This window comes from Roseomonas fluvialis (genome assembly GCF_022846615.1).
Lineage (GTDB): Bacteria > Pseudomonadota > Alphaproteobacteria > Acetobacterales > Acetobacteraceae > Neoroseomonas > Neoroseomonas fluvialis.
In genome coordinates this window covers 1,172,501-1,395,961 of sequence record NZ_AP025637.1, presented here as the reverse complement: position 1 = coordinate 1,395,961, position 223,461 = coordinate 1,172,501, and the positions used below count along the sequence as shown (strand labels likewise).

Sequence of the window (223,461 nt, the reverse complement as noted above, 5' to 3'; positions counted from 1 at the left end):
TGTCGCGGCGCAGTTCCACCAGGTGCGGCGCGATGGCAGCGGCGGCGTCGCGGATGGCGCGCTGCGGGTCGTTCGGGATCATGGCGGCGATGGCTCCGGCGTCGATGGTCGGCGTGCGTACGCGCCGTCGCGGCTGGCGCGCGCGATGGTTGAGAAAGCATAGGACGGTACGGCGCACCGGCAAGCCCGCTGCGCGCTTGCGACGTGCCATGCCCCATGCGATAGGGCGAAGCGACACTTGGGAGGCAAGATGTCCTGGACGCTCCGCCGGCGCATTCTGCTGGCAGGTTCCCTATTGGCCGTGACCACGTCGCGCCATGCCCTGGCGCAGGCTGCCGCATGGCCTTCGCAGCCGATCCGCCTGGTCGTTCCCTTCGCGCCCGGCGGCACGACCGACCTGGTCGCACGGTTGCTGGCGGCCGGGCTGCAGGAACGCCTGGGCGTGTCGGTGGTGGTCGAGAACCGCGCCGGCGCGGGCGCCACGGTGGGCAGCGAGATGGTCGCGCGCGCCGCACCCGATGGCTACACGCTGGTGATGTCCAACATCGCGAGCCATGGCATCTCGCCCTCGGTCTATCGCGGGCGCATCCGCTACGATGCGGTCGCCGACTTCGCGCATATCGCTCTGGTGGTGTCGAACCCGACCGTGTGGGTGGCCAATCCGCGCGCCGGCATCCGCACGCTGGCGGATGCGGCGGCGAAAGCGCGCGGGACGGGCGGGCTCGATGTCGCGACATCGGGCGCCGGATCCTCGAACCACCTGATGGTGGTGCGCATGGGCCAGCTGATCGGCACCGAGCTGAACCACATTCCCTTCCGCGGCGCGGGCCCGGCCATGCAGGCGGTGATCGCGGGGCAGGTGCCGATGATGTCCGACAGCCTGCCCTCGGCGGCGAACCACATCCGGCAGGGGTCGGTGATCGCGGTGGCGATGGCCTCGGCGTCGCGGCACCCGTCCTTCCCGGACGTGCCCACCTTCCGCGAGCAGGGTTTCGACCTGGCCAGCGATTCCTGGTTCGGGATCTCCGCCCCCGCCGGCACGCCGGCGCCGATCGTCGAGCGGCTGAACCTCGAGAGCCGTGCCTTCCTCTCGACGCCCGAGATCGTGGCCCGCCTGGCCGAGCTCGGCGGGACGCCCGGGGACCTCACGGCGCAAGGTTACGGCGAATTCGTAAGGCGGGAGGTGGCGCTTTGGGCGCCACTCGTGCAGGCTTCCGGCGCGACGCCGGACTGAACGTGCGTTCGGGGGCAGGATTTTGACTGGGGTGGACGAACAAGCATGAAGCTCAACACCAAGGACCTGATTTCGGCTGCGCTGCTGATCGGCTTCGCGCTGGTCGGGTTGTGGCTCAACATGGACCACAACATGGGCACAGCGCGACGCATGGGGCCGGGCTACATGCCCTTCCTCGGCTTCGTGATCCTGCTCGGGCTGGGCGTCATCGTGCTGCTGCTCGGCCTGTTCAACGGCCCCGACCCGCTCGCGAAGTGGACGTCGCAGGAGGTCGTGTTCCTGATCGGCGGCGCCGTGGTCGGCACCGCGGCGGGGCTGATCGCGATGCGCGTGGGCGGCTGGCCCTCGGCCGGGTGGAATGCGCTCGGCATCGGGATGTTCGTCGGTTGCCTGGTACCGGCGGTCATCAAATCGTGGCGACCGCTGTTCCTGGTCAGTGCCGCCTTCGCACTGTTCGGGCTGGTGCTCGAACCGCTCGGGCTGATGCTCGCCATCACGCTGTGCGTCGTGCTCGCCGCGTTCGCCGACGAGACGCACAAGCCGCTCGGCGTCGTGGGCCTGGTCGTGTTCCTGTGCGTGCTGTGCTGGGCCGTGTTCATCTACGAGCTCGACATCCGCGTGCCGGTCTGGCCGCAGTTCTGACCGAAAGGACCGGCTGACATGGATCTCATCGGCAATCTGGCGCATGGCTTCGGCGTCGCGCTCACTTTCAACAACCTGCTGTTCTGCCTGATCGGCTGCGTCATCGGCACCGCCATCGGCGTGCTGCCGGGCATCGGGCCTGTGGCGACCATCTCGCTGCTGCTGCCGATCACCTTCGGCCAGCCCGCCACCACCGCCATCATCATGCTGGCGGGCATCTACTACGGCGCGCAGTACGGCGGTTCCACCACGGCCATCCTGCTGAATCTGCCGGGCGAGGTCAGTTCGGTCGTCACAACCCTCGAAGGCTACAAGATGGCCCGCAAGGGCCGCGCGGGCGCGGCGCTGTCGATCGCGGCGCTTGGGTCGTTCTTCGCGGGCACCGTCGCGACCGTGCTGGTGGCGGCTTCGGGCCCGCTGCTGACGCAGGTGGCGCTGTCCTTCGGCCCGGCGGACTACTTCTCGCTGATGTTCCTCGGCCTGATCATCTCGGCGGTGCTGGCGCAGGGGTCGGTCGTGAAGTCGATTGGCATGGTGGTGTTCGGCGTGTCGCTCGGCATGGTCGGCACCGACGTGCAGACCGGGCAGCAGCGCTTCACCTTCGGCATCCCGGAACTGTCGGACGGCGTGGGCTTCGTCTCGATCGCGATGGGCATGTTCGGCATCGCCGAAATCATCCTGAACCTCGAACGGCCGGAATCGCGCTCGGTCATGTCGGGCAAGGTCGGCTCGCTGATGATGACGCGCGAGGAATTCAAGCGCGCGGTGCCCGCAGTGCTGCGCGGCACGGTGGTCGGTTCGCTCCTGGGCATCCTGCCCGGTGGCGGCGCCGCGCTGTCGTCCTTCGGCTCCTACATGATGGAGCGAAAGATCTCGAAGGGCCGGCACGAATTCGGCACCGGCGCGATCGAGGGCGTGGCGGGTCCGGAATCGGCGAACAACGCGGCCTCGCAGACCTCCTTCATCCCGCTGCTCACGCTCGGCATCCCGGCCAATGCCGTGATGGCGCTGATGGTCGGCGCGCTGATCATCCAGGGCATCCAGCCCGGCCCGCGCATGGTCGAAGCGCAGCCGGACCTGTTCTGGGGCCTGATCGCGTCGATGTGGGTCGGCAACCTGATGCTGCTGGTCATCAACCTGCCGATGATCGGCATCTGGGTGAAGCTGCTCGCGGTTCCCTACCGCCACATGTACCCGGCCATCATGATCTTCTGCGCGATCGGCGTGTATTCGCTGCAGAACAACGTGTTCGACGTGTACCAGACGGTGGTCTTCGGCATCTTCGGCTACCTCTGCTCGAAGCTGCGCCTGGAAGCCGCGCCGATGCTGATCGGCTTCGTGCTGGGGCCGATGATGGAGGAACACCTGCGCCGCGCCATGCTGCTGTCGCGCGGCGACCCGATGGTGTTCCTCGAACGCCCGATCAGCGCGACGATGCTCGGCATCGCCGCCATCGCGCTGGTTGCGATGCTGCTGCCCAACATCCGCAAGGGCAAGGACAGCGCGTTGCAAGAAGGCGGGTGAGGGTCGTCCTGCCCGCGTAGGTCGGGGTGTTTTGGGAAGGCGGGTTCCGAGGGGGACCCGCCTTCTTTGTTTTTGTATGCCCTCAAGCGCCGGGCGCCGCCTCCGGCGGCTTGGCTTGCGCGCCGTGCACTGGTTCGTCGGGCGGGGGTGGCAGGTTGGGTGCGGTCGCGCCTTGCGCTCCCGGATCGCGCAGGCGCGCGATCCGCGTCTGTTCGCCGCAAGTGCCGGCGCAGGCGTGCGCGGGCATGGCTGCGCGCCGTGCACTGGTGCGTTGGGCGCGGGTGGCAGGTTGGGCGCGGTCGCCGCCTTGCGCTCCCGGATCGTGCAGGCGCGCGATCCGCGTCTGTTCGCCGCTAGTGCCGGCGCAGGAGTGCGCGGGCATGGCTGCGCGCCGTGCGCTGGTGCGTTTGGCGCCGCGGATCGGTTGGTCGCGGTGCGCTGTGCCCTCCCGGATCGCCGCAGGGCCGCGATCCGCGTTGCGTGGCTCAGTCGCCCGGCGCCGCCTCGGGCTTCGGGCGCGGCAGCGCGAAAACGCCGCTGGCGCGCAGGACCGCCACGCCATCGGCCAGGAAGCGCCCCTCCACGAACATCATCCGCTGGGTGCGGCGCAGCAACGCCGGGTGGCATTCCAGCCAGGCGCCCAGCGGCGCGGGGGCCAGGTAGTCCGTCACCAGGCTGATGGTCACGAAATGCCCGGGCGTACCGGCCTGTTCGGCCCCACCGATGCCCAGCACGATGTCGGCGATGGTCGCGAGCATGCCGCCATGCGCCACCGCCTGGTTGTTGCAGTGGCGCCGTTCGATCCGGATACCGAAGCGCGCCCCGGCTTCCTCGGGCCGGCGGAAGATCGGGCCGATCGGCTCGAGGAAGGGCCCGCCCGCGTGCCGCGCCACGAAACCCTCCGGAACACCGCTGTCCACCACGCCGATCCCCCTGCACCAAACGGGGGCAGGATAGGCGCCCCGCCGCACCCTGCCGAGGTGCCTTCCCTTCGCCCCAGTTGCGACGCATAGAACGCGCAGCACCCGTTCAGATCGCCCGGACGCCATGACCCAACAGCACACGCCGATCCTGCCCGTCATCCTCTCGGGGGGCACCGGCACCCGCCTCTGGCCGCTCTCGCGCGAGGGGTATCCGAAGCAGTTCTGGCCGCTCGCCTCGGACCGGCCGATGCTGGTCGAGACCGCGGCGCGCGCGGAAGGCCCGGGCTTCGCGCCCCCCATGGTGGTCTGCAACGAGGCGCACCGCTTCCTGGTCGCCGAACAGCTGCGCGGCCATGGCGCGCGCATCGTGCTGGAACCGGCGGGGCGCAATTCCGGCCCCGCCATCGCCGCCGCGGCGCTGCTGGCCGAGGAAGCGGGCCCGGGCACGGTCCTGTGGATCATGGCCGCCGACAGCGCGATCAAGGACGTGCCCGCGTTGCATGCGGCGCTCGGCCAGGCGGCCGCAGCGGCGCGCGCGGGGCGGATCGTCACCTTCGGCATGGCGCCGACCGCGCCCGAGACCGGCTACGGCTACATCGAGGCCGGCGCCGACGTGCCGGGCCTGCCCGGGGTGCGCGCCATCGCGCGCTTCGTCGAGAAGCCCGATGCGGCGCGCGCGGCCGACTTCGTCGCCGGCGGCCGGCACCTTTGGAATTCCGGCATGTTCGTCGCGACCGCGTCGGTCCTGCTGGCGGAGCTCGAACGGCACGAACCCGCCATGCTGGCCGCGGTGCGCCAGGCGGTGGCCGGGGCGAAGCGCGACATGGACTTCGTGCGGCTCGATGCCGCGGCCTTCGCGGCGGCGCCGTCGATCAGCATCGACCATGCAGTGATGGAGCGCACCGCAAATGCCGCGGTGGTGCCGGCGGCGATCGGCTGGTCCGACATCGGATCCTGGGCCGCGCTGTGGGAGATCAGCCCGCAGGATGGCGCGGGCAACGCCACGCTCGGCCCGGTCGAACTGGTCGATGCGCGGCGCTGCCTGGTGCGCAGCGAGGGGATCGTCACCGGCGTGGTCGGCCTCGAGGACGCCGTCGTGGTGGTGACCGACGACGCGGTGCTGGCCATGCACCGCGACCGCGCGCAGGACGTGAAGAAGCTGGTCGAGCAGCTGCGCGCCAAGGGCCGCAAGGAAGCGACCGAGCATCGCCGCGCCTATCGGCCCTGGGGCCACTACGAGGGGCTGATCCTGGGCGAGCGCTTCCAGGTGAAGAAGATCCAGGTGCGCCCCGGCGCGAAGCTGTCCCTGCAGAAGCACTTCCACCGGGCGGAGCATTGGGTGGTGGTCTCGGGCACTGCGATCGTGCGCCGCGACGCCGAGGAGATCCTGCTGCGCGAGAACGAGAGCGTCTACCTGCCGCTCGGCTGCGTGCACCGGATGGAGAACCCCGGGATGATCCCGCTGGTGCTGATCGAGGTGCAGTCCGGGTCCTACCTGGGCGAGGACGACATCGTGCGCTTCGAGGACACCTACGGGCGCGCCTGAGGCGCGACCGTAGGATTTCTCGCGTCCCTCAAACGGCGGGCGGCCGGCGTCCGCCGGCCTTGCCTTCGCGCCAGGGGCTGGTGCGCCAGGAACGGCTGACAGTCTGGGCGCGGTCGCGCGTCGCGCGCGCGGATCGTGCAGGCGCACGATCCGACGTGTTTGACCCTCAAACGGCGGGCGGCCGGCGTCCGCCGGCCTTGCCTTCGCGCCAGGGGCTGGTGCGCCAGGAACGGCTGACAGTCTGGGCGCGGTCGCGCTCCGCGCGCGCGGATCCTCGCAGGGCCGCGATCGGTCGTGGTGTGTCCCTCGGATGTCGGGCGGGCGCGCATCGGCGCCGATCTTGATCCGGCGCAAGGCGCGCCGCCGCGGCGCGCGCAACATGGCGGCATCGTCCCACCGCACGAAAGGCCTGCCATGAACCACCGCCACCGCAAGGTGCTCCACGCGCTGTTCGCCCACCCGGTCAGCGCCAATATCGACCCCCGCGCCGTGCATGCCGTGTTCGAGGAACTCGGGGCCGAGGTCTCGCACAATGGGTCCGGCCGTATTGCGGTGAAGCTCAATGGCCAGGCGCATGCCTTCCACGATTCGAAGCACAGCCTGTCGAAGGACGAGGTGGTGGCGATCCGCACCTTCCTGGCCGATGCGGGCATCGATCCCGCCGCGTATCCGGACTGATCAGACGGCGGCCGCGCCGGACTGATCCGCGCGCACGCTTCGGCCTGGCCGCGGCGCGCACGACCGAGCACACGCCGGCTTGATCTTCCGGCGTATTCCTGCGGTAACCTTGGCCCGCCAAGCCACGGCCTGCGCCGCGGCCCCGGGAGAGGAACACCATCACCATGACCCTGCACCGCCGCGCCCTGCTGGGTGCCGCCGGCCTCGCCGCACTCGCACCCGCCGCCGCCCGCGCCCAGGCGCGTTGGCAGATGGCCACCCCCTATGCCGACGGCAACTTCCACACCCGCAACATCCGCACCTTCGTGCAGGAGATCGAGCAGGCCGCCGGCGGGCGGCTGTCGATCCAGGTGCATTCCAATGGGTCGCTGCTGCGCATGCCCGAGATCAAGCGCGGCGTGCAGACCGGCCAGGTGCAGCTGGGCGAGATCCTGCTGACCGCCTATGCCAACGAGGACCCGCTGTTCGACGCCGATGCGCTGCCGCAGCTGGTGACGAATTTCGCGCAGGCGAAGCGGCTGTCGGACCTGCAGAAGCCCTTCATCGAGGCACGCCTGGCGCGCCAGGGCCTCAGCCTGCTGTACATGGTGCCGTGGCCGCCGGCGGGGCTCTACGCGCAGGTGCCGGTCACCAGCCTCGAGCAGTTGCGCGGGCAGCGCTTCCGCACCTTCTCCCCCATGACCAATCGCTTCGCGCAGCTGATCGGCGCGCAGCCCACGCTCGTGCAGTCGGCGGAACTGGCGCAGGCGTTCGCGACAGGCGTCGTGCAGGCGCAGATCACCTCGGCCGCGACGGGCGTCGATACCCAGGCCTGGGACTATGCGCGGGTGTTCACGCCGCTCGGCTTCTCCATGACGAAGAACGCGGTGATGGTTTCGCGCCGCGCGCTAGAGGGACTGCCAGCCGACGTGCAGGCGGCGGTGCGCACCGCGGCGGCCCGCGCCGAGACGCGCGGCTACGAACTGGCCGAACAAGCCACGCGCGAGACCGAGGCGACGCTCGCCGCGCGCGGCATGCAGGTGGGCCCGCCCTCGCAGCAGCTGCTCGATGACCTCACGCGCGTGGGCCGGACCATGGCGGATGAATGGGTGACGCGCGCCGGCGATGACGGGCGGCGGCTGCTCGAACAGTACCGGGCGGGCTGACAGCCTGCCCTGAACCCTGGCTCGCGCGGCGGTTCGACATCCGTCGCCCCCTGCCTGCCGGCGGCCTCGAAGGGGCGGCCGGCTGCGGAGGTGCGTGGCGGATGCGCCGTGCGCCCCCGACGCTGCCCTCGCACCGCGCAGGCGCTGCCTTGTGCGAGGGCAATGGAGCCCCTTGCACCGCTGGGCATCGGCACGCCCCCCTTGCGCCACGGCTGGAACGGCGCCGAAGATGCCGCCGGAAAAGAACGAACAAGGGGGCTTCCCATGACCAACCTTCGCCGCCGCGACCTGCTCGCGGCCACGGGCGGCCTTGCCGCCGCAGCCGTGTTCGGGCGCGCCGCGCAGGCGCAGACGCGCTGGCAGGTCGCCACCGCCTATCCGGACGGCAACTTCCACACCCGCAATATGCGCACCTTCGTGGAGCAGGTGCAGGCGGCCTCCGGCGGGCGGCTGCAGATCCAGGTACATTCCAACGCGTCCCTGCTGCGCATGCCCGAGATCAAGCGCGGCGTGCAGACCGGTCAGGCGCAGATCGGCGAGATCCTGCTCTCGGCCTATGGCAACGAGGACCCGTTCTTCGAGGTCGATTCCGTGCCGATGCTCGTGACCAGCACCGACATGGCGCGCAAGCTCGCGGAACTGCAGAAGCAGTATGTCGAGGCGCGCTTCCAGCGGCAGGGCGTGAGCCTGCTGTACTGGGTGCCGTGGCCGCCGTCGGGCCTGTACACGAATGTCCCGGTGGAGAGCGTCGAGACACTGCGCGGCACCAAGATGCGCACCTTCAACGCGCTGACCAACCGCTTCGCGACCCTGTGCGGCGCGACCCCCACGCTGGTGCAGCAGGCGGAAGTGCCGCAGGCCTTCGCCACCGGCGTGGTCAACGCGATGGTGACGTCCGCCGCGACGGGCGTCGATGTGCAGGCCTGGGATTTCTGCCGCCACTTCACGCCGATCGGCTTCACGCGCACGAAGAACGCCATCTTCGTGCAGACCCGCGCGCTGCAGGCGTTGCCGGCCGATGTGCAGGCCGCGATCCGCACCGCCGCCGCGGCGGCCGAGGCGCGCGGCTGGGAGGCCTCGGACGTCGAGACGCTGAACCAGCAGAACATCCTGCAGAGCCGCGGCATGACCATCGGCACCATGTCGCCGGCGCTGCGCGACGGGCTGATGCGCATCGGCGCGACGCAGGCCGACGAATGGGTGGCCAAGGCCGGCGACGAGGGCAAGCGCCTGATCGACGCCTATCGCGCCGCCGTCGCGTGAATCCAAGGGGGGCCGCCGCGAGGCGGTCCCCCTGCCCTGCCAGCATGGAAGCAGCATCGATGACCAACTTCTTCGGCCAGGCGGCATGACCCCGCTGCGCCGCGCGCTCGATGCGCTGTACCTGCTGGGCGGGATCGCGGGCGCCATCGCGCTGGCGGCGATCGGCGCCATCATCGCGACCCAGGTGATCGGCCGGCAATTCGGTGCGACCGTGCTGGGCGCGGACGACCTGACCGCCTTCTCGGTCGCGGCATCGGCCACGCTGCCGCTGGCCTATGCCTTCCGGCACGGCGCGCATATCCGGGTGGACCTGATCATCGGGCGGCTGCGCGGCGCGCCGCGCTTCGTGATGGAGACCATCGCGGTCGGCATCTCAGCGGCGCTGTGCTGCTTCTTTGCCTACGCGATGCTCGACCTCGCTTTCGACAGCTTCGAATTCGAGGATGTCGCGCAGGGGTCGGTCGCCTGGAAGCTGTGGGTGCCGCAGGGGCTGGTCGGCACGGGGGTCGCGATCTTCGCGGTCTGCCTGGTCGATGACCTGGTGGTGCACCTGACCGGCGGCGTGCCGTCCTATCGTCGTGCGGCGGAAGCCGATGCGCTGTCGCGCGCTGGGGAAGAACTCTGATGGAACTCGCCCAGACCGAAGCGGGCATGCTGCTGCTCGGGCTCCTGTTCGTCTTCCTGGGCCTCGGCGTGTGGATCGGCCTGGCGCTGGCGCTCGTGGGGCTGGTCGGCATCGTGGTGCTGCCCGTGCTGATCCCGTCCATGCCGACCTTCCCGGCCGAAAAGGTGATGGGCACCGCGATCTGGCAGTCGCTGGCGTCCTGGACGCTGGCGGCGCTCCCGCTGTTCATCTGGATGGGCGAGATCCTGTTCCGCACGAAGCTGAGCGAGGACATGTTCCGCGGCCTGGCGCCATGGGTGCAGCGGCTGCCGGGGCGGCTGATGCATGTGAACGTGATCGGCTGCGGCATCTTCGCGGCCGTGTCCGGGAGCTCGGCGGCCACCGCCGCGACCATCGGCAAGATGTCGCTGCCGGCGCTGACCCAGCGCGGCTACCATGTGCCGATGGCGATCGGGTCGCTGGCGGGTGCCGGCACGCTCGGGCTGCTGATCCCGCCCTCCATCGTCATGATCGTCTATGGCGTGGCGGCGGAAGTGAGCATCGTGCGGCTGTTCATCGCCGGCGTGCTGCCGGGCATCATGCTGATGGTGCTGTTCAGCGGCTATATCGCGGTGTGGTCGCTGTTGAACCCGAAGCTGACCCCGCCGGCCGACCCGCCCATGCCGTTTGCGAAGAAGCTGCGCGAGAGCGGGCAGTTGATCCCGGTCGTGCTGCTGATCGGCTTCGTGATGGGCAGCATCTATGCGGGCTGGGCGACAGCCACGGAAGCGGCGGTGTTCGGTGTGGTCGGCGCGCTGGCGCTGTCGGCCTGGGGCGGGTCGTTGAACTGGAGTTCCTTCACCGCGAGCCTGATGGGCGCGGTGCGGCTGTCCTGCATGATCAACCTGATCCTGGCGGGGGCGGCGTTCCTCACGCAGGCCATGGCGTATTCGGGCATCCCGGCGGCGATGGCGGCCTGGGTGGGCGCGCAGGGCTTCAGCCCCTTCATGATCATCGCCTGCCTGACGATCATCTACCTGATCCTGGGCTGCTTCATCGACGGCATCAGCATGATCGTGCTGACCGTGTCGGTGGTGCTGCCGATCATCGCCAGCACCGGCTTCGACCTGGTGTGGTTCGGGATCTTCATCGTGCTGGTGGTGGAACTCGCGCAGATCACGCCGCCTGTCGGCTTCAACCTGTTCGTGCTGCAGGGGCTGACCGGCAAGGGCATCTTCGAGGTCGCGAAGAACACCCTGCCCTTCTTCTTCCTGATGCTGGTGGGCGTGGCGATGGTCACGGTGTTCCCGGGCATCGTGACCTGGCTGCCGACCACCATGATGGGCCGGTAGGGCGCGATCCGGCCGGATGGGATCATCCGGCCGGATCGGGTTACGCTGGACGGATCAGGCGGGCGGTCGTTGGTGGCGGGCCCATGCGACCGCTCAGCGCGCTCCCTCGCGCCGGCGGGCAGCAGTGGCGAGTGCCCCGGGGCCCGCGCGTCGCGCCGTGCATCGCGCGGCCGCGTCGGTCGCAGCTGGCGCGAGGTTCTGGAATGTTTCGCGCGGCCGCCTGGCATGACGCATCCGCTCGGCCATGGCGGGTCCGGCACGCCGGCCCGCCGACGGTGCGGTCCGGTGAGCCGACTTCAGCGTGATGGCGTCGCGCGGAAGGCCCACCGCCTGTTCAGGCGCTGGCACCCCGCGCCGCCCGCCCGCGTATCCAGAAATGCCGCGCGATGAAGAAGGCCAGCGCGGTCGCGGCGATGCCGCAGATGGTCCAGAACAGGCGTTCGACGCCGAGCCACGACCCCAGGAACCACCCCGCCGCCACAAAGGACCCGGCCCAGACGCCGGCGGCGATGAAATTCAGCACCGCGAAGCGCAGTTTCGGATAACCCGCCAGGCCGCACACGACCGAGGCCACGTTGCGCACGCCATACAGGAAGCGGAAGGACAGGATGAACAGCGTGCCGTAGCGCTCCAGCAACTGGTTGGCGCGTTCGACCTTAGGCTGGGATTTCGGAAAGCGCCGCAGGATGGCTGGCCCGTAGCGCCGCCCGAGGTAGAACCAGGTCTGGTCCCCGAGATAGGATCCGATCCAGACCGAACCCATCAGCAGCCATGGATCAACCAGCCCCATCGTGGCTCCGATGGCAGCGGCTGCGAGGACAAAGGTCTCACCTTCAAAGAATGCCCAGAGCGCAGCCGCAAGGTATGCGTAGTCGCCCCAATCGGCCCAGAGTTCGGCCAAGCCCGGAAGCCCCCAGTTCGTTGGCGTCACACTGCCCTGTCCGTGGCCGCAGGGAAATGGGAATCCTTTGCCGCGCTGCGTCATGCCGGCGGCCGGTGCACCCAACGCGTGGGCGGGTGGCGCGAGCATCGGCAGGCAGGGGCGTTGCGCTCAGCCGCCGCGCCAGATCCCACCCCCCCTGTGCGCGGCGATGCGCGACGCCGCCGGCCGCATCAATCGCCGGGCGCGGGCCAGTCCGGTCGCTCGAAACGCTGCACCTCCAGCGTATAGCCGGCCGGGTCGCGGAAGAAGAAGGACGTGACGCGGTAGGTCTCGGAATAGGCCGGGGCCTTGTCCGGCGTGACGCCGGCGGCGACCAGGCGGGCGTGCCAGCCCTCCACGTCCTGCGCCACGAAGGTGATGACGGCGCCGCCCTGCACGCGCGGGTTGTCGCTCACGCGCGGGCCGCGCGCGCGGCACACGCCGAGGAACGCCCGCCCGCCGGGGGCCGCCGCATAGATGCGGCACGACCCCTGGTCCTGCGCCAGCGGCAGGCCGAGCACACCCTCGTAGAAACGCCAGGATGGCTCGGGGTCCTCGGCATAGAGGAAGGTCACGTGCTGGTCGAAGGGTGCGGTCATGCACGCAGGATGGCGCCACCGCGCGCGCGTGCCAACCGGATGGACGCGCCGGCGCGGGCATCGCATGGTCGCGCCCGATGCAACGCGTCCTGCACTGGCTGATCCGGCACTGGGCGGTCACCGCCACCCTGCTGCTGCTGGGTTGCGGCGCGCTGGGGTATTCGCTCGCCGCGCCCGCCCCCCCGCGCGAGATCCGCATCGCCACCGGCACCGTGCCGGATTCCGCCTACACGGTGGCGGCGGAGGCCTATGCCCAGCGCCTGCAGGCCACGGGCTTCCGCGTGCGGCGCGTGCCCACGCAGGGTTCGGTCGCGAATCTCGAGATGCTGCGCGCGCGGCAGGTCGATGTCGCGCTGGTGCAGGGCGGCATCGCCGACCCCGAGCGCGATGCCGGGCTGGAATCGCTGGGCGCGGTCTTCGCCGAGCCGGTCTGGGTCTTCCTGCACGCCGACCGGGGCCTGGAGCGGCTGGCGGATCTGCGCGGACGGCGCGTGTCGGTCGGGCCGGAGGGCAGTGGCACGCGAGTCCTGGCGCTGGCGCTGCTGGCGGCGAACGGCATCGACGCGACGGAGTTCGAACCCCTGCCGCTCGGCGGCGCGGCGGCGGCCGCGGCGCTGGCGGAGGGCAGCATCGATGCCGCCATCCTGGTCTCGGCCTCGATCAGCGGCGGCGTCGCCACGCTGCTGCGCGAGGGCCCGGCGCAGCGCCTGGTCGACTTCGCGGAATTCGCCGAGGCCTACGCGGTGCGCCTGCCCTTCCTGTCGGTGGTGCGGCTGCCGCGCGGGGGGGTCTCGCTCGCGGCCGACCTGCCCGACCGGGCCCATACGCTGCTGGCGCCCGTGGCCTCGGTGGTGGCGCATCAGGACATCCACCCGCAGGTGGTCTCGCTGCTGGTCGGCATCATGCAGGAGGTGCACCGGCCGCGCACGCTGTTCGCCGCCGAGGGCACCTTCCCGAACGCCCTGGCGCAGGACCTGCCGATGAACGCGGATGCCGAGCGCTACTACGCGCGTGGGCGCACCGTGCTGCAGCGCTGGCTGCCCTTCTGGGTCGCGGTCTGGGTCGAACGGCTGCTGTTCGTGCTGCTGCCGGTGCTGGGCCTGGCACTGCCGCTGATCCGCTTCGGCCCCGCGCTGTATGCGTGGCAGATGGAGACGCGGGTGTGGCGGCACTACGAGACGCTGCGGCGGATCGAGGCGGAGGCGGAACGCGACCCCGACGCGACGGCGCGCGCCGCGCTGCGCGGGCGGCTCGAGGCGCTGGAGGGGCGCGTGGCTCGGCTTGCGCTGCCGGTGAACTATCGCCGCCATGTCTTCGCGCTGCGGCGGGACATCGCCTACGTGCGCGCGCAGCTGGACCCCGCCGGGCCCGGCGTGGATGCACAGACCCGTTGAGTTCGCGGCACGATCGCGCCAGCCTGCACGCCATGCCGGATTCGACAGACCTGGGGGATACGGGCCGATGAGCGACTTCGCGAACAAGATCACCAGCCAGCTTCCGCTGAAGGAGCCCGCCTGGCTGAAGGAATTCAAGGCCTTCATCATGCGGGGCAACGTCATCGACCTGGCGGTCGGCGTCGTGATCGGCGCTGCCTTCACCGCCATCGTGACATCGCTGGTCGAGGACCTGCTGAACCCGATCGTGGGCATCCTGATGGGCGGGATCGACTTCTCGAACCTGTTCGTCGTGCTGTTCGGCGAACGGCGCGCGTCCCTGGACGCGACGCGCCAGGGTGGGGCCTCGGTGCTGGCGATCGGGTCCTTCCTGAACGCCGTCATCAAGTTCGTGATCGTCGGCTTCGCGGTGTTCTGGCTGGTCAAGATCCTGAGCAAGCTGCAGGCCTCGCAGGCGGTCGAGAAGGCGACCGCGGCGCCCGCGCCGACCGCCTCGGAGAAGCTGCTGGCGGAGATCCGCGACGAGTTGAAGGCCGCGCGCGGCGCCACGCCTCCACCGCCCGGCTGAACGCGGCGGCGCCGGCCGCCGTCATGCGGCGCGGCATGCTGCGCACCGACAGGCCGCAGGCCTGATGCCCACCGACAGGCCACAGGCCTGGCCCAGCCGAGGACATGCCCGGTGCCGAACTACGACCAGTCCAACGCGCTGCTCGCGATGCACACGACGCTGGCCGACTGGCCGGCGGTCCTGACGGAACTCGAGGGCGAGGACCGGCTGTCCGCGCCCTTCGTCTACCGCATCCGCTTCGCGACCGAGGCGCCGGTCGCCGCGGTGAAGGCCCTGGTCGGCACCGAGGTGACGCTGTTCTTCGGCGAGGCGGATGCGGAGGGGCCGGAGGTGCTGCGGCGCCGCCCGGTCAACGGGCATTTCCGGCGCATATCGCGCATCGGGCGCGTCGGGCGCGACGGCGTCGTGCTGGAATGGCAGGCCGAGGTGGTGCCGCGGCTGTGGTTCCTGTCGCAGATGTCGGGCTTCCGCATCTTCCACGACCAGACCATCCCGCAGATCGTCGCGACCGTGCTGTCCGAGCAGGGGATCGACTTCGCCGACCGCATCGTGGTGCCCGAGGCCTACGGCACGCTGGAATACTGCGTGCAGTACGACGAAAGCGCGCTCGACTTCATCAGCCGGCTGATGGAGCACGCGGGCATCTTCTACTGGCACGAGCACACCGACGTGGCGCACACGCTGTGCTTCACCGACAACAACAACAACGTGCGCATGCCGCACCCGCCCTTCGACACGCTGTCGGTGGGTGATGGCGTGCTCGACCGGCTCGAGGACCACTACAGCTTCCGCACCGGAACCTGGACGGTGCGCGACCATAATCTCACACGTCCCCAGCGCGCCTGGGACAAGACCGAGGCCTTTGCCGACGTGGCCGGCGCTGACCCCGCGGTGGTCGAGCGCCTGGTGCGCGCCGAGCGCTACCGCTACCCGGGCAACTACATGGCGCGCCTGCGCAGCAGCACCGATGGCGGCGCGCAGGGCCAGATCGGCCAGGCGGATGCCGACCTGATGGCGACGCGGCTGATCGAGATCGAGGAATCGCACTGGGAACGCTGGACCGGCGCGAGCGCGGCGGCGGGACTCGATGCCGGCACCAAGGCGCATTTCGACACCGACACCGAGGCCGGCGCGGCCGACTACCTGGTGACCGCGATACGCCACCGCGTGCAGGACCAGACGTGCTGGACGGCGGACGAATGGTCGATGCGCCACCCCGGCAGCACCGAGCAGCCCGAGCCGACCCTGTCCAACACCTTCGACTGCATGCCCCATGCGGTGCCCTTCCGGCCCGACCGCGTGACGCGCAAGCCGAAGGTCGGCGGCGCCCAGACCGCGCTGGTGGTCGGCCCGGCGGGCCAGGAGATCAATGTCGACGAATTCGGCCGGGTGCAGGTGCAGTTCCCGTGGGACCGGCCCGCACCAGGCGAACCGGTGAGCGCGAGCGCGGTGTGGATCCGCGTCTCGCAGGGCTGGGCGGGCGGGGGCTGGGGGCAGGTCCACATCCCGCGCGTGGGACACGAGGTGATCGTCGATTTCCTCAATGGCGATCCGGACCGGCCGATCATCACGGGCACGGTCTACAATGCGGACAACGCGGTGCCGCACGCGCTGCCGGCGCATGCGACGCGGTCGGGCATCCGCACGCGATCGACACCCGGCGGCACGGCGGACAACGCGAACGAGCTTCGCTTCGAGGACGCCATGGGCGCCGAGCAGGTGCTGCTGCACGCCGAGCGAGACTACGTGGTCGAGGTCGAGAACAACGAGACCCGGACGGTCGGAATGGGCGAGGGGACGGGCAACCGGACGGTTGCGATCAAGGCGAATGACTTCGCGAAGATCGGCGGCGACCAGACGGTGGAAGTGGACGGGAATGTCACGGAGACCATCAAGGGCAACGAGACGATCACGGTGACCGGCAGCGTGACCGAGACTATCGGCGGAACGCTCACCATAGCCGTCACTGGCGACGTCAACGTGTCGTCGGAAAGCAGCATTACCGTCAAGGCGCCGACCATTACGACGCATACGGGCCACCACAATAAATATACAGACACCTATAATTGGGCCATGGGCGTAGGATACGGGAGTTTTTATGCAACAGTCAACTATCAAGCGCTCGCATCCACCAATATCTATGCCGTATCCGCAAATCTTGTGGCAGCTTCGTTCACGTCTGGTTTGTTTTCTTTCAATGCCGTGGCTGGACAGATAAATCTTGGCGCGTGGTCCTATTCGAATAAAGCTATATCATATGAAAAACGACTCTGCAAAATAGAAGATTCGATCGATGGATTGGCAAATTACGTCGTTGTCGTCACTCGCGCCGAAGTCAACGTTGTGGCATGATGCAATGAACGGCCAGCGGAGGCCTCTGTTGCCGCCCCTTCCACGCAAATGAGGACCGAAAAGCCCTTCGCCCTCGGCCTGATGACCAGGCCCTCCGAGTTCCGCCGGCGGCACTACCTGAGCGTCGCAGCGCTCAGCTTCTGCCCGATGGGCGAGGAGCCGGCGCTGCTCGGCGAAATCGCCATGTGGAAGTTCCTGCCGGAGGTGCTGCCGCCGACGCAGCCGATCGACATCGCCCTGCCAAAGCCGGCGGCCGAGTTCCTGGTCACCGGCAGCGCCTTCGCCCCGCGTGGCGAAGCCGTGCGCGCCCTCACGGTCAGCGTGCGCCTCGGCACGCTCACGCGGCGCCTCGGCGTGGTCGGCGACCACCACATCGAGGACGGCGTGCCGACCGACCCCACCCCCTTTGCCGAAATGCCGCTCGGCTGGGACCGCTCCTATGGCGGCCCGTCCTTCGCCGAGAACACGCTCGGGCGCGGCATCGCCGAGATGCCCCTGCCGGGGATCGGCCATCGCGTCGCCCTGCCCAACATCGTGCTGCCGGCCGGCAGCGCCGCGCATGGCAGGCCGCATCCGGTCAATCTCGGTGCGATGGACCTCGCCTGGCCGCAGCGCGCGCGCCTCGCGGGCACCCATGACCAGGCCTGGCTCGAGGAGGATTTCCCCGGCTTCGCGCGCGATGTCGATTTCCGCATGGCCATGGCGGCACAGCCCGAACAGCGCTTCGCGGGCTTCCTCGTAGGCGACGAGGACTACGCCATCACCAACATGCACCCGGAGGAACCGGAGCTCACCGGCCGCCTGCCCGGGCTGCAGCCGCGCATCCTGGTGCAGCGCCGCGGCAGCGATGACTTCGAGGACGTGCCCCTGCACCTGACCACCGTGTGGTTCTTCCCCGCGCACAAGCGCCTCGTGATGGTCCACCACGGCACCGTCCGCACCGAGGAGGAGGATGCGCGCGACCTCACCGCCCTGCTGGTGGGCGCGGACCGCATCGGCGCGCCGCGCCCCGTCGCGGCGTTCGAAGCGGTCTATGCGGCGCGGCGTGACCCGGAAAACGGCCTGATCGCCTCACTGGACGAGGCCGCGCTGGTTCCCGCCGACGTTCTGCGCCCCGATCCCGCGCTCGAGGACCTGCGCCGCAAGCTCTCCGAGGAAGGCCTGCCGCAGCGCCGTGCCCGCGCGCGCATGGAGCGCGACTACGCACGACAGCGCGCACACCTGGTCGAACGTGGCATCGATCCCGACGCCCATGGCCTGGCACCACCGCCACCGTACGAACCGCTGCCCTCGCTGCAACACGTCCCGGCCTATATCGCCGCGAAAGCGCGCGAGGCCGAGGAGAAGCGCATCGAGGCCGAGGCGCAGGCGAAGCGGGAGCAGGACGCAGCGGCCGCTCGCATCATCGCTGCCGGCGCCGCGCCGCCCGACCTCACGCGCAAGCCCGCCGGACCGCCGCGGCTCGACGGCCCCGACCCGCGCGCGCGCCTGGATGCCCGCATCGCCGAGCTCGAGGCGCAGGGCCTGCCGACCGAGACCGAGCGCCGCCTGCGCGACGACCCCACCCTCGCGCGCCAGGCCGCGGAATCGGAAGGCAATCTGCGGCGTGGCTACCTGATGGCGGCGGACATGCAGGACCCCGCGCCGCGCATCGATGACGCCGCCTCCGCTGCGCTGCGCGCGCGGCTGATGGATGGCACGCGCACCGCCGTGAGGCTGGACCTGTGCGGCGCCGACCTGGCCGGCATGGACCTGGCCGGCTTCGACCTGACGGAGGCCTGGTTCGATGGCGCCGACCTCAGTGGCGCGGACCTGTCGGGGGCCACCCTTGATGGCGCCGTGCTGGCGCATGCGCGGCTCGATGGCGCGAAGCTGGTGGGCGCGTCGTTGGAAGGTGCGAATCTCGGCCGCGCGCGCTGCGACGGCGCCGACCTGTCCGACAGCAACCTGCGTGACGCCATCCTGCGCGACGCCGACCTGCGCGGCGCCACGCTGCATCGTGCGGAGATGGCGGGCGCATCCCTGACCGGCGCGCTGCTCGAAGGTGCCGACATCAGCGGGGCGCACCTGCCAAACCTGTTCATGCAGGACGCCTCGCTCGCCGGCCTGCGCGCCGCGGGCGCCGACCTGGACAGCGCGGTGCTGATCCGTGCCGGGCTCGACGGCGCCGACTTCACCGGTGCGAAGCTGGCCTCCGCGACCTTCATCGGCGTGACCGGCGATGGCGTGGTGTTCGACCACGCGCATCTGGAACGGGCGGTCTTCGTGCAGGATTGCGTGCTGCGCGGCGTGCGCTTCGGCGGCGCGGTGTGTGACGGCGCCAACCTGCGCGGCACGGTGCTGGATGGCGCGGTGTTCGATGGCGCATCATTGGCGGGCACCGACCTGTCGGATTGCAGCCTGCATGGCGCGTCCTTCGACCTGGCGCGCGCGCGTGGCGCTCGCTTCACCGCGGCCGCACTGCACGGCGCGCATCTGACGCGCGCGGACCTGGCGCAGGCCAGCCTGGCGCGTGCCGACATCCGCGCGGCGAACCTCAGCGACACCAGCCTGTACGAGGCCGACATCGCGCGCGTCCACAGCGACGAGGCAACGCGCATCGAGCGCGTCCAGCGCACCCGCACGCGCATCCATCCGCGCCGGACACCCGCATGAGCCGCGCCGAGATCGAGGCCCTGGTGCGCAACGGCGAGATCATCGGCGCCGAACACGCCTGGACCGGCATCGACCTGTCCGGCGCGGACCTGTCGGGCGGCATCTTCGACGGCGCCGGCCTGGTCGGCTGCAACCTGGCCGGGGCCGACTTCACCGAGGCGCTGCTGCACGGCGTGCGCCTGGATGGTGCGAACCTGGCCGGGGCGAAGCTGGCGAAGTCCAGCTTCGCCGATTGCTCGATGTCGCGCGCGGATCTCGCCGACGCCGACTGCACTGGCTGGATCGCGAACGGCACCGGGCTGCGCGGCGCCAACCTCACCCGCGCCAACCTGTCCGAGACCAATATCGTGCAGTGCCGCCTCACACGCGCATCCTTCGTCGGCGCATCGCTGCTGCGGGCCAATGTCGTGCGGTGCCGCACCGACGGGATCGACCTGTCCGGCGCCGACTGCACCGAGATGGCACTGGTCGAGGCCGACCTCACGCGCGCGGTGCTGAACGGCGCGCGCTTCTTCCGCACCAACTTCGTCAAAGTGAGTTTCGCAGGGCTGAACCTGCGCGGCTTCGTCGCAGCGCTGTGCCACTTCAACGACTGCGACCTGACCGGCTGCAACCTTTCGGGGGCCGACCTGACGCAGGCGGTGATGGCCAAGGCGAAGGCGGCCGGGGCGGTGTTCGAAGGGGCGCACATGGCCCGCGCAGTGCTGGTGGACGCCGTGCTGGCGCAGGCCGTGCTGCGGCGCGCGGACCTGACCAACGCCATCCTGCAGGGTGCCGACCTGTCCGATGCCGATGCACGCGGAGCCCGGATGGTGCAGGCGGTCTGCGTGGGCATGTCGGCGCCGCGCGCGCGCCTGCAGGATTGCGTGATGGATGCGGCCGACCTCAGCCATGCCGTGCTTGATGGCGCGGACCTGAGCGGCGCGTCGCTCGCGCGCACCAACCTGCACGCGATCCGCGACCTGGATGCGCTGATCCCCGACCGCCGCCACGCCCTGCCGCCCGACGACGACCGCCTCGAGGCCGAGACCTGGCAGCAACGCTTCGCCACACCCACGGAGACATCGCGATGAACGCCGTGACCCCCATCGCGCCGCTGGCCGGCGCAACCACCGAGAGCGCGCGGGTCATCGCCCAGGAGGGCGAGGCCTTCACCATCCTGCGCGGCCCCGAGCGCGAGACGGCGCTGCGCGCCTTCTCCTGCCTGGTGGAACCGGCGGCGGGCGACCTGGTGCTGATCGGCAGGGCCGAGGGGCAGGCCTTCATCCTGGCCGTGCTGGCGCGCCGCGGCGCGGCACCGATGCGCCTGGCAGTGCCCGACGGCGCGACCATCGCGGCGCCGCAGGGGCGCATCGCGATCGAGGCCGGCACCTTCGACCTATGCGCCGACGCGACATCGGTCACGACGCGCAGCATGGCGGTCACGGCGGGGCAAACGGATGCGAGCTTCGGGCGCATCAGCCTGCTGGCCGAGGCGATCGAGACCATCGCCCAGCGCATCATCGGCCGCTTCCGCCGGTCGGTGCGCATCGTCGAGGAGAGCGACCAGTTGCGCGCGCGGCATGTCGACCAGCGCGCCAGCGGCCACATGCACCTGCGCGGCGATGCCGTAACGCTGCAGGGCAGCGCGCTGGTGAAGCTGCGCGCCGACCAGATCCATCTGGGCTGAGGGTCCGCGCGCGATGTTCGCCAATTGCCAGATGGGCGGCATGGACCTGGCCTTCCCGGACGTATGCCTCACGCCGGCGGTGCCGGCGCCGCTGCCGATCCCCTACCCCAACATCGCCGAGGGGCCGACGGCGGTGCCGAGCCAGTTCAAGACCATCATCGGCGTCGGCCCGATGCATACCATGGCGACTGTCACGCCGATCACGAACGGCGACAATGCCGGCGTGGCGATGGGGGTCGCGTCGGGCACGGTGATGGGGCCGTCGCGGCACATGCTGGGCGCCTTCACAGTGCTGGTCAGCGGCGCGCCGGCCACGCGCCTGACATCGATGTCGCTGCAGAACAGCACGAACATGGTCGGCGCGCGCATCGTGCCGAGCCAGGTGAAGGTCATCATCCTCGCGCCGTGAGGCGCGGCCCGTAGGAACTGCGCCGTGAGGCGCGGTGCGTCGCAATTGCGCCGTGAGGCGCGGTGCGTCGTCTGTGTGCCGTGCGGCGCGCAACACGCGGGCACGTCGTCACGCGCGACATCGCGAAGACTGCAGCGGGCAGGCCCGGGGCCGGCGCGTCAGCCCAGCCGGATCGTCCCCGCCCCCAGCAGCGCAGCCAGTCGCGCCGAAACCGCCACCTGCGCCGCCGCATCAAGGCCCAGCACCGCCAGCACCCCTGCCGCGAGCTCCGCCTCCGTCATCATGGGGCGTGCGGCGAGCAGCGCCTGCGCGGCAGCGGCGATCTCGGCCGGCGGCACCGCCGCGGCGCGGCGAAGATGCGCGGCCGCCGCACGCCGGTCGCGCGGGACGATCTTGGTCGTGGCCATCGCGAGGACACCCGCGCTGTCGGTCACGCCATGCTGCGCCTTCGCGATCGGCAGCGCCTGGCGGATCGCGTCGCGCTCCTTCGCGGTGAGCGCCTCGCGCCCCGCCAGCAGGCGCAGGCGTTCGGCCAGGCTGTCGGCGGTGATCGGCGCCTCGACCGCGACGATCTCGCCGATCGCCCCGGCCAGCGTCGCGGCGGGCAGCGCATCGAGCATGCCTTGCGGTAGCGCGGCGGCGGCTTCGCGATAGGTCTCGGCGATGCCGGGTTCGGGCGGCGGCGCGGCGGGGGCGGCTTGTGCCGCCGGCGGGGGTGTCGCGCCCAGCGCGGTGATGACCTTCGCCGCTTCCGCCGCCGGCTGGGCATACCAGGCGAGCGACCAGGCACGGGTGAGCTTCCAGCCCATCATCTCAAGCGCGCCGGGGCGGCCGCGCTCGCGGTCGCGGGCGCAGCGCAGCGCCGCCCAGTCGCCGGCATCGGCCTCGATGCCGAGCTCGTAGCCCTGGTCGCCGCGCGCAGCGACATCGAGGAACAGGCCGGCCAGGCCGACGCGTTCGACCGGCTCGCGCCCCGCCTCGCGCACCGCCTCGGCGATGGCGGTCGCGATGGCGCCGCCAGTCGCACCACCGCCGGCGCGCGGGGCAGCGGCCGGGCCGGCGGCGAAGGCCAGGAAGGTCTTGAGCGCTGCGACACCGCGGCCGGAAGCGCGTTCGGTGTCGATGTCGTCGGCGGAGATGCCGCTGAACACGATGCATCGCTTCTTGGCGCGCGTGATCAGCACGTTGAGGCGCCGCTCGCCGCCTTCGGCACTGAGCGGGCCGAAGCGCATCGCGAGCCGCCCGTCCTTGTCGCGCCCATAGCCGACGGAAATCAGGATCGCGTCGCGCTCGTCGCCCTGCACGTTCTCGAGGTTCTTGACGAAGAAGGGCTCGTCCGCATGGTCGGCGAAGTAGGCGTCGGCGGAGGGGTCGGCGCGGCGCGCGGCCTCGATCGCGTCCATGATCGCGTCGCGCTGCTTGATGGAGAAGGCGGCCACGCCGAGCGTATCGCCGGGGGTTTCCCTGGCGTGGCGCATCACGGCTTCGGCGACCGCGGCGGCCTCGGCGCGATTGGTGCCCTCGCCGGTCTCCCAGGCGCCGTCCACCCGCACCAGAGACAGGCCGAGTTCCGCCGACCGCGGGCGCGGGCTGGGCAGCACCAGCAGGCGGTTCTCGTAGAATTCCTGGTTGGAGGTGGCAATCAGGCTCTCGTGCCGGGACCGATAATGCCAGCGGAGCATCGCACGCGGCACGCCCCGCGCGTTGCACAGGCCCAGGATGGATTCGACATCGCGCGCGGCGACCGCATCGGGCGCGTCCTCGGGCGGCGTGTCGTCCTCCTCGTTGGTCATGCGCTGGAAGAAGCGGGTCGGCGGCATCTGCCGATCATCGCCCACCACCACCACCTGACGGCACCGCGCGATGGCGCCCAGCGCATCGACCGGTTCCACCTGCGAGGCCTCGTCGATCACCAGCAGGTCGAAGGACAGGCCCGGGCGCAGGCCGTGTGGTGGTGCGAGGAACTGCGCGACCGACAGCGGCGACATCATGAAGATCGGCTTGGCCTGCTGCACCGCGGGTGCGGCGCGGAGCAGCAATTCGCGCACCGGCAGGTGGCCGCGCTTCTTCTCCATCTCGCCACGGATCACGGTCATGCCCGGCGCGCCGTCGCGCACGACCTTGACGCGGTCGGCATGGGCGCGGGCGGCCTCGCTGCGGGTGAGTGCGACGCGCGCGCGGTCCGCTTCGCGGAATTCCGTGACCAGGCGGTCAAAGGCGGAGGCGTCGAAGGCCGCGAGGTCGGGATGCTGCGCGGATGCGGCGCGCAGCAGGCCTTCATGCAGCGCATAGGCGAAGGCGTCCTCGGCGGCCTCGGGCGGCAGGCGCCCGTCCTGCAGGCGCTGCACGATCGCGTCCAGCCCCTGCGCTTCCGCCAGCGCGCGCCGCCAGCCCTGCCAGAGCGGCAGCGCCTCAGGCCGCTCCGCCCAGGCGCCAAGGCGGTCCGCGATGGCGGCGAAGGACGGATCCGCGGTACCGAAGGCCGCGACGGGATCGAGGCCGGTCGCCTGCTTCAGCTCCGCCCAGGCGGCGGCACCGGCTTCCAGCACGGCGGCGTCGCCGGTGGGCGCATCGGCGGCCAGCGCCGCGGCGGCGTCCGCGCCGTGCTTCTGCCGCCAGAGGATCAGCGCGGACATCATCGACGGGTCGGTGTCCTCGCCGCGCCAGAGTCGCCCGAAAGCCGCCGCCCCGAGCGCGCCGCCGTTGCGCACGCGCTGGCGCGCGGCCTGGCCGTCGATGGCCGCCACGATCGCGGCGAGCGGGTCGGCCGCGCCATCGCGCACGACGCGCGCTGCGACCTCCTGCGCTGCCCGGCGGCCGGAATTGAGGAATCCGAAGAAGCCACCGGAGGCAGCCAGCCCCGCGCGCGCTTCCTCGAGCCCGCTCACATCGAGCGCGCCGGGCTTGAGGCGCGGGTCGCGCTTCGCGATGGCGAGTTGCGCGACCGCTTCCGTCAACGACACCAGCGGCGCGGGATCGGCACGCCAGGCCGCGGAGCGCATCGCGTCCTTGTCGTGCGCGGGTGCCTCGCGCAGCGCGGCCGCCGATTTCAGCCGCGCGGTGATGCCGGCCGGCCCCGCACCAGCCCCGCCCGAGGCACCGGCCGCGGCGAAGGCGCGGATCCAGCCGGGCAGGCGCGCCATCAGCCGGTCGGCATCCGCCGGGCCGAGATCCGCGCCCACGCCACGCCAGGGGTCGTGCGCGCCATCCGCCTCGACCGCGCGCGCGGCGAGGTCGCGCACGGCGTCGCGCTTCGCGGCGATGGTGGCGCCATCCCAGGCCGCCACATCGAGCGTGAAGTCCGGCACCGGCGCGCCGCCGCGGCGCAGCCCGACCAGCGTGCCGATCACCTCGTGCAGCGGGATGCCCGATGCGCCGGCATTCGCGCGCATTGCAGCGGCGTGGCGGTTGAGCCGGCCGCGCAGCGTGGCCAGGCGGTCGATCACCGCCTCGCGGTTCGGGCGCGGCGGTGGCGGCAGGGCGAGGGTCGCGCGCAATTCGTCGAGCACGGCGCGCTTCGACTGCTTTTCGCTGTGCAGTTCGAGGCAGGCGGCGCCGAGGCCGATATTCTCGAGCCGCCGCTTCACGACTTCCAGCGCGGCGAGCTTCTCGGCCACGAACAGGACCGTGCGCCCGTCGATCACTGCCTGTGCGAGGATGGTCGCGATGGTCTGCGACTTGCCCGTGCCGGGCGGGCCCTGGATGACCACGTGGCCGCCGCGGCGGACGGATTCCGCGGCCAGGGCCTGCGACCCGTCCATGTCGACCACGTGGTCGAGCCGTTCGACGGGGATCTCGGCATCCACATCGGCGTCATCGGGGAAGGCGGGCAGCGTGTTGAGCGCGGCGCCGCCGACCAGAGCCTGCACCAGCGGATGATCGGCGAGGCCAGGGTTCTCCTCCGGCCCCAGGTCGCGCCACATCAGGAACTTCGCGAAGGAGAACAGGCCGAGCGCGAGTGCATCGGCATCGACCGACCAGTCAGCGCGGTCCTTGACCGCGGCGGCGACGGCCTCGGCCCAGGCGGTGGGGTTGTAGGCGGCGTCGTCGAAGGCGGGCAGCGCGGTGCCGAAATTCACCTTCAGCATTTCGCGTAGGCTGAGGTTCTCGGCGATCTCGGTCGTACCGGCGCGCAGGCGGAAGGTCTGGGAGACGCCCTCGCGCTCGATCGTGACAGGCAGCAGCGCGAGCGGCGCACGGCGTTCGGTGGTGGGTGTCGCGGGGTCGCGCCAGGACAGCACGCCGAGCGCGAGATACAGCGTGGGCACGCCGGTTTCCTCGCGCGCGGTGCGCGCATCGGTCATCAGGTCGCGCAGGCGGCGGGCGAGGTCGCTCGCGGGCAGGCGCACGCGCAGCAGGTCGTCGCGCTGCCAGTCCTCGCGCGTGGCCTTGCCGTCGGCCTTCGCCACACCTTCGGCCTTGGCGGCGGCCTTGGTGGTGCGCTTGCGGGCGCGCCTGGGCTTGCCCTCGCCCTCCGCGACCGGCTCGGCCGGCGGGTCGTCGCCGGCTGCCTCGAAGCCGAAGGCGCGGCCGGCGGCCAGGGCGGCGGCGACGAAATCCGCATCCTCGTCGTCCAGGATCACCACGCCGCGCGACCGCCCGGGCTTGGGCAGCGCGAGCAGGCGGTTGCGGGTGGAGAGGTCGAGAAGGGCGCGGCGCGCTTCCTCGAGGGCCTGGCGAAGGTCGGTCATGGAGGAGAGTGGTCCGTCCGCTTGGGCGTGTCGGTGAGGGCGAGGGGCAAGCGATCCAAGGGATACCAGAGCAGAAGCCCCGGCGCGCCAGGGATCACGGCGGCCCATGCAGCAATCCCCGCAGCCGCGGCGGTGGCCGGCATCGCACAGGCCCCCGCGCCGAAGGCGCCTGCGGCGCGCCAGCGCGCAGGATGGCGGCGCCGCTCAGGCATCCGCCGCCCCCAGCAGCCGTCGCAGGCGCAGTTCCTCGAGGTCGAGTTCCTCGACCAGGCGTGTCAGCAGATCCTCCTCCACGCCATCCTCGTCGCGGTGGCGGATCAGGCGGGCGCGGCCGGCGCGCAGCGCGTGCAGCCGGTGTTCGAGCCGCGAGGCCCGTTCCGCGGCGATGGCGCCCTGGTTGATGCCATCGAGCAGGCGGACGCGGTCGCGGTATTCGGGCAGCAGGTCCTGCGCGATGGTGCCCGACAGGACGTCCTCCGCGCGGCGTTCCATTTCCTGCAGCGCGGCGTGGGCGACAAGGGCGCGCGCCGCGGCTTCCGGCGCGCCCATGCCGGGGCGGCGCTTCTCCTCGGCGCCGAGGCGGCGAATGAGCCATTCGAGGGTCGTGCCCTGCAGCACCAGCGTGGCGAGGATGGCGCAGAAGGCGAGGAAGACGATCAGGTCGCGTTCGGGAAAGCCGACCGGCAGCGCGAGCGCGGCGGCGAGCGACACGACACCGCGCATCCCGGCCCAGGAGATGATCGTCATGTGGCTCCAGGGCGGCATCGGGTCCCGGCGGCGGATCGACAGGATCATGCGCGGCAGCCACATCGCCGGCGCCACCCACAGGAAGCGCGAGACGATTAGCGCCAGCGAAAGCACGATCGCAAGCCCGGCGAGGCGCCAGGCGCCGTAGGCGTCGAGCCGGTCCAGGATGCCGTTCAGCTGCAGCCCGATCAGGATGAAGATCAGGCTGTTCAGGATGAATTCGATGAACTCCCACACGGTGCGTGCATCGCGCCGGGTCCGCGCGCTCAGGCCGTGCTGCGCGCGCCCGAGCACCAGGCCAGTCGCGACCACCGCAATGACGCCCGAGACATGCACGAATTCGGCGGCGAAGAAGGACGCGAAGCAGGCCACGAAGGACATCGCGGTCTCAAGCAGCGTGTCGTCCAGCCGCCGGATCGCCACCACCGCGAGCCGCCCGACCGCCCAGCCGATCGCCACGCCGCCGACGCCCAACGCCACGAAGGACAGCCCGGCCTCGACAAGCGAGAAGGTGCCGGCCAGCGTGGCCGCGACCGCGAAGCGGTAGAGCACGAGTGCCGAGGCGTCGTTGATCAGGCTCTCGCCTTCCAGCACGATCACGATCCGCCGGGGCAGGCGCAGGCGGTTGACGATGGCCGCCGCCGCCGCTGCATCGGGCGGCGCCACGATGGCGCCCAGCGCGATCGCCGCCGCCCAGGGCAGCCCCGGGATCAGCGCCTTGGCCACCGCGGCGACGCACAGCGCGGTGAACAGCACCGCGCCCACCGCCAGCAGCAGGATGGGGCGCAGGTTGCCCTTGAAGGCATTCCAGTCGGTCCGGTAAGCGCTGGCCATCAGCAGCGGCGGCAGGAAGAACGCCAGCGCGATCTGCGGGTCGAGTTCGACCAGGGGCACGCCCGGGATGAAGGCCAGCGCCATCCCGCCCAGCACCAGCACCACCGCATAGGGCAGGCGCGCGCGACGGGCCACCAGCGCGAACCCGATACAGGCCGCGACCAGGACCAGGAGCGTCTCGACGATATGCATGGGGCGAAACTGCCAAGCCGCGGCGGCGGAGGGAAGCGCTAGAGCCGTTTCCGTTCGCCGTGGCTCACTGCAACCTCTCTAGACCTCTGTTTTCGCGAGCATCTTCACCCGATCAGATGATTCCATCTGATCGGGATCTGCTCTACTCGTCCTTCCGCCAGCGCCAGAGCACGACCAGCAGCACCGCGCAGACCAGCACCACGGTCGCGAGCATGCCCTGGACCACACCGAAGTTCGGGCTGTCGCGCGCGACGAACAGCGCCGCGAGGCCCCCGCCCGCGGCCAGCACCAGGCGGACGATCAGGTTGATCATGCGGGCTTCTCCCGGTCGTCGAGGGCCTGCAGGCGCGACAGCGTCTCGCGCAGCAGGGCGGTGAGTTCGAGCAATTCGCGTTCGCGCATCAGGTCGACCTTTTCGTGCAGCAGGGCGATCTCGGCCTCGGCGCGCAGGTTCACCTGGTAGTCCGCCAGCGCGCGCTCGCGGTCCACGTCGGACAGCCGGTTCTGGCTCATCATGATGATGGGCGCGGTATAGGCGGCCTGGAAGGACAGCAGCAGGTTGAGCAGGATGAAGGGGAACGGGTCCCAGGCGCCGCCGCCCACCAGCGCGTTGCCGGTGATCCAGGCGGCGAGAAGCCCGGACTGGATCACGATGAAGCGCCAGGATCCGACCGCGGCGGCGACGCCATCGGCCAGGCGCGCGCCCAGTGCCAGCGGCGCGGGCGGACCGCTTTTCCGGCGGCGGCGGGCGAGGGCGACGGTCCGGCGGATATGGCTCGGTTCGACGTGGTGGGTGCGTGTCATGCGCGGGGCTCCTGCGCGTGTCAGTGGCTGTCCTGAAAAGTCGCCGTACGGCGCCGGCCCGCTTCCCCACCCGGCCACCCTCATCCTGGAATGGGTGGCCGGGTGGGAGAGCGGGCCGATGCCATACTTTCAAGGCAGGCTCTCAGTGGCTCGACCGCAGCGTGCCGCCATCGACGTGGATCACCTGCCCCGTGATGTAGCGCGCGCGCGGCGAGCACAGGAAGGTCACCAGTACCGCCAGGTCGTCGGGTTCGCCGATGTAGCCGACCGGGACTTCCTTCTCGGCCCAGGCGCGGCGCGTTTCCTCGGTGGGCATGACGCGCGTGTCGATCTGTTCGGACCGGATGCGCCCGGGGGGCACGCAGTTCACCGTGATGCCGTCCCGCCCCAGCACGCGCGACAGCGCCTTCGACCAGATATGCACCGCACCGTTGGGCGCATTGGCGGGGTTGATGCTGAAGGGTTCGTCGGTGCCCGTCAGGCTGACGATACGGCCCCACTTGTTCGCCTGCATGGCCGGGACCAAGGCGTGGGTGATGCGCCGGCCGGCCTCGAAATTCAGCATCATCGCCTCGCCCCAGACCTCGTCAGTGCCGAGGTCGGTCTGCGGGCGGGACCCGCCGGCGTTGTTCACCAGGATGTCGCAGCGCCCGAAATGGTCCAGCACGGCGTCGCGGATGCGCGGGGCGGCATCGGGCGCGGTGATGTCCTGTTCGATGATCAGTGGCGTGGCGCTGGCGGGCAATTCCGCCGCGAGCGCATCGAGCAAGTGGCGGCGCCGCGCGAGAATGGCGAGGCGGCAGCCCTCGGCCGCCAGCATCGTCGCTATGGCGCGACCGAGGCCGACCGAGGCGCCGGTGACGAGGGCGATCTTGCCGGTGAGGTGGAGGTCCATCGGGCGTGCTCCGGAAGCGTGGGGCATGAAGCGTCGCACGCGCGGCGCGAACGGGCGACAGCGCGACGCGGCACGCCGCGCGACCGCGCCCGGCCGGCCCGGAGACGGCGACCCGCGAACCGGGGCGCGACGTCGCAGGCAACACAGGTCCGCGCCTGCCTGGCCACAACGACGCAAGCGGCCCCAAGGGGCGGATAGCGCAGTGATCCGGGAGCGCACGGCGCGACCGCGCCCAACCTGCACGTCGCGCCGGGACCAACAGGGCGGGGCGCGCAAGCCAAGCCGCCGGAGGCGGCGCCCGGCGCTTGAGGGCAGGGAACTACGCCGCGGTGACGAAGGCGCGCAGGCTCTCGGCTTCCTGCTCGGCCTCGGCGATGCGGGCCTTCACCAGGTCGCCGATCGAGACCATCCCGGTCAGCCGCCCGTCCTCGATCACCGGAAGATGGCGGCAGCGATGCGCGGTCATGACGCCGAGCGCCTCGGCGATATGCGTCTCCCCGCGCACGGTAATGAGGTCCGCCGTCATCAGTTCGCGGGCGGTGCGCGACAGCGCGGCGGCTCCCTCGCGCGCCACCGCGCGCACGATGTCGCGTTCGCTGACGATGCCGAGGATGTTGCCATGCAGGTCACGAACCAGCACCGCACCGATACGATGCTGGGCCAGGGATTGCGAAATGGATGTCGCATCCTCGCCCGGTCCGACCGAGAAGACGTCCGTACCCTTGTCGCGCAGGATCGCGCCGATGGTCATGCCCGTTTCCTCCTTCGTGCCGCAGGCCGGGGGGCCGGCGGGGCGGGGCCGGAGGAAAGCCGGGGGAAGGCAGCCAGGTCCGGCAGTCCTGTCGGCGCAACCAGCAGTGGAGCGTGCCAGCCCCGGCGCACGGAACGCAAGGACGAAGCGCAGGCGATCGCGCAGCGGTGAGGTGGTGGTCCGTCAGTGCGCCGGCACCGCTCCGCCGGCGAGCTGCGTTCGCACCAGTTCAGCGAAGCGCCCGTCCTGTGCCACCAGGGCGGCGAAGGGGCCGCGTTCGGCGACCTGGCCGCCCTCGAAGACCAGGATCTCGTCCGCCTCGCGCACGGTGGACAGGCGATGGGCGATGATGAAGGTCGTGCGCCCGGCCATCAGCGCGGCCAGCGCCTTCTGCAGGCGCGCTTCCGTCGCGGCATCGAGCGCGCTGGTCGCCTCGTCCAGGATCAGCACCGGCGGGTTCTTGATGAGCGCGCGCGCGATCGCCAGGCGCTGGCGCTGGCCGCCGGACAGGTTCGATCCGCGTTCGCCCACCACCGTGTCGTAGCCCTGCGGCTGGCGGATGATGAAGTCGTGCGCCTGCGCCTCGCGGCAGGCGGCCTCGATCTCCTCCTGCGTGGCGTCGGGGCGGCCGATCAGCAGGTTCTCGCGGATGGTGCGGCTGAACAGCATCGATTCCTGGAACACCACGCCGATATTCGCGCGCAGCGATTCGAGCGTGAGGTCGCGCAGGTCGTGGCCGTCGATCGTGATGCGCCCTTCGGATGGGTCCCACAGCCGCTGCAGCAGCGCCATGGCGGTGGACTTGCCCGCGCCGGTCTGCCCGACCAGCGCCAGCGTCTGCCCAGGCCGCGCGGTGAAGGACACGTCGCGCAGGATCGGCGGGCCGCCGGGATAGGCGAAGCCGACCGATTCGAAGGCCACCTCCCCCTTGGCGCGGCCGATGTCGCGCGCGTCCGGCGCCTCGGGCACGCTGCTGCGCGCATCGAGCACGCCGAACAGGTCGGCCAGGCGTGGCGCCACGAAGACCATGTGCGAGACGAAGCCGATCGCGCTTTCGAGGCGCCCGATCAGCAGCGTCGCGAAGCCCATGAAGGACACGATCTCGCCGACCGTGGCCAGGCCGCGCACATGCAGCACCGTGCCGTAGACGAAGATGGCGATGACGCACAGCGTGCTGGCGGCGCGCGTGAGCACCGACACGATCGCCCACCAGTTCAGCACCGGGAACTGGTGGTCGAGCACCTGGCGGATGATGTCGCCGAACATCCGCGCCTCGGAATTCAGGCGGGTGAAGGACTGCACCACCACCACGTTCGACAGCGCGTCCTGGGCATTGCCCGCGAGTCGCGTGTGGAAGTCCTCGACCTTGGCCTGGGCCGCCTGGGTGCGGCGGATGACCAGCACCGAGACCACCACGAAGACCACCACCAGCACCATCAGCAGCAGGCCGAGCCGCCAGTTCAGCACGAGCGTGAGCGGCAGCAGCACCACCACCGAGACGAAGGTGATGATGTGCTCGCGGAAGAAGCCGAGCCACAGGCCGAACAGGTTGTCGGTGCCGACCAGCATCACCTTCATCAGCCGGCCCGACTGCGTATCCCCATGGAAGGACAGCGGCAGCGCGAGGACATGCTGGAAGTAGTCGTGCATGACGCGCAGCCGGTTGCGATGCGCCATGCGGTCGGCGAACAGCCCGACCGCGACATTGCCTCCGATCCCGGCCAGGCCGACGATGCCCCAGATCACTAGCAACTGCGTCGCCTCGGACCACAGCGCGGCGGGTTCCATCCGGTCGGAACGCGAGAGCAGGTCGACGACGCGGCCGAACAGCACGGGTTCGAGGAATTGCAGCGCCGCCAGCGCCAGCGCGGCGATACCGAGGCCGAGCGCCATCGGCCGGTCGCCGCCCAGCATCAGCAGGACGCGGCCATACAGCCTGAGAAACCCCATGCGCACCCGCCCCCTGTTCGCGGCAACCCCCGTCACGGCGCACAGTAGCGCGTTTCGCCGCGGTGTTGGATGCACCACCTGCCCACCGGCCGGCGGGCCGCGCCGAGGGTTGATCCTGCGCGGCGGGCGCGCCAGCTTGGCAGCCGAGACCACCTAAGGCCCGCCACCAGGACGGGCAACCGGGAGAAACAATCCATGATGAATCGTCGCACCCTTCTGGGCGGAGCCGCTGCCGCCACCCTCGCGACCCCGGCGCTGGCCCAGGCCTGGCCAGCGCGCCCGGTCCGCCTGGTGGTTGGCTTCCCGCCGGGTGGGACCACCGACCTGGCGGCGCGCGTGCTGCTGGAACCGCTGACCACACGGCTCGGCCAGCCGGTGGTGATCGAGAACCGCCCGGGCGGGTCGGGCGGCAATGTCGGCGCCGATGTCGTCGCGAAGGCGGAACCGGATGGCTACACCGTGCTGATGCAGACCGTGAGCAGCGGCGCGATCAACCACGGGCTGTACGGCGCGCGCATGCCGCACCGCCCCGACGCGATGACCGCGGTGGCGCTGGTCGTGAAGGTGCCCAACGCGATCTACGTGACCAATGCGCTGCCGGTGCGCACGCTGGCCGAACTGGTGGACTACGCGAAGGCGCGGCCCGGCCGGCTCAACATCGGCTCGTCCGGTGTGGGCACGTCGCTCCATATGACAGGCGAATTGCTGAAGCAGGCGGCGGGCATCGACATGACGCACGTGCCCTTCCGCGGTGCCGGGCCGATGCTGCAGGAGATCATCGCCGGGCGGGTCGAGGTGGGCGTGGACAACCTGCCATCGGTCATCGGGCACCTGCGCGAGGGGCGGCTGCGGCCTCTCGCTGTGACCACCGCCACGCGCACCCCGGCCCTGCCGGATGTGCCGACCACGGCCGAGGCCGGCTTCCCCGCGGTTGAGGCGACCGCCTGGTTCGGCGTGACCGCACCCGCACGCACGCCGCAGCCGGTGGTGGACCAGCTCTCGCGGGCGATCAATGCCTGCCTGGCGGACCCCGCGGTGTGGGCGCGGCTCGAGGATCTGGGGGGGCAGAAGCCGGCGCTGACACCCGATGGCCTGTCCACGCCCGCCACCTTCCAGGCCTTCATCGACGCCGAGATCGTGAAGTGGGGCGAGGTGGTGCGGCGCGGGAACATCACGGTGGATTAAGGGGGGGGGTAGTCTTTAGTGCGCTCTCAAGCGGCGGGCGGCCGGCATCCGCCGGCCTTGCCTTCGCGCCATGCACTGCGGCGCTGACGGCGGCTGATGGTCTGGGCGCTGTCGCGCCGTGCGCTCCCGGATCGCGACGGGGGCGGCGATCCGATCCCGGTGCGTTGCGCCACGCGCTGGCGCGCTGAACGCCGCGCACGGGCCGGGGGCCGTCGCGCGTGCGCTCCCGGATCACCGAGCGATCCGATCCGGTTGCCCCGGTGCCGTGCGGATGGCGGTGTGGCGATGGACCGCGCGGCGCCGCGCCCCTAGGCTGCCCGGCAACGGGGCCGCAGGTCCCGACCGGGAGGAAAGGACACGCCCATGAGGCTCGACCGTCGCGCGCTGTTGGCCACGCCGCTGCTGGGCCTCGCGCGCCCGGCCTTCGCGCAGGCCTTCCCCACGCGCCCCATCCGTATCGTCATTCCATTCACGCCCGCCGGCACCACCGACCTGGTCGGTCGCCTGACGGCCGAACACCTTGGCCGCCGGCTGAACCACCAGGTGGTGGTCGACAACCGGCCCGGCGCGTCGGGCAATGTCGCGGCCGAATTCGTCGCGCGCAGCGAAGCCGACGGGCATACGTTGCTGCTCACCACCATCGGCACCGGCGCGATCAACTTCGCCGTCTTCCGCGACCGCATGCCCTACAAGCCGGACGACCTGGCCGCGGTGGCGCTGATGACGCGCGTGCCCAACGTGCTGATGGCCGCGAACAATACGAACATCCGCACCGTCGCCGACCTGGTGCGGGAGGCGCGCGCGCGCCCGGGCACCATCAACTACGGCACGGCAGGCATCGCGACCTCCCCGCATGTGGTGGTGGAGCAGCTGCGCCTCGCCACGGGGATCGACATCACGCATGTGCCCTATCGCGGGTCGGGCCCGATGCTGACCGAACTGGTCGCGCAGCGGATCGAGACGGGCATGGACAATATCCCCTCCGCCCTGCCCTTCATCCGTGAGGGACAGATCCGCGCGATCGGCGTGACGAGCGCGGCGCGCAACGCATCCCTGCCCGATGTCCCGACCATCGCCGAACAGGGCATCGCCGGCTTCGAGGCGACCGCCTGGTTCGGCGTGCTCGCCCCCGCCGCGACCCCGGCGCCGGTGGTGCAGCGCCTGGGGGCGGAGATGAACGCCATCGCGCTCGACCCCGCCTTCCGCGAGCGTATGGCGAGCCTGGGGGCGGACGTGCCTGGCCTGACACCGGATGGCGGCACCTCGCCCGTCACCTTCGCCGCCTTCATGCGCGCGGAGGTCGTGAAATGGGCCGATGTGGTGAACCGCGCGAACGTGCGCGTGGAGTAGCCGGCATCAGGGGTCGAGGACGGCGCGCAGCACCTCGACCACGGCGCGGAACAGCACCGCCGTGACCAGGATCGAGACACCCAGAAGGGCGAGCACGCGCAGCGGCGAGGCGCGCTTCTGCGGCCGGAAGGCGAGGATGTCGTCGTCCGGACGGGACTGTACCGGCACGGCGCCGCCATCCAGCGGTCGCGGTTCGGGTGCTTGGCGCAGCGCCCCGCCATCGCGCCCGTCATCGCCCGTCCCGGATGCCGCCATCGCCCGCCCTTCGTGCCGTCCGCGCGCCAGGATAGCGCCGTGCCGCAGGGTGGGCCACGCCTGCGCGACAGCGCGCCCGCCCTTGGCGCGCGCCGGCTCCGTTCGCCCTGGGCGTACCGGAATGGCTCTAGCCCTTTGTTTTCGCGAGCATCTCCACCCGATCGGACGATTCCGTCCGATCGGGATCTGCTCTAGGCTCGTGCATCGCCGGCACTCTGGCACCGACCAGGGGCGACGAACGCCCCGGCAACGAGGAGAACGTCCATGCCCATCGCCCGCCGCCCGCTGATCGCCGGCGCGCTCGCTGCCCTGCCACTGCCGGCCCTCGCGCAGGACGGCCCCTTCCCGTCGCGGCCGATCCGCATGATCGTGAACTTCCCGCCGGGCGGCACCACCGACATTGCCGGGCGCATCTACGCCGAGCGCCTGCAGCAGCGGATCGGCCAGCCCGTGCCGGTCGAGAACCGCGGCGGCGCGACCGGCAATATCGGGTCGGAGGCGGTCGCGCGCGCGGCGCCGGATGGCTACACCGTGCTGACCACGGCGGTGTCGCCCGCCGCGATCAACTACGCGCTGTTCGGCGCCCGCATGCCCTACCGGCCCGAGGACCTGGCCGCGATCGGCCTGTACCTGCGCGTGCCCAACGTCATCATGGTGCATCCCTCCCAGCCGATCCGCACCATCCAGGACCTGGTGGACGCCGCGAAGGCGCGGCCCGGCGCGCTGAACTACGGCAGCGCGGGCTCCGGCGGGTCGCCGCACATGTCGATGGAGATGTTCAAGCTGCGGGCCGGCGGGCTGCAGATCACGCATGTGCCCTTCCGCGGCGCGGGGCCGATGCTGATCGAGGCGGTCGCCGGGCGGCTCGAGACGTCGGTCGACAACCTGCCATCCTGCATCGGGCATATCCGCGACGGGCGGCTGCGGCCGCTGGCGGTGACCGGGCATGTGCGCAGCGCCGTGCTGCCCGAGGTGCCGACGCTGGCCGAGACGGTGGTGCCCGGCTTCGAGGCGACCGCGTGGTTCGGCATGCAGGCGCCCGCGCGCACGCCGCGCCCGATCATCGAGCGCCTGGGCGCGGAGCTGGACGCCATCAGCAAGGAACCGGGGGTGCGTGCGCGACTGGCCGACCTTGGCGCCGATCCGCCGAACCTGACGCCGGATGGCGGCACCTCGCCCGCCGCCTTCGAGGCCTTCATCCGCGACGAAATCGCGAAATGGGCCGAGGTGGTGCGTGCCTCCGGGGCGACGATCGACTGACGCGGCGCGGGCGCGGCGGGTTTCGGGGTGGGCGCCTTCACCGCGCTTTCGAACAGCGCGACTGTCGCGCGGTTTTTTTGGCACCGCGCGCCTCCGGCACTCTTTGACACCGCGCGCCTCCGGCACTCTTTGACACCGCGCGCCTCCGGCACTCTTTGACACCGCGCGCCTCCGGCGCGACCACTCCCCCATGCAACGCACCTTCTACGGCTGGGCAACGCCCAATTCGAACCGCGTCACGGTCATGCTCGAGGAATGCGGCCTGGACTACGCCGTGCGCGGCGTGAACATCCGCAAGCGCGAACAGTTCGCGCCGGACATCCTGGCGCTGAACCCCTACGGCAAGGTGCCGATCCTGGTCGAGGATGCGCAGGACGGCAGCGCGCCGCTGGTGCTGTTCGAAAGCGGCGCCATCCTGCTGCACCTTGCCGAGACGCAGAATGCCCTGCTGCCGCACGCGGCCCGCGCGCGCGCCGAGGTCATGGCCTGGCTGATGGTCGCCCTGACCTCGCTCGGCCCGTATACCGGCCAGGCCCATCATTGGACGGACCTCGCAGCCGAAAAGCCCGAGGCGGCGCGGGGCTACAGCCTGGCGCTGGTGGACCGTGTGTATCGGCTGCTGGACGGGCGGCTCGCGCAGGTGCCGTTCCTCGGCGGTGCGGCCTATTCCGTCGCCGATGTCGCGGCCTATCCCTGGGTGGCGCGCGCCGCCTGGGCGGAGCGCGACCTGGCCACGACACCGCACCTGGCGCGCTGGTTCGCAGCGGTGGGCGCGCGCCCGGCGGTGCAGCGCGGCATGGCGCAGCCGCAGGGCGCGCGGCTGGAGTAGCTCAGACGCCGCGGAAGACCGGCGCGCGCTTTTCGCGGAACGCCGCGAGGCCTTCCTGGATGTCGGCGCTGTCCTTGCAGATGCGCGCGCGCTCCTCGCAGGCCTCGATGTCGAGCATGCCGTGGCCGATCTCGTTCAACGCCTGCTTGATGCCTTGCACCGCGAGCGGCGCCATCGAATCCAGCGTGCTGGCGAGCCGTTCCACCGTGCCATCCAGGTCCTCGGGTGGCACCAGGTGCGTGAGGTAGCCCACGCGCAGCAGTTCCTCCGCGCCGAGCTTCTCGGCGGTCAGGAACAGTCGCTTCGCCGTATTGAGGCCGAGGCGCGAGACATAGCGCCGCAGCCCGCCCGGGTAGTAGTGCACACCCAGGCGCGCGGCGGGCATGAACATCTCCATCCCTGTCACCCCCACCCGGAAATCGGCGGTCAGCGCAAGGTCGGTCGACCCACCATAGACGCCGCCCTGCAGCCGCATGATGGTCGGCACGCGCAGCTTCTCGAAGCGGTCCACCATGGCATCGAAGCCGGGCGCCTTGGCGGCGGCTTCCTTGTCCTCGGCGAAGCCGCCCAGGTGGAAGCCGGCGCTGAAGGCCGGACCCGACGCGGCCATGACCAGCACGCGCAGGTCGCGGTTGGCGTCGACCGTCTCGAAGTATTCCAGCAGGCGGATGATGTCGCCGGGTTCGATGCGGTTGCGGTGGCGCGCGCGATGCAGGCGGATGGTCGCGCGGCGGCCACTGATCTCGAGGCTGGGGGGATCGAGGCGCGTGTCTTCGGTCATGGCGTTGTCCTTCCTGCCGGCAGTCTCGCCGATGCGCGCGGCAAAGGCCATGCGTCGCGTCAGCCCATCAGGGCAAGGCCCTCGGCCACCGAGACGAATTCGCCGCCGGCCACCACCCGGGCCGCGCCGAAGCGGGCTTCGAAGATGCGCCGCACGGCCGGCACCAGCGATGTCCCGCCGGTGAGGAAGACGCGGTCGACCGCGCCCGCGTCGGTTGCGGCATCGGCCAGCGCGGCATCGACCGCGGCGGCGATGCGCGCGAGTTCCGGGGCGATCCAGGCTTCGAAATCGCCGCGCGCGATCGGCGCGCTCAGCGCGAAGCGGCCATGGCGGAAATCCAGCACGGCATGCTCGGCCGCCGACAGCGCGGCCTTCACGCCGGACACCGCGCGGTACAGCGCATAGCCGGCATCTTCCTCGATCAGGCGAATCAGGTCGTGCAGCGCGTGGGCGTCCTCGGCGGTGCGCGCGACCTCGGCGATGTCGCGCAGCGTGCGCGGCGCACGCATCATCGACAGCTGGTGCCAGCGCGCGAAGCCGGCATACCAGGCGGGCGGCACCGGCAGCGGATCGCCGCCCATAACGCGGTAGGTCGTGTTCTTGCCCAGCCGCGGCGAAACGACATTGTCGATGATCCGGAAGTCGAAGGCGTCGCCGGCGATGCCCACGCCGGCATGGCCCAGCGCCTGCACGCGCCGCGGCGGACCGGGTTCGAAGCGCAACACCGAGAAATCCGAGGTGCCGCCGCCAAAATCCGCCACCAGCACCGTCGCCGCGCGGTCCAGCCCCTGGGCGAAGCGGTGCCCCGCCGCGGCCGGTTCCAAACCCATCGTGATGTCGGGCCATCCGGCCTGCGCGAAGGCCGCGCGCAGGCGCGCCTCGCCGAAGGCATCGTCGGCGGTCTCACCCACGAAGCGCACCGGGCGGCCGACGGTGATGCGCGCACCCGCCACATCGGGCAGCACGCCCGTCAGCCAATGGCGGAGGAACGTCGCGATCAGCGCCTCCAGCCCATAGGCCCGGCCCAGGATGCGCGTCTCGGTGAAGCTGTGCTGCGCCAGGTAGGACTTCATCGACATGATGAGCCGGCTGTCGAGCGGCGATTCCAGATAGGCGTCGATCGCCGCCGGCCCCGCCGCATCGCGCGGGCGGCCATCGGCACCGGCCCAGAAGCACAGCACCGAGCGGAACACATCGCCGCCGGGCAGGCGCAGCGTGCGAAGCGATCCGTCCGCGCCGCGCAGCGCGGCGACCGAGTTGGTCGTGCCGAAGTCGATGCCGATGGCAGGAAGCATGGGTCCGGGACCGAAGGGGGCGCGCCTTGAAGCGCGAAGCATGGCGGCTGGCAAGCGGGCGGCCGGCCAGGGCCGTCGCGCGGTGCCGGGGCGCAGCCGGGATGCCGCCTCCCCAGGAATTGCGCGGAGCGCCATGCAACCACCCCCCGGCCAGCGCGTTGTGCCGCTGCAACCGGAGGATTAGGTATGAACAGCATCGTCTACATCGTCGGCGCCGTGGTGATCGTGATCGCGATCCTGAGCTTCCTCGGCCTGCGCTGACGCGGCTTGAGCGGCTTGCGCTGACGTGCGGGGCGGCCCGGTCAGGCCGCCTTCGCTTCCCGCCGTCGGCGCGTCAGCACGAATTCCGTGTACCCATTGGGCTGTGCCGCGCCTTCGAAGACCAGGTCGCAGGCGGCCTTGAAGGCAGGGCCGTCGAAGCCCGGGGCCATCGGCACATAGGCGGCGTCGTTCGCGTTCTGGCGGTCGACGACGGCGGCCATGCGCCGCATGGTCTCCATCACCTGGTCGCGCGACACAACCCCATGGCGCAGCCAATTGGCGATGTGCTGCGAACTGATGCGCAGCGTCGCGCGGTCTTCCATCAGGCCGACATCGTTGATGTCGGGCACCTTGGAACAGCCCACCCCCTGGTCCACCCAACGCACGACATAGCCAAGGATGCCCTGGGCATTGTTGTCCAGTTCCGCCTGGACGTCGGCGGGTGACCAGTTGGTGTCGCGCGCCAGCGGCACTGTCAGGATGTCGTCCAGCTTCGCGCGGCGGCCGCCCTTCACCAGTTCCTCCTGCCGCGCGGCCACGTCCACCTCGTGGTAGTGCAGCGCGTGCAGCGTGGCGGCGGTGGGGGACGGCACCCAGGCGGTATTGGCACCCGCCTTCGGGTGGCCGACCTTCTGTTCCAGCATCGCGGCCATCATGTCGGGCATGGCCCACATGCCCTTGCCGATCTGCGCGCGGCCGCGCAGCCCGCAGGCCAGGCCGGTGTCGACGTTCCAGTCCTCATAGGCCTTGATCCAGGGCAGCGCCTTCATCTCGTTCTTGCGCACGACGGCGCCGGCTTCCATCGCGGTATGGATCTCGTCGCCGGTGCGGTCGAGGAAGCCGGTGTTGATGAACACCACGCGGTCCTTCGCCGCCGCGATGCAGGCCTTGAGGTTGACGGTGGTGCGCCGTTCCTCGTCCATGATGCCCATCTTGAGCGTGGCGCGCTTGAGGCCCAGCGCATCCTCGACGCGCGCGAACAGCGCATCCGCCCAGGCCACTTCGTCGGGCCCGTGCATCTTGGGCTTCACGATATAGACGCTGCCGGCGCGCGAATTCATCCGCTTGCCGCGGATGTCGTGCAGCGCGATGGCCGAGGTGCACAGCGCATCGAGGATCGTCTCGGGCACCTCGGCACCGTCCAGCGTGACCGCGTCGGTCATCATGTGGTGCCCGACATTGCGCACCAGCATCACCGAACGCCCATGCAGCGTGACCGCGCCGCCCGAGGGCTTGTGGAAGACGCGGTCGGCGTTCAGCCGCCGCACCATGGTCTGCCCGCCCTTGTCGAATTCGGCCGTGAGGTCGCCCTTCATCAGGCCGAGCCAGTTCCGGTAGACGTCGACCTTGTCCTCGGCATCCACGGCCGCGACGGAATCCTCGCAATCCTGGATGGTGGTGAGCGCAGATTCGAGCACCACGTCGCTGATCCCCGCCGCGTCGGTCTTGCCGATCGGATGCGCACGGTCGAACTTCACCTCGAGGTGCAGACCGTTGTTCACGAACAGCAGCGATGTCGGCGCATGCGCCTCGCCCAGGAAGCCGACGCACTGGCCGGGCCGCGCCAGGCCCACCTTGCTGCCATCCTTCAGCGCGACCTCGAGCGCGCCGGCCTCGAGCCGGTAGCCGGTGGCATCGGCGTGCGACCCGCGCGCGAGCGGCGCAGCACGGTCCAGCACGGCGCGCGCGCGCGCGATCACGGCGGCGCCGCGCGCCGGGTCGTAGCCCTTCGCGCGCGGGCCGTCCTGCGGGATGGCGTCGGTGCCGTACAGCGCGTCGTACAGCGACCCCCAGCGCGCATTGGCGGCGTTCAGCGCATAGCGGGCGTTGGAGACCGGCACGACCAGCTGCGGGCCGGCGAGCGAGGCGATCTCGGCATCCACATCGGTGGTCCCGACCTTCACCTCGACCGGTTCGGGCAGCAGGTAACCGATTTCGCCCAGGAAGGCCGTATAGGCGGCCAGGTCGATCGGCTTCGCGGGGTTGGCGCGGTGCCAGGCGTCGATCTTCGCCTGCAGGTCGTCGCGCCTGGCCAGCAGCGCGGCATTGGCGGGCGCCAGCTCGCGCAGGATACGCTCCATGGACTCCCAGAAGCGGGCAGGTTCGACCCCGGTGCCGGGCAGCGCCTCGGCTTCCATGAAGGCACGCAGCACAGGCGCGACGACAAGGCCCTTCGTTGCGGGCATGGCAGCATTCTCCTCAACACAGGCGCCCGACAGAGCGCAAAATTCGGCGGTGTCCTAGGCGCAAAGCCGCCGCGGGGCAAACGGCGCCATGCGTGCCGCGCGCCTCCGGCAGGGCTTGTCCCCGCGCGCCTCCGACAGGGCTTGTCCCCGCGCGCCTCCGGCAGGGCTTGTCCCCGCGCGCCTCCGGCAGGGCTTGTCCCCGCGCGCCTCCGGCAGGGCTTGTCCCCGCGCGCCTCCGGCAGGGCTTGTCCCCGCGCGCCTCCGGCAGGGCTTGTCCCCGCGCGCCTCCGGCAGGGCTTGTCCCCGCGCGCCTCCGGCAGGGCTTGTCCCCGCGCGCCTCCGGCGCGACCCTCCCTCAACGCCCGAAGCAAGGAACGCCCCCATGGCCTGGACCCCGCCCCCGCATGTGACGCAGCATTGGCATGTCACCAAGCCCGGCGCGACCGGCAAGCGCGGCATGGTCGCCTCCCAGGCGCGCGACGCCGCCGAGGCCGGTATCGCCATCCTGGCCGAGGGCGGGACGGCAGCCGATGCCGCGGTCGCCACCGCCTTCGCCCTGGCCGTGGTGGAACCCTGGAATTCGGGCCTCGGCGGGATCGGCTTCACCCAGGTCGCGGGGCCGGGGATCGGCGCGCAGACCTTCGATTTCGGCCCTGTGTCGCCGCATGGGCTGGACCCCTCCGCCTTCCCCATGACGGGCAAGATGAAGGACGACCTGTTCACTTGGCCCGAGGTGTTCGAGGACCGCAACGTCCATGGCCCACTGTCCTTCGCCATCCCGTCGTCGGTCGCCGGCTATGCCGAGCTGCACGCGCGGCACGGGCGGCTGCCGCTGAAGGTGGTGCTGGAGCCTGCCATTGCGCTGGCCAAACGCGGCCTGGCGCAGGACTGGTTCACGACGCTCAAGGTGGCCAACAGCGCATCCGTGCTGAAGCTGTATGCCGAAAGCGCGCGCATCTACCTGCCGAACGGCCTGCCGCCGGTCGCTCCCTACCAGGGCAGCCCCGGCTTCTTCCGCCAGGGCAACCTGGCGCAGACCCTCGAACGCCTGTCCCGCGACGGGCTGCGCGACTTCTACGATGGCGGCATCGCGGCCGACCTGCTGGCGGATTTCCGCGACATGGGATCGCCGATCTCGGCGGCCGACCTGGCCGGCTGCAAGGCGCTGGTGCGCCCGGCGCTGGAAGCCGCCTGGCGCGGCAAGCGGCTGTTCCTGGCCAATGGCCTGACCGCCGCGCCAACCCTGCTACGGGTGCTCGAAGGCATGCGTGGGGCCGATTTCGCCGGCGCCGCGCCCTCCCCCGCCTGGTACGCGCAACTGGCGCGCGTGATGCGCGAGGCCTATGCCGAGCGCCTCGCAGGCCTGGGTGATGCCGAGCCGAAGGCCGCCGAATCCTGCACCACGCACCTGACCGTCTGCGACAAGGACGGGATGATGGTGGCGATGACCACCACGCTGCTGTCGTCCATGGGATCGCGCGTCGTGCTGCCGCGATCGGGCGTGCTGATGAACAACGGCATCATGTGGTTCGACCCGCGGCCGGAGGCGAAGAACGCGCTCGCGCCCGGCAAGCGGCCGTTGACCAACATGTGCCCCGTCATCGCCGCCGACGGCGATGCGCCGAACCTCGCCACCGGCGCCTCGGGCGGGCGGCGGATCATGGCCTCGGTATTCCAGATGCTGTCCTACGTGGCGGATTTCGGCATGACGCCGGAGGCCGCCGCGCATCATCCGCGCCTCGATGTCTCGGCCCCCGAGGGTGTCACCGCCGATATCCGCCTGGGTGCGGAGACCCTCGCGGCGCTGGCGAAGGACGCGAAGGTGACCGAGGTGGAGCACGCCGTCCTGCCGGTGAACTTCGCCTGCCCGAACATGATCCACATCGCCCCGGACGGCACGCGCCAGGGCATCACGGACGTCATGAGCCCCTGGAGCGCCGCGCTGGCGGAGTGATTCCGCGCACAGCGCTTCATGTTCACGCGCCGTCGCTGCTGCGCTACCGTTCCGCCTGAGGGCGAGCGGAGGCGGCATGTCCGACACCGTCCCGGGACCCGGGACTTCGGAGCAGGCGACGGCAGACAAGGCCGGGGCACCGCGGCGCGACGCCGCGGCGGTGATCCTCGAGGGCCTGGGCGAACGGCGCGAGGGCGCCCGGGTCGAGGTCCAGCTGCCCTGCACGGTCTTCATCGGATCCCATGTCCATGACGGCACGCTGCGTGACATCTCGGCCGGCGGCGCGATGGTGCACGGCGTGCGGGGGCTGCTCGCCGGCGATCTGGTGCGGCTGCGCCTGGCGCGGCTGACCGACCACATCTTCATCGCCGAGGTGCGCGGCGTGAGCCTGCTCGGCGTGCACCTGGCCATCCGCGCGGGCGCCGAGCAGTCGCTCTGGCAGGAGAAGATCCGCGACCTGCTGCCGGACGGCGGCCCGGAAGGCTCCCGTTAATGCGGCTTCCGTAGCCTGGGATTGCCCCGCCCCGATGGCGGGCAAGGACATCAGGCGGGGACGATGCACGGACCGGACGCAGCCACGCTGGACGCGGGAGAGATGAGGCCGCCATCCCGGTGGCCGGCGCTGCATCGCGTGGCCGAACCCTGCACGCTGCGTTCGGCCGGCGGGCGCGTCCGCGACGGGCTGGTGCGCGAGGCCGGCGACCGTGGTGCGATCGTCGCCGGCGTGGGCGGGCTCGACCTCGGGCAGGAAGTCGACCTGGTCCTGCCGCGGCGCGGCGGGCTGCGGGTGCGCGCGCGCATCGCCGGCATTGGCGTGCTCGGCCTGATGCTGGACCTGCGCGGCGCCGATTGCGGGGCGGAATGGCGCGACGCCTTGCTCGGCATGACCGACGGGCGCTTCCGCGCGGCCTGAGGGTCGAACCGCGCGGCACGCGTCTTGCCAACCCTGGCGCGACGGCGGGCCATCCCGGCCGGAGCAGGCAGTGGGTGCCTGTTCCGTGGTCAGTGGACGGACGCTCGCGACTGAACAGGGAGCAGGATCATGAATCGTCGCTCACTTCTTGGGCTGGCGGCCGCGGGTCTCGCCGCGCCGCGCTTCGCCCTGGCGCAGGCCGGCGGCGCCTGGCCAACCCGCGGTTCGATCCGCTTGGTCGCCCAGTTTCCCCCGGGTGGCCTGGTGGATACCGTCAGCCGCCTGATGGCTCCCGCCCTGTCCCAGGCGCTGGGCCAGACCGTGGTGGTCGAGAACCGCGCCGGCGCCGGCGGCGTGATCGGCACCGACTTCGTCGCGAAGCAGCCGGCCGATGGCTACACGCTGCTGGTGAGCCATGCCTCGGTGCACGTGTTCTCGGCGGCGACCATGCCGACCCTGCCGTTCAACCCGATCACCGACTTCACCCACATGGGCATGCTGGTCGAGGCGTCGAACGTGCTGCTGGTGCGCAGCCAGTCGCCGTACCAGACGCTGGACCAGTACCTGACTGCCGCCCGCACGCGGCCGGTGCGCTACGGGTCGTCGGGCATCGGCTCCGCGCCGCACCTGCTGGGGGCGATGCTGACGGGCGCGGCCAATGCGCCGAACCTCGACCACGTGCCCTATCGCGGGTCGGCACCCGCCATGCAGGATCTGATGGCGAACCAGATCGAGTCGATGATCGACCCGATCACCACCAACGTTCAGCTGATCAAGGACGGCGTGCTGCGCGCGCTGGCGGTGTCCACGCCGCAGCGGCTGCCCGCCTTCCCGAATGTGCCGACCTTCGCGGAGCTCGGCTATCCGAAGCTGACCTCCGCGCAGTGGCTCGGCCTGTCCGGGCCGAAGAACCTGCCGGCGCCGATCGTGGACCGCCTCACGACGCTGATCCCGCAGCTGATGGCGCGGCCGGAGCTGATGACCCGCTTCGAGGAACTGCAGACCCTGCCGCGCACGCCCGCACTGCTGGGCACCGACTTCACCGCCGCGATCCAGGAGCAGATCGGCGAATGGACCGCGGTGGCGCGGCAGTACAACATCGTCGTGACGTGATGCAGCGGGGCGGAGAGGGTGCGTCCCTCTCCGCCCCCCCGCTGCGCCGTTGCATGCGCATCGAGACCGCAAGGCTGATCCTCCGCTCGCCGCGGCTCGAGGATGTGCCCGCGCTGTTTGCCTTCCTCGGCGACCCTGCGGCCATGGCGTACACCCATGTCGATGGCTCGCTGCGAGCCTGCCGTCACCGCATTGCGGTGCATGAATACCGCCGGCGGCACGATGGCCACGCGCCCTGGACGATCGCCACGAAGCCGGATGGGCGGCTGATCGGATGGGGCGGCTTGTATGTTGATCCCTTCGAGCCGGGCTGGGGTGTGGAGGTCGGGTACTTTTTCCATCCCGACGCCTGGGGGCGCGGCTTTGCGTCGGAACTGGTGCGCGCCTGCCTCGACCATGCCGACCGTGTGCTGGACCTGCCGGAGCTTCGCGCCTTCGCGCATCCGGCGAATGCCGGGTCGCGGCGCGTTCTGGCCAAGGCAGGCTTCGCGCAGCAGCGCTACATCCCCGAGATGAACCGCTTCCTGTTCAGCCGGCGGCGGCCCGACTGAGCGGCGGGGCCGCCTGCTGCGCGCACCAGCGCGCCACCTCCTCATGCGTGCCGAACCACACGCCGGGCGTGCCCTTCATCAGCGTGACGAGGCGGTCGAGCAGCGCGATGCGGCTGCGATGGCCGATGACATGCGGGTGCATGGTCAGCAGGAAGAGCCCGCCCTCGGCCAGCGCGCCCTCGAATTCGGCGCGGAAGATCTCCTCCACCGCCGAGGGCGGCGTGTAGGGGCGAAGTGCTGCGAAGCGCAGCATATTGAAATACACCGCGTCGTCGCGGATCCATTCGGGTGGCAGTTCCACGATGCCGGTCGGCTCGCCCTGCACTTCCAGCTCGTAGGGGTCGTCATCGGCCATCAGCGATGAGTCATAGAGCAGGCCGAGCTCCTGGATGATCGACATGGTGTCGACCGAGAAATCCCACGACGCGGTGCGGATGCCCACGGGGCGGCGGCCGGTCAGCTTCTCCAGCGTGTCGGTGGCGCGGAAGGTCAGGTCGCGCTCGACACCCGGCGGCAGCTGCGTATTGGCTTCGTGGATCCAGGAATGGATACCGATCTCGTGGCCTTCGTCCGCCACGGCGCGGATTTCATCGGGGTGCAGCAGCGCCGAGACCGCCGGATAGAAGAACGACGCCTTCACCCCGTGCCGCGCCAAAAGTGCGCGGATGCGCGGCACGCCCTGGCGCGCGCCGTACTGGCCCTGGCTGATGCGCATCGGGCTTTCGTCGGAATCGCGCAGCGGGATGGTCTCGTGGTCCGCATCGAAGGACAGGCTGACGGCGCAGCGCGCCCCGCCCGGCCATGACGACGGTGCGAGCGAACGTCCGGCGCGCGCGCGGCCTACGATGCGCCGCCAATGCGCCTCCTCCCAGTCCCAGGGGCCTGGCTTGCTCTCGCTCATCGGGGCTCTCCGCGTCCTTCGTCGTGGCACGCTACTTGCGATCCCGCGGCGGTCAATCCGCCGCGTCATGCGATGCGGCGCCGGTCAATCCGCCGTGTTGCGCGATGCGGTGCGGCGGCCAGTCCGCCGCGTCACGCAATGCGGTGGGGTCAACCCGCCACGTCCAGCCCGCCGGCGCCGGGGCCGCGCAGGTCGGGCGTGGCCCCAAGGCAGCAGGAGCCCGCGATGGACATCGGCGTCTTCATCCCGATCAACAACAATGGCTGGATCATCTCCGCCACCTCGCCGCAGTACATGCCGTCCTTCGAGTTGAACAAGGCGGTGGTGCAGAAGGCGGAGGGCTATGGCTTCGACTTCGCGCTGTCGATGATCAAGCTGCACGGCTTCGGCGGGAAGACCGAGTTCTGGGACCACGGCCTGGAATCCTTCACGCTGATGTCCGCACTCGCGACCGTCACCTCGCGGATCCGGCTGTTCGCCTCGACCGCCGTGCTCACACTGCCGCCGGCGATGGTGGCGCGCATGACCAGCACGATCGACGACGTCTCGGGCGGACGCTTCGGGGTGAACATCGTCTCGGGCTGGCACAAGGTCGAATACACCCAGATGGGGCTCTGGCCGGGTGACCAGCACTTCGGCAAGCGGTACGACTACAGCACGGAATATGTGCGCATCCTGCGCGAGCTCTGGGGTACCGGCCTGTCCGACTTCAAGGGCGAGTATTTCCAGATGGACAACTGCGTCCTGAGCCCGCGCCCCAAGGCGCCGATCAAAGTGGTGGCCGCGGGCCAGTCCGATCGCGGGATGGAATTCGCCGCGCAGTACTGCGACTACAATTTCTGCCTGGGCGAAGGGGTGAACGAACCCACCAAGGCGGCGTCGGTGCCCGCGCGCGTGCTGCAGCATGCGGCCAAGACCGGGCGCGATGTCGGCGCCTACATGCTGTACATGATCATCGCCGACGAGACGGATGCCGCCGCGCTCGCGAAGTGGGACCTGTACAACAAGGGTGCCGACCGTGAGGCGCTGGCGCATCTGCTCGGCAAGGCCGCCGAGGACACCGCGCCGTCCGAGACCTCAATGGCTGCGGCGATCCAGCGCTCCCCCTCGCCCATCAACTTCAACATGGGCACGCTGGTGGGGTCCTACGCCAATGTCGCGAAGATGCTCGATGAGGTGGCGGCGATGCCGGGCGTGAAGGGCATCATGCTGACCTTCGACGACTTCCTGCTGGGCCTCGATGCCTTCGGCAAGCACATCCAGCCGCTGATGTCCTGCCGTGCGGGGCGGATGCTGAACGCGGCCTGAGCGCCGGACAGGTGCGCGCGGGCTTCCTGCGCAGGTCGGCCCGGCGCACCATGGCGGCCTGAACAGCCAGGCCGCCCGATGTCCGATACCGATCCTGCCCTGATGTCCGCCGAGACGCTGCTCGGCCTCTATGCGCGCCGGCGGCTTTCGCCGGTCGAGGCGCTGAAGGCCGTGCTGGAGCGCGTCGCGCGCTTCAACCCCTGGGTCAATGCCTTCGCCGCCATGAACCCGCACGCGTTGCGCGCCGCCGGCGAGAGCGAGGCACGCTGGGCGGCGGGGCGGCCCATCGGGCCCCTGGACGGCGTGCCGGCCACGGTGAAGGACCTGCTGACCATGGCGGGCTTCGCCACGCGGCGCGGCTCGCGCACCACCGACACCACGCCCGCCGCCGAGGACGCGCCGACCGTGATGGGGCTGAAGGAATCGGGCGCCGTCATCATCGGCAAGACCACCACGACGGAGTTCGGCTGGAAGTCGCCCGGCGACTGCCCGCTGCATGGCATCACGCGCAATCCGTGGAACCCGCAGCGCACGCCGGGGGGGTCTTCGTCGGGCGCCGGCGCGGCAGGTGCGGCGTGCTTCGGGCCGCTGCACATCGGCACCGATGCGGGCGGGTCGATCCGCATCCCGGCGGCCTATTGCGGCCTGGTCGGCGTGAAGCCGAGTTTCGGGCGCATCCCGCAATGGCCGCTCGGCGCCTTCGGGCATGTCGCGGTTGCGGGGCCCATGACGCGCACGGTGCGCGACGCCGCGCTGATGTTCGGCGCCATGGCGCGGCAGGATGTGCGCGACCCCTATGCGCTGCCGGACGATCCGCGCGACTGGCGCGGGGGCATCGAGGATGGCGTGGCGGGCCTGCGCGTGGCCGTGGTGCGGCGGATGGGCTTCGAGCCGCCGCTGGATGTCGATGGCGCGGCGGTGCTGGAAGGTGCGGCCCGCATGCTCGAGGAGCAGGGCGCGATCGTCGAGGAGGCCGACCCGGGCCTGCCGGATACGCGCGCGATCTTCGGGCGTGTCTGGTCGGTGGCCATGGCGCGCGTGGTCGCGACGATTCCCGAGGACAAGCGCGAGCTGCTGGATGCCGGCATCCTGGATGTCGCGCGGCGCGACGGGGACATGGCGGCGGTGGACTACCTGGCGGCCGAGGCGATGCGGCTCGAGGCCGCGCACGCCATGGCGCGCTTCCACCAGCGCTACGACCTGGTGCTGACCGCCTGCACGCCGACCGCCGCCTTCGCCGCCGACCAGCCGACGTTGAAGCCCGCGGAATCGCTGTGGCGCGACTGGGCGCCCTGGACCTTCGCCTTCAACCTGACGCGCCAGCCGTCCATTTCCGTGCCGGTGGCGCTGGATGGCGAAGGCATGCCGCGGGCGGTGCAGGTGGTGGCGGCGCTGTATCGCGACGACCTGGCCTTCCGCGGGGCGCGGGCGCTGGAACGCGCGGCGAGCCTGCCTTTGGCCGACCCCGCCGCGACCAGGCCGGCCTGAGGATGACGACCGTGCCCGATGACGACTACGTCTATGACGAGGCCACCGGCGAATGGCGCCCGGCTTCCGAGGTTGCGGCCGCTGCCGCCGTGCCCGAGCGCGTGGTGCGCGATTCGGCGGGCAATGCCCTGGCGGATGGTGATTCCGTCACCGTCATCAAGGACCTGAAGGTGAAGGGCGCGGGGCAGACGCTCAAGCAGGGCACGGTCATCCGGTCGATCCGCCTGACCGGGAATGACGAGGAGATCGACTGCCGCTACGAAGGCATCAAGGGCTTGGTCCTGCGCACCGAATTCGTGCGCAAGCGATAGGGGATTTTCGGATGCGGCTGGTCACGTTCAGGGATACCAAAGGCACGCGCATCGGCGCGCTGGATGATGTGGGGAAAGTGCTCGACCTGGCCGCGGCGGATGCGGGGCTGCCGCGCGACATGCTGGCGCTGATCGCAGGGGGCGAGGCCACGCTGGCCGCGGCGCGCGCGGCGGAGGCGAAGGCGAAGGCGCCGGTGGCCGAGGGCGCGGTGCTGCTCGCGCCCATTCCCCGCCCGGCCAAGAACATCTTCTGCGTCGGCAAGAACTACCACGAGCACGCAAAGGAGTTCGCCAACAGCGGCTTCGACGCAACGGCCAAGGAGGTGGTGCCGGAGGCGCCGGTGGTGTTCTCGAAGCCGCCCACCTGCGTGATCGGGCCGGGGGAACCCATCCCGTCCTTCCTCGATACGTCCAACAGCACCGATTACGAGGGCGAGATCGCGGTGGTGATCGGCCGCGCGGGCCGCGGTATCAGCGAGGCCGACGCCTATGCTCATGTGTTCGGCTACACCATCGTCAACGACGTCACGGCGCGCACGCTGCAGCACAGGCATCGGCAGTGGATCCTGGGCAAGGGCATCGATGGCTATGCGCCGATGGGGCCGGCGATCGTCACCGCCGATGCGGCGGGGGTGCCGCCGAAGCTTTCGATCTCGACCTGGGTGAATGGCGAACTGCGCCAGCGCGCGCCGGTCGATGACCTGATCTTCGGCATACCGACGCTGATCGCGACGATCAGCGCCGCCATCACGCTGGAGCCGGGCGACATCATCGCGACCGGCACGCCGGCGGGCGTGGGCATCGGCTTCACGCCGCCGAAGTTCCTGAAGAAGGGCGACCGCGTGCGGATCGAGGTGCCGGGCATCGGCGTGCTGGAGAATCCGGTGGCTTGAATGGCGTGGGTGCTGCTTGTTCTGTCGGTCACGACGGTGTTGGCAACCGCAATTCTAGCGGCGCGAAGCGAACGCCTTCGGCAGCGCGCGCCAGATGCCTTGGACAGGTCGTTCGACGATGGATTGGGCAGCAGCGGCGGCGGTGAATGGACGCTCCTGCTTCTGCCTGGGTTGCTAGTGAACAAGCGCGCGCAGCGCTTGCTCTTCATCGCCTTGCTGCTGCTCCTGACAACGGCCATCGGCGCTCTCCACATCGCCATCGTGGTGCAGGCCATAGCTCATCCGTCACCGAGCATGGTGCTTTCAGAGGTGTTTCTCTGGGCTGGGACGCTCTTCATTCTAGCCTTGTGCGTGCTCGCGGTGATCTTCGTGGTCGTCCAGCTACGTGAAGCCAATCGCCCAAGGCGCACGTCCGGAGCTTGAGAATGCGCATTTCTCGACGACCGGCTTCCGCTATTCTGGCTGCCTAAAGTCGTCACACCGGGAGGAACGAACATGTTGCGCAGGACGGCACTGGCGACGCTCGCGTGTGCAGCGGGGGCGTCGATTGCGAAGGCGCAGGAGGTATTCCCCTCGCGCGCCGTGAGCATGGTCGTCGCCTTCCCGCCCGGCGGCCAGGCGGATGTCGTGGGAAGACCCGTCGCCGCGACGCTGGAACGCATCTGGCGCGTCGCGGTGCCGATCGTGAATCGCGGCGGCGCTGCGGGTGCGATCGGCAATGCCTCGGTCGCGCGCGCGTCTCCTGACGGCTACACGCTGCTGATGGCGCTGTCGTCGATGGCGCTGCTGCCGGAAGCCGCACGCGTCAACGGGCGCGAGCCGACCTATACGCCCGAGATGCTCGCCCCCATCGCCCTGTTCGCCGCCGACCCCACCGTGCTGGTGGTGCCGGCCGCCAGCCCCATCCGCACGATCGAGGACTTCATCGCCGACGTGAAGGCGCGGCCGGGGCAGGTATCGTACTCCTCCGCCGGGAATTACTCCGCGCTGCATGTGCCGATGGCGCAGCTGTCGCAGGCGGCGGGGCTGGACATGCTGCACGTACCCTTCCAGGGCGGCGGGCCGGCGCTGACCGCGCTGCTGGGCGGGCAGGTGAATTGCCTGGCCTCCGGCCCCGGTCCGGTCGCCCCGCATGTGCGCAGCGGCGCGTTGCGCGCCATCGCCACCTGGGGCCGTACGCGGCTGGCCGGATTCGACGACGTGCCGACGCTGATCGAGAAGGGCTTCCCCGACTGCGAATTCTACATCTGGGTCGGGCTGTTCGCGCCCGCCGCGACACCCGCGCCGGTGATCGCGCGCATCCGTGAAGCGAGCGCACAGGTGGCGCGCGACCCCGACTTCATCCGAATCATGGCCGCCAGCGGCAATACGCTCGACTTCCGCGACGGCGAGGCTTTCCTGCGCTTCTACAACGAGGACGCGGCGCGCCTGGTACGCACGGTGCGCGCGCTGGGGCGGATCGAGTAGCCGCCCCCCTTCCCGCTGCGGCGCGCCGGTGCCAGCCTGCGCCGCGCAAGGAGACAGACCATGACCACCGAAGCCGCCATCACCGCCTGGCTCGCCTCCCAGAAGGACGCGATGCTGCGTGAGATCGAAGCCATGGTGAACACCGATGGCGGGTCCTACGACAAGGACGGCGTCGATCGCACCGGCCAGCAGGTGGTGCGCTTCCTGGGCGCGCACGGTATCGCGACGGAAGTCGTACCTCAGCAGAAGCATGGCGACTGCATCCGCGGCATCGTCGAAGGCGGGCACGCGCTCGGCACCGGCAACCAGCGGTCCAACATCGTGCTGATGGGCCATCGCGACACGGTCTTCCCGAAGGGCGAGCCGGAGCGCCGGCCCTTTCGCATCGACGGCGGCCGCGCCTATGGCCCCGGCGTGTCGGACATGAAGTCGGGCATCGTGATGAACATGTTCGTCCTCGCTGCCTTCGCGAAGTTCGGCGGCGCGCCCGGCCCGCTGGTCGGTCTGTTCACCGGTGACGAGGAGATCGGCAGCCCCGAAGGCCGCCCGGTGATCGAGGCGGAGGCCGGCAACGCCCGCGTGGTGTTCAATTCGGAACCCGGCCGCGTCTCCGGCAATGTGGTGAAGGCGCGCAAGGGCGGCGTCTTCTCGGTCGTCGACATCGAAGGCAAGGCAGCGCATTCGGGCGGCAACTTCGAAGCGGGCATCAGCGCGATCGGCGAGGCGGCGCACAAGATCGTGGCGATCCATGCGCTGACCGACCTCAAGCGCGGCATCACGCTGAACGTGGGCCTGGTGCAGGGCGGGCAGTCCGTGAACACCACCGCGCCGACCTGCCAGTTCCAGATCGACCTGCGCTACATCGAACCGGCGGACCGCGACGAGATCATGGGCAAGATCCACGACATCGTCGCGCGCGCACATGTGCCAGGCACGCGGTCGGCACTCACCATCAAGGGCGAGTTCCGGCCGCTGAACCCGACCCCCGCGAGCGAGCGCGTGTTCAGCGTGTACCAGGCTGCGGCGGCGGAAAGCGGCCTGAAGGTCGACGCGGAATTCACCGGCGGCTGCGCCGATTCCGGCTTCACCGCCGCGCTCGGCGTGCCGACGCTGTGCGGCGTGGGGCCGGTCGGTGGCTTGGCGCACAGCCCCGAGGAATACCTCGAGGTCGAGAGCATCGTGCCGCGCGCGCAGGCGATGGCGCGCGCGATCCTGCGGCTGGAGCAGGCGGGGCTTTAGCCCGCGTCAGCCGCGCCAGGGCCGCACCTGCCACAGGGCCTTCAGGCTGTTGTCGATCGACTGCGCGAAGGCCTTGTATTCGGCACCCACGAGTGGGCGCAACGGCATGTTCTGGCGCCCCGCCTCGCGCCGGAAGCCTTCATCGTTCAGCGCGGCGCGGAAAGCGGCTTCAAGTCGCGCCACCACCGGCGGGGGCATGCCCGGCGGCCCGACGATGCCGCGCGATGCGCCGCCGATGATGTCGAAGCCTTCCTCGCGGAACGTCGGAACGTCGGCGGCCTCCGGCTGACGGCGCGCCGCCCCCTGCGCCAGGATGCGCACGCGGCCCTCGCGCTTGAGTTGCAGCGCGTCGTTCACGTTCAGCACCGCCAGGTCCATGTTGCCGCCCAGCAATTGCGGGATCAGCGGCGCCGCACCCGCGAAGGGCACCTGCACCAGAGGCGGCGTATTCGCCGCGGCCTCGAAGGCCAGCATGAACAGGTGGTCGTCGCTGCCGATGCCGGTGGTGCCGTAGGTGACGTGGTTGGGCCGCGCGCGGGCCGCCGCGACCACGTCCGCCACGCTGCGGAACGGGCTTTCGGCGCGCACGTAGAAGCAGTTCGCGTCCTCGACGATGTTGCACAGGAAGGTGAAGTCCATCGCGCGGTAGCGCACCTGGCGCTCGAGCGGAATGGCGCCATGCGCCGGGATGGTGGTGGCGCCGATGGTGTAGCCGTCCGGCGCGGCATTGAAGGTGGCCTCGAGCCCGATCTGCCCGGCGGCACCGGTGCGATTCACGATCACCGGGCGCATCCCCGGGATCTGCGCCGCGACCAGTGGCATCACCAGGCGGGTCATGACGTCCACGCCGCCGCCGGCGGGAAACGGCACGATGACCTCGACCGGCTTGTCGGCGGGCCAGGCGGCCTGGGCACGGAGGGTTGCGGGCGCGGCAAGCAGGCCCGCACCTGCAAGCAGGGCGCGACGGCTGGGCATGGCGTTGGTTCCTCCCGAGGTGTTCGTTGCGGCCACGCTAGGCGCCGTCGCGACACCCCTGCAAGGATTTCAGCGCCGCCAGGGCCGACGGGCGAACATCGCGCGCACTGCCTCCCCTTCCGCCAGCACCATGTCGCGATAGGCGCGCCCGACCAGCGGGCGCAGCGGCAGGGAGACGCGATCCGCGGCCGCGGTGAATTCCGGGTCGGCGAAGGCGCTCGCGAAAGCGGCCTCCATGGCGCGCGCGGCCTCGGGCGGGAAGCCGGGCGGCGCCACGATGCCGCGTGCGGACCCGATCACCACGTCGAAGCCCTGCTCGCGGAAGGTGGGCACGTCGGGCACCGCGGACCAGCGCGCGGGGGATGCCTGGCCGAGGCAGCGGATGCGCCCTTCGCGCAGCAGCACGATGCCTTCGCTCATGTTGAAGGACGCGACGTCGACCGCGCCCGAGAGCATGTCCCGCTGCACCTGCGCCGTGCCGTTGAAGGGCGCGTGCAGCGCGCGGACATCGGCCTTCTCCTCGAGTCCCAGCAGCACGAGATGGTCGTCGGACCCCACGCCGGCGGCGGAGCCGACCGAGACACTTTCCGGCTGACGCTTCAGCGCCGCGACCAGGTCGCCGAGACCGCGCAGCGGCGAATTCGCCAGCACCCATAGCCCGCAAGCATCGTCGACGACGTTCGCGATATAGGTGAATTCGTCGGCCTTCCAGCGCACCGGGCGTTCGAGCGGCAGCGTCGAGACGTTCAGGCTGCCGATCGCGCCGATGGTGTAGCCGTCTGGGGCGGCATTGAAGATCGCCTCCATGCCGAGCTGGCCCGAGGCGCCGGCGCGGTTCACCACCACGAAGCGCACGCCGGGCAGGCGGGCGGTGATGTGGTGCGTGGCGAAGCGCCCGACCGCATCCACGCCGCCGCCGGGCGGGAAGGGAATGATGACCTCGATCGGCCGGTCGGCCGGCCAGGCCGCGCGCGCTGCATGAAGCGCAGGCAGCGACAGGCCGAGGGTGGCCAGCGGCAGATGGCGGCGGCGGATCATGGCGTTCCCCGATTGGTCGTTGCCGCGAGCCTCGCCTTCGCCGCGGCGCCGATCAAGCGCTTTCCCTGCCGCCCGACGCACCGCACAATCGGCGCCGCACGGCACGGGGGAACCATCGATGGATGCGGCACTGCGCGATCGCTTCGGCGTCGAGGGCCAATGGGGAGTGTGGCGCGAGCACACGATCCGCTGGGCGGAATGCGACATCTACGCGCATGTGAACCACGCCGCCTACCTGACGTTGTTCGAGGACATGCGCATCGACTGGTGGCTTGGTGCGGGCGGCGCATTCGGTCCCGACAAGCCCGGCCCCGTCGTGGGGTCGCTGGAGGTGAAGTACCACCGGCCAGGGCATTTCCGCGACGACGTGCTGCTGTGCGTGCGCACCGCATCCTTCCGCCGCACGTCCTTCGTGCACCAATACGCGATGTGGCGCGACGGGCTGCTGTGTTCGGCGCGCGCGCTGTGCGTCGTGATCGACAATGCGACGGGGCAGAAGGCCGAGATCCCCGAGGCGATGCGCGAGCTGATGTCCGAGCGCGACGGCGCGGTGGCGGAGGTCTAGGGTCCAAACCCGTTCAGACCCGAGGCGGATGGCCGAGGATCGCGTGGCAAGCCGCCAGGAAGGCCGCGCGGCCGACGCCGGTGGCATCGGCAAGCAGCCCGACACTGCGGATGCCACGCGCCCGGCAGATGATCGGGTTTGGACCCTAGAGCGCCACCACCAGGTCCACCTCGACCAGCGCGCCCACGGCAAGGCCGGTGACCCCGACGCAGGTGCGCGCCGGCAGGCCGCCGGCGAAGGCCGCTTCCCAGACCGCGTTCATCGCCGCGTAGTCGCGCGCGAAATCGGTCAGGTAGACGCGCGCGAAGACGGTGCGGGCGATGTCGCCGCCGCAGCCTTCCACCACGGTGCGCAGGTTGGCGATGACCTGCGCGGTCTGCTCCGCGACGCCGCCCGCCACCAGCTCCGTCCCGCCACCCGGCAGCGTGGGCATCTGGCCGGTGACGAACAGGAAATCCCCGGCCCGCACGGCGTGGCTGAACGGAGCCACGCGGTCGGGCGCGCCGGGCAGGATGTGGCGGGTGATCTCAAGCATCCGGCGGGTCCTTCATCTCGCGCGCGCGGGCGGCGAACCAGTCCGCCACCGCCATCAGCAGGTAGCCCAGCAGGAATACGAGGTTGATGACGACCAGCCAGAACAGTTGCCGCTCGCTGACCGTCTCCTCGAGCGCCATCAGCGCCTTCAGCATCGTGACGCCCGAGATCGCCGCCATCGAGGCGAACAGCTTCTTCTTGAGCCCGCCGAAATCCACCGTGGTCAGCCAGGCCGGCCAGCGCCGCGGCCCGGCCGGGTCGATGCGCGAGACGATGTTCTCGTAGCCCGAGAAGATGACGATGACGACGAGCCCCGCCATCAGCGTGAGGTCCACCAGCGAAAGCGCCTTCACGATCGCCTGGTGCTCGGAATAGGACATGGCGTTGGTGACGGCGGCGTAGAGTTCCCGCAGGAAGGACGCGAGCAGCGTGAACAGCGCCACGATCAGCCCGAGGTAGAAAGGCACCATCGCCCAGCGGCTGACGACGATGATGCGTTCGATCAGCCGCTCCATGGCGGCTACAGGCCGCGTTCGGCGCGCGTCGCGGCCAGGTCGTCCTCGATGAAGGCGCGCACCAGGTCTTCCAGCGATTCCTGCTCGACGAAGCCGAGGCGCCGCGCGCGGGTCGCGGCGAAGGCGGCGGGCCAGCCCACGACAATGTCGAAAACCTCACGGTCGAAGGCGAAGCCGACCTTCTCGCGCGCGGCATGGCCGGCCACGGTTTCCAGGGCTTCGAGCATCTTGGCGACGGTCGCGCTGCGCCCGGGCGGGTTGATGCCGCGGTCGGTGCCCATGGTCGAGGTGTCCATGGATGCCGCGTGGAGGAACCATTCCATGGCGCTGCGCGGCGAGCAGATCCACACCGCGAATTCCGGCGGCACCGGGCAGTCGGTGGACAGGCCCAGCAGCGGTTCGCGCACCACGGCGGAGACGAAGGACGACGCCGCCTTGTTCGGCCGCCCTGGCCGCACCATCACGGTCGGCAGGCGGATGTTCACCGCATCCAGGAAGCCCTTGCGGGTGGCGTCCTGCAGCAGCAATTCGCCGATTGCCTTCTGCGCGCCATAGGAATTGGTCGGCACCTGGCGGCCATCATCGGGCACGACGGCTTCCTGCCCACCGCCGAAGGATGCGACCGAGGAGGTGAAGATAACACGCGGCTTGGTGCCCAGCGCGCGGCAGGCCGCCAGCACCGCCAGCGTGCCGTGCAGGTTCACCTTCATGCCGAGGTCGTAGTCGGCCTCGGCCGCGGCGCTGACCACGGCGGCCAGGTGGAAGACCACCTCGGTGCCGGGCGGGATCGCCTCGGCGACCGCGGCGGGGTCGGCGACGTCGCCGCCCAGGCAGCGCAGCGGGAAGGGCGTGGCGATGGCCGCCGGCGCGGCAAGGTCGAACAGCGTGAGGCCGGTGATGGCGCGTCCACCCAGCGTGCCGTCCTTGGCCAGCCGCGTCGCCAGCTTGCGGCCAAGGAAACCGCCGCCGCCCAGGATGGTGATCTTCATGCCGTGAACCCTGCTGAGAGGCTCCTGGTTTGGCGCGCGGCGCGGCGCGGCGCAATATCCGCGGTATGATTCCGAACGCGCCCTTCCGCTTCATCGTCAACCGCCAGCACGGCACGCCCGGCCTGGTGGTGTTGCCCGAGGGCGGTTTCCGCCGCGCCAAGGCCGAGATCGCGTCCTGGCCGGGTTATGCCGCGACGCCGCTGATCGACCTGGCGGACATCGCCGCCGCCGCGCGCGTGGCCAGCCTGCATTACAAGGACGAGGCGCCGCGCTTCGGCCTCGGGTCCTTCAAGGCGCTGGGCGGCGCCTATGCGGTACTGCGGCTGCTGCAGGCCGAATTGTCGCGCCGCGGCGTGGCGAATGCCGCGACCGCCAACGAACTGATGGATGGCACCCACAAGGACGCGACGCGCACCATCACCGTGACCTGCGCGACCGATGGCAATCATGGCCGGTCCGTCGCTTGGGGCGCGCAGCGCTTCGGCGCCGCCTGCGTGATATTCGTGCACGAGACGGTCAGCCAGGGCCGGCGCGACGCCATCGCGCGCTACGGCGCAACCATCCGCGTGGTGCCCGGCACCTACGACGACGCGGTGCGCGAGGCACAGAAGCAGGCGGATTCGCAGGGCTGGTTCGTGGTCAGCGACACGTCCTACCCGGGCTATACCGAGGTACCGCGCGACGTGATGCAGGGCTACCGCGTGATGGCCGACGAAGCCGCGGACCAGATCGGCACCGCACCGACGCATGTGTTCATCCAGGGTGGCGTGGGCGGCGTGGCGGCCGCCGTGGCGGCGCAGATGCGCGCGCGATTCGGCGCGGGTCCGCGGGTGATCGTGGCGGAACCCGACAAGGCCGCCTGCCTGCTGGCGAGTGCCGAGGCCGGCGCGCCCGTCACCGTGCCGGGGGATCTCGATACGCTGATGGCCGGGCTCGCCTGCGGGGAGCCGTCCTTGCTGGCGTGGCAGGAACTCGAGCGCAGCGCCTTCGCCTTCTGTTCCGTCACCGACGACAGCGCGGTGGCGTGCATGAGGCTGCTCGCCGCCCGCCGCCCGCCGGTGGTGGCGGGGGAAAGCGCGGTGGCGGGCTTGGCGGCACTGCTGCTGGCGGCCCGGGAGCCATTCGCCCGGACTGCGCTGGGCCTCGATGAGCACAGCCGCGTCCTGCTCTTCGGGACCGAGGGGGCGACCGATCCGGAGGTCTATGGGCGGCTGGTCGGGACCTCCCCTTCATCAGACTGACTTTTTTCTGTAATCTCCCCGTAAAGGCGCAGGGCTAAGCCGCCGCGTCGCACAACGGGAGAGGACGACATCATGCATCGCCGCACATTGCTCACCGGGGCTGCCTCCCTGGCCGTGGCCGCGCCCGCGCTGGGCCAGACGCAGCCGATCGAGATCCAGTTCTGGCACGGCCTGGCGCAGCCGCTGGGCGGGATGCTGGAACAGCGCGCCACCGACTTCAACGCGACGCAGACCAAGTATCGCGTCGTGCCGACCTTCCGTGGCTCCTATCCGGAGACCATGGTGGCCGCGATCGCGGCCTTCCGCGCCAGCAACGCGCCGCATGTCGTGCAGATGTTCGAAGTGGGCACCGGCACCATGATGGGCGCGGGCCGCGCGGTGAAGCCGGTGCACGAGCTGCTGGCGGAAACCGGCGTGCAGATCGACTTCGACGACTACCTGCCTGGCGTGCGCGGCTACTACAGCCTGTCGGACGGGCGGATGATGTCGATGCCGTTCAACAGCTCCACCACCGTGGTGTGGTACAACAAGGACGCGATGCGCCGCGCCGGCGCCGATCCCGAGAAGTTCCCCGAGACCTGGCAGGGCGTCGCCGAGCTGCTGCCGCGCCTCAAGGCCAATGGCGGCACCGCCGTGCCGATGTCCACCGCCTGGCTGACCTGGGGGCAGATCGAGAATTTCTCGGCCATCCATGACATCCCGTTGGCCACGCTGGCGAACGGCTTCGGTGGCCTGGGGACGGAATTGCGCATCGCGAACCCGCTGGTGCAGCGCCACATGGAGGCGCTGGCCCAGTGGCAGAAGGATGGGCTGTACCGCTACGGCGGCCGCAACAACGCGGGCGAGCCGGCCTTCCCGAATGGCGAGGCGGCGATCATGTTCACCTCCTCCGGGTTCCGTGCGCGGGTGCAGCGCGAGGCCCGCTTCGGTTGGGGCGTGGCGATGCTGCCCTACTACGAGGGCACGCCGCGCGCGCCGATCAACTCCATCATCGGCGGTGCCAGCCTGTGGGTGATGAACAAGGGCCCGGCCGCCGGCGGCGGTCGTTCGCGCGGCGAATTCGAAGGCGTGGCCGAGTTCTTCAAGTACCTGTCCAACCCCGAGGTCGACGCGCAGTGGCACATGGACACCGGCTATGTCCCGGTGCGCCGCGCGTCCTACGCCATCGCGAAGGACCGCGGCTTCTACCGTGAGAATGCCGGCGCCGACGTGCCCATCGAACAGCTGCTGCGTGGCGGCGGGACCCTGACCGACAACAGCCGCGGCATCCGGCTGGGTGGCTTCGTCGAGATCCGTACCATCATGGAGGAGGAGCTGGAGCGCGCCTTCCAGGGCCAGCAGACCGCGGCCCAGGCGCTCGCCAACGCCACCACGCGCGGCAACGTGGTGCTGCGCAACTTCGAACGCGCAAACCGCGGCTGAACACCGGCACGACGCCGCGGAGGATCGATTGCGCAAGAAAGTCATCTTCCGTGGCGTCGCGCTGCCCTACCTGCTGCTGGCGCCGCAACTTCTCATCACGCTCGTGTTCTTCTTCTGGCCGGCAGGGATGGCGGTGTGGCAGTCCACGCAGCGCGAGGACGCCTTCGGGCTGAACACCGAATTCGTGGCGTTCGAGAACTTCACCGACCTGTTCCGCGACCCGATCTACCTCAACGCGGCATGGAACACGGTGGTGTTCTCCTCCGCGGTCACGGTGCTGGCGCTGGGCTCGGCCCTGTTCCTTGCGGTGCAGGCGGATAAGCACATCCGCGGGGCGGGGCTGTATAAGACACTGCTGATCTGGCCCTATGCCGTCGCACCCGCGCTGGCGGCCGTGCTGTGGCTGTTCATCTTCCATCCGTCGATCGGACTGGTGGGCAAGGCGCTGGCGGTGATCGGCGTGCAGTGGGATTTCCGCCTGAATGGCGGGCAGGCGATGACCATGGTCATAATCGCGGCCGCCTGGAAGCAGGTGTCCTACAATTTCATCTTCTTCCTGGCGGGGCTGCAGTCGATCCCGACATCCGTGCTGGAGGCCGCCGCCATCGATGGCGCGCGGCCGATGCGCCGCTTCTGGACGGTGATCTTCCCGCTGCTGTCGCCCACCGCCTTCTTCCTGCTGGTGGTGAACCTGGTCTACGCCTTCTTCGACACCTTCGGCGTGATCCATGCGCTGACGCGTGGCGGGCCCGGCAACGCGACCGAGACGCTGATCTACAAGGTCTATGTGGACGGCGTGCAGAACCTGAACTTCGGTTCCTCGGCGGCGCAATCGGTGATCCTGATGGTGATCGTCATCGGTCTTACGGCCATCCAGTTCCGCTACATCGAACGCCGGGTGCACTACTGATGTCGGCCACCATCGATGTCGAACGCCTGGCTGCCGCGTCGCGCCGGCGGCGCCTGCGCGGGCGCATCCTGACGCATGCCGCGCTGATCCTGGGCGTGATGATTTTCGCGCTGCCCATCTGGATCACGCTGGTGGGCTCGACCCACGATACCGACACGATCGGGCGCGGCGACGTGCCCCTGCTGCCGGGCGGCGAGGCCTTCACCAACTACGCCCGCGCATGGGCCGAGGGCGGCGGCGGGCGCAACACCTTCTCGGTGCCGGCCAGCACCATGCTGCTGAATTCGCTGACCATGGCGCTGGTCATCGCCTGCGGAAAGATCGCGATCTCGCTGCTGTCGGCCTTTGCGGTGGTGTTCTTCGCCTTCCCGTTCCGGATGTTCTTCTTCTGGATGATCTTCATCACCCTGATGCTGCCGGTCGAGGTGCGGATCATCCCGACCTTCCAGGTGATGACCGATCTCGCGCTGATCAACACCATGACAGGCCTGACACTCCCGCTGATCGCGAGCGCCACCGCCACACTGCTGTTCCGCCAGTTCTTCCTGACCATCCCCGACGAATACGTGGAGGCAGCGAAGGTCGACGGCGCCGGGCCCATGCGATTCTTCAAGGACGTGGTGCTGCCGCTGTCGGTCACCAGCATGGCCGCACTTTTCGTCATCCAGTTCATCTATGGCTGGAACCAGTACCTCTGGCCGCTGCTGATGGTGTCCGACCGCGACCTCGAGACGGTGATCGTCGGGCTGACCAAGATGATCGGCATCGGCGATACGCAGAACGAGTGGAACCTCATCATGACCACCGCGGTCTTCGCGCTGCTGCCGCCGGTGCTGGTGGTCGTGCTGATGCAGCGCTGGTTCATCCGCGGCCTGACCGAGACGGAGAAGTAAGCGCGTGGCCAGTCTCGACATCGAGGGCGTGACCAAGTCCTTCGGCACCACCAAGGTCCTGCACGGCATCGACCTTGCCATCCAGGATGGCGAAATGGTGGTGATCGTCGGCGCGTCTGGCTGCGGGAAATCGACGCTGCTGCGCATCGTGGCGGGGCTCGAGACCGCGACATCGGGTGCGGTGAAGATCGACCAGGTGGATGTGACGCCGCTCGAACCCGCCGACCGCGACATCGCCATGGTGTTCCAGACCTATGCGCTGTATCCGCACATGACCGTGTTCGACAACATGGCCTATGGCCTCAAGATCCGCGGCCTGCCCAAGGCCGAGATCCGCGCGCGCGTGCAGGAAGCGGCCGACTTGCTGTCGATCGGCCAGTTGCTCGAACGCAAGCCGCGGCAGCTTTCGGGCGGCCAGCGCCAGCGCGTGGCGATGGGCCGCGCCATCGTGCGCCACCCCAAGCTTTTCCTGTTCGACGAACCGCTGTCGAACCTGGATGCCAAGCTGCGCGTGCAGATGCGCGCCGAGATCCGGCGGCTGCAGAAGCGCCTGCGCGTCACCTCCCTGTTCGTCACCCACGACCAGGTGGAGGCGATGACGCTGGGCGACCGCCTCGTGGTGATGCACGAAGGCCGCGCCGCGCAGATCGGCACGCCGATGGAGGTCTGGGCACGCCCGGCCGACACCTACGTCGCCTCCTTCATCGGCTCGCCCGCCATGAACTTCCTGCCGGCCACGCTGACCGAGGGCGGCCAGGCCGCGCGGCTGTCGGGTGGCGCCCTGTGGCGCTTCGTCGATGGTGCCCGGCCGGGTGGCGAGGGCCACGCGGTCACCATCGGCATCCGCCCCGAACACCTGCTGCCGACACCGGACGGGGGCCTGGCGCTGACCGTGGAACTGGCCGAACCCCTGGGATCGGAGACCGTGCTGCACGGCCGCCTGCCCGACGGCACGCAGCTTTCAGCCCGTGTGCCGGGCGCGCTGGCGGCGGAGAGCATCACCCTCGCCCCCGAACCCGCCGCGCTGCATGTCTTCGATGCCGGCACCGGCAAGCGGATCGACCCGCCCTGACCCGCCATTGACCCGGCGGCAGCGCAAGGTCACATACCGGCACGTCCTGTCGGGAGGCCATCCAATGAATCGTCGTCACATCCTCGGCCTTGCTGCCGCCGGCGCGATGGCGCCAGTCGCCGCCCGCGCCCAGTCCGCCGCCTGGCCGAGCGCCCCGGCGCGGCTCGTTGTCCCCTTCGCCGCCGGCGGCCCCACCGACATTCCCGCGCGGCTGCTGGCCGACGAGATGTCGAAGGCGCTGCCGCACCGGATCGTGGTGGAGAACCGCACCGGCTCGGGCGTCGTGATCGGCACGGACCTGGTGGCGAAGGCGCCGAAGGATGGCCAGACCATCCTGTACACGACGGTGGGCCACGCCTACCTGCCGGGCCTGTTCGAACGCCTGCCCTTCGACCCGGTGGCGGATTTCACGCCGGCCGCCTTCATTGGCCAGATCCCGCAGATCATGCTGGTGAACAAGGACTTCCCGGCGCGCACCCTGCCCGAGCTGATCGCGCTGCTGCGCGCAAACCCGGGCAAGTACGACTACGCCTCGTCAGGCAATGGCGGCGCGGTGCATCTTGGGACCGAGCTGTTTCTGTTCATGGCGGGCCGGCTGCAGGTGAACCACATCTCCTTCCGCGGCTCCTCGGCCGCCATGCCGGAGGTGCTGTCGGGCCGCATCCCGATGATCTTCGACGTCGCCGCCGGCGCGCTGCCGTATATCCAGCGCGGAGAACTGCGCGCGCTCGCGATCAGCACACGCACGCGCATGCCCTATGCGCCCGACATCCCGACCTTCATCGAGGGCGGCGTGCCGGATTTCGAATGCTACACTTGGCACATGGCGATGACGCCGTCCGGCACGCCGGCCCCGGTGGTGCAGGCGATCAACGGCGCCTTCAACCGTGCGCTGGCGCTGCCCGCGGTGCAGGAACGGCTGTCGCAGATGACCATGAACGTCACCACCGACAGCACGCCCGATAGCGCCGCACGCTTCCTCGCAAGCGAGATGGCGAAGTGGACGCCGGTGATCCGCGCGGCGGGCATCCGCCCGTCCTGACCGGCCGGGCGTTCGGCGACCGCTTGAGAATGCCGGCCCCGGCCTGCTCCCCAACCTAGCCACCCAAAAGGTTTATCGTACTGGATGGGTGTCCGGGTTGGGGCCCAAGCCTATGCCGGACTGCAGGATGCGCCGAACGGCGCTGTGTCAGCCCATGCCCATCCGGCCGCGCGGCGAGGTCACCGCCGCGTCCGCTGGAAAGATCGTGACCTGGCGCCCGCCCTGCCACTGCATCAGCAGCGGGCGGGCGCGGGTGTTCTGGCCGCGCTCGTCGAAGCGCAGGCCCCAGCCATTGGCGGTGCCGCCCTCGGGGATGTCGGTCGCGAGCAGCGCTGTGCGCAGCCGGTCGCGTTCGGCGCCGCCGGCGCGCTGCATGGCCTCCAGGCAAGCCTGCGCGCCCACGAAGTTCGACAGCGAATGGCCGGAGCGCGGGTCGGCGCCGAAACGGCGCTTGTAGGCCTCGGCGAATGCAGCCGCGCCCGGCGCGAAGGTGTCGCTGATGGCGAATTGGGGCACGTCCACGTTCATCACGCCCTCGAAGGCCGGGCCGATGGCGCGCGCGGTGTCGCCGAGCGAATAGCCGCCGCCCGCGCCCACCACCATGCGCGGCCGCCAGCCGGCCTCCTCAAGGCCGCGGAAGAACAGCAGGATGTCATTCTGCCGCCCGGCATGCAGCACCACCTCGGTGCCCGCGCCGCGCAGGCGCTGGACCAGCGGCGGAAATTCGGCGCTGCGCGCGGCGTAGCCGATGCGTTCGACCTGTGCGAAGCCGCGGCGGCGAAATTCGGCCTCTTGCGCGGCGGCCACGCCCTGGCCGTCGAGCCCGTCCTCGTGCAACAGGACGATCCGCAGCGCACGGGGATCGACCCCCCAGGCCGGCGCCAGCACCTCCTGCACCGCGTCGACCGAGACGACGCCGTAGTCGGCGGCGCGTGGGCAGGTACGGAACACGCCGCGCAGCCCGCGCTCGGTGATGCTGTCCGACAGCGCGCCGAGTTCGAGATACGCGATGCCCTGCACCTCCGCGACCTGGGTCGCGGCAAAGGAGGGCGGCGAGGCATAGGTGCCGAAGATCGCCGCGACGCGCTCGGTGGTCATCAGCCGGCGCGACTCGGCCACGGCCTGCGCCTGGTCGGCCGCGTCGCCGCGCACCAGGCGCAGCTGCCGCCCGGCCACGCCGCCCGCGGCGTTGCGGTCCTCGACCGCGAGTTCGAGCCCGCGGAAGCTTTCGTCACCGAGCTGTGCCAGCGTGCCGGAAAACGGGAAAAGCGCGCCGATCCGCAATTCGTTCGCCTGCGCCTGTGCCTGCGCGATGCGCGGCGCCGCCGCGGCGGCGGCGAGCGCCCCCAGCAGCGGTCGGCGACGGATGGCAGGCATGGCGGTCCTTCTGCGGCGTGGCCGCGCGTGATGTTCGGCGCTGCCGGGCAGCGTTGCAAGATGCGCCCACCGCGCATTCCAAGATGCACGCGCCATGCATTGCAAGCTTCGCGCACCATGCCTTGCCAGACGCGCGCGCCGCGCCTTGACGCCGCGGCGCCGCCGGGCGGATGGTCCGCCCGGATCGTACGGGAAAACGCCATGTCCAGCCTGCCGCAGGAGATGACCTTCATCGCGCATGGTGGCGGCGGTGGGCCGGAGGTGCTGGTGCCCGCGCGTGGCCCCCTGCCCGCTCCTCAACCGGACGAGGTGTTGATCCGCGTGATTGCCACCGGCGTGAACCGCCCCGATGTCGCGCAGCGCAGCGGATCCTATCCGCCGCCGCCGGGCGCCAGCCCGATCCTCGGCCTGGAATGCGCGGGCGAGGTGGTGGCCGCAGGCTCAGCCGTCACGCGCTTCAAGCCGGGCGATCGCGTCTGCGCGCTGACCAATGGCGGCGCCTATGCCGAATACTGCACGGCACCCGAGGCGCAGACCCTGCCCTGGCCCGCCGGCTACGACGCGCTGCGCGCCGCCGCGCTGCCCGAGACCTATTTCACCGTCTGGGCCAACCTGTTCGGCCATGGGCGCCTGGCGGCGGGCGAGACGGTGCTGGTGCATGGCGGCACCTCGGGCATCGGCGTCACGGCCCTGCAGCTGGCCAAGGCCTTCGGCGCGAAGGTCTTCGCCACCGCCGGCAGCGCGGAGAAGGTCGAGGCCTGCCTGCGCCTCGGCGCCGATGCGGCGATCGACTACAAGACGCAGGACTTCGGCACCGAGGTGAAGCACCTGACCGACGGGCGCGGCGTGGACGTGATCCTGGACATGGTCGGCGCGGCGTATTTCGCGCGCAACCTGCGCTCGCTCGCACTCGACGGGCGCCTGGTCATCATTGCCTTCCTGGGCGGCCACCAGGCCGAGGCGGTGGACCTGCGCCCCATCATGGTGAAGCGGCTGACCGTGACCGGGTCCACGATGCGCCCGCGCACGACGGCGCAGAAGGGTGCCATCGCCGCCGCGCTGGAAGCGAAGGTCTGGCCGCTGCTGGCAGACGGGCGTTGCGGGCCCGAGATCTTCCGCACCTTCCCGCTGGCCGAGGCTGCGCAGGCGCATGCGCTGATGGAGAGCAGCGCGCATATCGGCAAGATCATGCTGCAGGTCGCGGCGTGATGTTCGACCTGGCGGGCAAGGTGGCCCTGATCACGGGCGGCAATGGCGGCATCCCGCGCGCGACCGCCGCGCTGTTCCGGCAACTCGGCGCGCATCTGGTGCTAGGGGACCTCGACCCCGCCGCGCTGGCCACCTTCGCGGCCGCGCTGCCCGAGGCGCAGGGCCGCATCGTCACCACGCGCATGGACGTGACGCAACGCGCCGAAGTGGACGAGGCCGTGGCGCTCGCCGGACGCGAATTCGGCGGCATCGACATCCTGGTCACCGGCGCCGGGCTGTATGTCGAGCAGGACGTCACCGCCATGTCCGACGAGGACTGGCACCGCACCATCGCCGTGAACCTGGATGGTGTGTTCTACGCGACGCGCGCAGCGATGCCGCTGTTGCGCCGCCGCGGCAGCGTGGTGAACATCGCCTCGATGGCGGGGCATCGCGGGTCGGTGCGGCATGCGCATTACGCCGCCTGCAAGGCCGCGGTGCTGGGCTTCACGCGATCGCTGGTGCATGAACTCAGCCCGCGCGGGGTGCGCGCGAACTGCGTCTCGCCGGGGATCATCGCGACGCCGATGACCGAAGCCATCATGCGCGAGAACGGCGCGGCGCTGATCGCCGCCACGCCGATGAAGCGCTTCGGAACGCCGGAGGAAGTGGCCTCGGTGATCGCCTTCCTGGCCTCGGACGCCGCGGCCTTCGTGACCGGCGAGACGATCCACATCAATGGCGGGATCTACATGGACTGATCGGTGCGCGCCGGTCCTGAGACCCGACCCGGCGCGGGACGGGCATGCAGGACGGTCCGACAAGCTGGAGAGACGGCTCGATGCGCTTTGTGTCACCACGCGGCTGGGCGACCTTCGCCTGGCAATCCGACTACGGCCAATTCTACCTCGTGGATCGCGCGGGGGCGGATGTCATCGCTCCCGTCGAGATCACGCCCGAGATGGAGCAGCGCGGCCTTTTCGTCCCGCCGACGGGGCTCGTGGTCTATACGCAGGGCTGCCTGCAGCAGCACATCCGCATCGCGATCTACGGCACCGAGCCGGAACACGCGCCTGTCGAGCCGATGAGCGGCAATCCCTGGACGCGGGTCGAGACGGTCCAGGCACGTTTTCCCTCGCGGAGCTTCGCGATCTCCAGCCCGTCGATGCCGGATCCCCTGCCGGCCGGCCCGCTGTTCCTGTTGGAGTCCGAGGCGGTGGCGGTCCGCATCGCCTGGATGGAATTCGAGGGCAGCCGCGACGACAGCGTACCGGTCGAACCGGATGTCATCGAGGTCGCGCTCTGGCCCGGCCAAGCCTGACGCCCGGCCGACGTCGCCGGCATGGCGCAGGGCATGATAGGCTGCAGCCGCCATGTTCTTCGCCCTGCTCATCGTCGCCGTGCTGCTCGCCGTGCTGGTGGCGCGCCTGCCACGCGGCGCCGGGCGCGCCTTCGCGGCCGGTGCGGCGGTGCTGGCGCTGACGGCGGCCGCGATGGTGAAGCTGCGCGCCGCCCACCTCCCCGGCCATCGGCCGCGGCCATGGCGCAACCCCTGAGGGCTGCTCGATGAACCTGCACCGCCTGCTGCTGGCCCGCGCCGAGGCCGGCCGCCCCATCCGCATCGCGCAGATCGGTGCGGGCAAGTTCGGGTCGATGTTCCTGCATCAGGCGCGCCGCACGGCGGGGATGCACGTGGCCGGCATCGCGGACCTGTCGATCCCGCGCGCGCGGGCGGCGCTGGCGCGCATCCACTGGCCCGATGGCTCCTACGACGCCGCGACGCTGGACGACGCCATCGCCACCGGCGCCACGCACCTGACCGAGGACGCGATGGCGCTGATCGCCGACCCGCGCATCGACGTGGTGGTGGAATGCACCGGCCATCCCGAGGCCGGGCTGCGCCATGCCCGCGCCGCCATCGCGCAGGGCAAGCACGTCGTGATGGTCAATGTGGAGGCCGATGTCCTCGCCGGCCCGCTGTTGGCGCGCGAGGCCGCCGCCGCCGGCGTGGTCTATTCCATGGCCTATGGCGACCAGCCCGCGCTGGTCTGCGAGATGGTGGACACGCTGCGCGCCGGCGGCTTCACCGTCATCGCCGCCGGCAAGGGCACCAAGTACCTGCCGGACTTCCATGCCAGCACGCCCGAGACCGTCTGGGGCCATTACGGGCTGACCGAACAGCAGGCGCGCGAGGGCGGGATGAACCCGCAAATGTTCAACTCCTTCCTCGATGGCACCAAGTCCGGCATCGAGATGGCGGCGATCGCGAACGCCACCGGCCTCGCGCCGCCCGAGGACGGGCTGGCCTTCCCGCCCGCAGGTACGTCGGAACTCCCGGCCATCCTGCGCCCGCACAACGAGGGCGGGATCCTGCCGCGCAAGGGGATGGTCGAGGTTGTCTCCTCGGTGCGCCGCGACGGCAGCGACATCCCCGACAACCTGCGCTGGGGTGTGTTTGCCGTGTTCGAGGGCGAGACCGACTACGCGCGCCGCTGCTTCACCGAATATGGCGTCGCGACCGACCCGTCCGGGCGCTACGCCGCGCTCTGGCGGCCCTATCACTTCATCGGGCTGGAGCTGGGTGTCTCGGTCGCCTCGGCGGTCTTGCGGCGCGAGCCGACCGGCTGCGGCGACGCCTGGCGCGGGGACGTGGTGGCAGTGGCCAAGCGCACCCTGCGCGCCGGCGAGACGCTCGATGGCGAGGGCGGCGCCTGCGCCTGGGGCAAGTGCATCCCGGCGGCGCGGTCGCGTGCGATGGACGCCCTGCCGATCGGCCTCGCGCACGGCATCCGCCTGGTGCGCGACGTGCCCGCGGGCAGCATCATCACCGCCGCGGACGCGCCGCCCGACGCAGGCCGTGACGCGGTGCGCATCCGCGCCGAGATGATCGCCGCCTGCGGCTGACCGCGGCACCTTCCAGATTCCATCATTCGCGCTCATAAATAGTGCGCGACCCGCGTCTGACGCGCGGTTCCATACACGGCCCGGGACCCGCCCAACATCGTCATGCGCTCGGCCCTTCACCTTCTGCTCGTGGCGATCGTGTTGTTCGGCGGCGCCTGGCCCGTGACCAAGGCAGCGCTCGCGAATGCCACGCCGATGTGGTTCGCGATGGGGCGTGCGGGGTTGGCCGCGGTGGCCTGCGCGGTGCTGCTGGCGGCACTTGGGCGCCTGCACCTGCCCAAGCGGCGCGACCTGCCGTCGGTGTTTGCGCTGGGGCTGCTGCAGCTCGGCGCCTTCTTCATCCTGGCGCATGCGGCGCTGATGATCGTGCAGGCCGGGCGCACGGCCATCATCTCGGCGGTCGTGACCTATTGGCTGATTCCGCTCTCGGTGCTGGTGTTGGGGGAGAAGGTGCCGGCGCATCGCTGGGTCGCGGCGGGGCTGGGCCTTGCGGGCGTCGCAGCGCTGACCGGGCCCTGGGGCGTGGACTGGTCCAGCATGGACCAGGTGCTGGGACACCTGATGCTGATGGCGGCCGCGCTGTTCTGGACGCTCGCCATCGTGACCACGCGCAAATGGCCGCCGCCCACGCCAGTCTTCGAATTGCTGCCCTGGTGCTTCGGTCTGGCCACGCTGCTGATCCTGCCCTTCGCGCTGGTGCTCGAGCCTTCGGGCGGCATCTTCGGCCCGGCCTGGCCCTACATGCTGTATATCGGGCTGATCGTGGCGCCGATCGGAACCTGGTGCGTGATCGAGGTGGGGCGGCGACTGCCGGGCGCGGTGGCGTCGGTCGCCTTCCTGCTGGTGCCGGCCTTTGGCGTGCTGGTCAGCACGCTCTGGCTGAACGAGCCGATCGGCTGGGACATGGCGGTGGGGGGCACGCTGATCGTGCTGTCGGTCATCCTGGCGTCGCGGCCATGATCCTGAGCACGACCGAGGCCGGCGCGGGCCCACCGCTGGTGCTTCTGCACGGGCTGTTTGGGGCGGGGCAGAACTGGGGCGGCATCCGGTCCGTGCTGGCGCGGCGGATGCGGGTGCTGACGCCCGACCTGCGCAACCACGGCGCGTCGGGGCGCGATCCCGACATGTCCTATGCCGCGATGGCTGCGGATGTGGCGCAGACCATGGACGCGGCCGGCATGCCGCGTGCTGCGGTGCTGGGTCATTCGATGGGCGGAAAGGTCGCGATGGCGCTCGCGCTCGCGCATACCGCGCGGGTCGAACGGCTGGTGGTGGCCGACATCGCGCCGGTCCGCTACCGGCCCGCGTTGCGCGGATACGTCGCCGCGATGCAGGGGATCGTGCTGCGCCACGGGCTTGCGCGGCGCGAGGCCGATGCCGCGCTCGCAGCCGCCATCCCGGAAGCCGGGATCCGAGCCTTTCTTTTGCAGAACCTGCGGTTCGAGAGCGACCCGCCGGCCTGGCGGCTGGGTCTGGCAGAGATCGCCGCCGCCATGCCCCAGATCGAGGATTTTTCCACCCCGCCAGGCGCACGCTTCGACGGGCCGGTGCTGGTGTTGGCGGGGGAACGCTCCGGCTATATCCGCCCCGAACATCACGACGCCTTCGATGCGCTGTTCCCGGCGCGGCGCTTCGCCACGGTTCCGGCGGCGGGGCATTGGGTGCATGCGGAGAACCCGGCGGGGTTCCTCGCGCTGCTGCAGCCGTTCCTGGAAGCGGCGGCGTAGCCCCGGAGCCGGCCGGGCGGCGTGATGCCGCGACGCATGCGCGGGTTCGACCGGCGACATCGGCCCATGGCGGATGGCAGGCGCCCCGCACGCGAGGGACACAATGCGCCACCGAAGGGTCGTCGCGCTGTCCGGAACATGCGGGCAGGCCCCGCCGTGCATCCGCAAGATTGCGTGCCAGGAGGTTTTCCGGCTGAACCGCTGGAAGCCCCGGCCGATATGCGTGCCGTCGATACCGGTATCGCGCGATTTCTCTTGCAATCGGCAAAGACACTGCATATTTTCCGGCTCGCGCCCCAGTACGGGCGCTGACGCCATCGCACGTGCCGCAGGGCCCCGGCCCACACGCAACGACGGGACGCGTCCTTTGTTCGATCCGGCCACCAGCGTGGGCCGGAAGGTTCGAGGGAGCCGCCTGTGTCGCCTGTCCGCCGCCCTGCGATGAGACCTCATCGCACCAGCCGCAGCGCCTGATCCGCGCCGCTGCGCCGCCGTCCCGCCCCTAAGCGCTTTGCGCGCCGAGGGGATCGCGGGGCGTCGTCCGCGGCGGATGGCCGGCCGCTCCCTCCATCCCGCCGCCGCGCCCGGGCTTCGGCCCGTGGCGCGGCGGCGGGCGCGCCCTCCTGCTTGCAAGGTTCCGATGCGATGACCCAGTTTCGTCCCCGCGGCGCCGTCACGCCGCTGCGGCGCGCCAACCCAGGCGCACCACTTCGCCGCGCCGCCACCGCCCGCTGTACCACGGTGGATGCCGCGGTCGCGTCCCTGCACCCGCAGGACCCGATGCACTGCCTGCGTCCGCAGGCCGTCACCGACGCCGCGCGCGCCTTCGTCGACGCCTTCCCGGGTGACGTGCTCTACGCCGTGAAGTGCAATGCCGAACCGACCATGCTGCGTGCCATCGCGGCCGGCGGCGTGGCGCATTTCGACTGCGCGTCGGAGGGCGAGGTGCGCCTGGTGCGCAGCATGTTCGCGGACGCGGCGATCCACTTCATGCATCCGGTGAAGTCACGCGCGGCCATCCGCAGCGCTTGGTCGACGCATGGCGTGCGCGACTTCGTGCTCGACACCGATGGCGAGCTGACCAAGATCCTGGAGGAGACGGGCGGCGGCGCGGGCGCGCTCGGGCTCGTCGTGCGCCTTGCGCTGCCGAAGGGCTCGGCCGCCTATGACCTGTCGGGCAAGTTCGGCGCGGCGCCGGAGGAGGCGGCCGCCCTGCTGCGCGCGGCGCGACCGCATGCGGCACGGCTTGGCCTGTCTTTCCATGTCGGGTCGCAGTGCATGGACCCGGGTGCGTGGACGCGCGCGCTGGCGCTTGCCGCGCAGGTGATCGCGGCGGCGGGCGTGGCGGTCGAGATCGTCGACGTCGGCGGTGGGTTCCCGGTGGCCTATCCGGGCAGCACGCCGCCGGCGCTGGCGCTGTTCATGGATGCGATCCGCGCGGGTGCGGCGCTGCTGCCGCCGGGCGTCCGGCTATGGGCGGAGCCCGGCCGTGCGCTGGTGGCGGGCGGTGCGTCGGTGGTCGTGCAGGTGCAGGCGCGGCGCGGCGATGCGCTGTACGTGAATGACGGCGTCTATGGCGCGCTGTCCGATGCCGGCGCGCCGGGCTTCCGGTTCCCGCACCGCCTGATCCGTGCCGGTGGTGACCCGGTTGCTTCCGTGCAGCGCGACTTCACGCTGTTCGGTCCGACCTGCGACAGCGCCGACGTGATGCGCGGCCCATGGTCCCTGCCCGCCGATGTGCGGGAGGGCGACTGGATCGAGATCGGCCAGCTCGGCGCCTATGGCACGGCGCTGCGCACGGCGTTCAACGGCTTCGACCGCGCGCTTGTCACGGAAGTGACCGATTCGCCCATGCTCGCCACGGCGGGCTATGAGGCGGGCGCGGCGCGCGCCGCCTGACACTGAAGGACACCGACACGATGAAGCACGCTGCCTTCGCGGGCCGCCTGGTGATGCTCGGCTTCGGCTCGATCGGCCAGGGCGTCCTACCGCTCATCCTGAAGCACATCGACATGCCGAAGGACCGCATCGAGATCGTCACCTCCGACGATCGCGGTGCGGCCATCGCGGCCGAACACGGCGTGTCGCACACCGTGCTGCCGTTGACGCGCGCGAACTACGCGGACGAGTTGCGCGCGCGCTTGGGCCGCGGGGATTTCCTGCTGAACCTGTCGGTCGACGTATCCTCGGTCGCGCTGGTGGAACTGTGCCGGCAGATCGGCGCGCTGTATCTCGACACCTGCGTCGAGCCCTGGGCGGGCGGGTATACCGACACATCGCTCACGCCCTCCCAGCGGTCGAACTACGCGCTGCGCGAAAGCGCGCTGGCGCTGAAGCAGGGCGCAGGGCCGACGGCGGTGATGACGCATGGCGCCAACCCGGGGCTCGTTTCGCATTTCGTGAAGCAGGCGATGCTCGACATCGCGCGCGATACTGGCCACGCGACCGCCGTGCCGACCACGCGCGAGGGCTGGGCGAAGCTCGCGGCCGAGCTCGGCATCAAGGTGATCCACATCGCAGAGCGCGACACCCAGGTGGCCGACCGCCCGAAGCGTCGCGGCGAATTCGTCAACACCTGGTCGATCGACGGCTTCGTGGGCGAGGGCAACCAGCCGGCCGAACTCGGTTGGGGCAGCCATGAGAAGGCGCTGCCGCCTGATGGCCGCCGCCATGATTTCGGCTGCGACGCGGCGATCTATTTGATGCGCCCGGGGGCGTCGACGCGCGTGCGGTCCTGGACGCCGCTGGAAGGGCCGATGCACGGCTTCCTGATCACGCACAATGAATCGATCTCGATCGCCGACTACTACACGCTGCGCGATGCGTCGGGCGCGGTGCTGCACCGCCCGACCTGCCACTACGCCTATCACCCCTGCGACGACGCGGTGCTGTCGGTGCACGAACTGGCGGGCAAGAACTGGCAGATGCAGGACAGCCAGCGGCTGATGATGGACGAGATCACCTCGGGCATGGACGAGCTCGGCGTGCTGCTGATGGGGCATCCCAAGGGCGCGTATTGGTACGGGTCTCGCCTGACCATCGAGGAAGCACGCGCGCTGGTGCCGCACAACAACGCGACGTCGCTGCAGGTGTGCGTCGCGGTGCTGGCCGGCATGGTCTTCGCGATCGAGAACCCGAACGCCGGCGTTGTCGAGGCGGATGAGTTGGACCACGCCCGCGCGCTCGAGATCTGCCTGCCCTATCTGGGGGAGATGGCAGGGGTCTATTCGGACTGGACGCCGCTGCTGGATCGCGGGGTGCTGTTCCCGGAAGCGACCGATCAGGATCCGTGGCAGTTCGCCAATTTCCGCGTGACGTGACCGATCCCAGAGAGGGGCGCCGCCCCTCTCCGGACCTTGGTGGCAGTACCGCCAAGCCAGCAAAGGCCCGAGAGGCCCTTTGATCCCGTCACTTCAGGGGGCCTATCCTGCAGGCGCAGGAGACGCCCATGACGATCATCCGACCCAATCGCCCGGCCCCAACGGGCGCCGAGGCCGTGCCCGACAGCCACGGCATCAACGTCTTCCGCGCCGATCCGACACTCGCCGCGTTGCTGCCCCTGTATCTGGCGCGCGACCTGATCGCACACCTCACGCCGCATCTCGATCGGCTCGGCGCGCTGGCCGGCGGGCGGCTGGCTGAACTCGCGGCGACGGCGGACACCCACCCACCCGAACTCCTGCATCGCACGCGGCGCGGCGAGGATTCGCAATCCATCGCCTACCACCCCGCGTATCGCGAGATGGAGCGCCTCGCCTTCGGCGAATACGGCCTGGCGGCGCTGTCGCATCGCGCCGGCGTGCTGGACTGGCCCGCCCCCATGCCGGCGGCGGCGAAATACGCCATCACCTACCTGTTCGTGCAGGCGGAATTCGGCCTGATGTGCCCGGTCTCGATGACCGACAGCCTGACGCGCACGCTGCGGAAATTCGGCGACGCGGCGCTGGTGGACCGCTACCTGCCGGCGCTGACCAGCCAGGACATGGACGACCTGTTTCAGGGCGCGATGTTCATGACCGAACAGGGCGCGGGATCGGACATCGCCAATACCGCCGTGACGGCGGCACCGAACCCCGACGGATCCTGGGCACTGAGCGGCGACAAGTGGTTCTGCTCGAACGCCGATGCGGAGCTCGCGATGGTGCTGGCGCGGCCCGAGGGCGCGCCTGCCGGCATCAAGGGTGTGTCGCTGTTCCTGCTGCCGCGCGTGCTGCCGAACGGCACGACGAACCGCTACAGGATCGTCCGGCTGAAGGAAAAGCTCGGCACCCGATCGATGGCCTCGGGCGAGATCACGCTGCAGGGTGCGACCGCCTGGATGGTCGGCGAACCTGGCGCGGGCATGCGCCAGATGGCCGACATGGTGAACAATTCCCGCCTGTCGAACGGCGTACGCGCGGCGGGGATGATGCGCCGCGCGGTGACCGAGGCGCTGTTCATCGCCCATCGCCGCATCGCCTTCGGCGCACCCATCGTCACGCTTCCGCTGATGCGCCGGCAACTCGCGAAGATGCTGGTCCGTGCGGAGCAGGCGCGCTCCATGGTGTTCCAGACCGCCGAGGCTTTGCGGCGCTCCGATGCCGGCGAAGCCGGCGCCTACGCCCTGCTGCGAATCCTGACGCCGCTGCTGAAGTTCCGCGCCTGCCGCGATGCCCGCGTGGTCACCGGCGACGCCATGGAGGTGCGCGGCGGCTGCGGCTACATCGAGGACTTCCCGGATGCCCGCCTGGTGCGCGATGCGCATCTGGGGTCGATCTGGGAAGGCACGTCGAACATCGTGGCGCTGGACGTGCTGCGCGCGGCGGCGCGGGAGGGATCGCTCGAGGCGCTGGAGACGCACCTGGCGATGCTGCGCACCGGAACACCGGCGCCACCGGCGCAGCTGGAGAGCGCCACCGCACGCGCCTTTGCCCTCGCGCGACACGCCGGCGGCGAGGGTGGGCCGGTGCTGGCGCGGCAGGCGGCGACGGCGCTCTACAACGTCGCCTCTGCCACGATGATGGCGTGGGAAGGTCGCGCCGTGCCCGAACGCGCGCTGCTGGCCGCCATGGTGCTGGCCCATCGCGTGCTGCCGCGCGACCCGCTGGCGGCGATCGACGAAGCGATACCGGACACGCTGCTGCCCGACCCCGGCGTCATGCGCTGATCTCGACCAGCGTGATCTCGGGCGGCACACCGAAGCGCACCGGCAGGGTCGTGGTGCCGAGGCCGCCCGAGACGATCAGGTCGCGCCCCGCCTCGCGCACGTGGCCCCAGGCATAGCGGTTGCCGTAGCGCGATGGGATGCGCGGCGAATACCCCAGCAGCCGCACCTGGCCACCATGCGTGTGCCCGCAGAAGGTTACGGCGGCGCGCGCGGGCAGGCGCGGGAAGATGTCGGGTTCGTGCACCAGCAGCAGGAGCGGCGTGTCGCCGGTGACGTCGCGCATCAGGCGCGGCAGGTCGTCGGCGCCACGCTCGAAGCCGAAGGCCCAGGTGGAATCGAGCCCGCCGACCAGCACGCGCCCGGCGCGCCGCACGCGGTTGGCGAGCACGTCGATGCCCGCCGTGTCGAAGGCGCGGGCGATGGACGGCACCGCGCCGCGACCGGCGCGCATCGCCGCCGCGTCTTCCCACCAGTCATGGTTGCCATTCACGGCAAAGACGCCATGCCGTGCCCGCAGCGCACCAAGGCGCCGCGCCACGTCGGCATGGTCCAGCTCGCGCGTGACGAAGCGCGAGGACGGCCCATAGTCGCCCAGGAGCACGGTGATGTCGGGATCGAGCGCATTGGTCGCCGCGACGATCTGCTCGATGCGGGCCTCGGCCATGATCGGCGCGCCGGCATGCAGGTCCGCCAGCGCCGCTACGCGCAGCTTGAGGCCCGGTGGCCAGCCGGCCGGCGTCACGCGGTGCTGCTGCACCGACAGGCGCAGGAAGGGCTCCACGCCGAAGCCATAGCCCGCGAACCCCGCGCCGAGCGCCACCCCGCCGCCAAGCCCCACCAGCACGCCACGCCGACCAATCATGCCGCAGGATACTGCACGCGATCATGGCGGCGCTGCGGCGAGGCTTGCGCGCAGCGGCACCCCGGCCACATCCGCGCCATGCCCGAGATCGTCGCCCCGACCCGGACCGCCGCGTTGGCACGCCTCGCCGAATTCGCCCCACGCATGGGCCGCGCCTATGCCGCCGGGCGCAACCACGACCCCGGGCCCGGCGCGCGGCGCGACGTCTCGATGCTCTCGCCGCATATCCGCCACCGCCTGCTGACCGAACAGGAGATGGTCGCCAGGGCGCTCGCGCATCACGCATCGCAGGCCGCCGAGAAATTCATCCAGGAGGTGTTCTGGCGCAGCTACTGGAAGGGGTGGCTCGAATTGCGGCCGTCGGTCTGGACACGCTTCGTCACCGCGCGCGATCGTGCGCTGGCCAACCCGCCACCCGGCTACGACGCCGCCCTGCGCGGGCAGACCGGCATCGACTGCTTCGACGCCTGGATGCACGAACTCATCGACACCGGCTGGCTGCACAACCATGCGCGAATGTGGTTCGCCAGCATCTGGATCTTCACGCTGCGCCTGCCCTGGGTGCTGGGCGCGGATGTCTTCCTGCGCCACCTGCTCGATGCCGATGCCGCATCGAACACGCTGTCCTGGCGCTGGGTGGCGGGGATGCAGACGCGCGGCAAGCATTACGTCGCGCGCGCGGAGAACATCGCGCGCTACACCGATGGCCGCTTCGATCCGCGCGGGTGTCTCGATGAGGACCCGGCGCCACTGGATGACGGGCCCGCGCCGCCGCCAGCGCCGCTGGCGCCTGCGCAACCGCCGCCGGAAGGCCCGGCCCTGCTGCTGCTGCACGAGGACGACCTGCATCCGGAGAGCCTCGACCTCGGCCGCGCAGGGATCGTCGCGGTGGCGGGGATCGCGGTGCCGCAGGCGCGATCGCCGCGGGGCTGCGCCCCTGCGGCAGCAGCATTCGCGCAGGCCGCGGTCGATGACGGGCTGGCGCGCGCCGCGGCGCATTTCGGCGTGGCCGCGCGGCGGGTGGACAGCGCCGATGTCGTGGCCTTCGCGTCGGGCTGCGGCGCACGCAGGGTCGTCACGCCGCATGCGCCCGTTGGCTGGACCGCCGGGGCGCTGGCGCCGCTGCGCGCGGCGCTCGAAACGCAAGGCATCGCGCTGCACGGCCTGCGCCGCGACTGGGACAGCCTGTGCTGGCCGCACGCCACCCGCGGCTTTTTCGCCTTCCGCGAGAACATCCCGCGCGTCTGCGCCGCACTGGTCAGATAGCGGCCGGCGCCTTGAATCTGCCGTCCTTCGCCAGGTCCGCGGCGCGCCACAGGTACCAGGCGGCGGTCGTGCGGTGCGGCGCCCAGGCCTGCCCGATCTCGCCCAGCGCCCGCGGCTTCGGTTGTTCGTCGAGCCCCGCGGCGACGCGATAGCCCTCGCGCACGCCGAAATCATCGACGGGCAGGATATCGACGCGGCCGAGCGTGAAGATCAGCAGCATCTCGACCGTCCAGCGGCCGACACCACGCAGCGGCACTAGGCGGTCGACCAGTGCATCGTCCGACAGGCGGCGCGCCTGCGCGCGGGTGGGCACGATGCCGGCCGCCGCCTTCTCCGCGATGTCGCGAATCGCGAGCACCTTGTTGGCCGAGAGGCCGCAGGCGCGCATCGCCTCCGGCGTCGTCGCCAGCACGGCCTCCGGTGCGGGAAAGCCGTCCGGGCAGCAGCAGGCGATGAACCGGCCGAGGATCGCCTCGGCCGCGCGGCCATGCACCTGCTGGTGCGCGATGGCGCGCACCAGCGCCTCGTAGGGCTGGCGCCGTGCCGGCACCAGCGTGCAGGGCCCGACCTGGCGGATGACGCGCTTCAGCAACGGGTCGCGCCGGAGGTGCCGCAGCGCCTCCGGCGACCCGATGGTCATCGGAACACCAGGTTCGGCAGCGCCAGCGTGATCCAGGGCACGTAGGTGATGACCATCAGGCAGGCGAAGATCACGCCGATGAACACACCCAGGTAGCGCATCATCTGGTCCACGCCGCAGCGCGCCACCTGGGCGGCGGCGAACAGGTTCACGCCGAAGGGCGGCGTGATCATGCCCAGCGCCAGGTTCACCACCATGATCGTGCCGAAATGCACGCCGTCCACGCCGAGCCGTTCGGCGGCTTCCTGCAGGATGGGCGCGAGCACGATGATGGACGCCGAGGTCTCGACGAACATCCCCACCACGAACAGGAACAGGTTCACCACCAGCAGGTAGAACGACGCGCTGTCGAACGACGTCGCGAGCCAGGCGGCCGCCGCATCCGGCACGCCCTGGCGGTTCAGCAGCCAGGAGAACACCGCCGCGCAGGCGATGATGAACATGATCACCGCGCTGCTGATCACCGACTTGCGGAAGATCGGGAACAGGTCGCGCAGGCCGATCTCACGGTGCAGGAACATGCCCACCAGCAGCGCATAGACCACCGCGAGAACCGAGGCCTCGGTCGGCGTGGTGATGCCGCCATAGATGCCGCCGAGCACGACCACCGGCATGAACAGCGCGAAGCCGGCCTGCTTCGTGGCGGTCAGGAAGGACAGCCGCCCCTCGCCGTCCTGCTTGCCCCAGCCCTTGATCCGGCACCAGACGAGCACGGTCACGATCAGCGCACTGCCGATCAGGATGCCCGGCCCGAAGCCCGCGATGAACAGTTCGGGGATCGAGGTCTGCGTTGTCACGCCATATAGGATCATCGGGATCGAGGGCGGGATGATCACGCCCAGCTCCGCCGCCGTCGCCTGCAAGGCCGCAGCGAAGGCCACCGGATAGCCGGCGCGCACCAGCGCGGGGATCATGATCGACCCGATCGCGAAGGTGGTCGCGACCGAACTGCCGCTGATGGCCGCGAAGATCATGCAGGTGACCACGCAGGTCGCCGGCAGCCCGCCCTGGATGCCGCCCACGATGGAGCGCGCGAATTCCACCAGGCGGCGGGAGATGCCGCCAACCTCCATCAGGTTGCCCGCCAGGATGAAGAACGGAATGGCCGCCAGTGGGAAGCGGTCCAGTGCGACGAACAATTGCTGCGCGGCGACGATCAGCGGGAAGGAGGTGAAGCCCGCGATGCCGATGATGGCGGAGATGCCGATCGCGATCGCGACGGGAATGCTGGCCGCGAACAGCACCAGCATCGCGGTGAGCATGGCGCCGGACATTATGCTGCCCTCAAGCGCCGGGCGCCGGCATCCGCCGGCTTGGCTTGCGCGCCCCGCGCTGGCCCGCTGGCGCCGACGTGCAGGTTGGGCGCGGTCGCGCTTTGCGCTCCCGGATCGCCTGCGGCGATCCGATTGGTGTCGCAGCTCATACAGCCAGGTCCAGTTCTTCCGAGCGGCGGTCTAGGAAATGCGCCACCGCGCCGATCATCGCGAAGGCCGCGCCGATCGGGATCGCCGCATAGCCCCAGGACATCGACACCTCGAGCCCCGCCATCTCCTGGAACTGCACGCGCTCGGCCATCATCCAGCCGAACCAGAACATCACGCCCAACATCGACAGGCTGGCTGCCAGCGCCGCCGCCTCCAATGCGCGCCGCACCGTCCCGCGCGAATAGCGATGCGCCACGTCGATCGACACCAGCGCGCCCGTGCGCAGCGCCACCGCCACGCCGATGAACGCCATCCAGATCAGCGCCGTGCGCACCAGCGCCTCGGACCACACCGAGGGCGTCTCGGTCGCGAAGCGCGCCACCACCTGCCAGGCGCCGGCGAAGACCGCGACGCTCATGGCCAAGCAGGCGATCACCGCGGCGATGCCGGTGGTGACGCGGTCCGCCGCCAGGATGCCCCGGCGCAGCGCCGCGCGCGGTCCCTCGCCCGCCCCGACCCACAGCGCGAAGGCAACCGTCAGTACGGTCGCCACCGCTGTCACCAGCAACGGCAGCTGGTTCATCGCGTTCATGCAGCCCCCCGGTCAGGGCGCGGCGTGCGGCCGCGCCCTGTTCGCATCACGCCAAGGTCAGTTCGCGCGCCAGTCGCGGATGCGCCGCAGCGTGGCGGCATCCAGCGTGCGCTCCCACTCCGCGAAGGCAGGCGCGAGCGCGGCCTGGAAGGCGGCGGTGTCGACCTCGGTGATGACCGTCATGCCGCGGCGGCGCAGCTCGGCCACGCCGGCCTCGTCATCGGCGGTCACGCGCGCGCGGTTGGCGGTCTGCGCCTCGCGCGCCGCCTGCTGGAACAGCGCGCGGTCGGCCGCGTTCAGGCGGCCCACCATGGCGGGGTTGCAAATCATCACCTGCGGCGAATAGACGTGGCGCGTCAGCGTCATGAAACGCTGCACCTGGTTCAGGTTGTTCGCCACGATCACCGAGATCGGGTTTTCCTGCCCATCGACCGTGCCCTGCTGCAGCGCCGGCACGAGTTCGCTGAACGCCATCGGCGTGGGCAGCGCGCCCAACTGCGTGAAGGCGCGCATGTGCACCTGGTTCTCCATGGTGCGGATCTTGAGGCCGCGCACATCGGCCGGGGTGTTCACCTCGCGCCGGGAGTTGGTCAGGTTGCGGAAGCCGTTCTCGATCCAGATCACGCCGACCAAGCCGCGCGCGGGAAAGCGGGCAAGCACCTGCTGGCCGATCTCGCCATCCAGCACGCCACGTGCATGGGTTGCGTCGCGGAACAGGAAGGGCACGTCGAAGATGCGCACTTCCGGCACGAAGTTCCCGACCGGGCCCGTCGAGGTGAAGGTGCAGTCGATCGTGCCGATCTGCACGCTTTCGATCATCTCGCGTTCGTTGTCGTTGCGCTGGGCGACCACGCGATAGCGGTTGTTGGTCAGGCGCTGGAACGCCTCCGCGAAGGTCGAGGCACCCACGCCGGTGTGGCTGTTGGCCGGCAGCGCGTGCTGCACGGTGATCTGGGTCTGCGCCATCGCGGGGGCGGCCGCGAAGGGCGCGGCCAGGGCGGCGGCGAGCGCCAGCCGGCGGGTCAGGGTCATTCTCGTGTTTCCTCCATGTCGAGCAGGACGCGACCCATAGCCGGGGCGCATCGCCCCTGGCAACGGTCGCGCACCACTGCCTGTCTTGCAGGCAGATGCCCGCGTCAGTGCGGCGGGGCGTCGTGGGGGGCCGGTATAGGCAGCCCGAGGGCGAGGACGTGGTTGGCGTTCTGCAGCCCCTCCCACATCAGCTCGAGCCCGATCCACGCGATCAGCGCGACACCGACATAGGCGATGATCTTGAAGCGGTCGAGCAGCCGCGCCAGGAAGCCGCCCAGCAGCCCCATCAGGATGATCGAGATCAGCAGGCCGATCACCAGCAGCGTGATGTCGTTGCGCGCCACCGCCGCGACCGCCAGCACGTTGTCGAGGCTCATGGAGACGTCGGCGATGACGATCTGCCACAGCGCGGCGGCGAGCGACTTCTCCTTGGCCTCGCCTTCCTCGCCTTCCTGCGTCTCGCCGTGGTGCAGCAATTCGCGCAGGAAGGTCCAGGCGATGTACAGCAGTGCCGCGCCACCGATGAAGGCAATCCACCACAGGCCGAGCAGGTAGGTCGCGAAGACCGAGAAGATGATGCGCAGCACCGCCGCGGCGACGATTCCGAACAGCACCGCGCGGCTGCGCTGGTGGGCCGGCAGCCCCGCCGCGGCCATGCCGATCACCACCGCGTTGTCCCCCGACAACACGATGTTCAGCCACATGATCTCGAGAAAGCGCGGCATCGCCGCGATGATGGCATCCATGCGTCCACTCCGGGCGCCGGCACCAAGACGGCCGGCGAACAGCAGCGGACGCTAGTCGCCACGCACGTCGCGGCAAGTTTCAACCGCGCAATGCGTCGTCCATGGACGCAGCATCAGTCCGGGCGGATGCCGCTTTCGCGCGCGATGCGCACCCAGCGCTCGGCATCCTCGTTCAGCCAGGGCTGCAGCTGCGCCGGCGGAATGATCAGCGGCTCGGTGAAGTTCGCCTTCAGCCGGTCGATCATCGGGGCGTCCATCGCACGGGTGAAAGCATCCTGCAGCCGTGCCAGGACCGGTGCGGGCACGCGGGCCTGCGTCAGCACGCCGTTCCAAACGCTGAGGTGGTAGCCGGGCACGCCCGATTCCGCGAGCGTCGGCACCTCCGCCAGCGCGCCGAGCCGGCGGTTCATGGTGACCGCCAGCGCCTTCACCGACCCGCCGCGGATATGCGGCGTGGAAGTGGCCGAGGCATCGAACAGCAGGTCGAGATCGCCCGCGATCATCGCCGCCACGGCCGGCGACGACCCGCGATAGGGCACGTGCACCACATCGAGTCCCGCCATGCGCGTGAGCATCACCTGCGACAGATGCGAGGACGATCCGTTGCCGACCGACCCGAACAGGATCTTGCCGGGCTCGGCCTTCATGCGCGCGATCGCCTCCTGCGCATTCGCCGGGTTCCAACGTCGCGGGTTGCAGACCATCACGTTGGGCATGTCCGCCATCATGCCCACGCCGACCAGGTCACGCCGAGGGTCGAAGGCCGGGTCCGGATACAGCACCGGGTTCACGCCCTGCGTGGCCATGGTGCCGAGCAGCAGGGTGTGGCCGTCGGGCTCGGCCTGCGCGGCGGCCTTGGCACCGATGTTGCCGCCGGCGCCGGGGCGATTCTCGACCACCACGGGCTGGCCGAGCTGGCGGCTCATGGCCTCGGCGGCAAGGCGGCCCATGATGTCGGTCACGCCGCCCGGCGGATAGGGCACGATGATGCGCAGCGGCTTGTTCGGGAAACCGCCCTGCGCATGCAGGGCGGGGGCGGCGAACATCACGGCGGATGCGGCGAGCACGCCGCGGCGGGTCAGGCGGGTCATGGCGGTTCTCTCCCTGGGTCTTGGTCTTGCCCGGGAGCGTGTCGCGCCTGTCATGCGCGCGCAAGCCCGCGCGCCCTGCGGGGCGCGCCCGCCCGCGGTCAGCGCAGCAGCGTCATGGCGGCCCAGCCGCAGGCCAGGACCGCCAGCATCGAGGGCCACAGCAGCCGCCACACCTGCGCCGGCCGCGTGCCGTCCGCGAGCAGGCCGCACACGAGCGCGGTCACGCCGACCGACATCCCCGCCCCCGCGGCGCCGGCGAAGTTGTGTACCGATGGTGCCAGCAGCGGCGGCAGCCCCGCCGCCAGGCCAAGCGCCTTCTGCACCGGCATCAGCGCCGCGTTCGACCCGACATTGCTGCCGGTGACCATCCCCGCGACCAGGCCCAGCGGCGGCACGGCGTAGGGCGCGGCGGCACCGAGCAGGTCCGCCGCCGCCTGCGCCAGAGCGCCCGTCGCTCCGCTGCCGGCCATCCAGCGCGCCAGCAGCACATACAGCATCAGCACCAGCGCCGGTCGCGCGGCGCGGCGCAGCGCACCCTCGGCGCGGCGCGCCGGCGCATCCCCGATGGCGAGCAGCGCCGCGGAGACCAGCAGAAGGACAATGGCGACATGCGTCACCGGAAAGGCCGGCAGCGCGGCATAAGGTTGCCAGGCCGGCGGCGCGGGCACTGCACGCGCGCCCAGCAGGGCCACGGTCAGCACCGCATAGGGTGCCAGGGCGCGGCCCGCCCGCGCCCAGCCCGGCGCATCGCGCGGCGGGTCGGCACGCCACAGCGCGAACAGCAGCGGTAGGCCGGCGGCCAGGATGCCCAGCACCTCGAAGGGCAGCACCCAATGGCCCGCGACCAGGATCACCGCCATGGCCAGCAGCATGGTCATCTGCGCCAGGCGCTCACCGGCCGGGACAGGCAGCCCGGCCGCTGCACACAGGCGCCAGCACACCGGCCCCAGCGCCAGCAGCCAGGCCGCGTTGGGCAGCGCCGTGAGCGCCGCGATATCCTGCGCCGGCACACCCACCAGCGCGGCGCCCAGCGCAGTGCCGGGACCAAGCCCGCCCCAGGGGATGAGGCAGAGCGCCAGCAATGCCAGCGCGGCCGCCGGCGCTCCGCGCACGCCCATGCCACGCAGCGCCGCCAGCGCGAAGACCGCGCCGACCGCGAAGCCGGTGACGCTTTCCATGAAGACGCCCATCAGCAGCGTGGCGGTGAAGATCGCGCGCGGCGTCGCGGCAGTAGGCGCAGCGGAGTCGCGCCGCTCCACCGCGGCATGGAACAGCAGACCACCCACCACGACGCCGATCGGCTGCACCGCAAGGAAGGCACCGCGCAGCGCCTCCTCGCCCAGGAAGGGCAGCAGGTTGGTGCCGGCCGGCAGCGAGACGAAGGCCGCCGGCAGCGTCGCGACAAGTGCCACGAGCACGGCCACGAGCGGCCCGGCGCGCCCCGAGACCAGCAGGCCCAACAGCAGCAGCAGCGGTGCCGATTGCAGGAGGAGTGTCACGCCGCGTGCCGTTCAGGGCCGCCAGCGGCGCGCGGCCCTGCCGCGGGCCGGGAGCGCACGGCGCGACCGCGCCCAACCTGCACGCCGCTGCCAGCGCACCAGTACCGGGCGCGCAAGCCAAGCGCATGCAAGCGCGCGCCCGGCGCCTGAGGGCACGCCAAGACTCGTCACGCCTCCAGCACGAAGGTCTTGCCGACGGCGCCCGGCACGACCACCGCCTCGCCATGCGCGCGTTCCAGCGCGTTCAGCGCGCGCCAGCCGGTGCAATGCGACGGGAACATCCAGCGCAGCCCGAAGCTGCCGAGGTCCGCCACCGTCTGCGGTATGACGCGTTCATTGGTGCCCGACAGATGGAAGCCGCCCATCACCGCCAGCAGCGGCAGGTCCGGCATCAGGCGCCGCGCCTCGTGCAGCACATTGACGATGCCGCAATGCGAGCAGGCGGAGAACACCACCAACCCCTTCCCGCGCAGGTTCACGGCGATGAAGCGCTCATCCGGCAACCATTCATCGGGCTGCCAGTCCGCGTCGTCATGCGCGCGGGCGACCTGGCCGGGCAGGCCGGTCTCGTACTCCGTCACGCGCGGGATCTCGCCGCTGACCAGCACATGGCCGGCGACCACGGCGGGTTCGCGCGAGACCTGCGGGGACGCGCCCATCGCAGCCCATTCGGCGGGTGCCGGCACGCGGTCCATCGGCAGCACGCCGCCATCGGGCTGGCGCGATCCGCGTTCGCGGAACATGCCCGGATGCAGGTGCAGCGGCACGTCCTGCCCGCCATTGGCCGCGCGGATCATATCGATCGCCTTCGGGATGCCGCCGGCATGGTCCCAATGGCCGTGCGAGAGCACCACCGCCTCGATCGCGCCGAAATCGACGCCGAGCCGCGGGCCGTTGCGCTCAACCGCGTAGTCCACCGGGCCGCCGTCGAACAGGATGCTGCGGCTTTCGCCCGCCTCGGTGACGGTGATGACCAGCGCCAGCCCGTGATTGGCGCAGCAGATCGCAGCCCCCGAGCTGCGCTTCATCCCCATCCGCTGCAACCGCACCCATTCGCGCGTGACGAAGGATGGCGTCGAGGACAGCGTGTCCGTGACGTTGTCCACCAGGATGGTTATCTCGATCCGATCCACCGGCCGAGGTGCCAGCATGCCAACGTTCCTTCCCGATCCCTACGCAGCCTATGGCAGCAACCTGTGGCACGACCAGATGCGCCGGCGCTGCCCTGATGCGCGCGTGGCAGGGAGCGCCCTGCTGCAGGGCTGGCGGCTGGTGGTACGGAAATACGCGCTGATCGAACGCGACGACGCCGCGTCCTGCCCGATCGGCTTGTGGCAGGTGACGGCAGCGTGCCTCGAATCGCTGGACCGATACGAGGGTCCGCGCACCTACAGGCGCGTCCAGGTGCCGCTGCCCGGTGGCGGCGTGGCCTGCACCTATACCGAGATCCGTATCCGCCCCGGCCCTCCGGCGGCGGAATACGTGCAGCGCCTGCGCGCCGGGTACCGCGACTTCGGCTTCGACACCGTGGTGCTGGAGGCCGCCGTAGCGCAGTCGGGCTTCAGCGCCGTCGCGCCTCCGCCACCGTGACCACCACGGCACCGGCCAGGATCACGCCGGCGCCGAGCCAGGTCCAGCCATCCGGCACTTCGTTGAAGATCGCCCAGCCGAAGCCGGCCACCACGATCAGCCGCAGATACTGGAAGGGCGCGATGGCGGAGGCCTCGCCATGCCGATACGCGCTGGTGATCAGCCAGATGATCCCCGGTGCGAAACCGGCGACCGAGGCCAGGATCAGCAGATCGACAAACCCCAGCGGCACCCAGGCCATGAATGCGAAGGGCGCGGACCCCGCCGTGGTCACCAGCCCGACCCAGGCCATGATCGTGGTGTTGCGGTCCTGCTGCGCCAGCACGCGCGAGGACAGCGTGATGCCGCACCAGGTCACGGCGGACGCCAGCGCCAGCGCCACGCCCAGCATCGACACCGTCGTGCCCGGCCGCAGCATCACCGCCACGCCGACGAAGCCCGCGATGGTGCCGGCCCAGCGCCAGTGGTCCACGCGCTCGCCCAGAACGGGGCCAGCCAGCAGCGTGGTGAACATCACGTTGGTGAAGGACAGCACCGTCGCGGTCGCGAGGTCGAGCGGCCCGAATGACGCGTAGTAGAAGCCCCAGGTCAGCAATGATGACGACCCGCGCAACAGGTGCAGCCCGGGCCTTTGCGTGCGGAACACGGCCAGGCCCGTCGCCGCGATGATGGGCGCCACCCAAAGCAATTGCCCGAGCGACCGCGCGAAGACCTGCACCTCGACCGGGATGCCGCGCGCGGTCATCAGGCGGATCGCCAGCGCCTCGGCGGCGAACAGGATCGCCGCCACCGCCATCAGCGCACCGCCGCGCAGGTTGCCCGAAAGTCCCTGGAACATTGACGGCGGCTGCCTCCGGCGTAGCGTCAGCCAGATAGCGGCGGGGCGCGCGCCGCGTCCAGGCAGGAAGGATGGTGCATGGCGGACATGGCAGCAGTGGATCGCGGCCCCATCCTGGTCTGGGGCGCGGGCGCGATCGGCGGGACGATCGGCGCCGCGCTGGTGCGCGCCCGCCACGCCGTGGTCTTCGTGGACATCGAGGCCGACCACGTCGCCGCGATCGCCGACCCGGCGCGCGGGCTGTCCATCGAAGGCCCGGTGGATGCGCACCGCATCGTCGCCCCCGCCTTCACGCCGCCGACCGTGCACGGCGTCTACCGGCGCATCTTCCTCTGCGTGAAGGCGCATCATACGGAAGCCGCCTGCCGCGCGCTGCTGCCGCACCTCGCCCCGGATGGCTACGTGCTGTCGCTGCAGAACGGGCTGTGCGAGACCATCATCGCGCCGATCATCGGCGCCAAACGCACGGTCGGCTGCTTCGTGAACTTCTCCGCAGACTGGCACGGGCCTGGGCAGATCCTGTACGGCGGCCGCGGCGCGCTGGTGCTGGGCGAACTGGATGGCAGCACCACGCCGCGCCTGACCGCGCTGCACGCGCTGCTGCGCGATGTCTTCGAACCCAACGCCATCATCACGCCGAACATCTGGGGCTACCTGTGGGGCAAGCTCGGCTACGGGGCGATGCTGTTCGCCCAAGCGCTGGGCGAGAAAGGCATCGCCGACTGCCTGGCGCGACCCGAATTGCTGCCGCTTTGGCGCGCGCTGGGTGGCGAGGCGATCGCGGTGGCACGCGCGGAAGGCGTGACACCGCTCGGCTTCAACGGCTTCGACCCCGCGGCCTTCTCGCCAGGTGCGACCGAGGCGCAGGCGGCCGCCTCGGTCGCCGCCATGGTCGAATTCAACCGACCGAACGCCAAGACGCATTCGGGCGTGTGGCGCGACCTGTGGGTGCGCCGCCGCCGCACCGAGATCGACGTGCAGATCGCCCCGATCGCCGAGATCGGCGCCAGGCACGGCATCCCCTGTCCGGCAGTGCGCCGGCTGGTTGCGATGACGCATGAGTGCGAAGCGGGCACGCGCCCGATGTCCGACGCCAACCTCACGGAGATGCTGCCATGAAGGACTACGACTTCGCCGGCACGGTGGTGGCCGTGACCGGCGCAGGCCACGGCTTCGGGCGCGCCATCGCGCAGTCCTTTGCGGCGCTCGGCGCGCAGGTCTACGCGACCGACCTCTCGGCCGAGGAACTCGAGGAGACCGCCGACCATCCGGGCGCCATCCACACCTCGGCCTTCGACCTGACGGCGCCGGGGGCGGCGAAGAACTGGATCGCCGAAGTCGAACGCCACGCGGAAGCACCGGTCGGCGTGCTGGCGTCGAATGCCGGCGGCGTCCGTGGCCAGGTGATGCGCCCGCTGGAGACCGTGCCCGAAAGCGACTGGCACGACATCATCGCGATCAACCTGCATGCGCATTTCCTGCTCGCGCAGGCGGTCGCACCCGGCATGAAGCGCGCCGGGCACGGGCGGATCGTGACAATCAGCTCCGGCGCGGGGCTGCAGCCGAGTCGCACCGGCATCCAGGCGTACACCAGCGCCAAGCACGGGCTGATCGGCCTGACGCGGCAACTGGCGCACGAACTCGGCCCGCACGGCATCAACGCGAACAGCGTGGCACCGGGGCTGATCCTGTCGAACCCCGCGAGTATCCGGCAATGGGAAGCCTACGGCACGGAAGGCCAGGCGCGGGTGATGTCGTCGATCGCGCTGCGCCGGCTGGGCGAGGCGCAGGACATCGCGAATGCCGTGCTGTTCCTGGCCTCGCCCATGGCGAACTACATCAACGGCCAGGTGCTGAGCGTGGATGGCGGGAAGTAGCCGCGGGTCTTGAAGCGCGCGCCGCGCGGGCCGACCTGAAGGGGCATGGACCCGAAGGCGCTTCTCGATCGCTTCCTTGGCCCGAACGCCGCCGCCGGCGCGGGCGACCTCGCACAGCGCGCGCGCGGTGCGCTTGGCGGCAATGCGGGCATGCTGGCGGGCGGCGCCGCGGCCGGCGGGCTGCTCGCGCTGCTGCTCGGCAGCAAGAAAGTGCGCAAGATCGCCGGCGGCGCGGTCGGCTACGGTGGCGCGGCGGCGCTGGGCGCGCTGGCCTACCGGGCCTGGCAGGGCTGGCAGCAGGGCGCGCCGGCCACCACGGCGGCGCCGGCCCAACCGCAGGCGCCGCTCGCGCTGCCGGCGCCCCCGCCCGCCTTCGCGGCAACGACCCCCGAATTCCAGCTGGGGCTGGTGCGCGCCATGGCCGGTGCCGCCATGGCCGACGGGCATGTCGACGCAACCGAGCGCGAGACGATCTTCGGCCATGTCGATCGCCTCGGGCTCGACGCCGAGGCCAAGGGCTTCGTCTTCGACCTGCTGCAGCGTCCGCCATCGCTCGAGGACATCGCCGCCGGCGCCAGCACGCAGGAACAGGCGGCGGAGATCTACCTGGCCGCGCGCCTGGCGATCGATCCCGACCATCCGGCCGAACGCGCCTGGCTGCAGGCGCTGGCGCATCGGCTGCGCCTGCCGGACGGCCTGGCCGCCCATCTCGACGGGCAGGCGTCGCAGGTGCTCGGGCAGCCCTAGAGCGCCATCGGCCCGCGCGGCGCGCTGTCACGCCACGCGCCGCCCGGCCGCCGACGCATCAGTCCAGCGTCGTCAGCAGTCCCGCCATCAGCTTCGCCCGCGGCACCAGGCTGTCGATCAGCACGTGTTCCTCGAGCGTATGGGCCAGCGCGCCCTGCACGCCCAAGCCGTCGAGCGTTGCGACGCCCATCGCGCCGGTGAAGTTGCCATCCGACCCGCCGCCGCTCGATTGCGGGTTGATGTCGTAGCCGATGGCGTTCGCGATGCGCCGCGCCTGGCCGAACAGAGCCATGCCTTTCGCATCCGCCTCCCACACGGGGCGCGTCACACCGCGCGTCACCTCCAGCAGCACGTCGTTGGCTCCTGAGCGCAGCCCCAGCATCCGCTGCACGCCGGCGTCCAGGTCCTCCTGCCGCTTGGCCATGGACAGCGCCTCGGCCTCGCAGGTGGTGGACACGCAGTTCACCCATTGCCCGCCATGGATGACGCCGACCGAGAAGGTGCAGTCGTCGGTCGTCATGTCCTCGATGGCGACGATCTGCTTCGCCATTTCGCGGATCGCGCTGCGGCCTTCGGCCAGCCGGGCGCCGGCATGCGAGGGCCGCCCCGTCGTCTTCAGGTTGAAGCGCGCGATGGCGTAGCGCCCCGTCACCACGCCGCCATCGGGGCGCGCGGGTTCGGGCACCAGCACGTAGGCGTTGCGTGCCGCCTCGGCCTCGATGATGTCGCGCGTGGAGGGGCTGCCGATTTCCTCGTCGGAGGTCAGCAGGAAGGTCACCGGCAGCTTCGTCTGCATCCCGGCGGCGAGGATCAGGCGGATCGCCTCCACGCTGATGACGGTGCCCCCCTTCATGTCGAGGATTCCCGGCCCGTAGCAGCGATTCCCTTCGCGCCGGATCGGCAGCTTCGCGAGCGTGCCGACCGGATGCACCGTGTCGAGATGCGCCATCACGCAGATGCCCGGCGCGGCATCGCCCGCCGGATGCGGGAAGCGCGCGCGCACGCAGTCGCCCAGCCCCATGCGGCCCGGGATGCGGTCGATCCGCGCACCCAGCAACGCGAGGTCGCGCGCCGCCAGGTCCATCATGCGGTTCACCGCCGCGGCGTCGAAGGTGGGGCTCTCGCAGGCCGCCCAGCGGGTCAGGCGCGCCAGGATCTCCTCGACGTCGAAGGGCAGCGCGGTGGCGGGGAATTCGGTCATCGGTGGCATCACTCCGCAAGATCGTGAGGCAGCGTCCAACGCCGCGGCCCGCGCGGCAAGGGCACCCCGCTTTCGAACGCCCGCGCCCGGCGTGCTGGCGCGTTGTCCGATCGGCCGGCGCCAGTCCGCTCCCCCACCTGGCCACCCAACGACAGGATCCTGGATGGGTGGCCAGGCCGGTGCCGATACCGGCGGTTCGGAAAATGCGCTAGCACTGCACCCATGAGTGCGACCACACGCCCCCGCCCGCGTCCCGTGCCACAGACCGGCCCCGCCGTCTGGACCGCGGCGGACCTCACCGCGGCGGACTGGATGGTGCCCGTGGGCACCGAGGAAGCGGCGGAGCTGGAGGCGGCGCTCACGGCGGCGCAGGCCGCCGCGCCGGTGCCGCCGCTCACGCGCCTCGCGCCGATCCTGGCGGATGTGACGGCGCGGCTCGACACCGGGCGCGGCTTCTGTCTGCTGCGCGGCCTGCCCTTCGACCGGCACGGCGCCGCGGCGGCGGAAGCGGCGCTGGTGGCGCTCGGCGAACATATCGGACAGCCATTGGTGCTCGGTGGCGCGGCGGTCTCGCGCCTGACCGGCCCGCCGCCGCAGGAGCCCGGCACCTCGGGCCCGCCGCGCTTCCATATCGAGGCCTGCGACGCGATCGCGCTGCTGTGCCTGGCAAACGGGCCGGAGGCGCCGGCGCATGTCATGGTCTCGGCCGGTGCCGTGCACAACGAGGTGATGCGCCGCGACCGCGCCGCGCTGGCCGAATTGTACGAACCCGCGCCGCTGATCGAGGACGGTGCAATGGCCGCTCGCGCTGTCTTCACCATGACCGAAGGCGCCTTCGCCGCGCGCTATACGCGCACAGCGGTCGAGGCCGCGGCCGCGCTGCCGCAGCCAGGCGCCGCGCCGCTGCCCGCCGGCCTGCTGCCCGCCTTCGATCTGCTGGACGCGGTCTGCGCCGAGCCGACGCTCATGCTGAAGCTGGAACCCCGGCCGGGCGACCTGCTGCTGTTCAATCCACATCTGGTCTGGAAGCGGCGCACCCTGGCCGAGACAGCGTTGGACGCGCCGGAGGCGGCGCAGGAATTCCGCCGCCTGCGCGTCACCATGGCGCATTCGCGCCGCACCGTGGCGGAACCTGCCTGATGCGCCTGCTCGTCGCCAACGCCAATACCACCGAGGCGATCACGCAGGCCTGCGCGGACGCCGCGCGCGCCGCCGCCGCGCCGGGCACCGAAATCATCCCCGCCACGCCGCGCTTCGGCCCGGCGGTGATCTCGTCCCGCGCCGAGAACGTGATCGCCGGCCATGCGCTGCTGGAATTGCTGGCTGAGCACGCCGGGCAGGTCGATGCCGTGCTGCTGGCGGTCAGCCACGACACCGCGCTGGACGCGGCGCGGCAGATGATGCCCTGCCCCGTCGTGGGCATGACCGAGGCCGCCTGCCTGGTCGGCTGCATGGCCGGCGGGCGCTTTGGCCTGGTGACCTTCGGTGGCGTCGAGACCTATCGCGAGCTGGTGGGGCGGCACGGAGTGTCGTCGCGCCTGGCCGGGGTCGCCGGCGTGGACGCAACGCCGCCCGAGGCAGTGGCCGATCCCGAGGGCGTGGGTGCGAAGGTCCTGGCGGCGGTCGAATCCCTCGCCGCGCAGGGTGCGGATTCCGTGGTGCTGGCCGGCGCCGCGCTGGCTGGCTTCGACCGCCGGCTCCGGGCGCGCGCACCGGTCGCTCTGCTGGACGGCATGGCCTGCGGCGTTCGGATGGCAGAATTGCTGGTGGCGCTGCAACTTCCGAAGCCCCGCAGCGGTTCCTACGCCGCGCTCAGCGGGCGCAGCGGGATCGAACTTTCTCCGGCGCTCGCGGCGATGCTGCGCGGAGGACAGTGAAGGAGCGGCGCCATGCGTCTCGGGGGTCGGGAAAGCCGCAATGTCGAGGACCGGCGCGGCAGCCGCATGGGCGGGCGCGGCATGGCGATCGGCGGCGGCTTCGGCGGCATCGCCATCCTGCTGATCGCGCTGTTGTTCGGCATCGACCCGAACGAACTTCTGCAAGGCACCCAGCCGCCGCCGCAGCAGGCGCAGCAGCGCCAGATGACGGCCGAGGACGAGGCCGGTCGCCGCTTCGTGGCCCAGGTGCTGGGCGAGACCGAGGAGGTCTGGCGCGACGAATTCGCTCGCCGCGGCGCGCGCTATGAGGAACCGACGCTGGTGCTGTTCTCCGGCGCCACGCAATCGGGCTGCGGCTTCGCGCAGGCGCAGGTGGGGCCGTTCTACTGCCCGCGGGACCGGCGCATCTACATCGACCTCGACTTCATGGCGGATCTCCAACGGCGGCTGCGCGCGGGGGGCGACTTCGCCGCCGCCTACATCATCGCGCATGAGGTCGGGCACCATGTGCAGAACCTGATGGGCGTGCTGGGCCGCGTGGAGCAGGCGCGGCGCAGCCAGGGCGAGGCGGCGGGCAATGCGATGAGCGTGCGCGTCGAATTGCAGGCCGATTGCCTGGCCGGCGTCTGGGCACGGCGTGCCCATGAAGCGCGCAACATCCTGGAACGCGGCGACATCGAGGAAGGCATCAACGCCGCCGCGGCTGTCGGCGACGACCGGCTGCAGCGCGCCGGGCACGGGCATGTCGCACCCGAAAGCTTCACCCACGGGACGTCGGCGCAGCGCGTCGGTTGGTTCCGGCGCGGGTTGGAGAGCGGCCGGATGGAAGCCTGCGACACCTTCGCCGACCCGCGCTGAGGGCGCCCGGAACGCACGCCTCGGGCGCCTGGAACGGCGCTTGCACGATCCTGCGCCGCATGTGGGAATGCCGCCCTGGTGCTGGGCGCGGCAGGAAAGGGTTCACGATGATCAACCGGCGTGGGGTTTTCGGCTTGGCGGCGGCGGGTGTCGCGTTGCCGGCCCTGGTGCGCGCGCAGGGCGCGCCGCAATTCACCTTCCGGCTGCACTCCTTCTCCTCGCCCACCGCGCTCGACCACACCATGCACCTCGATCGCTGGGCGGAGCGCATCGGCGCGGCGTCGGGCGGGCGCATCAAGGTCGAGGTCTATCCCGCCATGCAGCTGGGCGGGCAGCCGCGCGACCTGGTGCAGCAGCTCGAGGACGGCGTGGTCGACATGATCTGGACCGTGCCGGGCTTCACGCCGGGCCGCTTCATGGGCGTCGAGGGGCTCGAACTGCCCTTCATGAACACCGGCCTGTCGGTCAGCGAAAGCCCGGCGGCCTTCAACTTCGTGCAGAAGCACCTGGCCGACAACGAGTTCCGCGGCATCAAGATCATCGCCATCAACGCGACCGACCGCGCGCTGGTGCACACCACGCGCAAGCCGATCCGCACGCTGGAGGATTGGCGCGGTCTGCGCATCCGCGTGGCCGGGCGCTGGATCGGCGAGGCGGTAACCGCGTTGGGTGCCACGCCGGTCGGCATCGCCCTGCCCGGCGTTTACGAGGCGCTGGCTCGCGGCCAGGTGGACGGGATGATGATCAACTGGGCGATCACCCAGCCCTTCCGCTTCTACGAGGTCGCGAAGTTCCACTCGCAGCCCGCCGGCGGCATTTTCCAGGGCATGATCCTGACGCTGATGAGCCAGCGTTCGTACAACCGCCTGCCGGCCGACCTGAAGGCGGTGATCGACGCGGATTCCGGCGCGCCGCTCTCGGCCCGTCTGGGCGAGATCTGGGACAGCCAGACCCAGCCCGCCATCGACGCCACGCGCGCTGCGCCCGGCAACGAGATCATCGACATCCCCGATGCCGAGAAGGCGCGCTGGCGCACCGCCGTGCAGCCTGTCTATGACGCCTGGATCGCCGAGATGAACCGGCGCGGGCGCAACGGCCGCGCGATGTTCGACGACATCCAGGCGATCGCGGCCTCCGCGCGGTCGTGACGCGGCTGCGCTCGGTGCTGACCGCGCTCGCGCAGGCGGGCGCGCTGGTTGGCGGCGTGCTGCTGTTGGCGGCTGTCGGCGTGACCTGCGCATCGGTCGTGCGCGGGGCCTTCGGCCGGCCGATCCTGGGCGATTCGGAAATCGTGGAAATGTCGCTCGGCGTGGCGGTCGCGCTGTACCTGCCCTGGGCGGAGATGCGCGGCAGCCACGTGATCGTCGATGTCTTCACCACGCGGCTGCCGGCACGCGGCGTCGCCTGGCTGGATGCCGCCATGCGCGCCTGCGTGGCGCTGGTCGCGACCGTGCTGGCGGTGCAGATCACCGACGGCGCGTGGCGGCAATGGGACCGGGAGCGCGCGACGATGTTCCTCGAACTGCCCTACTGGTGGGGCTATGCGGGGGCGGCGGTTGGGCTCGCGCTGTGGACCGTCACGGCAGGTTTCGTCGCGGTGGAACGCTTCCAGGACGCGCGGCGGCCCGCATGACCGGCTTCGAGATCGGGCTGGCGATGTTCGCCGCCGTGCTGGTGCTGATCGCGCTGCGCATGCCGGTCGGTGTCGCGATGCTGCTGGTGGGGGGCCTGGGCTATGCCGCCATCACGGGCTGGACGCCGCTGCTGGCGACGCTGCGTTCCATGTCGTTCAGCAAGTTCTCCTCCTACACGCTGTCGGTCATTCCGCTGTTCCTGCTGATGGGGGATTTCGCGACCAAGGGCGGGCTGAACCGCGCCCTGTTCGCGGCCGCGCGCGCCTGGCTGGGGCATCGGCGCGGCGGGCTGGGGTTGGCCACCATCGGTGGCTGCGCGGCCTTTGGCGCCATCTGCGGATCCTCGCTCGCGACCGCCGCCACCATGAGCCAGGTGGCGCTGCCGGAGATGCGCCGGCATGGCTATTCACCGGCACTCGCCACCGGCACGCTGGCGGCGGGCGGGACGCTCGGCATCCTGATCCCGCCCTCGGTGATCCTGGTGATCTACGCGATCTACACGGAACAGAGCATCGGCGTGATGTTCATCGCGGCCGTCATCCCCGGCATCCTCGCGACGCTGTGCTACATGGCCGTGGTCAACATCTACGCCCGCGTCGTGCCCGGCGCCGCGCCGCCGGCCGAACGTATCCCGTGGCGCGCGCGCCTGCGCCCGACGCTGGAGGTCTGGCCAGTCATCCTGGTCTTCGTGCTGGTGGTGACCGGGATGTATGCGGGCTGGTTCAGCGCGACCGAGGGTGCCGCCGTGGGCGCGGCCGCGACCGGCGTGCTGGCTGTCACGCTGGGGGGCATGCGCTGGCAGGGGCTGAAGGAGAGCCTGCTGTCGACCGCCGAGACCACCGGCCTGATCTTCATCATGCTGCTGGGGGCGGAATTGTTCAGCGCCGCGCTGGCGCTGTCGCGGGTGCCGGCGGAATTGTCATCGGTGATCGCGGGTCTGGATGTGCCGCCGCTCGCGATCCTGTTCGCCATCCTGCTGATCTACTTCATCCTCGGCTGCTTCATGGAAAGCATGGCGATGGTGCTGCTGACGCTGCCCATCTTCATCCCGCTGATGCTGGCGCTGGATTTCGGGCTGACCCCGCAGCAGGTGCTGGTGTGGTTCGGCATCCTGGTACTGGTCAGCGTCGAGGTGGGGATGATCTCGCCGCCCTTCGGGCTCAACCTGTTCGTCATCAACGCCATGGCGAAGGATGTGCCGATGGGCCAGACCTATCGTGGCGTGATGGGCTTCGTGGCGTCGGACGTCGTGCGCATCATCCTGCTGGTGCTCGCCCCGGTGCTGTCGCTGTGGCTGCCGGGGTTGTGGTGACTACCCCGCGCGCACCGTGATGCCACGCTCGGCATAGTAGCGCGCGGCACCCGGGTGGAAGGGCAAGACGCTGTTGGCCGGCGCATTCTGGGCGCGCGTGCCGGCGGCGCTGGCGTGGATCTCGGCGCGCGGATCGGTGGCTGACAACGCGGCGCGCGTGACGCGATACGCAGCCTCGTCCGACAGCCCGGCATTGCCCACGACGAAGTTCCAGGCCGCGAAGGACAGGATCGGCGCATCCTGGCCGCGATAGGTGCCCGGCGGCAGCGTCGTATCCGCCAGGTAGGGAAGCCGCGCGCGCACTGCAGCGACGACCGGCACATCGAGCCCGAAGATCAGAACATCCGCCTGCTGCTGCGCCGCCACCAGCGACGGGATCGGCACGATCGCCCCCTGCCAGAGCGCATCCATCCCGCCGGTGACCAGCAGGCGCGTCATCTCGGCCGGGTCGCCTGAGACGATGGTCGCCTCCATCCCCGCCGCGGCGAGGGCGGCGCGCAGGAAGGTCTCGGCCGGGCCACGCGCGGGCCCCGCACCCACGCGCTTGCCCGCCAGGTCCGCGAAGCGCGCGATGCCCGAGGCGCGCAGCACGCCCACCTGGAAGGACGTCTCGTACATCGGGAACAGCGCACGAACGCGTCCGTGCACGCGCCCACCGGCGGCCGGCGTGCCCGCCACCGCATCCGCCGCCGACCCCAGGAAGGCGGTGCCGAGCGCGCCGGCATCATCCTCGACCTTCGCCAGGTTCTCGAGCGAGCCGGCGCTGCGTTCCACCGTGACCGCCACGCCCTGCTTCGCGAGGAAGGCGGCGAGCCCCTCGCCATAGGGCAGGAAGGCGCTGCCCGCGCCGGCGGTATACAGGCGCAGCGGCGCCTGCGCGGCGGCAGGCAGGGCCGCAACCGCGAGCGGCACAGCAAGCAGAAGGCGTCGGCGCATCGGTGTCTCCTGGTCCCGTACGGCATGGTGGCACGGCCCGCGCTTGTCGCGCAGCGCCTTCTGCCGGCGGGTGCCGCGGGGGCATGGACGGTCGCGGCAGGCCGGGCCCGGCGGGGAGCGTGGCGGCGGCCCGGCGCTGATGCCCATTGGCAGGGGACGCGCGCTGGCGTAGCGCTTGCGCCTTCTTCAACAGAGACGTCAGCCGATGACCGATACCCTGCCCGACCGCCTCTCGACCGACCCCGCCAGCCCATACTTCAACGAGGAACTTCTCAGCCGCGGCGTGGGCATCCGCTTCCGCGGGCAAGAGAAGACGAATGTCGAGGAATACTGCGTCTCGGAAGGCTGGGTGCGGGTGAGCATGGGCAAGGCTGTAGACCGCCGCGGCAAGCCCCTGACCCTGAAGCTGACCGGGCCGGTGGAACCCTATCTGCGTGCGCCGGCCTGACCCCGAACGCGTGAAGGGCCGGATACCCCCCGTATCCGGCCCCTCGGAAATCGCAGGTGGTGCGGTCGCGCCCGGGCGGCCTGGTGGCCGCGGGCGCGCCGCCGTCACATGTCCTGCGACTTGTAGATGCTGAACCCGCCAAGCAGCGAGGTCAGGGCGCCGCAGGCCACCAGATAGAGGCTGACGGTATGGCCCTCGGCGGGCGGCATGCCGCCGGGCAGTTGGAAGACTGCGGCGCTGTTCCCGTAGGCGATCCAGGCGCCGGTGACGATGGCGCCGAGGCCGATCAGCATGGCGACGACGCCGAGTGCCACGGCGAGCCGCCCATCGAGCGACCAGTTCGAGTCGCCATAGACTTCGCGGACGCGCTGGTGATCGACGATTCCCGTATCCGACATTGTGTGAACCCCCGTTGCAATCTGTCACCGAGAGACAACCACGGCCGATGGTTCGTTTGCAATATTTTAACTTGTCTTATTTTTGAGTATTCCTTCTTTGTGTACCATATTTTGTGGATAACTCGGACAGTCGCCCCCAACATACGGATGCAGCAATAATTCATGTTGATTCTCGCGTATTGATACGCGCGAGACACCACGCGCGCGCTCCCGGACGCCGATTTTTGGCCCCGACACATCCCTCCGCCGGACAGCCTCCGCGCGTGCCAGCGCCACCGGGAACCCGGTCGGGCGAGGTGAGATCACGGAAATGCTACCAGCGGGCGATCCCGTCGGCTGCGGCAGCCTCGCCGGCGGGATCCTGCACGACCGATCGCGCGATGCCGCCGGACAGCAGCGACGATGCTGGCCCCGGTCGGACCCTGCAGCCACTTGCTGAGCGCAGCCTGACTTGCGCCCTGCCGAGGCTTCACAACCCAATGTAGTCCGACCGATGCATAGCCTATGCCGCCGCGCGGATAGCGGCGACCGGCCAGACGCCCTGGCGCGATGCCCGGCCCGGTCGGAAAGGACCTTCGGCACCAGGCCCGCGCAGGCCATGCCTGAAACAGGCATCCCGGCGCGCGCCCGAACAGGCGTGTGCGTCCTTCACCGGCGGTGCCGCGCGACGGTAGGTCCCGGTCACGCAGGCGAGCATGATCGGTTCACGACGCGCCGGGCCGCGCCCGGCCGAACCCTTGCCGCCCGTCGGGCCGGCGGCAACCCGTGCTACCCGGCCGCGGCGCGGGCACCTGCGCCGCGCGCGGCAAGCCAGGCCTCCATTCGCGCCAGCGCCATGTCGAGCAGCGCATCGCCCTTGCAGAAGGCGAAGCGCGCGTAGTGGTTGGGTGCGCCATCGTTGGCGTCATGCGTGTCGGTGCGCGGCGCATAGAAGGCGGTAACCGGGATGGCCGTGACCTTCGCTTCCTCGGTCAGCGTCCGGCAGAAGGAGACATCATCGCCGTTCCAGCCCAGCGGCCGGACATCCGTGGTGATGAAATAGGTCCCCTGGGTGGGCAGCACGCCGAAGCCCAGCCGTTCGAGGCCACGCGACAGGCGGTCCCGCTTGGCCTGCAGGTGGGACGACAAACCCTCGAAATACGCATCGTCCTTGACCAGGCCGACGGCCACGCCGCGCTGCAGGTTCGGCGGCGTCGTGAAGGTCAGGTTCTGATGCGCCTTCGCGACATTGGGCGCCAGCGACCGGTCGCAGGTGACATAGCCCACCTTCCAGCCGGTCAGGCTGAAAGTCTTGCCCGCCGAACCGATGCGCATGCAGCGTTCCCGCATGCCCGGCAGCGTCATCAGCGGGATATGCTTCCAGCCGTCGAAGGTCAGGTGTTCGTACACCTCGTCGCAGATGGCATAGCAGTCGTGCCGCGCGATCAGGTCCGCGATGAAGGCGAGTTCGGCACTGGTGAACACCTTGCCGGTCGGGTTCATCGGCGTGTTGAACAGGATCGCCTTGGTCTTCGGGCCAAAGGCGGCGGCCAGTTCGGCGCGCGGCAATTCCCACTTGGGCGGGGACAGGCGCACCAGCTTCGGGATGGCGCCGAGCAGCTTCACCACCGGCAGGTAGGTGTCATAGAGCGGTTCGATCAGCACGCATTCGTCGCCCGGGTTCAACACCGCCATCAGGCAGGCGGTGATCGCCTCGGTCGCGCCCGAGGTCACCACCACCTCGGCATTCGCGTCGGCGTCGATGCCGTAGAAGCGGCGGTTATGGGCGGCGACGGCCTCGCGCAGTTCCGGCACGCCGGTCATGGGCGGGTACTGGTTGCGCCCGTCCATCAGCGCCTCCGCGGCGGCGCGCACCACGTCGGGCGGGCCGTCATAGTCCGGGAAGCCCTGGCCGAGGTTGATCGCCTGGTGCTGGTTCGCCAGCGCCGACATGACCGTGAAGATCGTGGTGCCGGTGGCGGAGAGGAGAGCGTTCTGCGGCTGCATGGCCGGCCTGTCGTCCTGGAACTGGGAAGGCGCAGGTTATGGGGCCGGTTCGGCGAAGCGGCAACGGTCGCGGCAGCCGCCGCCCGCTTCAGGTGCAACACGCCCAGAAAATCGGCACCGCTTGGATCGCTCCCGCGATTTTCCCGCCAGCCCTCCGATTGCTGGCCCGGCATGGCGCGTGCAATACCGCCCGCGCGGTTCGGGCTCGCCTGCGCCGCTGACTGGGTCACACGGGCAACAACGGACCGGGCACCACAACCGGGAGGAAAGGCAGCGCGCCGCGAGGCGTTGGCCGCCGCTGGACAGGAGCCGATGAAGAAAATCGAGGCCATCATCAAGCCCTTCAAGCTCGACGAGGTGAAGGACGCGCTGCACGAGATCGGCCTGCAGGGCCTGACCGTGATCGAGGCCAAGGGCTTCGGCCGCCAGAAGGGGCACACGGAGCTCTACCGTGGCGCCGAATACGTCGTGGATTTCCTGCCCAAGGTGAAGATCGAGGTGATCTGCGGCGACGACATGCTCGACCGCGCCGTGGAAGCCATCCAGGCGGCGGCGCGCACGGGCCGCATCGGGGATGGCAAGATCTTCGTCTCCGACGTGTCCGAGGTGATCCGCATCCGCACCGGCGAACGCGGCGAGGACGCCGTCTGACGCCGCGCTGATTTCGCCGCCCCCACCCTCGGCGGGGGGCGGCACCAAGGTCCGGACGCGGCGCTGATGCAGCGCCTGCCGGACCGCACTGAGGCGTTGCGGGGCAACCCGCGGCGCCAGCCGGGCCGTTCCGCGGGCCACCGAAGCCGCGGGGCGCGAGACAGTTTCGGGGTTTTCGCAGTCAGGGAACAGGACCGCACATCATGGCCAAGAAGCCCGCCGCCGCCGGCGGAAATGCCGCCGTCTCCAAGGTGATGGAGATGATCAAGGAGCACAGCGTCGAGTACGTGGACTTCCGCTTCACGGACCCGCGCGGCAAGTGGCAGCACACCGCCCAGCACGTCTCGACCATCGACCCGGACGTGTTCGAGGACGGCATCATGTTCGACGGCTCGTCGATCGCCGGCTGGAAGGCGATCAACGAGTCCGACATGATCCTGATGCCCGACCCGACCACGGCGGTGATGGACCCGTTCTCGGCCAAGCCGCAGATGATCCTGTTCTGCGACATCTACGAACCGTCGACCGGCCAGCGCTACAACCGCGACCCGCGTGGCACCGCCAAGAAGGCCGAGGAATACCTGAAGTCCACCGGCCTGGGCGACATCGCCTATTTCGGCCCGGAAGCCGAGTTCTTCGTGTTCGACAGCGTGAAGTTCGGCACCGGCGGCACCTACGGCATCTATGAGCTCGACAGCATCGAGGGGCCGAAGGCGTCGCTGAAGGACTACCCCGAGGGCAACATGGGCCACCGCCCGGTGGTCAAGGGCGGCTACTTCCCGGTCCCGCCGGTGGACAGCGAGCAGGATCTCCGCGCCGAGATGCTGTCGACCATGGGCGAGATGGGCCTGCCCATCGAGAAGCACCACCACGAGGTGGCGCAGTCCCAGCATGAGCTCGGCACCAAGTTCGGCCCGCTGGTGCAGCAGGCCGACTTCATGCAGATCTACAAGTACTGCGTGCACAACGTGGCGCACAGCTACGGCAAGACCGCAACCTTCATGCCGAAGCCGGTCTATGGCGACAACGGCTCGGGCATGCACGTGCACCAGTCGATCTGGAAGGCCGGCAAGCCGATGTTCGCGGGCAACGGCTACGCGGACCTGAGCGAGATGGCGCTGTACTACATCGGCGGCATCATCAAGCACGCCAAGGCGCTGAACGCCTTCACGAACCCGTCCACCAACTCCTACAAGCGCCTGATCCCGGGCTTCGAGGCACCGGTGCTGCTGGCCTATTCGGCCCGCAACCGCTCGGCGTCGTGCCGCATCCCGTATGCGACCTCCCCGAAGGCCAAGCGCGTCGAGGTCCGCTTCCCCGACCCGACCGCGAACCCGTACCTGGCCTTCGCGGCGATGCTCATGGCCGGCCTCGATGGGATCAAGCACAAAATCCATCCGGGCGATGCCATGGACAAGGACCTGTACGACCTGCCGCCCGAGGAGCTGAAGGGCATCCCGACGGTGTGCGGTTCGCTGCGCGAAGCGCTTGAGGCGCTGTCGGCCGACCACGAATTCCTGCTGGCCGGCGACGTGTTCAGCAAGGACCAGATCGAGAGCTACATCGAGCTGAAGTGGACCGACGTGTACAAGTTCGAGCACACGCCGCACCCGGTCGAGTTCGAGATGTACTACTCCGTCTGATCCCCACCGGGTCGGACGCGACGAAGGGCCCCGCCGGAGCGATCCGGCGGGGCTTTTTCGTTCACGCCGCCGCCGCGCGCAACGTCACGCGACGATACACATCGACGAAGCGATCCACATCTTCCTCGTCGTTGTAGACATGCGGGCTGATGCGCATGCGCCCCAGGCGCGGCGCGGCATAGGCGTGCAGCGCGGCCATCTCGTCGATCAGGCCGGCGGGCATCGCGCCGCGGAAGCCCACGCACAGGATATGCGGCGCCCGCAGCGCACGCTTGGGCAGCAACGCGCCCGCGGCCGCGAGCCCGTCCTCGAGCCGCGCGGTCAGCATCGCGCAGCGTTCCGCGATGGCCGCCTGGCCCCAGCCCGCCATCATCTCCATGCCGGTCGCGGCCATATCCAGGCCGATGAAATGATCGCGCTCGCCCATGTCGAAACGCCGCGCGGTCGGCGCATAGGCCAGGTCAGCGAAATACGGCACGCGTTCGGAAGACACCGACTTCCGACCGAACGGCGTCTGTTCGAGCGGCACGCCGTCCTGCCGGCGCTTCGCGACATACAGGAAGGCGCGCCCATAGGGGCCGAGCACCCACTTGTAGGTCGGGAAGATCAGGAAGTCGGGGTCGATCGTGGCCACGTCGATCGGCATGACGCCCGCGCCATGCGTCGCATCCACCAGCAATGCCGCGCCCTTCGCGCGCAGCAACGGCGCGATGCGCAGCAGGTCGATCGCGCCACCATCCGACCAGTGCACGTTCGAGATCGAGGCCAGCGAGACCGGCGCGCCAGGCTTCGCGATGGCGTCCTCGACCGCCGCAGTCCAGTCGCCATCGGTGGGTCGCGGCACGGTATCCACGGTGAAGCCCTGGGCATCGGCGCGCGCCATCCATTCCAGCACCGGCGAGGAGTGGTCGTCCTGCAGCACGAGCACGCGCGTACCCGCCGGCGGGGCGAAGATCTTGCCGGCCGTCGCGACGCCGTACGACACCGACGACACCAGCGCGACGTCCTCCGCCGCCGCGCCGATCAGCGCGGCCGCGGCCGTGCGGCAGCGCTCGTGCTGGAAGGCGCCGAGTCCGGGGTCGAGCGCCCAGGGCCGCCCCTTGCGCGCAACGCCCTCGCGCCCCGCCTCCTGCACCGCCAGCGGCAGCGGCGACCAGGCGGCGGCGTTGAGGTAGGCGACCTCGCGCGGGATGTCGAAGAGATGGCGCTGGCAGGCGAGCATGGGGCGATCCTTCGCGGGTGACACACAAAGGCTAGTGCAGGCGGTTTTCGGGGGGAACCGGACCCTTGATCGGCGGCGTCAGGTGGACGGTGCGGGAAAGGCTGAATCGCGCCCTGAGCTGAATCCCGGCTGTTTGAGGGCCTTGGCCGACGCCATTGCGAGTGTCGCTCAGGAAATCACGAAGGACTGTCAACCTGAATTGACGCGACCTGTCAGGCGCGTTTGTCAGCTGCACCGGGGATTTTCACCTTTCCTTAGCCGAATCGGGCGCACTCATTGCCGGCCGGAACGGTGGCGACCCCCAACATCTGGTGGCGGACCGGACCGGCAAAGGGCCGCCAGGCGCGAAAGAGGAAGACAGGATGTCCCAGCAGATCACCACCCCGGCCGCGATGGCCGACCAGGACAGCACGGCCGAGGCCGCGGCTCTCGAATTCGACGGCCAGGTCGGCGCCGCGCTGCACCGCCACCGTCGCCGTCTCGGCCTGACCGCGACCGACGTGGCGCGGCGCGTCGGCATCTCGCAGCGGCGGATGTCGCGCCTCGAACTCGGGCTGGAACCGCTCACGCTGCGCCTGGCGATCGGACTCGGCGCGGTGCTCGGCATGCCCTCTGCCTGGTATCTCGCGCTCGATGCCGCGGCGGTGCCCGACCAGGTCGGCATCGCCGTGCAGCAGGTGCATGACGACTGGGCGCAGACGCTCTCGGCGCGCCTTGCCGCGCTGGCCGGGGCGCAGACCCAGCACTGACCGGCTTGGCCCCGGACACCGCGCGGGAGGGTCGCAGCCGCGATCCTCGCCGCGGCAGTCTCCGCAGCAGCGCGCAACCCGGGCAGCGCCTTCACGCGTCCAGCATCTCCGGCGGTGCGAAGGTGAAGCGCCGCTCGCGCGCGCGGTCGAACAGGCCCATCAGCGCCTTCGCCCGTTCCACCGCCTCCGGCGGCCCCTCGAAGCCGATGCCACGCCGCGCCGTCTCCTCCGCCAGGCCGAGATAGCCCATCCAGGCGCGGGTGAAGGTCTCGATGTCGGCGGCGATCACGAGGTCGACCGCGTGGCCGGGGTCCTTCATGCACAGGTCGATGTGCGGGTGCATCAGCACGATCCACCAGCTGCGCTGCGCCGTGCGCGCGGCCGGGATGTTGCGGAAGTCGAAGCGGATGACGAAGCGCGCTGCCGGGCAGGCTTCGCGCGGGATCTGCCCGACCACGCTCTGCAGCAGGAAGTGCGGGTCGAAATCCTCGGGGCGCAGGATGTGTTGCGTGTGCCGCTGACCCCACAGGCTGAGCGCCGCAATGATGGGCCGGAACTCCTCCCCGGCCTGCGTCAGCGCATAGATGTTCCCGTGTCCGGAATCCTTGGTCGTGGTCGAGACGATCCCGTTGTGCTCCAGGTCACGCAACCGCTGCGCGAGAAGCGTCTTGGACATCAGCGGCAGGCGGCGACGCAGATCGTTGAACTGGGCGGGGCCGCAGCACAACTCGCGCACAATCAAGGGCGTCCAGCGCTCTGCGAACAGCTCGCAGGTCTTTGCGACAGGACAGAATTGTCCATACCCAGGCATGGCGAACCATCCCGCCGCGCGCGCGGCGAATGCAAGTCCATTTTCTGTCCTTGAAGGCGGCCTGCGTGCAGCGCCACCGTCCGCGCCATCGTCGCACCGGGACAGGAGGACACCATGCCGGACGCCGCCGTGATCGACCTGCCGAAGACCGACTGGATCGCGCTGGCCGACCAGGTCGGCCACGAGATCGCCGCCACCACCGCGCGCCACGACGAGGAGGACAGCTTCGTCGAGGAAGGCTTCCGCGCCCTCAAGGCCGCAGGCTTCTTCAAGGCGCTGGTGCCGGCGGAACTGGGCGGGCGCGGCGCCGACTACCGCGACATCTGTAGCGCGATCCGGCGCCTGGGCACCTATTGCGGGTCGACCGCGCTCGCCTTCTCCATGCATTCGCATCTGGTCGCGGTGCCGGCCTGGCGCTGGCGGCACGAGAAGGCTCCGGTCGAGGGGCTGCTGAAGCGCGTCGCGGCGGAGGACCTCATCCTCATCTCCAGCGGCGCGGCAGACTGGCTGCCGAGCAACGGCCGCGCCATGAAGGTCGAGGGCGGCTACCGCGTGACGGCGAAGAAGATCTTCGCCAGCGCCTGCCAGATGGGCGACCTGCTGGTCACCAGCGCGCGCCACGAGGACGCCGCGGGCGGGCCGGAGGTGCTGCACTTCGCCGTGCCCTTCAAGGCAGAGGGCGTGCGCCGGCTCGACACCTGGCGCGTGCTCGGCATGCGCGGCACCGGATCGCATGACGTGGTGCTCGAGGACGTCTTCGTGCCCGATGCCGCGATCGTCGCGCGACGCGAACCGGGCAAGTGGCACATGCTCTACCATCACGTGTTCGCACTGGCCTTCCCGCTGGTCTTCGCCGCGTATCTCGGCGTCGCGGAGGGTGCGCGCGCCCGCGCGCTCGAGATCGCGCGCGCCAAGCCGAAGACCTCGGCACTGGTCACCGCGACCGGACGGCTCGAGAACGCCTTCATGAAGGCGGAAATCGCGCACGAGCAGATGATCCGCATCGCCGAGACCGAGGCCGCAGGACCCGAGCGCACCAGCCGCGCCGGCATCGCCCATACCCTGACCGCGCAGGCGGCGGTCGAGACGGTGGAGCGCGCGATGGACGTTGTGGGCGGGTCGTCCTTCTACCGCGACCTCGGACTCGAACGCGCCTTCCGCGACGTGCAGGGCGCACGGTTCCACCAGATGCAGGAACTGCCGCAACTGGAACTCAGCGGCCGCCTGGCGCTGGGGATGGGCATCGACGGGTGATGGCGTGCGCCGGGGGGCCAGCCCCCCGCCCCCCCGCTGGGAGGCAACCGCCTCCCAGACCCTGGGGTCAGAGGGCCGATCTGGTGGAGGGGCATGGCGCGCCGGTCGCGCGAGGCGCACCAACGAGCCCCTGCACCAAACTGGCCCATCGTTTCCGCGGGTCCGGGGGCACGCATGCCCCCGGCGTCGGGACCCATCGCTGATGGACGAATCTGCGATGGGAGCCCGCGTGGGTCCGGGAGGGCAGAGCCCTCCCGCAGCACGCCCTCACGCGTCGAGCGCCTCTGTCGCCACGCTCGCCGCGTTCTCCTGGATGAACTGGAAGCGCAGTTCCGGTTTGCGGCCCATCAGCGCCTCGATGCGTTCGGAGGTGAAGGCGCGGTCTTCCGCCGGCAGGACCACGCGCAGCAGCGTGCGCTTCTTCGGGTCCATGGTGGTTTCCTTCAGCGCCGCCGGCGGCATTTCGCCGAGCCCCTTGAAGCGGCTGACCTCGACCTTCTGGTTCGCCTTGAAGCGCTTCTTGAGCACGCGCTCGCGGTCGGCATCGTCCATGGCGTAGACCGAGACACCGCCGGCCTGCAGCCGATAGAGCGGCGGCTGCGCCAGGAACACGCGGCCCTGGCGCACCAGTTCCGGGAGTTCCTTGTAGAAGAAGGTCATCAGCAAGGCGGCGATGTGGGCGCCGTCCACGTCGGCGTCGGTCATGATGACCACGCGGCCGTAGCGCAGCTTCGCGATGTCGAAGCGATCGCCCACACCGCAGCCCAGCGCCTCGATCAGGTCCTTGAGTTCCTGGTTCTGGCGCAGCTTTTCGGTGGTGGCGGACGCGACGTTCAGGATCTTGCCGCGCAGCGGGAGCACCGCCTGGGTCTCGCGGTCGCGCGCCTGCTTGGCGGACCCGCCGGCGGAGTCGCCCTCCACCAGGAACAGCTCGGTGCCCTCGGCGCTTTCGCGCGAGCAGTCCGACAGCTTGCCGGGCAGGCGCAACTTGCGCGTCGCGGTCTTGCGCGGCGTGTCCTTCTCGGCACGGCGGCGCAGCCGGTCCTCGGCGCGTTCGATCGCGAAGGCCAGCAGGTTGTCGGCGCGCGCCGGGTCGCCCGCCAGCCAATGGTCGAAATGGTCGCGCAGCGCGCCCTCGACCAGCCGCGCGGCTTCCGGGCTGGTGAGCTTGTCCTTGGTCTGGCCCTGGAACTGCGGTTCGCGCACGAACACGCTCAACATGCCCGCCACGCCGCCGAACAGGTCCTCGGCGGTGACGGCGGCGGCGCGTTTTTCCTTCTTCAGTTCGCCATAGGCCCGCAGCCCCTTCACCAGCGCGGCGCGGAAACCCGCTTCATGCGTGCCGCCCTGCGGTGTCGGGATGGTGTTGGCGTAGGTGTTCAGGAAACCGTCGCCGCGTTCGAGCCAGGTTGCGGCCCATTCGACGCGGCCGGCGCCGTCGGGGAACCCCGCATCGCCAGCCCAGGGAGCGGGCACCACGGCGGCCTGGCCTTCGATGGCGGAGGCCAGGAAGTCCTGCAGCCCGCCTGGAAAGTGCAGTACCGCCTGGGCGGGGGTATCGTCCTTGATCAGCGACGCGTCGCAGGACCAGCGGATCTCGACGCCCCGGAACAGGTAGGCCTTGGACCGGCACAGCCGGTACAGCCGCGTCGCCTTGAACTCTTGCGCGCCAAAAATCTCCGGGTCGGGCTGGAAGCGGATCAGGGTGCCGCGGCGGTTCTGCACGGGGCCGGCATTCTTGAGCTTCGTGACCGGCTTGCCGCGTTCGTAGGACTGCGTGAACAGCGTGCGGTCGCGCGCCACCTCGACATCAAGCCGTGCCGCCAGCGCATTCACGACCGACGAACCAACGCCATGCAGGCCGCCCGAGGTGTCGTAGGCCTTGCCGGAGAACTTCCCGCCCGAATGCAGCGTGGTGAGAATGACCTCGAGCGCGCTCAGCTTCGGGAACTTCGGATGCGGGTCCACCGGGATGCCACGGCCATTGTCGCGCACGCAGATCCAGTTGCCGGGTTCGAGCGTGACCTCGATCCGGTCGGCATGGCCGGCCACGGCCTCGTCCATGGCGTTGTCTAGGACCTCGGCCGCCAGGTGGTGCAGCGCGTTCTCGTCGGTGCCGCCGATATACATGCCGGGGCGCCGGCGGACGGGTTCGAGCCCCTCCAGCACCTCGATATCCTTGGCGGAATAGCCGTCGCCCTGCGCGCCGGCGACCGCGGGGGCGCCCTTGCGCGCGCCGCCACGGCCGAACAGGTCGTTCATGTCTTGTTCCCCTATGGCCGGCGAGAATAGCCAGGGCCGGCCCGGGAAACAACGCGGCGGGCGATTCGCGCCATCACATCGGTGCGCCCCCGCTTCACCTGCGGCCCGCATCGCGGGCCGGGTGCGCACAGCGCGACCGTGTCCAGCCCGCCCGCCGCCGCCAACGGACCCGTGCACGGCACGCAGGCATGCCGGCCGGACGGCCGGCGCCCGCCGCCTGAGGGCAAGAACCTACGTCGCGATTTCGAAGCCCGAGACCGCCGCCTCACGCGCCAAGCCCAGGCTTTCGGCGAAGTTGTCGCGCTTGGCGAGGTTGGTCGCGGCCAGCAGCCGCACCGGCCCGCCGGGCCCGCCTGCCACCGCCGCCGCGCGCTCGGCGATCTGGAACGCGCCGGAGGGCGCATAGCCCCGCAGCCCGCCCTGCCCTTCGACCAGCGCGAAACCCGACTGCGCCGGGCGGACCTGCACCGCCTGGCCGGCCGGAACGCGGCCGATCTCAGGCGCGCCCGCCTCCGGGCGCAGGCGCAGTGGCACGGTCGCGGCAGCCACCACGCGGCGCGTCGCGCCAGTGCCCCGGGCCGCCTGTGCGGCCGCGCGGGTGCCTGGCGCCGCGGCCTCGATCGTGGCTTCGCGGGCGGCTGCCCGGCGCTCCAGGCCGTCCAGCACCGCCTGTGCACGGGCCAGGTCGCGCTGCAGCCGCGCGCGCAGTGCCGCCATGCGGGCCTCCGCGGCCGGGCGCGCCACACGGCTGGCAGCGAGTTCGGCGCGGATCGTCCGTGCCTCGATCCAGCGGCAATACAGCAGCGCGTCGAAGGCGATCTGCAGGGCGTCAAGCTCCGCATTCTCCTGCGCCAGCGCGGCATCGAGCCCGGTGGGCGAGGCGGGGGACGGCGCAGCCCGGCCGAAATTCGTGGCGACGGTGCCGCGCGGCAGTTGCCCAGGGTCGGTCTGCTGACCGCTGCTCAGGAAGGCATCGCCCGCACCATTGAAGCTGGTGACCTGGTTGCTGCACCCCTCCCCGGCATCGGCGAAGCCGCCCGGTGGCGCGCAGCCGGCAATGCCGATCGCCGCCGCGAGCATGAGAAGCGCAGCGCGGGTCGGCACCCGGTGGCCGGGGGCCGCGCGCGTACCGCGGGGGGCATGGTCGGCTGACGCCATTCGATGATGCATTCTCAGCCTTGGTCCCACATGCCGCCGACGGCGTTCCAGCGATCATCGCCCGAATCATCGGTCACGCGGCAGAACAGACAGTTGAAGGTCGTGATGCCCGGCGCGGCCGACGTCACCTCGGAGACCGCGGATTTCAGCGTGACCCCCGCATGGAACCAGCGATTGCGCACGCTGACGATCACGATGTCCTGCTCCTCGACGATCTCCTGCATCGCGGCGTAGGTCATGTCGAACCGGCGGGCCGTGTCCATGTCGCCCGCCGCATGCATGCCCTGGTCCTTGGTCAGCATGTAGTTCGGGCAATCCGCACCGGCGCCGTAGCTCTGGTCGTCGGTGCCGCCATGGGCGATCGGCGCATTGTTGCGCAGCGCGCCGGTGTGGAAGCCCAGCGTGTAGCCGTGCGGCTGGTAGAAATTGATGGTCACGCCGGCCGGCACGCGGAAGGCGGTATTGTCGAAATAGTAGTCGCCATCGCTCAGGCCGCCGTGGGCCGTGATGTAGCAGGCCGTGGCACCGGCCAGGTCGCCCACGATGTAGAAATTCGTGGTGGCCAGGACCGGCGCACCGCCGTTGGACCACTGCATGCTCGGCTGCCGATGCACCTCGGAGGTGACATGCCGCTTCCAACTGCGGAACACGGATGACAGCGATCCCATGGCACGCTCCCCGGCTTGAGGTGCGCGAACAAAAGCACGGCAGGTGCGCGTCCGCCAGCGAAACGCTTCACCTGCCGCGGGGCGTGCGGCGCGTCAGCCCAGATGCGCCTCGAGCATCCACAGCGCCTTGTCGAGCGTGCGGGACAGGCCGGTCAGCAGATCCGCCGTATCGGCATCCCCGGCATCGCCGGTGGTGTCGATGCCAGCGCGCACCGTCGCAGCCAGCGCCGCGTAGCGGTCGGCCAGCGCCTTCACGTGGTCCATGCCGTCGCGCAGCCCGGGCGGATACGGCGGCAGGCGGGACTTCTCGCCAACCAGCTGCGTCGTGCCGTCCGGCGTGCCGCCCAGCTGCACCACGCGTTCCGCCAGGTCGTCGGTCGCCTCGCCGAGCTGGTCGTAGAAGGTTTCGAACAACGCGTGCAGCGCGGCGAATTGCGGGCCGCGCACGGTCCAATGCGCCATGCGCACGCCGTTGGTCAGATCCATCGTATCCGCCAGGGCGGCGTTCAGCACACCGACCGACGCCTCGCGCACATTGGCGCCGAGGTCGTTGCGCGTCGCCGCGATCTTGCCGGGCTTGGGCTTGGCCATGGTGTCTTCGCTCCTTTCCAGTGTCGTCAGAATATGGAGTGGCGGGGCGCGCGCGTCACGGCAGCACGGCCAGGTAGCGCGCCGCCTCGGGCGCCGCATCGCCGCTCTGGAAGCCGGCGGCGCGGGCCAGCACGGCGCGGTCGGCAGCATCGAGGCGCCCGGCCTCGCGCAGGTGCTCGGTCCAGGATTCGACGGCCCAGAGTTCGATCCAGCGTTCGGGATGCGCGACATCCTCGAGCAGCCGCCAGGCCAGGGCGCCGGAGCGCAGCCGCACGCGCCGCGCCTCGCGCATCGCGGCCAGGAAGGCCTCGCGGTCGGCCGGATCCACGGTGTAGCGGACGACCTCGAGCACGCGCCCGCTGTCGCCGGCCAGCGCATCGCGGAGCGATTCGTCCGGCGCTTCGGGCCGCGGCATGGGCACGGCGGGGGCTTCGGTCGCCGGTTGGGAATCGAGCGGCCAGCCGCGCACCAGGATCGCGCAAGCCACCGCCGCGCCGGCCGCGGCCAGCAGCGCCGGCTGGATACCGAGGCTCGCCCCGGCCCAGCCCCACAGCACCGCGCCCAGCGTCATCGCGCCGAAGAAGCACAGCTGGTAGATGCCGATGGCGCGTGCCCGCACCCAGGCCGGCGTGGCGAATTGCGCCGCGGCCTGCAGCGTGCTGGCCGCACCCAGCCAGCCGGCACCGAACAGCAGCATCGACACCGCGGCCGGCAGCCAATGCCCCGAGACGCCGAGCAGCGCCAACGCCGCCGCCGAAACCAGCGAAAAGGCGGTCACCATGGCCGAGCGCGTGGGCAGGCGCGTACGCAGCGCCGGCATGGCGAAACCGGTCGCGACGGCGCCCACGCCCATCACGCCGAGCATGATGCCATAGGCCTCCGGCCCCAGTCCGAGCCGCCCGCGCACCACCAGCGGCAGCATCCCCCACACCGCCGCGGTGAAGAAGAAGAACACGCAGGCGCGCAGGATGGTCGCGCGCATCGCGGGGCTGGCCGCCACGAAGCGCAGACCGGCGCGCATGGCACCCAGGAAGTGTTCGGGCGGCAAGGCGCTGCGCGGTGCCTCGCGCTTCCAGAACACCAACGCGAGCAGCAGCACCAGGAAGCAGACGGCGTTCAGCGCGAAGGCCGCCTCGGTGCCCGCCATGGCGATGGCAAAGCCGCCGATCGCCGGCCCCACGGCGCGCGAGAGGTTGAAGCCGATCCCGTTCAGCGCGATGGCCTGCACCAAATCCTCGCGCGGGACCAGTTCGGGCGTGGTGGCGGCCCAGGCGGGGAAGTTCAGCGCATTTCCCATGCCAATGCAGAAGGTCAGCACCAGCAGCCCCCAGGGGCCGAGCACGCCCGCCCAGGTCAGCACCGCCAGCAGTGCGGCCATCGACAGCACCCAGGCCTGCGCGCCGATGAGGTAGACGCGCCGGTCGATGATGTCGGCCAGCGCGCCCGCCGGCAGCGCCAGCAGGAAGACCGGCAGCATCGACGCCGCCTGCACCAGCGAGACCATGACCGGCGAAGGATCGAGGCTGGTCATCATCCAGCCCGCGCCGGTGTTCTGCACCCATAGCCCGATATTGGCCGCGAGGTTCGCCCACCAGAGCATGCGGAAGGCCGGGTGGCGGAAGGGCGCGAAGGCGGCGGGCATCACCGCACCGTGGCAGAGGCGCGCGCGCTGGGGAAAGCCATCTTTGCGCGTGGCGGCGGCGCGCGCACCGCGCCCCTGCCCTCATGCAGCGCAAACACCAGGGCATATGACAGCAGCATGAGCAGGAACCAGGCGCCGAACTTCGCCGGCGGCACCATCGACCAGCCGCCGCGCTGGTGCGGGTACAGCCAGACGCCGGCGAAGGTGCCGAGGTTCTCGGCGAACCAGATGAACAGCGCGACCAGGCCGAAGCCGACCAGCAGCGGCATCCAGCGGTAGCGGCGCCAGGGGCGGAACCAGATCCGGCACCGGCCGAACATAACGCCCGCCGCGGCGAACAGCACCCAGCGCGCATCCCAGGTGTAGTGGTGGGTGAAGAAGTTCACGTAGATCGCCGCCCCCAGCACCAGCACCGCCCAGGCGGGCGGGTGGCGCGTGAAGCGGAAGTCGAACAGCCGCCAGGCGCGCGCGACGTAGGACCCGACGGCGGCGTACATGAACCCGGTGAACAACGGCACGCCGCCAATCCGCAGGTAGGAGAATTCCGGGTAGCTCCAGGACCCCACGGCGGTCTTGAACACCTCCATGGCCGTGCCGACCACGTGGAAGACCAGGATGACGCGCGCTTCGTCGAGCGTCTCCATGCGCAGCGCGAGCAGCGCGGCCTGGATCCCGATGCACGCGACGAGGAGGAAATCGTAGCGCGGCAGCCAGGACTCGCGCGGGTAGAACAGGTGGGTGGCGACCAGCAGTGCCAGCAGCGCGCCCCCGAACAGGCAGGCCCAGCCCTGCTTCGCACCGAAGCGCAGGAATTCGTAGAACCCCGCCGCGACCGGCCCGGCCCGCACGGCACGCGCGGACAGGCGCCGCTCGGCCGCAATGAAGCGCGCGATCGGCGGCCAGGCGGAAGCGGCGCTGTCAGTCATGCAGGCGGACCATGCCCCGCGCTTTGCGGCGGGCGCATGGCGCGTGCGCGCTTCAGCGTGATCAGTCGAGCGTGGTCGCCGGCCCTGCCGGGCGTGCCGCACGGTTCCACAGGTTGCGGATGTGCTCGCTGACGGCCACCGGGTCGGGCACGCCGCGCAGGACGTGCAGTTCCTCGGTGCGGCCTTCCATCGACTTCACCACCACGTCGCCGATGCCCAGCAGGCGCTGATACAGGCTCTGCTTCACCACCACGTCGCGGATGCGGAAGATCTCGATGTCGTCGCGCACCTTGGTCCAGAAGCCGGAGACGACGGTGATGCGTTCATTGGTCAGGCGGATGCGCTGCCGGCCGAGGAAGGGCAGGCCCAGCATCAGCACGCCCAGCACCAACCAGACCGGCCCGTAGGAGCGTTTGGTCTCACGCGTCTCGAGGAGGATTGTTTCGGACATGCGGGCTTCCCTGCGTCTTCCATCGCATTACGGGCTGGCGCGGCAGCGGGCAACGGGGAAGGGATTGGCGCGCCATCGGCGGCATCAGGCAGCGGTTTGCGGCTGCCTGGGCTACATGAGAAGAAATTTCTTTCTTCTCCATAGGGGTTGTCGCCAGGCGTTTGGAATGTTTTTTCTCAATACAGCCTGAACCCTCCTCGCCTGGACCGCCGCCATGCCCAAGATCCATGTCATCCACGAGAACGACGCCTGGCTCGCGCCCTTCCGCGACGCCTTCGCCGCGCTGCGCGCGCCCTATGAGGAGTGGTTTCTCGACCGCGGGCTGCTCGACCTGACGCAGCCGCCGCCCGAGGGCGTGTTCTGGAATCGCATGTCCGCCTCCTCCCACACGCGCGGGCATGTCTACGCGCCGGAATATGCGGGGGCGGTGATCGAATGGCTGGAGCGCCACGGGCGCGTCGTGGTGAACGGGCGGCGTGCGCTGCAGCTGGAACTGTCCAAGGTTGCGCAATACGAGGCGCTGGCCGCCTTCGGCATCCCGACGCCACCGACCGTGGCGGTGGTGGGTGAACAGCACATCCGCGAGGCCGCCGCGCGCATCGGCTTCCCGCTGATCCTGAAGCACAACCGGGCCGGCAAGGGCCTCGGCGTGCAATTGGTGCAATCGGCCGCGGCGCTCGAGGAAGCGGTGGCGCGCATCGCTGCCAGCGAGGACCCGCACGCCTTCCCGCGCGACGGCATCTGGCTGGCGCAGCGCTACATCGCCGCGCCGCAGCCCTTCATCACCCGCGCGGAATTCGTGGGCAGCAAGTTCGTCTATGCCGTGCGGGTGGATACCTCCGAGGGCTTCGAGCTTTGCCCGGCGGATGCCTGCGCGCTGCCCGAGGGTGCCGCCTGCCCCGCCGTCGCGCCGGGCGACAAGTTCCGGATCCTGGACGGCTTCACCCACCCGCTGATCCCGCGCATGGAGGCCGTCCTGGCGGCCAATGGCGTCGGCGTCGGCGCGATCGAGTTCATCACCGACGCGGCCGGCGAGACCTTCGCCTACGACGTCAATACCAACACCAATTACAACCCCGAGGCGGAGCGCCGCGCCGGCGTCTCGGCGCCGCTGGCGGTGGCGCGGCACCTGGCCGCATTGCTCCCGCGCGCGGCGCAGGCGGCCTGACCATGCGGCGCCTGCTGCTGGCCGCCATCGCCGCGGCCGCGATCGCCGCGCCGGCTGCCGCGCAGGAAGCCCCGCGCGACACCCGCCCGATCCGCTGGCTGGTCGGCCTGCCCGCCGGCAGCGGGCCGGACATGCTCACGCGCCTGCTGGCCGAGCGCCTGTCGCCGCTGCTCGGCCGCGCCATCGTGGTCGAGAACCGACCCGGTGCCGCCGGCAACCTGGCCGCCGCGGCGCTGGCGCGGGCCGCGCCCGATGGCGCGACGCTCGGCACGCTGCTGGCGGCGACGGTCGCGATCAACCGGCACCTGTATCGCGACCTCGGCTTCGATCCGGCGCGCGACTTCACGCCGATCAGCCATTTCGCGTCGTTTCCCGGCGTGCTGTTGGTGCATCCCTCGGTGCCCGCCGAGACGCTGGCAGGCTTCGCCGACTGGGTGCGCGCGCTGCCGCAGCCGCCGCTCTGTGGCACCGGCGGGGCGGGCGTGGTGCCGCACCTCGCCGCCGCCTGGCTGATGCGCGAGATCGGCGCGCGCTGCGAATTCGTGCATTACCGCGGCAGCCCCGAGGCTCAGCGCGACCTGATCGCCGGGCGCGTGCTGGTGCTGGTGGATGGCATCCCGACCGCGCGCGCCACGCTGGCGGGCGGCCTGGCGCGCGGCATTGCCGTCACGTCGCTGCAACCGATTGCGCAGGCGCCCGGCCTGCCGCCGGTCGCCGCCACCTATCCCGGCTTCGAGGCGCTGTCCTGGATCGCCGTGGGCGCGCCGGCCGGCCTGCCGGAGCCCCTTGCTGCCCGAATCGAGGCCGCGGTGGCCGAGGCCATGGCCGATTCCGACCTGCCCGCACGCTTCCGCGCCATCGGCGCCGAGCCCGCCGCCTCCGGCCGGGCTGCTTTGGCCGCGCGCATCGCGGCCGAGGATGCGCGATGGGGCGCGCTGGTGCGCGAGGTCGGCATCACCCTCGAATAGCGCCGGTTAGGCGACCAGCCAGGCCGCCAGCGCGGCATTCACCGCCTCGGGCGTCTCCATGGTCGGCAGGTGGCCGGCATGGGTGAAGCGGCGCAGCCGCGCGCCCGGGATCAGCGCGGCCATCTCCTCGGCCAGATGCGGCGGGGTCAGGGCATCCTCCGCGCCCACGCCGACCAGCGTGGGCACCGCGATGCGCGGCAGGTACGGACGCGAGTCGGGGCGGTGCATGATGGCCTCCTGCTGGCGCAGAAAGGCGGCCTGGCCAACACGCTCGGCCATGGCCATCACCTCCTCGGCGAGTGGCGTGTCGAGGCGCGAGGGATGGATCAGTTGCGGCAGTAGCCGCGGCGTCACGCCGCGGAACTGGCCCGAGCGCGACAGCGCGATCAGCCCGCGGCGACGGCGTGTCTGGTCCTCGGTGTCCGGCCGCGCGGAGGTGTCGAGCAGCGCGAGGCGCGTCACCCGCCCCGGTGCGGCGCGCAGGATCTCGAGCGCAACGTACCCCCCCATGGACAGGCCGGCCAGCGCGAAGGGGCCTTCGGTCGCGGCCAGCGCGCGCGCCGCCATGGCCCCCACCCGGTCATCCAGGGTCAGGTCCGCCACCACCGGGCGGGCCAGCGGCGCCATCGCGGCCACCTGGTCGCGCCACAGCCGGGCATCGCACAGCAGGCCGGGCAGCAGCAGCAGGGCGGGAGTGTCGGTCATGGCGGCGGTGTTACCGCTGCGCCCCGCCGCCGTCCACGCGGCCGGAGAGGCGGAAATCCTTGATCTTCGCGCCGATCCGGCGCATATGCGCGGCGCTCGTGGATTGGCGGGCCGGATCGCCGGCCCCGGATGCGCGCCCTGCCGGGGCTCGGCCACCCACCGCAAACCCCTCTGGCGGCCCGCCTGGCCGGGCCATGGAATCGAGCGAATTGAACGACCTTCCCGTTACGGCCGCTGACGCGACCGATGTCCCGGCTCAGCCGGAGACCACCCCCGAGCCGATGATCGCCTCGGCGCCCCCCGAGGCCGAAGTGGTTCCGGAGGCCGATATTGAGGCCGCGCCGGCGCAGCACCACGACGCCGACGATGACGAGGTGCCCGATTACAGCGAGGAGGAGGACGCGCCACCGCCGCGCACCACCTTCGCTGACCTCGGCCTGTCCGACGAACTGCTGCGTGCCGTCACGGAATCCGGCTACGTCCATCCGACGCCGATCCAGGAACAGGCGATACCGTATGTCCTGATGAACCGGGATGTGCTGGGCTGCGCGCAGACCGGCACCGGCAAGACGGCGTCGTTCGTGCTGCCGATGCTGGACATCCTGACCGGATCGCGCGCCAAGGCCCGCATGCCGCGCTCGCTGATCCTGGAGCCCACGCGCGAACTGGCGCTGCAGGTCGCCGAGAATTTCGAGAAATACGGCAAGCACCTCAAGCTCAACCACGCGCTGCTGATCGGCGGCGAGAGCATGAACGATCAGCGCGACGTGCTCGAGAAGGGCGTGGACGTGCTGATCGCCACACCCGGCCGGCTGCTCGACCTGTTCGACCGCGGCCGCATCCTGATGGCGGACTGCAAGCTGCTGGTGATCGACGAAGCCGACCGCATGCTGGACATGGGCTTCATCCCCGATGTCGAGCGCATCGTCGGCATGCTGCCCAAGATCCGCCAGACGCTGTTCTTCAGCGCCACCATGGCGCCCGAGATCCGCCGCCTGGCCGATGCCTTCCTGTCCAACCCCAAGGAAATCGCGGTCTCGGCGCCGGCCTCCGTGGCCACCACCATCACCGCCGGCATCGTCTACGTGCAGCCGCACGACAAGCGCGAGGCGCTGCGGCGCATGATCCGCGTCGAGCAGGTGCAGAACGCGCTGATCTTCTGCAACAAGAAGATCGAGGTCGACATCCTCTACAAGTCGCTGAAGAAGCACGGCTTCAGCGTCGGCGCCCTGCACGGCGACATGGACCAGTCGACCCGCTTCGCGACGCTGAATGCCTTCAAGGCGAACGAGCTGCAGCTGCTGGTGTGCAGTGACGTCGCCGCACGCGGCATCGACATCGGCGGCCTTTCGCACGTGTTCAACTTCGACGTGCCGTTCCGCGACGAGGACTATGTCCACCGGATCGGGCGCACAGGCCGCGCCGGGCGCGAGGGCCGTGCCTATTCCATCGCGACCGCCGACGACGCCCGCAACGTCGCCGCGATCGAGAAGCTGACCGGCAAGCCCATCCCCCGCATGGTCGTCGAGGGCCTCGACGTCGTGACTGACGAGGAGATCGAGGAAGCGATGCGCGCCCCGCGCGGGCGTGGTCGTGGCCGCAGTGCCGCCGCGCCGAAGGGCCGCGGCGGACGCGACGGTGCGCGACGCGACGCCGCGCCGCGCCGCGACGCCCCGCCGCGCGAACGCGCCCCGCGTGACCCCGAGGCGCGCCGCCAGCGCGACCCCGACGCACGCCGCCCGCGCGATGCAGATGCCGACGCGCGCCGCCCGCGCGATGCCGCCCCCGTCGAGGAAGCCGCCGAGGCGCCGCGCCCGCGCCGCGAACGCGCCCCGCGCGCCGAAGCCACCGAAGCGCCGCGCCGCGAGCGCGACCGCGACCGTTCCGCGCGCATCGAGCGCGAGACCGCCGAACCCCGCCCGGACCGCGAACCCCGCCGCGAGCGCGAGCGGGACCGCGAACCGCGCGGCGAGCGTCGCTACCGCCCCGAGGACCTCGGCCCATCGGTCAAGGGCTTCGGCGATGCGGTGCCGGCCTTCATGACCATCCCGCTCCCCCGCCCCCGCCCCGCCGCCCCCGAGGCCGCGCCGGAGACCGAGGCGGCCTGACACCCGCGGCCGCACGCGTGGCCCGTGATGGGGTCGCGCGGCCGCTGATATGGTTTTGCTTACGCGCGCAGCCCCACGCCAAGCCTGCGCGCATGCCATCCGGGCGCACTCCGCCCGGCTTTCGTGATGGACCGAGGGCCGGGCAGGGGCGCACCCTGGCGGCCGGATGCCGGAGGACACCGCCATGAACGTCGTCACCAAGCCTGTCACGCGCGCGCAATTCGTGTGGGACGACCCGCTGCTGCTCGATGATGTCCTCACCGAGGACGAGCGCATGATCCGCGACGCGGCGCGCGCCTTCTGCCAGGAAAAGCTGCTGCCGCGCGTGCAGGAGGCGTTCCGCAAGGAACACTTCCACCGCGAGATCATGAACGAGTTCGGCGAGATGGGTTTTCTCGGCGCCACGCTCGACAGCCATGGCTGCGCCGGCGTGGGCTACGTCTCCTACGGGCTGATGGCGCGCGAAGTGGAGCGCGTCGATTCCGGCTATCGCAGCGCCTTCTCCGTGCAGTCCTCGCTGGTAATGTTCCCGATCCATGCCTTCGGGTCGGACGCGCAGAAGGACAAGTACCTGCCCAAGCTGCGCACCGGCGAATGGGTCGGCTGCTTCGGCCTGACCGAACCGGATGCGGGTTCCGACCCGTCCTCGATGCGCACGCGCGCCAAGAAGGTCGATGGCGGCTACATCGTGTCGGGGTCCAAGACCTGGATCACCAATTCGCCGATCGCCGACATCGCGGTGGTCTGGGCGAAGGATGACGACGGCGTGCTGCGCGGCTTCATCCTCGAGCGCGGCATGAAAGGGCTCACCTTCCCGAAGATCGAGGGCAAGTTCTCGCTGCGCGCGTCCGTCACCGGCATGATCATGATGGATGACGTCTTCGTGCCGGAGGAGAACCGCCTGCCGGGCGTAAAGTCGCTGGCGGGTCCGTTCCAGTGCCTCAACCGCGCGCGCTACGGGATCGCCTGGGGCTCCTTGGGCGCCGCTGAAGACTGCTGGCATCGCGCCCGCGACTACACGCTGAACCGCAAGATGTTCGGCAAGCCGCTGGCGGCGACGCAGCTCATCCAGAAGAAGCTCGCGGACATGCAGACCGAAATCACGCTCGGCCTGCACGCCGTGCTGCGCGTCGGCCGGCTGTTCGACGAGCACAAGGTGGCGCCGGAGATGATCTCCCTGGTCAAGCGCAACAACTGCGGCAAGGCGCTCGATATCGCGCGGATGGCGCGCGACATGCACGGCGGCAACGGGATCGTCGACGAATACCACGTTATCCGGCACGTTATGAACCTCGAGACGGTGAACACCTACGAGGGCACGCACGACGTCCATGCGCTGATCCTCGGCCGCGCGCAGACCGGGCTGAACGCGTTCGGCGGCTAGGGCCGCGGGCGGGTGCTGAACCATCTGATCGGCTCGGTCGACCTCGCGGCGATCGAGCGCACCCTGCAGGTGGCCATCGCGCCCGCCTTCATCCTGGGTGGGATCATGGCGCTGCTGTCGCTGCTGAACGGGCGGCTGCAGCGCCTGGCGGACCGCTACCGGGAGATCCTGGACGGCAACCAGGTTCCCTTGCAGGAACGCCGCCGGCTGGTGCGCCGCGCCCGCCTGACCTATCGCGGCATCACCTTCGCGATCATCGCGGCCTGCCTGCTGTGCGTGCTCGTCATCGTCTCCTTCGTCGAGCCCCTGGTCGGCGTGACGGTGGGACAGCACGTCGCGCTGCTGCTGGTGGTGGCGATGGGCTTCCTGACCATGGCGCTGCTGTGTTTCCTGTGGGAGGTGCTGCTCTCGGCCCGCAGCCTCCCCTTGCGCCACGAGAAGTGACCACGCCGGTCGAACTGCGCGTGACACGCATGGGTGCGGCGGGCGATGGCATCGCCGCGCTGCCCGATGGCACCACCTGCTTCGTCCCGCGCGCCCTGCCGGGCGAGACGGTGGGCGCCACCCCGCTCGCGCGCAGCCGCGACGGCCTGCGCGCCCGGCTGGACGCCGTCATCCTGGCCAGCACCGACCGCGTGACCCCGCCTTGCGTCCACTTCGAACAGGGCTGTGGCGGTTGCGCCGTGCAGCACTGGGCGCCGGGGGCACAGGCGGGCTGGAAGCGCGCCAGGGTGGCCGAGGCGCTCTCCCGCGCCGGGTTTCCCGCGGCACCCGTGGCACCCACCATCGCCACCCCGATGGGGCTGCGCCGCCGCGCCGACCTCGCGCTGCGGCGCGGCCCAGGGGGCATCCGCATCGGCTTCCACGCCGCCGGCAGTGCCGAGGTGCTGGACCTCGACGCCTGCCCCGTGCTGGACGCTCGGCTGGTCGCGCTGATCGGCCCGCTGCGCGCGCTGCTGCGGCGCCTGCCGGCGCTGCGGCGGGAGGGATCGGCGGTGGTGAACCTGCTCGACACCGGCCCGGACCTGCTGCTGCGCACGGATGGCCCGATCGGGCCGGCCGAGCGCGCGCTGCTCGCCGCCTTCGCGTCCGAGGCCGGCCTGCCGCGCATCGCCTGGGCCGAGGGCAATGCGGTACCCGAGGTCGCGGTGCAGCACGGCCCCGTCGGCATCGCGCTCTCGGGCGTGACGGTCGTGCCGCCGCCCGGCGCCTTCTTACAGGCGAGCCCGGCCGGCGAAGCCGCCATCATCGCCGCCGTACTCGCCGGCCTGCCGGCGCGCCTGGCCGGGCGCGGGCGCATCGCCGACCTGCATGCGGGGCTCGGCACACTGTCCATCCCGCTCGCCGCGCGCGGGCGGGTCGCGGCCTTCGAGAGCGATGCCGGCGCCGTGGCCGCACTCTCCGCGGCGGCCGGGCGCGCTGGGCTGCCGCTGGCCGCGACACGGCGGGACCTGGCGCGGCAGCCGCTGACCCTGGCCGAACTCGCCCCCTTCGCCGCCGTGGTGCTGGACCCACCCTTTGCCGGCGCGGCCGAGCAGGCGGCGTTGCTCGCGCGCAGCGCGGTGCCGGTGGTGGTCTATGTCTCGTGCAGCCCGGCGGCGCTCTCGCGCGACGCGAAAGCCTTCGCGCAGGCCGGGTGGCAGGTCGCGGCCGCGACTCCGGTCGACCAGTTCGTGCACTCCGCCCAGGTCGAGGCGGTTGTGGTGCTGACGCGCGCGCGGGCGCGGGTCTAGGCCGCATCCGCGGGCATCTTCAGACGATCGGACGATTGCGTCCGGTCGGACGGCGCGGGCCGGTCGCCGATACCGTCAGGCCGGACGACGCGCTAGCAGGGCTCGATGCCGGAGAGGAACAGCGTCGCGATTCGGCGCGGACCCATTAGGTCCTCGATGGTGCAGGGCTTGGCGCGGGAATCACCGTCGATGAACCGCAGCGGATAGCGCGCGGCCAGCGCCGCGAGCATGGCGCCGGCGTCGCGGCAGCGATCGGCGTCGAATTCCATCAGGATGCGCAGGCCGGGGCTGCGGTCGATCAGCGCCGGCAGACCGGCGACAATCGAATCGGCCGAGGCGGCGCAGCCGATGCGCAGGAAGTCGATGCTGCCGGGTTCGAAGTCCTGCAGCGCTACACCGGGCGCCGCGCAGACGCGCCGGCCTTCATGCAGGCTGTACTCCCGGGCCAGCGGCCCGTCCGCCGGGCCCGCGAGCATCGCCGGGATCGTGACGACGTCGCGCGCCGCTTCCGTGGCGGCGACGCGGCGCACGCTCACGATGGTATTGAGGCCATTGAGGACGATGTTGCGACGGAGCAGCCAATGCAGCCAGGGGTTGGGTTCGAGGGCCGCGACCTTGCCCTCGGGCCCGACCAGGTCCGCCAGCAGGATCGTGTAATAGCCATACAGCGCGCCGACATCGATCGCGGTCTCGCCGCGCGCGACGTTGCGGCAGACGAATTCCGTGACCCAGTATTCCCAGTAGCCGTCCAGCAGGAGGTGCGGCGCGATGCCTCCATCGGCCGCGTCGGTGAACATCTTGAAGCGCCCCAGCACGCGGCACAGGACGCTGCCATCGGGCAACGGGACCGTCTGGGTACGGTCGCGGATCAGCGCCTCGACCTGGCGGCGGTTGCCGCCGCGCAGAAGCTCGTCAAGCGTCGCGATGTCCCGCCGGCCCACGGCGGCCTGCAGCGCCTCCATCTCGGCGCGGAGGGTGGCCAGTTCGCCGCGCATCCGGAACAGTTCTTCATGCGTGCGGTGCATGGTGCTGCGGGCAGAGCCGCTGCCGGTCGCGAAAAGCCATGAGAGAAAGCGCGGTACCAGGCCGGGTCGGGGCCCGTCCCCGCTGGAATCGGTCAGGTTGCTATCGTCCTTCGGCACCGAATGTCCCTGACCATCCTGTCTGTCGTTTCCGACTGGTCGATCCAGAATCCCACCCCCGGCCCCTGCTTGCAACCCATGGCGGCGCCCACGACTTGACCCGGTGCCCTGCATCACCACCCTGTTCGGCACCGCGCGCCGCCCCGAAGGATACGCCATGATCGACCGTCGACTTGCCATGCTCGCCACTGCAGGCGCCCTCGCGCTGCCGTCACTGGCGAGGCCCGCCAGCGCCCAGGCCCCCGCCGCGCCGGTGGCGCAGGCGCCGGGCTTCTATCGATTCCGCGTGGGCGGCTTCACCGTGACCACGGTGAATGACGGCTTCTTCGCCCGTCCGCTGGAAGGCTTCGTGCGCAACGCGCCGCTGTCCGAGGTGCAGGCCGCCGCCGCCGCGTCCTTCCTGCCGACGGACCGCCAGGTGATCCCGTTCACCATCACCTTCGTCAGCCGCGGGGATACGCTCGCGGTCTTCGACGCCGGCAATGGCGTGACCCCGGCCGGGGCGACCAATGGGCGCATGATCGCGAACATGGCCGCCGCGGGCATCGACCCGGCGCGCGTGACGCACGTGATCCACAGCCACTTCCACGGCGACCACGTGAACGGCCTGCTCACCGCGGAGGGTGGGCGCGCCTTCCCCAACGCCGCCGTGCTGGTGCCCGAACCGGAATGGGCCTGGTGGACCACCGAGGCAAACCAGGCGCGCACCCCCGAGGGCCAGCGTCCGACCTTCGCGAACGTCGCCCGCCGCTTCGCCCCCTACCAGGGCGCGGTCACCCCCTTCCGACAGGGCGCAGAGGTCATTCCCGGAATCACCTCGGTCGCGGCGCCGGGCCATACGCCGGGGCACACCGTGTTCCGCGTGGCCGATGGCGATGCGCAGATGATGTTCCTGGCCGACCTGACCAACCGGCCCGAGATCATGATGGCCAATCCCGACTGGCAGATCGTCTTCGACTTCGACGGCGACGCGGCGGCGGCCACGCGCCGGCGGGTGCTCGACATGGTCGCGACCGACCGGGTGCGCGTGACCGGCTATCACTTCCCCTTCCCGGCCAATGGCTTCGTCGCGCGGCAGGCCAACGGGTTCCGTTTCGTGCCGGCCGACTGGTCGCCGGTCGTGTGACCTTGTCGCTTGATGTCCGGGCCCGCCGCACGATGTGTTGCGGGCCCGCATCGGGCTGGGAGAGCAAAAGATGACCCTGTCACGTCGCGCGGCGCTCGGCGCCGCCACCCTGCTGGCGACCCCGCCGCTGCTCGCCGCCCGCCGGGTCGAGGCGCAGGCGGCCGCCCCGCCCGTGGTCGGCCCCGCTTTCCACCGCTTCGATGTGGGCGCGCTGAAGGTCACCGTGGTGACCGACGGTTCGAATGTCCGCCCCGACGCGACCCAGGGCCTGGTGGTAAACGCAACGCCGGACCAGGTGCGGGGCGCGATGTCCGCCGCCGGCCTCGCGGGGCCAGCCATGCGCAACCCCTTCAACGTGACCTTTGTCGAGACGCCGCGCGGCCTGGTCGCGATCGATGTCGGAACCGGGGGGATCGGCGGGCCGACGACGGGGGCGCTGCGCACCAACATGGCGGCCGCGGGCCTTGACCCCGAGCGCGTCGTGCTGATCGTCCATACGCATTTCCATGGCGACCACATCGGCGGGCTGACGAACAATGACGGCGCCGCGGTGTTCCCCCGCGCGCAGGTCGCGGTGCCGGAAGGCGAATGGACGTTCTGGAACGATGCGGGCGAGGAATCGCGCGCGACGGACGCCCGCCGACCCGGGTTCGCCAATGTGCGACGGCGCTTTGCGCCCTACCTCGATCGGCTGACGCGCTTCGCCCCCGAGGCCGAGGTCGCACCCGGCATCCGCGCGGTTCCCAGCAACGGCCATAGCCCCGGGCATACCTCCTTCCTGATCGCCGACGGCACCGGCCAGGCGCTGGTGCTGGGCGATGCCATCACCACGCCTGCCTTCTTCATGGTGAACCCGGACTGGTACCCGATGTTCGACATGGACCCGGCGATGGCGGTGGCGACGCGCAAGCGCCTGCTCGACCGCGCCGCGACCGAGCGCATGCCGGTGGTGGGCTACCATTTCGACATGCCGGCCACCGGACGCGTCGAGCGCGCGGGCACCGGCTACCGGCTGGTGCCGTCCGCGGCCTGACGACGACGTCACAGGTTATTGGAAGCGCCGCTGCGCCGGGGCATCACTGCCCCGGATCGCAGGGAGAGCAAGCCATGGCGGTGACCTACACCATCCTGTTCCGGGTGCGCGCCGGGCAGATCGAGCGCTTCCACGCGCTACTAGGCGGCGTGCTCGATGCGATGCGCGGGGAGGACGGCTTCATCTCCGCCACGCTGCTCGCCGACCCGCAGGATGCGAACCGCGTCCTGCTGCACGAGACCTGGCGCGACCATGACGAGGTGGTCGCGGTGGAGGTCAATCGCCCCTACCGCGACGCCTGGCATGCCGCGCTGCCGGAACTGCTGGAGGCGCCGCGCGAGATCGGGATGTGGACACCACTGCGCGACGACCGGCGCGGCTGAGTACAGTCGCTGCGGCGCGTCACGCGTGCGGAACGCAGCCCATGCCGCGCTTCAGACGTGGAAAGATTCGCCGCAGCCGCAGCGGCCCTTCTCGTTCGGATTGGTGAAGGTGAAGCCGGCGGTCATCGCCTTCACTTCGTAGTCCATCACGGTGCCGATCAGGAACAGCGTGGCCTTGCGGTCGATCAGCACGGTCACGCCGCGGTCGGTGATGACCTCGTCCGACGGTGCCGCTTCGTCGGTCCAGGACAGGTCGTAGGACAGGCCGGAACAGCCCTTGGTGCGCACGGCGATGCGCAGAAGCTTGCCGTGCTCGCCCTTCGCGTACAGCGCGCGCAGGCGATCGGCCGCGCCTTCGGTCAGCGACATCAGCGGCGGCAGGGCGCGCTTGGTGCGGGGGGCTTCGGTGGTGATGCTCATGGCGTGCGGCCTCAGAACATGTTGAGGGCGAGGCGGGCGTCCTCGCTCATGCGCGAGGGATCCCAGGGCGGGTCCCAGACAACCTCGACGGTCACGTCGCTCACGCCATCCACGGCGCGCACGGCGTCATCGACCTGGCTCGGCAGTTCCTGGGCTGAGGGGCAGGAGGGCGTGGTCAGCGTCATCTCGACGCGGACCTTGCCGTCATCCTCGATCTCGACCGCGTAGATCAGGCCGAGCTGGTAAATGTCGACCGGGATCTCGGGGTCGTAGACGGTGGCGATAGCGGCGATGACGGCGTCCTCGCTGACCTTCGGCGCGGGGGGCGTGACCTCGCCGTCGGGGGTCCAGGCGGCGCGGGTTTCGGCCGGCGCGTTCACGGTGGCGTCCTCACTCACTGCTCGCCTCCTTCGCGCCGTCGAGCGCGGCGCCCAGCGCGTGCCAGGCGAGGGTTGCGCATTTCACGCGCGAGGGGAATTCATGCACGCCCGACAAGGGTGCCAGACGTTCCATGTCGTCCGCCAGGGCGGCGCCGCAATCGGGGCAGGTGCCGGTCATGGCGAGTTCGCGGAACTTCGCGCCGAGGTCCTTCGCCTGGTCGGCCGTCTTGCCCTTCACGACCTCGGTCATCAGGGAGGCGGAGGCGGTCGAGATGGCGCAGCCGCGGCCCTGGAAGGCGGCGTCGGCGATGGTGCCATCGGGCGCCTGCTTCACGAATAGCTCGATGCGGTCGCCGCACATCGGATTATCGCCGCGCGCGGTGGCGGTGGCGTCCTCCAGCCGGCGGAAGTTCCGCGGCTTACGGCCGTGGTCGAGGATGACTTCCTGATACAGGTCGCGCAGGTCGTCAAACAGGCCGCTCATTTGAAGAACTCCCGCGCCTCGGTCAGCGCCTGGGCGAGCAGGTCGATCTCGTCCTTGGTGGTGTAGAGGCCGAAGGAGGCGCGCGTCGTGCCGTTGTCCAGCCCGAAGCGCGCATGCAGCGGCTCGGCGCAGTGCCGGCCTGCGCGCACGGCAATGCCTGCGCGGTCGAGCAGCGTGGCCAGGTCGTGCGGATGCGCGGCATCGAGGCCGAAGGCGAAGACGCCGCCGCGGTCCTGCGCCGCGCCGAGCAGCGTCAGGCCCGGCACCTGCGCGAGCAGCGCCGTCGCGTGGTCGACCAGGGCGCGCTCATGTGCCTCGATCGCGCCCATGCCGATGGCGGTGACGTAGTCGATCGCGGCGTGAAGCCCGACCGCCTCGATGATGGCGGGCGTGCCGGCCTCGAACTTCGCAGGCACCGGCGCCCACTCGGACTTCTCGAAGGTGACGACGCTGATCATGTCGCCGCCGCCAAGGAAGGGCGGCATGCGGTCGAGGTGTTCCAGCTTCGCCCAGAGCACGCCGATACCGGTCGGCCCGTACAGCTTGTGGCCGGTGAAGCAGTAGAAGTCGCAACCGATCGACTGCACATCCACGCGCCGATGCACCGCGGCCTGCGAGCCATCCAGCAGCACCTTCGCACCATGCGCGTGCGCGAGGGCGACGATGCGTTCGACCGGTGTCACGGTGCCGAGCACGTTCGACATATGCGCCATGGCGACCAGGCCGACCTTGCCGTCCGACAGGTGCCGTTCGAGGTCGTCCATGTCGATCTCGCCGGCATCGGTCACGCGGCAGACGCGCAGTTCGTTGCCGCGGTCGTCGCGCAGCATCTGCCAGGGCACGATGTTGGCGTGGTGCTCGAGCTCGCTGATCACCACGGCCTGGCCGGGCTTCAGTACGCCGCGGCCCCAGGAATGGGCGACGAGGTTCATCGCCTCGGTGCTGTTCTTGGTAAAGACGATCTCGCGCGGGTCGGCGGCGTTGAGGAAGCGGGCGGTGGCGCCGCGGGCAGCCTCGTAGGCGTCGGTCGCGAGTTCGCTCAGCCGATAGGCGCCGCGATGAACGTTGGCGTAGGCGGTTTCCATGCAGCGCACCATGGCGTCGATCACGACGCGCGGCTTCTGCGCCGAGGCGCCGGAGTCGAGGAACACCAGCGGCCGCCCGCGCGCCTGCGGTTGCGACAGGATCGGGAAATCCTGGCGGATGCGGGCGACGTCGAAGGGGGTGGCCGACACGCCGTCCATCACGCAGCCGCCCCCGTTGGCGCCCCTTGGCGTGCCCACCAGGCGTCCAGCGCGCGGGTCAGCGCGCCCCTCAGGGTTTCGTCCGTCACGGTCTCCACCGCCTCGTGCAGGAAGGCTTCCACCAGCATGGCCTTGGCCTGCGCTTCGGGAATGCCGCGCGCGCGCAGGTAGAACAGGCTGTCGGGGTCGAGCGCGCCGACCGTCGCGCCATGGCTGCACTTCACGTCGTCGGCGTAGATCTCGAGCTGCGGCTTGCTGTCGATCTCTGCGTCCTCGCTCAGCAGCAGCGCCTGGTTCATCTGGTAGCCATCGGTCTTCTGCGCCTCGCGCCGCACCAGGATCTTGCCCTGGAAGACGCCGCGCGAACGCCCGGCCAGCACGGTCTTGTAGGTCTGGCGCGACGCGCAGTCGGGTGCGGCGTGGTCGAGCGACGTGGTGGTATCCACGTGCTGGCCCTCGGAGGCCATCTGGGCGCCGTTCATGTGGCAGGCGGCGCGCGGGCCGACCAGAGCCGCGTGGATCTCGTTGCGCGTCAGGCGCGGGCCGGCGGCCACGGTGAAGTTGTCGTAGGTGCCCTCGGCCGCGATGCGCGCATAGATGGTGGACAGGTGGAAGACCGTCGCGGCTTCCTGCAGCATGCGGCCATGGGTGAGCGTGGCACCCTCCGCAACGTCGATCTCGAAGACCGGGTTGTGCAGGCATGTGCCGGCACCGATCGCGGTCTCGATCAGCGTGAGGCGCGCGCCGGCGCCGAGCCGCAACAGGTGCCGCGGATGGAACGCGAAGGGGCGGCCAGGATCGACCGCGACCGAGATCAGTTCGAGCAATCCGCCATCGACGCCGGCGGGAACGTCGAGGAACAGCCCGTCCTCGAACAGCATGGTGTTGAGCGCGGTGAGCGGTTCGGAGTCCGGCTTGGCGAGCGCGCCGAGCGGCACCTCCGCCTGGTTCAGGTGCTGCGCCAGGCCCTGGGCGCCGAACGCGAGGCCATCGAGCGTGGACAGATCGGCCCGGAAGCGGCCATCGACGAAGACCGCGCGATGCGGCGCATGTGCCGGCGGCAGCGCGATGGTGCCGTCCACCATCGTGAGAGGTTCGGCGAATGACGCCTGCGCGAGCGGCGCGAGGTCGGTGTACTTCCACTGCTCGATGCGGCGCGTGGGGAAGCCGCGCGCTGCGAAATGCGCGGCGGCGTCGGCGCGCAGCGCGTTCAACCACGGCTTGCGCGCGCCCGGCAGATGGTCCTTCAGGCCCTCGTAGCGCGCGAGGAAGCCGGCCGCGCCGGTCTGCACGGGCACTGTCATGCGGCGGCCTGGACGGCGCCGTAGCCCTGCGCCTCCAGCTCCTGCGCGAGTTCCGGCCCGCCCGACTTCACGACGCGCCCGCCCATCAGCACATGCACGCGGTCGGGCACGATGTAGTCGAGCAGCCGCTGGTAGTGCGTGATGACGAGTGCGGAGAAGCCCGGCCCGCGCATGGCGTTCACGCCATCGGCCACGATCTTGAGCGCATCGATATCTAGGCCGGAATCGGTCTCGTCCAGGATCGCCATGGAGGGCTGCAGCAACGCCATCTGCAGGATCTCGTTGCGCTTCTTCTCGCCGCCGGAGAAGCCGACATTCACGCCTCGCTTGAGCATGTCGTCGGCCATCGAGAGCATCTTCATGCGTTCGCGCGCGACCTTGAGGAACTGCATCGCATCGAGCTCGCTTTCGCCGCGCCCCTTGCGCACGGCGTTGAGCGCGGTGCGCAGGAAGGTCGCGTTGCCCACGCCCGGCAGCTCGACCGGATACTGGAAGGCGAGGAACAGGCCGGCGGCCGCGCGTTCCTCGGGTTCCATCGCCAGGATGTCCACGCCGTTCAGCGTGGCCGTGCCGCCCGTGACCTCGTAGCCGTCACGGCCCGACAGCACGTAGGACAGCGTCGACTTGCCCGAGCCATTCGGGCCCATGATGGCGTGCACCTGGCCGGTCGGCACCTCGAGGTCGATCCCCTTCAGGATCTCCTTGCCATCGACTTCGGCGGTCAGTCCTTCGATCTTCAACATGATCAGCCCATTTTCCTGCGGATGAGATTCACGCCTTCGGAGCCGTAGCCCTCCGGCGATTTCATCCGACGCTTCCTTCGAGCGAAATCTGCAGCAGCTTCTGCGCTTCCACCGCGAACTCCATCGGCAGTTCCTTCAGCACCTCCCGGCAGAAGCCGTTGACGATGAGGCCCACCGCCTCCTCCTGCGTGAGGCCACGCTGGCGGCAGTAGAACAGCTGGTCCTCGGCGATGCGGCTGGTGGTGGCCTCGTGCTCCACCTTCGCGGTGGCGCAGCGGTTCTCGATGTAGGGCACGGTATGCGCGCCACACAGGTCGCCGATCAACAGGCTGTCGCACTGGGTGAAGTTGCGCGCGCCGGTCGCCTTCGCGCCGATCCGCACCAGGCCGCGATAGGTGTTCTGCCCATGCCCGGCGCTGATGCCCTTCGACACGATGGTCGACTTCGTGCGCGGGCCGATGTGGAACATCTTCGTGCCGGTATCGGCCTGCTGGTAGTTGTTGGTGATGGCCACGGAATAGAACTCGCCCACCGAATCCTCGCCCTGCAGGATGCAGGAGGGATACTTCCAGGTGATCGCCGAACCGGTCTCGACCTGCGTCCAGGAAATCTTGGACCGCGCACCCCGGCAGGCGCCGCGCTTGGTGACGAAGTTGTAGATGCCGCCCTTGCCCTCGGCATCGCCGGGGTACCAGTTCTGCACCGTGGAATACTTGATGGTAGCGTCGTCCAGCGCCACCAACTCGACCACCGCGGCGTGCAACTGGTTCTCATCGCGCATCGGGGCCGTGCAGCCTTCCAGATACGAGACGTGCGAGCCTTCGTCGGCGATGATCAGCGTGCGTTCGAACTGGCCGGTCGACTTCGCGTTGATGCGGAAATAGGTCGACAGCTCCATCGGGCAGCGCACGCCCTTCGGGATGTAGACGAAGGACCCGTCGGTGAAGACGGCGCTGTTCAGCGCGGCGAAGAAATTGTCGCCCTGCGGCACCACGGTGCCGAGGTACTTGCGCACCAGTTCGGGATGCTCCTGCACCGCCTCGCTGATGGCGCAGAAGATGATGCCGTCCTTCGCCAGGCGCTCCTTGTAGGAGGTGGCCACCGAGACGCTGTCGAACACCGCATCCACCGCGATCGGCATGCGCCCTTCGGCCGGCGTATCGCCCGCGCCCTCCACGCCCGCCAGGATCGCCTGCTCGCGCAGCGGAATGCCCAGCTTCTCGTAGGTGCGCAGCAGTTCCGGATCGACCTCGTCAAGGGACTTCGGCTTCACCTTCTGCGTGGGCGCCGCATAGTAGTAGGCATCCTGGTAGTCGATCGGCGGATATTTCACCGCGGCCCAGCGCGGCTCGGCCATGGTCTTCCACAGCGCGAAGGCGCGCAGGCGCCATTCGAGCAGCCAGGCGGGCTCGTTCTTCTTGGCGGAGATGAAGCGGACGATGTCCTCGTTCAGCCCCTTCGGGGCGAACTCCATCTCGATGTCGGTCTCGAAACCCCACTTGTAGCCGGAATCGGTGGCGGCCTGGACGGTCTCGATGGTTTCCGTGACGGCGGGCATGGTCTCTTCCGTCCTATTCGGCGGCGATGAAGGTGCGCGCGGCGGTTTCGGGATGCGGCACGACAGCCGGGGCACGCGCCAGGTCGGCGATGGAAATGCCCGACAGCGCGCGACGGATCGCATCGTTCACCGGATCCCAGCGGCCGCGCACCGGGCAGGTGGCCTCGGCATCACACAGCCCGGCGGCGTTGTCCACGCAGGCAGTGAGGGCGATTGGCCCATCTATCGTGGTGATGACCTCGGTCAATGGAATGTCGGCGAGTGCGCGGGTGAGGCGATAGCCACCCGCCGCCCCGCGGCGCCCTTCGACCAGGCCGCCATGGGCCAGAATCTTGAGCACCTTGGCCACGGTCGGCTCGGCGAGGCCGGTGCGCACGGCGAGGACCGGCACGGTCAGCACCGCACCATCCTCGGCCTCGTCGAGCCGGGTCAGAACCACGACGGCATAGTCGGTCAGCTTCGACAGCCGCAGCACGGCAGAGCTTCTCCCCGCAATCCGGACCTGAATGGTCCGCTTTGAGATGCGCCTGGGGCCACGCACTGTCAAGGCGCCTGGACGCAATGTCGCGACGCTCCCATCCTGCCGCCGCAACAGCGGGACCAGGATGGATGCCGACCCTTCGCACCGATGACGGCGTGGACCTCCAGTACGAGGAGGCGGGCCAGGGAATACCTATGGTCTTCGTGCATGAATTCGCCGGCGATGCGCGGTCCTGGGAGCCACAGATGCGCTTCTTCTCCCGCCGGTATCGCTGCATCGCCTACAATGCCCGCGGCTATCCGCCCTCGGCCGTGCCGTCCGATCCGAAGGCCTATTCGCAGGACCGCGCAACGGACGACATCGCGGCCGTGATCAAGGGCCTGGGGCTGGCGCCGGCACATGTCGTCGGCCTGTCCATGGGCGCCTTCGCGACGCTGCACCTGGGGCTGCGCCACCCCACGCTGGCGCGCAGCCTGACGGCAGCCGGCGTGGGCTACGGCGCGGCCCCCGGCAAGCGCGAGCAGTTCCGCGCCGAGGTCGAGGCCACCGCAACGCGCATCCGCGCCGAGGGGATGGAGACCATGGGTGCCGTCTATGCCCGCGGCCCGACGCGGTTGGTGTTCGAGGAGAAGGACCCGCGCGGCTACGCCGAATTCCGCGCGCAGTTGATGGAGCACTCGGCGGAGGGGTCCGCCAACACCATGATGGGCGTGCAGCGCGAACGCCCCGCGCTGGGCGACCTCGAGGCGCAGTTCAAGAAACTCACAGTGCCCACCCTGGTCATCGCCGGCGACGAGGACGACCCGACGCTCGAACCATCGGTATTCCTCAAGCGGACCATTCCCTCCAGCGCGCTGCTGGTGATGCCCAAATGCGGGCACACCATGAACCTGGAGGATCCGGACGCCTTCAACCGCGCGGTGCTGGACTTCGTCACACAGGTCGACGCCGGCGCGTGGCGCAACCGTATCCCGGAGAGCATGACGGGGGCGATCATCGCGGCGAAGGCCTGACGCGCTTCAGTTCGGAAATCGCGCCTGCCACAGGCCGAAGGGCTCGGGTGGCAGGCTGAACACAGCGTAGTCGAGTTCGGTCGGGCGCCAACCCGCGGCGCCATAAACGGGGCGAATGCAACAGAAGGTGCCGGGATTGGCGGCGGCATATCGCTCCATGCGCCGCCACAGGCCGCCTCGGTTCACGTGGGCATCCTGCGGGAACAGGTTGATGTCCATGCCGCCGCCCATGGTGTGGGCAAAGAAGTGACCGCGATCGTCGCCCGGGTAGGTGTCGGACCAGACGCCGCCCAGAAAGCCCGCCATGCGGGAGGTGTCGCGTGTGCCGGCAGGTTCGGCGCGCGAGACGCCCCAGACCGCCACGACCCGATCCTCCGCGCCATGGTCGAACAGGGTTCGGATGAAGGCGCCCGACCCGTCCGGCGCGTCGAAGCGCATGGTCAGCAACTCGCCCGGCGTGCCCGCCATGGCACCGTATTCCTGCGTGAGAAGCGCCGGCAGGGTGCGGTCCAGATGATCCGCCAGCGCGGCGTGGCCGGCGGGGTTGGGCGCGCTGCTCGCGGCGTCGTCGAATATCGTCACGCGGGCCTCCATGGCTGCACCCGCGCATGTTACGTCCGCCGACGTCGGCGCGCATGCCGGAACCCGCGACCATCAGTCCTGCAATGTGATCTTCATTCCATCGTGGCTCGCCACGAAGCCGATCGCTTCATAGAAGCGGCGCGCATCCGGGCGCGCCTTGTCGGTGGTCAGTTGCACCAGTCGGCAGCCGCGCGTGTGGCATTGCGCAATCGCCCAGTCGAACATGCGCCGGCCCAGGCCGGACCCGCGCTGGTCGGTGGCGATGCGCACGCTCTCGATCTGCCCGCGCCAAGCGCCGCGATGCGACAGGCCGGGGATGAAGGTCAGTTGCAGACAGCCGAGGATGCGCCCGCCCTGCTCCGCCACCGCGAGAAACTGGTTGGGATCGGCGTCGATGGCGGCGAAGGCGGCGGCATAGGCGGGATCGCCCGGCGCCTCGCGCGCCGCACCCAGCATGTCGTCGGCCAGCAGCGCCACGATCGCGGGCACGTCGTCCGCGGTGGCGCGCCGGAAGGTCACGCGTAGAGATCCCCGCGCGTCGGCGGCATGCCCGAGGCGCCGCGCGCGCGCTTCGTCGCCACCGTCTGGAAGATGCCGATGGTGCCGCGCTCGAAGCCGAGGCAGACGCCGGCGAGATACAGCAGCCACAGCCGGGTCTTCGCTGCGCCCACCTCGGCTTCCGCCGCCGCGCGATTGGCAAACAGGCGTTCCGTCCAGAGCCGGCAGGTGCGGCCGTAATGCTCGCGCCAGCCTTCCACGTCGTGCACCTCGAAGCCGCCGGCTTCCAGCGCATCCACCGTGCCGCCGATGTGGTCGAGCTCGCTGCCGGGAAACACGTAGTTGATGATCGCGCTGTATTCCGGGCGCTTCCTGCGGAAGTCCCGCTCGCTGCGCTTCATGGGCCGGGTGATGGCGTGGTGCAGGTAAACGCCGCGCGGCTTCAGCAGCGCACGTATCTGCTGGAAATAGCTGGCGCGGTTCGCGAGCCCGACATGCTCGAACATGCCGATCGAGGCGATCTTGTCGAACTCGACGCCTTGCAGTTCGCGGAAGTCGCGCAGTTCGATGGTGACGCGGTCCTGCAGGCCAAGTCGCTTCACCTTCTCGACCGCGAAATCGTGCTGTGCCTGGCTGAGCGTGACGCCATGCGCCCGCACGCCGTGGTGCTGCGCCGCGTGACAGACCAGTCCGCCCCAGCCGCAGCCGATGTCGAGCATGTGCTCGCCGGGCTTCAGGCGCAGCTTCCGGCAGATCATCTCCAGCTTGGCACGTTGCGCGGTGGCGATGTCGGCCTGCCAGTCGGGGAAGTAAGCGCAGGAATAGACCATCTCGGGGTCGAGAAAGAGCGCGTAGAAGTCATTCGACAGGTCGTAGTGGAACTGCACCAGCGCCTTGTCGTCGCGCCCTTGCCCGTGCTTCGCGGCCTGCGTGCCGGCATAGGCGTGTCCATCGCCGCCGCTGCCGGGGCCGAACAGGAAGGGCAGCAGCGTGCGCGCCGCCTTCAGCTTGTCGATCCGTCGTGCGATCCCGCGCGTCGATCCACCTCCAAGCCGCGCCGACAGGTCGAGCAGGGTGCCGCCCTCGAGGTCGACAGCACCCTCGGCGATCAGTTCCACGACCGTGGTCAGCCGCGGTCGGCGCACCAGGCGCGTGAGTGCGGCAGGCGTGGCGACCGCGACCACCAGGTCGCTGCGGGCCGACGGCGCGAGGGGCACCAGCGCGCCGTCCCATAGCCGCAGCGAGAGGTCCAACGGCGCGACCTCCGCCACATGGGCGGCAAAGCGCCGGAGGGACGCGATCCGGCGATCGGCCGCCATGGTGGTCAGATCCGCACGCGGTCCGGCGCGACCCAGCGCAGCGGATCCGCCCAGATCACGTCGTTCGTCGTCACCGCCCGGTCGAGCCGGTTCATGCCGCGCAGCTGGTCGATCGCGAGCTGGATGTTCGCGACGCTGTCGGCGGTCAGGTTCATTCGGAACGCCACCTTGGTCATGAGTTCCGCGATCAGCGCACGGTCCTGGCGCAGGAAGCGCGCGACCTGCTGGGCAGCCTGGTCGCGGTTGCTCTCGATGAACTCCTGCGCCTGGATCAGGCTTCGCATCAGGCGTTCGGTGGTGGGGCGGTTCTGCTCGGCCCAGGCCTTGTTCATGTAGACGTAGTTGCGGACGATCTGGATCGCCTCGTTGTTGACCAGGATGTGGGTGTTGGCGATGGCGCGCTGGGCGCGGGTCGGCCAGGGCTCCCACACGGCGAAGGCGTCGATGTTGCCGCGTTCCAGCGCCGCGACCATCTCCGGCGCCTCGACATTCACGATGGTGTAGTCGGCCGGGTTGAGGTTCAGCTTCGCGACGACGGACAGCCAGAAGGTCTCGGATCCCGTGCCGCGAGCCACGCCCACGCGCTTGCCCTTGAGTTCATCCATGGTGCGGATGTTGCGCCCGAGCACGCTGATCCAGCGCAGCAGCGCCGTGCCTTCGGCCACGGCCACCACATTCGGGTCGCGCACATTGGCCGAGACGCCCGCCTGTTCCGCGCCATAGGCGGAATTGACCTGGTTGCCGATCAGGAAGGCGATCATGGCGCTGCCCGAGGGACCGGTGTTGACGGTCACGTCGAGGCCGTTGCGCTCGAAGAAGCCGCCTTCCTTCGCGACGTAGAAGGGCGAGAAGGACGGATCGACGCCGGTGGCGATGGTGACGCGCGTCGGCGCGCCCTGCGCGAAGGCCGGCACGGGCAGTGCGGCCACGGCCGGCAGTGCCAGGATGGAACGACGGTTCATCTTGCTTCTCCCTGTTGAGTCACACGGTGGCGTCACGCAGAGGCGTGGTCAGACTGTGGCATTGAAGCGCCCGGCGAAGGCGCGGATCAGGAACCGGAACACCCGGTCGGTGGTGAAGCCCAGCAAGCCCAGTGCCACCAGCGCCACGAAGATGTCCTCGATCTGCATGAACAGCCGCGCATCCCACAGCAGCTTGCCCAAGCCGTCATTCGAGGCAATGAGTTCCGCCGCGACGATGGTGACGAAGGCATTCGCCATGGCCAAGCGCATTCCGGTCAGGATGTAGGGCACCGTGGCCGGCAGCGCGACCAGCGCGAAGACCTGGAAGCGCGACGCGCCCAGGCATTGCGCCGCGCGGATCTTGTCGCGCCCCACCGCGCCCACGCCCGCCGCCGTGGCGATGACGACGACGAAGACCGTGGTGTAGGCGATGAGGAAGATCTTGCTCTCCTCCCCGATGCCGAACCAGATCACCGCGACGGTAATCATCGCCACCGCGGGGATGAAGCGGAAGAATTCCGTCCAGGGTTCCAGCAGCCAGCGCACCGGCTTGAAGGACCCGATCGCCAGGCCGATCGGGATGCCGATGGCGCTGCCCAACAGGAATCCCTGCAGGATGCGCCGCATGGAGGCGATGATCTGTTCCTGGAGGATGTTGTCCTCGATCAGCACGACCGCGCGTTCCAGCACCGGCAAGGGTCCTGGAAACAGGATGGACTTCACCACGAAGGCCGCCGCCAGGTGCCAGATCAGGAACAGCAGCGCGAAGCCGGCGATGTAGCCCGCGACGACGGCGAGGCGGTCAGTGCGCACCGTGGATCTCGTCGTGAATGAGGGCATGGACCTCGCGAAAGGCGGCCATGAAGGCGTCAGAGGTTCGTTCGCGCGGGAAGGGCAACTGCACCGGGATCACCGCCTTCAGCGTGCCCCCAGGCCCGCGCTTCATCACCCCCACGCGGGTCGCGAGCGCGACGGCTTCCTCGATGTCATGGGTGATGAACAGCACGGTCTTGCGGGTCTCGGCCCAGATGCGGCTCAGTTCGCCCTGAAGCACCGCGCGCGTCATGGCGTCCAGCGCGCCGAAGGGCTCGTCCATCAACAGCATGCGCGGGTCGTTGGCCAGCGCGCGGGCGATCTGGATGCGCTGCTTCATGCCGCCCGAGAGCTCGGACGGGTGCTTGGCCCCCTGCCCCGTCAGCCCCACCATCTTGAGGTAGTGCTCGGCCTTCGCGCGACGTTCGCCACGGCCAAGCCCGCGCAGCCGCAGCCCGAAGGCGATGTTGTCGAGCGCGGTCAGCCAGTCATACAGGCTGTCATGCCCCTGGAAGACCACGCCGCGATCCGCCCCGGGCCGGTTCACCGGCTTGCCGTCCAGCAGGATGCGCCCGGCGGTCGGCTGCTCGAACCCGGCCACCATGTTCAGCACCGTGGTCTTGCCGCAGCCGGAGGTGCCGAGCAGGCAGAAGAACTCGCCTTCCGCCAGGTCGAGCGTGAAGTCGCGCACGGCTTCCCAGGCGCCGGTGCGGCCGCGATAGGTCTTGCCCACGCCCTCGAGCGTCACCAATGCCACGCCAGACCCCATGCTTCCCTGCCCGGTTCATTAGGCGCGACATCGTGCCGCGGCAACCCGGCTTCACGGCCCGCGGGGCCGGGTCTAGAACCGTCGCGGCAAGAAACCACGGAGGGAATGCCTGATGCCGAACATGCTCGAGGGCAAGGTCGCGATCGTCACCGGCGCCGGCAACGGCATCGGGCGCGAGATCGCCATCATGATGGCCGGCCAGGGTGCGAAGGTCATCATCAACGACGTCGGCGCCTCGGTCTCGGGCGAGGGCCAGGACGCGACCCCCGCGCAGCAGACCAAGGCGATCATCGCGCAGAATGGCGGCCAGTCCGAGATCTCGGCCGAATCCGTCGCCACCTGGGCCAGCGCGCAGAAGATCGTGCAGGCCGCGATGGACCACTACGGCCGCATCGACATCGTGGTGAACAATGCCGGCATCCTGCGCGACCAGATCTTCCATCGCATGACGCCCGAGGAATGGGACAGCGTGATCGCCGTCCACCTGTCCGGTTCGTTCTATGTGTCCCGCGCGGCGGCCACGCATTTCCGCCAGCAGCAGTCGGGCGCCTTCGTGCACATGTCCTCGACCTCGGGCCTGATCGGCAATTTCGGCCAGGCGAACTACTCGGCGGCCAAGATCGGCATCGTCGGTCTGTCGAAGTCGATCGCGCTGGACATGGCGCGCTTCAACGTGCGGTCGAACTGCATCGCGCCCTTCGCCTGGTCACGCATGACCGGCACCATCCCGGCGGAAACCCCCGAGCAGAAGCGCCGCGTCGAACGCATCATGCAGATGACGCCCGATAAGAACGCGCCGCTCGCGGTGTTCCTGGCCTCCGACGCGGCGAAGGACGTGACCGGGCAGATCTTCTCGCCCCGCATGAACGAGCTGTTCGTCTACAGCCAGATCCGCCCGATCAAGTCGGTGCATCGTTCCGAAGGCTGGACGCCCGAGGCCATTGCCGAATACGCGCTGCCGTCGCTCGCGCAGGGCTTCTCGAAGCTCGAACGGTCCGGCGACGTGTTCTGCTGGGATCCGATCTGAGGGTCGCGGACCGTTGCACGGTCCGCTTGAGTCTTGGTTGACCTCGATCGCCGGCGCGCGCGCACGGGCGCTTGGCGTTCGTGCCATGCGCTGGCGCGCAGGCGGCGACCGGCAGTCTGGGCGCGGTCGCGTTATGCGCTCCCGGCCCGATGCCTTGCATCGGGCCGCGGCAACCACGCACCGGCGATTGCTGTGGTGCGGCATGGCACTAGCGTTCTGCGCCATCGCCGCATCCGCCACGGCCCAGGCGCCGGCGGGGGTGCGCGATGCCGTCCAGCGCCTGAGCGCCACCGCGGCGCTGGAGGCACTGCTGCGCGCCGCACCCTGCGCCTTCGCCCCCTTCACGCGGCATCTCGACCGGCTGCCGTCGAACCTGCCCTGGGCGCAGCCCGTAGCGATCGTTCTGTTCGATGGTCTGCCGGGGTTGCCGACGGGCCACCGCGCCGTGGTGCTGCGCCCGACGCGTGAATTGATGGCGCGCGCCGCGACGCGGCAGGTGATCGCGCAGGGCGGCGTGTCGCTGCACGCCGTCGACCTGTCGCCGCTACCGGCGGATGCGCCGACGCCCTCGTTTCTTGCACTGCTCGTCACGCCGCCCGCCACACCACCGGAAGGCTGCGTTGCGCAGCCGCCCCGCTGAACCGGAATTCCGCCGCCATGACCGCGCTCGCACCCGCCCTGCTGAACCCCCGCCGCATCGCCCTCGTAGGCGCCTCGGCCGACCCGACCCGGCTGACGGCGCGCGCGCAGATCTATCTTCGCAAACACGGCTTCGATGGCGCGCTCTATCCGGTGAACCCGCGCGCGGAGACCATCCTTGGCGAACGCGCGTATCCGTCGATCGCCAGCATTCCCGGACCGGTCGACCTGGCCTACCTGCTGCTCGCGACCGAACATGTGGAAGGCGTCATCGCCGATGTCGCGGCCAAGGGCATCCCGGTCGCCGCCATCCTGGCCGATGGCTTCGCGGAAGCAGGTCCCGAAGGTGTGGCGCGGCAGGAACGCCTGCTCGCCACCGCGCGCGCGGCGGGCGTGCGCATCCTCGGGCCCAATTCGATGGGCTTGGTGAATGTGAACGGGCGCAGCGCGTGCTCGGTGAACGCTGCGCTGGAAGCAGAGTCGCTCCCGGCGGGCCGGCTCGCGCTGGTGTCGCAATCCGGCTCCATGCTGGGCGCCATCATGGCGCGTGGGGCGGCGCGCGGCCTCGGTTTCTCGCATCTCATCAGCACCGGCAACGAGGCCGACCTCACCGCCAGCGAGATCGCCGGCCTGCTGGTGGACGACCCCGACACGGACGCGATCCTGCTGTTCCTCGAAGCCATCCGCCGCGCCGATTTGCTGGCAGAAGCCGCGCGCCGTGCGCACGCCGCCGGCAAGCCGATCATCGCGTTCAAGCTGGGCCGGTCGTCCTTCGGGGCGGAACTCGCCAACAGCCACACCGGCGCGCTGGCGGGCAGCGACGCCGCGGCCGACGCCTTCTTCCGCGCCAACGGCATCGCGCGTGTCACGATGATCGAAGCGCTTCTCGAATCCCCCGCGCTGTTCATCGGGCGCAGGCCGCTCGCCGCGCCGAAGCGCGCCGTCTCGGTCATGACCACGACCGGCGGCGGCGGCGCGATGGCGGTCGACGCGCTGGGTGTCGCGGGCATCGAGACCCGCGCGCCGCATGCCGTCGCCGTGGAGGGCCTGAAGGCCGCCGGCCTGCCGCACCATGGGCGAATGATCGACGTGACCTTGGCCGGCACCCGGGCCGACAAGGTGCAGGCCGCGATGGCCGCGCTGTCAGCCGACCCGGATACCGACCTCGCGCTGTCCGTGATCGGCTCCTCCGCGCAGTTCCGCCCCGCCGATGCGGTGGCGGGGCTGGTCGGCGCGGCCAAGGCCGGGCATGGCAAGCCGATCGCGGCGTTCCTGGTGCCGCAGGCCGATGTCTCGCTGCGCATGCTGGGCGAGGCGGGCATCCCGGCCTTCCGCACGCCGGAATCCTGCGCGGATGCCATCCGCGCCTTCCTGGACTGGCAGGCGCCGCGGGCGGGGCCCGACACCGGCGGCATCGCGCACGCCCTGCCCGCGCGCCCGGACGAAGCGGATGCGCGGCGGCTGTTCGCAGCCCTTGGCCTCGACAGCGGCGTCGCGATCTTCGCCGCACCCGACGCCGTGCCCGACGGGCTGCGCTATCCGGTGGCGCTGAAGATCCTGTCGCCCGACCTCGCGCACAAGACCGAGGTCGGCGGCGTGGCGCTGAACATCCCCGACGCCGCGGCGCTGCGCGCGGAAGCCGCCGCCATGGCCGCGCGCGTCGTCGCGAAGGCGCCCGGCGCGACGCTCACGGGCTTCCTGGCGCAGCCCATGGCGAAAGGGTTGGCCGAGGCCATCCTCGGCTACCGCCGCGACCCCGAGAGCGGCCCGGTCGTGCTGGTCGGCGCCGGAGGCGTGATGGCGGAACTGCACCGCGACACGGCATTGCGCTGCGCACCGGTCGGGCTCGACGAAGCCCATGCCATGATCACCGAGGTCAAGGGCCTGAAGCCGCTCGCCGGATGGCGCGGGCTGCCGAAGGGGGACCTCGATGCGCTGGCGCGCGCCATCGTCGCGGTGTCGCGCCTGGCCGCCCTGCCGGACATCGCGGAGGCCGAGATCAATCCGCTGATCATCCACGCCGAAGGCCAGGGTGTGACGGTCGCAGATGCCTGGGTGGTCCGTGCCTGACCGCACACCCGCGGTCGAGGCCTTCTGGGCCGCGTATCGCGAGGCCAACGGGCTCGACCATGACCGTTACGACGTGGTCGCGCACGGCCATACGCCCGATATCGCGAACGCGCTGGCGGCGCTGATCCTGGCCGGACGCAAGCGGGCCACCGCCTCGCTCGACCGCGACTACGGCCCAGGCAAGCCGCCGCGCCCCGCACCAGGCGACCATGTGCTGGTGGTGGACGGGTCGGGTCGGCCCGTCTGCATCTGGCAGACCACCGAGGTCACGGTCGGCCCGCTCGGCGGGGTTACCGAGGAGTTCGCCTGGGTCGAGGGCGAGGGCGACCGCTCCCGCGAGACCTGGCTGGTGAACCACCGCGATTTCTTCGGCTGGCAGGCCGCGCGCGACGGCTTCGTGCTGACCGATGACGAACCCGTGGTCTTCGAGCGCTTCCGCGTCGTCTGGCCCACCCCCGACGCCTGACCTTCCCGCGCGCCCCGTGCGGTGCCACGCTGCGGCCATGTCCGGCCATGACCTCATCGCCGCCCGCTACGGCGCCCTGCCCTTCGAACCGCTGGCGGAGATCCCGCCCGCGCTCGCAGCCCTGCTCGACCGGCGCGTCACGCGCCGCTACACCGCCCGCGGCGTCGAGGACGCGCTGCTCGACACCATCCTGGCGGCCGCGCAATCGGCGCCATCGAAATCCGACCTGCAGCAGTATTCCATCATCGTCACGCGTGATGCCGCCAAGATCGCCAAGGTGGCCGACTGGATCGGCACCATGCCCTGGATCAAGGACGCGCCGGTGCTGCTGCTGTTCTGCGGCGACATGCGGCGCGGCCAGGCGGCCTGCACGCTGCATGGCCGCCAGCACGCCAACAACAACATGGACACCTTCCTGAACACCGCGGTGGATGCCGCGCTGGCCATGGGCATGGCGATCGCCGCGGCGGACGCGGCGGGGCTCGGCACCTGCCCGATCTCATATGTGCGCAGCCATATCGAGAAGGTCGGGCCGCTGTTCCGCCTGCCGGAGGCGGTCTACCCGGTGGCGGGGCTTACGCTCGGCTGGCCGGACGCGCGCAACGAACCGACGCCGCGCCTGCCCCCCGCCGCCGTGATCCATCGCGAGGGCTACGACGACGCTGCTCTGCCGGCCGCGCTCGAGGCCTATGACGCGCTGCGCCCCCGCCAGAAGCCACGCTACCCGGAGGTTCACGGCCCGGCACCCGAAGGCTGCACCTGGTCCGAGAACGCCGCCCGGCAGCTCAGCGTGCCGGAACGCTTCGGCTTCCGCGCCTGGCTGCGGCTGAGAGGCTTCGCGCTTGACTGACCCCACCGCCGATAATCCCGGCGGCGCCGATGCCGAAGGCCTCGCGCGCCGCACCGCCCGCCCGCGCGACGCCGCGAGCCTGATCGTCTGGCGCATCGGCCCGGCAGGGCCCGAATTGCTGATGGGCAAGCGCCACGCCCGCCACCGCTTCATGCCGGATGTGATGGTGTTTCCGGGCGGGCGTGTCGACCCCGACGACCATCGCCAGCCCGCCACGCGGGAACTGCCGCCCGCCACGCGCCGCATGCTGGAACGCCGAGCGACCCCAGGCCGCGCGCGCGCCATCGCCATCGCCGCGGTGCGCGAACTGCATGAGGAAACCGGCCTGGTGCTGGGCGAACGCCGCAACGAGGGCGTCGCGGCCGACCTGTCGGCGCTACACTACATCTGCCGAGCGGTCACGCCCGGCCGCCGGCCGATCCGCTTCAACGCCCGCTTCCTCGCGGCCCCGGCCGAGGCCGTGCATGGCGAGATCGCGGGCTCGGGCGAACTCGAGAGGCTTGGCTGGTACACGCCTGAGGCGGCGCATCGCCACCACGTGGCGGACATCACCGGCAAGGTGCTGGTGGAATTCCTCGACTGGCTGGAAATGACGCCCCGGGCGCGATCATCGCGACCGCTGATCGTGTTCCGCGGCATGGACAACCGGCACCAGGAACGCTGAGCGCGGCCGCGCCCGGTGGCAGTCCCGGCTATTCGCCCGGCGCGCCGCCCAGGGCGTCGCCCGGCCGGCGGCGGGGTTCGAGCATCATAAGCCCGGCCAGCATCAGCGCGCCGCCGCCCAGCGCCAGCACGGCCGCCACCAACAGGGGCACGCGCCCCGGCGCGGTGGCATCGCCCAGCAGCAGCACGACCAGCAGAAGGTTGCCGAACAATCCGGTGGTGATCAGCGTGATGGGAATGACTGGCATGGCGGTGGCTCCGTTCATGCTTGGTTGAACACCACCGGCGCGGCGCGACCGCGACGCTCCCGCGGCAGTTTTGTGGCGGTCCCTGCATGGACAGCGGGGCAGCCATCTGGAAATGTTGCAGGGCACAACGTGAACAGGAGGTTTCCACCATGCGCAGGCTCCTCGCCGCCGCCCTTATCTCGGCTGCCGTCGCCGGCCCGGCCATGGCGCAGGGCCAGCCGCCGCTGCGCTGCGCGGTGGATGGCACCTTCGCCCCGCACGCCTTCCCGTCCCTGCAGGGCGGCGTGCAGGGCTTCCAGATCGACCTGTTCCGCGAGGTCGCGCGCCGCATGGGGCGTGAGATCGTGATCGACAGCGCCGCCTTCTCGGGCCTGATCCCCGCGCTGAACGCCGGGCGCTACGATTTCCTGTGCGCGCCCACCACCGTCACGCGCGAACGGGCCGAGGCGCTGCTGTTCACCGAGGGCTACATCTGGACCGAGCTGCAGTTCGGCATCCGCCGCGGCACGCCGCCGATCCGCTCCGAGGAAGACCTGCGCGGCAAGACCATCAGCGTGAACAAGGGCACGCCCTACGAGCAATGGGTGACAAACAACGCGCAGCGGCTGAACCTCACGCTCATGGCCTTCGACAGCCAGGCGGACGCAGCGCAGGCGGTCATCCAGGGCCGGGCTTACGCGAACCTGTCGGGCAATACGGTGGTGCGGTATTCGGCCTCGCGCACGCCGCAATACGTGGCGGACTACGTGCTGCCGGGCTCGCGCCTGCACTGGGGCACCCCCTTCCGCCGCGACTCCGGCGCGATGCGCAACCAGGTCGAGGACGTGCTGACCTGCATGAAGCGTGACGGCACCATCGCGCGGCTGTCCGAGCGTTGGTTCGGCGACCGCCCCGGCCCCGACCAGGCCGAGAACATCGAGTTCCCCGGCTATGGCCCGCCGGACATGCCGGGCTACGACCCGACCCCGCAGAACCCGCGCTGCAGCTGATGCCCGGCGCCCCGATCGTCGAGGCGCGCGCGATCCACAAGCATTTCGGCCACCTCCATGTGCTGAAGGGCGTGGATCTTGTCGTGGCCGAGAAGGAACTGGTCTTCCTGATCGGCCCCTCGGGATCGGGGAAGTCGACGCTGCTGCGCTGCCTGAACCGGCTGGAGGACCCGTCCTCCGGCTCGGTCACGGTGGATGGCATCGACATGCTCGATGCGCGCACCGACATCAACAAGGCGCGCCAGCGGATCGGAATGGTGTTCCAGTCCTTCAACCTCTATCCGCACATGACGGCGCTCGGGAATGTCGCGCTGGCGCTGCGCAAGGTGCAGGGGCTGGGGCGGGCGGAGGCCGAGGCGAAGGCGGCCGCGGCATTGGACCGCGTGCACCTCGGCGACCGCGCCGACCACTACCCGTTGCAATTGTCAGGCGGGCAGCAGCAACGCGTGGCGATCGCGCGCGCCATTGCGCTGGAACCGCGCGTCATGCTGTTCGACGAACCGACCAGCGCGCTCGACCCCGAACTGGTCGGCGGCGTGCTGGCGGTGATGCGCGAATTGCGCGAGGACGGCATGACCATGGTGGTGGTCAGCCACGAGATGGGATTCGCCAAGGCCGCCGCTGACCGCGTGGTGTTCATGGCCGATGGCGCCATCGTCGAGACCGGCGTACCGGACGAGATCTTCGCCAACCCGCAGCACGACCGCACGCGCAGCTTCATCCGCCAGATCGAGCGGCATTGATGGCTGTCCGCGCGTCTTCAGGTGTCGCGGCCCTCGCATTCCCGTGCCGGACGGGTGAAGGAAAACCAACCCTGCGGGGTACGCAGGCAGCCGTTCAGCCATTCACCCTCGATGACCCGGCCGCGGATCACCAGGCGGCCGCGTCCGTTCGGGTGCGTGATGCTCCAGCCACCTTCATAGACGATGCCCGGCCCCGGAAACTCAACCCGGCCCGAGACGAAATAGTCGTCGCGGAAGGTGCCTTCCTGGCGCAGGCGGATCTCCTTGCCGGCGATCAGCGTGAGCGTGCCGGGGCCCTCGTTCTTGCCGCCACGGAGCGCACCTTCGTAGATCATGGAGCGCTCGACGCCCTCCTCCGTCCAGCGGACCTCGGCGCGGCCCTCGCCCTCGGCCGGGCCTTCCGGGCAGGGGCCGGTCCAGGAGGCGGTGAGGTTGCTGATCCCGGCGCGGATGCCGCTCGCCCACAACCAGCAGCCATCGGCACCGTCGTTCACGAAGCCGCCGCGCCCGCCGGGCACCATGCGCTGGTCCTCGGGCGGCGGGCCGGCGGCGGCGCAGAACAGGGCCAGCACGGCCAGGGCGGCGGGTTTCGGCAGGCGCATCCGGCACGGTCCTTCATCGGCTTCGCGGTGCAGCATAGCGCAGGCTGGCGCGGGAGTGTGACGCCGTGACGGGCTGGGAGCGCTTCACCGACAGCTTCTTCAATGCCCGCGTCATGGCGCAGTACCTGCCCAAGATCATCGAGGGCTTCGGCCTGACGGTCGTACTGGCGCTGTGCATCATCGCGGCCGGGCTGGCGGCGGGCCTGGCATTGGCGCTGGTCCGCGCCTTTGGGATCCGGCCGCTGAACTGGCTGATCATCTTCGTGGTGGACCTGTTCCGCGCCCTGCCGCCGCTGGTGATCATCGTGCTGCTGTTCTTCGGCCTGCCCAATGCGGGGGTGGAACTGTCCGGCTTCGTCGCATCCTGGCTGGCGCTGACGCTGGTGCTGATGGCCTTCTCCGAGGAAATCTTCTGGGCCGGCATCACCGCCGTGCCGAAGGGGCAGTGGGAGGCGGCGCGGTCCACCGGGCTGGGGTTCCTGCAGACCTTGTCCTACGTCGTGCTGCCGCAGGCCCTGCGCATCACCATCCCGCCGCTGACCAACCGCACCATCGCCATCACCAAGGGCACCGCGCTGGCGTCGGTGGTGGCGGTGCCGGACATCCTGGGCGCGGCGAATGCGGGTGTGTCGTTCTCGTTCAACCCGTCGCCGCTGACGCTCGGGGCCATCGCCTACCTGGTGCTGTTCTTCCCCGTGGTGGTGCTGGGGCGCTGGATCGAGACGCGCTTCGCGTGGAAGCGGTGACGAACATGCGGTCGCGCAGCCTCGCAGGCACAGCCGTGGAGTGGAGCGTGAATCGCATGGTCAGCCCCATGCGGTCCCCCAGCCCCGTAGGCACGGCCGACGAGCGGAGCGTGAATCGCATGGTCCACGCATAACGCCATGGATATCTTCCTCGATACCTTCTTCAACTGGCAGATCGCGCAGGAGGCCTCGCCGATCCTGTGGCAGGGGCTGTGGTCCACGCTGATGCTCTCGGCGCTCGTGGTGCCGCTCGGCATCATCGGCGGCATCATGATCGCGGTGCTCTCCACCGTGCAGTCCCCCTGGGTGAAGTGGCCGCTGCGCGCCTGGGTGGACACTTTCCGCGCCCTGCCGCCGCTGGTGCTGCTGATCTTCATCTTCGCGGGGTTACCCTTCATCGGGCTCGACGTCGGCGCCTGGGGGGCGGTGGCGATCGGCTTCTTCCTCAACACCGGCGCCTATTACGGCGAGATCCTGCGCGCCGGGATCGAGAGCATCCCGCGCGGACAGATCGAGGCCGCGCGATCCACCGGCCTGACGCGCGGGCAGACCATGCGCTTCGTGGTGCTGCCGCAGGCGGTGCGCAACGTGCTGCCGGACCTGATCTCGAACACGCTGGAGGTGGTGAAGCTGACCTCCATCGCCTCGGTCGTCGCACTTCCCGAGTTGCTGTTCCAGGCGCGCCAGGCGCAATCCGTCACCTACAACGCGACGCCGATCATGGTGGCGGCGGTGGTGTATTTCATCCTGCTCTGGCCGGTGGTGCGGGTGCTCTCGCGGCTGGAGAACCGGCAATTGGCAGGGCGGCGCTGATCGGGCGATGATGGGGCGATCGCGCCGGGAGAGCGCGGCCGCACCAACGTCCAGGATCATGCCGCCATGACATTCCGCATTTCCCGCAGGCCGATGCTGGGCGCGCTCGCGATACTTCCCGCGCCGGCCTTCGCGCAAGGGGCCGCGCGGCCGATCACCGTCGTGGTGCCCTTCGCGCCCGGCGGCAGCACCGACATCGTCACGCGACTGCTGGCGGAGCGCATGACGGCGCTGCTCGGCCAGACGGTGCAGGTGGAGAACCGGCCCGGCGCGAATACCGTGATCGGCGCGGAATATGTCGCGCGGGCGCGGCCGGATGGGCAGACGCTGCTGATGGCGGCGGGCACCACGCTCACCATCAACCCGGTGATCGTGCCGAACCTGCCCTACAAGGTGGATGATTTCGCGCCGGTCATGCTGGCCACGACCTTCCCCTTCGGCATCATCACCAAGCTGGACGGCGGGCCAGTGGATGTGCCGGCCTGGGTGGCGGCGGCGAAGGCGCGGCCGGGGCTAATGACCTATGGCACCAATGGGCCGACGACGCTGACCAATGTGGCGATGCTCATGGTGATGGAGCGGCTTGGCATCACCATGCAGGACGTGACCTATCGCGGCGATTCCGCGCAGCTGGCGGCGTTCCTGGCGGGTGACCTCGACATGCTGATCGTGGCCGGCGGCACCGCGCAGCCGGTGCATCGCAACCGGCAGGGGAGGCTGATCGCCTGGACCAGCGAGCGGCGGGTGGAATCGACGCCGGAGGTGCCGTCGATCGCGCAATTCGCGCCGGGGCTTGAGGTACTGTCCTGGTTCGGCCTGCTGGCGCCGGCACGCACGCCGGCCGATGTCGTGCTGCGGGTGAATGCCGCCGCGAATGAAGCGTTGCAGGATGCCCGCATCCGCGAGCGCCTGACCACCGATGGCCAGTTCCTCGCTGGTGGCACCCCCGATGATTTCGCGACGTTCCTGAAACGCACGGACGACCAATGGCGCCCGATCCTGCAGCGCCTGGACGTCCCGCGCTGAAGTCCCTGCGGTCCAGGGGGCCGTAGCCCCCTGGCGGGGCGGTCCGGAGAGGCAGCGCCGCTCCGGCGCTCAGGTGATGGCGTAGACGTCGTAGGTCGGCCCGCTCGGCGGCCGCTGGCCCACGCCGATGGCGATCACCTTGTTCATCCAGGCGAGTTCGGGCGCGCCGGTCTCGAAGCGGGCGGAAATCCGGAAATAGTAGTCGGCCGGATCGACCGGCTGGCCGCTGTTCAGCCGCGCCAGCACTTCCGGCGCGCCGGTGCGGATGCCGCTGTAGTGCATGAAGACGATGCCGCCGGTGGCGGATTTCACCGTCAGCCGTACATCCATGTGCGCGGTGCCGTCGGGGTCCACGCGCAGCCAGTCGGCGGCGGTGTCGGGCAACACCTCGCCGTTGAAGCGCGGGCCCTCCAGCGTGCCGCCGGTGACTGGAACCACGCGCAATTCGCCGTTGCGCGCGGTGCCCGCCATCTGCGGCACGCCGGCCGACAGCGCCATGCGGAACAAGAATTCTGATGTCAGCGGCAGTGGAGCCATGGCGCGTTTCCCCTAATGAATCGTCGCGCCAGGATGCCCGCGCTTCAGCGCTGCCGCCAGGGCAGCCCCTCGGCCTTCCAGCCGGCGACGGTGCCGCGATGGCCATCCGCATCGACCGGGCCTTCGAAGCCATCCGCCACGTTGAAGGCGTGCGGGAAGCCCGCCGACTGCGCCGCCTGCCCGGCCGCCAGCGACCGCGCGCCGGACCGGCAGATGAAGTAGACGCGGTGCAGCGGCGTCAGCCCCGCTTTGTGCAGTTGGTCGGCGAAATGGCCGTTCACCTGCATGCCCGGGTAGATCTGCCACGGGATCAGCACGGTCTGCTTGGCGATGGCGCCAAGGTCCGGAAGGCCCACGAAGTTCCATTCGGCGTCGGTGCGCACATCCACCAGGGCGGCCTGCGGATCGTTGCGTAGGGCCTCCCAGGTGTCCTTGGGGCTGATATCGGGCACGGATGCCACGGCAGAACTCCTTCCGAGCGAGTCGCTCGCAGGCGCCAAAATGATGCAGTGCGACAGGCGGGGCAACCACGCTGCTGGCCTCTCGGGCCAGGCTCGTCTAGGGTGCGCTGACGATTGACGGATTCCATCAGATCATGAACGCCCCCGCCAGGACCCTGCAGGAGGACCGCGCCGCCGCCACCCGTGCGCGCATCCTCGAGGTCGCCGAGGCCCTGTTCCGCTCGATGGGCTACCAGAAGACCGCGGTGGCCGACATCGCGCGCGAACTCGGCATGTCGCCGGCGAATGTCTACCGCTTCTTCGCCTCGAAAAGCGCGATCAACGAGGCGATCACCGACCGACTCTTGGGCGGCATCACCGCAGAACTCGAAGCCCTCGCGGACGGCCCGGGCAGCGCCGGCGAACGCCTGCGCGCCATGCTGCGCCTGTTGCATGCGCGCCACCTGGCGCTGTTCTTCGACCAGAAGCGCATGCACGACATGGTCTCAGCCGCCATGAGCGAGCACTGGGGCGTCATCGCCGTCTTCATCAGCCGCATCGAGGCGGCCATGGCGCGCGTGGTAGCTGACGGCGTGGCACGCGGCGAATTCAGCCCGCGCGACCCCGACCTGACCGCCCGTCTGCTGAAGCAGGGCACGCTGTGCTGGACGCATCCCGCGCTGATTTCGGAATCCCTGGCCAAGCGCGTTCAGGACGAGGCGCAGCTGGCCGAGGAGCTGGAGCAGATGCTCGGCCTGCTGATCCAAGGGCTGAAGGCTGATTCCTGACGATTGTTGACTTTCATCAATCACTAGTCATAGCCTGCGGCGTCCCGCAGGAGACCCCCATGCGCGCCGCCCTACTCGCCCTTGCGCTGCTCGCCTTCCTTCCGGCCTGCCGCGATGCCGCGCCGCAGGTCGCCGCGCCGGAACCGCCCCGCCCCGTCCAGGTCGCCGAGATCCGCTTCGCCCCGGCCGAGCAGCCGCGCGCCTTCGCCGGCGTGGTGAAGGCACGGCGGGAGGCCGACATCGCCTTCCGCGCCGGCGGGCGCATCGCCGCGCGACTGGTCGATGTCGGCGCTGTGGTCACCGCCGGGCAGGAACTGGCGCGGCTCGACCCCGCCGACATCGCGCTGGCGGTGCGCTCGGCCGAGGCGGACCTCGCCGCCGCCGAGGCCGAGGCGCGCCGCGCCACCGCCGATGCCGGGCGGTCGCGCACCCTGATGGCGGCCGGCCACGTCGCCGCCGCCTTCGACGACCAACGCCAGGCCACCGCGCGATCGGCCGAGGAACGCGCCACGGCGGCGCGCGCGGCGCTGGACCTCGCGCGCAACCGGCTCGACCACACCATCCTGCGCGCGCCGACCGCTGGCGTGGTGACCGCGGTGATCGCGGAGGCCGGCCAGGTCATGGCCGAAGGCCAGCCCGTCATGCGCATCGCGGATCCCGCCGAACGCGAATTGCTGGTGCAGGTGCCCGAGGGCGCGCTGCCGGGCCTGGCCGCCGCCACCGCCGAGGCCGTGCTCTGGGCGCGCCCCGGCGAACCGGTCGCGGCACGGCTTCGCGAGGTCGCGCCCCAGGCAGACCCCATCCTGCGCACCTATGCCGTGCGCTTTGCCCTGCCGGACGCGCCGGCCTGGGCCGCGCTCGGCATGACGGGCACGATCCGCCTGCGCGCCGAGAGCGAGCCGGTCGCGCTGCTGCCGGCCTCCGCCCTGCATGACCGTGGCCAGGGCCCGATGGTCTGGAAGGTGGAGGGCGCGCGCCTGCGCGCGGTGCCAGTCGAGGTCGCGCGGCTCGGCGAAACCCAGGTCGCGCTGCGCGGAGCGCTTGTTGAGGGCGACCGCGTGGTGACACTCGGCCCGCAGTTGCTCGATGCCGGTGCGACGGTGCGGGTGGTACAGACCCGCGCCCTCGCGACGCTGCGCTGACGGGGGCCGCCACCATGGGCTTCAACCTGTCCGACTGGGGCGTGCGCAACGGCGCGCTGACGCTGTTCCTGATCGTGATGCTCGGCGCGGCAGGGGCGATGGCCTATCTGCGGCTCGGCCGCGCGGAGGATCCGGGCTTCACGCTGAAGGTCATGGTCGTCACCGCGCAGTGGCCCGGCGCGACGGCGGCCGAGATGCAGGAGCACGTGGCGGACCCCATCGAGGCGCGGCTGCAGGACCTCGCCTGGCTCGATCGCGTCGAGACCTTCACGCGGCCCGGCCAGGCCGTGATGACGGTCGTGCTGCGCGACACCACGCCGCCGCGTGAAGTCCAGGGCCTGTGGTACCAGGTGCGCAAGAAGGTCGGCGACATCCGCCACACGCTGCCCGCCGGCGTGCAGGGACCCTTCTTCGACGACGAATACTCCGACGTCTGGTCCGCCATCTACGCCGTGACGGGCGCAGACAATGCCGAACTGGTCCGCCAAGCCGAGGCGCTGCGCGCCCGCCTGCTGCGCGTGCCCGGCGTGGACAAGGTGAAGATCTTCGGCGAGCAGCCGCAGCGCATCCATGTCGAAGTGGCGCATGCGCGCCTGGCCTCGCTCGGCCTGCAGCCGCAAGCGGTGATCGACGCGCTGGCCCGGCACAACCCCGTGACGCCCGCCGGCGTCGTGGAGGGCAGCGCGACACGGCTGCACCTGCGCGTGGGCGGCGGCTTCGACGGGCTGGCGGCGATCCGCGACGTGCCGGTCGCGGCCGGCGGGCGGTCCCTGCGCCTGGGCGACATCGCCGAGGTCACACGCGGCTTTGCCGATCCGCCGGGCAACGGCATCCGCCAGGGTGGGCAGCCGGCGGTGCTGCTGGCCGTGGGCAAGCAGCCGGGCGTGAACGTGGTGACGCTGGGCGCGGATCTGGCCGCGGCAATGGCGGCGCAGCGCGCGGTCACACCAGTCGGCGTGACCGTCACGCAGATCGTCGACCAGGCGCAGGTGGTGCAGGAGAGTGTCGCGGAATTCCTGCTGAAATTCGCCGCCGCACTCGGCGTGGTGATGGTGGTGTCGTTCCTGTCGCTCGGCTTCCGTGCGGGCGTAATCGTCGCGCTGTCGGTGCCGCTGACGCTCGCCATCGTCTTTCTGGTGATGCTGGCCACGGGCATGGAGCTGGAGCGCGTGACGCTCGGCGCGCTGATCCTCTCGCTTGGCCTGCTGGTGGATGATGCGATCATCGCGATCGAAGCGATGGTCGTGAAGCTCGAGGAAGGCTGGACGCGCGCCAAGGCGGCGACCTTCGCCTGGACCTCGACGGCGGGGCCGATGCTTTCGGGCACCCTGGTGACGGTGGCGGGCTTCCTGCCGGTCGGCTTCGCGCGATCGACAGCGGGCGAATATGCCGGCGGCATCTTCTGGGTGGTGGGCTTCGCGCTGATCGCGTCGTGGTTCGTGGCGGTGCTGTTCACGCCGTGGCTCGGCGTGAAGCTGCTGCCCACGCCGAAGCGCGGCGGCCACCACGGCAGCTACGATGGGCGAGGATACCGTGCACTGCGGCGTGTCGTGGGCTGGGCGGTGGATCATCGCCTCGTGGTGATCGGCGCGACGCTGCTGGTGATGGTGGCGGGCTTCGCCGCCATGTCGCAGGTGCGTCAGCAATTCTTCCCGACCTCCGCCCGGCTCGAATTGCTGGTGGATGTGACGCTTCGGCAGGGGGCCGGGTATGGCGCAACGCTCGCCGCCGCGCAGCGGATCGAGGCGGCGCTGGAAGGCGACCCGGACGCCCGGCTGGTGACCACCTATGTCGGCCAGGGATCGCCGCGCTTCTTCCTGGCCCTGAACCCCGATCTGCCGAACGAGGCCTTTGCCAAGCTGGTGGTGCAGGCGCGCGACATCCCGGCGCGCGAACGCCTGCGCGAACGCATCATGCAGTTGGCGCAGGACGGTCTGGTTCCGGAGGCGCGGGTGCGCGTGTCCCGGCTCGATTTCGGCCCACCGGTCGGCCATCCCGTGCAGTTCCGCGTGCATGGCGCGGACCCAGCCGCCTTGCGGACCGCAGCCGACCAACTGATGGCGGCGATGCGCGCCACGCCCGGTACGCGGGACGTGTCGCTCTCCTGGGGCGAACGCGCACCGAACCTGCGGCTGGAGCTCGACCGCGCACGGGTCGCGGAACTTGGCGTGTCGCCGGCGCAGGTGGCATCCTCGCTGCAACTGCTGCTGACCGGCGTGACTGCCACGCAGCACCGCGAGGGCAACCGCCTGGTCGATGTGGTGCTGCGCGCACCCGCGAACGAACGCCTGACGACGGAGACCCTGGCCGACCTGTCGCTCGCCACGCCCGCGGGACCGGTGCCGCTGTCGCAGGTCGCGCGCCTGGTGCCGGAAGCGGAGGAACCCATCCTGTTCCGCCGCAACCGCGAGGGATACATCACCGTGCGCGCCGATGTGGCGGATGGCCTGCAAGGGCCCGACGTTTCGGCGCAGGTGGCGGCGCGCCTGCAGCCGGTGATCGACGCCCTGCCGGTGGGCCTTCGCATCGAACCGGGCGGCGCGGCGGAGGAATCGGGCAAGGCCAATGCCGCGCTATTCGCGATGTTCCCGCTGATGGTCGCCGCCATGCTGGTGCTGCTGATGGCGCAGCTGCGCCATTTCGGGCGCACCGCGCTGGTGTTCGCCACCGCGCCGCTGGGTATCCCCGGCGCGGCCTTCGCGCTGCTGGTGATGGGTGCGCCTTTCGGCTTCGTCGCCCTTCTCGGCGTGATCGCACTGGCGGGGATGGTGATGCGCAACACGCAGATCCTGGTGGACCAGGTGCGGCAGGACCTGGAATCCGGCCTGGCGCTGCGCGCCGCCATCATCGAGAGCACGGTCCGCCGCACGCGCCCGGTGCTGCTGACGGCGCTGGCGGCGGTGCTGGCCTTCGTGCCGCTGACGCTCTCGGTCTTCTGGGGGCCGATGGCGATCGCGATGATCGGCGGGCTGTCGCTCGCCACCTTCGCGACGCTGCTGGTCGTGCCGGCGCTGTATGCGCTGGCGCTGCCGTGGCGCCGGCGCGCGTTGCAGGCGCCCGGCGGCGTGGCCCTGGCGGCGGCGGAATAGTGCGCCATGTCCCTCGCCATGACACTGCCCCGCGCCTCGCGCCTGCCGATCCTCGCCGCCGCGTCCTTCGCCACCGCGACGCAATCCTTCGTCTTCGCCGGGTTGCTGGCGGAAATGGCAGCGGATCTGCGCGTAAGCGTCGCCGCGGCGGGGCAGATCGGCACGGTCTATGCGCTGGCGTTCGGGCTCGCGGCGCCGGTCGTGGCGGCGATCCTGGCGCGGCGCGACCGGCGCACCGTGATGGTCAGCGCGCTGGTGGTGCTGGCCGCGATCAACCTGCTGATCGTCGCCGTTGCTGACTTTCCCGCGTTGGTCGGGCTGCGCATCGCGGCGGGCATCGCCTCGGCCGCGGTGATCCCGGCGGCGACGGCGAGCGCGGTGGCGCTGGCGCCGCCCGAACATCGCGGGCGAGCGGTGGCGATCATCATCGGCGGCACGACGCTGGCTTTCCTGCTGGGCATTCCCGCGGGGTCGGTGGTGGGCGACATGGTCGGCTGGCGCGGCTGCTTCGCTTTCGCGGCGGCCATCGCCGTATTGGCGGCGATTGCCATCGGCGTGGCCATCCCGCCGGTCGCCGGTGATGCGGGCGGGGCGGCGGGCGGTATCGCGGCGCTGCGCATCCCGGGCGTGGTGCCGATGCTGGCGCTGAACCTCGCGACCTTCACGGCGGTCTTCGCGGTCGCCGCCTATATCGGGCCGATCACCAACCAGGTCTCGGGCCTTACCGGCAGCGGTGTGGCGGTGATGCAGGCGCTGGTGGGCGTGGCGTCGATCGCGGGGCTGCCGCTGGGGGCCTGGCTGGCCGATCGTGGACGATTGGGCCTTGCGGCGCTGCTGCCGCTGGGGGCGCTGGCGGGCAACCTTCTGCAGGCGGCGCTGCTGGCGGGCTTGGCGGCGGGCAACGCGGCGGCGATGCCGCTGCAGGCGCTGGCGGTGCTGGCCTCGGCCGGGTCGCTGTTCGCATTGGGGCCGGTGGTGACGGCGCGCCTCGCGGTTCTGGCGCCGCAGGCGCGCGGCTTCATCCTGGCGTGCAATGCTTCGGCGATCTTCCTCGGCCAGGCGGGCGGCGCTGCCCTCGGCGGCGCGGGCATCGGGCTGCTGGGCCTGGTGGGCGCGGCGCTGGCGGGCGCGGTCATGGGCGCGCCGGCACTGTGGCTCGCGCGCGGGCTGGTGCGCCGCGCCTCCTGACGGCGCCAGGATTTGGTGTAGCCTTCCGGGCTTCGACGACCCGCCGGCAGGACGGGTCGCGCACGGGAGGGATGCGATGCTTGGCTTGATGCAGGACTGGCCGCTGCTGATGCACACCGTGCTGGATCACGCGGCGATCCAGCACCCGAAGCGCGAGGTGGTCTCGCGGTCGATCGAAGGGCCTTTCCATCGCACCGACTACGCGACCGTGCGCGGCCGCGCCCTGCGGGTGGCGCAGCGCCTCGCGCGCGACGGCGTCAAGCCCGGCGACCGCGTGGCGACGCTGGCCTGGAACACCTGGCGGCATCTGGAGGCGTGGTACGGCATCACTGGGGCCGGCGCGGTGTATCACACGGTGAACCCGCGGCTGTTTCCCGACCAGATCGCCTGGATCATGAACCATGCGGGGTCGCGGGTGCTGATGCTCGACCTCACCTTCGTGCCGCTGGTGCAGCAATTGGCAGCACGGATGCCGCAGGTCGAGCGCTACGTGATTCTGACCGATGCCGCCCACATGCCCGAGACGTCGCTGCCGAATGCCATCGCCTACGAGGACTGGATCGCCGAGGTGGATGGCGACTTCGCGTGGATGAAGGTCGACGAAGGCGCGGCGGCGGGCATCTGCTACACCTCCGGCACCACGGGCGACCCGAAGGGCGTGGTCTATTCGCACCGGTCGAACGTGATCCACGCGCTGGTCTGCAACCAGGTGGATGCCTTCGGGCTCGGCGCGGCGGATCGCGTCATGCCGGTGGTGCCGATGTTCCACGCCAATGGCTGGTCGCTGGCGCTGTGCGCGCCGATGGTGGGCGCGGCGCTGATCATGCCCGGCGCGAAGCTGGATGGTGCATCGGTGCACGAACTGATCGAGCGCGAGCGCGTGAACTTCTCCGCCGCCGTGCCGACGGTCTGGATGATGCTTCTGCAGCACCTGGAATCGACCGGTTCGCGCGTCGATTCCATGCAGCGCGTGGCGATCGGCGGGTCCGCGTGCCCACCCGCCATCACCAAGGCTTACCAGGAGAAGTACGGCGTGCGCGTCATCCATGCCTGGGGCATGACCGAGATGTCGCCGGTCGGCACGCTGTTCGCCGTGAAGCCGGAGGTGGCGCATCTGACGGGTGAGGAAATGCTCCGCCTGCAGGCCAAGCAGGGTACGCCGCCCTATACGGTCGAGATGAAGATCACCGACGATGCCGGCGCGCCTGTTCCCTGGGATGGCCAGGCCTTCGGCCGGCTCAAGGTGAAGGGGCCGGCGATCTCGCGGCGCTATTTCCGCCGCGAGGAGGAGGAGATCCTGGACGCCGAAGGCTTCTTCGACACAGGCGACGTCGCGACCATGGACGAGCACGGCTACATGGAGATCACCGACCGATCCAAGGACGTGATCAAGTCGGGCGGCGAGTGGATTTCCTCGATCGCGCTGGAGAATGCCGCGGTGGCCTATCCCGGCGTGGCGGAGGCCGCGGTCGTCGCGATGGCCGACCCGAAATGGGACGAACGACCGCTGCTGATCCTGGTGATGAAGCCGGGCGTTCTCTCACCGTCACTGGACCAGATGCGCGACTTCCTCGCCGACAAGGTCGCGAAGTGGTGGCTGCCCGATGACCTGGTGGTGGTGGACGAGATCCCGCACACCGCGACGGGGAAGATCCTGAAGACGAGGCTGCGCGAGATGTTCAAGGATCACAAGAAAATTGCTTGACCCTCAGACGCCGGGCGGCCTGCATCCGCGGGCCTTGGCTTCGCGCGGGCAGGGTGCATCGTCGCCGGCGGGCGGGCGCGCGCGGTCGCGCCGTGCGCTCCCGGCCCGAGGCGTGGCCTCGCGCCGATCGTCTCAGGTGAACAGCGACCAGAACATCCTGAGGCTCGTCGCCGCCAGGAACACCGCGAAGGCGCGCTTCAGCCACAGCGGCGGGATGGTGTGCGCGAGCTTCACGCCCCAGGGCGTCGCCAGGATCGAGCTCGGCGCGATCAGCGCGAACCCGATCAGGCTGACATAGCCCAGCGAGAACGGCGGCAACCGCGCATCGTTCCATCCGCCCAGCACGAAGCCGATGGTCGCCGGGACCGAGATGATCAATCCGAAGGCCGAGGCCGTCGCAACCGCCTGGCGGATCGGGTAGCCGAACATCGACAGCAGCGGCACGCCGAGCGTTCCGCCGCCGATGCCCATCATGGCGCTCACCGACCCGATGCCCATGCCGAGTGCCGCGCGCGGCGGGCCCGAGGGCACGCTGTCGGTGATTTTGAAGTCCACGCCGGTGAAGCCCATGTTCAGCGCCACCAGCAGCGAGACCATCGCGAAGACCGCGGTCAGCCCCTCGCCCTTCACGTACACGCCGATGAAGGTGCCGAAGGCCACGCCCGCCAGCATGGCCGGCCAGATCGACTTCAGCAGCGCCACATCCATCGTGCCCGTCGCGTAGTGCTTGCGCGCCGACTGGATGGAGGTCGGGATGATCGTGGCGAGCGAGGTCGCCACCGCGACCTTCATCTGGATGCTCTCCGGGATGCCGAACAACGGGAACACGTTGAACAGCAGCGGCACGATCACGATGCCGCCGCCCACGCCCAGCAGCCCCGCAAGCGTGCCCGAGACCAGCCCCGTCACCGCCATCGCGGCGGCCAGAGCAAGCAGCCAGAACGGGTCGGTCAGGTGGTCCATGGCGATGTCCGGGATGGGCGATGGAAAGGCGATGTGGCATACACGCTGACCCATCGAGCGTCACCCCGCCTTGGCCTTCATCACCGACCCCTGGTTCTACGCCCTCGCGATCCCGGCCGTGCTGGTCACCGGAATCAGCAAGGGGGGCTTCGCCTCGGGCGCGGGCAACCTGCTGGTGCCGCTGATGGCGCTCAGCGTCCCTGCCCCCGTCGCCGCCGGCATCGCGTTGCCGGTGCTGTGCGCGATGGATGTCTCGGGCCTGCGCGCATGGTGGGGCAAGTGGGACAAGCGGGAGATGCGCGTGCTGATCCCGGGTGCGCTGCTGGGCATCCTGGTGGGGGCGCTGACCTTCACGCTGATGTCCGACCGCGCCATCAAGGCGATGGTGGGGCTGACAACGCTCGCGTTCCTGGCGCGCACGCTGTGGCTGGCGCGGCACCGCCAGGCGCCGCCGCCCGCGCCGCACAACCCGGCCAAGGGCGCGATCTGCGCGGCCGCATCGGGCTTCACCAGCACCATCGCCCATGCCGGGTCGCCGCCGCTCGCGATCTACCTGTATCCGCGCCGCCTCGACCGCCAGGTGATGGCGGCCACCACCGTGGTGTTCTTCGGCATCGTCAACTACGTGAAGCTGGTGCCGTACTTCTTCCTGGGCAATCTTTCGGCGGGCAACCTGCTGACCAGCCTGGTGCTGCTCCCCCTGGCGCCGGCGGGCGTGTATCTGGGAATCTGGATGCAGCGGCACGTCTCGGACGCGCTGTTCTACCGCGTATTGTATGTGCTGCTGCTGGTGACCGGCGTGAAGCTGACCTGGGACGGGGTGTTCGCAGGATGACCGAAGCAAGGATGCTGGGCGTACTGGGCGGCATGGGGCCGCTGGCGGGCGCCACCTTCATGCAGCGCCTGACATTGCTGACGCCGGGCGAGCGCGACCAGGACCACATCCCGACCGTGCTCTGGTCCGACCCGCGCGTGCCCGACCGCACCGCCGCGCGGCTGTCGGGCGGCGAGGACCCCCTGCCCGCCCTGCTGCGCGGCATCCGGGGGCTGGAAGCCGCCGGCTGCGGCGCCATCGCCATCCCCTGCAACACCGCCCATGGCTGGTTCGACGGCATGCAGGCGGCGACGCGCCTGCCCATCCTGCACATCGTCGAGGCCGCAGCGGATGACCTGCTGCGCCTGGGCGTGACCGCCGGCCCGATCGGCCTGATGGCAACCAAGGGCACGCTGGCGATGCGCCTGTACCAGGAACGGCTCGAGGGGCGCGGCTACGACGTGATCGTCCCGCCGGCCGAGGCGATGGACCGTGTCATCATGCCCGCGATCGATGCGGTGAAGGCGAACCGCGTCACCGAGGCCTATGCCCCGCTGGCTGAGGCTGCCATGGCGCTGGTCAGCCGCGGCGCGCGGGCGGTGGTGCTGGGCTGTACCGAGATCCCGCTCGGCATCTCGGCCGGGCCGACGCTGCCGTTTCCTGTCGCGGATACCATCGACGCGCTGGCGCGTGCGTCGATTGCCTGGGCGAAGCCGGCCGGCTAGCCCCGCCGCGCGCCAAGCCGCCGGGCAGGACAGCGGCTACCACCAGCGCGACCACCACCGCGGCTCAGACCGCCACGGCGATCCAACTCGGTGCAGTGGAAGATCGCGCCCAACCTCAGCGGCGCCGCCGGGGCCGTCAGTCGCACTCGCAGCCAGGGGTCGGGCCGGCCTCGGCGCGGACGATGTGGTGGTCGATCCATTCCGCCACCAGGCGCCGCGCCTCGCTGATCGAGGCTTCCGGGTGGTGGATGCGGTACAACGCAGCGCAGGCACCGAAGGCGCTGAAGTCGCCCGCACCCTGCTCGCGCAGTTCCCGATAGGCCGTCACCACCGACCGCTCGCACCGGCGGGCGATATGGCTGAAGTCGCGGCCCATGGTGGAACCCTCCGAGGCGTTAGTTGCGAATCACTCGCAACGTCCGGCTACGATAGCGAGACGCACCCAGGGGTTCAAGTGACAGGGGCGTCAGGCGCGCGCCACCGCCTCGGCAATGGCCTTCCCCACATCCACCGTGCCGGCCTGCCCACCCATGTCGCGCGTGCGCGGGCCGCCTTCGGCCAGCAGTTTCTCGATGGTCTGGACGATGCAGTCGGCGGCATCCTTCTCGCCCAGGTGTTCCAGCATCATCGCCCCCGACCAGATCTGGCCGATCGGGTTCGCGATCCACTTGCCGGCGATGTCCGGCGCCGAACCATGGACAGGCTCGAACATGGATGGCGCGGTCTTCTCCGGGTTGATGTTGGCGGACGCGGCGATGCCGATGCTGCCCGCCACGGCCGGCCCCAGGTCCGACAGGATATCCCCGAACAGGTTCGACCCCACCACCACGTCGAACCAGTCCGGGTGCTGCACGAAATGCGCGCACAGGATGTCGATGTGAAACTGGTCTGTTGTCACCTGCGGGTAGTGCTTCGCCATCTCGGCGAAGCGCTCGTCCCAATAAGGCATGGTGAAGGTGATGCCGTTCGACTTGGTCGCGGAGGTCACCTTCCGCCGCTTGCGCGTCATGGCCAGGTCGAAGGCGTATTTCATTACCCGGTCACAGCCGATGCGCGTCAGGATGGATTGCTGGGAGACGAATTCGCGGTCGGTGCCGGGGAACATCCTGCCACCGACGGAGGAATACTCGCCCTCGGTATTCTCGCGCACCACGTAGAAGTCGATATCCGCCGGGCCGCGATTGGCCAGCGGCGACACCGACCCCGGCAGCAGCTTGCAGGGACGCAGGTTCACATACTGGTCGAAGCCCCGGCGGATCGGGATCAGCAGGCCCCACAGCGAGACATGGTCCGGCACGCCCGGCCAGCCGACCGCACCCAGGAAGACGCTGTCGCTGTCGCGCAACTGGTCCAGGCCGTCATCGGGCATCATCTTGCCGGTCGCGGCGTAGGTTTCGCAGGACCAGTCGTAGTGCTTCAGGTCGAGTTCGAAGCCGAAGCGCCGTGCCGCGGCATCCAGTACGCGCAGCCCCTCGGGCGTGGTCTCCTTGCCGATGCCATCGCCCGGAATGACGGCGATGCGGTGCTTGCGCTGGGCCATGGGGCGCCTCCTCGTTGCGGCGCGCACCCTAAGGGCGCCGGGGATGAGCGCAAGGCCGCCCGGCCCCGCCACGCCCCCTGCCCTGTGAAACACATCACTGACGCGCCGTATCTCTAGCGCCACGCTGGAGCCGTTTCCGCTCGCCTCGGCTCGCCGCAACGCCTCGAGCCCCGTGTTCTTGCGAGCATCTTCATCCCATCAGATGATCCCATCGGATCGGGATCTGCTCTTGCCGCGCAGGAGGTCCGGGCCATGCGATTGTCTGCCGCGCCGATGCTGCTGCTGGCGCTCATCCTCGGCGCCTGCGGCGACGACCTGACCGAGACCAAGCCGCCCGAGCATGGCGGCGACCGGTCGCTGTCGCGCGCCGAACTGCGCTGGTGCATGTTCAACGACATCCGGATCGAAGCGGCGCGTCCCGACATGCGCGGCGCCAAGCAGGGCCAGGTGCAGGCTTTCAACGCCGCGGTCACGGAATGGAACCAGGGCTGCCGCCGGTATCGCTATTCCCGGTCGGACCGCGACGCGGTGCAGCGGCAGGTCACCGAACACCGCGCCGCGCTGGAGGCCGAGGGCAAGGCGCGCTTCGCGGTGACGCCGGTGCCGTGAGTCAGCGCCGCAGGCCGGGGGCCTCGATCGGCATCCCCTGCGCGCGCGACGCAAGGAACAGTTCCAGCGCGAGGTAGTCCGGCGATCCCAATGGCAGCTGTTCCGCCCGCACGCCAAGCGAACACGCCCGCAGCCGCCGGTGCAGCGAGCCCAGCGTGTTCCACTCCAGCCGGTACGCCGGATAGCCCGTGCCCAGACCGTTCGAGATCACGTCGCCGCGCAGCCGCCGCCCCGCATTGTCGTCGTGGCATTGCCCGCAGGCGAGGTTGAGCTGCCCCTGCCGCGTCTCGTAGAAGGCGCGCCCGCGTTCGCGGAACGACGCCGCCGCGCCATCGGTCGCCACGCTCACCGGCAGCCCGCGCGAGCGCTGCGCGATGGCGGCGGTCAACGAGAGCAGCGTCTCACTCTCATACCCAAAGGCCGGTTCGCCCTGCTGCTGCGTGCGGCAGCGTTCGATGCGCCCTTCCAGGTTCAGCAGCACACCATCCGCCGCGACCGCGGGATAGCGCGCGGCAACACCGGCCATGGACTCGATCCCGCCGTGGCAGGATTGGCAGGACCGCGTGCCGCGTTGCCACAGCGCCTCGCCCTCCTCGACCCAGAGCCAGCCGGGATGGCGCGAGGGATCGTCCTGCTGGGCGCGAAGCTCGGGCGAGAGGAAGTCGCGCGAGGGTCGCACATCCGCCGCGACCGCCATGCCGCAGGCCAACAATGCCGCCGCCGCCGCTGCGCCGCGGATCACGTCACCACCAGGCGGGCCTCCCGCCCATAGGTCGCGCCGCCATCCTCGTCCCATTCGAAGACGATCGGACCGTTGTCGACCGCGACGGTGGTGAACTCGATGTACGGATTGGCGGTGATGCCCTGGGAGAGATCGGCGCGGAACACCTCCTCCCCTGCATAGGTCACGCGCATGGTGTGCAGGATCTTGCGCGGCAGGGGGGTGAGGCCCGCCGCATCGATGGCGCGCTCCATGGGGTGGCGCACCAGCACGCGGATGGTGATGACCTCGCCACGCCGGGCGCGCTCCGGCACGGTGATGCGCGCAACGATAGGGTTCGCCATTTCAGCCGCCCTCCACGCAGGCGCCGAGCACGACGATCACCTCGCGCATCGCGCGATGCACCTGGCCCGCGCTGGTCTCGGCCAGCACCACGATCTGCTGGGAGGTGGCGAGGCGGATGCGTGTCGCGACCTCGGCCTTGCCCGCGCGCGGCGTGAGGAAGAACGACGCCACGCGCGGCACAGGGTTCTTCTCCGACAGGATATGGATGGCGCGCACGTGGTCGGCCGCTGTCATCGGGCTGTCCACGCGCACCGCGACATCGACCGAATTGCCGTTCTCCGACAGGCGCGGCATGTCGAAGGCGATCCCGGCGTCACTCGGGGTGCGGCCGGCGAGGATGTCGCGCTCGGCCACCGCCATGTCGCTCGCGGCCGCGGCGGTCGCGGCGATGGGCAGCAGCAGCACGGCGCGGCGTGTGGCGGCGGTCATGGCACTACTCCCGCAGCGTTGAGAGCCAGGCAACGACATCCTCGATCTCCTGCGCGGTCAGCACCGGGCGTCCGGCGAAGCGCGGGTCGACGCGCAGCAGGTCGTGGGTGCGGTGATAGGCGGGCATGATCGCGTCCGGGTTGACCCGCGTGGGGTCCACTAGGCGCAGCCGGATCTGCCCGGGTATCAGGCGCGCGCCCACGCCCGCGAGTGGCGGGCCGATCTCCCCCATGAATGGCTCGCGCGGATCGGGGATGGAGTGGCAGATCAGGCAATTCGCGCTCTCCCGGTTCTTCACCACCGCCTCACCGCGCGCAGCATCGCCGACGAGCCCCGCGAGTGGTTGCTCAACCGCATCGCCGTGCACCACGAAGCCCACGACCTGCGCCCCGGCGGGCGCAGCCGCGGCGAACAGCACCGCCAGGCCGGCTGCCAGCGCGCCCCTTCCGCGGCGGCGCCGGAGCAGCCAGGCCGCTCCGGCGAAGGCAGGCGCCCGACCCACGCGCTACGCGCGGCGCAGGTCCTGGTCCTTCAGCGGCACGGAACGGATACGCTTGCCCGTTGCCGCGAAGATCGCGTTCAGCACCGCCGGTGCCGCCACCATGATGGTGGGTTCGCCCACACCGCCCCAGAAGCCGCCCGAGGGCATCACGATCGTCTCGACCTGCGGCATCTCGTCCATGCGCAGCACGTTGTACGTGTCGAAGTTGGTCTGCTCGATCGCGCCGTCCTTCACGGTGCATTCGCCATACAGCAGCGCCGAGAGGCCGTAGACGAAGGACCCTTCGACCTGCATCTCGATCTGCCGCGGGTTGACCGCGACGCCGCTGTCGGTGGCCGCGACGATGCGATGGATGCGCAGCACGCCGGCGTCGCTGACCGAGACCTCGGCCGCCGCCGCCACATACGACCCGAATCCCATCTGCTGCGCGATGCCGCGGAAGCGTCCGGCCGGCGGCGCGGAACCCCAGCCGACGCGCTCCGCCACAGCGTTCAGCACTGCCAGGTGCTTCGGGTGGTTGCCCATCAGCTTGCGGCGCAGCGCCAGCGGATCCTGGTTGGTTGCGTGCGCCACCTCATCGAGGAAGCATTCCAGATAGATGGCGTTCTGGTTGTGGTTCACGCCCCGCCAGAAATGCGGCGGGACATGGGTGTTGCGCATCGCATGGTCGATCAGCAGGTTCGGGAAGGAATAGCCGATCGCGCTTTCCGCCCCGCCCGCGTTCAGGCCCTGGAACTGCACCGGGTCGCGCCCGTTCTGCAGCGCCGTCGGGAACACGAAGGACAGGATCGACTGGCCGGAGATCCGCATATGCAGCCCGGTAATGTTGCCCTGCGCGTCGATGCCCGCGGTCATCTTCGCCTTGGTCACGGGGTGGTAGCGTCCGTGCGTCATGTCCTCCTCGCGCGTCCACATCGTCTTGATGGGAACGCCCGGGATTTGCTTGGCGGTCAGCACCGCGTCGATCAGCCAGTCATGCGTGGTGCGCCGGCCAAAGCCGCCGCCCAGGTCCACGCGGTGCACGTCGCATTGCTGCTGCGGCAGGCCGGCCGCCTGCGCGGTCGCGACCAGCGCGGCCTCGCCATTCTGCGTCGGGCACCACACGTCGCAGCGCGCGGCGGTCCAGACGACCGTCGCGTTCATGGGTTCCATCGGCGCGTGGTTCTGGAAGGGGTATGAATACACCGCCTCGACCTTGCGCGGCGCCGCGGCGATCGCCGCACGCGCATCGCCGTTGCTGTTGCCAACGAAGGCCTCCGCGGCGTTCAGGCCCTCATCGAGCATCGCGTCGATGGTCGATTGCTGCACGCGGCCATTGTCACCCACGTCCCATTCGATGGGCAGCGCATCGAGCGCGACCTTCGCCTGCCAGAAGGTGTCGGCCACCACCGCCACCGCGCTGTCGCCCACCTGCAGCACGTGCTTCACGCCGGGCATGGAGCGCACCCGCGCCGCGTCGAAGGACCGTACGCGCCCGCCGAAGACCGGGCAGCGCTTCGGCACCGAGACCAGCATCCCGGGCATCTTCAGATCCGAGCCGTAGACCAGCGCGCCGGTGGTCTTTGCCACGGTGTCGAGCCGCGGCACCGACCGGCCGATCAGCGTCCATTCGCGCGGGTCCTTCAGCGGCACCGGGTCAGGTGGGGTCAGCCGCGCCGCGGCGGCGGCCACCTGGCCGTAGCGCAGCGTGCGCCCGGTCGGCGTATGCGTGATGACACTGTCGCGCGCGGCGCACTCGCTGGCCGGCACGTTCCACTGCGCGGCGGCCGCCTGCACCAGCATGATGCGCGCGGCCGCACCGCCACGGCGCACGTAGTCCTGGCTCTGGCGGATGCCCTGGCTGCCGGCCGTGAGGAAATTCCCCCAGGCGCGGTTGCGCGCGAGGCTCTGGCCGGGTGTCACGTATTCCGTCTCGATCTTCGCCCAGTCGCAGTGGAGCTCCTCGGCGATCATCTGGCACAGGCCGGTGCGCGTGCCCTGGCCCATCTCGCTCCGCGCCATGCGCAGCACGACGCGGTCATCGGGGTGGATCACCACCCAGGCATTGATCTCGGGCGTCGCGGCGGGTGCTGCGGCCTGGCCCAGCGCGCCCTTCGGCGCGACGTGGAAGCCCAGCACGAAGGCGCCAGCACCTGCCAGCACGGAGCGGCGCGACGCGCGGATGGTCTCGGTCGTGGTCATGCGCGTGCCCCCCTCAGCCCGACGTGCCGGCGCGCACGGCGGCATGGATGCCCGCACGCACGCGGTTGTAGGTGCCGCAGCGGCAGATGTTGGTCATCGCCTGGTCGATGTCGGCATCGGTCGGGCGCGGCTTCTCGGCCAGCAGCGCGGCGGCGGCCATGATCATGCCGGACTGGCAGAAGCCGCATTGCGGCACATCCAGCTCACGCCAGGCGCGCTGGATCGGGTGGTTGCCGTCGGGCGAAAGCCCTTCGATGGTCACGATGCGCTGCGTCTCGCTGAAGGCGGAGACCGGCATGGAACATGCGCGCAACGCCTGGCCGTCCACATGCAACGTGCAGGCGCCACAAGCAGCGACACCGCAGCCATACTTGGTGCCCGTCAGCCCGACATGGTCGCGGATGGCCCAGAGGAGCGGGGTGTCCGGATCGACCGCGACCTCCACCACCCGTCCATTGACGTTGAGCTTCGCCATTCGCGGCTTCTCCCTGCTGGTCCCGTGCACAGCATGCCATGGCGGCACGCCGCGCGCGAAGCCGAGATGGGGCGCTCAGCCGAAAGTTACAGCCCCGCCCGCATCCGCCCGGGGTTGAGGATGCCGGCAGGATCGAGCGCGGCCTTCACACGCGCGCCGATCGCCGCGAGCGGCGCCGGTTCGGCCGGCAGCACGTCGACGGTCAGGCGCAGCGAGTCCGGTGCGCGGAACAGCGTGCAGGTCCCTCCCGACACCGCCGCCGCGGCGGCCAGCGCGTCATGCGTGGCGACGGTTGCGGGTGCGGCCACCCAGACCAGCCCGCCGCCCCAGTCGAGCAGCGCCCGCCCGCCCAGCGCCTGCGCCGCCGCGGCCACCGCCGGGCCGGCCGAGGGGCGCACCGAGACGCGCCACACGGCATGGTCCGGCTGTGCGGCGAGCGGCACGGCATCGCGCACCCCACGCCAGAAGGCGCGGCTTTCCTCCGCCTCGATGACGCGCCGCGCGGTGCCGAAGCGCGCGAGGTCCTCGCGCAGCCGCTCCATCCGATAGCTGACCGACGCCGCGAAATCCTCGAGGCGCAGCGCTGCCCGGTGCGGCGCCCCCGGCAGCAGCGCCGCGCCGCTCACGCCGAAGGGGCTGCCGAGACCGGCCGAGAGCGCGCGCACGCCGGCATCGAGGTCGGGCACCTCGATGATCAGCGTCGCCGTGGCCTCGGGTGCCGGCAGCACCTTGATGGTGACCTCGGTCATCACGCCGAGCGTGCCGTAGGATCCCGCCAGCAACTTGCACAGGTCGAGGCCCGTCACGTTCTTCAGCACACGCCCGCCGGAACGCAGCACCTCGCCGGCCCCGTTCACGAAGCGCACGCCCAGCACGTGGTCGCGCATGGCCCCCCAGGCGATGCGGCGCGGGCCCGACAGATTCGCCGCGACGATACCGCCGAGGGTCGCGGGTTCCTCGCCGCCGAGCAGCGCACGCAGATCGGGCGGTTCGGCGATCAGGTGCTGGCCGTGTTCGGCGAGCGCAGCCTCGATCTCCGGCAATGGCGTACCGGCGCGGGCCGAAAGCACCAGCTCGGCCGGCTTGTATAGCGTGATGCCGCTCAGCTTGCGTAGCGAGAGCGTACGCGCCGCCTGCACAGGGCGCAGCAGCCCACGCTTCGTCCCGCGGCCCTCGATGACCAGCGGTTCGCGCGCCGCATGGGCGGCCACGATCGCCGCGGCGATACCGGCCTCGTCGGGCGGTGCGAGCGTCGCGCTCATTCGGCAGCCATCGCCACTGATGCGCCCTGCAGCGGGAAGACCTTCGCGGTGTTGAGCAGCCATTGCGGGTCGAAGGCGGACTTCAGCGCGCGCTGCTGGTCGAGCTCGCGCGCGGTGAACTGCACGGTCATGAGGTCGCGCTTCTCGACACCCACGCCGTGCTCGCCGGTCAGGCACCCTCCCACTTCCACGCACAGCGTGAGGATGGCAGCGCCGAACGCCTCGGCGCGGCGGAAGCTGTCGGGGTCGTTGGCGTCGAACATGATCAGCGGGTGCAGGTTGCCGTCGCCGGCATGGAAGACGTTGGCGACCTTGAGGTCGAACTGCACGCTCATCTCGCCGATGCGCTTGAGGACATGCGGCAGCTCGCTGGTCGGGATGGTGCCGTCCATGCAGAGGTAGTCGGGGCTGATGCGCCCCACTGCGCCGAAAGCGCCCTTGCGGCCCTTCCAGATCGCCAGCGACTGCTCGACGCTGTCGGCCACCTTGAGGCTGATCGGATCGAAGCGTTCGCAGATCGCCTTGATGCGGTTCAGCAGGTCGTCCTGCTCGGCGGTGCTGCCCTCAACCTCGATGATCAGCATCGCCTCGGCATCGAGCGGATAGCCGGCATGGGCGAAGGCCTCGCAGGCATGGATGCAGGGCTTGTCCATGAATTCGAGTGCCACGGGGATGATGCCGCTGCCGATGATGGCATCGACCGCCGCACCGGCGATCTCGGTGCCCTTGAAGGCGGCGAGCATGGCGCGCGCACCCTCGGGCCCGCGCAGGATGCGCACGGTGACCTCGGTGACGATGCCGAGTTGGCCCTCGCTGCCGGTGATCAGGCCGAGCCAGTCATACCCCGCCGCATCGAGATGGGCGCCGCCGATGTCGATCACCTCGCCCTCGATGGTGACGAACTTGAGGCCGAGCAGGTTGTTGGCCGTGACGCCGTATTTCAGGCAATGCGCGCCGCCTGAATTCATCATCACGTTGCCGCCGATCATGCAGGCGAGCTGGCTCGAGGGGTCGGGCGCGTAGAAGAAGCCGTCGCCCTCGACGGCCTTGGTGATGCCGATGTTGGTGACACCCGCCTCGACCACGGCGAAGCGATCGTCCAAGTCGATGTCCAGGATGCGGTTCATGCGCATCAGGCCGATGACGATCGAATCAGCCAGCGGCAGCGCGCCGCCGGACAGCGACGTGCCCGCGCCGCGCGGCACCACCCGGATGCCGTTGACATGGCAATAGCGCAGCACCGCCGCGACCTGCTCCGTGGTGCGCGGCAGCACCACCGCGAGCGGCACCTGGCGATAGGCCGGCAGCCCGTCGGTCTCGTAGGGCTTGAGGCGCGTGGGGTCGCCGATCACGCCATCGCCGGGCACCAGGGTCGACAGCGCGGCCAGGATCTCGGCGCGGCGGGCAAGGATCTCGGGCTTGGGGGCAGGTTGCGCAATCACGGCGGGCGTCCTCTCGGTGCAGCGAAGATGCGCATGCCGCGGCGGTGCCGCAAGCAGCCGTTGCGCGGGGTGTGCAGGCGGGGGCAGCATCCCGGCGGGCGCCACGGCCCGCGAGGGACAAGCCATGCGACACCTTCTGCTGACCACCGCACTGCTGGGCGGGCTGGCGACGCCGGCGCTGGCACAGCGCGCGGGAACCTATGCGGTGGAAGGCCAGGGCGCCGACGGATCGCGCTACGAAGGCAGTGTCACGCTGGCGCCGCTCGGCCAGGACACCTGGCGCGTCACCTGGCGGGTCGGCAGCGACAGCGCGCAAGGTATCGGGATCCTGATCCCGCAGGGACCGCTGCTCGTGGTCGGCTACACCATGGGCGGGGAGACCGGCGTCGCGGCCTATGCCGTGCAGGCCGACGGGCGGCTGCTGGGCACCTGGACGCAGGGCCAGGGCGGCGGCATCGGCACCGAGGTCATGACGCCCGGCGGCGGCACTGGCGGCGCACCCGGGAAATAACCCCGCTGCGAAGCCCCGCCATAGAAAAGGGGGCCGAAGCCCCCCTCAAGGCAGCAGGCTTGAGCCCGCGGCACGATCAGCCCTGGCGGGCCTTCAGGCGCGGATTCTTCTTGTTGATCACGTAGACGCGGCCACGACGGCGCACGACGACGCAGTTCTTGTCGCGGGTCTTGGCGGTCTTCAGGGAATTGCGGATCTTCATGGTCAACCTCGTGGAGGCGCGCTTCTAGGGGGGTGCGCGGGGCAAGTCAACCGCCTGCGGCGGTGCACTGGTGCCGGCGGGCGGAATGCGCCACATGGCCGTTCCCCAAGGCGCATACGGCCTTTGCGCGGCGCGCCCCGGCCAATGGACAGCATGACCAACGATACGGACTTCGAGATCTTCCTTGCCGCCTTTCCGGGGCTTGAGCCCGTCCTGGCGGAGGAAGTGCGCCTCAAGGGCTTCAAGCGCCCCAAGGCGGTGCCGGGCGGGGTCGTGACGCGCGGCGGCTGGCCGGAGGTATGGCGGGCGAACCTGTGGCTGCGCGGGGCGGGCAGCGTGCTGGCGCGCATCGCATCCTTCCGGGTGGTGCACCTCGCACAGCTCGATGACCTGGCGCATCGGGTGGACTGGGCGGCGGTGCTGCGGCGCGACGTGGCCTTCCGGGTCGAGGCATCCTGCGCCGGGTCGCGCCTGTATCACAGCGGGGCGGTGGCGCAGCGCATCGCGACCGCGATCCGCGACAAGCTCGGCGCGCCCGAGGCGCCTGACGCGCCGGTGGTGGTGATGGCGCGGGTCGAGAAGGATGTCTGCACCCTCAGCATCGATACCTCCGGCGAGCCCTTGCACAAGCGCGGCTTCAAGGAGGCGGTGAACGCCGCGCCGCTGCGCGAGACCATGGCCGCGCTGTTCCTGCGCCAATGCGGCTACGACGGCACCGAACCGCTGGTCGACCCTATGTGCGGGTCCGGCACCTTCGTGATCGAGGCCGCGGAGATCGCCGCGCGCCTGAACCCGGGGCGCGGGCGCGGGTTTGCCTTCGAACACCTCGCGACCTTCGACGCCGAGGCCTGGGCACGGATGCGGGCGGTGGTGCGGGCGGGCGCGACGGGCGTGGTCTGCCATGGGCGGGACCGCGATGCGGGGGCGGTGGCGATGAGCATCGCCAATGCCGAACGCGCCGGCGTGGCGGGACTGACCGAATTCCGTCAGGGCGTGATCAGTGAGCTGACGCCCCCGGACGGCCCGCCTGGGCTGGTGATGGTGAACCCGCCCTTCGGTGCGCGGCTGGGCGCTTCAGCTCAGCTGGTGCCGCTGTACCGCGCGATGGGCCAAGTGCTGCGGGAACGCTTCGTTGGCTGGCGGGTGGGGTTGGTGGCGCAGGAGGCGAAGCTGGCGCAGGTGACCGGCCTGCCCTTCCTGACGCCGGGGCCGCCGGTGCCGCATGGCGGGCTCCGGGTGACGCTGTGGCGGACGGGGGTGTTGCGGTAGCGGGGCAGCGGTGTCCGTTGCGGACACATGTCCCGGGTGCGGCGGCGCGGGATGGTTTCGGACAAATTCGTCGCATGCGGCCGGGTGTCGGTTTCGGACAAATGGACCGGGCACGCCCTTGTCCCTGTTTCGGAGACATCGCCGGCCGTGGGCATGCCGGGCAACTCCCACATCATGGCAGGGAGCGTGATGGCGGATTCACAGCCTCAAGGAACAGCGTCCGACCTTAGGCGCCGCGCCACCCCGTCGCAAGGAAAATAATCCTTCCCGCCAGCCGCCGGCATGCTGTTTCTGCGGCCACCTCCGCCGTCAATCCGCCGCCCGCTTCGCCCCCCGCTCCTCCTCCACGACGCGCACAAATCCCTCACGCGTCTGCGGAAGCTTGCGCCCCATGATCTGCTCCGCCACCTGCGTGCGCAGCACCTGCGCCGTGCCGCCGGCGATCGCGAACATCCGCGCATCGCGCACGAAGCGTTCCATCGGGTTGTCGCGGGAATACCCGGCAGCCCCCCAGACCTGCAGCGCCTGGTTGGTCACGCGGATCGCCGCATCCGCCGCCATCACCTTGGCCTGCGCCGCCGCCAGCCGGTCCGGGAAGCCGTTCGGCCCGGCCGATCGCGCCGCCCGCCACACCAGCGCGCGCGACGCCTCGAGGTCGATCGACATATCCGCCAGCATCCACGCCAGCCCCTGGAATTCGCCGATCGGCCGGCCGAACTGCCGGCGCGTCTGCGCGCGCTCCAGCGCGTGGTCATAGGCCCCGGCCGCGATGCCGAGTGCGGCCGTCGCCGCCCCCACGCGCTGGCCGTTATAGGCATCCATCAGCCGCCCGAAGCCGCGCGCCCACCCACCCGGCGGGCGCAGCACCATCGCATCCGGCACCACCAAGCCGCGCATGGCCACATTCGCCTCGGGCATGCCGCGCAGGCCCATGGACGGGATGCGCTCGGCGGTCATGCCGGCGGGCATGCCATCGCCCCCGCGCACCACGATGAAGCCGCCGATGCCCTTCTCCTCCCCGTCCTCGACCACGCGGGCAAAGACCAGGTGCAGGCGGGAGACGCCGCCGCCGGTGATCCAGGTCTTGTCGCCGTCGATCACCCAGTCATTACCGTGGCGCACGGCACGCGTGCGCATGTCGGTCGCGGCGGACCCGGCCTCGGGCTCGGTGATCAGGATGGCGGGCTTGTCGCCGGCTAGCACCAGGTCGGCCGCGATGCGCTTCTGGGTGGGTGTGCCATAGGCCATGATGGCGCCGATCGCGCCGATGTTGGCCTCGACCGCGATGCGCCCGCACACGGCGCAGGCCTTGGCGAATTCCTCGATCACCAGCACCGCGTCGAAATAGGACAACCCGCGCCCGCCCCATTCCTGCGGGATGGTCAGGCCCATGAAGCCGGCCTCGGTCATGCGCCGCACCATGGCCCAGGGATATTGTTCGGCGCGGTCGGTGGCGGCGGCCTGGGCGGCGGCTTCGCGCGCGACCTCACGGGCGGCGTCGCGCAGGCGGGCCTCGGTCTCGGTCAGTCCGTGCATGGGTTCACCCTCCCCGGATGCGGCGTTCGATCGCCTCGGTCGCGGCGCGATCCAGCCGCAGCGCCTTCGCGAAGCCATCCAGCCAGGCGCGTTCGGCGCCCTCGATCGATGCCGCGCCGGCTACGGCAGCGGCGTAGAGCTGTGCGGCGAGCATCGGGTCGCGCGCCTCGCGCGCCAGGACCTCAGGGGCCACGTCGCGATCGAACTCGCCCAGCACCGCGTCGCGCGCCGCCTGGCCGATCCCGGCGGCGTCGAGCTGGTCGGCGATGCGCGCGCGTTCGTCGGAATCGACATGCCCGTCGGCCTTGGCCGCGGCGATCATGGCGCGCAGCATCAGCACGCCCTCGCGGTCCTCGGCGGAGATCGGCGGCGGCGCGGGGATGCCGGGAACGGGCGCCCAGCCCTCCGGCGTCGGTGCGGGCTTGGTCGTGGCGGCACCGCCCCAGGGGTCGCGGCCCGCCGCGGGCACGCTGCCGCTGCGCGGCGCGCGGGCGGATTTCGTCCCGCCGGGGAGCGGCGCGGGCTTTGCGGAGCCGGGACCCGGGGCCGGGCCCCATCCGCCGCCCGCACCGCGGTCGCGCGGCGGTGGTGGCGGCGGCGCGGGCTGTTGCTGCTGGGATTTGGCCATTGCCTCGATCGCCACACCGGCGAGCATCGCCAGCGCGCGGCCGAGATCCTGCCCGCCGCGCGCCGATGTGCGCCGGCGCGGTGCGCGCGCCTGACCGCCGCCGAGGACCGCGCCGAGCACGCCGCCAAGGTCGAACCGCGCCATGCGCCTGCAACCCCTCCGTGACCGCGCCGTGCGACGGCGCAGCCAAGCTTGCTACAGGTCGGCGAGCGCCGCCGCAATGGATGGCACCAGGGCGCGGAATTCGTCGGCGCGCGGGCTGCGGGCGCGCCAGGCGAGGCCGATGCGGCGCCCGCCACCGCCCACCAGCGGACACAGCGCGAGATCGGCGCCGGTGGCCACGCCGCCCGCCACCGCGAGCCGCGGCAGTACAGTCACGCCGAGCCCGCCGGCGACCATCTGCACCAGGCTGTGCAGGGAAGTGGCGGCGAATTCCTCGGACAGCGGCGCGGCCGGCAGGCCGCAGGCGGCCAGCGCCTGGTCGCGCAGGCAGTGCCCTTCCTCGAGCAGCAGCAGCCTTTCACCGGCCAGCGCGGCGGGGGCGATGGCCGCGTGCTGCGCCATCCGGTGGCCCGGCGCGCTGGCGACCAGGAAGGGGTCGTCGCCGACCACGAGGGTTTCAGCGTCGCCGCAGTCGCAAGGCAGCGTCACCAGCAGCAGGTCGAGGCGCCCGGATTCCAGGCCGTCGCGCAGGCCATCGGCCAGGTCCTCGCGCAGCCACAGGTGCAGGCGCGGGTGCGCGGCGCGCAGGCGCGGCATCAGCCGTGGCAGCAGGAAGGGCCCGATGGTGGGAATGATGCCGAGCCGCAGCGACCCCGTGAGCGGTTCGCGCGCCGCGTCCACCGTCTCGACGAAGGCCGTGAGGGAGGCGAGCGCGGCGCGGGCGCGCGCGACCAGGTCGCGCCCGAGCGGCGTGAAGACCGGCCGCTTGCCCCCGGTGCGTTCCAGCAGCGGTGCATCGAGTTGCCGTTCGAGCGCCAGGATGCCCGAGGAGAGAGTCGACTGCGTGACGGCGCAGGCGGCGGCGGCGCGGCCGAAATGGCTGTGTTCGGCCAGCGCGACCAGGTAGCGGAGTTGTTGGGGACTCGGCAGCGGGATCATGGGTGCGCAAGACTATCCTGATCGCGTGCCGGTCCAGGACATGGAATGAACGTCGCCCTGCGGCGGGGCGGTGTGGGCGCCGGTGCGGAGGATTGCCGCGCGGTGGCCTGTGGGCATGGGCCGGTGGGCCTTCGGGGCCAGGCCTTCAGGCGGCGTGGGCACCTTCGCCGGCCGCCAGGCTGACCAGCGACGCACGGTCCGTGAGTTCGATGCCGGAATGGCCGTGCAGGCGGATCCAGCCGCGCTTGCGGAAGGCGGAGACGGCGCGGCTGACGGTCTCCAGCGTGAGGCCGAGGAATTCGCCGATATCGGCGCGCGTGGCGGGCAGGTCGAAGACCGGGCCGACATGGGCGCGGCGTTCCTGCGCCTCGACCAGTGAGATCAGGAAGGCGGCGACGCGTTCCTCGGCGCTGAAGCGCCCGAGTGCGAGGATGTGGTCCTGGCTGGCCGAGAGTTCGCGCACGCACAGGTCGAGGAAGCGGCGCTCCATGATCGGGTAGCGGCGGAACATCTGTTCGAGGCGGCGGCGGTCGAGGCGGCAGACGGTGCCGCGCGTGAGCATCTCGGCGCCGAAGGCGTGCTCGGCCTCCGGCGTGAAGCCCAGGATGTCGCCGGCGAAGCGGAAGCCGATCGCGGCCTGCCGGCCGTCGGGCAGAACGCGCGTCAGGCGGGCCATGCCTTCGGTCAGCGTATAGACGTGGCGGGCGGGGTCGCCCTGGCGGAAGACGGCCTCGCGCGGTTCGAGGGCGAGGCGCTCGCTCTCACCCGACATGTCGTCGAGCGCGGCGGCATCGAGCGGCGCGCAAAGGCCGACCGAGCGGGAGCCGCACTTCATGCAGACGCTGGAATCGCTCCCCAGGCCGTCCATGAGCACGCGCGTTGCGTCGAGCGGATGCATGTGGCGCCTTCACCTGCCGTTGCGGCCATTGCGGCCGCGGTCTCCCGTGCTCTGCGGCGAGCAGGTTCAGTGTCGGCGCATGTTTGTCCTGGATCAAGAAGAAACGGGCGTGCGTCGCCGCCAAGGGCGCAGGCATGGAACAGCTGCGGGCGGCGCGAGACACGCGCGGCCGCTTGCACCCGCGCCGATCCGGGCGACACTGCGCGGCAGGGAGATACCGCCATGAGCAACGCCACGCCCGATTTCCGCCTGCAGGGGTCCCGCGTTCTGGTCACCGGAGCGTCGCTCGGGATCGGTCGCGCCGTGGCGCAGGCCCTGGCCGCGCTGGGCGCCGAGGTGGTGCTGGCCGCACGCGGTCGTGCCGGGCTCGATACGCTGGCGCACGAGATCGCGGCGGCGGGCGGGCGCGCGGTGGTGCTGCCCTTCGACGCAGGCGACCCGGCCGCGATCCCGGCGGCGATCGACGCGGCGGGCCCGCTCGATGGCCTGGTGAACAATGCCGGCAGCGTCACGCGCGAACCGTTCCTCGAGGCGAGCGAGGCGGAGATCGACCGCATCCTGGCGCTGAACGTGAAGGGTGCCGCGCTGGTCGCGCAGGCAGTCGCGCGCGGCATGGTCGCGGCGGGGCGGCGCGGGTCGATCGTGAACATCGCGTCGATCGCGGGGCTGGTGGGGGCGCGCAACCGCAGCGTCTATGCGGCGTCGAAGCATGCGCTGATGGGGCTGACGCGCGCCATGGCGCTGGAACTCGGCCCGCACGGCATCCGGGTGAACGCGGTCTGCCCGGGGCTGGTGAATACGCCGCTCGCAGCGGACCTGATGGCCGACCCGGCCTTCGTGGCGGCGACGCGCGCGCGGATTCCGCTCGGGCGCATCATGGAACCGGAGGACATCGCGGGGCCGGTCGCGTTCCTGCTGTCGGGCGCGGCGGCGGGCATCACCGGCATCGCGCTGCCGGTCGATGGCGGCGTGACGGCGGAATAGGCGCCATGGCCATCACCCTGCGCGCCTGCGGCGCGGCGCGAACCGTCACCGGCCTGTCGCTGCTGTTCGAGACGCCGCGCACGCGGTTCCTGGTCGATTGCGGGATGTTCCAGGGGCCGAAGTCGCTGAAGGCGCTGAACTGGGAGCCCTTTCCGTATGCGCCGCGCGACATCGACGCGGTGCTGCTGACGCATGCGCATATCGACCATTCCGGCCTGCTGCCCCGCCTGGTGAAGGAAGGGTTCCGCGGCCCGATCCATGCCACCGGCGCCACGATGGACCTGTGCTCGATCATGCTGCCGGACAGCGGGCACGTGCAGGAGATGGAGGTCGAGACGCTGAACCGCCGCAACCGCCGGCGCGGGCTCGCGGACGTCACGCCGATCTACACCGCGAATGACGCCGTCGCCGCGCTGCGCGCCTTCCGCGCGGTGCCCTTCGACCGCTGGATGGAGGTGCTGCCTGGGGTGCGTGCGCGCTGGTGGAATGCGGGGCACATGCTGGGATCGGCCTCGATCGAGATCGAGGTCGCGGAGGCGGACGAGGAACCGGTGCGCGTGCTGGTCTCGGGCGATCTCGGCCCCGACTGCACCGCCTTCCACCGCGATCCCGAGGGGCCCGGCGACCTCGACCATGTGGTGTTGGAATCGACCTATGGCGACGAGGAGAAGCCCTGCGTCGGCCACGAGGAACGCCGCGAGCGCCTGGCCGCCCTGGTGCGCGACGCGCACGACCCCGCCGGTGCGCTGCTGGTGCCTGCCTTCGCGGTGGAACGCACGCAGGAGATCTGTTGGGACCTAGTCACGCTGATGCAGGCGGGCCGCATCCCGCAGGCGCCGATCTTCGTCGACAGCCCGCTCGCGATCCGCGCGACCGAGGTCTTCGCCGACCATGCGCAGGATCTCGAGCAGGGGGGCGCGGTGAAGCGCGCGCTGCGATCCCCGCTGCTGCACTTCACCGAGAGCGGGGACCAGTCGCGCCGCATCGCCGAGGTCGAGGGCTTCCACATCATCGTCGCCGGGTCGGGCATGTGCGATGCGGGGCGCATCCGCCACCACCTCAAGCGCTGGCTTTGGTCGCCGGCCGCGACGGTGCTGCTGACCGGCTACCAGGCGGAGGGTACGCTTGGCCGGCTGCTGCAGGATGGGCGGCGGGAGGTGCGCATCCAGGGCGACACCATCCGTGTCGCGGCCACCATCGGGCAGATCCGCGACTATTCGGGCCATGCCGATGCGACCGAGCTCACGGCCTGGCTGAAGGCGCGCGGGCGGGTGCGCGGCGGCGTGTTTCTGGTGCATGGCGAACCGCCTGCGATGGACGCGCTGGCGGCGCGCATCCTCGCCGAGGGAATGGCGCGCCCGGGCCAGGTGATCCTGCCCGCGCTCGACGATGCGTTCCTGCTGCGCGCCGGCGCCGTTCCGGAACCGCGGCAGGCGGCGCACCGACGCGCCGATCCCGCCGCGGCCGGCCGGCCCGACTGGCACAACGCCCGCGCCGCGCTGCTGCTCGGGATCGAGGACGCGATCGAGCGCGCCCCGGACGCGGCGGCGCGCGACGCGCTGATCGGCGCGCTGCGCCGCGTGGTGGATGCGGCGCGCGGCGGCTGACCGTCAGTTCGCCGTGGCGCCCGAGGCGCGGATGATCGGGATCCAGATGCGGAACTGGTCGTCCCAGAAGCGTTCGAGCTCCGCCGCACCGGCGCCGATCGGCTCGACGCCAAGTTCGACCAGCCGCGCGCGCGGGCCCGGCGCGGCGACCGCGTTGCGCAGCGCCCGTTCGAGCCGCGCCACGATGGGTGCCGGCGTGCCGGTCGCAACGAATACCGCGTGCCAGTTGTAGGTCTCGTAGCCCGGCAGGCCGGCTTCCTCGGCGGTCGGCACCTCGGGCAGCGCGGCGGAGCGCGTGCGGGTCGCCATGGCCAGGGCGCGCACGCGGCCCTCGCGCACCATCGCGACATAGGGCGGCAGCGTATCCACCATCACGTCGACCGTGCCGGCCATCAGGTCGGCCAGCGCCGGCCCCGATCCGCGGTAGGGCACGTGCACCATCTCGGCGCCGATCATGTTGGCCAGCATCTGGCCGGACAGGTGCACGATCGTCCCGGGGCCCGAGCTGGCATAGGTGATGCGACCGGGATTGGCGCGCACCAGCGCGACCAGTTCCGGCAGCGTGCGGGCCTGCACGCGCGGGTTCACCACGATGATGTTGGGCACCGTGCCGACCAGGCCCACCGGGGCGAAGGCGCGCCGCAGGTCGAAGGGCATGTTGGCATAGAGCCCGGCATTCATCACGCCTGAGGAGAGTGTGTGCAGCACGATGGTGTAGCCGTCCTGGGGTGCCTGCAGCACCGCCTGGGAGCCGATGACGCCGCCGCTGCCGCCGCGGTTCTCGACCACCACCGCCTGGCCGAGATCCTCGGCCATGCCCTGCGCGACGATGCGCCCGACCACGTCGGCCGCGCCCCCCGCGGCGAAGGGGATGATCATGCGCACGGGCCGGTCGGGATAGGCGGGCTGCGCCCAAGCCGGGGCGCCGGTGGCGAGCATGGCGAGGCAGATGAGCAGGCGGCGCATGGTTTCCCCCTAGAATTCCTTGGGCCGCACCATGGCCGAGCGCGGCGGGCCACGCCAGCCGGGCGCGGGATCCTCGTGACGGCGCGGCGCGGCGCCCTACATTCCCCACATGCCCGACTCCGCGATTCTCTGGTTCCGCCAGGACCTCCGCCTGGCCGACCACCCTGCCCTGATGGCCGTGGCCGAACGGCCGATCCTGCCGGTGTACATCCTCGAGGACGGGCCGTGGGCGCCGGGCGGGGCGGCCCGGTGGTGGCTGCATCATTCCCTGGCGGCGCTGGGGCGTGACCTGGCCGAACGCGGCGCGCCGCTGGTGCTGCTGCGCGGCGACCCGCGCCGGCTGCTGCCGGACCTCGCGGCCGCGGTCGGCGCGACCGAGATCCATGCCGGGCGGCGCACCGAACCGGCCGGGCGGCGCTGCGATGCCGAGACCCACGCCGCGCTGCAGGCCGCCGGTACGCGGCTGGTGCTGCACCGCACCGCGCTGCTGCACGAACCGCACCAGGTTCGCACCGGATCCGGCACGCCCTATGGCGTCTACACGCCGTTCTCGCGCAACGTCTTCGGGCTGCTGGAGGGCCTGGCGCCCGCGCTGCCCGCGCCCGCGCGTCTGTCCACCGCCCCGGGTGCGCCGGCCGGCCTCAGCCTCGACGAGCTGGCCTTGCTGCCACGGCTGCCGGAACCCGACTGGGCGGCGGGCTTCGCCGCGTATTGGCAGCCCGGCGAGGCTGGCGCGGCGGCTCGGCTGGCGGCCTTCCTGGAGCACGGGCTGGCCGGTTACGCGGACCGCCGGAACGATCCCGGCGCGGCCTGGGGGACCTCAGGCCTGTCGCCGCACCTGCACCTAGGGGAGATCTCGCCGCGCCAGGTCTGGCATGCGGCGCAGGCGCGCGGCGGCAAGGGGCTCGAGACCTTCCTCAAGGAATTGCTGTGGCGGGAATTCTCCCATCACCTGCTCTGGCACCGGCCCGAAATGCCCGAGGCGCCGCTGCGCGTCGAATTCGCCGCCTTTCCCTGGCAGCCGGATGCCGCGCTGCTGCGCGCCTGGCAGCGCGGGCGCACCGGCTACCCGATCATCGATGCCGGGATGCGGCAGCTCTGGCAGACCGGCTGGATGCACAACCGGGTGCGCATGATCACCGCGTCCTTCCTGGTGAAGCATTTGCTGCAGCCCTGGCAGCAGGGCGAGGCCTGGTTCTGGGACACGCTGGTCGATGCCGACCTCGCGGCGAACAGCGCGTCCTGGCAGTGGGTGGCGGGCTGCGGCGCGGATGCGGCGCCATATTTCCGCATCTTCAATCCGGTGCTGCAGGGGGAGAAGTTCGACCCGACCGGTGCCTATGTGCGGCGCTGGTGCCCGGAACTCGCGCCCCTGCCCGACCGCTTCATCCACAAGCCCCATGAGGCGCCCGAGATCGTGCTGCGCGGGGCGGGGCTGCAGCTTGGGCGGGACTATCCGGCGCCGGTGGTGGAACTGGCGGCCGGGCGCGCGCGGGCGCTGGCCGCCTTCGCCGCGCTGAAGGGCGACGCGGCGGCGTGATGCCCACGGTCGAGACCCTGCGCTCGGCAGGCTTCGCGGGCCTGCGCGTGGTGGGCGACGTGCATGGCGACAGCCGCGGCTTCGCGGCAGCAATCGCCGGGGCGGAGGCGGCGCGCCTGTTCGTCGTGCAACTCGGCGACCTGACCGACCACGGGCCGGACAGCCCCGCGGTGCTGCGCGCCACCTTCGCGCTGATCGACGCGGGCGCGGGGCTGTTCCTGCTGGGCAACCACGACCACAAGCTGCGCCGCGCGCTGGCGGGGGATGCGGTGCGGGTTGAGAAGGCAGGGCTCGGGCGCACCCTCGAACAGCTTGCGGCGGCGCCCGACGGTGCGGCGCTGCGCGAACGCGCGCTGGACGAGATCGCGCGCGCGCCGGCCTGGCTGTGCATCGGCCCCTGGGTCTTCGTGCATGCCGCCTTCCACGACGCGATGCTGCAGCACCCCTGCCCGCCGGACGCCGGCGCGCAGCGGGCGGAAGGCTTGGTCGGGCGCGCGATTTATGGCCAGGTGACGGGGCGGCTCGCCGCGGATGGCTTCCCGATCCGCCTGGTGGGCTGGGTGGACCGCATCCCGGCCGGGATCACGGTGATGGTGGGGCATGACAACCGTTCGCGCGACGGGCGGCCGGTGACGATGACGGGCGCGCGGGGCGGGCGGGCGGTGTTCCTGGATACCGGCGCGGGCAAGGGCGGCGCGCTGGCCTGGCAGGATCTGCGCTTCGACGCGCCGGGGCTTGAGGCAGCGCAAGGACCGCCGGACGCACCTGCGTCGTGATGGCCAAGCATGCCACAGGAGGAACGACCATGGACCAGGACAGGCCGGCTGAGGATGTGGTCGAGGGCGCGCGATCCATCGCCGACGCGGCGGCGGCGCTCGGCACGCCCACGCGCCGGGCGCATCGCCCCGCGCGCGACCCCGAGGCGGTGCGCCGCGCCTTCGAGACCGGCGCCTACCCCTATGCGACGCGGCTCACCGAAAAGGATTATGCCGCGCGCATCATGCCGCTGCAGGTCGAACTGCTGAAGGCGCAGAACTGGATCAAGACGGCGAACGAACGCGTCACCGTGTTGTTCGAAGGCCGCGACGCCGCCGGCAAGGGCGGCACCATCAAGCGCTTCATGGAGCACCTGAATCCGCGCGGCGCGCATATCGTCGCGCTGGAAAAGCCGACCGACCAGGAACGCTCGCAATGGTATTTCCAGCGCTACGTGCGCCATCTCCCGAGCGGCGGGGAGATCGTGTTCTTCGACCGGTCCTGGTACAACCGCGCGGGCGTGGAGCGCGTGATGGGCTTCTGCTCGGCCGCGGAATACCTGGAGTTCATGCGCCAGGCGCCAGAGCTGGAGCGCATGCTGGTGCGGTCAGGCCTGCGCCTGTTCAAGTACTGGTTCAGCGTGACGCGCGAGGAGCAGGCGCGCCGCTTCCAGTCGCGCGAGACCGACCCGCTGAAGCAGTGGAAGCTCAGCCCGATCGACAAGGCGAGCCTGGACAAATGGGGCGACTACACCGAGGCGAAGGAGGCGATGTTCTTCTATACCGACACCGCCGACGCGCCCTGGACCATCGTGAAGTCCGACGACAAGCGCCGCGCGCGGATCGAGGCGATGCGCCATTTCCTGTACAACCTGCCCTATGAGGGCAAGGACGAAGCCGTGGTCCACGAACCCGACCCGCTGATCGTGGGATCGACCGCGCATGTGATCAGCGCGAGCACGCATATCCTGGGCAAGACGCTGCATCCGGGGCAGCGGCGCGACGGGGCACGATAGGGCCGCCGCCGCTGGCGGTGGGTGCGGCGCTCTGGAGACAGGTCGCGCGCCTCCGCCAACCAGCAACCTTTCGGTCGCGGCGCGCCGGCCTCATCCCCAGAGCTTCGCGTTGCCCAGTTCGGCGGCGATGCGCTCGGCAGCGGCTTCGAGCAGCGCCTCGCCCTTCGCGGCCGTGGCGGCGCGTGCATCGCCGATCACGCCCGATGGCGTGATGTCCTTGAAGGACCGGCGGCGGATCATGGCCGCAGGCTGGCCCTCCGGGCGGGTCGAATGCGGGCCGTGGGCGTCGGGCAGTCGGTCGGTGCGCAGGGCCTCGGGCATCAGCGTCATCATCATCGAGGTCTCGGCCTCGCAGGCATGCAGCACGGTGGATTGGCGTTCCAGGATGGGGGCGAAGGCGTCGCCGGCCAGGTGCCAATAGGTTCCGGCGGCGACGGCGATGCCGAATTCCGCCTGGCATTCACCGCCGACAACGGCGACGGCCTCGGCATTGCCGCCATGGCCGTTGAGCAGCATGACGCGCTTGAAGCCGGCGCGCATGGCGGAACGCACCACGCCGCGCAGCACCGCCGAGAAGGCCTCGAAATCGAGCGTCACGGTGCCGCCGAAGGGGACGTGGTGTTCCGCGAGGCCGGTCCAGACGCAGGGCGTGACCACCACCGGGCGGCCGGCGTCGTGCAGGCGCCGCGCGACGCGCTGCGCGACCGCAGTAGCGCAGACGATGTCGACGCCGGTCGCGAGGTGCGGTCCGTGCTGTTCCAGCGAGGCGACCGGGACGATGACCAGCGCATCCGCCGCGGCGCGCGCGTTGAGCTCGGCGAAGGTGAGCTTCATCCATTCGATCTCGGTCTCGGCGGCCATGGCATCCTCCTGCGTCGGTGCGCGGGAGGATGGAACGCGGCGCTTCAGCCGTCGAGCGTGGCCAGGAAGCGCGCCGCCTCGGCGCGCAGGGCCGCGACCTTCTTCGGGTCCATCTTCGCCAGCGTCCGCAGCGGCATCGCCATCCGCGGGTTCTTCGTGAAGCGGTCGGCGTGGCGCGCGATGAAGTCCCAGTACAGGTAGTTGAACGGGCAAGCGCGCGGGCCGGCCGATTGCTTCACGTCATGCGTGCAGCTGCCGCAGTAGTCCGACATTCGGTTGATGTATGCACCCGATGCCGCATAGGGCTTGGACGCCATCACGCCACCATCGGCATGGATCGCCATGCCATGGGTGTTGGGCAGTTCCACCCAGTCGAAGGCATCGGCATAGACGGCGAGGTACCAGGCGTTGATCTCGGCCGGCGCGATGCCGGCGAGCAGCGCGAAGTTGCCCGTCACCATCAGCCGCTGGATGTGGTGGGCGTAGGCCAGGTCGCGGGTCTGCGCGACGGTCTGTTCGATGCAACGCATCGTTGTCGGGCCGCCCCAGTAGAAGCCCGGCAGCGGGCGATGCGCATCCAACGCGTTGCCCTCGGCATAGCCCGGCATAAGGTGCCAGTAGATGCCGCGCACGTATTCGCGCCAGCCGAGGATCTGGCGGATGAAGCCCTCGACGGCATTGAGCGGCGCGCGACCCTCGCGCCAAGCCTTTTCGGCCGCGCGGCAGGCCTCCATCGGGTCGAGCAGCCCAGCATTCAGGCTGGTCGAGACCAGTGCGTGGAACATGGTCGGCTGATCCGCGGCCATCGCGTCCTGGTAGTCGCCGAACAGCGCGAGGCGATCGGTGATGAAGGCGTCCAGCGCGGCGGTCGCGTCCTTGGCGGTGACCGGCCAGGCGAAGCCTTCGACATCGCCGAAATGTGCGCCGAAGCGGTGCGCGACCAGCGCCATCACCTCGCGCGTGATCGTGTCCGGCGGGAAGCGGCGTGGCGGCGGCGGCACCAGGCCCTTGGGCAGGGCGGAGCGGTTCTCGGCGTCGTAGTTCCACTGGCCGCCAGCGGGCTCGTCGCCTTCCATCAGCAGGCCGGTCTCGCGCCGCATCTCGCGGTAGAAAAATTCCATGCGGTACTGCTTGCGGCCAGCCGCCCAGGTGCGGAAGCGCGGCAGGGAACACAGGAAGCGGTCATCCTCTCGGATCTCGACCGGCACGCCGGTCGCGGCCTCCCAGCCCTGCATGTCCGTGAGCACGCGCCATTCGCCCGGGTGCGTTGCGACGATTTGTGCCGGGCGGTGTCGTGCGACGGCGCGGGCGACCTCACCGGCGAAGGACTGCGTGTTGTCCGGATCGTCCAGCGGCACATGATCCACCCGCACGCCGCGCGCCGCCAGCGCGCGCGCAAAGTGTCGCATCGCCGAGAGCACCAGCACGATCTTCTGCGGATGATGTGGGACATAGGTGCATTCGGCCTGCACCTCCATCATCAGTACCGTGTCGGTGGCGGGGTCTAGGTCGCGCAGCGCCGAGAGCCCGCGCGAGCACTGGTCGCCCAGCACCACCCTGAGTGTGCCGCCGCTCATGCCGGTTCGTAGGCGATGTCGGTGCCGTCCTCGCCGCGCGCGGTGAAGCCCACCCAGCGGCCGGCGGCGCTGTAGGTCACGGTTGCCGTCACCTCGCCGGTGCAGGCGTATTCGAAGCCGCCGCCGGGCAGACGGCGCGACTGCCAGGTCAGCGCCAGCGCACGCCCCGTGGTGGTGCCGAACAGCGGCACGCGCCCGGTCAGGCGCGGCATCACCCACCAGGATAGCGGTGCGGCGCTGGCGGGCAGGCGCTGCGGGCCCTCGGTGCCGTCCAGCAGCACGGCATTGCCCGAGGCCTCGCCACGGACCTCGACGATACGGCCGTTGCGGTTCAGGCGCGAGGTGACGCGACGGAAGTTGTCGCCGATCGTGGCTTCCTCGTAGCGGTGCTCGTACCGGTACACGACGACGCCCAGGACACGCGGGGTGATGGAAAGGTCTGATGTCGCGATGCGCTCCGCCCCGCGCTGGGCGAAGCGCACCGTATGCGTGCCGACCACGTCGCCCCGCCGCTTCACCCGGAAGGCGTAGTCCCCCTCGGCCGCCGCGGCCGGCAGCGCGAGGCCGACGGGCAGCAGCAAGGCGGCACGCCGGTGCATCAGCCGCGGGTGCGGACGGTGGACCGCCCGCCATCGACCGCCATCACCTGGCCGGTGATCCAGCCGGCTGCATCGGACAGCAGGAAATCCGCGAGCGCGGCGGAATCCTCGCCCTCGCCGAGGCGCGGGATGGGGTGCTGCTTGGCGATCGCCTCGGCCATCTGCGGGTTCCCGATCAGCGGCGCCGCCATGGCGCTGCGGGTGAGCGAGGGGGCGATGCAGTTCACCCGCACCGGCGCCAGTTCGGCGGCCAGTGCCACGGTCAGCCCCTCGACCGCCCCCTTGGCGGCGGCGATGGCGGTATGGTTGGGGAAGCCGGCGCGCGCGGCAATGGTCGAAAACAGCACGACAGACCCGCGCGCGGCGGCCAGCGCATCCTGCGCCGCCTGCACGGCCAGGGCGGCGCCCAGCGCGTTCAGACGGAAAGCATCGAGGAAATCGGCCTCGGTGGCCCGCTTCAGCGGCTTCAACGCGATCGACCCGACACAGTAGGCCAGGCCCGCGACCGACGGACCCGCCGCGGCGACGGCCGCGCGCAGCGCCGCGGGGTCCGTCGCATCCGCCGGGACCGCCAGGCTGCCCGGCAGGTCCGCCGCCAGCGCCGCCAGCCGGGCATGGTCGCGCGCCACCAGAACCAGCCGCGCCCCGCGCGCCGCGCAACGGCGCGCCAGCGCGGCGCCTACCGCGCCGGTGGCACCCACCACCAGGATCGTATCCGTCATGTCTTGGTCCGTCCGTCACAAGGGTTCGCCCCAGATGGGGCCGGACGGCGCAGGCGCGAGGGGCACCGGGCGGGCGCGACAGCGGCCGCGCGCCGTGGCAGGATGCGGTGCGATGCGGCAGCTTCTCCTCCTTCGGCATGCGAAATCATCCTGGGACGATCCCTCGCTCCCGGACCATGCGCGGCCCCTGAATGCCCGCGGGCGGCGCGCCGCGCAGGCCATGGCCGCGGCAATGAGCGACCTGGGGCTGGCGCCGGATGTCGTGCTGGTGAGTTCGGCGCGCCGCACGCTGCAGACGCTGGAGGCGATCGCCCCCTTCCCCGACAGCCCGCTGGTCGAACCCATGGACGACCTGTACCTGGCGCCCTGGCCGCGGCTGCTCGACCTGCTTCGCCGCGCGCCCGAGACGGCACGCAGCGTCATGCTGATCGGCCACAACCCCGGCCTGCAGGACCTGGCACTGGCGCTGGTCGGTGCCGCGGGCATGACCGGCGGCACGGCAGCCGCGGCGCGGCGTATCGCCGATGGCTTCCCGACCTGCGCCCTGGCCGAGTTCGGCATCGCCACCCCCTGGCACGACCTGGCGGAGGGCGGCGGACGGCTTGTCAGGTTCCTGGCCCCGGCGGACCTGCCGGAAATGGCCATCTGACCATGCCCGCCGCCGCAGCCCCGGCGAGCCGATCCCCGATCGCCGAGGCCGAGACCGAGACACCCGCGGTTACCCTGCCCGGCACGCCGGCGGCCCCCGCGACCGTGACACTGGAATTCTCGCTGCCCGAGGCCGCGGCCGGGCGGCTGGCGCGCCTTGCCTTCGTGCGCGCCCATCGCGGCGGTCGCACGCGCGGCACGGTGGCCGAGATCATCTGGTCCGACACGGCGGAGGGGCGGCTCGCCGAACAGGGGCTGATCCTGGAGGCGCCGCGGCGCGGGTTGCGCGTGCTGCGCCACCTGGTGCCCCTGCCCGGCGCCGCGTGGCACCCGGGCCAGCCGGTGGGTGCCGAACCGCTGCCCGAAGGCAGCGAAGCGCCCGAACTGGCCGATGACGCGCCGCTGGTCGCGGTGGCGGCCTTTACCGGCCGCCGACACAGCCTGAGCCTGACGCTGGCCGAGGGCGTCGTCGGCATCGAGATCCTGGCCGGGCGACTACGCAGCGTGGCCGCCGAACGCCCTGTCGCGCGCGTCGTGCTCTCCGGGCCGCTGCCGGCCGTGATCGCGGCGGCGCGCGGCCTCGCGGCCGAACTGCCGCTGGCCCCGCCGCTCACGACCATGGCGGAGGACGCCCGTGCGATGGCCGTCGGCGCGCGCGCCCGGCCGCATCGCCTGGGCCAGCCCGACACCGCGGCCGCGACCAGCGTCGAGGACGCCTTCCTGCGCGCCGTCGGCCACCTGCTCGAGGCACTGCATCAGCAGGCGGCCCGCATCCGCCACGATGGTGGGCCCGAGCCGGTACACCAGAGCCGCGTCGCGTTGCGCCGCCTGCGATCGGTGCTGCGGGTGTTCCGCAACGTCACAGACGACGCGGCGCTGCGCAGCCTGGATGCACGACTGCGCGAGGTGGTCGGCATCCTGGGCCCGGCGCGCGACTGGGATGTGTTCCTGGCGGGCATCGGGCAGGAGATCGGCGACGCCTTTCCCGACGATGCGCGCGTGGCGGGCCTGCTGCGGGCCGCGGCAGCACGTCGGACCGCCGCCTACGACGCCGCGCTGGCCTTGGTCGCGGCCCCCGGCTGGCGGCTGCTGCTGATCGATGCGCTGGGCGTGCTGCTCGGACGGCCCTGGCGCGTGGGCGCCGAGGCCGCGCGGATCGAAGCCTTGGAAATGCCCGCCCGCTCCTTCGGCCGCGCCGTGCTGGACCGGCGCTGGGCCAGGCTGCGCCGCGCGGGGGCCGATTTCGAGACCCGCTCCGCCGAGGAACTCCATGAGCTCCGGCTGGACGGCAAGCGCCTACGCTACGCGGCCGAGGTCTTTGCCCCGTTGTTCGACGCCAGACGCGCCAGCCGCTTCCTGCGGCGGCTGGCGAAGCTGCAGGACGGCCTCGGGATCGCCAACGATGCCGCGGTGGCGCGGAGCCTGGCGCAGGCGCTGGGCACGCCAGGTGCCGGACGCGCCTGGGCCGTGGGCGTGGTCGAGGGCTGGTGCGAGGCCCGGGTCCTGGAACACCGCGACGATGCGCTGCGGGCTTGGCGGCGCCTGGGCGGCAAGGATCGTTTTTGGACAGGCGATTAGGCGTAGTTCCTTAACCTTTTCGTCGATTGGGTGCGCCGCGACGTTTCGTCCCTGGCTGCTTCCGGCGGTTGCAGGCGGTTCAAGGTCGGTCTAACGATCCGCGCGTGTTGGAACGACGACGCATATTCAAGGGCCGCCGCGCCCGCCCGCGCTTCGGTGGAGCAGCGCTGCTGCTGTCCGCCGCCATCGCCACGCCCGTGGTGCTGGGCGTGGCTTTGCCATCGAACCTGTTCGGGTCCGCCCCGTCCGACCGCAGCTGGCGGGCCGAGGCGCAGGCCATCCGCATCGTCGACGGCGAGACGATCGGCCTGGGCGAACGGATCGTGCGGCTGGATGGCATTTCGGCGCCGGCCCGCGGCGAGGCGTGCCGGTCGGCGTCGGGCGAGGCCTTCGACTGCGGTGGCGCCGCGGCCGCGGCGCTGACCCGATTGGTGTCCGGGCGGCCCGTGGCCTGCCGTATCGTCGGTCAGGACAGCTTCGGCCGCGGTCTTGGTCAGTGCGACGCGGCTGGCGCGGACCTCAATCGCGCGCTGGTGGGCGGCGGCTTCGCGGTGGCCACGAGCAGCGCGCTGCGGGGCCAGGAAGCCATGGCGCGCCAGACGGCGCAGGGCCTTTGGGCGAATGCGGCAGGCGCGCCGCCTGCCTGGCGCAGCCGGAACTGACGCTGCGGACGGGGTTGCGGCGCGTGGTCGCCGCGCCACCGGCTTGTCGTTTGCCAAGCCCGCGGACAGCGCCTTATCGTGCACCGCACCATTCGGCCGGGCGGCGTGCGCCATGGCCGGGCCACTTGAGGAAGTTCCGCATGACCAGCAAGCCCGCAGGCGCCATCACTGTCACGATGGAGGGCTCCAACAAGAGCACGACGCTTCCGCTGCTGGGGGGAACCTTGGGGCCGCGCGTCGCCGACATCCGCAAGCTGTATGGCGAGCTCGGCATCTTCACCTTCGACCCCGGCTATGGCGCCACCGCATCCTGCGAGAGCACCATCACCTACATCGACGGCGACGAGGGCGTGCTGCTGTACCGCGGCTACCCGATCGAGCAGCTGGCGGAAAATTCGTCCTTCCTCGAGGTCTGCTACCTGCTGCTGAACGGCGACCTGCCGAATGCCGCGCAGTACGACGAGTTCCACAAGGGCGTCACCTACCACACCATGCTGCACGAGCAGCTGCGGCGCTTCTTCGAGGGCTTCCGCCGCGACGCCCACCCGATGGCGGTGATGTGCGGCGTGGTCGGCGCACTGGCCGCCTTCTACCACGACAACCTCGACATCAACGATCCGCGCGCGCGCGAGATCGCGGCGTTCCGGCTGATCGCGAAGGTGCCGACCATCGCGGCCTGGGCCTACAAGTATTCGATCGGCCAGCCGTTCATGTATCCGCGCAACGACCTGACCTACGCGGAAAACTTCCTGTACATGCTCAACGCCGTGCCGGCGGAGCCCTACGTCAGCAACCCGATCCTGGCGCGCGCCATGGACCGCATCCTGATCCTGCATGCGGACCACGAGCAGAACGCCTCGACCTCGACCGTGCGCCTGGCGGGGTCCACCGGCGCCAATCCCTTCGCCTGCATCGCCGCCGGCATCGCGGCCCTGTGGGGCCCGGCGCATGGTGGTGCGAACGAGGCGGTGCTGAAGATGCTCGCCGAGATCGGCAGCCCGGAGAACATCCCGCACTTCATCAGCGAGGTGAAGGACAAGAACTCCCACACCAAGCTCATGGGCTTCGGCCATCGGGTCTACAAGAACTTCGACCCACGCGCGAAGATCATGAAGGAGACCTGCCACGAGGTGCTGGCCGAGCTCGGCATCAAGAACGAGCCGCTGCTCGACATGGCGATCGAGATGGAGCGGATCGCGCTGACCGACGACTACTTCATCAGCCGCAAGCTGTACCCGAACGTGGACTTCTATTCGGGCATCATCCTGAAGGCGATGGGCATCCCCACGCACATGTTCACCGTGCTGTTCGCGGTGGCGCGCACCGTGGGCTGGGTCAGCCAGTGGAAGGAACTGATCGAGGATCCGTCGCAGCGCATCGGGCGGCCGCGCCAGATCTACACCGGTGCGGCGGCGCGCGATTTCGTGGCGATGGACAAGCGCGGGTGAGGCGCGCACCGGAGGGGCTCTGCCCCTCCGGACCACCCCGCCAAAGGCCTAAGGGCCCTTGGAACCCTTTAGATGGCCGGTTGGAGTAAGGGGCTTCACGCGCCATCGGCATTCGGCAGTCGCTCCGCGCCCCTTTCTCCAACCGGCCACTGAAGTGATGGTGTCCAGAGGCCTTTAGGCCTTTGGTGGGGAGAGGACGAGAGGGGCAAAGCCCCTCTCGCCGCACCTCACCCCCGCTTGTGGCACGCCACCCAATGCCCGGGCCGGGCCTCGCGGAATTCCGGCACTTTGGTGTCGCACAGGCCCTTCTCGGCGATCGGGCAGCGGGTGTGGAAGTGGCAGCCTGGCGGCGGGTTCATCGGGCTCGGCAGGTCGCCCTGCAGGCGGATGCGCTGGCGCTTCAACGTCGGGTCGGGGATGGGCACGGCCGAGAGCAGCGCCTCGGTATACGGATGCAGAGGCTCGGCATACAGGTCGCGGGCGGGCGCGAGCTCGACGATGCGGCCGAGATACATCACCGCCACGCGGTCCGAGATGTGCTCCACCACCGACAGGTCGTGCGCGATGAACAGGTAGGAGAGGCCGAACTTCTCCTGCAGGTCCTCGAGCAGGTTGATGACCTGCGCCTGGATCGAGACATCCAGCGCGCTGACCGGCTCGTCGCAGATGATCAGCTTGGGCGAGACCGCGAGCGCGCGCGCGATGCCGATGCGCTGGCGCTGCCCGCCCGAGAATTCATGCGGGAAGCGCGACATGTGGTCGGGACGCAGGCCCACGGTCTCCAGCAGGTCCGCGACCTTCGCCTCCCGTTCGCGGCGGTTGCGCGCGAGGTGATGGATCTCGAGCGCCTCCCCGATGATCGCCCCCACAGTCATGCGAGGGTTCAGCGAGGCGAAGGGGTCCTGGAAGATGATCTGCATGTCGCGGCGGATGGCCGCGAGGTCGCCGCCCGCCAGCGCGCGCACGTCGCGGCCCTCGAAGCGCACCTCGCCCGAGGTGGGTTCGATCAGGCGCAGGATGCAGCGCCCGGTGGTGGACTTGCCGCAGCCGGATTCGCCGACCAGGCCCAGCGTCTCGCTGGCGGCGAGGTCGAAGCCGACGCCGTCAACCGCGTGCACCTGGTCGACCACGCGGCGCAGGATGCCGCCACGCACGGGGAAGCGCTTGACCAGGTTGCGCACCGAGAGCAGCGGCTCGGCCATGCCAGTGTCCTTCGCGGCGCTCACAGGATGCAGGCCACCTTGTGGCCGGGGGCGACCTCGCGCAGCGGCGGCTCGGCCGCTGTGCAGGCGTCGGTGGCGAAGCGGCAGCGTGCGGCGAAGCGGCAGCCGGCCGGCGGGTTGAGCAACTGCGGCACGGTGCCGGGGATGGCTTCGAGCCGCCGGTGCTGCGTCGCCGCGAGATCGAGGCGCGGGATCGATCGGATCAGCCCCTGCGTGTAGGGGTGGCGCGGATTGCCGAACAGTTCGCGCACCGGCGCTTCTTCGACCACCTTGCCGGCGTACATGACGACCACGCGCTGCGCGACTTCGGCCACCACGCCCATGGCGTGGGTGATGAGCATCACCGCCATGCCGAGCCGGTCCTTCATCTCGGCCAGCAGGTCCAGGATCTGCGCCTGGATGGTCACGTCGAGCGCGGTGGTGGGCTCGTCCGCGATCAACAGTTGCGGGTTGCACGAAAGCGCCATGGCGATCATCACGCGCTGGCGCATGCCGCCGGAGAACTGATGCGGGTAGTCCGACGCGCGGCGCGATGCGTTGGGAATGTTGACGAGTGCAAGCATCTCCTTCGCGCGGTCGAAAGCGGCGCGGCGCGACAGCCCTTCCTGGTAGCGCACAACCTCGGCGATCTGGTCGCCCACGGTATAGACCGGGTTGAGCGAGGTCATGGGTTCCTGGAAGACGATCGCGATCTGCTTGGCGCGGATCGATCGCATCTCCTCGGGCTTGAGCGGCACGAGGTCGCGGCCCTGCCACAGGATCTGCCCGGCCACGATACGCCCGGGCGGCATGGCGATGAGCTTGAGAACCGTCATCGCCGTGACGGTCTTGCCGCAGCCGGATTCACCCACCACGCAGACCGTCTCACCACGATCGACGGAAATATCCACGCCGTCCACCGCGCGGACCATGCCGTCATCGGTCGAGAAATGGACCTTGAGGCCACGGATGGCGAGCAGCGGTTCGCTCACGAGGCGATCACCCGGCGCGGGTCGAAGGCGTCGCGCAGCCCATCGCCGATGAAGTTGATCGACAGCACGGTCAGGAAGATCATCGCCCCGGGAAAGATCGCCCAGTGCGGCGCGAAATCGAGGTTGTCCTTCGCGTCGAACAGCAGCCGCCCCCAGGTCGGCACGTCGGGCGGGAAGCCGAGGCCGAGGAAGGAGAGCGTGCTCTCGGCGATGATTGCGGCTGCGATGTCGATGGTGGCCGCGACGATCACGGGGCCCATGGCGTTGGGCAGGATGTGGCGCAGCACCAGGCGCAGGCGGGAGGCGCCCAGCGCGCGTGCGGCTTCGACGAATTCCTTTTCGCGGAGCGAGAAGAACTGCGCGCGCACAAGTCGCGCCACCTGCATCCAGTTGAAGCCACCGATGATGATCACGATCAGGATGAAGACGCCAAGTTCGGGCCCCACGACCTGGGTCAATGCATCGCGGAACAGGTAGATGATCAGGAGCAGCAGCGGCAACTGCGGCAGCGACAGGAACAGGTCGGTCAGCCACATCAACCCGGCATCGACGCGCCCGCCGGCCATGCCGGCCACGGCACCCACCAGCACGCCCACGAAGATCGCGACCATCATGGCCGCGAAGCCGACCGCGAGCGAGATGCGCCCGCCATAGAGCACGCGTGCGAGCATGTCCTGGCCGAGGTCGTCGGTGCCCATCGGGTGGTCCCAGGACGGTCCCTGCAGGCGCGCGGTGAAGTCGATCTCGTCGATCGGCACGCGCCATACGAAGGGCCCGACGAGAACGGCAAGCACCAGCGTGGCGAGGATGACCAGGCTGACTACCGCGAGGCGGTGCTTGCGGAAACGGCGCCACGCCTCCCGCCAGGGCCCGACGCGCGGCGCGGCCGCGGCGGAGGCGCTAGCGGTAGCTGATGCGGGGATCGAGCCAGCCATACAACACGTCCGCGATCAGGTTGAACAGGATGACCAGGCAGGCGAAGACGAAGGTGACGGCCATGATCACCGGCGTGTCGTTGGCCAGGATGGCGGTGATCAGCAGCGACCCGATGCCCGGGATGCGGAAGATCTGCTCGGTCACGATGGCGCCGCCGAAGACGATGGGCATCTGCAGCGCGACCAGCGTCACCACCGGGATCATCGCGTTGCGCACGACGTGCTTGAGGGTGACGGTGCTCTCCGGCAGGCCCTTGGCGCGCGCCGTGGTCACGTGGTCCAGGCGGATCACGTCGAGCACCGCCGATCGCACGAAGCGCACCAGCGCGGCCCCTTGGAACAACCCCAGCACCAGCACCGGCATGATGGATTGGCGGATGTGTTCCCACCACCACCGCCAGCCCGTCGCATCGATCTGCGCGCGATAGACGAAGGGCAGCCAGTCGAGCGTGATGGAGAACAGCAGGATCAGCAGCAGCCCGGTAAAGAAGGTGGGCAGCGAGAAGCCCACGAAGGCCAGTGTGTTCGCGATCTTGTCGAACAGCGAATAAGGGCGCGTCGCGGCGTACACACCCACCGGCAGCGCCACTGCCAGCGCGAGCAGCTGCGCCGCGCCGATCACGATGATCGTCGTCGGCAGGCGCTGCAGAATCAGCTGGTCGACGTTCACGCGGCTGACGAAGGAATAGCCCCATTCGCCCCGCAGCATCGCGAACAGCCAGTTCAGGTAGCGCTGGTGCACCGGGTCATCGAGGCCGAGGCTCGCGCGCAGATTCGCCCGCACATCCGGCGGAATGGCGGGGTTGGTCGCCAGCTCCTCGAACGGATCGCCTGGTGCCAGCGCCAGCACGGTGAACAGCACCACACTGATCCCGAGCAGGCTCGGGATCGCAATCAGCAGGCGCCGGATGAGGTACTGCGTCACGCGCGGCGCATCAGGTCTCGCGATACCAGTCGTTCAGGTACCACATGGTGAGATCCCAGGCGCTCAGCACATGGCGGAGGTTGTTGAGGCTGGCGCTGACCGTCGGCCGGCGCACCAGCGGGATGATGTGGTTCGACCCCACCACCAGGTCGTTCATGCGCACGAACATCGCGGCGCGCTTGATGGGGTCGAGTTCGCCCTGCGACTCGCGGAAGATGCGGTCGTATTCCTCGCTGCGCCAACGGACGATGTTGCGGCCCTGCCAGTTGTTCGCCTTGGTCGAGACCTCCCAGGAGACGTACTGGTTCATGAACCGCTCGGGGTCGGCCTGCGGCATGGTGGTCGTGTACATCTGCATGTCGGCGTAGAGCTTGGTGTAGGTGTCGGGGTTGGCGACATCCGACGAGAAGAACACCGAGGCCGTGACCGACTTCAGCTCGAGGTCGATGCCTGCGCGCTGCGCCGCCTGCTTGTAGATCGCCTGGGTGCGCTGGCGCGGCGCGTTCACCGAAGTCTGGTAGACGAAGCGCAGCCGCACGCCGTCCTTCGCACGGATGCCGTCGCGCGCGCGGACCCAGCCGGCGGCGTCCAGGATCTCGTTCGCCTTCTGGATGCTGAACTCGAAGCGCATGTTCTCCGAGCGGAAGCGCGGCGGGTTGTTCAGGAAGTTTGCCGTCGCCGGGCCACCGCGGCCGTAGATGAATTGCTCGAGCGCGTTGCGGTCGATCAGCAGCGCCATCGCCTGGCGCACCGCGGGGTCGCGGAAGGCCGGGTGCTGCGTGCTGATGTGGGACCGCTCGCCATCCACCTCGCGGTTCGGGTCGGTGGCGTTGAGCTGCACGAACTCGATGCCGCCGCCCTCGACGATGTTCACCTTGCCGCGGTTGGCGGCCTCGAGGCGCTTCAGGATCTCGTCCTCGACCTGCATGTTCCAGGCGTAGTCGTAGTCGCCCGTCTGCAGCACGGCGCGCGCGGCCGAGACCGCGTCGCCACCGCCCTTGATCTCGAGCGTGTCGAAATACGGGCGGTTGTCCATGTGATAGTTGGCGAAGTTTTCGGCCCGTAGCGTGTCGCCCGGCGCGAAGGAGACGAACTTGTAGGCGCTGGTGCCGACCGGGCGCAGGTTGGTGGGGGCGTCGCGCGCATTCGGCCCGGCGAAGTCCTTGAACAGGTGACGCGGGATGATCTGGCCTGTGCCGCCCACGAAGGCATCCGCCCAGAACGGCGTCGGCTGCTGGAACTCCACGCGCACCGTGTGGTCATCGACCTTCAAGACGTTGACGTCGCGATAGGAACCCGACGTCACGGCCGCGACACCCGGGCTGCGCGCATATTCCCAGTTGAACACCACGTCGTCGGCCGAGAAGTCCTGCCCGTCGTGCCACTTCACGCCGCGCTTCAGCTTCCAGGTGACGGAGCGCCCGTCCTCCGCCAGGCCGCCATTTTCGCGCGAGGGAATTTCAGCCGCGAGGATCGGTACCAGCGTCCCGTCGGAGGCCCAGCCGGCCAACGGTTCATAGAAGACGCGGCTCGAATCCTGGTTGGTGGTGCCGGAGGCGAAGTGAGGGTTCAGCAGCGTCGAAGCCTGCCAGTACAGCACCTTCAGCGCGCCGCCGCCGCCGCGCCGGGTCGGGCGGTAGGCGGGGACCGACTGCGCGCCCGCCGGCGCCGCGCCTGCGATCGCGAGGATCTGCGTGGCCATGGGCGCAGTCAGACCGACCGCGGCCAGCCGCCTCACGAAGCCGCGCCGTGACAGGCTGCCGTTCTTCACACGCCCGATAAGGCCGCGGAGATCGTCTTCGTTCATTCCCATCTGCTCCCAGTCGTCGCCTTGCGGCGTCTTTGCCTGACCCTGGGCCCAGGGTGCCGTGGAAACGGGGGGGAACGCCAGAGGCTTGTGCGCAACGGGAAGCCGACGTGGCCTGGACATGCCCGGGCTATGGTCGCTGAATGCCCGGAAACACAGCAGGAACGCCCGATGATCGACGCTGCCCTCACCTTCCACGATGCAACCCATCGATTCGCCGGCGGCACGGACACGCCGCGCGCCTATCTCGAGCGCTGCCTCGAGACCATGGCCGCGCGCGAACCGGTGGTGCGCGCCTGGGTGGTGACGAACGAGACCGCGGCGCGCGAGGCCGCGGATGCCAGCACGCAGCGCTGGCGCGACGGGCGCGCGCTGTCAGCGATCGATGGCATGCCGGTCGGCATCAAGGATCTGCTCGAGACGCGCGACATGCCCACGCAGATGGGCTGCCCCGCCTATCGCGGGAACTTCCCGCGGCGCGACAATGCCGCGGTGTGGGCGCTGCGCCAGGCGGGTGCGGTGGTGCTGGGCAAGACGGTCACCACCGAACTCGGCGGCGCGCATCCGGGGCCGACCACCAATCCCTTCGACCAGCGGCGCACGCCCGGCGGGTCGTCCTCGGGCTCGGCGGCGGCGGTGGGCGCGGGCATGGTGCCCGCCGCGCTCGGCACCCAGGTCGGCGGGTCGGTCATCCGCCCGGCCTCCTATTGCGGCAACGTCGCGCTGAAGCCGACCCAGGGCGGCCTCAACCGCGGCGAGCGCCAGGCGACCAGCATGAGCACCACCGGCGTCCATGCCGGCAGCATCGAGGACATGTGGCAGGTCGCGATCGAGATCGCGCGCCGCGCCGGCGGCGATCCGGGCCGCCCGGGCCTGGTCGGCCCGCCGACGCCACCACCCGCGCGCAGGCCCGCCGTGCTCGGCGTGATGGAGACCGAGGGCTGGGGCGCGCTCGACCCCGCCAGCAAGAGGGCCTTCGAGCAGGTCGTGGACAGGCTGCGCGCCGCCGGCGTCACGGTTCTGCGCCGCACCGACCATCCGATGCTCGACGCCTTCGAGGCCGCGCTGGTCGGCGTGCAGGCCATGACCAGCGCCATCACCGGCTGGGAGAACCACTGGCTGTTCCGCAACCTCGTCGCGCAAGACGAGAACGCGATCAGCGCGCGATCGCGCGCCGTGCTGGCCGCAGCCGAGCGCATGACGCCCGAGGACTACCGCCTTCGGCTGCTGCAACGCGAGGAAGTCCGCCGCCGCCACGCAGCGCTCGCGCCCGTGGTAGATGCGCTGATCGCGCCGGCCTCGCCGGGGCCGGCGCCGCTGTGGGCCGGCGACGTACCCGGCCAGACGCTGGTGCCCCGGCCGACTGGAGATGCGGTGTTCAACACACCGAGTTCGGGCATCGGCGCGCCGGCGGTCACCATCCCGCTGACCACGGTCGGCGGCATGCCGATGGGCATCCAGGTGATGGCGCAGGTGGAGATGGACGCGCAGGCCACCGCCATCGCCCGCTGGATGCTGGAGACCATCCCGCCGGTCGTCGCATGACGCCGCCGAGCGCCGGAGAGGTCCGCGCGCGGCTGGCCGAGATCCGCGCCGCGCGCGGCTTCGTGCTGCCGCATCACGGTGCGATGGCCGCGGCGCTACCGGACCTTCACGCGGCCTACGAGGCAATGTACCGCGCGCTGACCCTGGACGACCATCACCTGCCGCCCCATGCGAAGGAGGTGGTGTGGCTCGCGATCCTGGCCGCCTGCCGCGAACCGGTCGGCACGCACCACCTGCATCGCTTCCGGACGACCGGCGGGACCGAGGGCGAGGCCGCCACCGTATTCCGCCTGGCGGCGTGGGCGGGTGGAGCGGCGCGCTACGCGACGCTGGCGGCGAACTGGCAGGGGCAGTTGCGCGGGCTGGACCTCGCTGCCGAATACCGCGCCGGAGCAAGCGCGCTGATCGCCGGGTCGCCGATCGACGAAGCGACGGCACGGCTTGCGCTGGTAGCGGTTCAGACCGCCTGCGACGAACCCTGGGGCCTGGCGGCGGAGATCGAGGCTGCCTATGCCGCCGGCGTGCCGGAGACGCAGTTGGCTGAGGCGATGAGCCTTGCGATCTGGCCGCGCGGCGTGAATCCCTTCGTGCGCGCGACCGCGGTGTGGCTGCGCCTGATGCAGGACGGGCGCGTGACGCCTTCGGCCGCCTTCCGCGCCTGGGCCGAGACACCGGGCCAGGGCGCCTTCGTGGCGCCTACAGCGTCACCACCAGGTTGAGCGCGGTATCGACGACGGCCTCCGTGCGCGGGGGCAGCACAAGCGTGCTCTCGCGCTCCTCGATCAGCGCGGGGCCGGTGACGCGATCGCCTGGGCGCAGGCTGGCGCGGTCGATCACCGGCGTTTCGACGAAGCCACCCGCCTCGGCGAAGTAGGCTGGGCGGAGGCGCGGCGCGGCGCTGGCACCGGCTGGCGCCGGCGTGGCCGTCGCCACCACCGGCACGGGGCCGGCCATGATCACCTGCCAGGAGACGCACTCCACCGGGAGGGCGGATTCCGTGCGCCCGTATTGCTGCAAGTACTGGCGTTCGAAGGCGGCGCGCAGCGCGTCCCGATCCCCGGTGGCGATCGAGGCGGCGGGGAGTTCGGCCTCCACCTGGAAGCCCTGGCCCGCGTAGCGCATGGCACCGATCACGCGGCGCGTCGCCGCGGCCGCCGGTACGCCGGCCTCGGCCAGCATCGCGAGACCCTCGGCCTCCATCGCGCCGACCATGGCGTGCAGCCCATCGAAGTCGAGCGACGCCAGCGGCGCCACCCAACCGCGCACGAAGGCGAAGGAGATCGGCGATGCCAGGAAGCCGAAAGCAGAGGCGACACCCGCGCCGGCCGGCGCGACCAGCCGCGCGATGCCGAGCTTGCGGCAGACCTGCGCCGCATGGACTGGTCCCGCGCCGCCGATCGGCACCATGGTGAAGGCTTCGATCCGCCGCGCCTTCTCGAGCGCATGGATCGCCGCGGCCTGCGCCATGTTGCCATTGACCGTTTCGTGCAGCGCCCAGGCGGCTTCCACCACCGACAGGCCGAGCGGTGCGGCCAGGTGTTCGCGCAGCGCGCGCTCCGCCGCCGCGACATCGAGCCGCATGTCGCCACCGAGGAAGCTGCCCGCGCCAAGGTAGCCCAGCACCAGGTCCGCATCGGTCACGGTCGGGCGCGTACCGCCCAAGCCGTAGCAGGCCGGGCCAGGATCGGAGGACGCGCTCTCGGGCCCCACGCGGATCAGGCCGAGCCGATCGACCTGCGCGATGGAACCGCCGCCGGCGCCGATCTCGATCATCTCGATCACCGGCACCTTGAGCGGCAGGCCGCTGCCCTTGCGGAAGCGATCAACGCGCGCGACTTCGAAGTCGAGGCTGCGCAGCGGCTCGCCCGCTTCGATCAGCGCGGCCTTGGCGGTGGTGCCGCCCATGTCGAAGCACAGGATGTCAGACGCGCCGGCCGCCGCACCATACAGCGCGGTCGCGCGCACGCCGCCGGCCGGGCCCGATTGCACCAGGCGGATCGGGTGGCGGGCAGCGGTCTGTTCGCCAACCGTGCCGCCGTCCGAGAGCATCAGGTAGAGCGGTCCGGCAAGCCCAAGTTCCCGCAACCCGTCGCCGAGCTGGGTCAGGTATCGGCGGAACACCGGCAGGACATACGCGTTGCAGATCGTGGTGGAGGCGCGCTCGTATTCGCCGATCTCAGGCACCACGTCGGAGGAGAGGCACAGCGTCAGGCCTGGCGCTTCCTTGGCGATGATCTCCGCCATGCGGCGTTCATGCGCGGGGTTGCGGAAGGCGTGCAGGAAGCAGATCGCGACGGCCTGTGCGCCCTGCGCCGCCAGCTCGCGCGCGGCGGCGCGCGCGGCGGCCTCGTCGAGCGGCGTGTGGATGCCGCCATCAGGCAGGATGCGCTCGGGGATTTCGACGCGGCGGCGACGCGGTACCAGCGGCTCGGGCACGCGCATGAACAGGTCGTAGGTGTCGTGCCGCAGTTCCGTGCCGATCTCGATCACGTCGCGGAATCCGTCGGTGGTGATCAGGCCGGTAGGCACGCCGCGGCGTTCGATCAGCGCGTTGGCGACCAGCGTGGTGCCGTGGATGACGTGCTGGACTTCGACGGGGGTGATGCCGTGCGCGTCGAGAAGCTGGCGGATGCCGACGAGCACCGCCTGCTCCGGTGCGGCGGGCGTCGTCAGCACCTTGCCATTGCGCAGGTGTCCGTCGCGCGTGTCGAGCAGCACGAAGTCCGTGAAGGTGCCGCCGATGTCGACACCGATGCGAAAGGGTGCCGCGGTCATGCGCGGTAGACTGTCGCGTCGGTGACGTAGCCCTCGGCGATGTCGCGCGCGAGGGCGTCGGCGTCGCGTTCCGCGGGTGGGCCGAGGCCGCCTCCGCCGGGGGTCTCGAAGGTGATGCGGTCGCCGGGTGCGAGCGTGACGCGAGCCTTGGCCGCGACCGGCGTGCCGTTCAGCAGGTCACGACCGGCACGTCCGGCCAGGCCGCCGAGAATGCCACGGGGCGGGTGCTGCACGCGTTCGTGGCGATAGGTCACGGTGACGGGCTTCGGGCCGGTTGCCTCGAATGTCAGCCGCTGCGAGAGGCCCCCGCGCATCCGCCCTGCCCCACCCGAATCCGGGATCAGGCGCTTCTCGGTCAGCAGCATCGGCACGGCGTTCTCGAACTGTTCGACCGGTTGGGTCGCGACGTTGGAGGGGAAGGACAGGCAGGCGGGACCATCGCGCATGGGCAGCGCGCCGTGGCCGCCGTTCATGAAGAACATCCGGACGTAGCGGCGGCCATCAGCCTGTTCGCCGGTGAAGTAGCAGTTCCAGAGCGGGCTGCCGCATTCCGCGATGACGCGGTCTGGGATCAGCTTGCCGAGCGCGGCCAGCACCAGGATCGGCAGGTAGTGTCCGGTCAGGTGTCGCCCCCAGACCGGCGCGGGGCGGCGCGGGTTGACGATGCTGCCCTCGGGCGCAATCAACGAGATCGGGCGGAAGCAGCCGTCATTGTTCGGGGTCTCGGGATCGAAGGCGCATTTCACCGCGTAGTGCGAATAGGCGCGCGAGAAATTCAGCGGTGAGTTTACCGGTCGGGCGATCTGTGGATCGGTGCCGGTAAAATCGAGCGTCAGCGCGTCACCCTTTACCGCAAGGCGCAGACGGATCGTCACGGGATGCTCGAAACCGTCGGAGGTCACCTGGTCCGTCACCTCGCCGTCCGGCGCGGCGGCGATAGCCTGGCGCATGGAGCGTTCGGAGCGCGCGAAGATCTCGGCGGCGAGTGCGTCGATGTCAGCGATGCCCTCCTCGGCCACGATCCGGAACAGGCGTGACTCGGCCTGCTCGTACACAGCGAACAGCGCGCGGATGTCGCCCAGCGTCTCGTCGGGCTGGCGCAGGTTGGCTTCGAGGAAAGCGATGACGTCTTCGTTCTCGATGCCGCCCTTCAGGATGCGGGCGATCGGGATGGTAAGCCCCTCCTCCCAGGCATCGCGCGCGTCGACCGACGGCGCGCCGCCGATATCGGTCGAATGGAAGGTGCCGCCGATCCAGGCCGCGATACGTCCCTCGCGAAAGATCGGCCGGATGGTGGTGATGTCGTTCAGGTGCCCGGTGCCGAGGTAGCCGTCATTGCTGATCAGCACGTCGCCGGGGCGCAGGCTCTCGCGTGGAATACGCGCCAGCATGTGCCCGAGCGTGACCGGCATCGTGCCGACGAAGGACGGCACGGATCGTGAGGATTGCGCGAACTGTCGCCCCGCGCTGTCCATCAGCCCGATCGCCATATCCCAGTTGTCACGAACGACCGAGGAGAACGATGTGCGCACGAAATTCTGCGCCGCCTCGTCCATCAGCCCGGCAACGCGGCTCCAGGCGGAGCCCAGGCTCAGCGCGGTGAATCCTGCCATGTATCGTCCTTAGCCCCGCATCGCCTGGAGTTGCTGCATATACCCGGCGGGATCGACCTGCACATCGACCAGCGAGGGTCCGTCATGCGCGAAGGCAGCGTCGAGCGCGGCGGCCAAGGTCGTCTCGTCCGTCGCGCGGAAGCCGCGGGCGCCGAAGCCCTCGGCCACCATCGCGAAGTCGGTGCGGCCCCACCGCACGCCTTCGCTCGGCAATTGCCGCTGTTGCTGCTTCACGTCGATGAGCGACAAGGCGCCATCGTTGAATACGATCGTGACCAGGCGTGCGCCGTGATCGGCAGCGGTCGCCAACTCGGCCACGCACATCATCAGCCCGCCATCGCCGGTGAAGGCGACGGCGCCGCGCGACGGGTCGTGCAACGCGGCGGCGATGCCCGCAGGCAGAGCGAAGCCCATGGTCGCGAGGCCGTTCGAGATCAGCAGGTCGCGCGGGCGCGAACACGGCCAGAAGGCAGTGGCGGAGAACATGTGCGCGCCGGCGTCCACGCTCGCGCGCGGATCGCGCCCGGCCCGCGTCGCGGCCTCGGCAGCAAGCTGCACGATCCTTGGTGGTGCGACGCCACCACCGCCCGCGGGCCAGGCCAGGGCGTCGCGCATCGCCGCGCGATGGGCGCCGATCTCGGCCGTCGTCCATGCGGAGCGTTGCGCATCGGCGGCCAACACCGCGGCGATGGCATCGACCGGCCCGTAGGCGCCCACCGCGACCGGTGTGTAGTGCACCGGGAAGGATCGTGCAGCGATCTCGGCCACCGGCGCGGTGTAGCGCCAGGGCTGGAGGATGAACTCCACGGGGTCGGCGCCGACCAGCAGGATGAGGTCGGCGGCACCGACCACCTGCGCTTCCAGGGTACCGCCGGTGAAGATACCGGCGTGCTGCGGATGCGCATCGGGCAGCACGCCCTTGGCCTTGTAGGTCACCAGCACGGGGCAGCCCAGGGCCTCGGCCAAGGCGCGGGCACCGGGCGCGGCCTCTGTCGCCTCGAGTCCGAGCAGCATCACGGGGCGCCGGGACGCGGCGAGCCGGGCGCGCAGCGCCGCGATATCGGGCAGTGGTGGCGCCTTTGCCGCGCCATGCCCCGTCCGTCGCGCCGGGCGCTTGGCAGCCGCCGACGTCAGGTCGAGATGCACCGCTCCGCGCGGGTGCGCGCAAGCGGCATCGAGCAGGGCTTTAAGTTCACCGCCCGGATCGTCGCCCTCGCACCGCGCATGGGCCTTCACGTAGGCCGTGGTCGCAAGGCGCTGGTCGAACACCTGGTGCGTGATCCAACCCGTCTGCGACGGCGTGAACCCATCGCTCACCAGCAGCACCGGTGCGCGTTCAAGCGTCGCGCAGCTCACGCCGTTCAGCGCGTTCGACAGACCCGGACCCTTGGTGGTGAGCACCACGCCTGGCGCGCCGGAGAGCTCGGCATCGGCCGTGGCCATCATGGCTGCGCTGCCCTCGTGCCGGCAGAGCACGAAGTGCAGGCCGGCAGGCGCGGCCTCGCGGATCAGGTCAAGCGACGAACCGCCGCCCGGTACGCCCCAGATGCGCCGCGTGCCGCGTGTCGCGAGTGTCGCGACCAGCGCGGCCGCCGTGCTGGCGGGCGTTGGGATGGCTGGTGCATCGGCGCACAGGCTGGCTTCGCTCATGCCGCATCCTCGCGCGGATCGAACAGCGGGTGAAGACGCCGCAACGCCTGGCCGTCGCAATGCCTGCAGGCGGCGACGGAGCCGACCGCAAGCGCACGGCGCGTCGTGCAGCAACCGTCAGGCGTTTCGGCCAAGCCGCGCGCCGGCTGCAACCGATTCAACGGCGGCGCGCGTCTCGGTGGCCTGGCGGTTCAGTTCGATCGTCGTGGCCGCCAGGGCATCGGCCGTCGCGGCCTGCGTGGCGGCATCCTGCGCGAGCGCGCGGACTCGTTCGGCAAGGTCATGGTGCGTATCGTGCACGCGCGCGAGCGCCGCCGTAATGCCCACCACGGCCCGCGCCGTATCCGCGACGCGTCCCTCGAGCGTCTCGACCGAGGCGGCCACGTCCTGCGCGGAGCGCCCGGCATCGCGCAGCGTGGCGCGAAGCGCGTCGAGTACCTCGGCGATGTCGAGTGCAAGCGCCTGGCTCCGCGCCGCCTGGGCGCGCGCCTGGTCTGCGATGCCCCCGAGTCCGGCGCTGTTCGGGACGGGCTGGGCGGCCGTGCTCGCCGCCGCGGCAGCGAGCGCATTCGCCTGCGTCGCCATGTCGACGATCGCCGCGGTCAGGCGACCGGCGTGGCCCGGATCCTGGGCGTCGCGCGCGAGCCTTTCGCCGAGGTTGCCGATCCTGCGCAGGCCGTCGTCGAACAGAAGCTGCGCGTCACCGGCACTGTCGCGCGCCTCCTGCGCATCCGCGCCAACCTGGCGGATCGCGTCGGCAGCTGCTTCGAGCGCCGTCGCGAGGCTGCGCAGGCCGTCGCATTGCGAGGCGAGGTCGCGTGCCAGCGCGGCCGTCGCCTCCGATGCCTCGTTGGTCGAATAATGCGTCTGCCGCGCCCCGTCGAGCGCCCGGTCGGCCAGGCTGCGCATCACGTTGAGGTTGTCCCGGAATACCAACAGCGCTCGCGCCATGAGACCGAGCTGGTCCTCCCGGTCGGCCAGCGGAACCGGTGTCGTGACGTCGCCTCGCGCGATCCTCACCATGGCCTGGTGCAGCGCGCCCATCGGGCGCGTGATCATGACCACGACGATCAGCCAAACCAGGATCGTCGCCGCGACGCCGAGCGCGACGCCGGCGAAGGTTACGATGCGCGCATCCTGGGCGGACCGGCGCGCCGCGGCGACACCGGCTTGCGCGCGCACGCGTGTGGCGTCGCGCGTCGCATCGACGAGGCGCAGGAATCCGGCCTGGACGTCGAGCCATTCGTCATGGAGCGGCGCGACATCGCCGCGGCGGCGGCCGGTAAGGGTCTGCTGTACGCGATCCGCGAGCCCGGGCAGGCGTGCGAGCCTCTCACGCGCAAGCGCCATGAGCGCCGGGTCGACATCGGCACCGGCCGCATGTTCCAGGGCCAGAACGGCCGCCGAGAGTTGTGCCGCCTGCGGCACCATCCTTGCGACGATCGCCGTGGGAGGAATGCTGCCGGCGAGGATGCCGCCAAGCGTGGTGCCATAGGACGCGGTGCTCGCGGCCAGGGTGGCGGCGGCATCGTCGGTCAGGCGGATGCCCTCGCCAAGTTCGTCGATGACGCGCGTCTGCCGCGCGATCGTACCGAGCGCATTGCTGGCAAAAAGGCCGACCACGACCAGGAACAGCAGGCTGATCATGCCCGCACGGGTGTTGATGCGGCCGAGCCATTCGCCGAACCGCCAGCGACGCCGACGATGCGCGGCTTCGCGCGTGGAGCGCACCGCCTCGATCGCTTCGAGCGAACCATCCATCGAGCTGCGATCCTGCTCGCGATCGCTGGTGCAGCGTGTGTTGCCGCCAGGATCCGGGGTGAAGGACCGCACCGGCCTTCCGATGCGGCAATGTGCACATGATGACGTGCCGCACCGTGAAAAAGAAGCGCGCTCCGCACGGAGATAGGTGGCTGACGCGCGCCCAGGGCCGCGGCGGCGCACGGCAATGCCCGCCCCGCGGCCGCCAGCCGGTATCCAGGCCGGCCGGAATGGATAAAGTGTCGCGCGCGGGACGCAGCACGGCGCGCCTGCGCTTGCTGCAGCTTCAAGGGCACGTCGCATGAGCTTCGACACGCACGAGACCTCGGCCTTCCGACCGCACAGCTCGCATTGGGGGGTCTTCACGGCCGCCATGCGCGACGGCGAACTGGTGGTCCGCCCGCATGCGGGTGACTCCGACCCGAACGCCATCCTGCAGAACTTCCCCACGGCGCTGCGGCATCGCGCGCGGATCGCGCAGCCGATGGTGCGCCGCGGCTGGCTCGAGCGTGGCCCAGGCCCTGACCGCGCGCGCGGCCGGGACGACTTCGTGCCGATGGCCTGGGACGCCGTGCTGGACCTGCTGGGCGGGGAGTTGCGCCGGATCCGCGACAGCCACGGTCCGGGGGCGGTGTTCGGCGGGTCCTACGGGTGGGCCAGCGCCGGGCGCTTCCACCATGCGCAGAGCCAGATCCACAGGTTCCTCAACTGCGCCTTCGGCGGCTACGTCGCCTCGGTCAATTCCTACAGCTCGGGCGCGGCATCGGTGATCGTGCCGCATGTCCTCGGCGAATACGAGAAGCTGACCAAGCACAACGTCACCTGGGACCAGGTGGCGCAGCACAGCGAGGTGGTGCTGGCCTTCGGCGGCATGGCGCTGAAGAACGCGATGGTCGCCGGCGGCGGCATCAGCGACCATGTCGAACGCGGCGCGATGCGGTCCGCGCGTGCGCGCGGCTGCGAGTTCATCCTGGTCGGGCCACTGCGCAGCGACCTGCCTGAGGAAGCCGGCGCCGAGTGGATCGCCAATATCCCGGGCACCGACACCGCCCTGATGCTCGCCCTCGTGCATACGCTGGTGAGCGAGGGGCTGCACGACCGCGCCTTCCTCGAGCGCTTCACCACCGGCTGGCCAGTCTTCGAGCACTATCTGCTTGGCACCACCGACGGGCAACCGAAGAACGCGGCGTGGGCTGCGCCGATCACCGGCGTCGCGGCCGAGGCGATCCGCGCGCTTGCGCGCCGGCTGCACGGCCGCCGCGTGCTGGTCACGGTCGCGCATGCCCTGCAGCGCGCAGAGCATGGCGAACAGCCGGTGTGGATGGGCGCGGTGCTGGCCGCGGCGCTCGGCCAGGTCGGCCTGCCCGGCGGCGGCTACGGCTATGCGCTCGGGGCGATCGGCTATTACGGCCGGCGCGCCAATGCGGTGCCGGGTCCGACCCTGTCGCAGGGGCGCAACCGTCATGGCAACTACATTCCGGTCGCGCGCATCGCCGACATGCTGCTGAACCCCGGCACGACATATCGCTACAACGGGCAGACACGCACCTATCCCGATATCCGGCTGGTGTACTGGGCGGGCGGGAATCCCTTCCACCACCACCAGGACCTCAATCGGTTGCGCCAGGCCTTCGCGCAGGTCGACACGCTCGTGGTGCATGAGCAGGCCTGGACCGCGACAGCGCGCCACGCCGACATCGTCCTACCGGCGACCATGACTCTGGAGCGGGAGGATATCGGATATAGCTCGCACGACCCGTTGATGGTGGCGATGCATCGCATCGCGCCCCCCTATGCCGAAGCGCGCGATGACTACGACATCTTTGCCGGGCTGAGTCGGCGCCTTGGTACGGAGGAAGCCTTCACCGAAGGCCGAACCGCGCGCGAATGGCTGCACCACCTCTACGCCCGCACGCAGCAGGGCCTGCGCGACCTGGGGCTGCCTGCCCCCGCGTTCGAGGAATTCTGGGAGGCGGGAAGGCTTCGCCTGCCGCAGGCCGCCGATGATGGCGGCCCCTGGCGCGCGTTCCGTGAGGACCCGGACTCCAACCCGCTGCCGACCGCCAGCGGGCGCATCGAGGTCTTTTGCGCGACCATTGCGGGCTTCAACGAGGCGAGCTGCCCGGGCCATCCGGCCTGGTTGCCGCCGATCGAAGTCCCCGGCCCCGGTGCTTCCTTGCATCTGGTTGCCAATCAGCCTGCCACGCGGCTGCACAGCCAGCTCGATTTCGGCGCGCATAGCCTTGCCTCGAAGCGGCGTGGGCGCGAGGTCGCGGCCATGCATCCGCAAGACGCTGCGGAGCGCGGGATCAACGATGGCGACATCATCCGCCTGTACAATCTCCGCGGCGCCTGCCTCGCCGCCGTGCGCCTGACCACGGATATCCGGCCCGGCGTGGTACAGCTTGCCACCGGCGCTTGGTACGACCCCGCGGACCCACACGAAGATCGACCGCTCTGCGTGCATGGCAATCCGAATGTGGTGACCCGCGATGCCGGGACCTCGGCCCTCGCGCAGGGCTGCACGGGGCAGCTGACGGTGGTGGAGGTGGAACGGTTTACCGGCAACCTGCCGCCGATCCGCGCCTTCGATCCGCCGGCCTGACGACCCGCGCTGCGGCGCCGGCAGACCCGCCTTGCGGTCGTGGTGCTGGCGCATCCCACGCGGCGCTTGCGTCAGCCCTGGTCGAGGAATGCAGGCTTCGCTTCGGGATTCCAGCCAATGCCATCGACCGCGAGCGTCTCGGCCAGCATCGCCCGATCAAGGCGGCAATGGGTGACGAGAAGGCGGACATAGGTCCCCACGAAGTCGGGCCCATGCCCATCGCCCTGTCCTCCGGCCGTGCTGGTCAAGGCGTGGGCGATCTCGTGCAGCAGGATCCAGGTTGGCAGTTGCGGCGGTGCCTCGATCGCGAGGCGGCTGCCTGTCGCGACAGTCGCACGGGACGTCCTGAGCGGCCGCACGCGCGGCGGCCATCGGAGACCCTCGGCCGCCCAGACATGGTCCACGATCGCCTGCATCCGATCGAACGGCACGACCGAGCGGTCCAGCGGCGCGACGACCCGGTTCTCCCAGGCATAGACGCGGCGGTCGCGCGCGCTGGTCATCGCGGCCGGCGTGGCAGGGGCGGTGGACCGGCTGCGCCGGCAACGGGCCTGTCGAGCTTGACGCGCCCGCCGGCGTCCATCCCGTTCCGATAGGCCGCGCCGTCCCGCACCGTGCGCGTCGTGTAGCTCGTGCGCAGACGGATCCCGAGGTCGCGGAAGCCCTCGGCAATGAGGCGCTGCTTCACCAGGACCAGCGCGGTGCCCGACGCAGTCGGCGCCCTGGCTGCGTCCTGTGTTGCGCGGCGATGCGCCGCAAGTGCGGCGATGCGCTTCGACACGCGCTCGGCAAAACCATAGCGGAAGCTGCGTAGCCGGTTCTGCGGCGTCGCACGGCCCTGCCGATAGGCGTCGCTCGTTCGATACGCCGCCTCCTCCTGGTCGACCGTGCGCGCGACGACCTGGAGCAGGTATTCCGCCATCAGCACATCTGGCTCCAGCCCGTAGAAGACGAAGGTGTCTCGCCCGACCATCCAGCCCTTGGTCTCCGTCAATTCGATGATCGGCAGGAAGATCGTGCCGAGTGCCTGCAGGCGTGGGCCGCTGAACACGCTCTGGCGCTGGATGCAGGTCTCCTGCCGGAGTTCCACCTCGGACATCGTCAGCCCGTAGACCTCGAGGAGCTCGCCGATCTTTTGTGCGGCGGCGAGGGCCTCAGGCTCCGAGCAGCCGCGATCCACGGTGCGCGCCGCGAGGGCGCGGATGCGGGCCTTCACCTTGTCGAGTTCGGTCTGCTGGCTCACTGCCCCTGCGCCTCGTTCGCGTCATGCCACTGCCGGTCCGTCATGCGCCGCGCCTGTCGCAATGCGGGGGCCTGCCGTCTGCGCCGGGTCCCGGCGCTTCCTATCCTGCCGGCACATCCACGATGCGCAAGCACCGAAGCGACCCGCCCCGCCGCCGGTGCGCAGCTTGACCAAGCGTCGACGCGGTTCCTAGCGTGTCGGGATCATCCATGGCGCGGTGCGGTCGGGCCATGGCAGCGAAGTAGTCCGGGGAGCCTCATGGCCACGCATCGCTTCCATCCGACACGGTACTTCAACGTGATCGGCACCGCCGAACCCGTCCTGCGCATCGCGGATGGCGACACGGTGGTGACCGACACGCTCGACGCCTCCGGCCTCGATGCACGGGAGGTCGCGGTCGGCAGCCGGCCGAATCCGATGACCGGCCCATTCTTCATCGAAGGCGCCGAACCGGGGGACACGCTTGCGGTGCGGATCGACCGGCTGACGCCAAGCCGGGCGACGGGCTGGACCTACTCGCCCCTTGCACTGACCGTGCTCGACCCCGCGGCGATCATCGACCGGCCGCCGCAGCAGCGCGCCGTCTGGGATATCGACCGCGAGGCCGGGATCGTGCGGCTGCAGGACAAGACGAAGGGGCTGGAGGGTTTCGCACCGCCAATCCAGCCCATGATCGGCTGCTTCGGCGTCGCGCCGGCAGGCGGCCAGGCGCTGTCGACCGCGACCAGTGCGCAGAACGGCGGCAACATGGATTACCGCCTGTTCGCACCGGGCACGACGGCCTGGTTCCCGGTGTCGGTGCCGGGTGGGCTGTTCTATCTCGGCGACGGGCATGCCTGCCAAGGCGACGGCGAAATCACCGGCACCGGCATCGAGACATCCTTCGAGATGGAGGTGACCTTCCGCGTGCTGAAGCGCAGAATCACCTGGCCGCGAGGCGAGACGGCCGACGATATCTTCACCGTCGGCAATGCACGGCCGCTCGACCAGGCGCTGCAGCACGCCACCACCGAGATGTCGCGGTGGCTCGGCGAGGATTTCGGCCTGGATGCGCGCGCGGCAAGCCACCTCATGGGCCAGGTCGTTCGCTACGATATCGGCAACGTCTTCAACCCTGCCTTCACGGTCGCGTGCCGCATCGCCCGGCGCTGGCTATCGTAGCCATAGGACCGGTCGCGTCGCCCGGACGTCACGAATGGAAGGGGCGGTGCGGTGGCCAGACCTGCGCGCACGCGGTCCGATCGCGGACGCCACAGCAACAACACCGGGCCCCGCACGCGCAAGCAGGGATTGCCGGTATGACTTGGCCCAACGCTGCGGTGGCGGCGCACCCATGATAGTGCTGCGCCCATGAAGGACTACGACCTCATTGTCGTCGGTGCCGGCATCGTCGGGCTGGCGCATGCCCTGTTGGCGGCGCGTGCCGGGCGGCGTGTTCTGGTGCTGGACCGGGATGCGCAGGCCAATGGCGCCTCAATCCGCAACTTCGGCTTCGTTACGGTGACAGGCCAGGCGTCCGCGGATACCTGGCGCCGTGCGCGACGCGCGCGGGATGTCTGGGCGGAGGTCGCGCCCCTCGCAGGCATTGATGTGCACCATCGCGGCCTGCTGATGTGTGCCCGGCGCCCCGAAGCCGCAGCTGTCCTGGAAGAATTCGCCGCGGGCCCGATGGGCGAGGGCTGCCGCGTACTTCATGGCGCAGCATTAGCCGCCCATGCGCCGCCGCTGCGCGCCGATGGCGTCATCGCCGCCCTGCACAGCCCGCACGAGCTCCGTGTCGAAAGCCGTGACGCCATTCCCCGCCTCGCCGCCTGGATACGGGACACGTTGAGCGTCGCCATCCGCCGGCAGGTCGCCGTGCGTAGCATAGAGGAGGGCCGCGTCGAGACGCAGTCCGGCACCTTCCACGCGCCACGCATCGTCGTCTGTCCCGGCGCCGACATCGTGTCGTTGTTTCCCGAGGTCTTCGCGCGACGCGGTGTCACGCTGTGCAAGCTGCACATGCTCCGCCTGGCCGATCCCGGCTGGCGCCTCCCGGCGGCGGTGATGAGCGACCTCGGCCTGCACCGCTACCGCGGCTACGCCGAGTGTCCCTCGTTGCCGGCGCTGCGCGCGCGCCTCGGCGCCGAGCAGCCCGAGGAACTCGAGAACGGCGTCCATCTGATCGTGGTGCAGGGCGCCGATGGCACGCTGGTGGTCGGCGACAGCCACCACTATGGCGCGACACCGGACCCCTTCCAGCCAGGCCATGTCGACCGGCTGATCCTGGATGAGGCACGGCGCGTGCTCGACCTGCCAGTCCCCCGCGTGGTCGAGACCTGGATCGGGCTGTATCCATCGGGGCCGGAGGACGCCTTCGTCGAACGCATCGGACCGGGTCTCCGCCTGGTTTCCGTCACCTCCGGCACCGGCGCCAGCACCGCCTTCGGTCTGGCGGAGGAAGTGCTGGCCGATCTGGATGCCGCGCCATGAGCACGCAGGTGAAGGCCGTGATCCTCGACTGGGCGGGGACGGTGCTGGACCACGGATCGCGGGCGCCGATGGGCGCCTTCGTGGAAGCCTTCGCGCGGCTGGGCATCGTGATCTCGGTCGCCGATGCGCGCGGCCCCATGGGGATGGCAAAGCGCGACCATATCCGGCTGGTCGGCACCTCGCCCACCGTGGCCGCCGCCTGGCGCGCGCGGCACGGGCGCGAATTCGACGAGGCCGCGATCGATGCGATCTTCGAGATCTTCGAACCGCTGAACGTCGCCGCCGTCGAGGCGCACAGCGCGTTGATCCCCGGTGCGCTGGACGCCTTCGACTGGTGCGCGGCACGCGGTATCCGGCTGGGCTCCACGACGGGCTACACGCGCCCGATCATGGAACGGCTCGCGCCGCTCGCGGCCGCGCAGGGCTTCATGCCGGAGGTGATGGTCTGCGCCGGTGACCTGGCGGCAGGCAGGCCCGCGCCGCTGCAGATGTGGTCTGCCATGGCGGCGATGGGCGTCTGGCCCGCGAGCCACGTCGTCAAGCTGGACGACACGCCACCCGGGATCGGCGAGGCTCGCGCCGCCGGATGCTGGGCAGTCGGCGTCGCGCTCACCGGCAATATCGCCGGGCTTTCCGCGGCCGAACTCGCAGCTCTGGACGCCGCGGCACGCGATGCGATCCGACGGGACGCGAGTGCAACGCTGATGCGTGCCGGCGCGCATATCGTTGTTGATTCCGTCGCCGATCTTCCCGCGGTGATCGACCTGATCGAGGCACGGCTGGCACGCGGCGATCGGCCCGGCATCGTCGACGGCCCGTGACACGGAACCGTAACCCTGCGGTCACATGACTGACGCTGAGCACGGGCTAGGGGCTGAAGGTGACCTTGGGAGCTTGTCCATGCGCCGCCTTGCCCTTCTTGCCTGCGCCCTGATCGGCCTCGCTCCGGCGGCCGAGGCGCAGCAGCGTACCCGCCTGACGGTTTATACGGCGCTCGAGAACGAGCAGTTGGCTCCGTTCAAGCAGGCCGCCGAAGCCGCCCTGCGCGACATCGAGATCGCCTGGGTGCGAGATTCCACCGGCATCATCACCGCCCGCCTGATTGCCGAGCGCCAGAATCCGCGCGCGGATCTCGTCTGGGGCCTGTCGGTGTTCTCGCTTCTGCAGATGGAGGCGCTTGAGATGCTCGAGCCGTATACGCCGCAGGGTGCCGAGGCGCTGCGCGCCAATATGCGCTCCGACCGCAGCCCGATGACCTGGACAGGCATGGACGCCTTCGTCTCGGCCATCTGCTTCAACACGGTGGTTGCCCAGCAGCGCAACCTGCCGCGGCCGACGACGTGGAACGACCTGCTGAACCCGGCGTTTCGTGGCCAGGTCGCGATGCCCAACCCGAATTCCTCTGGCACGGGCTTTCTGACCATGGCGGGCTGGATCGGCACGCGCGGCGAGGCCGGCGCGTGGGACTATATGACGCGCCTGCACGACAACATCCAAGTCTATACCCATTCCGGCAGCGCGCCGTGCAACAACGCGGCGCGTGGCGAGTTCGGCGTGGGCATCTCCTTTGACATGCGATCAGTGGCCCTGCGCAATCAGGGCGCACCGATCGAGATCATTGTCCCCAGCGACGGCGTCGGCTTCGACCTGGAGGCCACGGCGATCCTGCGCGGTACGCGCAACCAGGTGGCGGCGCGTCGGTTGGCGGATTTCGCGGTCTCTCGCCCGGCGATGGAGTTGTACGGGCGCTACTATGCGCTGCTGGCGCTGCCCGGCGTGGAGCCGACGGTCCGCAACTACCCAGCGGATTTTGCCGAACGGTTGGTGAGCGCCGATTTCCGCACCATCGCGACGCAGCGCGACAGGCTGCTGCGCGAATGGGCGAACCGCTTCGACGGCAAGTCCGCGCCGCGCAACTGAAGCGCCGCGCATGAGCGCCACCACGCCGGAAGTCGCCGCGGACGCACCGGCATCCGGCAGGCCGCCCGCCGCGGATTTCCTGTGCGTCGTGGATGTCGGCAAGCAGTTCGGCACCTTCGTCGCGCTCGAACGCGTGAGCCTGGTTGTACAGGGGGGCGAGTTTGTCACCTTCCTGGGACCGTCTGGCTGCGGCAAGACCACGCTATTGCGGGGTATTGCGGGGCTCGATCCACCAACGACCGGGCGTATCCTGCAGCAGGGGCGCGACATCACGCACCTGCCGCCGGCCGATCGGGACTTCGGCATTGTCTTCCAATCCTACGCGTTATTCCCGAACCTGACCGTCAACGCCAACATCGCCTACGGGCTGCGCGGGCCGGCTTGGCCGCAGCGGCGCCGGCGTGAGCGTGTGGCGGAACTGCTCGATATCGTCGGCCTCTCGGAGCAGGCACTGAAGTACCCGGCGCAGCTCTCCGGCGGTCAGCAGCAACGCGTGGCGCTCGCGCGTGCGCTTGCGAACGAGCCCGGCCTGCTGCTGCTCGATGAACCGCTCTCGGCGCTGGATGCGATCGTGCGCGCGCATTTGCGCCAGGAAATCCGTTCGCTGCAGCAGCGCCTGGGCGTCACCACAGTGATGGTCACGCATGACCAGGAGGAGGCGATGTCGGTCTCCGACCGCATCGTGGTTATGAGCCGCGGCAGGATCGAGCAGATCGGCACGCCGGCGGAGATCTACGACCGTCCGGCAAGCCCGTTCGTCGCAGGCTTCGTCGGGCACTCCACGCATTTCGACGCGGTGGTGGATTCGCCTGCAGGTATGCTCGTTGCGGGCGGCATCCGCATCGCGGCGGACGCCGCGCGGGCGCTGCTCTATGGCACCCGCGTCACATGCTTCATCCGGCCCGAGCATGTGCAGTTGTATCCGGCAGCCGAGGCACCACCAAGCGCCGTGCCGTGCCTTGTCACCGGTATCGAGTTTCTTGGGCCGGTGTGCAGGCTTACCCTGGAGGCGAAGGCGTTGCGCCTGCTTGCCTCGGCTACGCCGGGGGACGTCGCGGCGCTCGGGGCCGTGCCTGGTGCCGGCGTCGCGGCTGTTCTGCTCGCCGACCGGTTGATGGTGTTCGTCGACGATGTCTAACGCCGCGCTGGCTGGCGTTCCGACCCAGCGTGGCGTTTCGGCCGACCAGCGCGTGATGAGTTTGGCGCTGTGGGGAGCCTTGGTTTTCCTGGCGTGTTTCCTCGTGCTGCCGCTCGGCACGCTGCTGCTGCGCGCATTCGAGACGCCGGAGGGCGGCTTTGCCGCTACCGCGAATTTCCGAACCTACGCGACCACGCCGGCGCTGCTGGCGGCGGCTTGGAACAGCGTCTGGACGGCGACGTTGACGGCGGTGATCGTGGTTCCCGTCGCCTTCGCCTACGCCTACGCGCTGACGCGGGCGTGCATTCCGGCCAAGCCGATGTTCCGCGCGGTGATGATGCTGCCGTTGCTGGCGCCCTCGTTATTGCCGGCGCTCGCACTGATCTACCTGTTCGGAAACCAGGGCATGCTGCGCGGGCTGTTGATGGGCGGCAGCATTTATGGCCCCGTCGGCATCGTAGCAGCGCAGGTCTTCTACTGCTTCCCGTCGGCCGCTTTGATCCTGTGCGTCGCGCTGTCCACCGCCGATGCGCGGCTTTATGAGGCGGCATCGACGCTGAAGGCCTCGCGCGCGCGGATCTTCTGGTCCGTCACCTTACCGGGGGCACGCTATGGCCTGGTTTCGGCTTTCGTCGTGGTCTTCACGCTGGTGGTGACGGATTTCGGCATTCCGAAGGTGATCGGGGGGCAGTTCCCGGTACTCGCGACCGACGTCTACAAGCAGGTGGTCGGCCTGCAGAACTTCAACATGGGCGCGGTGGTGGGGATCGTGCTGCTGGTGCCCGCTGTGCTGGGCTTCGCGTTGGAACGCTGGGCCAGCCGCCAGCGGTCTGCCACCATGAGCGGGCGCGCGGTGCTGCTGCGGCCCGCCCCACGAGCTTCGCGTGACTGGCCTCTGGTCGTGCTGTGCGGCATCGTTGCGAGCCTACTGGTCGGCATCGTCAGCGTCGCGGCCTGGGGGTCGCTCGTTCGCTTCTGGCCCTACAATCTTTCGCTGACCCTCGACAATTACGACTTCTCGCGGTTCGACGCGGCGGGGTGGCAGGCCGTGTGGCTATCGGTGCGGATGGCGGCGATGGCAGCCGTCGCGGGAACAGCCATCGTCTTTCTGGTCGCCTATGTGCTCGAGCGCGGTCCGCAGCACGGAGCGATTGGAGCGATAGGACGATTCGCCGTGACGGTACCTCTGGCGGTACCGGGGCTCGTGCTTGGTCTGGCCTATGTGTTGTTCTTCAACCATCCGGCCAATCCGCTGGGGTTCCTGTACGGGACGCTGGCGATTCTGGTGATGAACTCGATCGTGCATTTCTACACGGTCGGGCACCTGACGGCGGTGACCGCACTCCGGCAACTCGACCCTGAATTCGAATCGGTCGGGGCTTCGCTGCGCGTTCCGGTTTGGATCACCTTCGGACGCGTGACGGTGCCGATGTGCCTGCCGGCGATCCTGGAGATTGCCGTCTTCATGTTCGTGAACGCCATGACGACAGTCAGCGCGGTGATCTTCCTCTATGGCCCTGACACGAAGCCGGCCTCGGTTGCCATGGTCCATATGGACGAAGCTGGCCAAGCGAGTGCGGCCGCGGCGATGGGTGTGGTCATTCTGGCGGTTACGAGCGGGGCCAAGCTTGCGCAGCTTGTCTTGGGTGCCGGTCTCGGACGGCTGACGCAGGCGTGGCGTTGTTGAGGCGTTTGCGGCTTGAGGGAAAAGCTTGATCAGACTGCGGCTGAGAGGTGGTGGGCGGTTATCAATGGAGTTACGCCGTGACGTGGCTCGCACCCGCGCGATCGAGGTAAGCGTGACGCGGTGTGACGTTCCGTCATCACCCGTCTCGTTTTTGGTATGTTTTTTTGCGAATGGTTTGTGACGTGGTGCTGGACGCAAAAGAGGCCCGAGGCGTTATGCCGTCGGGCCTGATCTGTTCGTGTGTTTGGTTAAGCTGGATGCGGGGACAGGATTTGAACCTGTGACCTTCAGGTTATGAGCCTGACGAGCTACCGGGCTGCTCCACCCCGCGATGTATCCTGGGGGGGTTTGTCCCGGGATGCTGATGTGCTGAGGATCCGGCCTGGTGGCCTGGCGGCGACCGACTCTCCCGCGCCTTAAGACGCAGTACCATGGGCGCTGGGGTGTTTCACGGCCGTGTTCGGGATGGGAACGGGTGTATCAACCCCGCGATGGCCACCAGGCCACCGGGCCGGATCCTCGGATGTGGTGATGATGGGTGTTGTTGTGTGTGGTCGTGTTTTGGCGCTGTGCGCGGTGGATGCCGAGGCATCCATGCGGTGGTGCGTAGGATATGGAGTTCTATCGGGCGATTAGGATCGCTCGGCTGCACGCCTTACGGCGCTTCCACCTGCGACCTATCGACGTGGTGGTCTACCACGGCCCTTAGGGAGACCTGGTCTTGAGGCTGGTTTCCCGCTTAGATGCCTTCAGCGGTTATCCATTCCGCACTTGGCTACCCGGCGATGCGGCTGGCGCCACAACCGGTGCACCAGAGGTGCGTCCTTCCCGGTCCTCTCGTACTAGGGAAAGATCCTCTCAAGTCTCCAACACCCACGGCAGATAGGGACCGAACTGTCTCACGACGTTCTAAACCCAGCTCACGTACCGCTTTAATCGGCGAACAGCCGAACCCTTGGGACCTGCTCCAGCCCCGGGATGCGATGAGCCGACATCGAGGTGCCAAACCTCCCCGTCGATGTGGACTCTTGGGGGAGATCAGCCTGTTATCCCTAGAGTACCTTTTATCCGTTGAGCGATGGCCCTTCCACGCGGGACCACCGGATCACTAAGGCCGACTTTCGTCCCTGCTCGTGCTGTCGCACTCGCAGTCAGGCGGGCTTGTGCCTTTGCACTCAACAGCCGATGTCCGACCGGCTTGAGCCCACCATCGCGCGCCTCCGTTACTCTTTGGGAGGCGACCGCCCCAGTCAAACTGCCCACCAGGCAGGGTCCCGACCCCGGATGACGGGGTTCGGTTAGACGCCAGAAAGGCGCAGGGTGGTATTTCAAGGTTGCCTCCACCAGAGCTGGCGCCCCGGCTTCAATGGCTCCCACCTATCCTACACAGCCCCTTCCTGGCGCCACTGCCAAGCTGCAGTAAAGGTTCATAGGGTCTTTCCGTCTGACCGCGGGTACCCCGCATCTTCACGGGGAATTCAATTTCACTGAGCCCATGCTGGAGACAGTGGGGAGGTCGTTACGCCATTCGTGCAGGTCGGAACTTACCCGACAAGGAATTTCGCTACCTTAGGACCGTTATAGTTACGGCCGCCGTTTACCGGGGCTTCAGTTCGGAGCTTGCACTCCTCCCTTTAACCTTCCGGCACCGGGCAGGCGTCAGACCCTATACGTCATCTCACGATTTCGCAGAGCCCTGTGTTTTTACTAAACAGTCGCCACCCCCTGGTCTGTGCCACCCACCCATGGTTGCCCACAGATGGGTCCCGCTTATCGCTAACTTACGCGGGCAATTTGCCTAGTTCCTTCAGCATGGTTCTCTCAAGCGCCTTGGAATACTCATCCAGTCCACCTGTGTCGGTTTCGGGTACGGTCCATATGCCAGAGCTATTTCCCGGACCGATCCACGAGCCACTCCAATCCGATAAGGAATGACACGGTTTCACGGCCGTCACTTCTGGCGGGCCCAGGAATATTCACCTGGTTCCCATCGGCTACGGCTCTCGCCCTCGCCTTAGGGGCCGGCTCACCCTGCGCGGATTAACCTTGCGCAGGAACCCTTGGACTTTCGGCGACAGGGTTTCTCACCCTGTTTGTCGTTACTCATGTCCGCATTCGCACTTCCCATACCTCCACGGCCCGTCACCGGTACCGCTTCACAGGCCTAGGGAACGCTCCGCTACCGCGCGTATTGCTACGCACCCACAGCTTCGGCAGATGGCTTGAGCCCCGGTACATTTTCGCCGCAAGACAGCTTGTTTAGACCAGTGAGCTATTACGCTTTCTTTAAAGGATGGCTGCTTCTAAGCCAACCTCCTGGTTGTTTTGGCCGTCTCACATGCTTTCCCACTTAGCCATCATTTGGGGGCCTTAGCTGGTGGTCTGGGTTGTTTCCCTCTCGACAATGGACCTTAGCACCCACTGTCTGTCTGCCCACCTGCACTCCTCGGCATTCGGAGTTCGGTAGGGTTTGGTAGGGCTTTGGGCCCCCCTAGCCCTTCCGGTGCTCTACCTCCGAGGGTGATCGGTGGACGATCTACCTCAATAGATTTCGCGGAGAACCAGCTATTTCCTGGTTTGATTGGCCTTTCACCCCTAACCACAGATCATCCCCGACTTTTTCAACAGGCGTGGGTTCGGTCCTCCAGTGGGTGTTACCCCACCTTCAACCTGTCCATGGCTAGATCACCAGGTTTCGGGTCTCATGCCGGCAACTGAACGCCCTGTTCAGACTCGCTTTCGCTGCGCCTACACCTCTCGGCTTAAGCTTGCTGCCAACACGAACTCGCGGACCCATTATACAAAAGGTACGCCGTCACTCTTGCGAGCTCCGACTGCTTGTAGGCATCCGGTTTCAGGTCTCTTTCACTCCCCTCGTCGGGGTGCTTTTCACCTTTCCCTCACGGTACTTGTGCACTATCGGTCGCCAAGGAGTATTTAGGCTTGGAGGGTGGTCCCCCCATGTTCAGACAGGGTTTCACGTGCCCCGCCCTACTCAAGGATCACTGCAAGCACTACGCCTACGGGGCTATCACCCACTACGGCCAACCTTTCCAGATTGTTCGGCTTCTCTTGCAGCAACCACTGGCCTACTCCGCGTTCGCTCGCCACTACTAGCGGAATCTCGTTTGATGTCTTTTCCTCCAGGTACTGAGATGTTTCAGTTCCCCGGGTTCGCCTCCCGACCCTATGTATTCAGGCCGGGATACCCCAAAGGGGTGGGTTTCCCCATTCGGACATCCGCGGATCAACGATCGCTCGCATCTCCCCGCGGCTTTTCGCAGCGTGCCACGTCCTTCATCGCCTCTTGGCGCCAAGGCATCCACCGAATGCCCTTCTCTCACTCCATATCCACACCACCGCCCGCGCACAGGGCCAAAACACGCCCTACGCTGCTTTCAGTCTCGGTCGGCAGCGCCCGCATCATCCCCAGGGCGCGGTCAAGTCTGCCCCCGGACGATGTGCGTCACTCGCACACACAACAACTCATCATCTTCACCATGTGAAAGAACATGCTCGCCCAGCACGCCACCCGGCTCCCTCTCGAGGATCCCGGGCAACGCCACATGGGCGGGTTTTGGAAGTGTCGCCGCATCCCATCGGGGACACAGCTCACCAGGCCTTCGACCGTCAACGCCACACCATACTTGGCATCGGCGAATTTCCTCGAGCGCCCGAGGC

The 223,461-nt window shown here is 70.3% G+C and carries 211 protein-coding genes, 1 tRNA gene and 2 rRNA genes (1 of these 214 running past the window's edge); 114 read left to right on the top strand and 100 right to left on the bottom strand.

The window, feature by feature from the left end; all coding sequences use genetic code 11:
• Positions 1-211, bottom strand: the 5' portion of a protein-coding gene (locus MWM08_RS06805; RefSeq protein ID WP_244458709.1) for a M20 metallopeptidase family protein. The gene continues 1,094 nt to the left of window position 1, outside the view; 211 of the gene's 1,305 nt are visible here — the first part of the coding sequence; the start codon lies at positions 209-211; the stop codon falls past the left edge of the window.
• A 39-nt stretch (positions 212-250) separates the two neighbouring features.
• Here MWM08_RS06805 and MWM08_RS06800 point away from each other — a divergent pair, with 39 nt between their 5' ends.
• From MWM08_RS06800 to MWM08_RS06790, 3 genes are read left to right on the top strand one after another with little or no spacing between them, the layout of a single operon-like run.
• Positions 251-1,234 carry a Bug family tripartite tricarboxylate transporter substrate binding protein gene (locus tag MWM08_RS06800; protein WP_244458708.1) on the top strand — a complete coding sequence of 328 codons (984 nt, stop codon included), beginning with the start codon at positions 251-253 and terminating at the stop codon, positions 1,232-1,234.
• Positions 1,235-1,279: 45 nt separating this feature from the next.
• Complete coding sequence (locus MWM08_RS06795; RefSeq protein ID WP_244458707.1) at positions 1,280-1,876, top strand: tripartite tricarboxylate transporter TctB family protein; 597 nt, start codon at positions 1,280-1,282, stop codon at positions 1,874-1,876.
• Between the two features lie 18 nt (positions 1,877-1,894).
• On the top strand, positions 1,895-3,400 hold the full coding sequence (locus tag MWM08_RS06790) for a tripartite tricarboxylate transporter permease (protein WP_244458706.1): 1,506 nt from the start codon (positions 1,895-1,897) through the stop codon (positions 3,398-3,400).
• 485 nt (positions 3,401-3,885) lie between these two features.
• Here MWM08_RS06790 and MWM08_RS06785 read toward each other — a convergent pair whose 3' ends face one another.
• Positions 3,886-4,320 (bottom strand): PaaI family thioesterase, encoded by a 435-nt coding sequence (locus tag MWM08_RS06785; protein WP_244458705.1) that lies wholly within the window; start codon positions 4,318-4,320, stop codon positions 3,886-3,888.
• A 127-nt stretch (positions 4,321-4,447) separates the two neighbouring features.
• Between MWM08_RS06785 and MWM08_RS06780 the strand changes: the two genes are divergently transcribed.
• The 6 genes from MWM08_RS06780 to MWM08_RS06755 all read left to right on the top strand — a co-directional run bounded on the left by MWM08_RS06780 (position 4,448) and on the right by MWM08_RS06755 (position 10,911).
• Positions 4,448-5,869 (top strand): mannose-1-phosphate guanylyltransferase/mannose-6-phosphate isomerase, encoded by a 1,422-nt coding sequence (locus MWM08_RS06780; protein WP_244458704.1) that lies wholly within the window; start codon positions 4,448-4,450, stop codon positions 5,867-5,869.
• A gap of 414 nt (positions 5,870-6,283) precedes the next feature.
• Positions 6,284-6,547 carry a hypothetical protein gene (locus MWM08_RS06775; RefSeq protein ID WP_244458703.1) on the top strand — a complete coding sequence of 88 codons (264 nt, stop codon included), beginning with the start codon at positions 6,284-6,286 and terminating at the stop codon, positions 6,545-6,547.
• A gap of 164 nt (positions 6,548-6,711) precedes the next feature.
• Positions 6,712-7,692 (top strand): TRAP transporter substrate-binding protein, encoded by a 981-nt coding sequence (locus MWM08_RS06770; protein WP_244458702.1) that lies wholly within the window; start codon positions 6,712-6,714, stop codon positions 7,690-7,692.
• Positions 7,693-7,956: 264 nt separating this feature from the next.
• A complete protein-coding gene (locus MWM08_RS06765) occupies positions 7,957-8,955 on the top strand; it encodes a TRAP transporter substrate-binding protein (RefSeq protein WP_244458701.1) in 999 nt (332 codons plus the stop codon).
• A gap of 85 nt (positions 8,956-9,040) precedes the next feature.
• Positions 9,041-9,580 (top strand): TRAP transporter small permease, encoded by a 540-nt coding sequence (locus tag MWM08_RS06760; RefSeq protein ID WP_244458700.1) that lies wholly within the window; start codon positions 9,041-9,043, stop codon positions 9,578-9,580.
• A complete protein-coding gene (locus MWM08_RS06755) occupies positions 9,580-10,911 on the top strand; it encodes a TRAP transporter large permease (RefSeq protein WP_244458699.1) in 1,332 nt (443 codons plus the stop codon). The genes MWM08_RS06760 and MWM08_RS06755 overlap by 1 nt, the downstream gene beginning before the upstream one ends.
• Before the next feature lie 334 nt (positions 10,912-11,245).
• Here the strand turns inward: MWM08_RS06755 and MWM08_RS06750 are convergent, their stop codons facing one another.
• Positions 11,246-11,842 carry a DedA family protein gene (locus MWM08_RS06750; protein WP_244458698.1) on the bottom strand — a complete coding sequence of 199 codons (597 nt, stop codon included), beginning with the start codon at positions 11,840-11,842 and terminating at the stop codon, positions 11,246-11,248.
• 182 nt (positions 11,843-12,024) lie between these two features.
• Positions 12,025-12,432 (bottom strand): VOC family protein, encoded by a 408-nt coding sequence (locus MWM08_RS06745; RefSeq protein ID WP_244458697.1) that lies wholly within the window; start codon positions 12,430-12,432, stop codon positions 12,025-12,027.
• 77 nt (positions 12,433-12,509) lie between these two features.
• Here MWM08_RS06745 and MWM08_RS06740 point away from each other — a divergent pair, with 77 nt between their 5' ends.
• From MWM08_RS06740 to MWM08_RS06710, 7 genes are all read left to right on the top strand, one after another.
• Positions 12,510-13,826 carry a TAXI family TRAP transporter solute-binding subunit gene (locus tag MWM08_RS06740; protein ID WP_244458696.1) on the top strand — a complete coding sequence of 439 codons (1,317 nt, stop codon included), beginning with the start codon at positions 12,510-12,512 and terminating at the stop codon, positions 13,824-13,826.
• Positions 13,827-13,893: 67 nt separating this feature from the next.
• Positions 13,894-14,394: a large conductance mechanosensitive channel protein MscL gene (mscL, locus tag MWM08_RS06735; protein ID WP_244458695.1), complete on the top strand. Its 501-nt coding sequence runs from the start codon at positions 13,894-13,896 to the stop codon at positions 14,392-14,394.
• A 111-nt stretch (positions 14,395-14,505) separates the two neighbouring features.
• A complete protein-coding gene (locus MWM08_RS06730; protein ID WP_244458694.1) occupies positions 14,506-16,746 on the top strand; it encodes a type VI secretion system Vgr family protein in 2,241 nt (746 codons plus the stop codon).
• Positions 16,747-16,794: 48 nt separating this feature from the next.
• Complete coding sequence (locus MWM08_RS06725) at positions 16,795-19,401, top strand: DUF2169 family type VI secretion system accessory protein (RefSeq protein ID WP_244458693.1); 2,607 nt, start codon at positions 16,795-16,797, stop codon at positions 19,399-19,401.
• Entirely contained in the window at positions 19,398-20,474 is a 1,077-nt protein-coding gene (locus MWM08_RS06720) for a pentapeptide repeat-containing protein (protein ID WP_244458692.1), read from the top strand. Before MWM08_RS06725 ends, MWM08_RS06720 begins: the two co-directional genes overlap by 4 nt.
• On the top strand, positions 20,471-21,070 hold the full coding sequence (locus MWM08_RS06715) for a DUF3540 domain-containing protein (protein WP_244458691.1): 600 nt from the start codon (positions 20,471-20,473) through the stop codon (positions 21,068-21,070). The genes MWM08_RS06720 and MWM08_RS06715 overlap by 4 nt, the downstream gene beginning before the upstream one ends.
• 13 nt (positions 21,071-21,083) lie before the next feature.
• Positions 21,084-21,479 (top strand): DUF4150 domain-containing protein, encoded by a 396-nt coding sequence (locus MWM08_RS06710; RefSeq protein WP_244458690.1) that lies wholly within the window; start codon positions 21,084-21,086, stop codon positions 21,477-21,479.
• Positions 21,480-21,637: 158 nt separating this feature from the next.
• On the opposite strand, the gene MWM08_RS06705 is transcribed toward MWM08_RS06710, so the two are convergent.
• The 7 genes from MWM08_RS06705 to MWM08_RS06675 form a co-directional block, all read right to left on the bottom strand.
• Positions 21,638-26,170 carry a DUF4011 domain-containing protein gene (locus MWM08_RS06705; protein ID WP_244458689.1) on the bottom strand — a complete coding sequence of 1,511 codons (4,533 nt, stop codon included), beginning with the start codon at positions 26,168-26,170 and terminating at the stop codon, positions 21,638-21,640.
• Between the two features lie 204 nt (positions 26,171-26,374).
• Positions 26,375-27,943, bottom strand: coding sequence for a Na+/H+ antiporter (locus tag MWM08_RS06700; RefSeq protein WP_244458688.1), 1,569 nt, complete (start codon positions 27,941-27,943; stop codon positions 26,375-26,377).
• A 142-nt stretch (positions 27,944-28,085) separates the two neighbouring features.
• A complete protein-coding gene (locus MWM08_RS06695; RefSeq protein WP_244458687.1) occupies positions 28,086-28,256 on the bottom strand; it encodes a hypothetical protein in 171 nt (56 codons plus the stop codon).
• Positions 28,253-28,747 carry a DUF1003 domain-containing protein gene (locus MWM08_RS06690; RefSeq protein WP_244458686.1) on the bottom strand — a complete coding sequence of 165 codons (495 nt, stop codon included), beginning with the start codon at positions 28,745-28,747 and terminating at the stop codon, positions 28,253-28,255. Before MWM08_RS06690 ends, MWM08_RS06695 begins: the two co-directional genes overlap by 4 nt.
• 142 nt (positions 28,748-28,889) lie before the next feature.
• Positions 28,890-29,642: an SDR family NAD(P)-dependent oxidoreductase gene (locus MWM08_RS06685; protein WP_244458685.1), complete on the bottom strand. Its 753-nt coding sequence runs from the start codon at positions 29,640-29,642 to the stop codon at positions 28,890-28,892.
• Between the two features lie 319 nt (positions 29,643-29,961).
• Positions 29,962-30,393, bottom strand: coding sequence for a CBS domain-containing protein (locus MWM08_RS06680; protein ID WP_244458684.1), 432 nt, complete (start codon positions 30,391-30,393; stop codon positions 29,962-29,964).
• 183 nt (positions 30,394-30,576) lie between these two features.
• Complete coding sequence (locus MWM08_RS06675) at positions 30,577-32,343, bottom strand: glucan ABC transporter ATP-binding protein/ permease (protein ID WP_244458683.1); 1,767 nt, start codon at positions 32,341-32,343, stop codon at positions 30,577-30,579.
• A 195-nt stretch (positions 32,344-32,538) separates the two neighbouring features.
• Between MWM08_RS06675 and MWM08_RS06670 the strand changes: the two genes are divergently transcribed.
• Entirely contained in the window at positions 32,539-33,528 is a 990-nt protein-coding gene (locus tag MWM08_RS06670) for a Bug family tripartite tricarboxylate transporter substrate binding protein (protein WP_244458682.1), read from the top strand.
• A 363-nt stretch (positions 33,529-33,891) separates the two neighbouring features.
• Complete coding sequence (locus MWM08_RS06665) at positions 33,892-34,878, top strand: Bug family tripartite tricarboxylate transporter substrate binding protein (RefSeq protein ID WP_244458681.1); 987 nt, start codon at positions 33,892-33,894, stop codon at positions 34,876-34,878.
• 6 nt (positions 34,879-34,884) lie between these two features.
• Here the strand turns inward: MWM08_RS06665 and MWM08_RS06660 are convergent, their stop codons facing one another.
• Complete coding sequence (locus MWM08_RS06660; protein ID WP_244458680.1) at positions 34,885-35,133, bottom strand: hypothetical protein; 249 nt, start codon at positions 35,131-35,133, stop codon at positions 34,885-34,887.
• Between the two features lie 264 nt (positions 35,134-35,397).
• Between MWM08_RS06660 and MWM08_RS06655 the strand changes: the two genes are divergently transcribed.
• Both MWM08_RS06655 and MWM08_RS06650 read left to right on the top strand, forming a co-directional pair.
• Complete coding sequence (locus tag MWM08_RS06655; RefSeq protein ID WP_244458679.1) at positions 35,398-36,393, top strand: tripartite tricarboxylate transporter substrate binding protein; 996 nt, start codon at positions 35,398-35,400, stop codon at positions 36,391-36,393.
• Positions 36,394-36,583: 190 nt separating this feature from the next.
• The gene (locus MWM08_RS06650) at positions 36,584-37,222 is read left to right on the top strand and encodes a glutathione S-transferase family protein (protein ID WP_244458678.1); all 639 of its coding nucleotides are present in this window, start codon (positions 36,584-36,586) and stop codon (positions 37,220-37,222) included.
• Between the two features lies 1 nt (position 37,223).
• Here MWM08_RS06650 and MWM08_RS06645 read toward each other — a convergent pair whose 3' ends face one another.
• The 3 genes from MWM08_RS06645 to MWM08_RS06635 form a co-directional block, all read right to left on the bottom strand.
• On the bottom strand, positions 37,224-38,003 hold the full coding sequence (locus MWM08_RS06645) for an enoyl-CoA hydratase/isomerase family protein (RefSeq protein ID WP_244458677.1): 780 nt from the start codon (positions 38,001-38,003) through the stop codon (positions 37,224-37,226).
• Positions 38,004-38,062: 59 nt separating this feature from the next.
• Complete coding sequence (locus MWM08_RS06640) at positions 38,063-39,298, bottom strand: Hsp70 family protein (RefSeq protein WP_244458676.1); 1,236 nt, start codon at positions 39,296-39,298, stop codon at positions 38,063-38,065.
• A 302-nt stretch (positions 39,299-39,600) separates the two neighbouring features.
• A complete protein-coding gene (locus MWM08_RS06635; RefSeq protein ID WP_244458675.1) occupies positions 39,601-41,745 on the bottom strand; it encodes a malate synthase G in 2,145 nt (714 codons plus the stop codon).
• A gap of 382 nt (positions 41,746-42,127) precedes the next feature.
• Here MWM08_RS06635 and MWM08_RS06630 point away from each other — a divergent pair, with 382 nt between their 5' ends.
• The 5 genes from MWM08_RS06630 (at position 42,128) to MWM08_RS06610 (ending at position 46,276) form a co-directional block, all read left to right on the top strand.
• The gene (locus MWM08_RS06630) at positions 42,128-43,699 is read left to right on the top strand and encodes a gamma-glutamyltransferase (protein ID WP_244458674.1); all 1,572 of its coding nucleotides are present in this window, start codon (positions 42,128-42,130) and stop codon (positions 43,697-43,699) included.
• A 76-nt stretch (positions 43,700-43,775) separates the two neighbouring features.
• Positions 43,776-44,192, top strand: a complete 417-nt coding sequence (locus MWM08_RS06625) for a PilZ domain-containing protein (RefSeq protein ID WP_244458673.1) — start codon at positions 43,776-43,778, stop codon at positions 44,190-44,192.
• 102 nt (positions 44,193-44,294) lie between these two features.
• A complete protein-coding gene (locus MWM08_RS06620; protein ID WP_244458672.1) occupies positions 44,295-44,612 on the top strand; it encodes a hypothetical protein in 318 nt (105 codons plus the stop codon).
• Between the two features lie 129 nt (positions 44,613-44,741).
• On the top strand, positions 44,742-45,725 hold the full coding sequence (locus MWM08_RS06615) for a Bug family tripartite tricarboxylate transporter substrate binding protein (RefSeq protein ID WP_244458671.1): 984 nt from the start codon (positions 44,742-44,744) through the stop codon (positions 45,723-45,725).
• A 53-nt stretch (positions 45,726-45,778) separates the two neighbouring features.
• On the top strand, positions 45,779-46,276 hold the full coding sequence (locus MWM08_RS06610) for a GNAT family N-acetyltransferase (protein ID WP_244458670.1): 498 nt from the start codon (positions 45,779-45,781) through the stop codon (positions 46,274-46,276).
• Here the strand turns inward: MWM08_RS06610 and MWM08_RS06605 are convergent.
• Positions 46,254-47,177 carry a polysaccharide deacetylase family protein gene (locus MWM08_RS06605; protein WP_244458669.1) on the bottom strand — a complete coding sequence of 308 codons (924 nt, stop codon included), beginning with the start codon at positions 47,175-47,177 and terminating at the stop codon, positions 46,254-46,256. The genes MWM08_RS06610 and MWM08_RS06605 overlap by 23 nt on opposite strands.
• Positions 47,178-47,402: 225 nt before the next feature.
• Here MWM08_RS06605 and rutA point away from each other — a divergent pair, with 225 nt between their 5' ends.
• The 7 genes from rutA to MWM08_RS06570 all read left to right on the top strand — a co-directional run bounded on the left by rutA (position 47,403) and on the right by MWM08_RS06570 (position 53,883).
• Complete coding sequence (gene rutA / locus MWM08_RS06600) at positions 47,403-48,485, top strand: pyrimidine utilization protein A (protein ID WP_244458668.1); 1,083 nt, start codon at positions 47,403-47,405, stop codon at positions 48,483-48,485.
• Positions 48,486-48,563: 78 nt separating this feature from the next.
• Positions 48,564-49,973: an amidase gene (locus MWM08_RS06595; RefSeq protein WP_255751389.1), complete on the top strand. Its 1,410-nt coding sequence runs from the start codon at positions 48,564-48,566 to the stop codon at positions 49,971-49,973.
• A 2-nt stretch (positions 49,974-49,975) separates the two neighbouring features.
• Positions 49,976-50,284, top strand: coding sequence for an alkylphosphonate utilization protein (locus tag MWM08_RS06590; RefSeq protein ID WP_244458666.1), 309 nt, complete (start codon positions 49,976-49,978; stop codon positions 50,282-50,284).
• A gap of 11 nt (positions 50,285-50,295) precedes the next feature.
• Positions 50,296-51,177 carry a fumarylacetoacetate hydrolase family protein gene (locus MWM08_RS06585; protein WP_244458665.1) on the top strand — a complete coding sequence of 294 codons (882 nt, stop codon included), beginning with the start codon at positions 50,296-50,298 and terminating at the stop codon, positions 51,175-51,177.
• Entirely contained in the window at positions 51,178-51,600 is a 423-nt protein-coding gene (locus MWM08_RS06580) for a hypothetical protein (RefSeq protein ID WP_244458664.1), read from the top strand.
• 72 nt (positions 51,601-51,672) lie between these two features.
• The gene (locus MWM08_RS06575; protein ID WP_244458663.1) at positions 51,673-52,644 is read left to right on the top strand and encodes a tripartite tricarboxylate transporter substrate binding protein; all 972 of its coding nucleotides are present in this window, start codon (positions 51,673-51,675) and stop codon (positions 52,642-52,644) included.
• Between the two features lie 60 nt (positions 52,645-52,704).
• On the top strand, positions 52,705-53,883 hold the full coding sequence (locus MWM08_RS06570) for a M20 family metallopeptidase (RefSeq protein WP_244458662.1): 1,179 nt from the start codon (positions 52,705-52,707) through the stop codon (positions 53,881-53,883).
• Between the two features lie 6 nt (positions 53,884-53,889).
• Here the strand turns inward: MWM08_RS06570 and MWM08_RS06565 are convergent, their stop codons facing one another.
• Together MWM08_RS06565 and MWM08_RS06560 are read right to left on the bottom strand one after the other, a co-directional pair.
• Positions 53,890-54,858, bottom strand: coding sequence for a Bug family tripartite tricarboxylate transporter substrate binding protein (locus MWM08_RS06565; RefSeq protein WP_244458661.1), 969 nt, complete (start codon positions 54,856-54,858; stop codon positions 53,890-53,892).
• A 69-nt stretch (positions 54,859-54,927) separates the two neighbouring features.
• Complete coding sequence (locus MWM08_RS06560) at positions 54,928-55,896, bottom strand: Bug family tripartite tricarboxylate transporter substrate binding protein (protein ID WP_244458660.1); 969 nt, start codon at positions 55,894-55,896, stop codon at positions 54,928-54,930.
• Between the two features lie 118 nt (positions 55,897-56,014).
• Here MWM08_RS06560 and MWM08_RS06555 point away from each other — a divergent pair, with 118 nt between their 5' ends.
• Positions 56,015-56,461, top strand: coding sequence for an acyl-CoA thioesterase (locus MWM08_RS06555; protein WP_244458659.1), 447 nt, complete (start codon positions 56,015-56,017; stop codon positions 56,459-56,461).
• Between the two features lie 145 nt (positions 56,462-56,606).
• Here MWM08_RS06555 and MWM08_RS06550 read toward each other — a convergent pair whose 3' ends face one another.
• Genes MWM08_RS06550 through denD form a run of 3 tightly spaced genes read right to left on the bottom strand, consistent with a single transcriptional unit; the run spans position 56,607 to position 58,499 of the window.
• Positions 56,607-56,996 (bottom strand): RidA family protein, encoded by a 390-nt coding sequence (locus MWM08_RS06550; protein ID WP_244458658.1) that lies wholly within the window; start codon positions 56,994-56,996, stop codon positions 56,607-56,609.
• Entirely contained in the window at positions 56,989-57,510 is a 522-nt protein-coding gene (locus tag MWM08_RS06545; RefSeq protein ID WP_244458657.1) for a YqhA family protein, read from the bottom strand. Before MWM08_RS06545 ends, MWM08_RS06550 begins: the two co-directional genes overlap by 8 nt.
• 5 nt (positions 57,511-57,515) lie before the next feature.
• Positions 57,516-58,499, bottom strand: a complete 984-nt coding sequence (gene denD, locus MWM08_RS06540) for a D-erythronate dehydrogenase (protein WP_244458656.1) — start codon at positions 58,497-58,499, stop codon at positions 57,516-57,518.
• A gap of 65 nt (positions 58,500-58,564) precedes the next feature.
• On the opposite strand from denD, the gene MWM08_RS06535 reads away from it, so the two are divergent.
• From MWM08_RS06535 to MWM08_RS06510, 6 genes are all read left to right on the top strand, one after another.
• Positions 58,565-59,740 (top strand): diaminopropionate ammonia-lyase, encoded by a 1,176-nt coding sequence (locus tag MWM08_RS06535; protein ID WP_244458655.1) that lies wholly within the window; start codon positions 58,565-58,567, stop codon positions 59,738-59,740.
• Between the two features lie 72 nt (positions 59,741-59,812).
• Entirely contained in the window at positions 59,813-61,162 is a 1,350-nt protein-coding gene (ugpB, locus tag MWM08_RS06530; protein WP_244458654.1) for a sn-glycerol-3-phosphate ABC transporter substrate-binding protein UgpB, read from the top strand.
• Positions 61,163-61,190: 28 nt separating this feature from the next.
• Positions 61,191-62,072, top strand: a complete 882-nt coding sequence (gene ugpA / locus MWM08_RS06525) for a sn-glycerol-3-phosphate ABC transporter permease UgpA (protein ID WP_244458653.1) — start codon at positions 61,191-61,193, stop codon at positions 62,070-62,072.
• The gene (ugpE, locus tag MWM08_RS06520) at positions 62,072-62,965 is read left to right on the top strand and encodes a sn-glycerol-3-phosphate ABC transporter permease UgpE (protein WP_255751388.1); all 894 of its coding nucleotides are present in this window, start codon (positions 62,072-62,074) and stop codon (positions 62,963-62,965) included. The genes ugpA and ugpE overlap by 1 nt, the downstream gene beginning before the upstream one ends.
• A 4-nt stretch (positions 62,966-62,969) precedes the next feature.
• On the top strand, positions 62,970-64,037 hold the full coding sequence (locus MWM08_RS06515; RefSeq protein ID WP_244458652.1) for an ABC transporter ATP-binding protein: 1,068 nt from the start codon (positions 62,970-62,972) through the stop codon (positions 64,035-64,037).
• Between the two features lie 64 nt (positions 64,038-64,101).
• On the top strand, positions 64,102-65,079 hold the full coding sequence (locus MWM08_RS06510; RefSeq protein WP_244458651.1) for a Bug family tripartite tricarboxylate transporter substrate binding protein: 978 nt from the start codon (positions 64,102-64,104) through the stop codon (positions 65,077-65,079).
• 147 nt (positions 65,080-65,226) lie between these two features.
• On the opposite strand, the gene MWM08_RS06505 is transcribed toward MWM08_RS06510, so the two are convergent.
• Positions 65,227-66,456, bottom strand: coding sequence for an ABC transporter substrate-binding protein (locus tag MWM08_RS06505; RefSeq protein ID WP_244458650.1), 1,230 nt, complete (start codon positions 66,454-66,456; stop codon positions 65,227-65,229).
• Positions 66,457-66,657: 201 nt separating this feature from the next.
• On the opposite strand from MWM08_RS06505, the gene MWM08_RS06500 reads away from it, so the two are divergent.
• The 10 genes from MWM08_RS06500 (at position 66,658) to MWM08_RS06455 (ending at position 77,421) form a co-directional block, all read left to right on the top strand.
• A complete protein-coding gene (locus MWM08_RS06500) occupies positions 66,658-67,665 on the top strand; it encodes an NAD(P)H-quinone oxidoreductase (protein WP_244458649.1) in 1,008 nt (335 codons plus the stop codon).
• Entirely contained in the window at positions 67,665-68,405 is a 741-nt protein-coding gene (locus tag MWM08_RS06495; protein ID WP_244459914.1) for an SDR family NAD(P)-dependent oxidoreductase, read from the top strand. The genes MWM08_RS06500 and MWM08_RS06495 overlap by 1 nt, the downstream gene beginning before the upstream one ends.
• A gap of 80 nt (positions 68,406-68,485) precedes the next feature.
• Positions 68,486-68,965 (top strand): hypothetical protein, encoded by a 480-nt coding sequence (locus tag MWM08_RS06490; protein WP_244458648.1) that lies wholly within the window; start codon positions 68,486-68,488, stop codon positions 68,963-68,965.
• Positions 68,966-69,017: 52 nt separating this feature from the next.
• The gene (locus MWM08_RS06485) at positions 69,018-69,200 is read left to right on the top strand and encodes a hypothetical protein (protein ID WP_244458647.1); all 183 of its coding nucleotides are present in this window, start codon (positions 69,018-69,020) and stop codon (positions 69,198-69,200) included.
• Positions 69,201-69,210: 10 nt separating this feature from the next.
• Positions 69,211-70,548: an NAD(P)H-dependent oxidoreductase gene (locus MWM08_RS06480; protein ID WP_244458646.1), complete on the top strand. Its 1,338-nt coding sequence runs from the start codon at positions 69,211-69,213 to the stop codon at positions 70,546-70,548.
• Between the two features lie 102 nt (positions 70,549-70,650).
• On the top strand, positions 70,651-71,508 hold the full coding sequence (locus MWM08_RS06475) for a DMT family transporter (protein ID WP_244458645.1): 858 nt from the start codon (positions 70,651-70,653) through the stop codon (positions 71,506-71,508).
• Positions 71,505-72,275 carry an alpha/beta fold hydrolase gene (locus MWM08_RS06470; RefSeq protein ID WP_244458644.1) on the top strand — a complete coding sequence of 257 codons (771 nt, stop codon included), beginning with the start codon at positions 71,505-71,507 and terminating at the stop codon, positions 72,273-72,275. Before MWM08_RS06475 ends, MWM08_RS06470 begins: the two co-directional genes overlap by 4 nt.
• Before the next feature lie 645 nt (positions 72,276-72,920).
• Entirely contained in the window at positions 72,921-74,174 is a 1,254-nt protein-coding gene (locus tag MWM08_RS06465; RefSeq protein WP_244458643.1) for a type III PLP-dependent enzyme domain-containing protein, read from the top strand.
• A gap of 20 nt (positions 74,175-74,194) precedes the next feature.
• On the top strand, positions 74,195-75,595 hold the full coding sequence (locus MWM08_RS06460) for a homospermidine synthase (RefSeq protein ID WP_244458642.1): 1,401 nt from the start codon (positions 74,195-74,197) through the stop codon (positions 75,593-75,595).
• Positions 75,596-75,723: 128 nt separating this feature from the next.
• Positions 75,724-77,421, top strand: a complete 1,698-nt coding sequence (locus MWM08_RS06455) for an acyl-CoA dehydrogenase family protein (protein WP_244458641.1) — start codon at positions 75,724-75,726, stop codon at positions 77,419-77,421.
• Here the strand turns inward: MWM08_RS06455 and MWM08_RS06450 are convergent.
• On the bottom strand, positions 77,411-78,283 hold the full coding sequence (locus MWM08_RS06450) for a metallophosphoesterase (RefSeq protein ID WP_244458640.1): 873 nt from the start codon (positions 78,281-78,283) through the stop codon (positions 77,411-77,413). The genes MWM08_RS06455 and MWM08_RS06450 overlap by 11 nt on opposite strands.
• Positions 78,284-78,361: 78 nt before the next feature.
• Here MWM08_RS06450 and MWM08_RS06445 point away from each other — a divergent pair, with 78 nt between their 5' ends.
• Positions 78,362-79,549, top strand: coding sequence for an FAD-binding domain-containing protein (locus tag MWM08_RS06445; protein ID WP_244458639.1), 1,188 nt, complete (start codon positions 78,362-78,364; stop codon positions 79,547-79,549).
• Here the strand turns inward: MWM08_RS06445 and MWM08_RS06440 are convergent.
• The 8 genes from MWM08_RS06440 to MWM08_RS06405 all read right to left on the bottom strand — a co-directional run bounded on the left by MWM08_RS06440 (position 79,542) and on the right by MWM08_RS06405 (position 87,724).
• The gene (locus tag MWM08_RS06440; RefSeq protein ID WP_244458638.1) at positions 79,542-80,189 is read right to left on the bottom strand and encodes a DNA-3-methyladenine glycosylase family protein; all 648 of its coding nucleotides are present in this window, start codon (positions 80,187-80,189) and stop codon (positions 79,542-79,544) included. The genes MWM08_RS06445 and MWM08_RS06440 overlap by 8 nt on opposite strands.
• A complete protein-coding gene (locus tag MWM08_RS06435; RefSeq protein ID WP_244458637.1) occupies positions 80,186-81,451 on the bottom strand; it encodes a TRAP transporter large permease in 1,266 nt (421 codons plus the stop codon). Before MWM08_RS06435 ends, MWM08_RS06440 begins: the two co-directional genes overlap by 4 nt.
• Positions 81,452-81,608: 157 nt before the next feature.
• Positions 81,609-82,196, bottom strand: a complete 588-nt coding sequence (locus MWM08_RS06430) for a TRAP transporter small permease (protein ID WP_244458636.1) — start codon at positions 82,194-82,196, stop codon at positions 81,609-81,611.
• Positions 82,197-82,262: 66 nt separating this feature from the next.
• Positions 82,263-83,237 carry a DctP family TRAP transporter solute-binding subunit gene (locus tag MWM08_RS06425; RefSeq protein WP_244458635.1) on the bottom strand — a complete coding sequence of 325 codons (975 nt, stop codon included), beginning with the start codon at positions 83,235-83,237 and terminating at the stop codon, positions 82,263-82,265.
• 104 nt (positions 83,238-83,341) lie between these two features.
• On the bottom strand, positions 83,342-83,983 hold the full coding sequence (locus tag MWM08_RS06420) for a YjbE family putative metal transport protein (protein WP_244458634.1): 642 nt from the start codon (positions 83,981-83,983) through the stop codon (positions 83,342-83,344).
• Between the two features lie 113 nt (positions 83,984-84,096).
• A complete protein-coding gene (locus MWM08_RS06415; protein ID WP_244458633.1) occupies positions 84,097-85,074 on the bottom strand; it encodes a Bug family tripartite tricarboxylate transporter substrate binding protein in 978 nt (325 codons plus the stop codon).
• 98 nt (positions 85,075-85,172) lie between these two features.
• Positions 85,173-86,573 carry an L-lactate permease gene (locus MWM08_RS06410; RefSeq protein ID WP_244458632.1) on the bottom strand — a complete coding sequence of 467 codons (1,401 nt, stop codon included), beginning with the start codon at positions 86,571-86,573 and terminating at the stop codon, positions 85,173-85,175.
• Positions 86,574-86,740: 167 nt separating this feature from the next.
• Positions 86,741-87,724 (bottom strand): MBL fold metallo-hydrolase, encoded by a 984-nt coding sequence (locus tag MWM08_RS06405; protein WP_244458631.1) that lies wholly within the window; start codon positions 87,722-87,724, stop codon positions 86,741-86,743.
• Here MWM08_RS06405 and MWM08_RS06400 point away from each other — a divergent pair.
• Positions 87,723-88,163: a gamma-glutamylcyclotransferase family protein gene (locus MWM08_RS06400; RefSeq protein ID WP_244458630.1), complete on the top strand. Its 441-nt coding sequence runs from the start codon at positions 87,723-87,725 to the stop codon at positions 88,161-88,163. The genes MWM08_RS06405 and MWM08_RS06400 overlap by 2 nt on opposite strands.
• On the opposite strand, the gene MWM08_RS06395 is transcribed toward MWM08_RS06400, so the two are convergent.
• Entirely contained in the window at positions 88,135-89,001 is an 867-nt protein-coding gene (locus tag MWM08_RS06395; RefSeq protein WP_244458629.1) for a DMT family transporter, read from the bottom strand. The two genes, MWM08_RS06400 and MWM08_RS06395, sit on opposite strands and share 29 nt — an antisense overlap.
• Before the next feature lie 78 nt (positions 89,002-89,079).
• Here MWM08_RS06395 and MWM08_RS06390 point away from each other — a divergent pair, with 78 nt between their 5' ends.
• Genes MWM08_RS06390 through MWM08_RS06380 form a run of 3 tightly spaced genes read left to right on the top strand, consistent with a single transcriptional unit; the run spans position 89,080 to position 91,625 of the window.
• Positions 89,080-90,120 carry a ketopantoate reductase family protein gene (locus MWM08_RS06390; protein WP_244458628.1) on the top strand — a complete coding sequence of 347 codons (1,041 nt, stop codon included), beginning with the start codon at positions 89,080-89,082 and terminating at the stop codon, positions 90,118-90,120.
• Positions 90,117-90,878, top strand: a complete 762-nt coding sequence (locus tag MWM08_RS06385; RefSeq protein WP_244458627.1) for an SDR family NAD(P)-dependent oxidoreductase — start codon at positions 90,117-90,119, stop codon at positions 90,876-90,878. Before MWM08_RS06390 ends, MWM08_RS06385 begins: the two co-directional genes overlap by 4 nt.
• Positions 90,879-90,923: 45 nt before the next feature.
• Positions 90,924-91,625, top strand: a complete 702-nt coding sequence (locus MWM08_RS06380; RefSeq protein WP_244458626.1) for a tellurite resistance TerB family protein — start codon at positions 90,924-90,926, stop codon at positions 91,623-91,625.
• Positions 91,626-91,683: 58 nt separating this feature from the next.
• On the opposite strand, the gene MWM08_RS06375 is transcribed toward MWM08_RS06380, so the two are convergent.
• Entirely contained in the window at positions 91,684-92,826 is a 1,143-nt protein-coding gene (locus MWM08_RS06375) for a M20/M25/M40 family metallo-hydrolase (protein ID WP_244458625.1), read from the bottom strand.
• A 222-nt stretch (positions 92,827-93,048) separates the two neighbouring features.
• On the opposite strand from MWM08_RS06375, the gene MWM08_RS06370 reads away from it, so the two are divergent.
• From MWM08_RS06370 to MWM08_RS06345, 6 genes are all read left to right on the top strand, one after another.
• Positions 93,049-93,966 (top strand): TauD/TfdA family dioxygenase, encoded by a 918-nt coding sequence (locus MWM08_RS06370; RefSeq protein WP_244458624.1) that lies wholly within the window; start codon positions 93,049-93,051, stop codon positions 93,964-93,966.
• Complete coding sequence (locus MWM08_RS06365; RefSeq protein ID WP_244458623.1) at positions 93,966-94,703, top strand: aspartate/glutamate racemase family protein; 738 nt, start codon at positions 93,966-93,968, stop codon at positions 94,701-94,703. Before MWM08_RS06370 ends, MWM08_RS06365 begins: the two co-directional genes overlap by 1 nt.
• Positions 94,704-94,715: 12 nt before the next feature.
• On the top strand, positions 94,716-95,561 hold the full coding sequence (gene ypfJ, locus MWM08_RS06360; protein WP_244458622.1) for a KPN_02809 family neutral zinc metallopeptidase: 846 nt from the start codon (positions 94,716-94,718) through the stop codon (positions 95,559-95,561).
• Positions 95,562-95,668: 107 nt separating this feature from the next.
• Entirely contained in the window at positions 95,669-96,709 is a 1,041-nt protein-coding gene (locus MWM08_RS06355) for a TRAP transporter substrate-binding protein (RefSeq protein ID WP_244458621.1), read from the top strand.
• Entirely contained in the window at positions 96,706-97,194 is a 489-nt protein-coding gene (locus MWM08_RS06350) for a TRAP transporter small permease (protein ID WP_244458620.1), read from the top strand. Before MWM08_RS06355 ends, MWM08_RS06350 begins: the two co-directional genes overlap by 4 nt.
• Positions 97,191-98,507, top strand: coding sequence for a TRAP transporter large permease (locus MWM08_RS06345; protein ID WP_244458619.1), 1,317 nt, complete (start codon positions 97,191-97,193; stop codon positions 98,505-98,507). The genes MWM08_RS06350 and MWM08_RS06345 overlap by 4 nt, the downstream gene beginning before the upstream one ends.
• Here MWM08_RS06345 and MWM08_RS06340 read toward each other — a convergent pair whose 3' ends face one another.
• Entirely contained in the window at positions 98,508-99,443 is a 936-nt protein-coding gene (locus MWM08_RS06340; protein WP_244458618.1) for a TAXI family TRAP transporter solute-binding subunit, read from the bottom strand.
• Positions 99,444-99,648: 205 nt separating this feature from the next.
• On the opposite strand from MWM08_RS06340, the gene MWM08_RS06335 reads away from it, so the two are divergent.
• Positions 99,649-99,891: a DUF3297 family protein gene (locus tag MWM08_RS06335; RefSeq protein ID WP_244458617.1), complete on the top strand. Its 243-nt coding sequence runs from the start codon at positions 99,649-99,651 to the stop codon at positions 99,889-99,891.
• A 104-nt stretch (positions 99,892-99,995) separates the two neighbouring features.
• Here the strand turns inward: MWM08_RS06335 and MWM08_RS06330 are convergent, their stop codons facing one another.
• Positions 99,996-100,289: a hypothetical protein gene (locus MWM08_RS06330; RefSeq protein ID WP_244458616.1), complete on the bottom strand. Its 294-nt coding sequence runs from the start codon at positions 100,287-100,289 to the stop codon at positions 99,996-99,998.
• 768 nt (positions 100,290-101,057) lie between these two features.
• Positions 101,058-102,275, bottom strand: a complete 1,218-nt coding sequence (locus MWM08_RS06325; protein ID WP_244458615.1) for an aminotransferase — start codon at positions 102,273-102,275, stop codon at positions 101,058-101,060.
• A 312-nt stretch (positions 102,276-102,587) separates the two neighbouring features.
• Here MWM08_RS06325 and MWM08_RS06320 point away from each other — a divergent pair, with 312 nt between their 5' ends.
• Both MWM08_RS06320 and glnA read left to right on the top strand, forming a co-directional pair.
• The gene (locus MWM08_RS06320; RefSeq protein ID WP_198370543.1) at positions 102,588-102,926 is read left to right on the top strand and encodes a P-II family nitrogen regulator; all 339 of its coding nucleotides are present in this window, start codon (positions 102,588-102,590) and stop codon (positions 102,924-102,926) included.
• Between the two features lie 203 nt (positions 102,927-103,129).
• Entirely contained in the window at positions 103,130-104,569 is a 1,440-nt protein-coding gene (gene glnA / locus MWM08_RS06315) for a type I glutamate--ammonia ligase (RefSeq protein WP_244458614.1), read from the top strand.
• Between the two features lie 61 nt (positions 104,570-104,630).
• Here glnA and MWM08_RS06310 read toward each other — a convergent pair whose 3' ends face one another.
• A complete protein-coding gene (locus MWM08_RS06310; RefSeq protein ID WP_244458613.1) occupies positions 104,631-105,791 on the bottom strand; it encodes an aminotransferase class V-fold PLP-dependent enzyme in 1,161 nt (386 codons plus the stop codon).
• 362 nt (positions 105,792-106,153) lie between these two features.
• Between MWM08_RS06310 and MWM08_RS06305 the strand changes: the two genes are divergently transcribed.
• On the top strand, positions 106,154-106,540 hold the full coding sequence (locus MWM08_RS06305; protein WP_244458612.1) for a helix-turn-helix domain-containing protein: 387 nt from the start codon (positions 106,154-106,156) through the stop codon (positions 106,538-106,540).
• Positions 106,541-106,631: 91 nt separating this feature from the next.
• Here the strand turns inward: MWM08_RS06305 and MWM08_RS06300 are convergent, their stop codons facing one another.
• Positions 106,632-107,351, bottom strand: coding sequence for a winged helix-turn-helix transcriptional regulator (locus MWM08_RS06300; RefSeq protein ID WP_244458611.1), 720 nt, complete (start codon positions 107,349-107,351; stop codon positions 106,632-106,634).
• A 114-nt stretch (positions 107,352-107,465) separates the two neighbouring features.
• On the opposite strand from MWM08_RS06300, the gene MWM08_RS06295 reads away from it, so the two are divergent.
• Positions 107,466-108,605, top strand: a complete 1,140-nt coding sequence (locus MWM08_RS06295; protein ID WP_244458610.1) for an acyl-CoA dehydrogenase family protein — start codon at positions 107,466-107,468, stop codon at positions 108,603-108,605.
• Between the two features lie 267 nt (positions 108,606-108,872).
• On the opposite strand, the gene parE is transcribed toward MWM08_RS06295, so the two are convergent.
• The 7 genes from parE to MWM08_RS06260 all read right to left on the bottom strand — a co-directional run bounded on the left by parE (position 108,873) and on the right by MWM08_RS06260 (position 116,303).
• Positions 108,873-110,867: a DNA topoisomerase IV subunit B gene (parE, locus tag MWM08_RS06290; RefSeq protein WP_244458609.1), complete on the bottom strand. Its 1,995-nt coding sequence runs from the start codon at positions 110,865-110,867 to the stop codon at positions 108,873-108,875.
• Positions 110,868-111,098: 231 nt separating this feature from the next.
• On the bottom strand, positions 111,099-112,025 hold the full coding sequence (locus tag MWM08_RS06285; RefSeq protein WP_244458608.1) for an SH3 domain-containing protein: 927 nt from the start codon (positions 112,023-112,025) through the stop codon (positions 111,099-111,101).
• Positions 112,026-112,039: 14 nt separating this feature from the next.
• Positions 112,040-112,693 carry a putative adhesin gene (locus MWM08_RS06280; protein ID WP_244458607.1) on the bottom strand — a complete coding sequence of 218 codons (654 nt, stop codon included), beginning with the start codon at positions 112,691-112,693 and terminating at the stop codon, positions 112,040-112,042.
• A gap of 93 nt (positions 112,694-112,786) precedes the next feature.
• Entirely contained in the window at positions 112,787-113,284 is a 498-nt protein-coding gene (dps, locus tag MWM08_RS06275) for a DNA starvation/stationary phase protection protein Dps (RefSeq protein WP_244458606.1), read from the bottom strand.
• 55 nt (positions 113,285-113,339) lie between these two features.
• A complete protein-coding gene (locus MWM08_RS06270; protein ID WP_244458605.1) occupies positions 113,340-114,926 on the bottom strand; it encodes an MFS transporter in 1,587 nt (528 codons plus the stop codon).
• Positions 114,926-115,852 (bottom strand): DUF817 domain-containing protein, encoded by a 927-nt coding sequence (locus tag MWM08_RS06265; protein WP_244458604.1) that lies wholly within the window; start codon positions 115,850-115,852, stop codon positions 114,926-114,928. Before MWM08_RS06265 ends, MWM08_RS06270 begins: the two co-directional genes overlap by 1 nt.
• A gap of 61 nt (positions 115,853-115,913) precedes the next feature.
• Positions 115,914-116,303, bottom strand: a complete 390-nt coding sequence (locus MWM08_RS06260; protein WP_244458603.1) for a PH domain-containing protein — start codon at positions 116,301-116,303, stop codon at positions 115,914-115,916.
• A gap of 214 nt (positions 116,304-116,517) precedes the next feature.
• Here MWM08_RS06260 and MWM08_RS06255 point away from each other — a divergent pair, with 214 nt between their 5' ends.
• A complete protein-coding gene (locus tag MWM08_RS06255) occupies positions 116,518-117,471 on the top strand; it encodes an ATP-grasp domain-containing protein (protein WP_244458602.1) in 954 nt (317 codons plus the stop codon).
• 2 nt (positions 117,472-117,473) lie between these two features.
• Positions 117,474-118,439, top strand: a complete 966-nt coding sequence (locus MWM08_RS06250; protein WP_244458601.1) for a Bug family tripartite tricarboxylate transporter substrate binding protein — start codon at positions 117,474-117,476, stop codon at positions 118,437-118,439.
• 6 nt (positions 118,440-118,445) lie between these two features.
• Here MWM08_RS06250 and MWM08_RS06245 read toward each other — a convergent pair whose 3' ends face one another.
• Positions 118,446-119,144, bottom strand: coding sequence for an alpha/beta fold hydrolase (locus tag MWM08_RS06245; protein WP_244458600.1), 699 nt, complete (start codon positions 119,142-119,144; stop codon positions 118,446-118,448).
• Positions 119,145-119,425: 281 nt separating this feature from the next.
• Here MWM08_RS06245 and MWM08_RS06240 point away from each other — a divergent pair, with 281 nt between their 5' ends.
• The 4 genes from MWM08_RS06240 (at position 119,426) to MWM08_RS06225 (ending at position 124,369) form a co-directional block, all read left to right on the top strand.
• Positions 119,426-121,252 carry a DEAD/DEAH box helicase gene (locus MWM08_RS06240; RefSeq protein ID WP_480461657.1) on the top strand — a complete coding sequence of 609 codons (1,827 nt, stop codon included), beginning with the start codon at positions 119,426-119,428 and terminating at the stop codon, positions 121,250-121,252.
• A gap of 184 nt (positions 121,253-121,436) precedes the next feature.
• Positions 121,437-122,636: an acyl-CoA dehydrogenase gene (locus MWM08_RS06235; protein ID WP_244458598.1), complete on the top strand. Its 1,200-nt coding sequence runs from the start codon at positions 121,437-121,439 to the stop codon at positions 122,634-122,636.
• A gap of 12 nt (positions 122,637-122,648) precedes the next feature.
• Positions 122,649-123,080: a DUF2721 domain-containing protein gene (locus MWM08_RS06230; protein ID WP_244458597.1), complete on the top strand. Its 432-nt coding sequence runs from the start codon at positions 122,649-122,651 to the stop codon at positions 123,078-123,080.
• The gene (locus MWM08_RS06225; protein WP_244458596.1) at positions 123,077-124,369 is read left to right on the top strand and encodes a class I SAM-dependent RNA methyltransferase; all 1,293 of its coding nucleotides are present in this window, start codon (positions 123,077-123,079) and stop codon (positions 124,367-124,369) included. The genes MWM08_RS06230 and MWM08_RS06225 overlap by 4 nt, the downstream gene beginning before the upstream one ends.
• 92 nt (positions 124,370-124,461) lie before the next feature.
• Here MWM08_RS06225 and MWM08_RS06220 read toward each other — a convergent pair whose 3' ends face one another.
• Complete coding sequence (locus tag MWM08_RS06220) at positions 124,462-125,394, bottom strand: FkbM family methyltransferase (RefSeq protein WP_244458595.1); 933 nt, start codon at positions 125,392-125,394, stop codon at positions 124,462-124,464.
• 274 nt (positions 125,395-125,668) lie between these two features.
• On the opposite strand from MWM08_RS06220, the gene MWM08_RS06215 reads away from it, so the two are divergent.
• The 3 genes from MWM08_RS06215 to MWM08_RS06205 all read left to right on the top strand — a co-directional run bounded on the left by MWM08_RS06215 (position 125,669) and on the right by MWM08_RS06205 (position 128,053).
• Positions 125,669-126,637 (top strand): MBL fold metallo-hydrolase, encoded by a 969-nt coding sequence (locus MWM08_RS06215; RefSeq protein WP_244458594.1) that lies wholly within the window; start codon positions 125,669-125,671, stop codon positions 126,635-126,637.
• 70 nt (positions 126,638-126,707) lie between these two features.
• Entirely contained in the window at positions 126,708-127,670 is a 963-nt protein-coding gene (locus MWM08_RS06210) for an MBL fold metallo-hydrolase (RefSeq protein WP_244458593.1), read from the top strand.
• Positions 127,671-127,744: 74 nt separating this feature from the next.
• The gene (locus MWM08_RS06205) at positions 127,745-128,053 is read left to right on the top strand and encodes a putative quinol monooxygenase (protein WP_244458592.1); all 309 of its coding nucleotides are present in this window, start codon (positions 127,745-127,747) and stop codon (positions 128,051-128,053) included.
• A 51-nt stretch (positions 128,054-128,104) separates the two neighbouring features.
• On the opposite strand, the gene MWM08_RS06200 is transcribed toward MWM08_RS06205, so the two are convergent.
• From MWM08_RS06200 to MWM08_RS06165, 8 genes are all read right to left on the bottom strand, one after another.
• Positions 128,105-128,473 carry a HesB/IscA family protein gene (locus MWM08_RS06200; protein WP_244458591.1) on the bottom strand — a complete coding sequence of 123 codons (369 nt, stop codon included), beginning with the start codon at positions 128,471-128,473 and terminating at the stop codon, positions 128,105-128,107.
• Between the two features lie 11 nt (positions 128,474-128,484).
• Positions 128,485-128,871, bottom strand: a complete 387-nt coding sequence (locus MWM08_RS06195) for an SUF system Fe-S cluster assembly protein (RefSeq protein ID WP_244458590.1) — start codon at positions 128,869-128,871, stop codon at positions 128,485-128,487.
• Entirely contained in the window at positions 128,864-129,337 is a 474-nt protein-coding gene (gene sufU / locus MWM08_RS06190; RefSeq protein WP_423816016.1) for a Fe-S cluster assembly sulfur transfer protein SufU, read from the bottom strand. Before sufU ends, MWM08_RS06195 begins: the two co-directional genes overlap by 8 nt.
• The gene (locus tag MWM08_RS06185; protein WP_244458589.1) at positions 129,334-130,581 is read right to left on the bottom strand and encodes an aminotransferase class V-fold PLP-dependent enzyme; all 1,248 of its coding nucleotides are present in this window, start codon (positions 130,579-130,581) and stop codon (positions 129,334-129,336) included. Before MWM08_RS06185 ends, sufU begins: the two co-directional genes overlap by 4 nt.
• The gene (sufD, locus tag MWM08_RS06180) at positions 130,581-131,885 is read right to left on the bottom strand and encodes a Fe-S cluster assembly protein SufD (RefSeq protein ID WP_244458588.1); all 1,305 of its coding nucleotides are present in this window, start codon (positions 131,883-131,885) and stop codon (positions 130,581-130,583) included. The genes MWM08_RS06185 and sufD overlap by 1 nt, the downstream gene beginning before the upstream one ends.
• Entirely contained in the window at positions 131,882-132,628 is a 747-nt protein-coding gene (gene sufC, locus MWM08_RS06175; RefSeq protein WP_244458587.1) for a Fe-S cluster assembly ATPase SufC, read from the bottom strand. Before sufC ends, sufD begins: the two co-directional genes overlap by 4 nt.
• Before the next feature lie 61 nt (positions 132,629-132,689).
• Entirely contained in the window at positions 132,690-134,186 is a 1,497-nt protein-coding gene (gene sufB, locus MWM08_RS06170) for a Fe-S cluster assembly protein SufB (protein ID WP_244458586.1), read from the bottom strand.
• A 13-nt stretch (positions 134,187-134,199) separates the two neighbouring features.
• Complete coding sequence (locus MWM08_RS06165) at positions 134,200-134,661, bottom strand: SUF system Fe-S cluster assembly regulator (protein ID WP_244458585.1); 462 nt, start codon at positions 134,659-134,661, stop codon at positions 134,200-134,202.
• 134 nt (positions 134,662-134,795) lie between these two features.
• On the opposite strand from MWM08_RS06165, the gene MWM08_RS06160 reads away from it, so the two are divergent.
• Positions 134,796-135,680, top strand: a complete 885-nt coding sequence (locus MWM08_RS06160; RefSeq protein ID WP_244458584.1) for an alpha/beta fold hydrolase — start codon at positions 134,796-134,798, stop codon at positions 135,678-135,680.
• Between the two features lie 6 nt (positions 135,681-135,686).
• Here MWM08_RS06160 and MWM08_RS06155 read toward each other — a convergent pair whose 3' ends face one another.
• The 6 genes from MWM08_RS06155 to MWM08_RS06130 form a co-directional block, all read right to left on the bottom strand.
• Positions 135,687-136,262, bottom strand: coding sequence for a DNA/RNA non-specific endonuclease (locus tag MWM08_RS06155; RefSeq protein WP_244458583.1), 576 nt, complete (start codon positions 136,260-136,262; stop codon positions 135,687-135,689).
• 72 nt (positions 136,263-136,334) lie between these two features.
• Positions 136,335-136,781, bottom strand: coding sequence for a GNAT family N-acetyltransferase (locus MWM08_RS06150; RefSeq protein WP_244458582.1), 447 nt, complete (start codon positions 136,779-136,781; stop codon positions 136,335-136,337).
• On the bottom strand, positions 136,778-138,079 hold the full coding sequence (locus MWM08_RS06145) for an SAM-dependent methyltransferase (RefSeq protein ID WP_244458581.1): 1,302 nt from the start codon (positions 138,077-138,079) through the stop codon (positions 136,778-136,780). The genes MWM08_RS06150 and MWM08_RS06145 overlap by 4 nt, the downstream gene beginning before the upstream one ends.
• A gap of 5 nt (positions 138,080-138,084) precedes the next feature.
• Positions 138,085-139,041, bottom strand: coding sequence for an ABC transporter substrate-binding protein (locus tag MWM08_RS06140; RefSeq protein WP_244458580.1), 957 nt, complete (start codon positions 139,039-139,041; stop codon positions 138,085-138,087).
• A 48-nt stretch (positions 139,042-139,089) separates the two neighbouring features.
• Entirely contained in the window at positions 139,090-139,854 is a 765-nt protein-coding gene (locus MWM08_RS06135; RefSeq protein WP_244458579.1) for an ABC transporter permease, read from the bottom strand.
• Positions 139,844-140,611, bottom strand: a complete 768-nt coding sequence (locus MWM08_RS06130) for an ABC transporter ATP-binding protein (protein WP_244458578.1) — start codon at positions 140,609-140,611, stop codon at positions 139,844-139,846. Before MWM08_RS06130 ends, MWM08_RS06135 begins: the two co-directional genes overlap by 11 nt.
• 124 nt (positions 140,612-140,735) lie before the next feature.
• On the opposite strand from MWM08_RS06130, the gene MWM08_RS06125 reads away from it, so the two are divergent.
• The 6 genes from MWM08_RS06125 (at position 140,736) to MWM08_RS06100 (ending at position 146,339) form a co-directional block, all read left to right on the top strand.
• A complete protein-coding gene (locus MWM08_RS06125; RefSeq protein WP_244458577.1) occupies positions 140,736-141,650 on the top strand; it encodes an SDR family NAD(P)-dependent oxidoreductase in 915 nt (304 codons plus the stop codon).
• Positions 141,651-141,852: 202 nt separating this feature from the next.
• The gene (locus MWM08_RS06120; RefSeq protein ID WP_244458576.1) at positions 141,853-142,290 is read left to right on the top strand and encodes a hypothetical protein; all 438 of its coding nucleotides are present in this window, start codon (positions 141,853-141,855) and stop codon (positions 142,288-142,290) included.
• A 17-nt stretch (positions 142,291-142,307) separates the two neighbouring features.
• Complete coding sequence (locus MWM08_RS06115) at positions 142,308-144,359, top strand: acetate--CoA ligase family protein (RefSeq protein ID WP_244458575.1); 2,052 nt, start codon at positions 142,308-142,310, stop codon at positions 144,357-144,359.
• A complete protein-coding gene (locus tag MWM08_RS06110; protein WP_244458574.1) occupies positions 144,352-144,825 on the top strand; it encodes an ASCH domain-containing protein in 474 nt (157 codons plus the stop codon). Before MWM08_RS06115 ends, MWM08_RS06110 begins: the two co-directional genes overlap by 8 nt.
• Positions 144,826-144,862: 37 nt before the next feature.
• The gene (locus MWM08_RS06105; RefSeq protein ID WP_244458573.1) at positions 144,863-145,675 is read left to right on the top strand and encodes a nitroreductase family protein; all 813 of its coding nucleotides are present in this window, start codon (positions 144,863-144,865) and stop codon (positions 145,673-145,675) included.
• Entirely contained in the window at positions 145,668-146,339 is a 672-nt protein-coding gene (locus tag MWM08_RS06100) for an NUDIX hydrolase (protein ID WP_244458572.1), read from the top strand. Before MWM08_RS06105 ends, MWM08_RS06100 begins: the two co-directional genes overlap by 8 nt.
• Before the next feature lie 28 nt (positions 146,340-146,367).
• On the opposite strand, the gene MWM08_RS06095 is transcribed toward MWM08_RS06100, so the two are convergent.
• Positions 146,368-146,586 carry a hypothetical protein gene (locus MWM08_RS06095; protein ID WP_244458571.1) on the bottom strand — a complete coding sequence of 73 codons (219 nt, stop codon included), beginning with the start codon at positions 146,584-146,586 and terminating at the stop codon, positions 146,368-146,370.
• A 149-nt stretch (positions 146,587-146,735) separates the two neighbouring features.
• Between MWM08_RS06095 and MWM08_RS06090 the strand changes: the two genes are divergently transcribed.
• A complete protein-coding gene (locus tag MWM08_RS06090) occupies positions 146,736-147,575 on the top strand; it encodes a transporter substrate-binding domain-containing protein (RefSeq protein WP_244458570.1) in 840 nt (279 codons plus the stop codon).
• A complete protein-coding gene (locus MWM08_RS06085; protein ID WP_244458569.1) occupies positions 147,575-148,318 on the top strand; it encodes an amino acid ABC transporter ATP-binding protein in 744 nt (247 codons plus the stop codon). Before MWM08_RS06090 ends, MWM08_RS06085 begins: the two co-directional genes overlap by 1 nt.
• A gap of 17 nt (positions 148,319-148,335) precedes the next feature.
• Here MWM08_RS06085 and MWM08_RS06080 read toward each other — a convergent pair whose 3' ends face one another.
• Positions 148,336-148,920: an MORN repeat-containing protein gene (locus tag MWM08_RS06080; RefSeq protein WP_244458568.1), complete on the bottom strand. Its 585-nt coding sequence runs from the start codon at positions 148,918-148,920 to the stop codon at positions 148,336-148,338.
• 65 nt (positions 148,921-148,985) lie between these two features.
• On the opposite strand from MWM08_RS06080, the gene MWM08_RS06075 reads away from it, so the two are divergent.
• The 3 genes from MWM08_RS06075 to MWM08_RS06065 all read left to right on the top strand — a co-directional run bounded on the left by MWM08_RS06075 (position 148,986) and on the right by MWM08_RS06065 (position 151,505).
• Positions 148,986-149,666 carry an amino acid ABC transporter permease gene (locus MWM08_RS06075; RefSeq protein WP_244458567.1) on the top strand — a complete coding sequence of 227 codons (681 nt, stop codon included), beginning with the start codon at positions 148,986-148,988 and terminating at the stop codon, positions 149,664-149,666.
• A 138-nt stretch (positions 149,667-149,804) separates the two neighbouring features.
• Complete coding sequence (locus MWM08_RS06070; RefSeq protein WP_244458566.1) at positions 149,805-150,479, top strand: amino acid ABC transporter permease; 675 nt, start codon at positions 149,805-149,807, stop codon at positions 150,477-150,479.
• 66 nt (positions 150,480-150,545) lie between these two features.
• Positions 150,546-151,505 (top strand): Bug family tripartite tricarboxylate transporter substrate binding protein, encoded by a 960-nt coding sequence (locus MWM08_RS06065; protein WP_244458565.1) that lies wholly within the window; start codon positions 150,546-150,548, stop codon positions 151,503-151,505.
• Between the two features lie 69 nt (positions 151,506-151,574).
• Here MWM08_RS06065 and MWM08_RS06060 read toward each other — a convergent pair whose 3' ends face one another.
• Positions 151,575-152,042 carry a DUF3237 domain-containing protein gene (locus MWM08_RS06060; protein WP_244458564.1) on the bottom strand — a complete coding sequence of 156 codons (468 nt, stop codon included), beginning with the start codon at positions 152,040-152,042 and terminating at the stop codon, positions 151,575-151,577.
• Between the two features lie 44 nt (positions 152,043-152,086).
• Entirely contained in the window at positions 152,087-152,503 is a 417-nt protein-coding gene (locus MWM08_RS06055) for a rhodanese-like domain-containing protein (protein ID WP_244458563.1), read from the bottom strand.
• Positions 152,504-152,637: 134 nt separating this feature from the next.
• On the opposite strand from MWM08_RS06055, the gene MWM08_RS06050 reads away from it, so the two are divergent.
• The 5 genes from MWM08_RS06050 to MWM08_RS06030 all read left to right on the top strand — a co-directional run bounded on the left by MWM08_RS06050 (position 152,638) and on the right by MWM08_RS06030 (position 160,394).
• Entirely contained in the window at positions 152,638-153,270 is a 633-nt protein-coding gene (locus MWM08_RS06050) for a TetR/AcrR family transcriptional regulator (RefSeq protein WP_244458562.1), read from the top strand.
• Between the two features lie 59 nt (positions 153,271-153,329).
• Positions 153,330-154,412, top strand: a complete 1,083-nt coding sequence (locus MWM08_RS06045; protein ID WP_244458561.1) for an efflux RND transporter periplasmic adaptor subunit — start codon at positions 153,330-153,332, stop codon at positions 154,410-154,412.
• A 14-nt stretch (positions 154,413-154,426) separates the two neighbouring features.
• Complete coding sequence (locus MWM08_RS06040; RefSeq protein WP_244458560.1) at positions 154,427-157,501, top strand: efflux RND transporter permease subunit; 3,075 nt, start codon at positions 154,427-154,429, stop codon at positions 157,499-157,501.
• Between the two features lie 18 nt (positions 157,502-157,519).
• On the top strand, positions 157,520-158,689 hold the full coding sequence (locus tag MWM08_RS26420; protein WP_279323238.1) for an MFS transporter: 1,170 nt from the start codon (positions 157,520-157,522) through the stop codon (positions 158,687-158,689).
• Positions 158,690-158,777: 88 nt separating this feature from the next.
• Positions 158,778-160,394 (top strand): long-chain-fatty-acid--CoA ligase, encoded by a 1,617-nt coding sequence (locus MWM08_RS06030; RefSeq protein ID WP_244458559.1) that lies wholly within the window; start codon positions 158,778-158,780, stop codon positions 160,392-160,394.
• A 132-nt stretch (positions 160,395-160,526) separates the two neighbouring features.
• On the opposite strand, the gene MWM08_RS06025 is transcribed toward MWM08_RS06030, so the two are convergent.
• Complete coding sequence (locus tag MWM08_RS06025; protein ID WP_244458558.1) at positions 160,527-161,357, bottom strand: sulfite exporter TauE/SafE family protein; 831 nt, start codon at positions 161,355-161,357, stop codon at positions 160,527-160,529.
• Positions 161,358-161,427: 70 nt separating this feature from the next.
• Here MWM08_RS06025 and MWM08_RS06020 point away from each other — a divergent pair, with 70 nt between their 5' ends.
• Complete coding sequence (locus MWM08_RS06020) at positions 161,428-162,192, top strand: sulfite exporter TauE/SafE family protein (protein WP_244458557.1); 765 nt, start codon at positions 161,428-161,430, stop codon at positions 162,190-162,192.
• Positions 162,189-162,896, top strand: coding sequence for a cysteate racemase (gene cuyB / locus MWM08_RS06015; RefSeq protein WP_244458556.1), 708 nt, complete (start codon positions 162,189-162,191; stop codon positions 162,894-162,896). Before MWM08_RS06020 ends, cuyB begins: the two co-directional genes overlap by 4 nt.
• Positions 162,897-163,032: 136 nt before the next feature.
• On the opposite strand, the gene MWM08_RS06010 is transcribed toward cuyB, so the two are convergent.
• Both MWM08_RS06010 and MWM08_RS06005 read right to left on the bottom strand, forming a co-directional pair.
• Positions 163,033-163,272, bottom strand: coding sequence for a hypothetical protein (locus tag MWM08_RS06010; RefSeq protein WP_244458555.1), 240 nt, complete (start codon positions 163,270-163,272; stop codon positions 163,033-163,035).
• Between the two features lie 90 nt (positions 163,273-163,362).
• Entirely contained in the window at positions 163,363-164,436 is a 1,074-nt protein-coding gene (locus MWM08_RS06005) for a tartrate dehydrogenase (RefSeq protein ID WP_244458554.1), read from the bottom strand.
• Between the two features lie 252 nt (positions 164,437-164,688).
• Here MWM08_RS06005 and MWM08_RS06000 point away from each other — a divergent pair, with 252 nt between their 5' ends.
• Complete coding sequence (locus MWM08_RS06000; RefSeq protein WP_244458553.1) at positions 164,689-165,045, top strand: hypothetical protein; 357 nt, start codon at positions 164,689-164,691, stop codon at positions 165,043-165,045.
• Position 165,046: 1 nt separating this feature from the next.
• Here the strand turns inward: MWM08_RS06000 and soxA are convergent, their stop codons facing one another.
• From soxA to MWM08_RS05960, 8 genes are all read right to left on the bottom strand, one after another.
• The gene (gene soxA, locus MWM08_RS05995) at positions 165,047-165,787 is read right to left on the bottom strand and encodes a sulfur oxidation c-type cytochrome SoxA (protein ID WP_244458552.1); all 741 of its coding nucleotides are present in this window, start codon (positions 165,785-165,787) and stop codon (positions 165,047-165,049) included.
• Entirely contained in the window at positions 165,784-166,110 is a 327-nt protein-coding gene (locus tag MWM08_RS05990) for a thiosulfate oxidation carrier complex protein SoxZ (protein WP_244458551.1), read from the bottom strand. Before MWM08_RS05990 ends, soxA begins: the two co-directional genes overlap by 4 nt.
• Before the next feature lies 1 nt (position 166,111).
• Positions 166,112-166,540, bottom strand: a complete 429-nt coding sequence (locus MWM08_RS05985; RefSeq protein WP_244458550.1) for a thiosulfate oxidation carrier protein SoxY — start codon at positions 166,538-166,540, stop codon at positions 166,112-166,114.
• Between the two features lie 4 nt (positions 166,541-166,544).
• Entirely contained in the window at positions 166,545-167,042 is a 498-nt protein-coding gene (gene soxX, locus MWM08_RS05980; RefSeq protein WP_244458549.1) for a sulfur oxidation c-type cytochrome SoxX, read from the bottom strand.
• Between the two features lie 3 nt (positions 167,043-167,045).
• Positions 167,046-169,223, bottom strand: a complete 2,178-nt coding sequence (locus MWM08_RS05975) for a xanthine dehydrogenase family protein molybdopterin-binding subunit (RefSeq protein ID WP_244458548.1) — start codon at positions 169,221-169,223, stop codon at positions 167,046-167,048.
• A 13-nt stretch (positions 169,224-169,236) separates the two neighbouring features.
• Positions 169,237-169,698, bottom strand: a complete 462-nt coding sequence (locus MWM08_RS05970) for a (2Fe-2S)-binding protein (protein WP_244458547.1) — start codon at positions 169,696-169,698, stop codon at positions 169,237-169,239.
• A gap of 86 nt (positions 169,699-169,784) precedes the next feature.
• Complete coding sequence (glcE, locus tag MWM08_RS05965; RefSeq protein ID WP_244458546.1) at positions 169,785-170,960, bottom strand: glycolate oxidase subunit GlcE; 1,176 nt, start codon at positions 170,958-170,960, stop codon at positions 169,785-169,787.
• Complete coding sequence (locus MWM08_RS05960; protein ID WP_244458545.1) at positions 170,957-172,402, bottom strand: FAD-linked oxidase C-terminal domain-containing protein; 1,446 nt, start codon at positions 172,400-172,402, stop codon at positions 170,957-170,959. Before MWM08_RS05960 ends, glcE begins: the two co-directional genes overlap by 4 nt.
• A 124-nt stretch (positions 172,403-172,526) precedes the next feature.
• On the opposite strand from MWM08_RS05960, the gene MWM08_RS05955 reads away from it, so the two are divergent.
• Positions 172,527-172,913 (top strand): hypothetical protein, encoded by a 387-nt coding sequence (locus MWM08_RS05955; protein ID WP_244458544.1) that lies wholly within the window; start codon positions 172,527-172,529, stop codon positions 172,911-172,913.
• 76 nt (positions 172,914-172,989) lie between these two features.
• Here MWM08_RS05955 and ykgO read toward each other — a convergent pair whose 3' ends face one another.
• Positions 172,990-173,115: a type B 50S ribosomal protein L36 gene (gene ykgO, locus MWM08_RS05950; RefSeq protein WP_188966940.1), complete on the bottom strand. Its 126-nt coding sequence runs from the start codon at positions 173,113-173,115 to the stop codon at positions 172,990-172,992.
• A 153-nt stretch (positions 173,116-173,268) separates the two neighbouring features.
• On the opposite strand from ykgO, the gene MWM08_RS05945 reads away from it, so the two are divergent.
• Positions 173,269-174,384, top strand: coding sequence for a THUMP domain-containing class I SAM-dependent RNA methyltransferase (locus tag MWM08_RS05945; protein ID WP_244458543.1), 1,116 nt, complete (start codon positions 173,269-173,271; stop codon positions 174,382-174,384).
• 309 nt (positions 174,385-174,693) lie between these two features.
• Here the strand turns inward: MWM08_RS05945 and acdA are convergent, their stop codons facing one another.
• The 4 genes from acdA to MWM08_RS05925 all read right to left on the bottom strand — a co-directional run bounded on the left by acdA (position 174,694) and on the right by MWM08_RS05925 (position 178,547).
• A complete protein-coding gene (gene acdA / locus MWM08_RS05940) occupies positions 174,694-175,920 on the bottom strand; it encodes a 3-sulfinopropanoyl-CoA desulfinase (protein WP_244458542.1) in 1,227 nt (408 codons plus the stop codon).
• 4 nt (positions 175,921-175,924) lie between these two features.
• Entirely contained in the window at positions 175,925-176,692 is a 768-nt protein-coding gene (locus tag MWM08_RS05935; protein WP_244458541.1) for a DUF533 domain-containing protein, read from the bottom strand.
• Positions 176,693-176,743: 51 nt separating this feature from the next.
• A complete protein-coding gene (locus MWM08_RS05930; RefSeq protein ID WP_244458540.1) occupies positions 176,744-177,649 on the bottom strand; it encodes a hydrogen peroxide-inducible genes activator in 906 nt (301 codons plus the stop codon).
• 145 nt (positions 177,650-177,794) lie between these two features.
• Entirely contained in the window at positions 177,795-178,547 is a 753-nt protein-coding gene (locus MWM08_RS05925; protein WP_244458539.1) for a Crp/Fnr family transcriptional regulator, read from the bottom strand.
• Between the two features lie 222 nt (positions 178,548-178,769).
• On the opposite strand from MWM08_RS05925, the gene MWM08_RS05920 reads away from it, so the two are divergent.
• Positions 178,770-179,531, top strand: coding sequence for an SDR family NAD(P)-dependent oxidoreductase (locus MWM08_RS05920; protein ID WP_244458538.1), 762 nt, complete (start codon positions 178,770-178,772; stop codon positions 179,529-179,531).
• Between the two features lie 5 nt (positions 179,532-179,536).
• Positions 179,537-181,138: an MBL fold metallo-hydrolase RNA specificity domain-containing protein gene (locus MWM08_RS05915; protein WP_244458537.1), complete on the top strand. Its 1,602-nt coding sequence runs from the start codon at positions 179,537-179,539 to the stop codon at positions 181,136-181,138.
• A 3-nt stretch (positions 181,139-181,141) separates the two neighbouring features.
• On the opposite strand, the gene MWM08_RS05910 is transcribed toward MWM08_RS05915, so the two are convergent.
• Positions 181,142-182,104 carry a Bug family tripartite tricarboxylate transporter substrate binding protein gene (locus MWM08_RS05910; protein ID WP_244458536.1) on the bottom strand — a complete coding sequence of 321 codons (963 nt, stop codon included), beginning with the start codon at positions 182,102-182,104 and terminating at the stop codon, positions 181,142-181,144.
• Between the two features lie 109 nt (positions 182,105-182,213).
• Here MWM08_RS05910 and MWM08_RS05905 point away from each other — a divergent pair, with 109 nt between their 5' ends.
• The 3 genes from MWM08_RS05905 to ppk2 are packed head-to-tail and all read left to right on the top strand — an operon-like array spanning position 182,214 to position 185,415.
• Entirely contained in the window at positions 182,214-183,644 is a 1,431-nt protein-coding gene (locus MWM08_RS05905) for a cryptochrome/photolyase family protein (protein ID WP_244458535.1), read from the top strand.
• A complete protein-coding gene (locus MWM08_RS05900) occupies positions 183,644-184,420 on the top strand; it encodes a metallophosphoesterase (RefSeq protein ID WP_244458534.1) in 777 nt (258 codons plus the stop codon). Before MWM08_RS05905 ends, MWM08_RS05900 begins: the two co-directional genes overlap by 1 nt.
• A 29-nt stretch (positions 184,421-184,449) precedes the next feature.
• Complete coding sequence (gene ppk2, locus MWM08_RS05895; protein WP_244458533.1) at positions 184,450-185,415, top strand: polyphosphate kinase 2; 966 nt, start codon at positions 184,450-184,452, stop codon at positions 185,413-185,415.
• A gap of 90 nt (positions 185,416-185,505) precedes the next feature.
• Here ppk2 and MWM08_RS05890 read toward each other — a convergent pair whose 3' ends face one another.
• The 4 genes from MWM08_RS05890 to MWM08_RS05875 are packed head-to-tail and all read right to left on the bottom strand — an operon-like array spanning position 185,506 to position 189,174.
• Complete coding sequence (locus MWM08_RS05890; protein WP_244458532.1) at positions 185,506-186,276, bottom strand: creatininase family protein; 771 nt, start codon at positions 186,274-186,276, stop codon at positions 185,506-185,508.
• Positions 186,277-186,320: 44 nt separating this feature from the next.
• Positions 186,321-187,853, bottom strand: coding sequence for a cryptochrome/photolyase family protein (locus MWM08_RS05885; protein WP_244458531.1), 1,533 nt, complete (start codon positions 187,851-187,853; stop codon positions 186,321-186,323).
• A complete protein-coding gene (locus MWM08_RS05880) occupies positions 187,850-188,434 on the bottom strand; it encodes a DUF6134 family protein (RefSeq protein ID WP_244458530.1) in 585 nt (194 codons plus the stop codon). Before MWM08_RS05880 ends, MWM08_RS05885 begins: the two co-directional genes overlap by 4 nt.
• Before the next feature lie 17 nt (positions 188,435-188,451).
• Complete coding sequence (locus tag MWM08_RS05875; protein ID WP_244458529.1) at positions 188,452-189,174, bottom strand: SDR family NAD(P)-dependent oxidoreductase; 723 nt, start codon at positions 189,172-189,174, stop codon at positions 188,452-188,454.
• Here MWM08_RS05875 and MWM08_RS05870 point away from each other — a divergent pair.
• The 4 genes from MWM08_RS05870 to gltA all read left to right on the top strand — a co-directional run bounded on the left by MWM08_RS05870 (position 189,173) and on the right by gltA (position 193,510).
• Entirely contained in the window at positions 189,173-189,823 is a 651-nt protein-coding gene (locus MWM08_RS05870; protein WP_341482857.1) for a SixA phosphatase family protein, read from the top strand. The genes MWM08_RS05875 and MWM08_RS05870 overlap by 2 nt on opposite strands.
• 2 nt (positions 189,824-189,825) lie before the next feature.
• Positions 189,826-191,400, top strand: a complete 1,575-nt coding sequence (locus MWM08_RS05865; protein WP_244458527.1) for a CYTH and CHAD domain-containing protein — start codon at positions 189,826-189,828, stop codon at positions 191,398-191,400.
• 107 nt (positions 191,401-191,507) lie between these two features.
• Complete coding sequence (locus MWM08_RS05860; RefSeq protein ID WP_244458526.1) at positions 191,508-192,062, top strand: thermonuclease family protein; 555 nt, start codon at positions 191,508-191,510, stop codon at positions 192,060-192,062.
• 176 nt (positions 192,063-192,238) lie between these two features.
• A complete protein-coding gene (gltA, locus tag MWM08_RS05855) occupies positions 192,239-193,510 on the top strand; it encodes a citrate synthase (protein WP_423816040.1) in 1,272 nt (423 codons plus the stop codon).
• 227 nt (positions 193,511-193,737) lie between these two features.
• Here the strand turns inward: gltA and MWM08_RS05850 are convergent, their stop codons facing one another.
• Genes MWM08_RS05850 through MWM08_RS05830 form a run of 5 tightly spaced genes read right to left on the bottom strand, consistent with a single transcriptional unit; the run spans position 193,738 to position 199,371 of the window.
• Positions 193,738-194,712 (bottom strand): ABC transporter ATP-binding protein, encoded by a 975-nt coding sequence (locus tag MWM08_RS05850; protein ID WP_244458524.1) that lies wholly within the window; start codon positions 194,710-194,712, stop codon positions 193,738-193,740.
• A 20-nt stretch (positions 194,713-194,732) separates the two neighbouring features.
• The gene (locus MWM08_RS05845; RefSeq protein ID WP_423816015.1) at positions 194,733-195,704 is read right to left on the bottom strand and encodes an ABC transporter ATP-binding protein; all 972 of its coding nucleotides are present in this window, start codon (positions 195,702-195,704) and stop codon (positions 194,733-194,735) included.
• The gene (locus MWM08_RS05840; protein ID WP_244458523.1) at positions 195,701-196,639 is read right to left on the bottom strand and encodes an ABC transporter permease; all 939 of its coding nucleotides are present in this window, start codon (positions 196,637-196,639) and stop codon (positions 195,701-195,703) included. Before MWM08_RS05840 ends, MWM08_RS05845 begins: the two co-directional genes overlap by 4 nt.
• Positions 196,605-197,564 (bottom strand): ABC transporter permease, encoded by a 960-nt coding sequence (locus MWM08_RS05835; RefSeq protein WP_244458522.1) that lies wholly within the window; start codon positions 197,562-197,564, stop codon positions 196,605-196,607. Before MWM08_RS05835 ends, MWM08_RS05840 begins: the two co-directional genes overlap by 35 nt.
• A gap of 10 nt (positions 197,565-197,574) precedes the next feature.
• Positions 197,575-199,371, bottom strand: a complete 1,797-nt coding sequence (locus MWM08_RS05830; RefSeq protein WP_244458521.1) for a peptide ABC transporter substrate-binding protein — start codon at positions 199,369-199,371, stop codon at positions 197,575-197,577.
• Positions 199,372-199,542: 171 nt separating this feature from the next.
• Between MWM08_RS05830 and MWM08_RS05825 the strand changes: the two genes are divergently transcribed.
• On the top strand, positions 199,543-200,916 hold the full coding sequence (locus tag MWM08_RS05825) for an amidase (RefSeq protein ID WP_244458520.1): 1,374 nt from the start codon (positions 199,543-199,545) through the stop codon (positions 200,914-200,916).
• A complete protein-coding gene (locus MWM08_RS05820) occupies positions 200,913-201,635 on the top strand; it encodes a carboxymuconolactone decarboxylase family protein (RefSeq protein ID WP_244458519.1) in 723 nt (240 codons plus the stop codon). The genes MWM08_RS05825 and MWM08_RS05820 overlap by 4 nt, the downstream gene beginning before the upstream one ends.
• Here MWM08_RS05820 and MWM08_RS05815 read toward each other — a convergent pair.
• The 4 genes from MWM08_RS05815 to MWM08_RS05800 form a co-directional block, all read right to left on the bottom strand.
• Positions 201,613-203,691, bottom strand: coding sequence for a hydantoinase/oxoprolinase family protein (locus MWM08_RS05815; protein ID WP_244458518.1), 2,079 nt, complete (start codon positions 203,689-203,691; stop codon positions 201,613-201,615). The two genes, MWM08_RS05820 and MWM08_RS05815, sit on opposite strands and share 23 nt — an antisense overlap.
• Entirely contained in the window at positions 203,688-205,304 is a 1,617-nt protein-coding gene (locus tag MWM08_RS05810; RefSeq protein ID WP_244458517.1) for a hydantoinase B/oxoprolinase family protein, read from the bottom strand. Before MWM08_RS05810 ends, MWM08_RS05815 begins: the two co-directional genes overlap by 4 nt.
• A gap of 9 nt (positions 205,305-205,313) precedes the next feature.
• Positions 205,314-206,954 carry a thiamine pyrophosphate-binding protein gene (locus tag MWM08_RS05805; protein ID WP_244458516.1) on the bottom strand — a complete coding sequence of 547 codons (1,641 nt, stop codon included), beginning with the start codon at positions 206,952-206,954 and terminating at the stop codon, positions 205,314-205,316.
• Between the two features lie 117 nt (positions 206,955-207,071).
• The gene (locus MWM08_RS05800) at positions 207,072-208,898 is read right to left on the bottom strand and encodes a HAMP domain-containing protein (protein WP_244458515.1); all 1,827 of its coding nucleotides are present in this window, start codon (positions 208,896-208,898) and stop codon (positions 207,072-207,074) included.
• 118 nt (positions 208,899-209,016) lie between these two features.
• Here MWM08_RS05800 and MWM08_RS05795 point away from each other — a divergent pair, with 118 nt between their 5' ends.
• Positions 209,017-211,320, top strand: a complete 2,304-nt coding sequence (locus MWM08_RS05795) for a molybdopterin guanine dinucleotide-containing S/N-oxide reductase (RefSeq protein ID WP_244458514.1) — start codon at positions 209,017-209,019, stop codon at positions 211,318-211,320.
• Between the two features lie 71 nt (positions 211,321-211,391).
• On the opposite strand, the gene MWM08_RS05790 is transcribed toward MWM08_RS05795, so the two are convergent.
• Entirely contained in the window at positions 211,392-211,823 is a 432-nt protein-coding gene (locus MWM08_RS05790) for a SprT family zinc-dependent metalloprotease (protein WP_244458513.1), read from the bottom strand.
• Positions 211,820-212,563, bottom strand: a complete 744-nt coding sequence (locus tag MWM08_RS05785) for a DUF2786 domain-containing protein (RefSeq protein ID WP_244458512.1) — start codon at positions 212,561-212,563, stop codon at positions 211,820-211,822. The genes MWM08_RS05790 and MWM08_RS05785 overlap by 4 nt, the downstream gene beginning before the upstream one ends.
• A 258-nt stretch (positions 212,564-212,821) precedes the next feature.
• Between MWM08_RS05785 and MWM08_RS05780 the strand changes: the two genes are divergently transcribed.
• The 6 genes from MWM08_RS05780 to MWM08_RS05755 all read left to right on the top strand — a co-directional run bounded on the left by MWM08_RS05780 (position 212,822) and on the right by MWM08_RS05755 (position 219,780).
• Positions 212,822-213,724 carry an acetamidase/formamidase family protein gene (locus MWM08_RS05780; RefSeq protein WP_244458511.1) on the top strand — a complete coding sequence of 301 codons (903 nt, stop codon included), beginning with the start codon at positions 212,822-212,824 and terminating at the stop codon, positions 213,722-213,724.
• 189 nt (positions 213,725-213,913) lie between these two features.
• Positions 213,914-215,035, top strand: a complete 1,122-nt coding sequence (locus MWM08_RS05775) for a TIGR03364 family FAD-dependent oxidoreductase (protein WP_244458510.1) — start codon at positions 213,914-213,916, stop codon at positions 215,033-215,035.
• Positions 215,032-215,856, top strand: a complete 825-nt coding sequence (gene phnX / locus MWM08_RS05770; protein ID WP_244458509.1) for a phosphonoacetaldehyde hydrolase — start codon at positions 215,032-215,034, stop codon at positions 215,854-215,856. Before MWM08_RS05775 ends, phnX begins: the two co-directional genes overlap by 4 nt.
• A 79-nt stretch (positions 215,857-215,935) precedes the next feature.
• Positions 215,936-216,955, top strand: coding sequence for a putative 2-aminoethylphosphonate ABC transporter substrate-binding protein (locus MWM08_RS05765; RefSeq protein WP_244458508.1), 1,020 nt, complete (start codon positions 215,936-215,938; stop codon positions 216,953-216,955).
• A 10-nt stretch (positions 216,956-216,965) separates the two neighbouring features.
• Positions 216,966-218,093, top strand: a complete 1,128-nt coding sequence (locus MWM08_RS05760; RefSeq protein ID WP_244458507.1) for an ABC transporter ATP-binding protein — start codon at positions 216,966-216,968, stop codon at positions 218,091-218,093.
• Entirely contained in the window at positions 218,086-219,780 is a 1,695-nt protein-coding gene (locus tag MWM08_RS05755; RefSeq protein ID WP_244458506.1) for a putative 2-aminoethylphosphonate ABC transporter permease subunit, read from the top strand. The genes MWM08_RS05760 and MWM08_RS05755 overlap by 8 nt, the downstream gene beginning before the upstream one ends.
• A 254-nt stretch (positions 219,781-220,034) precedes the next feature.
• Here MWM08_RS05755 and MWM08_RS05750 read toward each other — a convergent pair.
• The 3 genes from MWM08_RS05750 to MWM08_RS05740 form a co-directional block, all read right to left on the bottom strand.
• Positions 220,035-220,111: transfer RNA gene (locus MWM08_RS05750), tRNA-Met, on the bottom strand.
• Positions 220,112-220,168: 57 nt separating this feature from the next.
• Positions 220,169-220,283: ribosomal RNA gene (rrf, locus tag MWM08_RS05745) — 5S ribosomal RNA — on the bottom strand.
• A 108-nt stretch (positions 220,284-220,391) separates the two neighbouring features.
• Positions 220,392-223,129: ribosomal RNA gene (locus MWM08_RS05740) — 23S ribosomal RNA — on the bottom strand.
• Between the last annotated feature and the right edge of the window lie 332 nt (positions 223,130-223,461).

What these genes read in the sequence shown, in the direction of transcription:
- MWM08_RS06800 (WP_244458708.1), top strand. Translation starts at nt 251, where the DNA reads ATGTCCTGGACGCTCCGCCGGCGCATTCTGCTGGCAGGTTCCCTATTG.
- MWM08_RS06795 (WP_244458707.1), top strand. Translation starts at nt 1,280, where the DNA reads ATGAAGCTCAACACCAAGGACCTGATTTCGGCTGCGCTGCTGATCGGC.
- MWM08_RS06790 (WP_244458706.1), top strand. Translation starts at nt 1,895, where the DNA reads ATGGATCTCATCGGCAATCTGGCGCATGGCTTCGGCGTCGCGCTCACT.
- MWM08_RS06780 (WP_244458704.1), top strand. Translation starts at nt 4,448, where the DNA reads ATGACCCAACAGCACACGCCGATCCTGCCCGTCATCCTCTCGGGGGGC.
- MWM08_RS06775 (WP_244458703.1), top strand. Translation starts at nt 6,284, where the DNA reads ATGAACCACCGCCACCGCAAGGTGCTCCACGCGCTGTTCGCCCACCCG.
- MWM08_RS06770 (WP_244458702.1), top strand. Translation starts at nt 6,712, where the DNA reads ATGACCCTGCACCGCCGCGCCCTGCTGGGTGCCGCCGGCCTCGCCGCA.
- MWM08_RS06765 (WP_244458701.1), top strand. Translation starts at nt 7,957, where the DNA reads ATGACCAACCTTCGCCGCCGCGACCTGCTCGCGGCCACGGGCGGCCTT.
- MWM08_RS06760 (WP_244458700.1), top strand. Translation starts at nt 9,041, where the DNA reads ATGACCCCGCTGCGCCGCGCGCTCGATGCGCTGTACCTGCTGGGCGGG.
- MWM08_RS06755 (WP_244458699.1), top strand. Translation starts at nt 9,580, where the DNA reads ATGGAACTCGCCCAGACCGAAGCGGGCATGCTGCTGCTCGGGCTCCTG.
- MWM08_RS06745 (WP_244458697.1), bottom strand. Translation starts at nt 12,432, where the DNA reads ATGACCGCACCCTTCGACCAGCACGTGACCTTCCTCTATGCCGAGGAC.
- MWM08_RS06740 (WP_244458696.1), top strand. Translation starts at nt 12,510, where the DNA reads ATGCAACGCGTCCTGCACTGGCTGATCCGGCACTGGGCGGTCACCGCC.
- mscL (WP_244458695.1), top strand. Translation starts at nt 13,894, where the DNA reads ATGAGCGACTTCGCGAACAAGATCACCAGCCAGCTTCCGCTGAAGGAG.
- MWM08_RS06725 (WP_244458693.1), top strand. Translation starts at nt 16,795, where the DNA reads ATGAGGACCGAAAAGCCCTTCGCCCTCGGCCTGATGACCAGGCCCTCC.
- MWM08_RS06720 (WP_244458692.1), top strand. Translation starts at nt 19,398, where the DNA reads ATGAGCCGCGCCGAGATCGAGGCCCTGGTGCGCAACGGCGAGATCATC.
- MWM08_RS06715 (WP_244458691.1), top strand. Translation starts at nt 20,471, where the DNA reads ATGAACGCCGTGACCCCCATCGCGCCGCTGGCCGGCGCAACCACCGAG.
- MWM08_RS06710 (WP_244458690.1), top strand. Translation starts at nt 21,084, where the DNA reads ATGTTCGCCAATTGCCAGATGGGCGGCATGGACCTGGCCTTCCCGGAC.
- MWM08_RS06705 (WP_244458689.1), bottom strand. Translation starts at nt 26,170, where the DNA reads ATGACCGACCTTCGCCAGGCCCTCGAGGAAGCGCGCCGCGCCCTTCTC.
- MWM08_RS06700 (WP_244458688.1), bottom strand. Translation starts at nt 27,943, where the DNA reads ATGCATATCGTCGAGACGCTCCTGGTCCTGGTCGCGGCCTGTATCGGG.
- MWM08_RS06695 (WP_244458687.1), bottom strand. Translation starts at nt 28,256, where the DNA reads ATGATCAACCTGATCGTCCGCCTGGTGCTGGCCGCGGGCGGGGGCCTC.
- MWM08_RS06690 (WP_244458686.1), bottom strand. Translation starts at nt 28,747, where the DNA reads ATGACACGCACCCACCACGTCGAACCGAGCCATATCCGCCGGACCGTC.
- MWM08_RS06685 (WP_244458685.1), bottom strand. Translation starts at nt 29,642, where the DNA reads ATGGACCTCCACCTCACCGGCAAGATCGCCCTCGTCACCGGCGCCTCG.
- MWM08_RS06680 (WP_244458684.1), bottom strand. Translation starts at nt 30,393, where the DNA reads ATGACCATCGGCGCGATCCTGCGCGACAAGGGTACGGACGTCTTCTCG.
- MWM08_RS06675 (WP_244458683.1), bottom strand. Translation starts at nt 32,343, where the DNA reads ATGGGGTTTCTCAGGCTGTATGGCCGCGTCCTGCTGATGCTGGGCGGC.
- MWM08_RS06670 (WP_244458682.1), top strand. Translation starts at nt 32,539, where the DNA reads ATGATGAATCGTCGCACCCTTCTGGGCGGAGCCGCTGCCGCCACCCTC.
- MWM08_RS06665 (WP_244458681.1), top strand. Translation starts at nt 33,892, where the DNA reads ATGAGGCTCGACCGTCGCGCGCTGTTGGCCACGCCGCTGCTGGGCCTC.
- MWM08_RS06660 (WP_244458680.1), bottom strand. Translation starts at nt 35,133, where the DNA reads ATGGCGGCATCCGGGACGGGCGATGACGGGCGCGATGGCGGGGCGCTG.
- MWM08_RS06655 (WP_244458679.1), top strand. Translation starts at nt 35,398, where the DNA reads ATGCCCATCGCCCGCCGCCCGCTGATCGCCGGCGCGCTCGCTGCCCTG.
- MWM08_RS06650 (WP_244458678.1), top strand. Translation starts at nt 36,584, where the DNA reads ATGCAACGCACCTTCTACGGCTGGGCAACGCCCAATTCGAACCGCGTC.
- MWM08_RS06645 (WP_244458677.1), bottom strand. Translation starts at nt 38,003, where the DNA reads ATGACCGAAGACACGCGCCTCGATCCCCCCAGCCTCGAGATCAGTGGC.
- MWM08_RS06640 (WP_244458676.1), bottom strand. Translation starts at nt 39,298, where the DNA reads ATGCTTCCTGCCATCGGCATCGACTTCGGCACGACCAACTCGGTCGCC.
- MWM08_RS06635 (WP_244458675.1), bottom strand. Translation starts at nt 41,745, where the DNA reads ATGCCCGCAACGAAGGGCCTTGTCGTCGCGCCTGTGCTGCGTGCCTTC.
- MWM08_RS06630 (WP_244458674.1), top strand. Translation starts at nt 42,128, where the DNA reads ATGGCCTGGACCCCGCCCCCGCATGTGACGCAGCATTGGCATGTCACC.
- MWM08_RS06625 (WP_244458673.1), top strand. Translation starts at nt 43,776, where the DNA reads ATGTCCGACACCGTCCCGGGACCCGGGACTTCGGAGCAGGCGACGGCA.
- MWM08_RS06620 (WP_244458672.1), top strand. Translation starts at nt 44,295, where the DNA reads ATGAGGCCGCCATCCCGGTGGCCGGCGCTGCATCGCGTGGCCGAACCC.
- MWM08_RS06615 (WP_244458671.1), top strand. Translation starts at nt 44,742, where the DNA reads ATGAATCGTCGCTCACTTCTTGGGCTGGCGGCCGCGGGTCTCGCCGCG.
- MWM08_RS06610 (WP_244458670.1), top strand. Translation starts at nt 45,779, where the DNA reads ATGCGCATCGAGACCGCAAGGCTGATCCTCCGCTCGCCGCGGCTCGAG.
- MWM08_RS06605 (WP_244458669.1), bottom strand. Translation starts at nt 47,177, where the DNA reads ATGAGCGAGAGCAAGCCAGGCCCCTGGGACTGGGAGGAGGCGCATTGG.
- rutA (WP_244458668.1), top strand. Translation starts at nt 47,403, where the DNA reads ATGGACATCGGCGTCTTCATCCCGATCAACAACAATGGCTGGATCATC.
- MWM08_RS06595 (WP_255751389.1), top strand. Translation starts at nt 48,564, where the DNA reads ATGTCCGATACCGATCCTGCCCTGATGTCCGCCGAGACGCTGCTCGGC.
- MWM08_RS06590 (WP_244458666.1), top strand. Translation starts at nt 49,976, where the DNA reads ATGACGACCGTGCCCGATGACGACTACGTCTATGACGAGGCCACCGGC.
- MWM08_RS06585 (WP_244458665.1), top strand. Translation starts at nt 50,296, where the DNA reads ATGCGGCTGGTCACGTTCAGGGATACCAAAGGCACGCGCATCGGCGCG.
- MWM08_RS06580 (WP_244458664.1), top strand. Translation starts at nt 51,178, where the DNA reads ATGGCGTGGGTGCTGCTTGTTCTGTCGGTCACGACGGTGTTGGCAACC.
- MWM08_RS06575 (WP_244458663.1), top strand. Translation starts at nt 51,673, where the DNA reads ATGTTGCGCAGGACGGCACTGGCGACGCTCGCGTGTGCAGCGGGGGCG.
- MWM08_RS06570 (WP_244458662.1), top strand. Translation starts at nt 52,705, where the DNA reads ATGACCACCGAAGCCGCCATCACCGCCTGGCTCGCCTCCCAGAAGGAC.
- MWM08_RS06565 (WP_244458661.1), bottom strand. Translation starts at nt 54,858, where the DNA reads ATGCCCAGCCGTCGCGCCCTGCTTGCAGGTGCGGGCCTGCTTGCCGCG.
- MWM08_RS06560 (WP_244458660.1), bottom strand. Translation starts at nt 55,896, where the DNA reads ATGATCCGCCGCCGCCATCTGCCGCTGGCCACCCTCGGCCTGTCGCTG.
- MWM08_RS06555 (WP_244458659.1), top strand. Translation starts at nt 56,015, where the DNA reads ATGGATGCGGCACTGCGCGATCGCTTCGGCGTCGAGGGCCAATGGGGA.
- MWM08_RS06550 (WP_244458658.1), bottom strand. Translation starts at nt 56,996, where the DNA reads ATGCTTGAGATCACCCGCCACATCCTGCCCGGCGCGCCCGACCGCGTG.
- MWM08_RS06545 (WP_244458657.1), bottom strand. Translation starts at nt 57,510, where the DNA reads ATGGAGCGGCTGATCGAACGCATCATCGTCGTCAGCCGCTGGGCGATG.
- denD (WP_244458656.1), bottom strand. Translation starts at nt 58,499, where the DNA reads ATGAAGATCACCATCCTGGGCGGCGGCGGTTTCCTTGGCCGCAAGCTG.
- MWM08_RS06535 (WP_244458655.1), top strand. Translation starts at nt 58,565, where the DNA reads ATGATTCCGAACGCGCCCTTCCGCTTCATCGTCAACCGCCAGCACGGC.
- ugpB (WP_244458654.1), top strand. Translation starts at nt 59,813, where the DNA reads ATGCATCGCCGCACATTGCTCACCGGGGCTGCCTCCCTGGCCGTGGCC.
- ugpE (WP_255751388.1), top strand. Translation starts at nt 62,072, where the DNA reads ATGTCGGCCACCATCGATGTCGAACGCCTGGCTGCCGCGTCGCGCCGG.
- MWM08_RS06510 (WP_244458651.1), top strand. Translation starts at nt 64,102, where the DNA reads ATGAATCGTCGTCACATCCTCGGCCTTGCTGCCGCCGGCGCGATGGCG.
- MWM08_RS06505 (WP_244458650.1), bottom strand. Translation starts at nt 66,456, where the DNA reads ATGCCTGCCATCCGTCGCCGACCGCTGCTGGGGGCGCTCGCCGCCGCC.
- MWM08_RS06500 (WP_244458649.1), top strand. Translation starts at nt 66,658, where the DNA reads ATGTCCAGCCTGCCGCAGGAGATGACCTTCATCGCGCATGGTGGCGGC.
- MWM08_RS06495 (WP_244459914.1), top strand. Translation starts at nt 67,665, where the DNA reads ATGTTCGACCTGGCGGGCAAGGTGGCCCTGATCACGGGCGGCAATGGC.
- MWM08_RS06490 (WP_244458648.1), top strand. Translation starts at nt 68,486, where the DNA reads ATGCGCTTTGTGTCACCACGCGGCTGGGCGACCTTCGCCTGGCAATCC.
- MWM08_RS06485 (WP_244458647.1), top strand. Translation starts at nt 69,018, where the DNA reads ATGTTCTTCGCCCTGCTCATCGTCGCCGTGCTGCTCGCCGTGCTGGTG.
- MWM08_RS06480 (WP_244458646.1), top strand. Translation starts at nt 69,211, where the DNA reads ATGAACCTGCACCGCCTGCTGCTGGCCCGCGCCGAGGCCGGCCGCCCC.
- MWM08_RS06475 (WP_244458645.1), top strand. Translation starts at nt 70,651, where the DNA reads ATGCGCTCGGCCCTTCACCTTCTGCTCGTGGCGATCGTGTTGTTCGGC.
- MWM08_RS06470 (WP_244458644.1), top strand. Translation starts at nt 71,505, where the DNA reads ATGATCCTGAGCACGACCGAGGCCGGCGCGGGCCCACCGCTGGTGCTT.
- MWM08_RS06465 (WP_244458643.1), top strand. Translation starts at nt 72,921, where the DNA reads ATGACCCAGTTTCGTCCCCGCGGCGCCGTCACGCCGCTGCGGCGCGCC.
- MWM08_RS06460 (WP_244458642.1), top strand. Translation starts at nt 74,195, where the DNA reads ATGAAGCACGCTGCCTTCGCGGGCCGCCTGGTGATGCTCGGCTTCGGC.
- MWM08_RS06455 (WP_244458641.1), top strand. Translation starts at nt 75,724, where the DNA reads ATGACGATCATCCGACCCAATCGCCCGGCCCCAACGGGCGCCGAGGCC.
- MWM08_RS06450 (WP_244458640.1), bottom strand. Translation starts at nt 78,283, where the DNA reads ATGATTGGTCGGCGTGGCGTGCTGGTGGGGCTTGGCGGCGGGGTGGCG.
- MWM08_RS06445 (WP_244458639.1), top strand. Translation starts at nt 78,362, where the DNA reads ATGCCCGAGATCGTCGCCCCGACCCGGACCGCCGCGTTGGCACGCCTC.
- MWM08_RS06440 (WP_244458638.1), bottom strand. Translation starts at nt 80,189, where the DNA reads ATGACCATCGGGTCGCCGGAGGCGCTGCGGCACCTCCGGCGCGACCCG.
- MWM08_RS06435 (WP_244458637.1), bottom strand. Translation starts at nt 81,451, where the DNA reads ATGCTCACCGCGATGCTGGTGCTGTTCGCGGCCAGCATTCCCGTCGCG.
- MWM08_RS06430 (WP_244458636.1), bottom strand. Translation starts at nt 82,196, where the DNA reads ATGAACCAGCTGCCGTTGCTGGTGACAGCGGTGGCGACCGTACTGACG.
- MWM08_RS06425 (WP_244458635.1), bottom strand. Translation starts at nt 83,237, where the DNA reads ATGACCCTGACCCGCCGGCTGGCGCTCGCCGCCGCCCTGGCCGCGCCC.
- MWM08_RS06420 (WP_244458634.1), bottom strand. Translation starts at nt 83,983, where the DNA reads ATGGATGCCATCATCGCGGCGATGCCGCGCTTTCTCGAGATCATGTGG.
- MWM08_RS06415 (WP_244458633.1), bottom strand. Translation starts at nt 85,074, where the DNA reads ATGACCCGCCTGACCCGCCGCGGCGTGCTCGCCGCATCCGCCGTGATG.
- MWM08_RS06400 (WP_244458630.1), top strand. Translation starts at nt 87,723, where the DNA reads ATGCCAACGTTCCTTCCCGATCCCTACGCAGCCTATGGCAGCAACCTG.
- MWM08_RS06405 (WP_244458631.1), bottom strand. Translation starts at nt 87,724, where the DNA reads ATGCTGGCACCTCGGCCGGTGGATCGGATCGAGATAACCATCCTGGTG.
- MWM08_RS06395 (WP_244458629.1), bottom strand. Translation starts at nt 89,001, where the DNA reads ATGTTCCAGGGACTTTCGGGCAACCTGCGCGGCGGTGCGCTGATGGCG.
- MWM08_RS06390 (WP_244458628.1), top strand. Translation starts at nt 89,080, where the DNA reads ATGGCGGACATGGCAGCAGTGGATCGCGGCCCCATCCTGGTCTGGGGC.
- MWM08_RS06385 (WP_244458627.1), top strand. Translation starts at nt 90,117, where the DNA reads ATGAAGGACTACGACTTCGCCGGCACGGTGGTGGCCGTGACCGGCGCA.
- MWM08_RS06380 (WP_244458626.1), top strand. Translation starts at nt 90,924, where the DNA reads ATGGACCCGAAGGCGCTTCTCGATCGCTTCCTTGGCCCGAACGCCGCC.
- MWM08_RS06375 (WP_244458625.1), bottom strand. Translation starts at nt 92,826, where the DNA reads ATGACCGAATTCCCCGCCACCGCGCTGCCCTTCGACGTCGAGGAGATC.
- MWM08_RS06370 (WP_244458624.1), top strand. Translation starts at nt 93,049, where the DNA reads ATGAGTGCGACCACACGCCCCCGCCCGCGTCCCGTGCCACAGACCGGC.
- MWM08_RS06365 (WP_244458623.1), top strand. Translation starts at nt 93,966, where the DNA reads ATGCGCCTGCTCGTCGCCAACGCCAATACCACCGAGGCGATCACGCAG.
- ypfJ (WP_244458622.1), top strand. Translation starts at nt 94,716, where the DNA reads ATGCGTCTCGGGGGTCGGGAAAGCCGCAATGTCGAGGACCGGCGCGGC.
- MWM08_RS06355 (WP_244458621.1), top strand. Translation starts at nt 95,669, where the DNA reads ATGATCAACCGGCGTGGGGTTTTCGGCTTGGCGGCGGCGGGTGTCGCG.
- MWM08_RS06345 (WP_244458619.1), top strand. Translation starts at nt 97,191, where the DNA reads ATGACCGGCTTCGAGATCGGGCTGGCGATGTTCGCCGCCGTGCTGGTG.
- MWM08_RS06340 (WP_244458618.1), bottom strand. Translation starts at nt 99,443, where the DNA reads ATGCGCCGACGCCTTCTGCTTGCTGTGCCGCTCGCGGTTGCGGCCCTG.
- MWM08_RS06335 (WP_244458617.1), top strand. Translation starts at nt 99,649, where the DNA reads ATGACCGATACCCTGCCCGACCGCCTCTCGACCGACCCCGCCAGCCCA.
- MWM08_RS06330 (WP_244458616.1), bottom strand. Translation starts at nt 100,289, where the DNA reads ATGTCGGATACGGGAATCGTCGATCACCAGCGCGTCCGCGAAGTCTAT.
- MWM08_RS06325 (WP_244458615.1), bottom strand. Translation starts at nt 102,275, where the DNA reads ATGCAGCCGCAGAACGCTCTCCTCTCCGCCACCGGCACCACGATCTTC.
- MWM08_RS06320 (WP_198370543.1), top strand. Translation starts at nt 102,588, where the DNA reads ATGAAGAAAATCGAGGCCATCATCAAGCCCTTCAAGCTCGACGAGGTG.
- glnA (WP_244458614.1), top strand. Translation starts at nt 103,130, where the DNA reads ATGGCCAAGAAGCCCGCCGCCGCCGGCGGAAATGCCGCCGTCTCCAAG.
- MWM08_RS06310 (WP_244458613.1), bottom strand. Translation starts at nt 105,791, where the DNA reads ATGCTCGCCTGCCAGCGCCATCTCTTCGACATCCCGCGCGAGGTCGCC.
- MWM08_RS06305 (WP_244458612.1), top strand. Translation starts at nt 106,154, where the DNA reads ATGTCCCAGCAGATCACCACCCCGGCCGCGATGGCCGACCAGGACAGC.
- MWM08_RS06300 (WP_244458611.1), bottom strand. Translation starts at nt 107,351, where the DNA reads ATGCCTGGGTATGGACAATTCTGTCCTGTCGCAAAGACCTGCGAGCTG.
- MWM08_RS06295 (WP_244458610.1), top strand. Translation starts at nt 107,466, where the DNA reads ATGCCGGACGCCGCCGTGATCGACCTGCCGAAGACCGACTGGATCGCG.
- parE (WP_244458609.1), bottom strand. Translation starts at nt 110,867, where the DNA reads ATGAACGACCTGTTCGGCCGTGGCGGCGCGCGCAAGGGCGCCCCCGCG.
- MWM08_RS06285 (WP_244458608.1), bottom strand. Translation starts at nt 112,025, where the DNA reads ATGGCGTCAGCCGACCATGCCCCCCGCGGTACGCGCGCGGCCCCCGGC.
- MWM08_RS06280 (WP_244458607.1), bottom strand. Translation starts at nt 112,693, where the DNA reads ATGGGATCGCTGTCATCCGTGTTCCGCAGTTGGAAGCGGCATGTCACC.
- dps (WP_244458606.1), bottom strand. Translation starts at nt 113,284, where the DNA reads ATGGCCAAGCCCAAGCCCGGCAAGATCGCGGCGACGCGCAACGACCTC.
- MWM08_RS06270 (WP_244458605.1), bottom strand. Translation starts at nt 114,926, where the DNA reads ATGCCCGCCGCCTTCGCGCCCTTCCGCCACCCGGCCTTCCGCATGCTC.
- MWM08_RS06265 (WP_244458604.1), bottom strand. Translation starts at nt 115,852, where the DNA reads ATGACTGACAGCGCCGCTTCCGCCTGGCCGCCGATCGCGCGCTTCATT.
- MWM08_RS06260 (WP_244458603.1), bottom strand. Translation starts at nt 116,303, where the DNA reads ATGTCCGAAACAATCCTCCTCGAGACGCGTGAGACCAAACGCTCCTAC.
- MWM08_RS06255 (WP_244458602.1), top strand. Translation starts at nt 116,518, where the DNA reads ATGCCCAAGATCCATGTCATCCACGAGAACGACGCCTGGCTCGCGCCC.
- MWM08_RS06250 (WP_244458601.1), top strand. Translation starts at nt 117,474, where the DNA reads ATGCGGCGCCTGCTGCTGGCCGCCATCGCCGCGGCCGCGATCGCCGCG.
- MWM08_RS06245 (WP_244458600.1), bottom strand. Translation starts at nt 119,144, where the DNA reads ATGACCGACACTCCCGCCCTGCTGCTGCTGCCCGGCCTGCTGTGCGAT.
- MWM08_RS06240 (WP_480461657.1), top strand. Translation starts at nt 119,426, where the DNA reads ATGATCGCCTCGGCGCCCCCCGAGGCCGAAGTGGTTCCGGAGGCCGAT.
- MWM08_RS06235 (WP_244458598.1), top strand. Translation starts at nt 121,437, where the DNA reads ATGAACGTCGTCACCAAGCCTGTCACGCGCGCGCAATTCGTGTGGGAC.
- MWM08_RS06220 (WP_244458595.1), bottom strand. Translation starts at nt 125,394, where the DNA reads ATGCACCGCACGCATGAAGAACTGTTCCGGATGCGCGGCGAACTGGCC.
- MWM08_RS06215 (WP_244458594.1), top strand. Translation starts at nt 125,669, where the DNA reads ATGATCGACCGTCGACTTGCCATGCTCGCCACTGCAGGCGCCCTCGCG.
- MWM08_RS06210 (WP_244458593.1), top strand. Translation starts at nt 126,708, where the DNA reads ATGACCCTGTCACGTCGCGCGGCGCTCGGCGCCGCCACCCTGCTGGCG.
- MWM08_RS06205 (WP_244458592.1), top strand. Translation starts at nt 127,745, where the DNA reads ATGGCGGTGACCTACACCATCCTGTTCCGGGTGCGCGCCGGGCAGATC.
- MWM08_RS06200 (WP_244458591.1), bottom strand. Translation starts at nt 128,473, where the DNA reads ATGAGCATCACCACCGAAGCCCCCCGCACCAAGCGCGCCCTGCCGCCG.
- sufU (WP_423816016.1), bottom strand. Translation starts at nt 129,337, where the DNA reads ATGAGCGGCCTGTTTGACGACCTGCGCGACCTGTATCAGGAAGTCATC.
- MWM08_RS06185 (WP_244458589.1), bottom strand. Translation starts at nt 130,581, where the DNA reads ATGGACGGCGTGTCGGCCACCCCCTTCGACGTCGCCCGCATCCGCCAG.
- sufD (WP_244458588.1), bottom strand. Translation starts at nt 131,885, where the DNA reads ATGACAGTGCCCGTGCAGACCGGCGCGGCCGGCTTCCTCGCGCGCTAC.
- sufC (WP_244458587.1), bottom strand. Translation starts at nt 132,628, where the DNA reads ATGTTGAAGATCGAAGGACTGACCGCCGAAGTCGATGGCAAGGAGATC.
- sufB (WP_244458586.1), bottom strand. Translation starts at nt 134,186, where the DNA reads ATGCCCGCCGTCACGGAAACCATCGAGACCGTCCAGGCCGCCACCGAT.
- MWM08_RS06160 (WP_244458584.1), top strand. Translation starts at nt 134,796, where the DNA reads ATGCCGACCCTTCGCACCGATGACGGCGTGGACCTCCAGTACGAGGAG.
- MWM08_RS06145 (WP_244458581.1), bottom strand. Translation starts at nt 138,079, where the DNA reads ATGGCGGCCGATCGCCGGATCGCGTCCCTCCGGCGCTTTGCCGCCCAT.
- MWM08_RS06140 (WP_244458580.1), bottom strand. Translation starts at nt 139,041, where the DNA reads ATGAACCGTCGTTCCATCCTGGCACTGCCGGCCGTGGCCGCACTGCCC.
- MWM08_RS06125 (WP_244458577.1), top strand. Translation starts at nt 140,736, where the DNA reads ATGCCGAACATGCTCGAGGGCAAGGTCGCGATCGTCACCGGCGCCGGC.
- MWM08_RS06120 (WP_244458576.1), top strand. Translation starts at nt 141,853, where the DNA reads ATGGCACTAGCGTTCTGCGCCATCGCCGCATCCGCCACGGCCCAGGCG.
- MWM08_RS06115 (WP_244458575.1), top strand. Translation starts at nt 142,308, where the DNA reads ATGACCGCGCTCGCACCCGCCCTGCTGAACCCCCGCCGCATCGCCCTC.
- MWM08_RS06105 (WP_244458573.1), top strand. Translation starts at nt 144,863, where the DNA reads ATGTCCGGCCATGACCTCATCGCCGCCCGCTACGGCGCCCTGCCCTTC.
- MWM08_RS06095 (WP_244458571.1), bottom strand. Translation starts at nt 146,586, where the DNA reads ATGCCAGTCATTCCCATCACGCTGATCACCACCGGATTGTTCGGCAAC.
- MWM08_RS06090 (WP_244458570.1), top strand. Translation starts at nt 146,736, where the DNA reads ATGCGCAGGCTCCTCGCCGCCGCCCTTATCTCGGCTGCCGTCGCCGGC.
- MWM08_RS06085 (WP_244458569.1), top strand. Translation starts at nt 147,575, where the DNA reads ATGCCCGGCGCCCCGATCGTCGAGGCGCGCGCGATCCACAAGCATTTC.
- MWM08_RS06080 (WP_244458568.1), bottom strand. Translation starts at nt 148,920, where the DNA reads ATGCGCCTGCCGAAACCCGCCGCCCTGGCCGTGCTGGCCCTGTTCTGC.
- MWM08_RS06070 (WP_244458566.1), top strand. Translation starts at nt 149,805, where the DNA reads ATGGATATCTTCCTCGATACCTTCTTCAACTGGCAGATCGCGCAGGAG.
- MWM08_RS06065 (WP_244458565.1), top strand. Translation starts at nt 150,546, where the DNA reads ATGACATTCCGCATTTCCCGCAGGCCGATGCTGGGCGCGCTCGCGATA.
- MWM08_RS06060 (WP_244458564.1), bottom strand. Translation starts at nt 152,042, where the DNA reads ATGGCTCCACTGCCGCTGACATCAGAATTCTTGTTCCGCATGGCGCTG.
- MWM08_RS06050 (WP_244458562.1), top strand. Translation starts at nt 152,638, where the DNA reads ATGAACGCCCCCGCCAGGACCCTGCAGGAGGACCGCGCCGCCGCCACC.
- MWM08_RS06045 (WP_244458561.1), top strand. Translation starts at nt 153,330, where the DNA reads ATGCGCGCCGCCCTACTCGCCCTTGCGCTGCTCGCCTTCCTTCCGGCC.
- MWM08_RS06040 (WP_244458560.1), top strand. Translation starts at nt 154,427, where the DNA reads ATGGGCTTCAACCTGTCCGACTGGGGCGTGCGCAACGGCGCGCTGACG.
- MWM08_RS26420 (WP_279323238.1), top strand. Translation starts at nt 157,520, where the DNA reads ATGACACTGCCCCGCGCCTCGCGCCTGCCGATCCTCGCCGCCGCGTCC.
- MWM08_RS06030 (WP_244458559.1), top strand. Translation starts at nt 158,778, where the DNA reads ATGCAGGACTGGCCGCTGCTGATGCACACCGTGCTGGATCACGCGGCG.
- MWM08_RS06025 (WP_244458558.1), bottom strand. Translation starts at nt 161,357, where the DNA reads ATGGACCACCTGACCGACCCGTTCTGGCTGCTTGCTCTGGCCGCCGCG.
- cuyB (WP_244458556.1), top strand. Translation starts at nt 162,189, where the DNA reads ATGACCGAAGCAAGGATGCTGGGCGTACTGGGCGGCATGGGGCCGCTG.
- MWM08_RS06010 (WP_244458555.1), bottom strand. Translation starts at nt 163,272, where the DNA reads ATGGGCCGCGACTTCAGCCATATCGCCCGCCGGTGCGAGCGGTCGGTG.
- MWM08_RS06005 (WP_244458554.1), bottom strand. Translation starts at nt 164,436, where the DNA reads ATGGCCCAGCGCAAGCACCGCATCGCCGTCATTCCGGGCGATGGCATC.
- MWM08_RS06000 (WP_244458553.1), top strand. Translation starts at nt 164,689, where the DNA reads ATGCGATTGTCTGCCGCGCCGATGCTGCTGCTGGCGCTCATCCTCGGC.
- MWM08_RS05990 (WP_244458551.1), bottom strand. Translation starts at nt 166,110, where the DNA reads ATGGCGAACCCTATCGTTGCGCGCATCACCGTGCCGGAGCGCGCCCGG.
- MWM08_RS05985 (WP_244458550.1), bottom strand. Translation starts at nt 166,540, where the DNA reads ATGACCGCCGCCACACGCCGCGCCGTGCTGCTGCTGCCCATCGCCGCG.
- MWM08_RS05975 (WP_244458548.1), bottom strand. Translation starts at nt 169,223, where the DNA reads ATGACCACGACCGAGACCATCCGCGCGTCGCGCCGCTCCGTGCTGGCA.
- MWM08_RS05970 (WP_244458547.1), bottom strand. Translation starts at nt 169,698, where the DNA reads ATGGCGAAGCTCAACGTCAATGGACGGGTGGTGGAGGTCGCGGTCGAT.
- glcE (WP_244458546.1), bottom strand. Translation starts at nt 170,960, where the DNA reads ATGAGCGCGACGCTCGCACCGCCCGACGAGGCCGGTATCGCCGCGGCG.
- MWM08_RS05955 (WP_244458544.1), top strand. Translation starts at nt 172,527, where the DNA reads ATGCGACACCTTCTGCTGACCACCGCACTGCTGGGCGGGCTGGCGACG.
- ykgO (WP_188966940.1), bottom strand. Translation starts at nt 173,115, where the DNA reads ATGAAGATCCGCAATTCCCTGAAGACCGCCAAGACCCGCGACAAGAAC.
- MWM08_RS05945 (WP_244458543.1), top strand. Translation starts at nt 173,269, where the DNA reads ATGACCAACGATACGGACTTCGAGATCTTCCTTGCCGCCTTTCCGGGG.
- acdA (WP_244458542.1), bottom strand. Translation starts at nt 175,920, where the DNA reads ATGCACGGACTGACCGAGACCGAGGCCCGCCTGCGCGACGCCGCCCGT.
- MWM08_RS05935 (WP_244458541.1), bottom strand. Translation starts at nt 176,692, where the DNA reads ATGGCGCGGTTCGACCTTGGCGGCGTGCTCGGCGCGGTCCTCGGCGGC.
- MWM08_RS05930 (WP_244458540.1), bottom strand. Translation starts at nt 177,649, where the DNA reads ATGATCCCGCTGCCGAGTCCCCAACAACTCCGCTACCTGGTCGCGCTG.
- MWM08_RS05925 (WP_244458539.1), bottom strand. Translation starts at nt 178,547, where the DNA reads ATGCATCCGCTCGACGCAACGCGCGTGCTCATGGACGGCCTGGGGAGC.
- MWM08_RS05920 (WP_244458538.1), top strand. Translation starts at nt 178,770, where the DNA reads ATGAGCAACGCCACGCCCGATTTCCGCCTGCAGGGGTCCCGCGTTCTG.
- MWM08_RS05915 (WP_244458537.1), top strand. Translation starts at nt 179,537, where the DNA reads ATGGCCATCACCCTGCGCGCCTGCGGCGCGGCGCGAACCGTCACCGGC.
- MWM08_RS05910 (WP_244458536.1), bottom strand. Translation starts at nt 182,104, where the DNA reads ATGCGCCGCCTGCTCATCTGCCTCGCCATGCTCGCCACCGGCGCCCCG.
- MWM08_RS05905 (WP_244458535.1), top strand. Translation starts at nt 182,214, where the DNA reads ATGCCCGACTCCGCGATTCTCTGGTTCCGCCAGGACCTCCGCCTGGCC.
- MWM08_RS05900 (WP_244458534.1), top strand. Translation starts at nt 183,644, where the DNA reads ATGCCCACGGTCGAGACCCTGCGCTCGGCAGGCTTCGCGGGCCTGCGC.
- ppk2 (WP_244458533.1), top strand. Translation starts at nt 184,450, where the DNA reads ATGGACCAGGACAGGCCGGCTGAGGATGTGGTCGAGGGCGCGCGATCC.
- MWM08_RS05890 (WP_244458532.1), bottom strand. Translation starts at nt 186,276, where the DNA reads ATGGCCGCCGAGACCGAGATCGAATGGATGAAGCTCACCTTCGCCGAG.
- MWM08_RS05885 (WP_244458531.1), bottom strand. Translation starts at nt 187,853, where the DNA reads ATGAGCGGCGGCACACTCAGGGTGGTGCTGGGCGACCAGTGCTCGCGC.
- MWM08_RS05870 (WP_341482857.1), top strand. Translation starts at nt 189,173, where the DNA reads ATGTCTTGGTCCGTCCGTCACAAGGGTTCGCCCCAGATGGGGCCGGAC.
- MWM08_RS05875 (WP_244458529.1), bottom strand. Translation starts at nt 189,174, where the DNA reads ATGACGGATACGATCCTGGTGGTGGGTGCCACCGGCGCGGTAGGCGCC.
- MWM08_RS05865 (WP_244458527.1), top strand. Translation starts at nt 189,826, where the DNA reads ATGCCCGCCGCCGCAGCCCCGGCGAGCCGATCCCCGATCGCCGAGGCC.
- gltA (WP_423816040.1), top strand. Translation starts at nt 192,239, where the DNA reads ATGGAGGGCTCCAACAAGAGCACGACGCTTCCGCTGCTGGGGGGAACC.
- MWM08_RS05850 (WP_244458524.1), bottom strand. Translation starts at nt 194,712, where the DNA reads ATGGCCGAGCCGCTGCTCTCGGTGCGCAACCTGGTCAAGCGCTTCCCC.
- MWM08_RS05840 (WP_244458523.1), bottom strand. Translation starts at nt 196,639, where the DNA reads ATGGCTGGCTCGATCCCCGCATCAGCTACCGCTAGCGCCTCCGCCGCG.
- MWM08_RS05830 (WP_244458521.1), bottom strand. Translation starts at nt 199,371, where the DNA reads ATGAACGAAGACGATCTCCGCGGCCTTATCGGGCGTGTGAAGAACGGC.
- MWM08_RS05825 (WP_244458520.1), top strand. Translation starts at nt 199,543, where the DNA reads ATGATCGACGCTGCCCTCACCTTCCACGATGCAACCCATCGATTCGCC.
- MWM08_RS05820 (WP_244458519.1), top strand. Translation starts at nt 200,913, where the DNA reads ATGACGCCGCCGAGCGCCGGAGAGGTCCGCGCGCGGCTGGCCGAGATC.
- MWM08_RS05815 (WP_244458518.1), bottom strand. Translation starts at nt 203,691, where the DNA reads ATGACCGCGGCACCCTTTCGCATCGGTGTCGACATCGGCGGCACCTTC.
- MWM08_RS05810 (WP_244458517.1), bottom strand. Translation starts at nt 205,304, where the DNA reads ATGGCAGGATTCACCGCGCTGAGCCTGGGCTCCGCCTGGAGCCGCGTT.
- MWM08_RS05805 (WP_244458516.1), bottom strand. Translation starts at nt 206,954, where the DNA reads ATGAGCGAAGCCAGCCTGTGCGCCGATGCACCAGCCATCCCAACGCCC.
- MWM08_RS05795 (WP_244458514.1), top strand. Translation starts at nt 209,017, where the DNA reads ATGAGCTTCGACACGCACGAGACCTCGGCCTTCCGACCGCACAGCTCG.
- MWM08_RS05790 (WP_244458513.1), bottom strand. Translation starts at nt 211,823, where the DNA reads ATGACCAGCGCGCGCGACCGCCGCGTCTATGCCTGGGAGAACCGGGTC.
- MWM08_RS05780 (WP_244458511.1), top strand. Translation starts at nt 212,822, where the DNA reads ATGGCCACGCATCGCTTCCATCCGACACGGTACTTCAACGTGATCGGC.
- MWM08_RS05775 (WP_244458510.1), top strand. Translation starts at nt 213,914, where the DNA reads ATGAAGGACTACGACCTCATTGTCGTCGGTGCCGGCATCGTCGGGCTG.
- phnX (WP_244458509.1), top strand. Translation starts at nt 215,032, where the DNA reads ATGAGCACGCAGGTGAAGGCCGTGATCCTCGACTGGGCGGGGACGGTG.
- MWM08_RS05765 (WP_244458508.1), top strand. Translation starts at nt 215,936, where the DNA reads ATGCGCCGCCTTGCCCTTCTTGCCTGCGCCCTGATCGGCCTCGCTCCG.
- MWM08_RS05760 (WP_244458507.1), top strand. Translation starts at nt 216,966, where the DNA reads ATGAGCGCCACCACGCCGGAAGTCGCCGCGGACGCACCGGCATCCGGC.
- MWM08_RS05755 (WP_244458506.1), top strand. Translation starts at nt 218,086, where the DNA reads ATGTCTAACGCCGCGCTGGCTGGCGTTCCGACCCAGCGTGGCGTTTCG.